Annotated in this window: 144 protein-coding genes and 6 pseudogenes (1 of these 150 only partly in view); 83 read left to right on the forward strand and 67 right to left on the reverse strand. The window is 43.9% G+C overall.

Annotated features, from left to right (window positions below):
- The 4 genes from ACED59_RS03905 to ACED59_RS03920 all read left to right on the forward strand — a co-directional run.
- Nucleotides 1–828, forward strand: the 3' portion of a protein-coding gene (locus tag ACED59_RS03905; RefSeq protein ID WP_032499540.1) for an ABC transporter six-transmembrane domain-containing protein. The gene continues 60 nt to the left of window position 1, outside the view; the window shows 828 of its 888 coding nt (coding positions 61–888); the start codon falls outside the window, past its left edge; the stop codon is at nucleotides 826–828.
- Nucleotides 818–1,996, forward strand: a complete 1,179-nt coding sequence (locus ACED59_RS03910; RefSeq protein WP_017096328.1) for an efflux RND transporter periplasmic adaptor subunit — start codon at nucleotides 818–820, stop codon at nucleotides 1,994–1,996. Before ACED59_RS03905 ends, ACED59_RS03910 begins: the two co-directional genes overlap by 11 nt.
- Nucleotides 1,993–5,160 (forward strand): efflux RND transporter permease subunit, encoded by a 3,168-nt coding sequence (locus ACED59_RS03915; RefSeq protein ID WP_017096327.1) that lies wholly within the window; start codon nucleotides 1,993–1,995, stop codon nucleotides 5,158–5,160. The genes ACED59_RS03910 and ACED59_RS03915 overlap by 4 nt, the downstream gene beginning before the upstream one ends.
- A gap of 104 nt (nucleotides 5,161–5,264) precedes the next feature.
- On the forward strand, nucleotides 5,265–6,197 hold the full coding sequence (locus tag ACED59_RS03920; protein WP_017096326.1) for a helix-turn-helix transcriptional regulator: 933 nt from the start codon (nucleotides 5,265–5,267) through the stop codon (nucleotides 6,195–6,197).
- Nucleotides 6,198–6,313: 116 nt separating this feature from the next.
- On the opposite strand, the gene fruA is transcribed toward ACED59_RS03920, so the two are convergent.
- Genes fruA through fruB form a run of 3 tightly spaced genes read right to left on the reverse strand, consistent with a single transcriptional unit; the run spans nucleotide 6,314 to nucleotide 10,210 of the window.
- Complete coding sequence (gene fruA / locus ACED59_RS03925) at nucleotides 6,314–8,074, reverse strand: PTS fructose transporter subunit IIBC (RefSeq protein ID WP_017096325.1); 1,761 nt, start codon at nucleotides 8,072–8,074, stop codon at nucleotides 6,314–6,316.
- Nucleotides 8,075–8,089: 15 nt separating this feature from the next.
- Nucleotides 8,090–9,067, reverse strand: a complete 978-nt coding sequence (gene pfkB, locus ACED59_RS03930) for a 1-phosphofructokinase (protein WP_017096324.1) — start codon at nucleotides 9,065–9,067, stop codon at nucleotides 8,090–8,092.
- 9 nt (nucleotides 9,068–9,076) lie between these two features.
- Nucleotides 9,077–10,210 carry a fused PTS fructose transporter subunit IIA/HPr protein gene (fruB, locus tag ACED59_RS03935; protein WP_017096323.1) on the reverse strand — a complete coding sequence of 378 codons (1,134 nt, stop codon included), beginning with the start codon at nucleotides 10,208–10,210 and terminating at the stop codon, nucleotides 9,077–9,079.
- 403 nt (nucleotides 10,211–10,613) lie between these two features.
- Between fruB and cra the strand changes: the two genes are divergently transcribed.
- Nucleotides 10,614–11,618, forward strand: coding sequence for a catabolite repressor/activator (gene cra, locus ACED59_RS03940; RefSeq protein WP_009844886.1), 1,005 nt, complete (start codon nucleotides 10,614–10,616; stop codon nucleotides 11,616–11,618).
- Nucleotides 11,619–11,693: 75 nt separating this feature from the next.
- On the opposite strand, the gene ACED59_RS03945 is transcribed toward cra, so the two are convergent.
- The 4 genes from ACED59_RS03945 to nirB form a co-directional block, all read right to left on the reverse strand.
- Nucleotides 11,694–13,484, reverse strand: coding sequence for a bifunctional protein-serine/threonine kinase/phosphatase (locus ACED59_RS03945; protein ID WP_029223721.1), 1,791 nt, complete (start codon nucleotides 13,482–13,484; stop codon nucleotides 11,694–11,696).
- Between the two features lie 146 nt (nucleotides 13,485–13,630).
- Entirely contained in the window at nucleotides 13,631–15,100 is a 1,470-nt protein-coding gene (locus tag ACED59_RS03950) for a NarK family nitrate/nitrite MFS transporter (protein ID WP_017096321.1), read from the reverse strand.
- 142 nt (nucleotides 15,101–15,242) lie between these two features.
- Nucleotides 15,243–15,587: a nitrite reductase small subunit NirD gene (gene nirD / locus ACED59_RS03955; RefSeq protein WP_017096320.1), complete on the reverse strand. Its 345-nt coding sequence runs from the start codon at nucleotides 15,585–15,587 to the stop codon at nucleotides 15,243–15,245.
- Nucleotides 15,588–15,726: 139 nt separating this feature from the next.
- Complete coding sequence (nirB, locus tag ACED59_RS03960) at nucleotides 15,727–18,309, reverse strand: nitrite reductase large subunit NirB (RefSeq protein WP_017096319.1); 2,583 nt, start codon at nucleotides 18,307–18,309, stop codon at nucleotides 15,727–15,729.
- Nucleotides 18,310–18,781: 472 nt separating this feature from the next.
- On the opposite strand from nirB, the gene ACED59_RS03965 reads away from it, so the two are divergent.
- Together ACED59_RS03965 and ACED59_RS03970 are read left to right on the forward strand one after the other, a co-directional pair.
- Nucleotides 18,782–21,379 carry a molybdopterin oxidoreductase family protein gene (locus ACED59_RS03965; protein ID WP_371704913.1) on the forward strand — a complete coding sequence of 866 codons (2,598 nt, stop codon included), beginning with the start codon at nucleotides 18,782–18,784 and terminating at the stop codon, nucleotides 21,377–21,379.
- Nucleotides 21,380–21,495: 116 nt separating this feature from the next.
- Nucleotides 21,496–21,624: pseudogene (locus ACED59_RS03970) on the forward strand (IS3 family transposase); the annotation flags it as partial.
- Nucleotides 21,625–21,800: 176 nt separating this feature from the next.
- Here ACED59_RS03970 and ACED59_RS03975 read toward each other — a convergent pair.
- A complete protein-coding gene (locus ACED59_RS03975) occupies nucleotides 21,801–22,760 on the reverse strand; it encodes a peptidoglycan DD-metalloendopeptidase family protein (protein WP_017098433.1) in 960 nt (319 codons plus the stop codon).
- Between the two features lie 258 nt (nucleotides 22,761–23,018).
- On the opposite strand from ACED59_RS03975, the gene ACED59_RS03980 reads away from it, so the two are divergent.
- The 4 genes from ACED59_RS03980 (at nucleotide 23,019) to ACED59_RS03995 (ending at nucleotide 40,454) form a co-directional block, all read left to right on the forward strand.
- Nucleotides 23,019–31,895: a tandem large repeat gene (locus ACED59_RS03980; RefSeq protein ID WP_371704914.1), complete on the forward strand. Its 8,877-nt coding sequence runs from the start codon at nucleotides 23,019–23,021 to the stop codon at nucleotides 31,893–31,895.
- Between the two features lie 835 nt (nucleotides 31,896–32,730).
- Nucleotides 32,731–34,470 carry a hypothetical protein gene (locus ACED59_RS03985; protein WP_029223830.1) on the forward strand — a complete coding sequence of 580 codons (1,740 nt, stop codon included), beginning with the start codon at nucleotides 32,731–32,733 and terminating at the stop codon, nucleotides 34,468–34,470.
- Between the two features lie 81 nt (nucleotides 34,471–34,551).
- The gene (locus ACED59_RS03990; protein WP_017097120.1) at nucleotides 34,552–35,688 is read left to right on the forward strand and encodes a hypothetical protein; all 1,137 of its coding nucleotides are present in this window, start codon (nucleotides 34,552–34,554) and stop codon (nucleotides 35,686–35,688) included.
- The gene (locus ACED59_RS03995) at nucleotides 35,685–40,454 is read left to right on the forward strand and encodes an OmpA family protein (RefSeq protein ID WP_017097121.1); all 4,770 of its coding nucleotides are present in this window, start codon (nucleotides 35,685–35,687) and stop codon (nucleotides 40,452–40,454) included. Before ACED59_RS03990 ends, ACED59_RS03995 begins: the two co-directional genes overlap by 4 nt.
- Before the next feature lie 84 nt (nucleotides 40,455–40,538).
- On the opposite strand, the pseudogene ACED59_RS04000 reads toward ACED59_RS03995, so the two are convergent.
- The 3 genes and pseudogenes from ACED59_RS04000 to tssH form a co-directional block, all read right to left on the reverse strand.
- Nucleotides 40,539–40,703 (reverse strand): annotated as a pseudogene (locus ACED59_RS04000) (helix-turn-helix domain-containing protein); the annotation flags it as partial.
- A gap of 83 nt (nucleotides 40,704–40,786) precedes the next feature.
- A pseudogene (locus tag ACED59_RS04005) lies at nucleotides 40,787–42,167 on the reverse strand (sigma 54-interacting transcriptional regulator); the annotation flags it as partial.
- Nucleotides 42,154–44,847 (reverse strand): type VI secretion system ATPase TssH, encoded by a 2,694-nt coding sequence (tssH, locus tag ACED59_RS04010; RefSeq protein WP_371704915.1) that lies wholly within the window; start codon nucleotides 44,845–44,847, stop codon nucleotides 42,154–42,156. The pseudogene ACED59_RS04005 and the gene tssH, both read right to left, overlap by 14 nt.
- A 454-nt stretch (nucleotides 44,848–45,301) precedes the next feature.
- Here tssH and ACED59_RS04015 point away from each other — a divergent pair, with 454 nt between their 5' ends.
- The 13 genes from ACED59_RS04015 to tssG all read left to right on the forward strand — a co-directional run bounded on the left by ACED59_RS04015 (nucleotide 45,302) and on the right by tssG (nucleotide 61,022).
- Nucleotides 45,302–45,820 carry an Hcp family type VI secretion system effector gene (locus ACED59_RS04015; protein ID WP_012600867.1) on the forward strand — a complete coding sequence of 173 codons (519 nt, stop codon included), beginning with the start codon at nucleotides 45,302–45,304 and terminating at the stop codon, nucleotides 45,818–45,820.
- A 74-nt stretch (nucleotides 45,821–45,894) separates the two neighbouring features.
- A complete protein-coding gene (tssI, locus tag ACED59_RS04020) occupies nucleotides 45,895–47,973 on the forward strand; it encodes a type VI secretion system tip protein VgrG (RefSeq protein ID WP_017097124.1) in 2,079 nt (692 codons plus the stop codon).
- Complete coding sequence (locus ACED59_RS04025; RefSeq protein WP_012600865.1) at nucleotides 47,973–48,458, forward strand: hypothetical protein; 486 nt, start codon at nucleotides 47,973–47,975, stop codon at nucleotides 48,456–48,458. The genes tssI and ACED59_RS04025 overlap by 1 nt, the downstream gene beginning before the upstream one ends.
- A gap of 25 nt (nucleotides 48,459–48,483) precedes the next feature.
- The gene (locus tag ACED59_RS04030; protein WP_041473126.1) at nucleotides 48,484–49,803 is read left to right on the forward strand and encodes a hypothetical protein; all 1,320 of its coding nucleotides are present in this window, start codon (nucleotides 48,484–48,486) and stop codon (nucleotides 49,801–49,803) included.
- Complete coding sequence (locus ACED59_RS04035) at nucleotides 49,784–50,776, forward strand: DUF2169 domain-containing protein (RefSeq protein WP_017097126.1); 993 nt, start codon at nucleotides 49,784–49,786, stop codon at nucleotides 50,774–50,776. Before ACED59_RS04030 ends, ACED59_RS04035 begins: the two co-directional genes overlap by 20 nt.
- Nucleotides 50,769–51,722, forward strand: coding sequence for a hypothetical protein (locus ACED59_RS04040; RefSeq protein WP_017097127.1), 954 nt, complete (start codon nucleotides 50,769–50,771; stop codon nucleotides 51,720–51,722). Before ACED59_RS04035 ends, ACED59_RS04040 begins: the two co-directional genes overlap by 8 nt.
- A gap of 501 nt (nucleotides 51,723–52,223) precedes the next feature.
- On the forward strand, nucleotides 52,224–54,215 hold the full coding sequence (locus tag ACED59_RS04045; protein WP_017097128.1) for a protein kinase: 1,992 nt from the start codon (nucleotides 52,224–52,226) through the stop codon (nucleotides 54,213–54,215).
- Nucleotide 54,216: 1 nt separating this feature from the next.
- Nucleotides 54,217–55,794, forward strand: coding sequence for a type VI secretion system protein TssA (tssA, locus tag ACED59_RS04050; protein ID WP_017097129.1), 1,578 nt, complete (start codon nucleotides 54,217–54,219; stop codon nucleotides 55,792–55,794).
- A gap of 18 nt (nucleotides 55,795–55,812) precedes the next feature.
- Nucleotides 55,813–56,319 carry a type VI secretion system contractile sheath small subunit gene (tssB, locus tag ACED59_RS04055; protein WP_012600859.1) on the forward strand — a complete coding sequence of 169 codons (507 nt, stop codon included), beginning with the start codon at nucleotides 55,813–55,815 and terminating at the stop codon, nucleotides 56,317–56,319.
- Nucleotides 56,320–56,327: 8 nt separating this feature from the next.
- Nucleotides 56,328–57,803: a type VI secretion system contractile sheath large subunit gene (tssC, locus tag ACED59_RS04060; protein ID WP_017097130.1), complete on the forward strand. Its 1,476-nt coding sequence runs from the start codon at nucleotides 56,328–56,330 to the stop codon at nucleotides 57,801–57,803.
- Between the two features lie 60 nt (nucleotides 57,804–57,863).
- The gene (gene tssE, locus ACED59_RS04065) at nucleotides 57,864–58,274 is read left to right on the forward strand and encodes a type VI secretion system baseplate subunit TssE (RefSeq protein WP_029223832.1); all 411 of its coding nucleotides are present in this window, start codon (nucleotides 57,864–57,866) and stop codon (nucleotides 58,272–58,274) included.
- Nucleotides 58,275–58,284: 10 nt separating this feature from the next.
- Nucleotides 58,285–60,033, forward strand: a complete 1,749-nt coding sequence (tssF, locus tag ACED59_RS04070) for a type VI secretion system baseplate subunit TssF (RefSeq protein WP_029223833.1) — start codon at nucleotides 58,285–58,287, stop codon at nucleotides 60,031–60,033.
- Complete coding sequence (gene tssG, locus ACED59_RS04075; protein WP_029223834.1) at nucleotides 60,030–61,022, forward strand: type VI secretion system baseplate subunit TssG; 993 nt, start codon at nucleotides 60,030–60,032, stop codon at nucleotides 61,020–61,022. Before tssF ends, tssG begins: the two co-directional genes overlap by 4 nt.
- A 28-nt stretch (nucleotides 61,023–61,050) precedes the next feature.
- Here tssG and ACED59_RS04080 read toward each other — a convergent pair whose 3' ends face one another.
- The 3 genes from ACED59_RS04080 to ACED59_RS04090 form a co-directional block, all read right to left on the reverse strand.
- On the reverse strand, nucleotides 61,051–61,503 hold the full coding sequence (locus tag ACED59_RS04080) for an Lrp/AsnC family transcriptional regulator (protein ID WP_017097132.1): 453 nt from the start codon (nucleotides 61,501–61,503) through the stop codon (nucleotides 61,051–61,053).
- Between the two features lie 48 nt (nucleotides 61,504–61,551).
- On the reverse strand, nucleotides 61,552–64,944 hold the full coding sequence (gene tssM / locus ACED59_RS04085) for a type VI secretion system membrane subunit TssM (protein ID WP_017097133.1): 3,393 nt from the start codon (nucleotides 64,942–64,944) through the stop codon (nucleotides 61,552–61,554).
- 66 nt (nucleotides 64,945–65,010) lie between these two features.
- Nucleotides 65,011–66,324 (reverse strand): type VI secretion system ImpA family N-terminal domain-containing protein, encoded by a 1,314-nt coding sequence (locus ACED59_RS04090; protein WP_017097134.1) that lies wholly within the window; start codon nucleotides 66,322–66,324, stop codon nucleotides 65,011–65,013.
- 703 nt (nucleotides 66,325–67,027) lie between these two features.
- Here ACED59_RS04090 and ACED59_RS04095 point away from each other — a divergent pair.
- The 8 genes and pseudogenes from ACED59_RS04095 to ACED59_RS04130 all read left to right on the forward strand — a co-directional run bounded on the left by ACED59_RS04095 (nucleotide 67,028) and on the right by ACED59_RS04130 (nucleotide 74,430).
- Nucleotides 67,028–67,630, forward strand: coding sequence for a hypothetical protein (locus ACED59_RS04095; RefSeq protein WP_017097135.1), 603 nt, complete (start codon nucleotides 67,028–67,030; stop codon nucleotides 67,628–67,630).
- A 9-nt stretch (nucleotides 67,631–67,639) separates the two neighbouring features.
- The gene (locus ACED59_RS04100) at nucleotides 67,640–69,127 is read left to right on the forward strand and encodes an FHA domain-containing protein (protein WP_012600850.1); all 1,488 of its coding nucleotides are present in this window, start codon (nucleotides 67,640–67,642) and stop codon (nucleotides 69,125–69,127) included.
- The gene (gene tssJ, locus ACED59_RS04105; RefSeq protein WP_029223835.1) at nucleotides 69,120–69,620 is read left to right on the forward strand and encodes a type VI secretion system lipoprotein TssJ; all 501 of its coding nucleotides are present in this window, start codon (nucleotides 69,120–69,122) and stop codon (nucleotides 69,618–69,620) included. The genes ACED59_RS04100 and tssJ overlap by 8 nt, the downstream gene beginning before the upstream one ends.
- Nucleotides 69,621–69,631: 11 nt before the next feature.
- Entirely contained in the window at nucleotides 69,632–70,957 is a 1,326-nt protein-coding gene (gene tssK / locus ACED59_RS04110; RefSeq protein ID WP_012600848.1) for a type VI secretion system baseplate subunit TssK, read from the forward strand.
- Nucleotides 70,954–71,745 carry a type IVB secretion system protein IcmH/DotU gene (gene icmH / locus ACED59_RS04115; RefSeq protein ID WP_029223836.1) on the forward strand — a complete coding sequence of 264 codons (792 nt, stop codon included), beginning with the start codon at nucleotides 70,954–70,956 and terminating at the stop codon, nucleotides 71,743–71,745. Before tssK ends, icmH begins: the two co-directional genes overlap by 4 nt.
- Nucleotides 71,746–71,893: 148 nt before the next feature.
- A pseudogene (locus tag ACED59_RS04120) lies at nucleotides 71,894–72,352 on the forward strand (DUF4150 domain-containing protein); the annotation flags it as partial.
- A pseudogene (locus ACED59_RS04125) lies at nucleotides 72,342–73,688 on the forward strand (molybdopterin oxidoreductase family protein); the annotation flags it as partial. The pseudogenes ACED59_RS04120 and ACED59_RS04125, both read left to right, overlap by 11 nt.
- A 316-nt stretch (nucleotides 73,689–74,004) precedes the next feature.
- Nucleotides 74,005–74,430: a hypothetical protein gene (locus ACED59_RS04130; RefSeq protein WP_017097093.1), complete on the forward strand. Its 426-nt coding sequence runs from the start codon at nucleotides 74,005–74,007 to the stop codon at nucleotides 74,428–74,430.
- A 167-nt stretch (nucleotides 74,431–74,597) separates the two neighbouring features.
- On the opposite strand, the pseudogene ACED59_RS04135 reads toward ACED59_RS04130, so the two are convergent.
- Nucleotides 74,598–74,747: pseudogene (locus ACED59_RS04135) on the reverse strand (IS110 family transposase); the annotation flags it as partial.
- Nucleotides 74,748–74,840: 93 nt separating this feature from the next.
- Between ACED59_RS04135 and ACED59_RS04140 the strand changes: the two are divergent.
- From ACED59_RS04140 to ACED59_RS04150, 3 genes are all read left to right on the forward strand, one after another.
- The gene (locus tag ACED59_RS04140; RefSeq protein ID WP_102248955.1) at nucleotides 74,841–75,278 is read left to right on the forward strand and encodes a hypothetical protein; all 438 of its coding nucleotides are present in this window, start codon (nucleotides 74,841–74,843) and stop codon (nucleotides 75,276–75,278) included.
- Nucleotides 75,279–75,705: 427 nt separating this feature from the next.
- Nucleotides 75,706–76,083 (forward strand): hypothetical protein, encoded by a 378-nt coding sequence (locus ACED59_RS04145; RefSeq protein ID WP_017098992.1) that lies wholly within the window; start codon nucleotides 75,706–75,708, stop codon nucleotides 76,081–76,083.
- Between the two features lie 148 nt (nucleotides 76,084–76,231).
- Nucleotides 76,232–77,107 (forward strand): prohibitin family protein, encoded by an 876-nt coding sequence (locus tag ACED59_RS04150; protein WP_049779392.1) that lies wholly within the window; start codon nucleotides 76,232–76,234, stop codon nucleotides 77,105–77,107.
- An 80-nt stretch (nucleotides 77,108–77,187) separates the two neighbouring features.
- Here the strand turns inward: ACED59_RS04150 and ACED59_RS04155 are convergent, their stop codons facing one another.
- Complete coding sequence (locus tag ACED59_RS04155) at nucleotides 77,188–78,753, reverse strand: cyclic diguanylate phosphodiesterase (protein ID WP_029224055.1); 1,566 nt, start codon at nucleotides 78,751–78,753, stop codon at nucleotides 77,188–77,190.
- A gap of 297 nt (nucleotides 78,754–79,050) precedes the next feature.
- On the opposite strand from ACED59_RS04155, the gene ACED59_RS04160 reads away from it, so the two are divergent.
- Nucleotides 79,051–79,701 carry a hypothetical protein gene (locus ACED59_RS04160; protein ID WP_241820718.1) on the forward strand — a complete coding sequence of 217 codons (651 nt, stop codon included), beginning with the start codon at nucleotides 79,051–79,053 and terminating at the stop codon, nucleotides 79,699–79,701.
- A gap of 125 nt (nucleotides 79,702–79,826) precedes the next feature.
- Here ACED59_RS04160 and ACED59_RS04165 read toward each other — a convergent pair whose 3' ends face one another.
- From ACED59_RS04165 to ACED59_RS04195, 7 genes are all read right to left on the reverse strand, one after another.
- Nucleotides 79,827–80,828, reverse strand: a complete 1,002-nt coding sequence (locus tag ACED59_RS04165) for a substrate-binding domain-containing protein (RefSeq protein ID WP_017098988.1) — start codon at nucleotides 80,826–80,828, stop codon at nucleotides 79,827–79,829.
- A gap of 152 nt (nucleotides 80,829–80,980) precedes the next feature.
- Nucleotides 80,981–81,907: a ribokinase gene (rbsK, locus tag ACED59_RS04170; protein WP_122047090.1), complete on the reverse strand. Its 927-nt coding sequence runs from the start codon at nucleotides 81,905–81,907 to the stop codon at nucleotides 80,981–80,983.
- A gap of 222 nt (nucleotides 81,908–82,129) precedes the next feature.
- Nucleotides 82,130–83,008, reverse strand: coding sequence for a ribose ABC transporter substrate-binding protein RbsB (gene rbsB, locus ACED59_RS04175; RefSeq protein ID WP_012600805.1), 879 nt, complete (start codon nucleotides 83,006–83,008; stop codon nucleotides 82,130–82,132).
- A 174-nt stretch (nucleotides 83,009–83,182) separates the two neighbouring features.
- A complete protein-coding gene (rbsC, locus tag ACED59_RS04180; protein WP_009844905.1) occupies nucleotides 83,183–84,175 on the reverse strand; it encodes a ribose ABC transporter permease in 993 nt (330 codons plus the stop codon).
- Nucleotides 84,172–85,677 carry a ribose ABC transporter ATP-binding protein RbsA gene (rbsA, locus tag ACED59_RS04185; protein ID WP_009844906.1) on the reverse strand — a complete coding sequence of 502 codons (1,506 nt, stop codon included), beginning with the start codon at nucleotides 85,675–85,677 and terminating at the stop codon, nucleotides 84,172–84,174. Before rbsA ends, rbsC begins: the two co-directional genes overlap by 4 nt.
- Before the next feature lie 97 nt (nucleotides 85,678–85,774).
- Nucleotides 85,775–86,194, reverse strand: coding sequence for a D-ribose pyranase (gene rbsD, locus ACED59_RS04190; protein ID WP_009844907.1), 420 nt, complete (start codon nucleotides 86,192–86,194; stop codon nucleotides 85,775–85,777).
- Nucleotides 86,195–86,473: 279 nt separating this feature from the next.
- Nucleotides 86,474–86,788 (reverse strand): winged helix-turn-helix domain-containing protein, encoded by a 315-nt coding sequence (locus tag ACED59_RS04195; RefSeq protein WP_009844908.1) that lies wholly within the window; start codon nucleotides 86,786–86,788, stop codon nucleotides 86,474–86,476.
- A 392-nt stretch (nucleotides 86,789–87,180) separates the two neighbouring features.
- Here ACED59_RS04195 and ACED59_RS04200 point away from each other — a divergent pair, with 392 nt between their 5' ends.
- Nucleotides 87,181–87,816, forward strand: coding sequence for a porin family protein (locus ACED59_RS04200; RefSeq protein ID WP_009844909.1), 636 nt, complete (start codon nucleotides 87,181–87,183; stop codon nucleotides 87,814–87,816).
- Nucleotides 87,817–87,966: 150 nt separating this feature from the next.
- Here the strand turns inward: ACED59_RS04200 and ACED59_RS04205 are convergent, their stop codons facing one another.
- Nucleotides 87,967–89,010: an endonuclease/exonuclease/phosphatase family protein gene (locus ACED59_RS04205; protein WP_017098984.1), complete on the reverse strand. Its 1,044-nt coding sequence runs from the start codon at nucleotides 89,008–89,010 to the stop codon at nucleotides 87,967–87,969.
- A gap of 392 nt (nucleotides 89,011–89,402) precedes the next feature.
- On the opposite strand from ACED59_RS04205, the gene ACED59_RS04210 reads away from it, so the two are divergent.
- From ACED59_RS04210 to ACED59_RS04230, 5 genes are all read left to right on the forward strand, one after another.
- On the forward strand, nucleotides 89,403–91,298 hold the full coding sequence (locus tag ACED59_RS04210; protein ID WP_017098983.1) for an extracellular solute-binding protein: 1,896 nt from the start codon (nucleotides 89,403–89,405) through the stop codon (nucleotides 91,296–91,298).
- A 12-nt stretch (nucleotides 91,299–91,310) separates the two neighbouring features.
- The gene (locus ACED59_RS04215; protein ID WP_017098982.1) at nucleotides 91,311–92,399 is read left to right on the forward strand and encodes a microcin C ABC transporter permease YejB; all 1,089 of its coding nucleotides are present in this window, start codon (nucleotides 91,311–91,313) and stop codon (nucleotides 92,397–92,399) included.
- 31 nt (nucleotides 92,400–92,430) lie between these two features.
- On the forward strand, nucleotides 92,431–93,453 hold the full coding sequence (locus ACED59_RS04220; RefSeq protein WP_004730360.1) for an ABC transporter permease: 1,023 nt from the start codon (nucleotides 92,431–92,433) through the stop codon (nucleotides 93,451–93,453).
- 9 nt (nucleotides 93,454–93,462) lie between these two features.
- Nucleotides 93,463–95,115 (forward strand): microcin C ABC transporter ATP-binding protein YejF, encoded by a 1,653-nt coding sequence (gene yejF / locus ACED59_RS04225; protein WP_017098981.1) that lies wholly within the window; start codon nucleotides 93,463–93,465, stop codon nucleotides 95,113–95,115.
- 116 nt (nucleotides 95,116–95,231) lie between these two features.
- Nucleotides 95,232–95,777, forward strand: a complete 546-nt coding sequence (locus tag ACED59_RS04230) for an RNA-binding S4 domain-containing protein (RefSeq protein ID WP_017098980.1) — start codon at nucleotides 95,232–95,234, stop codon at nucleotides 95,775–95,777.
- Nucleotides 95,778–95,961: 184 nt separating this feature from the next.
- Here ACED59_RS04230 and ACED59_RS04235 read toward each other — a convergent pair whose 3' ends face one another.
- From ACED59_RS04235 to ACED59_RS04280, 10 genes are all read right to left on the reverse strand, one after another.
- A complete protein-coding gene (locus tag ACED59_RS04235) occupies nucleotides 95,962–96,405 on the reverse strand; it encodes a F0F1 ATP synthase subunit epsilon (RefSeq protein WP_004730391.1) in 444 nt (147 codons plus the stop codon).
- A 14-nt stretch (nucleotides 96,406–96,419) separates the two neighbouring features.
- Nucleotides 96,420–97,805 carry a F0F1 ATP synthase subunit beta gene (atpD, locus tag ACED59_RS04240; RefSeq protein ID WP_004730394.1) on the reverse strand — a complete coding sequence of 462 codons (1,386 nt, stop codon included), beginning with the start codon at nucleotides 97,803–97,805 and terminating at the stop codon, nucleotides 96,420–96,422.
- A gap of 44 nt (nucleotides 97,806–97,849) precedes the next feature.
- A complete protein-coding gene (gene atpG / locus ACED59_RS04245) occupies nucleotides 97,850–98,719 on the reverse strand; it encodes a F0F1 ATP synthase subunit gamma (RefSeq protein ID WP_017098979.1) in 870 nt (289 codons plus the stop codon).
- 47 nt (nucleotides 98,720–98,766) lie between these two features.
- Nucleotides 98,767–100,308: a F0F1 ATP synthase subunit alpha gene (atpA, locus tag ACED59_RS04250; RefSeq protein ID WP_016794807.1), complete on the reverse strand. Its 1,542-nt coding sequence runs from the start codon at nucleotides 100,306–100,308 to the stop codon at nucleotides 98,767–98,769.
- Between the two features lie 9 nt (nucleotides 100,309–100,317).
- Nucleotides 100,318–100,869: a F0F1 ATP synthase subunit delta gene (locus ACED59_RS04255; protein ID WP_004730398.1), complete on the reverse strand. Its 552-nt coding sequence runs from the start codon at nucleotides 100,867–100,869 to the stop codon at nucleotides 100,318–100,320.
- 11 nt (nucleotides 100,870–100,880) lie between these two features.
- Nucleotides 100,881–101,351 (reverse strand): F0F1 ATP synthase subunit B, encoded by a 471-nt coding sequence (locus ACED59_RS04260; RefSeq protein ID WP_004730401.1) that lies wholly within the window; start codon nucleotides 101,349–101,351, stop codon nucleotides 100,881–100,883.
- Between the two features lie 54 nt (nucleotides 101,352–101,405).
- The gene (gene atpE / locus ACED59_RS04265) at nucleotides 101,406–101,642 is read right to left on the reverse strand and encodes a F0F1 ATP synthase subunit C (protein ID WP_004730405.1); all 237 of its coding nucleotides are present in this window, start codon (nucleotides 101,640–101,642) and stop codon (nucleotides 101,406–101,408) included.
- Nucleotides 101,643–101,687: 45 nt separating this feature from the next.
- On the reverse strand, nucleotides 101,688–102,458 hold the full coding sequence (atpB, locus tag ACED59_RS04270) for a F0F1 ATP synthase subunit A (protein WP_009844934.1): 771 nt from the start codon (nucleotides 102,456–102,458) through the stop codon (nucleotides 101,688–101,690).
- 1 nt (nucleotide 102,459) lies between these two features.
- Complete coding sequence (locus tag ACED59_RS04275; RefSeq protein ID WP_017098977.1) at nucleotides 102,460–102,861, reverse strand: hypothetical protein; 402 nt, start codon at nucleotides 102,859–102,861, stop codon at nucleotides 102,460–102,462.
- 808 nt (nucleotides 102,862–103,669) lie between these two features.
- The gene (locus ACED59_RS04280) at nucleotides 103,670–104,554 is read right to left on the reverse strand and encodes a LysR family transcriptional regulator (protein ID WP_017098976.1); all 885 of its coding nucleotides are present in this window, start codon (nucleotides 104,552–104,554) and stop codon (nucleotides 103,670–103,672) included.
- Between the two features lie 157 nt (nucleotides 104,555–104,711).
- On the opposite strand from ACED59_RS04280, the gene ACED59_RS04285 reads away from it, so the two are divergent.
- From ACED59_RS04285 to ACED59_RS04315, 7 genes are all read left to right on the forward strand, one after another.
- Nucleotides 104,712–105,110 (forward strand): RidA family protein, encoded by a 399-nt coding sequence (locus tag ACED59_RS04285; RefSeq protein WP_029224053.1) that lies wholly within the window; start codon nucleotides 104,712–104,714, stop codon nucleotides 105,108–105,110.
- A gap of 199 nt (nucleotides 105,111–105,309) precedes the next feature.
- Nucleotides 105,310–106,770 carry an aldehyde dehydrogenase family protein gene (locus ACED59_RS04290; protein WP_004730413.1) on the forward strand — a complete coding sequence of 487 codons (1,461 nt, stop codon included), beginning with the start codon at nucleotides 105,310–105,312 and terminating at the stop codon, nucleotides 106,768–106,770.
- 210 nt (nucleotides 106,771–106,980) lie between these two features.
- On the forward strand, nucleotides 106,981–107,976 hold the full coding sequence (locus tag ACED59_RS04295) for a membrane dipeptidase (protein ID WP_029224052.1): 996 nt from the start codon (nucleotides 106,981–106,983) through the stop codon (nucleotides 107,974–107,976).
- Nucleotides 107,977–108,207: 231 nt separating this feature from the next.
- Nucleotides 108,208–109,815 carry a BCCT family transporter gene (locus ACED59_RS04300; protein ID WP_017098973.1) on the forward strand — a complete coding sequence of 536 codons (1,608 nt, stop codon included), beginning with the start codon at nucleotides 108,208–108,210 and terminating at the stop codon, nucleotides 109,813–109,815.
- Nucleotides 109,816–110,087: 272 nt separating this feature from the next.
- Nucleotides 110,088–111,890 carry a hypothetical protein gene (locus tag ACED59_RS04305; RefSeq protein ID WP_032499978.1) on the forward strand — a complete coding sequence of 601 codons (1,803 nt, stop codon included), beginning with the start codon at nucleotides 110,088–110,090 and terminating at the stop codon, nucleotides 111,888–111,890.
- Nucleotides 111,887–112,624: a DUF3726 domain-containing protein gene (locus ACED59_RS04310; protein ID WP_017098971.1), complete on the forward strand. Its 738-nt coding sequence runs from the start codon at nucleotides 111,887–111,889 to the stop codon at nucleotides 112,622–112,624. Before ACED59_RS04305 ends, ACED59_RS04310 begins: the two co-directional genes overlap by 4 nt.
- A gap of 363 nt (nucleotides 112,625–112,987) precedes the next feature.
- A complete protein-coding gene (locus ACED59_RS04315; RefSeq protein ID WP_017098970.1) occupies nucleotides 112,988–114,280 on the forward strand; it encodes an alpha/beta fold hydrolase in 1,293 nt (430 codons plus the stop codon).
- A gap of 210 nt (nucleotides 114,281–114,490) precedes the next feature.
- On the opposite strand, the gene ACED59_RS04320 is transcribed toward ACED59_RS04315, so the two are convergent.
- From ACED59_RS04320 to ACED59_RS04345, 6 genes are all read right to left on the reverse strand, one after another.
- Nucleotides 114,491–114,673, reverse strand: a complete 183-nt coding sequence (locus ACED59_RS04320; RefSeq protein ID WP_004730424.1) for a hypothetical protein — start codon at nucleotides 114,671–114,673, stop codon at nucleotides 114,491–114,493.
- 244 nt (nucleotides 114,674–114,917) lie between these two features.
- Nucleotides 114,918–115,145 carry a PAS factor family protein gene (locus tag ACED59_RS04325; RefSeq protein ID WP_004730426.1) on the reverse strand — a complete coding sequence of 76 codons (228 nt, stop codon included), beginning with the start codon at nucleotides 115,143–115,145 and terminating at the stop codon, nucleotides 114,918–114,920.
- A gap of 262 nt (nucleotides 115,146–115,407) precedes the next feature.
- The gene (locus ACED59_RS04330; protein ID WP_017098969.1) at nucleotides 115,408–117,564 is read right to left on the reverse strand and encodes a c-type cytochrome; all 2,157 of its coding nucleotides are present in this window, start codon (nucleotides 117,562–117,564) and stop codon (nucleotides 115,408–115,410) included.
- On the reverse strand, nucleotides 117,561–118,175 hold the full coding sequence (locus ACED59_RS04335; protein ID WP_017098968.1) for a cbb3-type cytochrome c oxidase subunit II: 615 nt from the start codon (nucleotides 118,173–118,175) through the stop codon (nucleotides 117,561–117,563). Before ACED59_RS04335 ends, ACED59_RS04330 begins: the two co-directional genes overlap by 4 nt.
- Nucleotides 118,176–119,600 (reverse strand): cytochrome-c oxidase, cbb3-type subunit I, encoded by a 1,425-nt coding sequence (ccoN, locus tag ACED59_RS04340; RefSeq protein WP_017098967.1) that lies wholly within the window; start codon nucleotides 119,598–119,600, stop codon nucleotides 118,176–118,178.
- A gap of 15 nt (nucleotides 119,601–119,615) precedes the next feature.
- Nucleotides 119,616–120,011 carry a cytochrome c gene (locus ACED59_RS04345; RefSeq protein ID WP_017098966.1) on the reverse strand — a complete coding sequence of 132 codons (396 nt, stop codon included), beginning with the start codon at nucleotides 120,009–120,011 and terminating at the stop codon, nucleotides 119,616–119,618.
- A gap of 367 nt (nucleotides 120,012–120,378) precedes the next feature.
- On the opposite strand from ACED59_RS04345, the gene ACED59_RS04350 reads away from it, so the two are divergent.
- Together ACED59_RS04350 and ACED59_RS04355 are read left to right on the forward strand one after the other, a co-directional pair.
- Nucleotides 120,379–120,846 (forward strand): hypothetical protein, encoded by a 468-nt coding sequence (locus ACED59_RS04350; RefSeq protein ID WP_017098965.1) that lies wholly within the window; start codon nucleotides 120,379–120,381, stop codon nucleotides 120,844–120,846.
- Nucleotides 120,847–120,855: 9 nt separating this feature from the next.
- Complete coding sequence (locus ACED59_RS04355) at nucleotides 120,856–121,881, forward strand: diguanylate cyclase domain-containing protein (protein ID WP_004730440.1); 1,026 nt, start codon at nucleotides 120,856–120,858, stop codon at nucleotides 121,879–121,881.
- Nucleotides 121,882–121,934: 53 nt separating this feature from the next.
- On the opposite strand, the gene ACED59_RS04360 is transcribed toward ACED59_RS04355, so the two are convergent.
- Both ACED59_RS04360 and ACED59_RS04365 read right to left on the reverse strand, forming a co-directional pair.
- The gene (locus ACED59_RS04360) at nucleotides 121,935–124,367 is read right to left on the reverse strand and encodes a bifunctional diguanylate cyclase/phosphodiesterase (protein WP_017098964.1); all 2,433 of its coding nucleotides are present in this window, start codon (nucleotides 124,365–124,367) and stop codon (nucleotides 121,935–121,937) included.
- Between the two features lie 3 nt (nucleotides 124,368–124,370).
- Nucleotides 124,371–125,402, reverse strand: coding sequence for a PotD/PotF family extracellular solute-binding protein (locus tag ACED59_RS04365; protein WP_017098963.1), 1,032 nt, complete (start codon nucleotides 125,400–125,402; stop codon nucleotides 124,371–124,373).
- A gap of 370 nt (nucleotides 125,403–125,772) precedes the next feature.
- Here ACED59_RS04365 and ACED59_RS04370 point away from each other — a divergent pair, with 370 nt between their 5' ends.
- The 5 genes from ACED59_RS04370 to ACED59_RS04390 all read left to right on the forward strand — a co-directional run bounded on the left by ACED59_RS04370 (nucleotide 125,773) and on the right by ACED59_RS04390 (nucleotide 129,018).
- The gene (locus ACED59_RS04370; protein WP_017098962.1) at nucleotides 125,773–126,423 is read left to right on the forward strand and encodes a LysE family translocator; all 651 of its coding nucleotides are present in this window, start codon (nucleotides 125,773–125,775) and stop codon (nucleotides 126,421–126,423) included.
- A 285-nt stretch (nucleotides 126,424–126,708) separates the two neighbouring features.
- Nucleotides 126,709–127,509 (forward strand): PhzF family phenazine biosynthesis protein, encoded by an 801-nt coding sequence (locus ACED59_RS04375; protein WP_029224051.1) that lies wholly within the window; start codon nucleotides 126,709–126,711, stop codon nucleotides 127,507–127,509.
- 70 nt (nucleotides 127,510–127,579) lie between these two features.
- The gene (locus ACED59_RS04380; protein WP_009844950.1) at nucleotides 127,580–128,083 is read left to right on the forward strand and encodes a YgjV family protein; all 504 of its coding nucleotides are present in this window, start codon (nucleotides 127,580–127,582) and stop codon (nucleotides 128,081–128,083) included.
- Nucleotides 128,084–128,182: 99 nt separating this feature from the next.
- Nucleotides 128,183–128,497 carry a cupin domain-containing protein gene (locus ACED59_RS04385; RefSeq protein ID WP_017098960.1) on the forward strand — a complete coding sequence of 105 codons (315 nt, stop codon included), beginning with the start codon at nucleotides 128,183–128,185 and terminating at the stop codon, nucleotides 128,495–128,497.
- Nucleotides 128,498–128,550: 53 nt separating this feature from the next.
- Nucleotides 128,551–129,018: a GNAT family N-acetyltransferase gene (locus tag ACED59_RS04390; RefSeq protein WP_017098959.1), complete on the forward strand. Its 468-nt coding sequence runs from the start codon at nucleotides 128,551–128,553 to the stop codon at nucleotides 129,016–129,018.
- A 127-nt stretch (nucleotides 129,019–129,145) separates the two neighbouring features.
- Here the strand turns inward: ACED59_RS04390 and ACED59_RS04395 are convergent, their stop codons facing one another.
- A complete protein-coding gene (locus ACED59_RS04395; RefSeq protein ID WP_017098958.1) occupies nucleotides 129,146–129,643 on the reverse strand; it encodes a fasciclin domain-containing protein in 498 nt (165 codons plus the stop codon).
- Nucleotides 129,644–130,124: 481 nt separating this feature from the next.
- On the opposite strand from ACED59_RS04395, the gene ACED59_RS04400 reads away from it, so the two are divergent.
- Nucleotides 130,125–130,619: a GNAT family N-acetyltransferase gene (locus ACED59_RS04400; RefSeq protein ID WP_009844954.1), complete on the forward strand. Its 495-nt coding sequence runs from the start codon at nucleotides 130,125–130,127 to the stop codon at nucleotides 130,617–130,619.
- 105 nt (nucleotides 130,620–130,724) lie between these two features.
- On the opposite strand, the gene ACED59_RS04405 is transcribed toward ACED59_RS04400, so the two are convergent.
- Both ACED59_RS04405 and ACED59_RS04410 read right to left on the reverse strand, forming a co-directional pair.
- Nucleotides 130,725–131,378 carry a DUF2057 family protein gene (locus ACED59_RS04405; RefSeq protein ID WP_012600757.1) on the reverse strand — a complete coding sequence of 218 codons (654 nt, stop codon included), beginning with the start codon at nucleotides 131,376–131,378 and terminating at the stop codon, nucleotides 130,725–130,727.
- A gap of 289 nt (nucleotides 131,379–131,667) precedes the next feature.
- Nucleotides 131,668–133,230, reverse strand: a complete 1,563-nt coding sequence (locus ACED59_RS04410; protein WP_017098956.1) for an arylsulfatase — start codon at nucleotides 133,228–133,230, stop codon at nucleotides 131,668–131,670.
- Between the two features lie 346 nt (nucleotides 133,231–133,576).
- Between ACED59_RS04410 and ACED59_RS04415 the strand changes: the two genes are divergently transcribed.
- From ACED59_RS04415 to ACED59_RS04455, 9 genes are all read left to right on the forward strand, one after another.
- Nucleotides 133,577–135,124, forward strand: coding sequence for an arylsulfatase (locus ACED59_RS04415; protein WP_029222847.1), 1,548 nt, complete (start codon nucleotides 133,577–133,579; stop codon nucleotides 135,122–135,124).
- Nucleotides 135,125–135,331: 207 nt separating this feature from the next.
- The gene (locus ACED59_RS04420) at nucleotides 135,332–137,719 is read left to right on the forward strand and encodes a tetratricopeptide repeat protein (protein ID WP_371704926.1); all 2,388 of its coding nucleotides are present in this window, start codon (nucleotides 135,332–135,334) and stop codon (nucleotides 137,717–137,719) included.
- Nucleotides 137,720–137,903: 184 nt separating this feature from the next.
- Nucleotides 137,904–138,887 carry a MoxR family ATPase gene (locus tag ACED59_RS04425; RefSeq protein ID WP_012600753.1) on the forward strand — a complete coding sequence of 328 codons (984 nt, stop codon included), beginning with the start codon at nucleotides 137,904–137,906 and terminating at the stop codon, nucleotides 138,885–138,887.
- Between the two features lie 12 nt (nucleotides 138,888–138,899).
- A complete protein-coding gene (locus ACED59_RS04430) occupies nucleotides 138,900–139,862 on the forward strand; it encodes a DUF58 domain-containing protein (protein ID WP_017098953.1) in 963 nt (320 codons plus the stop codon).
- A complete protein-coding gene (locus tag ACED59_RS04435) occupies nucleotides 139,863–140,423 on the forward strand; it encodes a DUF4381 domain-containing protein (protein WP_017098952.1) in 561 nt (186 codons plus the stop codon). It begins immediately after the preceding gene.
- The gene (locus tag ACED59_RS04440; RefSeq protein ID WP_017098951.1) at nucleotides 140,416–141,495 is read left to right on the forward strand and encodes a VWA domain-containing protein; all 1,080 of its coding nucleotides are present in this window, start codon (nucleotides 140,416–140,418) and stop codon (nucleotides 141,493–141,495) included. Before ACED59_RS04435 ends, ACED59_RS04440 begins: the two co-directional genes overlap by 8 nt.
- Nucleotides 141,488–143,194: a VWA domain-containing protein gene (locus ACED59_RS04445; RefSeq protein ID WP_017098950.1), complete on the forward strand. Its 1,707-nt coding sequence runs from the start codon at nucleotides 141,488–141,490 to the stop codon at nucleotides 143,192–143,194. Before ACED59_RS04440 ends, ACED59_RS04445 begins: the two co-directional genes overlap by 8 nt.
- The gene (locus tag ACED59_RS04450; protein ID WP_017098949.1) at nucleotides 143,191–144,558 is read left to right on the forward strand and encodes a BatD family protein; all 1,368 of its coding nucleotides are present in this window, start codon (nucleotides 143,191–143,193) and stop codon (nucleotides 144,556–144,558) included. Before ACED59_RS04445 ends, ACED59_RS04450 begins: the two co-directional genes overlap by 4 nt.
- A 78-nt stretch (nucleotides 144,559–144,636) precedes the next feature.
- Entirely contained in the window at nucleotides 144,637–145,542 is a 906-nt protein-coding gene (locus ACED59_RS04455) for a LysR family transcriptional regulator (RefSeq protein WP_012600747.1), read from the forward strand.
- 204 nt (nucleotides 145,543–145,746) lie between these two features.
- Here ACED59_RS04455 and ACED59_RS04460 read toward each other — a convergent pair whose 3' ends face one another.
- Nucleotides 145,747–147,429, reverse strand: coding sequence for an alkaline phosphatase family protein (locus ACED59_RS04460; protein ID WP_017098948.1), 1,683 nt, complete (start codon nucleotides 147,427–147,429; stop codon nucleotides 145,747–145,749).
- A 180-nt stretch (nucleotides 147,430–147,609) separates the two neighbouring features.
- A complete protein-coding gene (locus ACED59_RS04465; RefSeq protein WP_017098947.1) occupies nucleotides 147,610–148,398 on the reverse strand; it encodes an SUMF1/EgtB/PvdO family nonheme iron enzyme in 789 nt (262 codons plus the stop codon).
- Nucleotides 148,399–148,534: 136 nt separating this feature from the next.
- On the opposite strand from ACED59_RS04465, the gene ACED59_RS04470 reads away from it, so the two are divergent.
- Nucleotides 148,535–149,866 carry an anaerobic sulfatase maturase gene (locus ACED59_RS04470; RefSeq protein WP_017098946.1) on the forward strand — a complete coding sequence of 444 codons (1,332 nt, stop codon included), beginning with the start codon at nucleotides 148,535–148,537 and terminating at the stop codon, nucleotides 149,864–149,866.
- An 87-nt stretch (nucleotides 149,867–149,953) separates the two neighbouring features.
- A complete protein-coding gene (locus ACED59_RS04475) occupies nucleotides 149,954–151,030 on the forward strand; it encodes a HEAT repeat domain-containing protein (RefSeq protein ID WP_017098945.1) in 1,077 nt (358 codons plus the stop codon).
- 107 nt (nucleotides 151,031–151,137) lie between these two features.
- On the opposite strand, the gene ACED59_RS04480 is transcribed toward ACED59_RS04475, so the two are convergent.
- The 10 genes from ACED59_RS04480 to ACED59_RS04525 form a co-directional block, all read right to left on the reverse strand.
- Complete coding sequence (locus ACED59_RS04480) at nucleotides 151,138–152,190, reverse strand: ABC sulfate transporter permease (RefSeq protein WP_017098944.1); 1,053 nt, start codon at nucleotides 152,188–152,190, stop codon at nucleotides 151,138–151,140.
- Nucleotide 152,191: 1 nt separating this feature from the next.
- Nucleotides 152,192–152,668, reverse strand: a complete 477-nt coding sequence (locus ACED59_RS04485; RefSeq protein WP_017098943.1) for a hypothetical protein — start codon at nucleotides 152,666–152,668, stop codon at nucleotides 152,192–152,194.
- A gap of 9 nt (nucleotides 152,669–152,677) precedes the next feature.
- Nucleotides 152,678–155,878, reverse strand: coding sequence for a response regulator (locus ACED59_RS04490; protein WP_017098942.1), 3,201 nt, complete (start codon nucleotides 155,876–155,878; stop codon nucleotides 152,678–152,680).
- 214 nt (nucleotides 155,879–156,092) lie between these two features.
- Nucleotides 156,093–156,467, reverse strand: a complete 375-nt coding sequence (locus tag ACED59_RS04495; RefSeq protein WP_017098941.1) for a hypothetical protein — start codon at nucleotides 156,465–156,467, stop codon at nucleotides 156,093–156,095.
- 107 nt (nucleotides 156,468–156,574) lie between these two features.
- Nucleotides 156,575–158,713: an ATP-binding cassette domain-containing protein gene (locus tag ACED59_RS04500; protein ID WP_017098940.1), complete on the reverse strand. Its 2,139-nt coding sequence runs from the start codon at nucleotides 158,711–158,713 to the stop codon at nucleotides 156,575–156,577.
- The gene (locus ACED59_RS04505) at nucleotides 158,710–160,296 is read right to left on the reverse strand and encodes an ABC transporter transmembrane domain-containing protein (protein WP_017098939.1); all 1,587 of its coding nucleotides are present in this window, start codon (nucleotides 160,294–160,296) and stop codon (nucleotides 158,710–158,712) included. The genes ACED59_RS04500 and ACED59_RS04505 overlap by 4 nt, the downstream gene beginning before the upstream one ends.
- Nucleotides 160,286–161,710 (reverse strand): TolC family protein, encoded by a 1,425-nt coding sequence (locus tag ACED59_RS04510; RefSeq protein WP_017098938.1) that lies wholly within the window; start codon nucleotides 161,708–161,710, stop codon nucleotides 160,286–160,288. Before ACED59_RS04510 ends, ACED59_RS04505 begins: the two co-directional genes overlap by 11 nt.
- A complete protein-coding gene (locus ACED59_RS04515) occupies nucleotides 161,685–163,916 on the reverse strand; it encodes a response regulator (RefSeq protein WP_017098937.1) in 2,232 nt (743 codons plus the stop codon). Before ACED59_RS04515 ends, ACED59_RS04510 begins: the two co-directional genes overlap by 26 nt.
- 3 nt (nucleotides 163,917–163,919) lie before the next feature.
- Nucleotides 163,920–165,269, reverse strand: a complete 1,350-nt coding sequence (locus tag ACED59_RS04520; RefSeq protein ID WP_017092939.1) for an HlyD family type I secretion periplasmic adaptor subunit — start codon at nucleotides 165,267–165,269, stop codon at nucleotides 163,920–163,922.
- A gap of 2 nt (nucleotides 165,270–165,271) precedes the next feature.
- Nucleotides 165,272–165,634, reverse strand: a complete 363-nt coding sequence (locus ACED59_RS04525) for a hypothetical protein (RefSeq protein ID WP_004730527.1) — start codon at nucleotides 165,632–165,634, stop codon at nucleotides 165,272–165,274.
- A gap of 186 nt (nucleotides 165,635–165,820) precedes the next feature.
- Between ACED59_RS04525 and ACED59_RS04530 the strand changes: the two genes are divergently transcribed.
- Together ACED59_RS04530 and ACED59_RS04535 are read left to right on the forward strand one after the other, a co-directional pair.
- Nucleotides 165,821–187,912, forward strand: a complete 22,092-nt coding sequence (locus ACED59_RS04530) for a tandem-95 repeat protein (RefSeq protein ID WP_371731355.1) — start codon at nucleotides 165,821–165,823, stop codon at nucleotides 187,910–187,912.
- Between the two features lie 201 nt (nucleotides 187,913–188,113).
- Nucleotides 188,114–188,467 (forward strand): hypothetical protein, encoded by a 354-nt coding sequence (locus tag ACED59_RS04535; protein WP_017097894.1) that lies wholly within the window; start codon nucleotides 188,114–188,116, stop codon nucleotides 188,465–188,467.
- Between the two features lie 220 nt (nucleotides 188,468–188,687).
- Here the strand turns inward: ACED59_RS04535 and ACED59_RS04540 are convergent, their stop codons facing one another.
- The 5 genes from ACED59_RS04540 to ACED59_RS04560 form a co-directional block, all read right to left on the reverse strand.
- Nucleotides 188,688–189,584, reverse strand: a complete 897-nt coding sequence (locus ACED59_RS04540) for an RNA polymerase sigma factor RpoD/SigA (protein ID WP_017087197.1) — start codon at nucleotides 189,582–189,584, stop codon at nucleotides 188,688–188,690.
- A gap of 461 nt (nucleotides 189,585–190,045) precedes the next feature.
- On the reverse strand, nucleotides 190,046–190,378 hold the full coding sequence (locus ACED59_RS04545) for an Hpt domain-containing protein (protein WP_017079133.1): 333 nt from the start codon (nucleotides 190,376–190,378) through the stop codon (nucleotides 190,046–190,048).
- Nucleotides 190,372–191,961, reverse strand: a complete 1,590-nt coding sequence (locus tag ACED59_RS04550) for a response regulator (protein ID WP_017097895.1) — start codon at nucleotides 191,959–191,961, stop codon at nucleotides 190,372–190,374. The genes ACED59_RS04545 and ACED59_RS04550 overlap by 7 nt, the downstream gene beginning before the upstream one ends.
- Nucleotides 191,962–192,247: 286 nt before the next feature.
- Nucleotides 192,248–193,798, reverse strand: a complete 1,551-nt coding sequence (locus tag ACED59_RS04555; protein ID WP_371704925.1) for a DHA2 family efflux MFS transporter permease subunit — start codon at nucleotides 193,796–193,798, stop codon at nucleotides 192,248–192,250.
- A 3-nt stretch (nucleotides 193,799–193,801) separates the two neighbouring features.
- Nucleotides 193,802–194,866, reverse strand: coding sequence for an HlyD family secretion protein (locus ACED59_RS04560; protein ID WP_009844998.1), 1,065 nt, complete (start codon nucleotides 194,864–194,866; stop codon nucleotides 193,802–193,804).
- A gap of 128 nt (nucleotides 194,867–194,994) precedes the next feature.
- Between ACED59_RS04560 and ACED59_RS04565 the strand changes: the two genes are divergently transcribed.
- Nucleotides 194,995–195,897: a LysR family transcriptional regulator gene (locus tag ACED59_RS04565; RefSeq protein ID WP_017097897.1), complete on the forward strand. Its 903-nt coding sequence runs from the start codon at nucleotides 194,995–194,997 to the stop codon at nucleotides 195,895–195,897.
- A 72-nt stretch (nucleotides 195,898–195,969) separates the two neighbouring features.
- Here the strand turns inward: ACED59_RS04565 and ACED59_RS04570 are convergent, their stop codons facing one another.
- The 4 genes from ACED59_RS04570 to ACED59_RS04585 form a co-directional block, all read right to left on the reverse strand.
- On the reverse strand, nucleotides 195,970–198,324 hold the full coding sequence (locus ACED59_RS04570) for a glycoside hydrolase (protein ID WP_017097898.1): 2,355 nt from the start codon (nucleotides 198,322–198,324) through the stop codon (nucleotides 195,970–195,972).
- Between the two features lie 120 nt (nucleotides 198,325–198,444).
- Nucleotides 198,445–199,263: a DUF2861 family protein gene (locus ACED59_RS04575; protein WP_017097899.1), complete on the reverse strand. Its 819-nt coding sequence runs from the start codon at nucleotides 199,261–199,263 to the stop codon at nucleotides 198,445–198,447.
- A complete protein-coding gene (locus tag ACED59_RS04580; protein ID WP_017097900.1) occupies nucleotides 199,263–199,910 on the reverse strand; it encodes a response regulator transcription factor in 648 nt (215 codons plus the stop codon). The genes ACED59_RS04575 and ACED59_RS04580 overlap by 1 nt, the downstream gene beginning before the upstream one ends.
- Nucleotides 199,888–201,297 (reverse strand): DUF3404 domain-containing protein, encoded by a 1,410-nt coding sequence (locus tag ACED59_RS04585; RefSeq protein WP_017097901.1) that lies wholly within the window; start codon nucleotides 201,295–201,297, stop codon nucleotides 199,888–199,890. Before ACED59_RS04585 ends, ACED59_RS04580 begins: the two co-directional genes overlap by 23 nt.
- A 243-nt stretch (nucleotides 201,298–201,540) precedes the next feature.
- On the opposite strand from ACED59_RS04585, the gene ACED59_RS04590 reads away from it, so the two are divergent.
- The 9 genes from ACED59_RS04590 to ACED59_RS04630 all read left to right on the forward strand — a co-directional run bounded on the left by ACED59_RS04590 (nucleotide 201,541) and on the right by ACED59_RS04630 (nucleotide 210,073).
- The gene (locus ACED59_RS04590; RefSeq protein ID WP_029223939.1) at nucleotides 201,541–202,074 is read left to right on the forward strand and encodes a YbhB/YbcL family Raf kinase inhibitor-like protein; all 534 of its coding nucleotides are present in this window, start codon (nucleotides 201,541–201,543) and stop codon (nucleotides 202,072–202,074) included.
- Nucleotides 202,075–202,147: 73 nt separating this feature from the next.
- Nucleotides 202,148–202,930 carry a helix-turn-helix transcriptional regulator gene (locus ACED59_RS04595; RefSeq protein WP_017097902.1) on the forward strand — a complete coding sequence of 261 codons (783 nt, stop codon included), beginning with the start codon at nucleotides 202,148–202,150 and terminating at the stop codon, nucleotides 202,928–202,930.
- Nucleotides 202,931–203,084: 154 nt separating this feature from the next.
- Nucleotides 203,085–204,434, forward strand: a complete 1,350-nt coding sequence (locus ACED59_RS04600) for a D-serine ammonia-lyase (RefSeq protein ID WP_029223940.1) — start codon at nucleotides 203,085–203,087, stop codon at nucleotides 204,432–204,434.
- A gap of 253 nt (nucleotides 204,435–204,687) precedes the next feature.
- Nucleotides 204,688–205,488, forward strand: coding sequence for a hypothetical protein (locus tag ACED59_RS04605; protein WP_017097904.1), 801 nt, complete (start codon nucleotides 204,688–204,690; stop codon nucleotides 205,486–205,488).
- Nucleotides 205,489–205,739: 251 nt separating this feature from the next.
- Entirely contained in the window at nucleotides 205,740–206,801 is a 1,062-nt protein-coding gene (trpS, locus tag ACED59_RS04610; protein ID WP_017097905.1) for a tryptophan--tRNA ligase, read from the forward strand.
- Nucleotides 206,802–206,967: 166 nt separating this feature from the next.
- Complete coding sequence (locus ACED59_RS04615; protein ID WP_017097906.1) at nucleotides 206,968–207,354, forward strand: VOC family protein; 387 nt, start codon at nucleotides 206,968–206,970, stop codon at nucleotides 207,352–207,354.
- Between the two features lie 119 nt (nucleotides 207,355–207,473).
- Nucleotides 207,474–207,953, forward strand: coding sequence for a hypothetical protein (locus ACED59_RS04620; RefSeq protein ID WP_017097907.1), 480 nt, complete (start codon nucleotides 207,474–207,476; stop codon nucleotides 207,951–207,953).
- Nucleotides 207,954–208,312: 359 nt separating this feature from the next.
- On the forward strand, nucleotides 208,313–209,173 hold the full coding sequence (locus ACED59_RS04625; protein WP_017097908.1) for a delta-class carbonic anhydrase: 861 nt from the start codon (nucleotides 208,313–208,315) through the stop codon (nucleotides 209,171–209,173).
- Nucleotides 209,174–209,446: 273 nt separating this feature from the next.
- Nucleotides 209,447–210,073 carry a LysE family translocator gene (locus ACED59_RS04630; RefSeq protein WP_017097909.1) on the forward strand — a complete coding sequence of 209 codons (627 nt, stop codon included), beginning with the start codon at nucleotides 209,447–209,449 and terminating at the stop codon, nucleotides 210,071–210,073.
- Nucleotides 210,074–210,175: 102 nt separating this feature from the next.
- On the opposite strand, the gene ACED59_RS04635 is transcribed toward ACED59_RS04630, so the two are convergent.
- Nucleotides 210,176–211,558, reverse strand: coding sequence for an MATE family efflux transporter (locus ACED59_RS04635; RefSeq protein ID WP_017097910.1), 1,383 nt, complete (start codon nucleotides 211,556–211,558; stop codon nucleotides 210,176–210,178).
- 418 nt (nucleotides 211,559–211,976) lie between these two features.
- On the opposite strand from ACED59_RS04635, the gene ACED59_RS04640 reads away from it, so the two are divergent.
- The 3 genes from ACED59_RS04640 to ACED59_RS04650 all read left to right on the forward strand — a co-directional run bounded on the left by ACED59_RS04640 (nucleotide 211,977) and on the right by ACED59_RS04650 (nucleotide 214,471).
- Nucleotides 211,977–212,759, forward strand: a complete 783-nt coding sequence (locus tag ACED59_RS04640) for a hypothetical protein (protein WP_017097911.1) — start codon at nucleotides 211,977–211,979, stop codon at nucleotides 212,757–212,759.
- A 143-nt stretch (nucleotides 212,760–212,902) separates the two neighbouring features.
- Complete coding sequence (locus ACED59_RS04645) at nucleotides 212,903–213,676, forward strand: HNH endonuclease (protein WP_017097912.1); 774 nt, start codon at nucleotides 212,903–212,905, stop codon at nucleotides 213,674–213,676.
- 141 nt (nucleotides 213,677–213,817) lie between these two features.
- Complete coding sequence (locus tag ACED59_RS04650) at nucleotides 213,818–214,471, forward strand: hypothetical protein (protein WP_017097913.1); 654 nt, start codon at nucleotides 213,818–213,820, stop codon at nucleotides 214,469–214,471.
- Nucleotides 214,472–214,522: the final 51 nt, after the last annotated feature.

Consider the following 214,522-nt stretch of genomic DNA (forward strand, 5'->3'; position numbering starts at 1 on the left):
GCCGCGACTTGGTTAATGGTACTGGCTGAAAACGTGATGCTTATTCTGCTGCCACTGTTTATTGGTTACGCCATAGACGGAGTGCTAAACCAAAGCTTTCAGCCTTTGATGATGTTGGCACTGATTCTTTTTGTACTGGTGATCATCAGTGTCGTTCGCCGTTTTTACGATACCCGTGTGTATGGTGCTATTCGCGTAAAACTGGCAAACCTTGTTGAGCGTAACCTGCGCGGTTTGTCTATTTCGACCAAAGACGCCCGGCTAACCATGTCTCGTGAGCTGGTTGATTTCCTAGAAGATGATTTGCCTACTTTGATGACCGCGATAGTTCAGCTGGTCGCGACGGTGGTTATCCTCTCAACGTTTCACTTCTCATTGGCGCTTTGCATGTTGTTTGCAGGGTTGTCGATGCTGGTTATCTACGGCGTATTTCACCGAACCTTTACACGACTCAATGGCCAATTTAACGACCAAGTTGAACAGCAAGTGAAGTTGCTGAGTGGTGTTCGCTTATCTGCACTTCGTTGGCACTTTGAGCGCCTAAAACAGTGTGAAATCAAACTGTCTGATACCGAAGCTGTTGTCTATGGGCTGATTTTTATCGTGTTGTTTGGCGCGGTCATCGGCAATTTATGGATGGTGAGTCAGCTTATCGAGCCGACGGCTGGTCAAGTGTTCTCCATCGTCACTTATTCACTGGAGTTTGTTGAAACCGCAGTGATGCTACCAATCACGCTACAAACCCTTTCTCGTCTCACTGAAATCAGTCAGCGCCTTAATCACACCTCCACTCAACAGGTTACCAAGGGGATACCTCATGAAATTTAAAAAGCCACTTTCTGTATTAGTCGGTTGCGCAGCCATCTTTATCGCGTTGGTTGTCGTTGATGAATTGGAACCTGAAGCTACCCAGCCAGTGAAGAAAGAAGCCGTCCTTGCCCCAGTTTCAGTGTTAGAGGTAACACCATCACAGCATCAATCGACGTTAACGGTATTAGGTGTAACTGCTGCGCGTTGGCCTGTGCAGTTGAAAGCATCCAGTAGCGCACAGTTGAAATGGCTAGATGAAAGCGTTGAACCGGGGAATTTGGTTAACAAAGGCGATGTGTTAGCAAGGTTAGATACTAGCGCGGTTGATGCGAACTTGGCTCAGGCGTTGAGCTCATTGAAACAAGCAGGATTAGAATTGAAGCAAGCTAAGCATGAGCAAACGGTCGCGTTAAAAATGCTGAACCCGAAAACGAGTTCGTCTTTTGCGCGCAGAGAGCCCCAGGTGCTTGCAGCGAAGGCTAACCTGAAACAAGCCAAACAGGCGTATATGAGTGCGCAGAAGCTAGTGGAAGAGTCGGTAATCACCGCGCCTTTTGATGCGGTCGTCATGAAACGCCACATTAGCCCAAGAGAGTGGATAGAGGCTGGGCAAGTGACCTTTGAGTTGGCCGCTAGTGATTCGATTGATATCGAGTTGCCGATTTCTGAAATGCATTGGCAACAAGTCCAAGCCGCTCTGACTGAGCCGAGTATCACTGTGGTGAACCGTTCTGGAAATCAGTGGCCTGCCAAAGTGCGCTATGTGTCGCCGCAAGTTGATTCGGTCACTCGCCAAAGACAAGTCGTACTTTCGGTTGAGGCGCCTTATCAAAGCAAGCCAAGGTTGTTTCCAAATCAGCAGGTTCAGGCTGTGGTTAATCTAGGGCTGAAGGATAACGTAGTCAGTGTACCTTTAAGTGCGATGACACGAGACGGATATGTGTGGACGTTAGACAGCAATGATCGTCTACGTAAAGAGTCGGTATCCCTGATTGGGCAAGGTAATCAGGTGCTCGATATTCGGTTTAATCAGCAAAGTGAACAGGTTCGCAGAGTGGTGCAATATCCGCTTTCTTCAATGTTAATTGGTAAGCAAGTCGAGCCTAACTTTTATCAAGATGATCGTTCAGAATCCATGATCGCGAGCCAATCTGACGATGAACAGATTGAGGGGGTAAACCAATGAGTTGGATGACCAAATGGTTTATCAATAACCCTGTTGCTGCCAATTTATTGATGATGGCGATTGTTATCAGTGGTGTGTTTGCGTTTGGACAATTGCGTGTCGAGTCGTTCCCACAAATAGCACCGTCTTCCATCAGTATCAGCGTTACTTACCCTGGCGGTACGGCGCAACAGATCGATAAGAGTGTTACGCAGCGAATCGAAGAGTCAATCAGTGGTATTGCAGGCATCAAACAGATCACCAGTCAGTCGAGTGCTGGGATTTCTCAGGTCATGGTTCGTAAAACCAGCAGCACAGATTTAGACAAGCTTCTGGACGACATTCGTAATCAAGTCAACGCGATCAATGGTTTTCCCGTGCAAGTGGACAGACCACAAGTTGTGCGAAACGAATTTACCAATTTGGCGGCGTTTGTGGTGGTGTCTGGGCCAAGAACCGATGACGAACTGCAACCCATCGCCAAGCAACTTGAACAAGCACTGAAGAAGAATCCGCGTATCTCGAAGGTATCAAATTGGGGAACTCGCACATCTCAACTGGTTATCGAACCCGATCCTGACCAACTGAAAGCGCTAGGATTGAGCTTAGAAGACCTCGCAGAGCTCGTTGAGCAGCGTTCGCTTGAGACTCGTAGCGGTGAACTAATCAGTGACAAAGGTCGAATGGTGATTCGTGGTGACGGTTACGCCGATGATTTACAGAAGTTGAACCAACTTGTTGTGATTTCAGGAAGCAACGGAAAAATACTGTTGGGTGATATCGCCAAGTTAAGTCGTGGCTACCAATACAGTGGTTCTATCGTGCGTAACAACGGCTCTAACGCCATCGCATTATTGGTCAGTACGAGCCAAACCGACAACCTGCTTAAAGTCAGTGAAGCGATCAGTGAAACGCTTGATGCCCAACGCGCGATTTTGCCGTCGGATATTGAGTTGAATACCATGGCCGACATGGCACCTTACATTGAAGAGCAGTTATTTCGTTTGAGTGAGAACGCATGGCAAGGCTTATTGATCGTCGTAGTTCTACTTGGGATCTTTCTTGAAATCAGGCTCGCCTTTTGGGTCGCGATGGGCATCCCAATTGCGCTGACTGGAACGTTGGCAGCAATGCAGTTGTTCAACTACAGCATCAACGACATCACCTTGTTTGGTTTTATCTTGGTACTCGGTGTGCTGGTGGACGATGCGGTTGTTGTAGGTGAAGCGATACATGAAAAACGGACGGGTAACGTCAGTAGCTCAGGGAATTTAAATATAAACGGCTCCTCAAATCTAAACGGAAAGACAGCCGCTTGGCAGGGCGTTGATTCAGTATCAGTGGCTACCGTGTTTGGTGTGCTCACAACCATCGCTGCGTTTTCTCCAATGCTATGGATTAATAACGAGTTAGCCAAAGTATTGGCTGGGTTTTCAGCAGTGGTGATCTTTGCGCTGATATTCTCGCTTATCGAAAGTAAATTTATCTTGCCGTCACACTTGGCTCAGCTCTCTGTGAAAAAGCCATCAAAGGGTTTGTTCGCTAAGGTTCAGAATGCCGCTCAAGGCGGGTTACAGTGGTTTAATCTCAACATCTACAAGCCAGTATTGGAGTTTGCACTTGGCTACAAAGTCGCGTCCTTGCTTGGGTTTGTGGCGGTTATCTCACTGGCTTATGGCATGTGGTCTAACGGTGCGATTCGCAGTGCATTGTTCCCTGAAATTCCGGGGCGTTACATCACCGCGGTTATTGAACTGGAAGATGGCGCTCCGTTGCCTTTACAGCGCCAAGCCTTGTTGCAAGTTGAGCAAGCGATGACACAGGTCGAAAAGGGTTTAATGGACGATTACCCATTACAGGAAAAGCCTGTTGTGAACCTGCTTGCTTGGTCTGATGGCTATGGCGAAATCGAAGTCACAGCTGAGCTCACCAACGAATCCTTAAGCTCACTGCCGGGTAATTTATTATTGAAGCGATGGAGAGAAAATACAGGTCAAATCGAAGGCGCTTACTCGGTTAAGTTCAGCGCGGCAGAGGAGCCTGCTGGTGGAACATTCTTAACGATCTCTTCCAATGATCGTGAGCTTGCTTCTCTCGTTAGCGAGGAGCTAGCGGACACTTTGGCTTCGTTGAAAGGCGTATCGGATGTTTACGACGACGGTCAGGATGGTTTACCGCAAGTTCGCTTGGTATTGAATCAATATGGTCAGCAGCTTGGGTTAACTCAAGCGAAACTGGCTCAGTTAGCAGGCGAAGCGTTTGGCGAAAGAGAAGTGCATCGCCTGTTAGAAAATGGGCAAGAGACCAAGGTGCTTCTGCAATATCCGAGAAAGGAGCGCAGAACCTTAGCTCAGCTACAACAGGCACTTATCATGTTACCTAATGGCGGAAGTGTGATGATGGGGGATATTGCTGAGTTTCGTCATGAGCAAGAACCGCAAGTGGTTTACCGCCGCGACCGAGAGCAAGTGATCAACCTGTATTGGAAGCAGAACCGCGACCTACAATCACCAGAGAAAACACGTGAGCAACTCGAAGAGTCGATTGAATCTCTGCACCTACAATATCCAAGCGTAATCATCAAAGCGGGCGGTGAGTTTGAAGAGATAGGGGAAGTGTCGGATGGCTTTAAATCAGCGATGATTCTGACGTTGTTGATGATCTACACCTTGTTGGCTGTGCCTTTGAAATCTTACTGGCAGCCGCTGATCATCATGGCGGTAATCCCGTTTGGTTTTGCAGGCGCGATCTTCGGTCATTACATTATGGGTTTGCCGATAAGCTTACTTTCTATGTTCGGTATGATGGCCATGACAGGAATCGTGATTAACGATTCGTTAGTTCTGATTACGCGTTTTAATAGTGAATATCGCCAAGGCGTACCGTTACAGCAAGCGTTAGTCATTGCGGGTACCAGCCGTTTGAGAGCGATTTTCTTAACCACGATAACCACTGTGTGTGGGTTGTTACCATTGCTAAGTGAAACCGCAGAACAGGCGCAATACTTAAAGCCAGCGGCAGTATCTTTGGTGTTTGGTGAGTTGTTTGCCACTGCGGTGACTCTGATTTTGATTCCCGTGTTGCTTGGTTTGTTTTGTCGCAAGCCGCCGCTAGTTGAAAATCTCATCGAACAAGAAGCACATAAACAAGATTCATTAGAAGAACTCACTTTGGATCGCTCGTGATTGATTTTATAAAAGACAAAGACGATAGTGAAGCCAAGCTGTCCAATTCAGCGAAGCTAACCGACAGTAAGACTAAAGCCAATGTACCAGAGACCTAAGACTGTATGACGCAAGAGAACAAACCTGCTTTGCATTCAGAGCCTGCTTTTAAACTGGTGCCAGAGCTTACATTGATCGAATCTTTACCAGAGCATCTTCAAAAACGCTTTACGCATGCACTGACCTTGATGCATGAAGAGTGGGGTGAGCGTCGTACGTGGGAAGAAATCGCAACCGAGAGCGCGATTTCGCCCTACCATTTTCATCGTCAGTTTACCGAGTTGTTTAATGAAACTCCTGGCCAGTATCTGAGCCGTGTTCGGTTACAAATCGCGGTCGGTTTGTTGATCAACGATGAACCGTGGAGCGTGATTGAAATTGCTCAGTATTGTGGCTACTCATCGTCACAGTCATTAGGCAAGGCGCTCAAGCGTGAGCTTGGTGTTACAGCAAAACATATTCGAGAAATGGGTTACAACGCGACACCTAAGGAAACGGCAGACTTCATCCAGAAATTAGCACATCCAGGTGTGCAGTCTTCTATGGAGAAAGAGCTAGTTAAGTCTATGCCGATAGAGCTAGTTTGGTATCCAGAACGCGGAATGCAAAAGCTTAAGTTGGAAGATCCTGATTGGGACACGGTATTTGAAATCTATGGTCAGAAGTCGACTCACTTGATGGGCACTACGCCGATCAAGCAAATGAATAATAAATGGGACGACATCGACGCTGAAATTGGAAATTGGCAAGTCGCGAAAGATCGTTACGATATGACCATTCCTGAAGGCTACTACTTATGCAGCGATGTTTATCTGGTTTCAGATGTGGCGTACAGCACGGCCTTAGAAGCTTTGTTTAAGGCGGTTGAGCAACAAGGTTTGAAGTTAGATGTGCAAGGTTATTTGGTAGAGATGATTCGTCAGATTGATGATGACGATGTGGAAGGGGTGACCTTCTCTTTCCAGTTGCCTGTGTTAGCGACCCAAGACAACGAATAATAAAAAGGCTCCTCAATTGAGGAGCCTTTTGCTTTACCAAGGAACAGTTTTACCAAGGGACTGTTTTATCAAGAGCCTCTGTTAGTCAGCTTTACCCGCTAAACAGAGTAGGGGGATTAAGCCTCTGCAGTCACTTTAGAATCGCTCATCTTTTTAAGAGCTGCGTAACCAAAACCTGTTACCGCTGTACCTGCTGCAATCGCCACTAGATACATAAGAACTGGAGAGATAGCGCCAGGAATTAGCAGTACGAACAAGCCGCCGTGTGGAGCCATTAGTTGTGCACCAAACATCATTGATAGAGCGCCCGTTAGTGCGCCACCTGCCATACATGCTGGGATAACACGCATTGGGTCTTTCGCTGCGAATGGGATTGCACCTTCAGAGATGAAACATAGTCCAAGAACGAATGATGCTTTACCTGCTTCGCGCTCGCCTGCTTCAAACTTGTCTTTCACTAGGAAAGTTGCAAGGCCCATACCTAGAGCCGGAACCATACCTGCAGCCATGATTGCTGCCATTGGTGCGTAAGTTTGTGAAGCCAATAGACCAACACCGAACGTGTAAGCCGCTTTGTTTACTGGACCACCAAGGTCGAAACACATCATTGCGCCTAGAATCACACCCAGAAGAATCGCATTAGACGTTCCCATGTTGTTTAGGAAGTCTGTCATTGCGCTCATCACGCCTGAAACTGGACCACCAACGATGTAAATCATGACCAAACCAGTGAACAAACTCGCGATAAACGGAATGATCAGAATTGGTTTGAGGGCTTCCATGGACTGTGGAAGTTGAACCTTGTCGGCAATGAATTTTGCTGCGTAACCCGCAATGAAACCCGCTGCGATACCACCTAGGAAACCTGCACCTGTTGAGCTAGCCAACATACCGCCAATTAGACCTGGAGCCAGACCCGGACGGTCTGCAATAGAGAATGCAATGAAACCAGCAAGAACAGGAATCATCAGTGCGAATGCAGAACCACCACCGATAGTCATCAATGCTGCTGCTAATGTACCTTCTTCTTTGAACGCTTCGATACCGAATACGAAAGACAGTGCGATGATCAAACCACCCGCAACAACCACAGGAAGCATGTGAGATACACCTGTCATTAGGTGCTTGTACACACCTTTCTTCTCATCAGCAGGCACTGAATTTGAAGACGCTGTGTGCTGGTATGGCTTAGCTTCAGCGAATGCTTTTTCCATCTCTTGCTTTGTTTTCTTCAAAGCAGGACCTGTTGTGGTTTTGTATAGCGCTTTGCCGTTAAAACGATCAAGAGGAACGTCGATGTCGGCAGCGATGATAACAAGATCAGCGTCTGCGATTTCTTGGTCTGTCAGTTGGTTTTTCGCACCTACTGAGCCGCGAGTTTCCACTTTGATCTGGTGACCTAAGCGTTTGCCTTCTGCTTCAAGTGCTTCTGCTGCCATAAAGGTGTGTGCAACGCCAGTCGGGCAAGCGGTAATCGCTACGATCTTCTTGCTGCCTGTGCTTACTGTTGTAGAAGAGTTTGTTGAAGTACTAGTAACGGTAACTGCTTTTTCAACTTGAGCAGCGTCTAATACCGTTGCTTCTGCTACCGCTTTCTCTAGAAATGCTTTTGCATCTGCTGTGCATTCAGAGATAGCTGCTTGGTACACTTTTTTGCCAACAAAGCGCGCTTTATCAACGTTTGTGTTGGCAGCAATAACGACAACGTCGCTGCTGTCGATCGTGTCTTGTGATACTGGAGAGTTAGGTAATACGCTAGATTGACATTCAATAGCGGCGTTCCAACCCAGTGTTTTTGAAGCTTGCTCTAACAAGCCTGCTGCGATGATGCTGTTTGCTACGCCACTTGGGCAAGCTGTGATGATGGTAATATTCATAATAATCCCTTTGTCCTATTTACTTGTGTCTAACTGACTAGTTGGAGCACTAAGCGCCTGTAATTGGATATTTTGTCGTACTGAATCCAGCTCTTGTTGGCTGGTTACACCCACGCCTACCTGTGAAACTGCTAGAGCAGATAGGGCGGTTGCGAATTGAATAAGTTCTGGTTTTGGCATCTGTTGCATGTGACCCCAACATAGGCCTGCAACTAAGGTGTCACCTGCACCTACCGTGCTTACTACTTGCATGCGCGGTGGTTGAGCGTGTAACCACTCACCTTGGTTAAGCCACATCACACCTTCAGCACCAAGTGACACAACGATGTTATCGATGCCTTTTTCACTTAGGGCTTGGCCTGCGTGTTGGCATTGGTCGCGTGTAGTTAGTTCGGCGTTGAATAACTGAGATAGCTCTTCATCGTTTGGCTTGATCAGCCATGGTTGTGCATCGAGTCCCGCTTTAAGTGCATCACGGCTGCTGTCGAACAACACTTTCTTGCCCATATCGTGAAGTTTCTGAATCCACGATGCGCATAACATAGGTGAAATACCCTGAGGTAAGCTGCCTGCAATCACGAAATATTCGTGGTCTTCAGCTAACCCGAATAGAGTGCGCTCAAACTGCTCGATGGCAATCGGTGTTACCGCTACGCCAGGGAAGTTGATGTCGCTAACTTGACCACTTTCTTCTACTAACTTCACGTTGATGCGAGTTGCGCCGTCGACACGAATAAAGCGGTCAGTTGCGCCCATCTGTTCGAACAGTTGGCAGAACGGTTCTTCGTTATTGCGACCAAGGAAACCTGTTACGGTGACTTTAGCGCCAAGCTCTGAAAGTACTTTTGCTACGTTTACGCCTTTACCCGCTGCATGCAGTGAGCTTTTGTTCACCAAGCTAACTGAACCTACGTTTAGCACATCGATGCTACCTGTCAGATCCAGAGCAGGGTTTAGGGTTACGGTAACGGCTTTGATTTGTTTATCAGACATATCGATTTCCTAACCTTCGCCAAGGCCAGAAGCGATAGCTTTGCCAATAGACTCAAGTGCTTGAGCTGCATCTTCACCTTCAGCAACAAACTGAAGCTGATGGCCGTGTTTAACGCCAAGCGCGATTACTTTCATCAAGCTCTTCGCGTTCACTTCTTTTCCATCGCCATCTAGGTTTGATACGCGGATAGTTGATTCGAACTTCTTCGCTTCAGCGACTAGCATTGCGCCCGGACGAGCGTGTAGGCCGTGTGCATTTTTGATTTTGAATACCGCGCAGTTGTCGTCGTCTTGAGAAGCTGTAGAAACCGCTTCACCTTTTAGAAGGCCAATCACTTGTGCTGCGTCAGCGGTTAACAGTTGTTGCTGTTTACCTTCGAAAACCATCTTGCTTAGGTTTGCCAGAATAGATTGGTGAGCGCTGTTACAAGCAGCAAATGCCACCAATGCTTTAACTGGTGTGCCTTCGTATTCGCAATCGTTCGCTGTTGAAACGAAAGATACGCCAGTGCGAGTTACGCCTTTATCGCTGCCCAACAACCACAAGCCTTGGCCTAGGTGAGTCGGTGTTTTTGTTACTAAGTCAGCAACGAATGCATTGTCTGTGCAACCTGTGTTCTTAAGTAGGCCGCCCGCAACTGCCGACATTTGAATCATGTCGCTTGCAGGGAACAGCAGCTGAACTAAATAAGCGTCTAGGTCTGCTTCTAGCTGAACTTCGCCATTAAGTAGGGCGATGATTTCGTCTTCTGATTTTGCTTGCTTTAATTTCTCTTCAACACCGTCTGCCGCTAGCACTTTGGTCAGTTGCTTAAGAATGCCTAAGTGCTCATCAGATTTAGCTGCAATACCAATCGCAACGTAAACACGGTTTCCGTCTGCCCAATCAATACCTTCAGGGAAGTGGTGTACCGCAACGCCTGTCTCTTTCACTAGGCCACGAGTGTCAGTCGTTCCATGAGGAATCGCGATACCGTTGCCAAGGAACGTAGAGTTCTGGTTTTCACGGTTCAGCATTCCTTCAACGTAGCCAGAGTCAACTAAGCCTTTGGCTGTTAGGTCGCCTGCAATATTTTGGATTGCTTGGAACTTATCATTGGCCGTTTGGCCTAGAGTGATGTCAGATTTTGATAATTTAAGCATGGTGCCTCTTTAGCGTATCGCTTGAGAATTTGTGTGTCGTTACGATTCCAACTAGAGCAAGAATTAGTGAACTTTACTCTTTGCTTTGCTCTTTGTTTTATCTGAGCTGAATCGGTTCAGCATTCAGTGTAAAAAAATTCAGCAAAGCCAATTTCGATTTTCAAAATAGTTTTGCTGCGTGTCGTTAATTCGGTTTGATTCGTGGATAGCGAAAAGCTAAATAACGAAAGCTTATTAACAACAAATGACGCTCAATTCATTCAAAAGGATGATTGAAGTCACTTTTCAGATTTTGCTGAATCCTTTCAGCTTTTATACTGAATCGATTCAGCATATAATTCAACTAATCCAGGGATCAGATCATTCGTTATATGATCCTACGCACAAAATACAGGTCACTCATATGACACTTGATGAAATCGCTAAGTTGGCTGGAGTATCGAAAACCACAGCCAGTTATGTCATCAACGGCAAGGCGCAGAAATACAGAATCAGTGAAAAGACTCAACAGAAAGTCATGGCGGTTGTAGAAGAATATAATTACCGTCCAGACCACGCCGCTTCGTCGTTGCGCGCTGGTAATAGCCGTTCATTTGGTTTGATTATTCCGGATCTGGAAAACAGCAGTTACGCGCGTTTGGCAAAATTGATAGAGCAGAATTCACGCAAAGTGGGCTACCAGATATTGATTGGTTGTTCTGATGATGATGCTGAAACAGAACGAAAAGTGGCTGAAGCTTTGGTAAGTCGTCGTATTGATGCCTTGCTGGTTGCGAGCTCAATGCCAGACGCCAACGAGTTCTACTTAAAGTTGCAAAACTCAGGAACGCCTGTGATCGCAATTGACCGTCCGTTAGATGATGAGCACTTTGCTTGCGTACTCAGTGAAGATTTCGAAGCCGCATTTGAACTGACGCATTCGATTCTCGATGACAATATTCATAGTGTTGGTTTGATAGGCGCACTTCCTGATCTAAATATCTCACGCGAACGTCACCTAGGTTTTGAAGCTGCGAATAAAGCACATACTCAACAAACAGGGCTCGCAGAAAACAAGCCGATGGTTGTGGGTTATGGTGAGCACTTTGATAGGGAATCTGGGCGAGAGGTTTTTGAGGGTTGGATTGCAAAAGGCACGGTTCCTGATGCGATTGTGACTATGTCTTACACCTTGTTAGAGGGTGTGTTGGATGTAATGGTTGAAAAACCAGAGCTGATTAATCAAGTAAAACTGGCAACCTTTGGTGATAACCGACTGCTCGACTTCTTGCCTTTTAAAGTCCATTCACTGCCGCAGCAGTTTGAAGTAATTGCCGACAGCGCTTTTGCTTTGGCGTTAAATGCATCCGCTAAGCGTTACCAAGCGGGTATTGAACTCGTGCCGAGAAGTTTAGTGAGACGAGGCTAATTCCAGTTAGTTTAAACAAGCTAGGTTAGACTTGGACACTTAGCTCGAACTTGGAGTTAACTCGAACTTGGACACTTAACTTGAATTAAGTAATAAGCCCAACTCTACAATGGCAACAATGCCGAGCAACAAAGCCAACACCTTCCAAAACTGGATTGGATTTCGGTTTATCAAAGGTTGCTTGGCTTTGCTTTTCACCAAACTTTGGTTTGGCGTGTAAAGGTCTGCCACAAAATCCCCCAACACTTGATGACGCTCGCTCGGCGATTCGGCGCAGGCTTTTTGTAACACCAAATCCACCCAGCTTGGTAAGTCAGTTCGTTTTTGAGTGATGGGTTGGTATTCCCACTGATGATGACGAGATTGCTTAAGTGATTGTGCGGTCATTTCAGAGTAGGGCAATTCACCGGTTAGCATCTCATAGCCGATCACAGCGATAGAGAACAAATCTGAGCTGGTGGTCGCGGTGTTATGTTTGATGGTCTCGGGTGCAATGTAATTGACCGCACCTAATGGAGTGTCGTCTTTGTCTGCGAGCTCTCCCTCTTCAAGTCCTCTGACTAATACAGCGCCAAGGTCGATGATTTTTATCTCACCATCATGTTGAAGCATAATGTTCTCGGGCTTTAAATCTCGGTGCACCATGTCTGCGCGTTGTAATACTCGAATACCTTGCGTGATTTTTTCTAGTATGTCGCGTACTTCATTGAGTGACGGTTTTGGATTGTCGTACATCCATTGTCTTAGCGTGATGCCTTCAACCCATTCGCAGATTTGATATAAGAATTGCGAGTTCTCTGGCGTTGGGTAGACCTTCATTACTTTCTTATTGTTCAGTAAGATCCCCGCCCATTGTTCATTAAAGAAGGCTCTCAGTTGCGACGGGCTATCGTGGTATTGAACGGAAGGGACTTTTAGCACGAACTCGGTTTGTGTCTCTTTCTGCATCACACGATACACATGGCTTCTAGAGCCTGCATACAACACCTCAAGTACCATAAAGTTGTCGATACTTTGCCCGAGCTTTAAAGCGGGTGGGATAGCACGTTTAGCCAGTTTTTCATGGAACTCGATGAGCGAAGGTGTAGGTAGGTGACTGACCTGCACAATCAAGCAGCTCACGTTGTCTGAACTGTTGTGGCTTAAAGCGGTGTTACAGATCGTTTGTGCGGCGTATTCGAAATCCGCTCCAGGTCTATTGATGTGTTCTTTGAAAGTATTGGGAGCAACAAATTCATGCACGCCGTCAGAAGTCAGGATAAAGCAGTCGTCTTTCTTGATAGGCAGGGTTTGGTAGTCAACGTTGAGTTGATTATCCATCCCCAAAGCTCGCGTTAGGTAATGCTTCTGCCCCATAGTTTTACGTGTATGGTCACGGGTTAGTTGGCGTAATTCTCCATCTCTTAGTAAGTAAATACGACTGTCACCGACATGGAATATATGTGCGGTGTTCGATTTCAATATCACGCTGCTAAAGGTGGAAACGAGCGCATTGTGGTTAACTTGTTGTGCGGGATGAATATTAGAAACAGACGTGTTGAACAGCCAAGAGTTGAGGGACGTTAAGACCTTTTGAGCCGAGCGCTGAATGCTCCAGCTATTTGGCGTGGCGTAGTAGTCATCAATAAACTGCATCACGCTGGTGTGACTGGCTTTCTGGCCGTGTTCACTGCAACTTGCGCCATCGGCTATACAAGCAACACTGCCTTTTAGCTCTTGCTCTGCACGAGTCTTCGGGTGTTTTACAATGATGGCGTCTTGGTTTTCGTCACGTACGCCTTTATTCGAATAACCACCAAACTTGAGTGTGAGCCGATTGCTTGATTCCGGTGTGACGACTTGCCCTTGGCTGAATGAAATTGTCATAACTGGTCTTCTTTTAACTGTTCTTCTTCCCGCTTCCTTGACAGAACATCCTAGGAAGAACAAAAGCTCTAGTGAACGTAGAGCCTCTGAACGAAGCACCAAAGCGGTAATACCAACCTTGGTGCTTCTCCCTATTCAATGAGTGGTTAGCTCGAGACGTTGATCAAGGTCACGCTACCATCGTCGTTTACTTCAGCAATTTGGCCATTAGGCTCTTCCATGAACATCAGAGTAACGAAGCCTAATACCGCTGTTCCTGCAATCACTAAGAAGAACGTTTGGTAGCTCACGAATGACAACACAGTTAGGTAAACTACCGCACCCACGTTGCCGTAAGCACCCGTCATACCTGCAATTTGACCTGTCATACGGCGCTTGATTAGAGGAACCGTTGCGAATACCGCACCTTCACCCGCTTGCACGAAGAAAGAACACGCCATCGCCGCGACAACTGCTAACCATACAGGCCATGTGCTGTCTACTTGACCCATTGCAAAGTAACCCACAGCAAGACCAATCGTTAGAATAAGCAGTGTTGGTTTACGACCGAATTTATCTGAAATCCAACCACCACCTGGGCGAGACATTAGGTTCATAAAGGCATAAGCCGATGCAACCATACCCGCAAGAACCGGCGTTAATTCAAAGGTTTCAGAGAAGAACAGTGGCAGCATAGAAACAACAGCCAGTTCAGAACCAAATGTCGCGAAATACAACACGTTCAACACAGCAACTTGCTTGAATTTGTATCTGTGAATTTCTGGTACTTCTTCTTTGAATACGTTCTTATTTACCTTCCAAACTTGCGACACTTCGTACACGTAAAGTGCGGCTAAACCTGCGTAAACCGAGTTAACCGCCATGTCAGACAACATGTTGATGTTGTTTGGTGATAGCTTCCATGTCAGTAGCGCTAAAGCGGCGTACATCGGGACCTTCATAATGAGTAGGAAGAAAAAGTCACCCTTGGATGTCACTTCCATTGCCGTTACTTGAGCAGGCTTGAAGTAAGTCGATCCTTTTGGTGTATCCGTTACATTTTTGTAGAAGATAAACGAGAACGCTAAGCTCATAAGGCCAGTAATACCGACCGCATAACGCCAACCATCGTCACTACCAAATGCTAAAGCCAGAGTTGGAAGCGTGAATGCTGCCGCTGCTGAACCGAAGTTACCCCAGCCGCCGTAAATACCTTCAGCTGTACCCAGTTCATTATGTGGGAACCACTCAGACACAAGGCGAATACCGACAACGAAGCCTGCACCGATGAAGCCTAATAGGAAACGAGCAATCGCCGCTTGAATGAAAGAGTCTGCCATAGCAAACATAAAACAAGGGATTGAGCAGATCGCGAGTAGCGAAGAGTAGACCAACCTAGGGCCGTATCGGTCGGTTAACATACCAATCGCGACACGCGCAGGAATGGTCAATGCAACGTTGAGAATAAGGAGTGTTTTGATCTCTTCAGTAGAAAGGCCAAGCGAGGTTTTCACCATTTGCAGTAGTGGGGCAAAGTTGAACCACACGACAAAGGTGATAAAAAAGGCCATCCAACTTAGGTGTAAGGTTTTCATCTTACCCGTAAATGAAAGCAGCGAAAATTTTGTGTTATCCATGGTTTAAATCCTTTAAATCTGGAAGATTACCCGGCTTTAGCTTGTGCGTTACTTCCGAGATTCGAACGCATTAATGTGGCTAAACCCTGTGCCGAAATTGCTCACGCTGATAAAGCGTTTACATGATGATGTCGGCGTTTAGTTAACTGGCAATAGCAAGCGGTGCGAGAACCTGAACCTGCTCTCCTTGCTTGCGAACTTCAAATTTCACGAGCTTGAGTTCAGGTTGTTCAAGGCACGTGCCAGTTTCTAAGTGGTAATGCTGCTTGTATAAGGGTGAGGCGACGTAAGGCTCACCGCTTAATGAACCAATGATACCACGTGACATCACATTCGCCTTGCCAACAGGATCGTAATTAGAGAGCCCATAAAGCGTGTCACTGCGCTTGCAGTAAAAAATAGCCACTTGGTTATCGTCTACTTTGGCACAAATACCCCCGTTTGGGGTTAGGTCGCGGGTGCTGCATACGGTTGTCCAATTTTCCATGACTTTCTCCTAGTCAAAACATAAAACTAATAATCAATTCAATTAGGGTGATAGCCGACAGCAGTTTTCTTGGGCTGCGCCACTGTCGACTATCGATATTGGGTTTAGTTGTTAGTGATTCACTCACCAGCAATTCGGCTTACGAAACTTCCGTTACTTCGATTTGGTCAGCCTTGGTGAGCATTTCATCGCGTTGTGAATCTGAAGAAGAGCTCAAGCTCGGCTTAGGAAAACGCTGCTCTCGTTCTTTGATGAATGACAGGCTAGTGTCCATTTCTTCGCTGTTGATGTAGTGCTGGAAACGCTTCATTTTTTCAGGGTTTTCGATGGTGGTTTTCCATTCACACTGGTATTTTTCGATGTTGAGGGCGATGTCAGCTTCAAGTTCTTCAGCAACGTTGAGCTTGTCTTCAATCACGACTTGCTTGAGGTATTCAATGCCGCCTTCAAGGTTCTCCATCCATACTGATGTGCGTTGTAGGCGATCTGCGGTTCGTGTGTAGAACATCAGAATGCGGTCGATGTATTGCAGCAGGGTGGTTTCATCAAGGTCGGTAGCGAAAAGGTCACCATGGCGAGGGCGCATACCGCCGTTACCACAGATGTAGAGGTTCCAACCTTTGTCGGTGGCGATAATGCCAAAGTCTTTTGATTGGGCTTCTGCACATTCACGAGTACAGCCAGAAACCGCAAACTTGATCTTGTGTGGTGAGCGTAAGCCTTTGTAGCGGTTCTCTAGTCGAATCGCTAAGCCAACACTGTCGTCGACACCGTATCGACACCAAGTGCTACCGACACACGATTTCACGGTACGAACCGATTTACCGTAGGCATGGCCAGTTTCAAAACCAGCATCGATTAGTTTTTTCCAGATGATTGGCAGTTCGTTAAGTTGCGCGCCAAACAAGTCGACACGTTGACCACCGGTGATCTTGGTATAAAGGTCGAACTCTTTAGCGACTTCACCAAGCACGATCAGTCTATCGGGTGTGATTTCACCGCCAGCAATACGCGGAACCACAGAGTAGGTGCCGTCTTTCTGCATGTTGCCGAGGTAAATGTCGTTGGTGTCTTGCAGTTCGATGTGTTGATCTTCGAGGATGTAATCGTTCCAGTACGAAGCCAAAATTGAACCGACTGCTGGCTTACACACGGTACAGCCCAATCCGTTTCCGTGAGAATCTAACAATTCATCAAATGTCTTAATTTTGTTGACGCGAATGATGTCAGTGAGCTCTTGGCGAGAATAAGTAAAGTGCTCACAGATATCATTAGATACCTCGACACCCAAGTTACTCAGCTCACTATCGAGAACCTGTTTCGCAAGGGCAGAACAACCGCCACAACCTGTCGAAGCGTTGGTGGTCTCTTTTAATGCAGCCATAGTGGTGCAGCCAGCAGAAACTGCATCTTTGATATCGCCTTTGGTCACATCAAAACATGAGCAGATCACAGCGCTATCGGGCAGAGCTTCAACACCCATTGCCGAACCTGAATCATCTGCCACATTAGGTAGAATCAGTACTGATGGGTTTTCAGGAAGAGGCATGTCATTTTGCTTGATTTGCAGTAGCGAACCGTAAGCTTCGGCGTCACCGACTAAAACAGCACCGACAATCTTCTTGCCATCAGCCGATATGATCAGGCGTTTGTAAACCTGTTCGATTTCATCGTTATAGGTATACGATTGAGCGCCTTCCGTCTTGCCGTGTACTTCGCCAATACTGGCTACATCAACACCAAGCAGTTTGAGCTTGGTACTCATGTCGGCACCAGTAAACGAAGTATCGCTCGTTCCACCGGAGACGATATGCGAAGCCGCGACTTTCGCCATTGAATAACCGGGTGCCACTAAGCCGAAGATCTTGTTGTCCCAAAGCGCACATTCACCAATCGCATACACGTTGTCGATGTTGGTTTGGCAGTGATCATTAATCACGATGCCACCACGTTCACCAATGGCAATGCCAGAGCTGCGAGCTAGGGCATCTTGAGGGCGAATACCCGCAGAGAACACGATCATATCGGTTTCAAGATGGGTGCCGTCTGCAAAGTTCATTCTGTAGCGAGCGTTCTCACCCGCGACTATCTCAGAGGTTGCTTTCTCGGTATGAACTTGCACACCAAGGTCTTCAATTTTTCTGCGCAGTAGGGCACCGCCACCGTCATCTAATTGAACGGCCATCAGGCGAGGTGCAAATTCAACGACATGTGTTTCCAAACCAAGGTTTTTGACTGCGTTTGCCGCTTCTAAGCCAAGCAGACCACCACCAATAACCACGCCAGATTTACTGCCTTTGCTAGATAGTTCAATGGCGTCTAGATCTTCGATAGTGCGATAAACGTGGCAGTGTTCTTGGTCGTTACCGGGAATAGGAGGAACAAAAGGGAATGAACCGGTCGCCAGAATCAAGGTGTCATAACTCTCGGTATGTCCCGACTCAGTCACAACGCACTTATTTTCAGTGTCCAGTTGAGCGACTCTCGCGTTGAGAAGGTAATTGACGCCATTGCTTTGGTAATACTCTTCGCTGGTTAATGCCAAATCATCAGCATTTCCGCGCTTGAAGTAAGCCGTCAACTGAACTCGGTCGTATGCCAGCCTTGGCTCTTCACTAAAAGTAATTACATCAAACTCATCACTGTCTGATTGCAGGATGTTGTCGATAAATTTGTGTCCAACCATGCCGTTACCAACAACGACGATTTTCTTCTTGCTCATAATCCATTCCTTATTCTCGGCGTCACCATCACTAGCATCTAATTTCTAGTCGTTAGCAGATGAATACCGGGTTGAGATTCCACTCAATTCATAATCATCAAGAAAAACAAAAATGTTTTTTCTAAGTCTTGGTTTTTAGTGGAGCAAGGAGGGTGCCAGATTGCGAGTTGTTCATTCAAATAAAATTTAATCTATATATTTCAGTAATTTAAAAATTACAGGTGGCACGTAATTACCCCTAAAGTAGTATGTAAGATTTTTGTTAGATTTATATAAATGAGCATTTGTGGTGCAACTTTATGCAAGATGGTGCAAAAATTAAGTTTCTATCTTGGCTAAGTTCGATTTTGTTCAGCGTTGATATTTTAAATTTCATTAAGTTGTTGTTTTTAAATAGTAATATTTCAATTTGGTCGGCTGGTGTTAAGTGGCGTGCTATTTGCTTGGTTTCAGTTATTACAATTATGGATAATTGAGCGAGAAACGGATGACCGATTCAAACAGCGGCTGGATAAAATCAACCTGTGCTTATTGTGGTGTAGGGTGTGGAATAGAAGCGAGACCGACATCGTTAGGAAAACTAGAAGTGCGTGGTGATAAAGATCATCCATCAAACTATGGAAAGCTATGCACTAAAGGGATTGCGCTCGGCGACACCGTCACGCCTTTAGGACGCCTAACACAGCCTGCTCATATTCAGAATGAGCAAAAACAAGAGCTGGACTGGAACAGTGCCACTCAGTTGGTCGCAGACAAATTCAATCAAACCATCGAAGAATTTGGGGCCGATTCGGTTGCGTTCTATGTGTCTGGTCAGCTGCTTACCGAAGACTATTACGTTGCCAATAAACTGATGAAAGGCTTCATCGGTAGCGGCAACATCGACAGTAATTCTAGGCTGTGTATGGCTTCAACCGTGGTCGGGCATAAGCGAGCATTTGGCGCAGACACAGTACCGGTTTGTTATGAAGATCTTGAGCAAGCCGAGCTGGTTGTGATTACAGGCTCCAACCTAGCATGGTGTCACCCGGTACTTTTCCAAAGGTTAAGAGCCGCGAAACAAGCCAACCCTGCATTGAAAGTCATTGTCATCGACCCGCGTTATACCGACACCTGTGAAATCGCAGACATTCACTTGGCATTGGAATCCGGCTCAGACGTGGCGTTGTTCAATGGTTTATTGGGCTATCTCGACGATAACGACAAGCTAGATTCAGACTACATAGAAAATCACACCCAAGGCTTTACTGAAGCCATTCGAGCTGCGACTCGTTATCGTTATACCGAATCAAGTAAGTGCGACAAAAGCGTTCCTGAGCTAACAGGGCTTACTGAACAGCAACTCGAACAGTTCTACAAGTTATTTGCTTCGAACGAGAAAGTGCTCACCATCTATTCCCAAGGCGTAAACCAATCGACACAAGGGTGTGACAAGGTGAATGCCATTATTAACTGTCATTTAGCGACCGGGAAAATCGGCAAGCCGGGCATGGGGCCATTCTCTGTAACGGGCCAGCCAAACGCGATGGGCGGGCGTGAAGTAGGCGGCTTAGCCAATACCTTAGCCGCGCACTTTGAATTTGGTGACCCGCAATCACACCAAACCGTCAGCGAATTCTGGCAAACCGACAGCTTAGCCACACATGCGGGTTTAAAAGCAATTGACCTGTTTGATGCCATGAATGAAGGAAAAATCAAAGCCGTGTGGATCATGGCGACCAACCCAGTCGTGAGTTTGCCTGACAGTGAGAAAATCAAAGCGGCATTAGAGAAGTGCCCATTTGTGGTGGTATCTGACTGTATTGCCGATACTGAAACCACTCGCTTGGCCGATGTGGTGCTGCCAGCACAAGGGTGGAGCGAGAAGTCGGGCACCGTGACCAACTCTGAACGCCGAATCTCACGCCAACGCCGCGTGTTACCAAGCCCAGGGGAAGCCAAACCCGATTGGTGGATTCTAAAAGAAGTCGCACAAAAAATGGGATTCAAAGAGCAATTCGAGTTCCGCCACGAAGGTGAGATCTTCAAAGAGTATTGCGAGATGACAGCGCTCGGCAATGAAACAGGTAAAGCGCGTGACTTATGTTTAATTGGACTCACGCAACTGGATGAGAAGGGTTATGGCGCACTCACACCACAACAATGGCCAGTGCTAGAGTATCAACCAGAGATCATAGAGCAGCGTATGTTCACCACTGGCGAGTTCTTTACTGAATCAGGCAAAGCGCAGTTTATTGCAGTTGAACACGACAAACCGATTGCCGACACCAGCCTTGAATTTCCCCTTATCATGAACACAGGTCGAATCCGAGACCAATGGCACACCATGAGCCGAACGGGCTTGGCTGCAGGTTTAGGTGAACACACACCAGAACCCTTTGTCGCCATGCATCCAGATACGGTTGCAGCACTTGGTTTAGAAGAGTTCGGCTTAGATGAATTTGGGCTAGATGCCTTCAACCACGCCACTATTAACCCAGTGGTGAAAGTGCGCAGCGCACAAGGGGAGTGCCAAGCCCGCTTAGTGGTGACCAAAGAGATGCGCCGTGAACAAGTTTTCATGCCTATCCACTGGAACGCACCGACCGCCAAAGACAGCAAGCCGTGTGACTTGATCTTGCCGCATACCGATGCAGCCTCTGGTCAGCCAGAATTCAAACACACACCTGTTGTGGTAGAGCCATGTGGTTATCGCAGTGAAGCGGCACTGGTCAGCGACAAGGTGATGGATTGCAGTGGCTTTGATTATTGGGTACGCCAAAGAGTGGAGGGCGGTTTTCTGTATCGCATCTCATCATCTAAGAACCCAATGGAGTTGGTGATTCAACTTGCCAACACACTCGATGCCTTACCAGAACCGAATGCAGAGGCGATTAAATCACTCCATTACCACGGCAATAAATCATTCAAGAACTATGGTTCTGCCAAGCTGGGTCAATCTGGCGTAAAGCAAGCCTTTGTGGTGAACAGTAAGCTCGACCATCAAAGCATCGACTGGCTGGTGGAGTGCCTAACCCGAAAAGCCGATGAAGAGTTTGAAGCCGAGTTTTTGAGTACCATGGCGAGGTAGCTGACTACCTCTAACCTATTAATACCTTAAGCTAAGCGCCGACAATTACGTCGGCGTTTTTGTTTGAGAAGACAATGTCCGCACCAGCAGTTTGGGGCACTAGTTAAGTGAGCACAATGACTAACGAGGTCAGCAATTACGACAAGAAAAGACGAATCAAACATGCTCCTGAATTCAAAGACGAAGCGCTTAAGTTAGCAGATAAAGTCGGTGTCGCTGCTACACGACAGTTATCGTTATATGAACCATAAAACCTATGGATGACGTAATGCCGTCAAAAAGATGCGAAAATCAGCGACAGAGAAAAAAATTCGCAATTGAAAATGCCAAACTTAAACAATCGGTTGTCTTTTTAGAATGTTAAATCGTATCAGGTCGATTCGACTAAACAAGGAAACCAAGTGCTATAACAGGATGAAACCTATGTTGAGGGTTGATTTGATTGGATAAATTGAACAAGTTTTCTTTTTAGTTGTTGATGTTCTGTTTGAGCCATGTATATGAATTGGTTGCTATGGCCTTTCTCTGATTTTATATATTGTTCAAAGTTTACTGGGACTCCTGCAACCGACAGCTCTAAGTGTAAGTGAGGTCCAGTTGTTCTACCTGAATTACCAGTCAAACCGATTATCTGACCTTTTGTTATAAAATCTCCAGTCAAAACATGTCTTTCTGAGAGGTGCAGGTAGCGTGCGTAGTTTCCATCAGTATGCTTTATGGTTAGGTAATTTCCGGCAAAACGGTTATAGCGAGACTTCAAAACAACGCCATCTGACAGTGAACGAATTTTTGTACCAATAGGGGTCGCGTAATCTGTTCCGAAATGTGGTGAAATACGGTTGGTTATTGGGTGTTTTCTGTTTAAATCGAACGGTGAACTCACTCGAAAATGCAGAGGAAGAGGAAATACATAGTCATTGTTTAATTTATAGCCATTTTCATTGTAGATATTATCATCAGCCCCTCTCATTGCGAAAAATTCTATATCACTACCTGAATAGTAAAAAGCACTGACATATTCGTGGTTGGTTCCGTTGTTTCGGGTTTTTATTGAGAATTTATCACCGTTATTAACTGATTTGATAATGTCAAAATTGTCTCCTAATAAACTCAATAGTGATTTTAATTCGTTATTCGTCAAACCAGAAGACAGTACAGAACTGATAAAAGTATATTTAACTACACCTGAAACCATTTCAGATGTAGGAGCAGGTGTTATGGTCGGACGGTTTTCGGAACTAGTTACGTTAGGAATTTGTTTTTTATTAATATTTGAATGGCTTACAACTATAAATATCGCGAGAGGGATGATGATAAAAATCATCAGATAGCCGGATTTTAAGGCATTTAGACTTAAATGGTGCTCTCTTTTAAAGTACATAATCTATCAATCAAATTCAGTTAATGGGTCAAAGTTGGGATTAGATCATAATATTTATTCATTTTTTTATCATGTTGTTTTAGTTAATTCCTTCGTAACGACTGGTTAAAGGTGTAGGGTGTTTTTTTCAACGATAGAAAAACAAACCTTTCACCTTTTTATTTAGCCAAATTGTACTTTATAAGTAGTTATTCTGTCATGTTGAGAAAATTACAGACGATAATATAATCGCGACAAAATATACTCTGCCAGAATACTATGTTCACTAAATATACGCACAAATCAACATTAGGTCTTATTGTTACATCGCTTTTCTTAAGCGCATGTGGTGGTGGGGAAGGTGGTGGTGATAATATCCCGCCAGCAAGGAATACAGGAAGCATCTCGGGTAACGTTTATGATGCCCCTGTAAGTGGTGCAAAGATAGAGGTGTTCGAATACAAGGATGGAAACTTGGGTAGGAAGCTGGCAAGTACAACTTCCGATGCCTTTGGTGACTATAAGGTTGAATTTGAATCTTCATCGATGCCACTTTTCATCGTAGCGAAAGAAGGCAGTTATACTGACCCTCTAACAAAAAATACGGTGTCTTCTAGTAACGGAAAAACACTCCGTTTAGAGGCCATGGTTAACTACAAGGAAGGTGGTGACCAGAGCTTAATGATAACCCCTTTGACGAACATCGTATCGGGCTTAACTAAATATAAGATTGGCAAGGGCTCATCTGATTCTGATGCTATATCTGAATCAATTAATAGCATAAATGATATGTATGGTTTCAATGTTAACGAAACCAAACCAATTGACATAACTAAAGGCGGTCAAAGTAGCTTTGCTACATCAGGACATAAATATGGCGCCTTGTTAACAGCTTATTCTTCATTTGCGAACGACCTAATCCAAAAATACGGTGAAACTCAAAGTGATATTTACACTTCGATTCATTTAGCGGATATTCAGTATCGAGATGTGATTGCTGATGGTCTTCTAGATGGGCAGGAAATAAGTGCAGTGTCAGGAGGCGTAACCCCTTTAACCTTTGGTCAGCAAAAAGTTTCTAGTGATATTTACACTAACGATTTAGCTCAGCATGTTCTGATTGTCGTCAATGATCTCAACTTAAATGTTTCAGGCACGGATGCAGGCGAGTATGTTGAGTTTAGTAATAAAGTTAACGAGCTTGGTACTAGCACAGGAACCGAGGGTGTTTTACCTCCTCGTGATGAAACTGCAATTGATACCCAAGCTCCTACAGTGTCACGAACAGACAGCGGTGTGTTGGCTGGGGTTGATAGACTGGATATAAAGATAAACGATGAAATTGGCGTTCAAGGTGTCTCCGCGTATCTAGAATACCAATTAAATGGAGAGTGGTCTTATGGAAATAAATGTGATGATAAGACAACTTCGGGTAGTGACTTTTGTTTTATAGAGTTCAACGATTTTCAAGGGGGTCTTCGTGAAACAAGCGTAAAAGTAAGGGTAGATACCAAAGCCATCGACAATGTGGAAATCGATCCTAAAACTGATATTTCAAATGTCACCGCCGCACGTTTGGTTTTTTATACCACTGATGTATTGGGTAATGAGCTAGTTAAAACGCGTAATTCTGGTCATTACGTCGACTTCAAATGGGACAATTATGCGCCGGTAATAGAAGTCACTTCAAGCAGTTCAATAAATAATAATACCAAAGAATATGTACTTAAAGGCATTGTAAAGGAAGGCTCGCAACAGGTTGAATCGGTTACTGTTTCATTTAAAGGTGGCTTGGATGAAGTCGTTGCTTGTGGAGGATATACCTGTGAATTTAGTAAAGAATATTCAACAAGTGAATTCGTAACACGAACAACATTTGAAATTAAAGCGAGTGATAGCAAAGGTAATATTGGTAAGAAACTTCACGAAGTTGCTCGTGATGACCAAGTACCGGCACAAGTGATTAGTTATCCTGAGAATGCCCCAATGAATTACGTGAATGTTGGTGTCGATGGTGAGCGAATAACAAAAGAAGATATCTATACGCAAGATACTTATACGTCCGAGTCGGTTAACTCGAGTCGTGATTATCTGAAGATCGATTACCTTTACGCTAGTAAAGGGATTCTAAATTCAATTCCCAGTGTTGATTTTAGCAACTTCAATGTAAATATTTTAAAAGAAAATAAAATTCCATATATTCGCGTAAGGGTATCTGACGGTAATGGAGATATAGGGTTAGGTGCTAGTGCCGAAAAACTTAAGTTAGTTGTAAAATATTACGTTAGCCAAAATAATGACAATAATTACGTGCTTCAAAAGGTGACAGATACCGTAGCTTCTAGCGCTAACATTCCACATGAGAGTATTTCGGATGAAGACGGTCATGTAAATGAAGTGGTCTACTATGTTCCCTTCGTCAAAGAAATATTGGGCGATAATTTTGATTCAACGTCGGAAAATGCCAGCCAAAAGTTAGTTATTCAAACTATTGATGAATCTGAAAATGAAAGTGCCGAACAAGATGTGTATTTTCGAAGCAGTTTTGATTTACCAACGATGACGATCGTTACTCCTTTTATTGGCGCTAATGTTTTGTTAGAGGGATTAAATCCCAAGGGTGAATTTACCTCGTTAGGTAGATGCACCACGATTCAACACATAGAAAGCAATGGAGTAACCAAAGCTCTTGATGTTGCAGGATGTGATACAACAACTGATGTCGTGAACTACGATTTTATGCGGGTTCGTTTAATCGGTGTTGATGGTAATACACAGCCCTATTACTATAAATGGCAGAAAAATCCAGACTCACAGTCAGAGAAAGTTGACTTAAATAGCACAAACTTAGGTGCTTACTTTAAACTTAATGGCTCCAAGACACTTTATATTACTGAACTATCGGCATACCAAACCGGGTTGTTTGACTCTCAATGGAATCAAGTTGAGGCTGGAAATAAAACGCCTGAGGTTGCTTCTCAAATTTTAGGCGATGTCCAAAACGCTCTAGCTAATGGTAGTAACTCTTTTTTTGGGTTTGATCCGACTCTCGTATCATATGCAACGAATGAGATGCTGAAAAGCTCAATTCCAGAAAAACTGTCCAATAATTATATTCACAGATTTTTAGTGGAAGCTATTTACGATCTGACTCAAAAGCATAATATGCTCTTGAGTAGCTCTGTTGATTTTGCTTCCGCCATTTACGATGATTTGCAATATGATGGTCTAGCAAATGGTATTGGTAGTGGTGGCAAAAAACTAGTTCTAGACTCTTATGAATTTAGTTCAGATTCTTATCGGCATGATTTGGCACAGTCATATTATGACATTATGACTGTTAAATATGGTGTTGAAGCTAACTTCGCTCAAAGGTACGCCGATCATATATCAATGGCTAACCCTGATTTAAATAACAAATCAGTTATTGAGGGCGAGGGTGAAAGTATTGATAAATCACCGCCTAAGCCATCCCTGAATATCGAAAATGGTCGAGAAACATGGATCGGAAACAAGCACTACGTGGCCGGTGTCGTTGATTCTCGAGTTGTCTTGGAAGATCCGTCTGGCATTGTTGTAAAAGCGGGGAGCCAGCCCTCTTTTTCTACTATGTGGTATGAAAAAAACAAGCCCAATGCGGGAATCCCAATTGATGTGAATATTCAAGAGTCAGGTAGTGGTGATAACTATAAAAAAGAGTATTTATTTACCCTTAATACGGAGTCTTCAGATCTTAAAGGTATGGTTGAATTTGCACTTATAACGAGTGCTATGGATGAACATCAAAATAGCTATGGCTACAATGGGCACGCTCCTCACACAGTAAGATTGTACATTGATAACGAGTTTCCCTTTGCAACGTATATTTCTCCTAGCGATGGGAACGGCCAACCAATCGACGAGAGTGTTTATTTAAACACCAATTATGTCCAAGAACTAACTTTCAAAATTGACGATATTGTTGGTGATAAGCTGAATATGCGTGGCCTTACGTTCTATAACTCGGTAACGGGTGTGACGCATGATTATGAGGCTAATTCACACTTTTCAAGTAATACAGAGAATGATTTTAAGGTAAAGCTGTGCTCTGGGAATAAGTGTAGTACTGAAGGCAAAATTATTAGTCCCGAAGATGGAAACTGGGCGGTATATGTTAACGCTGAAGACAATTTGTCGAATAAAGTTAATCGGCAGACACCCAATGCACCTAAATTTAACGTTTTGCTAGATTCAAAAGGTCCGGTTGTTAATGGGGCTAAAATTACTAATTATTTAGGCGGAAATTCAAGTTGGGTTCCAGATATAACATGGAGCTTAAGCCCTGGTAGTTTGGTTGAAGTGGACATGAAGCGAGAGTCTGGAAGACGCTTCACTTTAAAACACTACGAAACAGAACCAGCGGCAAGTGCAGAACCATATTTACTAGGTATACAACCTAACGTAGAAGTTAGAATGGTGGCAGATGCATTCAAATATAATGAGAAAAACGTATTCTACGTAACCGCAACAGACAGCTCTTATCCATCGGGCACAAATAGCGGTGAATTCGAGTTTCAAGTTGACAACAAGGGGCCTGTAATCGAATTAGCTGAACCATGGGTGGCAGATAACAACTCTGGTGAAAGTTATGTTGTTGGTTCCCACTTTACTGTGAAGCTCAACTCTATATCTGATGATTCCGACGTATCTAAGGTTGAGCTCTGGCAGCAAGGTCAAGGTGCCGCTATACGTTCAATTGTCCCTAAAAATCCAACGCAACCGTTTGACATTGAAATTGCAGAAAATCTAAGTAGGAACATTGTTATTGGCGACGATAACAAGGCGAATTTGTATCTTAAAGCTGTAGACGAATATGGGTTCGAATCTGAAACGGAAATGAAAGCTATTTTGTTGGATCGTGAAGGGCCATCGCTAAAACTTAATGCATTTGATCCTGACAGCTATTATGTGGGGGGCTATATATTCAATCTATCTGCACAAGATTTAAATGGTAGAGGAACAGCTTCAACTGACGGTGTTAATCAAGCAACATTAGAGTATTGGACCTTTAAAGAGAACGCCTCTGATGCAAGTACCTCGGTCGGTGAAGATATGAAGGTTCCTTTAGGTGGCCAAAATGATGGCGATAGCGCCGTTCGCACAATGAGATTAGCTGGCTCGGATGTTAGGGGGAATACGACAAGCGTCGATTATGCGGTTAAAGTTCAAAATTCTGAACCAACGATTCATTCGGTAACCTTTAAATATGAAGATGGGACACCAATTTCCTCTAGTGGAGGAAACCAAATTACTCGTAATGATCCAGTCATTATCACTATTGATGCTGAAGATCAAAGCGGGATACCGTTGGTGGAGGGTACTTACCAATATGGTGAGCAATCCAACAAAATTTCATTTTCTCAGAAAGGCGGACTCTGGCAAGCTAGATTAACATCCGCTGAGTTATCAAATGACGGGAGTTATGAGCTGAGATTCAAAGTTTATAACAACGTTCGTTATAATTCAGGCCAAGAAAGGCCCGTCACTGAAAGGTCAGAAAGTATCAATGTGCAACGTCAGGGTGTAGTGCTTTCAATCGCCAAGCCAAATGATTTTCAAAGTCATATTGCGGGGGATACCTTAAATGTTGAATTTGGCCCTGTAGGGGATGTGAAAGCAAAAAAACTAGAATGTTGGGTTAGAGAAAATTACACCTCTGACGGGGTGCCTAATGATGGCTCAAACAATGCTTATTCAGGAGTTATTACTAACCCACAAGAGAGCTATAAATGTGGTGTCAAAACGAATGTGAATATGTCGGTTTCTCCTGTTGTTTTGATAGCAAAAACAGTCGGAACAAATGGCACTGAAACCGTAAGTAAATTCAGCTTTAATATGATGGATATCGAAGCGCCTTTGGTTGAACAAAACACATATCAATTTACAGGTAATGATGTTGGCCTAAACGCTAAAGGTCAGAAAATGCTGAGTTTGACTTTGAGCTTTAAAGACAACCTTTCAGGTGTAAATATCAGTGATGGTAAAAAGCCTATATTGGTGAGAAATCGTTTAAATATACCTTTTGAACCAAAGAGCTGTAGTACAGTGTCAGACGTAACGACGTGCACGTATACAGAGCTGTATGCTGACATTCTTCCTCCGGGGGCGTTACGACATTTATACACTATTAAGAATTTATCTGACTCTGCTGGAAATTTAGGTTCGGACCATGCTTTAGAATTATTGCTTCCAGCTCAAGGTGATTTGGATATCATAATTAGCAGTCCTACTGCAGATTCTATTATTCGAGGTGAGACGCTTGAAATGAACTTTAAGGTCAAGGTTAGGAAAAATTCTGATCTTGAAAATGTCGTAGCTAACCTGGATGGTGCGGCGTACAATTTAAATGATCACCCGGAAAAATTTTATCCTTTTACAACGTGTGCCAATGGTTATTTTTGCTCCACATTTATCGCTCCATTAGATGATAAGCTTGATGGGCAGAGCATCAAGCCACGAATTCAAGTCATTGATGTATGGGGTGAGTCAAAAAGTGATGAAGTCAGGGTAATGGTAGATAATAGTAAGCCAAATATTGACGGCTCTGTAACTCTTAGCCAATCTCAGGATAATGCGAACCTGATTAGATTTCAATTTTCTGCTTGGGATGATGGCAGTGGTTTGGCAAGCGTTAAGTATACAGTGATTAATCCTAAGCATGTTTTCGATAAAGATGACGTTGGCGACAGCTCACACCTCTATTTTGAGCTTCCAAAAACTGACTTACAAGGAGTAAGCTCAATTCGAGTCAATGTCGAAGCAACGGATAATGTTGGTTGGGCTCAAAACAAGACAATCGATATAGATATAAGTACCCCAACCATTGGAGTGGCTTTTGATGGAATATCAAGCTTGCAAGGAGGCAAGCTTGTTTTTACCAACAACAGCCAGGTATTCAACATTACGTCTAATGAGGGGGCGAACGTAAAGGCTTCGCACTATTCTATCGATTTGATTCCTAATTCAGGTAGCACGATTAGCTTTACTGGAAAAATCGTGTCTGCTAAAGGCTCAGACACTATGACTTTTGGCGTTGATGACCAATTACCGTATAAGTACAAAGTAACGGTGACTGACTTTATAGGGCGGACCATCACTGATTTTGACATGTTCAATCGAAGTTACAATGCTCAAGGGGTTGAATCGATTGTTGATTACCAAGCGCCAGTTATCACAAGTATAACTGGTAGTCAGGATTCGATGACTCCTGTGAACGGTCAATATTATGTGAATGTTAGAGCATACCTTTCAGATAAGAACATAAGTAGTGTGGCTTCGACTGCAGATAATGGGACGGGTATCCTTGTTAATCCTCAGTCGATAGTAAAACCCGCCAATGACGGTGACCCATACTTGATACGTTACCTGTTATCACCGGGCAACTACTCGCTAAAAGTAACAGCAGTAGATTTAGTTGGTCATAAAGTTGATAAATTAATAGCTCAGAAAGTAGAAGCCGCAAGCATTCCAGCACTCGCGATATCGACAACCGCGTCAATGCCATTAGCTGGTGGCGTTGAAATTCCGCTATTGTTTACCTTTACCGAGGAGGTCAACAACTTTGAATTTTTGGATTTGAAAGTGAACGCCAGTGATGGCAACGATACCGGGATTTTGAAGCAGGCTTCTTGGAGAACGACAGACAATATAACTTGGACTGTTGACTACATAACTCCAATAAAACAGAACAAAACCATCACGATACGGGTAGATGATGATAGCTATCAAAGCGTAAATACTATCCCCGGCACAGGGGATAGTTTGGTTTTGGGGGTTGAGGGTGTGTTACCAACCCTGTCTAGCGTGAAATTTGCGCCAATGCACCAGGAAACAGGCAAAGATGTAAAAGTAACCCTTGAGTTTGATAAAAAATTACAAGAAGTAACGGCCATGCTTGGTGGTAATCAAATCAACTCACTAACTGCCACGGCTGATAATAAAGTTTGGCAGGGTAACGTTCAGGTGCCTGATACCAATGAATTAACTGTGGCTCTGATTGTAGACCAGTACAAAGATCTCGTGGGTAATGTGGGCACGCAAGACCGTACACATTCACTGCCTATCACGCCCACGTTGGTTATCACGCCAGTGAGCAACGTGGACGGCAGTAACGCCACGAACTTGGTGTTTTCAGGTACATCGACGCGTTTTGATGGCCAAGGGCTTAGCCTGGAAGTGAAAGCGCAGGGCAATGATGTGGTGTTGAAAAGTGGCTCTGCGACAGTCGCCAACGGTGGGGCTTGGAGTAGCAGTACCGTTGACATCAGCGATCAACCGAACGGCACTTACACCGTCATTGTGACGGGCACCAACGCTTCAGGCGTGCAAGTCACCGAAAGCGCAAGCTTTACGCTGGCGCAAGCCATGCCGACGTTAATGAGCGCGACGTTTAACCCAACGCATCAAGCGATAGGTCAAAGCGTATCGGTCAGCCTTAAGTTCGATAAAGCGTTGCAAGCGGCCAGTGCAGAATTAGGAGGCACGCTCATCTCGCTGACGAAGAGTGCGGATGCTAGCGTGTGGACAGGGAGCGTGTCGGTCCCTGCGTCGTCTGATTTGAATGTTGATTTGGTGGTGAAAGATTACCAAGACTTATCGGGTAATGTGGGGGCGCAAGACAGCACACATTCTCTACCTATTACGCCAACCTTGGACATCACCCCTGTGGGCAGCGTGGACGGCAGTAACGCCACTAGCTTGGTATTTTCAGGCACATCGACGCGTTTTGATGGCCAAGGACTTAGCCTAGAAGTGAAAGCGCAGGGCAATGATGCGGTGTTGAAAAGTGGCTCTGCGACAGTCGCCAACGGTGGGGCTTGGAGCAGCAGTCCCGTTGACATCAGCGATCAACCGAACGGCAGCTACACCGTCATTGTGACGGGCACTAATGCTTCAGGCGTGCAAGTCACCGAAAGCGCAAGCTTTACGCTCGCGCAAGCCATGCCGACGTTAACGAGCGCGACGTTTAACCCAACGGTTCAAGCAATAAGAGCTGAAGAGGCTGTGATTGAATCGGTTTTTACTCTGAATAGTGACGTGAGATCCACGGCGGTTATTAAACCAAACCTATTTCATCAAACTTTTGAGTTAGATAGTAATAAAAAATTCGCAGCATAGCGCCAATCGTTATGCAAGAAATAAGAAAAAGGTCTGCCCGTTGAGCAGACCTTTTTTATACACATATCTCAGGCTATAGATATTTAAGCGTACTGTATCCCTATTGCCTCTAATTTCTCCACAAATATCGATATAATGTTCAGTGTGAATGTTATTTTCAATTAATGTCCATTTTTATTGAAATATTTTCTTTCAAATTAATTCATTATTTAGGTGAAATTTAACTAAGATAATTATTATAACTAGTGATGTGATCAAAATACTGATTTTATCGATATTTTGCATAGTGTTTTTTGATGTGAGCCCCATAAAAGTACCATCTTGATAATAGATGGGGACTCTATATAGTAGCCACATCACACTTTGTAATTAGTGTGGTGTTCTGCTTTGGGTAATTATTTTAACCCCTATTTTTAGCTAGTTTGTTTATTTAAACATGTTGTCTATTAGCTGTGTTTGTGTGGGAATTTATTCCCACTTTTTTTTACTCTTTTACTATCGATACATAATGCTTATACAAGCTTGCTAACTCGAAGGTATGTCGCCACTAGATACGTATTTCCGGTTTTGTTGGCATTGACTTTAACGTGTTACAACGAATGTTACATGATGTTGATGCGTAATTATCTGCTCCGTTAGCTTGCTAGTCAAATTGACTATTTATCCTGTTTAATTGACTGTTTTGCTAGCGTTTTAGCAGGTGGTGTTACCATTTCTAATTTGTTGAAATTTATAATTATTCCGCGTAGAATTTCTTCAACCAAATCGTTTTTTAAGCCTTATCAGCTTAGCTATCACCGCAACTATTGATACCTGTAGGTTGTGGAGAATCCAAATGCACTTAGTTTGCAAATTTATATCTAGTTCGTCCCTCAGTACGAACGACCTTCAATATGTCTTAACACCAGATGAGTGTGTAGGGCTATTTTCGCGTGTGCGCACCCCTAAAGACATCTTGACTCAGTTACCAAGCACTCTGGTTCAGCAGATTACTGCGTCGGCTAAAAAAAATGTCCACAGCCTGCTCAACGCGATTCGAGTTGAACTCGTAAAAGCGAACTGGGTTTGCCTTTCTTTCAATGTGCGACGTAGTCCATTAACCAGTAAACAGCTGGCAAGCTTTCCTAAACTGAAGATACATGTTGATAGGGTGAGTAATTGCAGTTCAGAGCGCGCTCACAAAGCCAACTACCAGCAAGTTGTCGATGATGTACCTTTGGCACGTCACTATAGCTTCTCGCCAGTTGAACCCTCCCCAGAACACAAAATTGTGGTCGAGTTTGCGGGCCAGTGGTCTAGCAATGCGGCATGTTTAGCGCTAAGTAAAACCGATGAACAGCAAGGAAAGGTTACGGTAGCAAAACCCGATCTCGCCAACAAACACCGCAGCCTAGCGACGTTTAAAGATCTCGAGGCTGAGGGCAAAACGCTTTATATTAAAATCCCTTGTAAAGACCGACCACAACCGATTTTATTGAAATTGGCTGAAGATCTACAACCCGTAGATAAAGAAAGTCAGATGGACGAATGGGATAATATATTAGTGCCTATTGTTCCACTTCATTTCCCTACTGGTGATCATTCTGATGAGGCGTCCGAAATTTTCGGCTCTGGATTTGTATATGTTATTTGGAACAATGAAATATGGCGTGAATTAGTCATTGAAAGAAATGGTTATTTTTCAGATATCGATATTAATGTTACTTCCACCGACTCTAGGCCAAGAAGGCATGCCGATATACATATAGAGGACTCTGAGACAGGCGCTATACATACTTATGAACCCTTTAAGGTGTTGCAAAACGGTGAGGTCGTAAGTGAAGGTATGTTGAACGGTTCAGGTGAGGCGCGCATATTCAATCTAGTTGAGGAAGAAATTGAAATAGTTTTGACTGAGTATGATCCTCCAATATCAATGAAAGTTGAAACTTTTGTTAGTCCAGTCGACGGTACCACTGGAGGAAGGGAAGCAAAAGGTTACTCATTGCCTCATATCTGGGTGCCGTACAAAGTTCAAGGTGAACCTCAAGATGTGTATATGTTTTACAGTTCGAATCAGTTAAGTCACAGTCAGTTATCTGAGCTAGCGTCGGCTCCGGAAGTTCAAGCGACAAAATTGGTCGATCTTGAGACATACAGTAGTGAACAGAGCTTTAAAACTGGTGATGGGATCACTCGATTGCTGTCTGTTTTGCCAAACGCTGCAAGTGATAAGCAGAGTGAATACGCGGTCCTTCAAAGTCAACTAAACCAAAATGTGGCTGCTGTTTATTTGAACAAGCCTGTAGAGCTTGTTTTTGAATATCCCGGTTATGCAACTTTGGATGAGTCAGACGATTATTTTGAGCTCAAGCAGTGTGATGGTGATTGGTCACAACGTGTATCGCTTCGTCAGTGTGCAAAAACAGACAAAGGGGCTAGGTTAATTAGCTTCTCTGGCTGGCCAGTTGAAGTTGAAAAGGTCGATCTAGTGCGTGGCTATTTGGGTAACAGCAGGCAAAATCGTGATAACCAAACCGTTATAATTCACCAGACACCCATTGCCGACTTATTGGCTTATAAGTCGAGCGAATAGCGGCCAATGCCATTACATCAAGAATGTTATCTATTTGCTTAACCTAAATGCAAATACTCCTAATTATAAAGAGAATAACGAATGAAACTACGTCATAGCTTAAGCCTTATTGCGTTGTTGGTATTGTCAGGATGCAACAACGAATCAGTAGAACCAACAGTACCTGAGCAGCAACAAGCGGTGAAGCCTCAGACCGTTGAAAATGATCCTGTTGCGTTAAAAAATGCACAGCAGTGGGATGATGGTCGTGTTTACATTACCGAAAATAATTACGTTATTTATGATAAAGAAACGGGTAAACCTAAATATACCATTCGAAAAGCTAAAGAGTGGCCACGAGAGGACATTAGCAACCAAGATTCCTATGATTTACCTAGAGTGGTGTTCCGTTGGGATAATGGACGAGGTGACTCGAAAGATCTCTATGAGATAGGAGACAAAGTATGGAGTGTCAAAACGGATGGTACTGACTTACGTTTAGTCGCAGATGAATTTGGCGGTATGGTTCGGTTAATGCGGATGTCTCCAAACAATCGCTACTTAGCTCTGGCGTATTCCGCCGAAGAAGGGATGTTTAAGGTCATTAAAGATCTCAAGACGGGCGAGTATATCGAGCTAGGTCGCTCTCGCGGTTATCCAGAATTCCTTTGGGCGGAAGACAGCAGTTACCTCTACTACGTTGATAAATTTAGAGACTGGAAGTACACCTTAGCGACTGGTGTTAAGCGACAAGTAGAAACAGAGTTTAACGAGTATTCTGTGATTTATCAGGGGAAGCGGGTAATTGCTTCGGATTTAGGGGTTGGAGTATATGATGAATCGCAAGATGAATGGCTATATAGCGTAGTTCCTGATGAAACGAGTGAGGTGGCAGTTGCACGTTTTAGGAATAAATCTATAAGCCCGACAGGTCGGTATGTCTGGGCTGAGACGCGAACACACCGCTACCTAATAGATGTAAAAAACAAGTCCTTCCAATCGGAAGAAATAATTCCACGAGCAATGGGCAAGTTTCGCTATTTTGAAGTTTTGGGCAAAGATGCGAATTATATTCATGAAGGAGCAGCTCGAGTTGTTGTTAGTAAACTAACAGAAGAAAAACACTTTGGTCCTTATTTAAAATGGAAACAGACCAATAGCGGTCACAGTGCAGACCTATCTTCTCTTTATAATGCTTTTGCCAACAATGGTGATTTTGTAACAGGAGATGAACTATGAACCCTGTTGAATCATGTAGTGTCATTCCATTACATGCTAATTATTATTTGTTTGGCACTTATTTTCCCGCATCTAGAGTAGAAGGGGAAAAACAGAAAGACAAAGTAACTTATCCAGCCTGGCATAAAGAAACTAGCCTAGTTGGCAATCAGGAAATAACTAATGTTCGCCCGTTAGCAAAAGTGCCAATGCTAAACCTAACAAATAGCGATAACCCAGCACTTTGGGCGACCAACCAAGAGTTTAAATTATGCTCACTGGGTAATGGGAAGCCGGATAAAAATGGGGTGTTTGAAGTACTTTCTCCAGAATGTCCTATTCATTCCTTAGGCAAAGATTTACCAAAAGGGGGTGAACAAACTTTCAATTTTCGTTTCCCATCATTGCCACTTATTGCCTCACTTGCAGAGCTATCACCTAAAGAGTTGGCTGTAGAAATTGCAAAGCTTAGTGGTCAATTGGATAACAGCGAAGTTCAACTTACACTAACTGAGATCAGCACAGATCAATTGGCAGATCCTTATCAAGAAGATACAAACGGTCAGCTGAGCGAAGAGAACGCAGCATACAACAAGTGGTACGAAGAAGTTCGTGCTCTCAAGCAACCACTTAAGGGCTTTGTTCTACCTGTTGTTTCTAGCTGTGCAATCGTTTTTTCGGATGAAGGGTATTTAAACGCTTCAGTTAGTTTGTATAAGTTTAAAGTTGGGAATGGCAAAGGAACCGACGAAGGCAAGTATGAGAAAGTTGGGGATACAGTTCAAGCTGTGCTGCCCAAAAAGACAGAGAATATTGATCAAAACCAATACCCTTGCGCATTGTTTTATATAGATTCGGCGGCGTTTGATGAAGGGCTTTACAGTATTCGGGTAGAATTTATACCAAGTCAAATGGATAAACCGATTCCTGATTTTGTTAAGAACGCCAATATTGAGCAGTATGACGATGGTTTAGATACTGCTTACACATACGAATTACGTGAACATATCTCTTTTTCTTCTAGCACGCCATTAGGTAAATTCGCCATTGTCAGTGGCGATATGATTTCCTTAGAAGAATCTTTGATTTATCAATACCCGCAGTATTTCAGCAACATGAAGCACTACCTTCATGGTAATGCACAAGGAGCAGCAGCCAATACACCAGCATCTCGAAGTCTCACACTACTTAAGAATATCCGAGATGTGTCTGCACAATTAGGTGCAGGGCTGATGAGTGGTAGCCTGCAAGAAACCCTCGATAGTGATGGCAGGCAAGCGGTGTTTAATAATGTCTCGAAACTCTATTGGGATACCGTGAAAACAGATATGCCACCGGCGATGAAAGCCGCTGGAGAACTTTACTATGGTATTTATAGCACTAAAGCTGCCCTGGATACCCTGCGTGAATTACATTCTCCTCAAACGGTAAGTGTTGGGTGGAAACCATGGCTCCATGCAAAAGTGCTTAATACTCCGGAGCTACGAGCGAATACATTTTCCACGGCAATGGAAGCCGCCATGGGTAATCGAAAAGTGGTGGCAGGGCGAGTTGCTGAAGCCTGGCTTACTGGGGGAACATCGATTGGGGTTAACGCGTTTGGTACAGTGACCAGTGGCATCGACCTGGTTAACAAAGCCAAGGCGGTATTAAAGCAGGGCAAAAAAGTAGAAACGGCAGACAAGGCGACAGGTGAGGTCGCTGATGATTACCTAAAACATATCCCTGTTTGGAAAACCAGAAACACAGCTCAAGAGGATAAGATTGATCAGGCTCTAGAAAAGGCGCGCGAGAAGTCTAAAGAACAAATCACAGCCTACATGGTGAATGACTCTCGCGGTGCAGGGATTGGAATCAAGTTCGAATTTAATTCTAAAGAAACTGAACTAAAAGAAAACGAAGCTGTGTTCATGGAGCTAGGTTCCGCACTTGCGGAGGTGTTAGAAGCGGAATCAAATTTAAGGGTTGAGGTCGAAGGGCATGCATGCCAAGTCGATACCGCTGAAAAAAACATGCAGGTGGCGGCAGATAGAGCGGAAAATGCGAAAGCTCTGCTGTTAAAGGTATCTTCTGTTTTTAAAGACCGAATTTCAATTGAGGCGTTTGGGGAAAGCCGACCTATCTATCTTCCAGTTGAAGGCGAAAAAATTGACCGTAATAATCCAAACTTAAAACAGAACCGACGAGTCGTCATACGCATATATATGCAATCTTTCGATGTGTATTTCCATCCTAGCCGTTATGGCTCACAAGCGATGGAACGTTCACGTTTAGCTCTTGAAATCGCAATGAGTACAGAAGACAAACTTGAAGCCGAATTACGGATGGCGGTATTCGATAGTTTGGTTGATGTCGCTTCTTATGTGCCGGTTGTTGCTCCGGTTGCTCGCGGGGTAATTGTAGCTAAAGAAGGAACAAAAGCTGCCATTTCAGCTGTCAAAATGATCGACCATGCGCTACTGGACTCCTTGTTGAATGAGCTGAATGAAAAGCATAATGTGAAGCGTGAATTGGAACGATTATCCAATATTCATATTGAGTTACTTAAAGAACTACGTAAAAGTAATATTGCTTTAGAAAGGAAGGAAATCAATTCCTACAAAGAGCTTGTCGCTCACTTCGAGAGTGAAGAATCTAGAAAGGAGTTGCTAAAGCGCTACCAGCTTAGAGCTTTGGCAATCAATGGTTTGGTTTTACTACTCGCCGATCTTGGTGTTAAAGCGCATGCCGATTCATTGGTGTCATTTGAATCTTTGGTGAAGCGTTATAAAGTAAAAGACTATATTGAGCGTTACATTCTAGGAGATGATTGGTCAGTTCATACGATTAAAGGAAATACTATGGCTGCCAATTGGAAGAACCAGTGTGAAAATCAATTTTATGACGCGTTGGCTGAAAAAATGCCTGCGGCTTCACAATATTGGCCGGCACCAATCTCTGAGAACAGCAGGATGAATGCTTACTCTTGGTATCAAGTTGGGGATAACAATAAAGCTTCAGGGGCTTTTAATCGAGTTTTCCCTGTTCAAACGATGCTATTTGAACACCCAGAAGAAAGCATGTTTGAAAACTTTACTCAGGCATTTAACCCACAAGATAGTGAACTAAAAAAAGAAGCGATAGGGTTCTGTCGAATCTTAATTAAATCGGCGCGCTTTCAAGAATCGGATAAGCCCGATTGGCTACCTTATGATAGTTGGATCAAACAATCAGATAATGGTCATATAGGGCCGTACGATAAAGTTAAAGTTCAGATAGTGCTCACCAAGGCGCACAAATACGCTCAGGAATTGACCGTAGGCTATAACCGAGTAGACGGTCTTGAAAACATAAATGGTCCCGCTTTCAGAGATTGGATGTTACCTAAAAAGGTCGCTGATTTTGAAACTGACCCAAATGGTGAAATTGCTAAGTTTTATAAACAACAAGGTGTCAATGAAGAGTCAACATTGATTGCAATCGACCATTGTCCATCCTATCGTTTCGGTAGTGTGATGATTGATGGAATGAAGCCGATGACATCCAAGTCTAAGCTACTGTTTGCCGACGCGATATTTAGTCTTGCTGCTTCTGGAAGTGCAAAAGCTGGGAACCCAAGTGATTATTTTTCTGAAACCGATTCATTTAAGCGCTATGTAAAAGGCGGCGGCTTTCAAAACATGCGTTACAGCCTATCGATTAGGAAAAAGAAAGGGGATGTCAATTTCTACCTGCCTGCGGATTACATACAAGGTAAAGACTTTGACGACTTGCCAGATGAGTTAAAAGTTGGAGTGTTGAGTACCGAAACGAAGTTAGTGTTGCTTGATACTTATCTCGGTGAGAAGGCGCTACTTTTGCGTGAGAAAGATCTTATGGTCGAGAGCTTTACCTTAATGAATGCTAAGAGTAAGAAGAACTCTATTCCAGTCATCAAAGGGATAAAGCAACAAGTCGTCGCTATCGAAACTCAATCTTCAGGACTTAACTTCTTCCAAAGTAAGGAATGGATTAACTCAGCTCACAATATTCGACGCGATGGGTTTTCATGGGGAAACAAAGGACAAGAAGACCCCGCGAGTATGTACGTTTTGTTATTGGGTGATACTCATAATAAAGACGCGTACGAATCGACACGAATGGACTGGCGCTCAGTGAATATGTCTATTCAACTGGGACTAGAAGGTAATAAAGGTAAGTTGGTCAAGGGTCCTAGGTACTTTTCAGACATGCACCATGTTGGTGAGTTTTCTTGTGATAATGGTTCTTGGGAATTGACGAAATCATCGTCAGAAAAGAATCGCAGTGAGATCAATGCGATGAAAATCTTTATTGATCAAGCTGTGGCTAGCGTAGAGAAAGAGAATGATTTACAAAAAGGCACAAGCTATACAGTCTATTGTATGAAGTTTGATTTGGGTTATGTTGCGCCAACGGGCGCGCAGCTAAAAGGTCTAAGGCCATTTGGAGGAGTCATCGGAGGCAAAGCGAACCTTGAACTGTCTGTTACTCACTTGAACCAAGTTGATGTAGATGGCACACATGATTACGACAAAGGAAGAGATGTCGTTGTGTCATTACCGTCTTTAAGCTCAGATAAAGCTCTTGCTGGTAATTTCTTTAGTGATATGCCATGGCTTATTTTTAAAGAACCAACAAAAAATGGTGTGGATAAGTCAGCGTCAGAAACGTGGAAACAGTACGAAGACTCGGAACGGAAAAAATGGCTGAAACACTGGATAGAGAAACAACCAGCAGTCACTCAAGCTCCTAAGCCTTTAGAAAAGTCATTAGATAATCCAATATAAAAATAAAAAAAACCGCCTTCGGGCGGTTTTTTTATTTTTATCGGAATGACTGAAATACTCTGCTGTAATTGGTATCTCTTTAACTCAACCCGCCGCAGAAATATCGTATTTCTTCATCTTGTGATTGAGTGTACTTAACGGCAGCGACAGTTGCTCTGCCGCTCGCTTCGTGTGCCAATTACAAGAGTTTAAGCAGTCGATAATCACGGTGCGTTCGTACTGGCTGACGACCTCTTTTAGGCCAACGGCGACATCGTCATCTCCTAGAGGTTCAGGTTCAAACGTGGGCTGAACTGCCGATGTAACTGGAGTAATAACTTGATGGTGTTCTATCTCTTCAGGGATCTGTTCACCAAACTCAATCTGAGTAATGGTTTCGAAATCGGAAAGCAGAACCGAGCGCTCGATGATGTTCTTAAGCTCGCGCACGTTACCGGGGTAGGTGTAAGTAAGTAGTTGGTTTCTCACATTAGCACTCAATCCTGGTGATTGAGGCAACCCTAACATCGTCGTGGTTTGCTGCACAAAGTGCTCGGCGAGTGGGATAATGTCCGCTTGTCTGGATCTCAGAGGTGGTAAGGTGATGGGAAATACGTTCAAGCGGTAGAATAAATCGGCCCTAAAGCCTCCGTCTTTAATCTGCTGCATTAAGTTACAGTGCGTCGCGGCAATGACTCTAACATCCACTTCAATCTCTCTGCTAGCGCCTACAGGGCGAACTTTACGTTCTTGCAGCACACGTAACAGTTTAGCTTGAAGTAGCATTGGCATATCGCCAATTTCATCTAGGAACAGGGTGCCACCGTTTGCTGCTTCAAATAAGCCAACTTTGTCCTTGTCTGCACCGGTAAATGAGCCCTTTCTGTGCCCGAAAAGTTCGGATTCCAGAAGTTGTTCAGGAATTGCGGCACAGTTCTGAACGATTAATGCTTGGTCAGAACGATTCGAGTTTTCGTGAATGTATTTTGCAATGACTTCTTTACCCGCACCCGTCTCGCCTCTAAGTAAGACGTCGACAGGCAAAGAGAGCACCTTATCAAGTCGGCTCAATACATTGACCATCTCTTCACTTTCAGCGATCGGACCTTGATAGGTTTTCTTTGTCCGTTTCTTTAGTTGAGTATTTTCACGAACCAACGCTTGGTTATCGGCGCTTAAACTCTTAATCACTTGACCATATTGCTCTAACCAAATGGCATGGCGAATATTACTTGCCGCCATTCGGCAAAACTCGGTAAGTGCGGTTTCGTTATCGATAACGCTTAAATCAAGCAAAACCAACAATCCAATAGTTTTGCTTTCATCATCAATCAATGGCCAAGCAAGTAAGTTATTGCTTTTTAGACCTAACGTTTGCTCGGTTTGATAGATGCCTTCGCAGTCATAACCATTGTAAGTGTATAGCTCATTGATCAAGACAACTTCGCCGTTACGTACGGCGAAGTTGAATGGGTCGGCTTCACTTACTGTGTCTAACTGCAGTGGCTCCCAAGGATGTGAGGCGATGACTTTTTCATGGTGATGCGCGGTACTTGGAATCAAGGCTTGACCGGTTTGGTCAAGCACGTAAATGATGCCATGTTTCGCGAAAGTCATTTGCCTTGCTGCTGTGAGAACGGCATCCAAAGTTTGAGCTAACTGGCTGCGATCAGCCAGAGATTGGCTGATCGCAAGTAGGGCGTTACTAAGCTCACTATGGTTAGCTGAACGCATAGGTTAGAGTTCCTTGCTCGTCCACAGAAACGTCAATTTGAGTATGTGAATCATCTTTGTCATTCACCAGTAGTTGAGTCGAAAGCTGCCGCAATAGTTGACGGTTAATAACGGCATCAATATTTCGAGCTCCCGTCTCTGCAAGGCGGCAGTTGCCTAATACGAATTCCACTAAGTTATCACCATAGCAAAGTGCCAGTTTGTGGTGGCTTTGCAGGCGCTCAGACACTTTCTTTAGTTTATGATGAATAATGTCAGTCATTGCTGCGTCTGAAAGAGGAAGGAATGGCAACACGGACATACGTGCCAGTAAGGCAGGCTTGAAGTGTTGATTCAATGTTGGGCGAATAGCTTCAGCGACGATATTGGCATCAATGTCTTTCGCTTGGTGAACTAAAGACTCAATCTCATGAGTCGCAAGGTTACTTGTCATGATGATGAGTGTATTTTTGAAGTCGATGGTACGACCTTCGCCATCATTTAGCGTGCCTTTGTCGAAGACTTGGTAGAACAGGTTGAGTACTTCAGGGTCTGCTTTTTCAACTTCATCTAGAAGAACAACAGAGTAAGGGCGCTGACGTACCGCTTCGGTTAGCATGCCGCCTTCACCAAAACCAACATAGCCAGGAGGAGAACCAATAAGACGAGACACCGTGTGTTTCTCTTGGAACTCAGACATATTGATGGTTGTCATGAAGCGTTCGCCACCAAACATTTGATCAGCGATAGCGCGAGCGGTTTCTGTTTTACCGACACCACTAGGGCCAACCAATAAGAAAACGCCTGTTGGTGCATCTGGGTTGCCTAGTCCCGCCTTTGCGGTTTGAATACCTTCAGCAAGCGCATCAATGGCAAACTCTTGACCTTTAATGTTTTGAATTAGGTTTTGCTTCAAGTTTAAGGTAGTTTGCGACTCATCTTGAAGCATCTTACCCATAGGAATCCCTGTCCAATCAGAAATTACATGACTAATTTCGTCGGGACCCACTTCGTAGTGAACTAGCGGATTGGTACCGCGCACGTTATCTAAACGTTCATTACAAGATTGAATAGCTTCGCGAGTCTTCTCTTCAGAATATTCATGAAAATTTGGTTTATCACTTGTTGGTGCGTCATCATCTTGAACCGTATTGTCAGCTTTAGGAGCGCTGTCTTCTTCAGTCGAAGGAGTCGTAAGGCTATAAAGATGGCTACGCAGTTCTATGATCTCTTGAATAAGAGATTGTTCTTTTTTCCATTGAACCTGAAGGGTAGCTTGTTCTTCGGTGGCCTTTTTAATCTTCTCTTTTAGCTCAGGAATTAAAGCAGCACTGTGTTTGTCACCAGTTTGCTGCAGTTGGTCACGTTCTAGAGCTTCGAGCTCGCGATTCGCAGCCGCAATTTCTTGATGCAATGTTTCAACAGGTGCCGGTGTTGCATTAAGGCTAATATTGACGCGAGCACAAGCCGTATCTAACACGTCGATTGCTTTATCTGGCAGTTGACGTCCAGTGATGTAACGATCGGCTAAGTTTGCTGCGGCAGTGATTGCGTCGTCACGTACGTATACGTTATGTGACTTTTCATAGGCTGGTCTTAAGCCTCGGATGATCAATGCGGCTTGAGTTGCCGATGGCTCATCAAGTTTCACTAGTTGGAAACGGCGTGCCAGAGCTGGATCTTTTTCGAAATATTTCTTGTACTCAGACCATGTGGTGGCAGCAATTGTTTTTACTTCACCACGTGCTAGAGCGGGTTTAAGTAGGTTGGCAGCATCGCTGCCTCCAGCTTGATTGCCTCCCCCAACTAGCGTGTGAGCTTCATCTATAAATAAAATGATTGGAGTCGGTGAATTCTTCACTTCGTCTAGTACTGCGTTAAGGCGTTTTTCAAACTCACCTTTTACACTCGCCCCAGCTTGAAGTAAGCCCATGTCTAGGCCGTATAGTTCAACACCTTTGAGGCAGTCTGGCACATCTCCTTCGGTAATCTTTAATGCAAGACCCTCCACTACTGCGGTTTTACCAACTCCCGGCTCACCTACAGCGATTGGGTTGTTTTTTCTGCGTCGCGCCAAGATGTCGATTATTTGTCTGATTTCTTGATCACGGCAAAATACTGGGTCAATCTCGCCTTTTCTTGCTTTGCCGGTAAAGTCGGTAGTGAATTTACTTAATGCCGAACCATCTTCGCGTGCATCTGATTTTTCTGATGTCGCTGCTAAAGATTCTAGAGAGTTTGTTGTGAGTTCAGAAAAGTTACGCTTTAAGGTATCAGGGTTTACACCTTCTAAGATAGAAGCGTAGCCATGTTGACCATAGCGTAATGGGTTACTCACTAGCGTAAGAAGTAGGGCACCAGAGCGAATCTGAGTTTCGGATAGGTCTAAAGATGAGACTAACCAACTTTCTTGAAGCCATTCGATTAAAAGTGAAGAGAAAACGGGCTTGCTGCCATTTCCTGTGGTGTTGGTATTTAGCGTAGAACGAATAGATTGTCTTAATATGGTCTCTGAGCAATCGAAATGACTTAATAAGATGTCAAAATCACTATTTGGCCTTTCTAATAAGCTTAATAGATAGTGTTCAATTTGCACTTCATTGGCTTTTTCCGATACCGCTAATGCAGCAGCATCTTCTAAAGCGACTTTTACAATCGGGTGCAGACGCTGTATCAAAGAGGAAAGGTTTATATTTATCATTTTAATTCTGTTAGTTATTTATATGGGATGTGCTAATTATACTAAAATTGGTAACTGGTTTTTTATTCGGAGATGAATTCACTATTGTTTATTGGTTGTTTTTATTATCAGCTTTGTTTTTTTGTCTGATTGAAGTATTTATTTTCATTTAAAATAAAATATAACCTAGGTATTTCGACTTAATTGATAGTTTTTTTAACTTTATTTCAATTGTTCAAGCTAGTTGTTTTGTCTTTGTTTTTTAAATTCAATTTATTAAACTAAATGTTCGAAAACTTGTTTTTTTATACAATAAATTGTTATTACATATAAATTGTAAATGACCAAGCTTTCTTTAAGTCGCTGTATTTGTTGCCTTTATAGGGTTGGCATGATGTTTGTATTAGTTGAATCAGTCGCGGTGATAAGCGATTTGGTGAATTAATGACTTATAAAATTTAAAAAGGAAATATCGATGCCAACTCCAGCATATATGTCTATCAATGGTGAAACACAAGGTCACATTACTAAAGATACTTACTCTGCAGATTCTGTAGGTAATACTTGGCAAGAAGCTCACGTTGATGAGTTCCTAGTTCAAGAACTTGATCACGTACTAACAGTTCCACGTGACCCACAAAGTGGCCAACCAACAGGTCAACGTGTTCACCGCCCTGTAGTAGTAACTAAAGTACAAGACCGTTGTTCACCTCTGTTATTCAACGCATTAGTGTCTGGCGAAAAGCTTCCAGAGTGTGTAATCCGTTTCTACCGTACTTCAGTACAAGGTAAGCAAGAGCACTACTACTCAATCAAGTTAATTGATGCACTACTTGTAGATATCCAAACTCGTATGAATCACTGTCAAGACGCTGCAACTTCAGATCGTGTAACTGAAGAAGTACTTAAGCTGACTTACCGTGCAATCGAAGTCACTCACGAAAACTGTGGTACTGCTGGTAACGATGACTGGCGTGCTCCACGCGAAGCTTAATCGCTTTTCGTGAACAACAAAGGGTCAACAATTGCTGTTGGCCCTATTTCTATTATTAGTATCAGGTAAAAGATATGGTGAATGACGTAGAATTTAAGTTTGAACTGCAAGGCTCTGAGCATGATTTCCGTGTTGAAAGCTTTCAGGTAATCGAAGAGCTTTCCAAGCCTTTTCAAATCAGCCTATCATTACTTTCACTTGATCCTGATATCTCATTTGACGCACTCATCCGTAAACCAGGTAGTTTGACTCTATACGGTCAAGGCGTCAGTTCTGCGAGATGTTTTCACGGCGTGGTAAATGAGGTGCGTTACCTTGGATCGGGCAGGAGATTCTCTCGTTACCAATTGACTCTAGTTCCACAAGCTTGGTTTTTGAGCCAAAGACAAGACTGCCGTATTTTTCAACAGAAATCAGCGTCGGCAATCATTTCTGAAGTTTTAGATGATGCGTCAGTAACTGATTATCGATTAGAGCTGTCAGGCGTATATCCTTCAAAAGAATACGTGCTCCAATATCGAGAGACAGACCTTGAGTTTGTTCAACGAATTCTGGCAGAACACGGAATGTGGTACTACTTCGAGCATACAGAAGCTAACCACACGATGGTGATTGTCGATAGCAATGACGCAATAGCTGAGTTATTGAACACGCCACTGAACGGGTCTTATTTGGGGCCAATTGTTTACCATGCTGATGGTGGTGGTGTTGCAGACCGCGAGCATATCTCAGACCTTGAACTCGTGAATAGAGTGAAAACCGGCCACGTTACTTACACTGATTATAACTACGAGTTTCCGAAAATTCCTCAGGAAATGAGCAGCTCTGGTGAACTTGATTTAGACCTGAAATTGTTCGATTTCCCAGGGCGTTACGTGGACCCAGCAATGGGGCAAGTAAGATCAAATGAATGGATGTCGGAGCATGTTGTTGACAATCAACAAGTAGAAGCAAGCAGTAATGTCATGAGATTGGCTTCTGGATACAGTTTTAGTGTCAGCGAACATCCACGCTCAGCAATCAATCGTGATTACCTCATGTTATCGGTAATGCATAGTGGCCACGATCCTCAGGTTCATGAAGACGAAACTAATGGCTTGCCGACCACATATCACAACCAGTTTGCGTGCATTCCTAGACATGTTGAATTTAAGGCTCCAAAACTTGAAGCTCCTTTAGTTGAAGGTACACAAACAGCGGTTGTTGTTGGCCCTGCAGGCGAAGAGATCTATACAGATAAGCTTGGGCGAATCAAAGTCCAGTTCCATTGGGACCGTTATGGAGAGAGCGATGAGCATTCAAGTTGCTGGATTCGTGTTAGCCAATCAATGGCAGCACCAACTTGGGGAGCAGTATACTTACCTCGTATCGGCCATGAGGTGGTGGTTACTTTCCTAGAAGGCGATCCAGACAGGCCTTTAGTGACAGGTGCTGTTTATAACGGGCTTCATTATCCTCCTTATTCGTTACCAGAGAATAAAACACGTACGACATTCCGAACTCAAACGCATAAAGGGACTGGCTATAACGAGTTGAGCTTTGAAGATGAAGCCAATCAAGAAGAAGTCTACATTCATGCGCAAAAGGACATGTCGACCAAGGTTTTAAATAACCGCTATCGCGATATAGGCCAAGATGAATTCTTGAAAGTGGCGCGCCATCAGACGAACGATGTTCATGGTGATCATAAAGAGACAATCGATGGCCATAAGACTACCCAAATTAACAGTACGTTTACTGAAACTGTCGAGCAAGACGTATCGGTTACTTACAACGCTAATGAAACTCAATATGTAAAGAACAACTCTGATCTAGAAATTGGAGATAATCAAATTACCAAGATTGGTAAGAATGATGACTTGGATGTGGGTGAAAACAGCAATTTAACGGTAGGCGCATCAAAAAGCTCTGATATTGGTGCCGATGATAACCAAACGGTTGGTGGCAACTTGACTGTGTCTGTGAAAGGGAACACGTCATATAAAGCCGATGGTGCGACCCAGATCATAAGCGGTGACAAGATTGTACTGAAAACGGGTGGTTCGTCATTAGTGATGAATAGCGACGGTTCTATTAAGCTGTCAGGTTCTTCAATAACCATTGAAGGAAGTGACAAAGTTGTAGTCAAAGGTGGCAACGTAGCGGTCAATTAATGATGGAAAAACAAATCCCAATAATACAAACCATCACCGAACAGCAAGCCGAATTATCGGCTTGCTTTTCACGTTTTGGAAGAATCTTATCGATCAATGAGTCTATGAATGGAGTACGAGTCGACTTTGAAGGCAACTCGTTACAGCAGCCAATTAATGCAAGGTTGGGGCGAGGCTTTAAATTAGTTGAGTTACAATTTGCTATAGATAACAAACTTTCATGTCGCATTGAGTTCCTAAATAACGACGTTAACCTTCCTTTAGTCACAGATATCTTTTTCTCCATTCTTGAGGAGTCGGATGAGTTTGTGCTGAGAGCAAAGAAAATGGTTATTGAAACGGAACAAGAGTTAATTGTGAGAAGTGGCGAAACCGAAACTCGCTACAGCGGCCGTGATGGTCGAATTACCACCAAAGCCAAATATGTGACTTCTCAAGCTGAGAAGGCACAAAAAATTCAAGGCGGCACCATCGCGATCAATTGATCGTGTTACTAGATTGGATTCACGGATGCGTCAAAAAATAGGTATAGATCAGCTAAACCAGCCGATTACTAATGAAGATGTGGAGCTGGCGATTGCCAATGCGGAAAGTACGCTCGCTTTATTGGACGAGCTTCCTATCAAGTGGCTGGAAATTTGTAATGAAAAGTTGTCACTGGCTTCGGAGACACTCAATTTCTTATTAAAGCAACGATTACAAGTCCATAAGAGGGGATACCCAAGCATCGAGCTGGAGTATTTAGCGTTGGCTGATCGTCAGGTTAAAGACCTAAAAAATGTTTATTTGTCTTTCTATCGTTTGGCTCCGGGACTCATCCATCAATTAAAGCAAAGTGAACCGACAGTTTATGCTTGGCTTATGTTGAATTCCGATATTGGACAGGATCATGAAAATCTACTTTGTGGCTTATCTACACTAGATGAGTTAGATGACCAAACCGCAAAATTCTTGGTTGTTCAGTCGTCATTACCAAGTATCGACTCTGTAGTCATCGAAATGGTTGAAGGTGGTTCTAAACTGCCTCTGCTTTATTTAGAGTGCTTACAGTTACGCCAAACTATCACAGTTGGCCTGTTAAAGCGCTGGCTTAAAGATGAGCGCTTTTCTAAACATAAAGCACATTTGTTTTTATCGTTACAAAACGACGCAGAAAGCGTTGTCTGGTTAGCTGAAAATTCAAATGGAAGTCAGAACCTGTTTGAACGCTTGCTTACGAAAGAGGATAGAGGAACTTGGTTTCGTCAGGAGTTCGGTACCTCAATCGATAGCATGTCTGATCCTGAAGTTATCACTTATGCCAAACTTTTAGACCTCAAAGAGTTTGAACACTTTGATCCGAGTAGTGCACAGGCTCCATTTGATTTTGTATTACATGGCCTCAATGAACACGTTCCTATAATAATTGAATTGATATCGAGCCTTGAAGAGTTCGAAGGTGAGGATTGGATCCAAGCGCTTTATATTGTTTATGGAAAACGCTTACCTGTGACACCAAAAAACTTGGGCATTGATTTTGAATGGCATGAAATACTCGAAAGGTTACAAGAGTGGGCCAAGACTGATGCCTACAAACAAGTATCTCCAGGTCGAATGGGACAAGCTTTGACTCTAGAAACTAGTATACAAGCCATGTTCGATACTCAAGTTAATGCAGCTTTTAGGATTTGGATTTGGCGTCAGGTTTGCCTCCATACTCGTTCATACATTCCTTGGGATATGGCTATGCCTGCTCATCAACAAAAGTGGAATATCACGCGACTAACTCAGAATTCAACAGCCTCAGAAAGGTTTAACTTAAGGAATAATAATGCAGTTGTGGGATATTGAGAACCATCCAGAACTTTCAATAAAAGGCCGTTTTCAACGAGATCAGAACGGTAAAGAGGTTTGGGTTGTTGTTGGAAAGCGCTCGTGGCAATTCGTAGATTCTGTTTGGAAGGAGCTGGAAGAGTCAGAGATCTATGACGATCCTATTTATTTGGGTGAAGCGGGACTTTCTGCGATGAAAGTTGATCATGAGTTCTCTGTAGTGAAGGCCAATACAGATGTACTGGTTTTCGGCAAGGCGCGAAGTTACGCAAAAAAGGCCGTTACATACCACGAGTGTCGGCTTTTGATTGATGGCCATATTGATAAAACTCTATCGGTACTTGGAGATAGGCAATGGATAGAGCATGGTGGTAGCGTAACCTTGAGTAAATCACTCCCGTTTGTCGAAAAAGAGATAGATTTCTCCTGTGCTATTGGAGGCGATTTAAGAAACCGGCTTGGCGGAGGTATTGCTGATAGTAAAGCGGAACTATTAAATCAGAAAGTACCTTCTGTTTTTTATCCAACTGAAGATTGGAGTGCGACGTCAAAGAATACACGGGTAGCAGGATTTGGCCCGCTAGCGCCATTTTTTGGAGGTAGGCAGCGGTATGCTGGGACTTTTGATGCCGATTGGCTAGAGAATCGGAAACCCCTTTATCCGTTAGATTTCGACCAACGTTTTTATCAGAGCGCACCACAAGATCAACAGTGTAGAGGGTTCATATCGGGCGGTGAACGATTGATGATGAGTGGATTTTGTCATAATGATGCGCTTTCTTTTCGCTTTCCTAAAGATATGTATATTGCAGAAGCTCAGTTTAAAAATACTACTTACCAAGTCGATATGACTATTACGACGGTTTTTATTGACACAGAGGCTCGTACACTTTCAATTAGCTATAGCGCCGCGTTCCCATGCCAAGGAGAGGAGCATATGTTAGTGTCAACTAGGATTCATAAAAAGCAGGAGCTGTCCGACAATGAATAACAATTCAGCTCGTTTTATTATTGGAATGGAAGCCATGACACCAACGGGCATGAACCTTGAAATTGCCACAGCAGTCGCTAAGGCGGATTTGGGAAGGTTTGATCAGAAAGTAGCTGAGGATGGGATTGAAAGATTTACCTACGGTAATATTGAATACACTTCCAACACATCGTTGTTTGACAAATGCTCAGAGCTTATTGAGAGCTTAGTCGGGGCTCTTTTAAAGCAGCTACCTAAGGCCCTAAAGCCGATTCCATTACTCATCAACATTCCGGAAGCTCTTTCCATAGTAGAGGTTAGTGAATGGTTAAGTGAATGTAAGCACAGTGACTCAATCTCTCACTATGAAGTGGTTCAGCAAGGTGGGACGTTACACTTAAGCACCTCGTTGGCCAAATTGAATCAATATGATGCTTTAATGAGTATATCGGTTGATTCGCCTGTGGCAAATATAGACGCATTGATTGAAACCGGGCACGTTATGAGTTCGTCTAACCCCTGGGGGATAATACCTAGCGAAGGAGGGGCGGGCGTAATTTTGTGCCGGAATAATTTGGTTAAAACGTTAAAGCTTACCCCTCTGGGACAATTAGGTTATTTCGGCTTAGAACCTGCAAATACAACCCGCCGGTCAATGATGAAGCTTGTAAGAAGTGCGAGCCGTAGTATCAAGAGTTTTGGGGTTGTGTTCTCCGATATGACCAATTTGAGATCTCATACTGAAGATTATGGTTTTGCGTTAGGTGCCCGTGCAGAATATTTTGATAACCCTCAACAGCCATTTTTAATCAATGATTTATGGGGCACACTCGGCAGTTGCTCATCATTGGCTCTAATGGCCAGTGCTATTCAAGAAGGGCCTCATAATAGACCTATTACCTTGTTAATGTTTGATTTGCAGGGCGAAAGGGCGTTACTTCAACTGACCCGTATGAAAAATAATTAGCAGAGCTAACATAACCGGAGGGCTGAGAGCCCTTCGGTAATTAACGTCTCATGAAGTCAATTTGAATGTTCATCACCTCTTAAGTGCTTATCCGGTCGATAATCTCATCAATCTACATTTCTATTATTAAATTCGGTTAAATATTAAGGCAAGTAATCCTTGAGTTTAAATGCTTTGCCACAGCTGCTCATATCTTCACGGTAATGATTGAACTGTTCGTCTGAAATTTATTACTTACAATAACCTCTTATTTGTAATTATAAAGTGTGATTTATGTGGCAATGTTTGTTCCAAGCCTAACTACGATAGAAGAGTTTTTATTTTTTAATCGGAAAACAATGAACAATTGGTAGTCAATGAGTTTGTTATTATGCGTGGTTGTTTAGTAATAATAACTAAAGTAATAGTCTTACCGAGGTTTTTTAATACTGCTATTGAAAAGGGTATTAGACAGTAATTATTATCCTACATTAATTTATTTCGTTTGATAAAGAGTTTAGCGTGCCAGAAAAGCAAGGGACAGCCAAAGGTTATCTAGATAAGTTGGTTGTGAAAGCGATCGAAAAGAAAAATCAGCAAGCTCAGGACTTGGCTAATAAAAATAAGCCTAAGTTAGAGTATGTGATTTTTTCTCAATTTGACGTTTTAGATACATTACCTTCAAAAAATGGCAAAACGACTGTCTATCATTTAGCGAAAAAAGGAAGTCCTGAAAAACAGGTCTGTTGCAAAGTTCTAAACGAGAATTCATCTGACGTAGCACATGAATTACTCATAGGTGAGGCCAGTCGACTTGAAATGTCTCAACACCCAAGTGTCGCTGATTTCATCAAAATAGGGAAAGAGTTCGAACGACCATACTTTATGTATCATTGGATTCAGGGAGAATCATTAGCCGAGAAAATGGCACGCCATTCTCCCAAAGGGTTTCGGCATGATCATATTGCATGGTTGATCTACCAATTGTCTGGTGCGCTAGAGTTTATGCACACCAGAGGTGTTTGCCACTTAGATATTAAGCCGTCAAATATCATCGTTACAGAGTCGGATTACGTTAAATTGATTGACTTTGGTGCGGCTCGGTATGTTGGAGAGTCAAACACTTATGCAGAAGCAAGCATGAGCTACGCATCTCCCGCGTTTCTAAAATCTGGAATGGCTCAACCACAAGATGACGTTTATTCTCTAGCGTTATTGACCGGCCATTTATTTCTTGGTGCAGTATTTGGCGATGCTTGGGCTACGCAACTTAAAGCAAAGAAACGACCAACTCAAATTCCTAATCATGTATGGAAGTTAATTAAAGAAGTTATTGGCAACCCAAGACAGCATAGATACACGGCTACTTCGTTCGCACAACAATTAGCTAAGATAGATACTCAAAAGTTTGAGACTGAAGTTAGTGCCCCCTTGTTTAGTAGCTTACGTAACGCCGATCTCGTTTTAACAAAACATAGTGCTATCGATAGAATTCACACTGGGCGACTTCGCTATTTAGAAGCGAGTTTGGTTTTGTGTGTTGCAATTATTACAGGGACTTATTTGTATAACCAGACCCAACCTGAATGGAAATCGATAGTTAAATCGAGCAACGGTACAAGTAATCTAGTAAGTACGATTAAACCTGCCCAGACTGCGTCTTTCCTGGCTCAGTCACCGTGGGATATTGAATTTGCGTTAGAAGACATGGAAAAAGATGTCGTCTCGACAGCTCCTTACAGAGAAGCTTATGAAGTACAGCAGAGTAAATTAGCTCAATTGTACAAAAACTATGAATCGGATTTAAGTCAATATGCAGGAACAGTTGACCAACTTCCTAAAACTTTGAAGTCTATCCGGAAAAAGCTTGTTTCGTTACGAGAGAAACTAAACAGCGACGGGGCGCTATTTCCTTATGCAGACAAAGCGCTGACGGACGCGATGGCAAGTATTAATAAGGCGACCATCGACTCACAAAATATCGCAAGTTTTGATGAAAATAACGAACAGCGTTTGGTCGATTTGATACTAGATGGTAAGTCAGAAGTTGCTGATAGCGATATTGAAACCGCTTGGAAAATAAATCAATCAAAAGCTTATTTTTATAGCCATGTTTTACCCCAGAAAGTGCTGAACGGAATAGATCTCTCAATAGAGAATAATGCGGAGCAACATTATTACTCTAAAGCTATTGATGAGGCAGAAGCCGCGCAATCATTTTTTGGCAATACGCCTAAATTAAAGGCAAAAGTAAGAGCACTGAAAGTGGCTCGAAGTGAATTCATCTTGTTCAGTACGGTGACTGAGCAATCTGTTTTTGGCACACAAAAACTCCATGATTCATTAGTCGATCTAGAGATAAATGCTCCTAAGAAGTTTGAAGAGATAACCGAAATTTTAAATAGTATGGCAAGTGACTCAATTGACAAGAGCCATCAGTTATCTAAACCCGCAAGAGGTGCAATAGCCATCGAGCGAGCAATTAGAAGTTACAACTCTGAAAGCCGAGGTTAACTTGAGTTTGATCGATACAGAAACGTTATTAGCACCAATACCAGGAGCCTCTCCAACGGGTGAGGACGCTAGGTATGAGTTTTGCTACGAAATGATGGAAACTGAAGTTAAAAAATTTGGTTCATTGTTTGGTGAGACTGTTGACTGGCATATAGTAAAGGTCCATTCAATTGAGGTACTAAGTCAACATAGTAAGGATCTTAAAGCGCTTTGCTATTTGATTCGAGCTTTGGTTGAAGAGAACGGAGTCGCTGGGCTAGACGAAGGTTTATCTTTGCTTAACGAATCAATAAGCCATTTTGGGGGCGAGTTATATCCAAAACGTAAGCGAGGTAGAGATGGTGCCGTTGAATGGTTGAACCATCAAATTAAACTTGTTTCGACTAAATTGTCTACCCAATCTTTGAGTTGGGAAGCACTTTCACGTTGTGTGACATTAGTCGAAAGTATTCAGCGCCAATTTGACCAAATATTTCAAGATTCTGATGCGGACTTTTTTGAAATAAAAACTCAGCTAAATCAGTTGATGCAGAACGCAGCTTCAAGCGAAGAGGTATTAGGACAAGACAGGGCGGTCGTTACAGGTCTGTTGACCGAAGCGAGTGAAAAGTCCGAGAAAGTGAAAGATGTCGACGTTCAACCACCTTTAGATTCTTCTTTGACTCAAGCTTTGTCAAATAAAGCACGGATCTCGCCCAGTGAACTTAACTTCGTTGACGTTGAAACGGATTTTTCGTCTCCGACAGCATCAAAGCGTACGTTAAAAAAAGTTGCAGAAATGATGATGCATTCTAATCCGACAGAACCATTAGGATATCGGATTTATCGTCATCTCACGTGGTTCGACGTTGACGGTCTACCAGACCACCAAGAAAACGTTACTCAGCTGAGTTTAGCGGTTTCATTAGATCAGCAAGTTGAGTATCGAGACAAAGCACATCAAGAAAGTGATATTGACACAATTAAGCGTCTCGAACGAACTCTGACCGATGCGCCCTTTTGGCTGACTGGACATTATTTTGTTTATTCAATGTTGAGTAATCTTGGGTATGACGAAGCTGCAACGGCCGTTAAACAAGAAACAAGGAGGTTTATCGATTCTTTTAATGGAATTGAAAGCCTATCTTTTAAAAATTCTATTCCATTTGCAGATGAAGCAACCATTGCTTGGTTATCTACAGGTAATGGTTCGTCTTCGGATAACTCTTCAATTGTTCAAAGTATTGTTGTTTCTGAAGATGATTTATCAGAGATGGAGGATATTGCCCTAGAAGATTTGGGTATGTATGTCGCTGAACTGTCTGAAAAACTCGAGTTGGATAACTCCGGTCGTGGGCAGTTTATGTTGCATTTGAAGTTAGTAAAAGCCTACCAAAATGTTGGTTTGTATCCGTTGTGCTTGCCTTACTTGGAAAAAAGTTGGGAAGTCAGCAAAGAATTAAATCTATCAATTTGGGAACCTCATTTGTTTTTCACCTTAGAGCATTTAATTCAAAAAACTCTTAGGGAACTGTATCGAAATAAAGATTTTCTACCAAAGATATATAGCGAATGGGGAACAATTTATGACCAGCAATAAATTAGAAAAGGACTAATTATGTCACGTGATGGCTCGGTGGCTCCGAAAGAGCGAATTAATATACGTTATGTTCCAGCGACAGGCGATGCGTCTGAAGATGTTGAACTGCCTCTAAGTATGATGGTCGTCGGTGATTTTACTGCCCGTGCAGATGAAACACCGATCGAAGAGCGTAATCCTATTAATATCGATAAAGACAACTTTAACGAAGTATTAGAAGGCTATGCGCCGAATATCAAAGCAAACGTTGACAATCGACTTTCTGACGAAGAAGGCGCGCAAATTGGCGTTGATATTACATTTAAAAATATGAAGGACTTTACTCCTGAGTCTATTGCGAAGAAAGTTCCAGAATTAAATGGCTTATTAGAGCTTCGTGAAGCCTTGGTTGCATTAAAAGGCCCTCTAGGAAATGTACCTGCTTTCCGTAAGAAGATAGCAGCTGTTCTTCAAGATGAAGAAGCAAGAAAGAAACTTTTGGATGAACTTAGCATTGGTGCAGACCAAGGCGAAAAAGCAGAGTAGGGAATACCATGTCGGCAGAAGTACAAGCACCAGAACAAGAAGCAGCTCTAGTTGAATCAGGCTCACTTCTGGATAGCATTCTAAATGAGACTCGCCTCAAGCCTAGCGACGAAGGTTTTGACGTTGCAAAGCGTGGCGTTGAAGCATTTATTGGTGAGTTGTTAAGCAGCTCAACAGTAGAAAAAGTAGACCAATCGCTGGTTGATTTGATGATCTCTGAGATTGACCAGAAATTATCTAAGCAGGTTGATGCAATTCTACACAATGAAGAAATTCAAGCTATTGAATCAACATGGCGCGGGCTCAAATATCTTGTTGATCACACGGACTTCCGTGAGAACATTCAAATCGAACTTATTTCGGCTAAGAAAGACGAAGTTCTGGACGATTTTGAAGATGCCCCTGAAGTAGTTAAATCCGGTTTATACAAGCAGATCTATACTCGTGAGTATGGTCAATTTGGCGGTAAGCCTGTAGGCGCTGTTATTTGTGACTACCAATTGTCTGCTTCTTCACCTGATATTAAGTTGATGGAATATATGGGTAATGTAGGAGCTATGTCTCATGCACCATTTATTACTTCGGCTTCTTCTCAATTCTTTGGTTTGGATTCTTATGAAGAATTACCAAATTTAAAAGATTTGAAATCGGTATTTGAAGGTCCTCAATATACTAAGTGGCGTGGATTCCGCGAACACGAAGACGCACGTTATGTAGGCCTGTGTACATCACGCTTTATGCTTCGTACTCCATATTCAGTTGAAGATAACCCAATTAAGGCGTTTGATTACGATGAAATGGTTACGGATAGCCACGATAACTACCTTTGGGGTAACTCAGCTTACGCGATGGCTTCAAAGATCAGTGAGTCGTTTGCAAAATACCGTTGGTGTCCAAATATTATTGGACCTCAAAGCGGCGGTGCGGTTAACGATCTTCCGGTATACAACTTTGAAGCGATGGGCCAGATCGAAACTAAGATCCCAACTGAAATATTGGTTTCTGACCGTCGTGAGTACGAACTTGCAGAAGAAGGCTTTATGGCGTTAACAATGCGCAAAGGTTCTGACAATGCAGCGTTTTTCTCGGCAAACTCAGTACAGAAGCCAAAAGTGTTTGCGAATACGCCTGAAGGTAAGCAAGCTGAGATGAATTACAAGTTGGGTACTCAGTTACCTTACATGTTCATTATCAACCGCTTAGCCCATTACATCAAGGTACTTCAGCGTGAGCAAATAGGGTCTTGGAAAGAGCGTACAGACCTTGAAGTCGAGCTAAATAAATGGATCCGTCAATACGTATCTGATCAAGAAAACCCGCCAGCAGAAGTTCGTGGTCGTCGACCATTGCGAGCGGCTAAAGTTGAAGTGTCTGATGTTGAGGGTGACCCAGGTTGGTACAAAGTATCAATGTCTGTTCGCCCGCATTTCAAGTACATGGGTGCAAGCTTTGACTTATCTTTGGTTGGTAAACTAGACCAATAATAGGTTTTAGAAATTAATAAGCGGCCAGATTTCTTGGCTGCTTTTTTATTAGAGTTATATATGGAAAAAGGTTACCGATTACTAGAACGAATTGAACTAGGTGAACCTAAAAACTGTTATGAGAAAGTAGTCTCACATAAACATTTGATTGAATCCATTCATCTACACCTTGCCGATCTACTTAATACTCATTCGGGAAATGCAATGATCGATGGGGAATATGGCTTACCTGATTTCAACGATGTTCTTTCGAGCAATACTAACTTAGTTCGCCATATTCAAAAGAACATCACTTCCACTATTGAAAGCTTCGAACCTCGGCTACGAAATGTAGAAGTTCATTATAGAGAAAATCACGATAACCCTCTTCAATTAGGCTTTGGCATTTGCGGAGAAGTCTTACATAACGGTGGGAAAGTTCCGATGTCCATTGACGTCTATATGGGAACTGACGGCCAATTTAACGTTTAGTAGGTGTCCCTTGAGTAACAGTAAATACTTTCAAGATGAACTCACATATCTACGAGAATCCGGCAGTGAGTTTGCCAAATACAATCCCAAACTGACCAACTTTCTGTCCGAAGGGACATTCGATCCTGATGTCGAGCGTCTTCTTGAAGGTTTTGCGTTCCTTACTGGCCGCATCAGAGAAAAAATCGACGACGAACTTCCAGAGTTGACCCAATCATTGATGACGCTATTGTGGCCACATTATATGCGTTCTATTCCGTCGTTGTGCATTAGTGAGTTAACGCCACATTTAGGAAGTGTTACGGAAAAAACGGTAGTGAGGCGCGGGGCTGAGATGGCTAGCGAACAAGTTGAAGGAACGCAGTGCTTATTTAGAACCTGTTATGACGTAGAGCTCTTCCCGCTTCAAATAACAAGTATCGAACAAAGTAACAGCAGAACAAGCTCTTCGGTTGATGTAACACTGGCTACTGAACATGGCTTAGAACTATCACGTATTGGATTAGATAAACTGAGGTTTCATTTACATGGTGAGATTCATATAACTAGAATTCTATTTTTGTGGATATTTAGATACTTAGATTATGTTGAGCTGGATGTTGGCGGTGCCTATAAACGTAAACTAGGACCTGAGTTTGTCAAGCCGGTTGGTTACCAAGACGATGAGGCAATATTGCCTTATAGCGAAAACTCATTTGCCGGTTATCGATTGTTACAAGAATACTTTTCGTTACCTGAGAAATTTATGTTCTTTGATGTCACCGGCCTTGAGTGGTTAAAAGGGGTCCCACAAAAGAGTACTGTAAATCTGAAGTTTCATTTTAAGAGAGCATTACCAGCTGAAGTCGTCCTGAAAGATAAGCACTTAAGGCTACATTGCACTCCAGCCGTCAACCTGTTCGAAAAAGATGGGGACCCGATCAGGCTCGAGCACCGTCGCAATGAATACAAAGTAAGGCCACAAAGTAGTAATCAAGATCATTACGAAGTTTACTCAATAGACCAAGTAGAAAGTTGGAGTAAAAATGAAAGGCGCCGAAAACCTCTTATCGAATTTGAGTCTTTTGAGCATCAAATCAACCAGAGAGATAAGCGTGATTTTTACAAGTCTAAAGTATCTGAGCGAGTGAGTGGGAGAGGGCTTGAACGTTTTATCTCTTTCCATACCCACAATGGTGATATCGCAGATCTAGGTTCTGAAACAGTGCTGATGAAGTTACAGTGTAGCAATTCGGATCTTTCTGAAAGATTGTCTGTTGGTGATGTCATATATACAACACATAAATCACCAACTTACGCTACTTTTAGCAACATTACTAAACCTACACAATCTGTTAGCCCTCAAGTCAACGGAGAGCTCCAATGGCAACTAATTGCAAATATGTCTCTCAATTATTTATCGCTCTCTAATATCGATGTACTTAAAGTTTTACTCTCGACATACGACTTTCACTCTAGAGTAGATAGGCAGGCACACAGAGCTTCATTACATAGGCTTGATGGTATTATCTCATCAGAAATGAAACCTATCGATAGAGTGTTTAGAGGGGTATCAGTACGAGGTAATCAACTAAAGTTAATGATGAACTCTAGCTTTTTTGTAAATGAAGGCGACATGTTTTTGATGGCGAATGTACTGAACGAGTTCATACGATTATATTCAAGCGTTAACTCATTTACAGAGTTAGAAGTTTACGATGAACAACGTGGAGAAAGCTATCATTGGGCGAGCTTAACTGGGCAACAAACGATCTTATGATTGATGTATTAGCAGAGAAGACCAATGAATTTAGCTTCTTTCAAGCTGTTCTGTTATTGGAGAAGCATTATCAACTTTTGCCGGACGGTGAATTTGTAGCTGTTGGTGAAAATAAGTACTTTCGTCAAGAGAGGGTTGCGTTCAGCGTTTCACCAAATCTATGTTTCCCTAAAAGTGACATGGAATTTATCTGTCACATGGAAAGATCGGGTAAGCAATATTCTAGAATCGAAACTAATTTTTTGGGCTTGCACGGCTCTAGTTCTCCTTTACCAGCTAATTACACCGAAAAGTTAGTTGGTAGAGATATTGATGATAATCCGGTCAAAGATTTTTTTGATTTCTTCCATAATCGATATACCAGCTTAATTTATCGTGTTTGGAAAAAGTATCGTTATCATGTTCAGTATCAAAGTGGTGCAGCGGACAAGTTCTCTGGACGAATGTTACACCTAGCTGGCTTGTCTAATGTTATTCAAGAGTCAGAAGCGATAGGACTCGATCGTGCAAAGATTTTGTCTTACGTTAATCAACTGTCTACTAGAACACGATCGCCTAAACTAATTTCCGGTATTGTGGCGCATTACTTTTCATTACCAAGTGTACGAATTGAAGAGTGGGTATTCCGGAGAGTGAATATTGCAGAATGTCAAAGAAATCAATTGAATAGAACTAATTGTACTTTGGGTTCAAACCTACATTTAGGTAAGAGTATCCCAGACCTAAACGGGAAATTTAACCTCTGTATCGACAATGTTGACTTTGATACGTACCGTAAGTTTTCCTATGGTGGAGAGCTTCATACCACCCTAGTTGGTTTGATGCGCTTCATTCTTCGCGACCCAATGTCTTGGGATCTAAGGCTTACTGTTGATATATGTTCGATCCCCAAGAATCAGCTTGGCCAAGGAGCTAGCCTTGGCCAGACGTTATGGTTAGGTCAAGCGAGTGAAAAAGATGCCAAAATTAGGGTTATTGGAGGCGTATGAAAAAGCCGCTCATAAGAGCGGCTTTGTTTTAACGACTAATTGGTTGGTGTAAGACAACGGTGGTATTAAGAGAGCGGATACCATGAAAAGACTCTATCTCGTTGCATAAATGGTGTATTGATTGTAAGTCGGGGGCTTCAATCAAAGATATAATGTCATATGTACCGCCAACGATACTGGTCAGCCTAACTTCAGGTAATTCTTTTAGTGCATCACTGACATCATTTTTTTTACCTTTCTCGCAAGAAATTAGGAGGTAACTCGCTGCCTTTCTTCCGTCGTTTTCTACTCTGACTTGCGCCGTATATCCCTTGATAATACCTGTTTTTTCAAGTCTGTTGATACGCTCAGCGACAGCTGTGCGTGATAAGCCTATATTTCGAGATAAATTAGCAATCGATTCGCGTCCATTTGAGAGTAGATTCGAAAGAATTTTGCGATCTAGTTTGTCTAAGCCTTGTAAACTAATGTTTGACATCATGTGTTCTGCCTTTGCCGAATAATTATTGTATTTGTATTTGTATTTGTATTATATAGCTTCAGGTAGAGTGAAGTTATATAGCTCCGCCAACGTAAACGGATTTCTCTGAGTTAAAGGGGTAATTCGTAAGCTTAGGTCTCTGCCTGATACTTTTATATCACTCACGAAGCTGCCGTTGTGGGTATTTGTCAACGTAGAATCTCCAAATAGTCTATAGATAGCCCATTGACCATTTTTACTCAGTACGTGTTGTTTCCCCTCGTCTGTTACGTCTTGTATTGTGATGCTTATATTGAAGTCTCCATTTTGAGGAGGCCATTCGAGTTCTCGAATTCTGCTAGGGCCATGGTAATAATTGATATTTGAGTCTGCTATCTTCAAGCTTGCTCTGATTGCACTAGAGTCCAGGTCAAGTACTTTTGCGCTAAAAGGAAGATACAGTCGGTTTGTGCTTTTATTGATTAGCGTATCTCTAATTACATTATAATTTCTAAGCTGAACGAGTAACTCAGGTGAGAGCGGCATCGTTTCACCTTCTACTTGTTTTGGTGTCCATAGGTTTGTGTCGTAAAAAGGTGCGAAGTTTTTGACGATGAATGCATCTAGTAACCCTCCTGGTGCAAATAAAAGTTCAAAGTCATCGATTGAAATTTCTTCAGTTGCACTTAAATCGAAAGGATATTTCCCTAATCCTAACTCTTTGAACTTGCTATATATTTCACTATACCAAAGAGTTTGTATTCCTTTTGATGATTCAGAAATCATCACGGACCAGCTCTGGTTAACTACGTCTAAAAGCCAACTTCTTACTGGCTCAGGAGATTTTTGAGCGATCTGTTTTAAACGAATAATAGGATCTGCCTCAGTACTCCCCATTCTATGTTGCGCTGCTGACAGCGCGGCCATTTGAGGATCTGGTGCGTCAGCAATATCCTTCATATAAGTTCGAACTCGACTCAGCGCGGTTATCGTCTCATCCCATGGAGTGGGAGAGTTTGGAGTTTCATTGATCTGCAGCTGATTCAGGATATGAAATGCCTGTTCAACCCTTTTCATTAATAAGTAATCGGGTTGTACCATTTCTTCAACGAGATCCGGAGCCGCTTTTACCGCTCCGGCAAGTTTTGGGTTAACCTTGGCCATCAAAATGCTTTGTTGGCCTATAGGTGAAAATTGTGTGTTTGTATAAACTTGTTTTAAAATGGTTGTCATTGGGGAAGATGGCCCGGAAATTAGATCAATAGCGTTAGTCAATTCCCCTACATTGTTGTAACGTTTTACTTTTAACTCGCTCAAAGCATTTCGCCAATAACTAATGTAATCATCGGTATATTTCTTCCTTACTAGTCTCTTGAAGCTTTCTTGCTCTTTGTCAGTAGGAATCATGTGGTTTGATAGGCCAAGAACCCAATTATCAGTGATAACCTGTTGAGACATTAAATCGACGCGAGGGCGATAAAAAGTACTGAAACCTGTTGACGTATAAACTTTATCGATCTCTAACCGTGCAGGATCTAAGTTATCGTTGAAAACATTGTTGAAGTCAAAACCAACCGCTCGTTGTAGGTTCAAAGTGCCTAAATCGATATCACCAGCTTGTTGTAATAAGCTAGCATAAACCAAATCTACGTTTGAATGAGAAAGCAACGATCGTCTTGTCGCGCGAACAATATTCATGTTTATTGATACCGGCTCAAAATTCGTGCGGAGATAGGCGTCTAAATACTTCATTACGCTAGCAATCGTTTCAGGTTGAGTGCTTAGCTTTTCTAGTGTTGACATTGTTTGTTGACGTAGAAATTTTGTCTCTCGCTTGCTTGGGTCATTTAACATTAAGTAGCCTTTGAGCAAAGGCAGCGCATTGTTAACATTGTCTTGGTTATGTGTTAGCTGTAAACGATATCCCTGTTCAATTGCTGGCATTAGGTGCGTTCTAATTTGCGTGATCAGGGCGTTGTAAGCGATTTTTGTGCTTTCATCGAGACGGCTAACGTTTAGGTTTAAAAGTTCACTATCTAATGCATGAGATCCACTAAGCCATGCTTGATAAGATGGTTGTATGATTTGGATTGCATTTTCAAGTGAGTTATCAAAAGATTTATCTCTTTGAATTAGAGATTGTGAGTCGTCAATCCCAATGAGTTGGCTAATCACTCTTAAATTGCTATTCAAAGTCGTTGAAAAGAGGTAAGCGCCACTCGCAAGCAAAATGATAGAAACAGCAACAGCAAAGCGACTTTGTCGCTGGATCATTCTAAGATAAGTTTTGTTTTCGCCTGCAAAGTCCGATTCTGGGAGGATTTGAGAGTCCATCAAGAAGCGAGTGAAATAGGGCGTTTCAGTCAACTGTGTATGTTCTGAAGCAATGATCGGCAAATTGAAGTAGTTACTACAGCTCTTTGCCAATAGGTTGTATTTTCTACCACCTTGGATATTCGATATAAAAAACACTTCGCGGATATCAAGTGAATAGGACCCAGTATTCAGTTCTGAAAGTCGCTCTATTACTGATGCGATCTCAGTTTGACATAACTCAAACTGTTTAGGGAAAGCTAATATAGCTTGCTTTTCATTTACGTCGTGAGAGTGGGAAGATGAATCCAGTGCATTACTCTCCATCACTTTGACTAAATTTCGAAAACTGTCGTGATAGTATTCAACGAATACTCCTTTAGCTTCCTTCAATGGGATTGATAGAAACTCGACCGATGTTTTTAGGGAGCTAAAGTGAATGTACTCCTTAAAACCTTCTAGTTTATCGAGCTTAGACATCATTAGATAAAGAGGGATTGCTGATGATGTTTTGTCACTTACTGATTCTAATCGATGGTTAAGAGCTGTTAATGTGTAATCTATTTGTTCCGATTCAGAGATAATTAGAAATTCAAAATCAATAAAGAATAGACAACCAGAAAATGGCTTTCTTGGTTTATGTGTAATGACTTCATCTACAAACGCATTCCATAAAGCGCTGTCATTACTTGATACTTCTTGAAATAACAGTCGTTGAGCCGGTTTGATATATACAGCCGAGTCAGACTCATACCATTCGAAAAAATCATTCTTTGCGGTACGAGTTTGATCCATCGGTTTGATCGCACTAGAGTTAAGTAGGAACTGAGTTCGACCCGCATGTTTATTGCCAATCATCAAATATATTGGCTTTTTGTTTGAACGACAAAGAAGAGGGCGCATTACCATAGCTAGAGCTTCTTCCTCTGTTTCAAGTTTTAAGGCTTTAGTGTTGTTTTTTTTCTTAAGCCACAGTGTCACCTGAAACAACGAATAGATAAGTGTGACAGCGCCTAAAGCAACCCAAAGATAAAACTTGTCTGTTATATCTAGCCAAAGGATATAAGTAGCAGCGATTGTAGCTACAAGAAAGAGAAAAACCACCGTTGATATAACAACAGGGTTTCTCATTAGTTTGTGTTTTAACATAAGCCTATTTCTATTTCGTTGTTTTAAGTTTGTTGTATGATCTGGCCGTAAGACGTTTTCTTAATGTTACGGTTTAATAGCTTTAAGCTCAGACTCCAAGTTTTTAATTTTGTGTAAATAGACGTTGAGTATTTGAAGAGATTTCTGCAGCTCTTTTTGTTGTTTTTCTTTTTCTGCATATTCAATACGGCCAATCAACGGGAAAAGGGAGTTGCTGTATTCGTAAGCTTGTGCTGTTTTCTGACTTTCACTTCCTCTAATTGCATTTGCAAACACAGTTCTCGCGTTTGAGAAGCGTCGATGAAGTTTTATGTAATCTGCGTTTAACTTTTGTTGCTCATTAGTGAATTCGTTACGTAAACGTAAGACGGATGATGAGTCTGGGTAAACCTTAGTTAAATCAATAGTCAATTGATTTAGAGTATCGATCTCGTACACTTTAATTGGATCGGTACCCCAATCTTTCATTAATTCATCTAATTGATTGACGACACTAGGTCTTACATCATCAGAAATCGAAGCATATTCATACTTTAGTGAATGTACTATTTCATTCAGTTGTGGGATATCAGACGTAACGATTTGTCTAGCCAACTCTTTTCGTTGATATTGTTTATAAATGAAATGAGAGGATAAAGCCAAAATTAGAAACCCAACGAGAAGATAGATGACTAAATAACTCGAGGTCGATTTTCCATCGACTTCAGCTGCATTCTTAGGTTTGTTGTTAGACACATCGATTTTAATGGTTGATGGCTGAACTACTGGTATTGCCTTTTTATGTTCTTCCGAAACGCGGAGTTTTTTTGTGTTTTCTGCTTCAAAGAGTTTTGCTTCGTTCTCTTTATGCTCATCAACCCAGTGCTTTAAGGTTCGACGAATTCCCCCTAGTGAAGGTGCTTTTATACCGTAATGTAGTCTGAGCTCTTCTTCTATTCTCAGACATAGGCGGTGGCATGTTTCGATCAATAGAATGTCATCGGAACTTGTTTTTATGGACTTAATTCGTTTATCTGTGTGTTCGACCATCCAATCAATCGCTCCGATCCTTGCATTTGATTTTGTCACCTCTGGATATGCGGTGAACCAATAAATGACACACAAATCTAAGATAGAGTTAAGCCCTTCAACTAAACCTTTTAAGCCTTCGTTGTGCGTAGCTGCAACAGTAAAATAACAGCTACAACGGAAATCTTTACTGTTTTTGGACAGTATTTCTTTCGACAAAGTCTGAACTTTTTTCCAAGAAACTCTGCCTGTGACCTTGTTTATGTTATTAATTTGGCGCTTTATCTCTGTGAATTCATCTAACCCGTTAGGATTGGTTCCGTAGGGTTTTTTTTCATCAATGGGGCGTCTTGTAAAATCTGACGAGAGCATGATCTTAATATCCAACTGTATATACAATGAAATCTAAAAACAGCGAAACCAATAAAACTAGCCCGCATGATTGATAATGTGATTATAATTTTTAATGATTCTATAGTTAAAATTAATAATTTGAATGTGAAAAGGTTTGAAATCTTATGAATATAACCTTGATGTGACGTGTGTCACATAATTAAAGTAGTGTTACACCTTCAAAATTGCTCATGTTTTGTCATTTCAATGATCCAGGTTGTCTTTTTGTGGTTATTTTTGTGATGTCGTACGCGTATTGTTAATTATGTTTATGGTTGCTAATTGAGCAGGGTTGATGCGTTTAATCATTATCTTGATTGTTAGCGGATGCCTAACTCGAAATCGAAGTGCCGACTCTACGCTATTTAGATAAATTTATGTATGTTTGCTTCTAAATTTGCGATCGAAAATTACCCAATTACCCAATTACCCAATTACCCAATTACCCAATTACCCATAAAGTTACTTTTTCTTAACGCTTAACTTTTCTATTATTGACAGTTCTAATTTTAAAGTGCCATTTTATTGGTTGATTTCTTAATGCATTTTCTAATAGATATATCGTTTCTTTTACTAGTTATAATGTCGAAATTAGCTTGCAACGTGTTCTCTGTCTTGTAAAAGAAATAATACTTGCTATCTTGCGCATCTAATTAATATATGGACGAAATCAGAGGGAAGCATGCGAAAGCTAAGTCAAATCGGTCTAATATCCACAATGTGCCTTTTTTCATCTATCGTGATCGCAAAGGGCGAAAGATATGGTGCTTCAGTTAATATGCTGAGCATTGATAGTATCGAATACAAAGAAGGAACGACTGGACAAGTCGATACATTGCGATATGGCTTAGTCCATACTCGTCCCATTGATGAAAGTAACAACAGGTGGCGCTGGTGGTTAGGGTTAAATTATTTATCCGAAGACATCGAAGCCCCAAGTAATGGTGTTTACAACGAGGTGACTAACTACGAATTTCGCATTGTCCCCCAATTCGCATTAGGAAGTTGGTCAATATTTACGCCTTATATTGGCGCTGGTTTATCTTTGGGTTATTCACAATACTCTAACCGCTGGAAAGTCGATGACCAAGGCTTTAGATATGGAGCACAACTTGAGGACATCGACCAATTTGAAGCCGGAGCCGTTGTCACTCTAGGTAGCGTAATTAAATTGGGTAGTAACCCTGACGCGCACTTGCAAATAGTTCCTCAAGCTTCATACATCTTACCTTTTTATAACGAGGGTTTGGGTGGCGTTGAGTTTAGTGTTTCTCTTCTGTTTTAAAGGTAATTCATGAGAATAAATCAACTGATTTTGGTGATCTCGAAGTGCCCAGAAGAGTACGTTGGTGCTAAGAATATAGAGGTGCCTGAAGAAGGAGGCTCTTTAGGACGAGAAGCAGGCTGTACCGTAACATTAACGGATCACAACCGATTTATATCTGGTACGCATTGTTTATTGAGTATATATGGAGATACCTATTACATTAGTGATGTCAGTACAAATGGCACGTTGGTGAATGGTAATAAGATCCTAAAGAATCAACCAGTCTCATTGTGTGATGGTGATAAGATATCCCTTGGCCAGTATGAAGTTAGTATATCGTTAGAATTGGTTACAACATCATACGATATTGCCTCTGAAATCGCCCCAGAAAGAGATTCAACCGATCCACTAATGAATTTGGAAAAGTCAGTTGTTGAAGAGGACGTTGAACCTGGCGCACTTGAAGACCTTTTTATGGAAACAAAACCTGACGACGTAGACAGTCATGACCCCGTTGAGCACTTAAAGTTTTCGATGCAAAGAGACGACGATTATCTTGTTAGGGATGAAAGTAATGATAAAAACCTTGCGAGCACGTCGATCGAACCTCAAAGGCAAGTTGTTGATGACAGTTTGAGTATTCACTCGGAGTTTGACCTACCTAATTTGATTCCTGAAGATTGGATGGGATTAGAAGAAGAGGCCCCGACGACTCTTCATGCACATAATCTTGATAACGAGGAAGAAATACCGGGTTACGTACAACCTATTCATGATAAAGATTTAAACGGCAAACCTGAAGACGTTATTGAACGTTCTTCTGTTTCTAAGCATACGTCAATTCCGGTGCAATCTGTTGTTAGTGCCCGAAGTTCTGCGAATATACAAAGCCACAAATGGGAAGAGGTGACACAAGAGTTTGTCCCACATGTTGAGACTCAAGAACTGTGTGCGGAAAGCGAAAGTAGATCTCAGAATAATGTCGCCCTGAGTGAATCATCATCTGAGAACGTAACACATGCATTCTTCGAAGGCCTCGGTGCAGATATAGAAACTGATTCAAATCATGACGCTCTATTTTTTAAGCAAATGGGCGCGTGTTTACGATTGTGTATCGATAATCTGTACAAAAACTTACAGGGTGTTGAAGAACTTACAGACGAAAACTCGTTTACTAAGAATGAGCTTAGCCTAACCACGTTAATGTTAACGCTAAACAATCAAAATCTGTTAGCTCCAAATGAGCTCATTGAACAGATTTTGGATGAGCTTGATGAACATGACGCTTTGTATTTAAAAACACTCAACGACCTTGTGTTCGATCAGTTAAAAGCGAACGACCCCAAAAAATTCGAAGATGTATTAAGCCAAGAAACCCGTTTTCTAAGTAAATCGAAGTTATGGCAAAAGTACGGGGAACATTATGACCAGAATACTCGTCAACTCCATGAATCGACATTCAAAGCGTTGATTAAAGAACGATACAATAAGGTTGCAAAAACGAATCATGCATAAACTAATAGCTCCTATTATCTTGTTCCTTTTATCAGGTTGTTCAATGTGGGAACAGTTCAAAGAATCTTCTGGAATAACGCCGGAAACCTCTTCGATTGAACTAGTTATTGAAGCGTCAGAACACCTCAATATACGCGAACAAGGACAATCATCGCCAGTCATCTTGAGAATTCACGAATTAACGTCTCCCGTTATGTTCCGTAGTTTGGACTTCTTTGCTCTATTTGAAAATGATAAGGCCTCCTTGGGGGACGAGTACATCAAACGGTACGAATATCAGCTTCAGCCCGGTGATAAGCTGCATGAGCTGTTGGAGCTAGACCCAAAAACTAGAGCACTAGGTTTTTCTGTCGCATTTAGAAATATTAATGGTTCATCTTGGCGTAAGGTCGAAGTGATCGAAGAGAAAAGTGAGTACTTCTTAAGGTTAAAAGTAGAGGGTAGCGAATTATCTTCGAACAATACCCGCGGTATTGAACAGACGTATTTTTAAGGAATTGACGAATGTCTTTATATAACCCAGTGGTTTGGCAAGATGGTATGTTCATGAAGCCTCAGCACTTCCAACAGCTAGATAGGTCTCAAAGCAAATTATCTAACATGCTTAGCTCTAACAGCTCTCCTTTACATTGGGGAGTGAAAAAAATCGAGATAAACACCGAACTATTGGCGTTAGGCAAAATCGGGATCACGCGAGCAGAAGGCATATTACAAGATCGCACACCATTTGATTTGCCGCTTCTTGCCGAACTTCCCGAAGTAAGAGATGTTGACCCATCTATAGCTGATAAAGTGGTGTACCTGTGCTGCCCATTGCCATCCGAGCGCTCTGAACTTTTTGGTGAAAGTAGTGATGGTGCCCGCTATAAAATGGAAAGCCAAGAGGCCGTGGATGCCTGTTATGAATCAGAAGACATGGCAAGTATTGTCGTGGGTAAGCTTAACTTCTTCTTGATGTACGATCACGAGGATAAGAGTGCATATACATCCATTCCTATTTTAAAAATTTCGGAAGTCAAGCCAGATGGAAGCATTATTCTGGATGAGAACTATATCCCGACATGCATCGATATACACGCTTCTACAGTTTTGAGTAAGTTCGCGACAGAATTCGCTTCAATGCTAAAACACAGAGCAGAATCGATTGTTCAGCGTTTAGGTGTGGTTGACCAACAGGGGGTATCATCTGTTGCTGATTTTATGTTGTTACAAGCCTTAAATCGTTATGAGCCGTTATTCTGGCATTTTGCTAGTGTAGAGGGTGTTCATCCAGAGTCGTTTTATCGAACCCTGTTACAAGCTGAAGGTGAACTCTCTACGTTGTGCTCAGCCTCTCGTAGACCGCAAGAGTTTACAAAATACAACCACCGCCAATTGACTGATTGTTTATCTCGCACGCTTGATAGCGCAAAAATGACGCTAAGCGTGATGTCAGAGCAACGGGCAATACCTTTAACACTAAGAGAGCAAAGCTACGGAATTCGAACGGCAGCAATCCCAGACAGTAAGATTGTCGAATCTACAACGTTTATTCTTGCGGTTAAAGCAGACGTACCACTCGATATTTTACATACACAGTTTGTAAGTCAAACTAAGATTGGTTCGATTGACAACATTCGTGATTTGATCAACTTACAACTACCTGGCATAGAAATGAAACCAATGCCAGTTGTGCCTCGAGCGTTACCTTACCATGCAGGTTATACCTATTTTGAATTGGATAAAACGAGCGATGAATGGAGTACCTTGAATAACGCAGCGGCCATCGCTGTCCATATTGCTGGTGACTTCGCGAACTTATCATTACAACTTTGGGCTGTACGTTTATGAGTTACGTCGAAAACGATATCACCGTAGTACTATTCCAACCAGAACCAGGCAAACCAATGGAGGTGATGCCTGCACCTGATTTATCTAGGAATATTGCGGTAAGAGACCTAAATGTAGAAAGCATGGGGGTTAACCCATTGGTTGATCAGTTTACCTGGTTGATCGCCAGTCTTTCATGTATGTCTTCAATTCCTTGGCTGGACGACCCTGGCCCTTTCAGAGAACAAGTTGCTCGAGAGATTCGCAAAGGTGAGCGAAAGCTTAACGAAATGGAATTGGATAGGGCATCTATTCTGGTTATACGCTATTGCTTATGTGCTGCAATCGATGAATCTGTATGTCGCCAAGAGTGGGGGGCGAACAGCCATTGGAGTACCAATAGCTTATTGTCAGAGTTCCATAACGAAACATCTGGTGGCGACAAATTCTTCACTATTTTAGAGCGTTTGAAAGCTGACCCACGAAAATATAGACACGTCATCGAATTCCTTTATCTATTACTTCAACTTGGGTTCAAAGGAAAATATGGTCGAGAAGACCGTGGTAACGAAAAGCTTTCAGAGATAGGAAATACGATTTATCGTTTAGTTAGAGACGAGCGTTTAGCTGAACAAGAAAAAGTAACGTTAGTTAATTTAAAGGCGAAGTACTTAAAAAAGCCGCTAAAACGTGTTGTTTCACCGAAGTTAATTCTTGGGGTTAGTACTGCCATTTTTGGCGTTATGTATGTCGCGACCTACTTGGTTATTGACCTGAAATTTCAGCAACTTCTAGATGTATATCAGTAGCATTAGAATTAATTATGAGATCTGCTGTCCATTTTTAAAATTAGGCTCGAATTAACAGGCTCTACTTTCATTTTCACTACGTACTTAGAGAGATTGCACCCTGCGATCTCTTTTATCATGCATTCATTGGAATTTAATTGGACTTACTATGGGCGTAACAGTTTGTGCGAATGGACTCAGCGTAGTTCATCAAGGCTCGGGAGGAGAAGCGAACGCAACGCTTCCTGATGTTTGTTTAACAACAGTTGGCAACTCTGTTGTACCTATTCCCTATGGCAATAATGCAAAGTCCGCTGATTTAGCCGGCGGCACCATTACCGTTTCTATGGATGGTGGTAACAGCATTGCTATTAAAGGCAGTAAATTCAGTGCCAGTACTGGCGATGCCGGTGGTGATAAAAAGGGTGTCTCATCTGGCACCATTGAAGCTGAGGCGGAATTCATATCGGCTTCTCCTACCGTTAAATTTGAAGGCGTCGGCGTATGTCGCCTGTCCGATCAAACCGGTGCGGTCTTTGAAGGCACATTAGATAATGCAGGCAAAGCTTCGGTGGGTGGTGTCGCACCCGGAGAGTTTAACATTGATTATGGTGAAGACAGTCGTAAGCCTGCCTGACAGTGAAAAGATCAAAGCCGCATTAGAGAAGTGCCCATTTGTGGTGGTGTCGGACTGCATTGCCGATACTGAAACTACTCGCTTGGCCGATGTGGTGCTGCCCGCGCAAGGGTGGAGCGAGAAGTCGGGTACCGTGACTAACTCTGAGCGTCGAATCTCACGCCAACGCCGTATATTACCAAGCCCAGGGGAAGCCAAACCCGATTGGTGGATACTAAAAGAAGTCGCGCAAAAAATGGGATTCAAAGAGCAGTTTGATTACCGCCACGAAGGTGAGATCTTTAAAGAGTATTGCGAGATGACTGCGCTTGGTAATGAAACAGGTAAAGCGCGTGACTTGTGCTTAATCGGTCTGACTCAGTTAGATGAGAAAGGCTATGGCGAACTCACTCCACAGCAATGGCCAGTGCTAAAATATCAACCAGAGATCATTGAGCTGCGTATGTTCACCACTGGCGAGTTCTTTACCGAATCTGGTAAAGCGCAGTTTATTGCAGTTGAGCACGACAAACCGATTGCCGACACCAGCCTTGAATTCCCGCTTATCATGAACACAGGTCGGATCCGAGACCAATGGCACACTATGAGCCGCACAGGCTTGGCCGCAGGTTTAGGCGAACACACACCAGAACCCTTTGTCGCCATGCATCCAGATACGGTTGCAGAGCTTGGCTTAGAAGAGTTCGGCTTAGATGAATTTGGGCTAGATGCCTTCAACCACGCGACTATTAACCCTGTGGTGAAAGTGCGCAGCGCACAAGGGGAGTGCCAAGCCCGCTTAGTAGTGACCAAAGAGATGCGCCGTGAACAAGTCTTCATGCCTATCCACTGGAACGCACCGACCGCCAAAGACAGCAAGCCATGCGACCTGATCCTACCTCATACCGATGCGGTTTCAGGTCAGCCAGAATTCAAACATACCCCAGTAGTGGTTGAACCCTGTGGTTATCGCAGTGAAGCCGCCTTGGTTAGCGACAAAGTGATGGACTGCAGTGGCTTTGATTACTGGGTACGCCAAAGAGTGGAGGGCGGTTTTCTGTATCGCATCTCATCATCCAAGAACCCAATGGAGCTGGTGATTCAACTTGCTAACACCCTCGATGCCTTGCCAGAACCGAATGCAGAGGCGATTAAATCACTCCATTACCACGGCAATAAATCATTCAAGAACTATGGTTCTGCCAAGCTGGGTCAATCTGGCGTAAAGCAAGCCTTTGTGGTGAACAGTAAGCTCGACCATCAAAGCATCGATTGGCTGGTGGAGTGCCTAACCCGAGAAGCCGATGAAGAGTTCGAAGCCGAGTTTTTGAGTGCTATGGCGAAGTAGGGGGATACATAGTGACCTAGTTGCTTGATTATAATGCATAAAACTATCGCTGTGTTATGGCGAGAGAGGGGCATTGTTCGCTTTTAAAAAAATTATGCAACGGGTATAGTCTCTGTAGACAAATTGGTAGCTAGAAGTGGAAGGTGAACGGCTTGCAGTTTTCCTCTGCTAGCTATAAAAATCGAACGTAGGTACGCTTTAAAGCAAATTTCATAGATAGAAGCGGCCAAGTCCAACAGGTATTTATCTATTGTGCTACGACAGCGGATAAATACTTAAGCGTTATGCGTTACTCCAACTTGAGAAGGCGGTACAAGTGGAAATAAGAGTTAAAAAATCAGCTCGGTATCTTGCCTTGGGTATTCTTATATATCCGTTTCTTTACATGCTACTCAATTTTATTATTCCGATTCTAATGACGGTTTTGGGCGAAGGTGGTAGCTCGTTGATTGAAATTCTTGAGTATTTCACCTGGTTTATAATGCCTTTATTTTCGGTGCTCTATTTGTTAGCTTTCCACCATTTTTCTCCAGTGTTAGGTAAATGGCATCAACGCATTGGGTATACTTTGGTTTTAGCCGCTGTGCTAATCGAAATAGTGATGCCTTGGATGGAATCTGGTCTGGTGTTTAAGACAGCATCTTTTCTATGTCGGCTTTTCGAGAACGGTATTTTAGTTAGTTGTATGTTCGTTTTTAGCAGTAAGTTGGGTCAAAATTCTGAACTTGGAAGAAAGGCATAACAAATAAGGATTAAGGTGTTGCGCAGCCAAAACTAAATTCCGAGTGTTGAACAAGCCCGAAGCCTCTTTATTAAGTAAATTGTACAATTACATTTGAAGGGCACATCGCTTTGGGGTTTTATTAAGGCGAACGAGGCCAAGATAAGATTGTGTCATCATGTGGATCTACGCATCAGTGGCATATTTTCTATTTTAGTCAGTAGTTTAGAGCGAGTTGCCGACTTATGAAGTATGACCTTACCATTTTGGTCTACGGCATGAGGACTAAAGTGGTTTTTAGCTAGGTCGATTCCGCAGAAATAAGAATAATCAGACATGGTGCCTCCGGTGCAATTAAGTACCACATAAGTGTGGCAGCTCCTAGGAAGGGGGGATCCATGTCATTCGTTAGGGAACTTTAGGGGTACCTTGTGAGTAATATAGTAATTAGACTATTGAAAGAGATAGATAAAAACGGTGAAGTATCACTGTTTGAATTATCGAAATTGATTACTAAAAAACATAATGATCATCGAGATTTTTATCCTATTGCATTTCTGGTAGCTAATGATTTATTAGATGATGAGTATTTTGAAAAAAGAGAGCAAGTTCAACTGAAAGAACAATTACTTGCTCGAGAATTTTATGCTTGCCATAGCGCCGAGAAGAAAGCCTCTGATGGCGACAGGGAGTTTACCGCAATGGGCAGTGGACAAAAGTTAAGCGAACAGAAGTTTGCTTTATCAGCAAAAGGTTGTATGTATTTAGCTAACTATCGAACTCGTAGAAATGACAGGTTGACTGCATTAGCTACTGGTATTGTTGTAGGTGTTGTTACCGCCATAATAACAACGTATTTAGCTGCGTAGACATGAAGTCAGTTCCCTAACAAATAAGGATTAAGGTGTTGCTTAGACAACACTAAATCCCGAGTATTGAACAAGCCCGAAGCCACTTTATTAAATAAATTGTACGATTGCATTTGAAAGGCACACCGCTTTGAGGTTCTCTCAGGCGAGTGAGGCCAAATAGGTAGCTATAACAATCTTATTAATCATTTAGCCAATTTCCTGTTTCTTTCGTCGTCACATATCCTCTGATTCCTAAAATGCCATTCTCTTTATTTGCGATGCCTTTCGGCTAGGTTAAAGTCACCATCAAATTATTAATCGACACCGGATGTGATAATGGGAATTAATCGCATTAATTATTTACCTTGCAAGTATTGATTGGTAAAGTGTTGTTAAAGATAGGTTTATCGTATTTTAAGTTGGTTGGCTTTATGGAGGAGGAACAATGGGAAGTGGCAAAAAGAATATTTGGCTTGAGTCTGATTCGATTGTAACAAGGAAGAGCCCAAAGCCTCTTAAGCTTAATACGTTAGAAAATATCTACGTTAAAGAGCATGACATCAAAAGTAAAATCACTAGGTCGTTCTTTATTGCGGTTGTGTTTAGTTTACCTATTTTCCTTTTTCGTCCACTTGCTGGGATTGGTGTGTTTTCAATAATTGGCATCGTTGGATACCTTTTAACCAAAAAGTATGAGTTACGTGTCGGTGTTTTCAATAACGATGACGTTGGTGTTGTAGAGTCTGGGTTATATTCGTCAAACAAACGCGAGGAACTCGATGAAATAGTAAGGCTCGTGATGGAATATAAAACAGGCAAGTAATAAAAAATAAGGATTAATATGATGCGTTACGCTCGGTGGTTACAGTAAGAGTACCGTGTACTTGGTTAGTTCTGTGGGGCTCACTTTCTTACGGGCGTTAGGATTGATATTGATTATTTACACATATAATAAGTTGGTTGGTAAAAACATGAAACAAGCTGTAGAAATGAAGAAATTTAACTTACCTATTAAAAAGCTAGGTGCCGGAATTACCGTTGCTTTTGTTCTCTTTAGTTCAGTTTATACTGTTAATGAGGGGCACATTGGTATTGTTAAGCGCTTTAGTGAAGCTAAAACACAGGTAAGCCCAGGCTTACACTTCAAAGTCCCGTTTATCGACAGCGTTGAAGAAATTGAAGTTCGAACACGCAAGAATGAAGAGAAAATGGCCTCTAGTACAAAGGAGCAGATGCCAGTTACTGTCGTCGTATCCGTTAACTGGACGGTAGATAAATCTGCAGCGTTAGATCTTTTTAGACAGTATGGTGGTCTTCCGCAGTTTGAAGCTCGTATTCTTGACCCTAGATTTAGGTCGGCAACTAAGGATGTTATTCCCAAGTATGATGCAGAGCAGTTAATTCAAGATAGAGCGAGTGCTATTCAGGCGATTGAATCCAATTTAATTGAAGAAATGGCCGCGTTTCCAGTAAGCGTAGATAATATACAGATTGAAAATATAGCCCTACCAAAAAAATACCTTACTTCAATCGAAACGAAGCAGACTGAGAAAAACTTAGCAGCTGCCGAGAAACATAAACTGGCTAGACAAAACTTAGAAGCTCAAAGAGCCGTAAATACGGCAAAAGCCGAAGCTGATGGTATTGAGCTTATCGCTATAGCTGAAGCGAAGGCGATTAAGTTAAAAGGTTTTGCTGAAGCAGAAGCGATTAATGCAAAGGCCAAAGCTCTTGGGGATAACCCATTAATCATTAAACTGACCGAAGCTCAAAATTGGGACGGAAAGCTGCCAGCAACAATGTTGGGTGGTGAAAATATGCCTATTTTAGACATGAGAGCTAAGTAGGATTAAGGAAACTAAAAGTTGTTCCCAACACAGACTTCATGTCGGTGTTGGGTTTGTGCTTTATACCAATCTAAACCAAATCACACTTCAGCGTTGAGGTACAGTTCCTCAACGTTATCTGATTCAAAATCTTGCTGTTTGATCAAGCTAATGGCGAGACTTATTGGCATAGGTTTATAGAAGTAGAAGCCTTGGATGTAGTCGACGCCTAGTTTCGACAAGATCTTCAGTTGTGACTCGTACTCAACGCCTTCAACTATGACTTGCATGCCTAAGGTGCGTGATAGCTGAAGCATGGATTCTAATAGTGGGATACCAAAACTGGATTCGTCGGATATGTTTTTCACGAACACGCGATCAATCTTGAGAATACTGAACGGAAATTGCCTTACAAAGTCTAATCCTGCGTAGCCAGTACCAAAGTCATCTATGGCAATTCTTACACCAAGATCAGATAGCTTTTGCAAGTTGTCCTTAATTTTGACCATATCGGCATCAGAACACTCACCATCCTCTGTCACCTCGAAAACCACTTGCTTGAGAATCTCAGGGTGTCTTTTAAAGATGCTAATCACTTTATTCGTGAAGTTACTGTTGGATACAACGTTTCGGCTGATGTTGACGCTGATGTACTTTGATGCAAACACCTCTTGATTACTTTTTAATGTCGTTAACACTTCATGCAGCACGAAATAGGTCAGCTTCTCAATCAAGCCTAAACTTTCAGCCAATGGAATGAAAATAGCAGGGGAGACGTTACCTTCAATTGGATCGTTCCATCTCAATAGTGACTCACAGCCTACGATCTTATTGGTGCTTTGGTTAACGATAGGTTGCATGTGAACATGTAGGTGTTTGTTTTTCAGAGCACTGGATAGCGAATATTCTAAGCTACGTTGGCTCTGTTTTTTATGCTTGAGGGAAAGGCGAATAATGGTCGTAATTCCGGCCATGAGAAAGCCAAACCATAAGTGACTCAGCATGAAGTTAATATAATACTGATAACCAATGTATGAAGTGACGGTGAATGGGTAGATGTCTGACCGTATCCGTACTGTCGCGTTGTATGAGCCGAGGTCGGTAGGGTGAATGTCTCTTTTGATCACCTCAACTTTAGAGTTAATGCCCTGGCTATTCAAATTAGCTTCTACAAGCTCAAAGATGAAGTGCGGAGGAATCATCAGGCTCACTCCTGAGCCTTCCTTAGTCGAGAATATCAGCATGATCGATCGAACTTGAGTGATGGCCGAGTTTGAGTACGATAAGGTCGTTAAATTCGGGGCGTCATTGAGTCGCTGCCTGATGGTGTTGTATAAGCGAAATGAAACCTCACCATCGGTAGTTGAACAGTAAAATCGGTTCTCTTTGTCGAACACCGCGGCTTCTTTCACCCAATCAGCTTCAAAAACGTTTTGTCGAAGTTGTCTAACAATCGTGTCGCAAGGCTGATCTGGGGTAATTTCAGATAAAAAACGGTCGAACCTTGATTGAATCCCTTCTAACCTCGTTTCTACTAACCTTGATGTGTCTTCGGTTAACGTTTGGTAATGAGACGGTGTTAAAGGAATGAGCAATGCCATGAAAAAAAAGAAAGAAATGGCAAAGAAGAACGAAGTTTTGGCAAAATGGTGGTACTTGATATCCATATTAAGAGAAGCGTGACCGATTGGTGTGTGCATGCAACTTAATTTATAAATTTAGCGATAATAACGCAAGCTTATGCATAAATAGTGTGAACAAAAGTCTGAGTTATTGATATAAATAGCGTAACGCATGGTCGCACTATAGAAATCAGGATGTTAGATATGCTTCCAAGGTTGAGAGTGTCGTTTTTTTGTTCAGTACTTTTGCGTTTTTTGATGAAGCGGATTGTTGCCGGTTTTTTATCATCAAATGGAAAACTGTAATTTTTGAAATAATGCGAGTGAGTGGATTTGAGCGTAATGATTAAAAATATGATTTGGATGTTGGTGCGTGTGTTTATCGCGTTTCTGATGATTGCTCCTACCTACGCGATCTTTATCTTGTCTAATTCCGCAACACCTCGTCTTTTTGAGACCAAACCAGAAGTGTTAGCTTGGCTTTCGTGCTTTCTTCTTGTGATTGGTTATGTATTGATTAGGTTTTCTAGAACGAGGTATGTGGGAAAATTATTATCGCTTGGTGTATTGGGGGCGGTAGTGTTAATCATGTATGTCGATGAGCGTTATCGGATTTTTGAAGTCAGTGTTCACGCATGGAGCTTATTTTTAGCCGCTCTGTATTTGATTATGCTTTTGTATTTCATTTTCCCGGTTAAGCAACTTAAGCCGCTACTGAGTTTAGTGCCTGTCGCAGGCGTGTCATGGTTTTTAGTTTGGGCCATAGTCAGCCCAATAAATGTAACGTATGAATTGATTAGCAGTAAAACAACAATTTCAATTGCGAACTATCAAAAGGTAATCGACTTGCTACCTGAGTTGTACCTCGATGGTTTCCAGTCAGGTTTGTTTTCAATGCTTCTTGTTATTTGGTTGTATGCTTTTGTGGTTTTTGGACATAATCCTAAACGCAGTTATCAGAAACTGGCCACCTATTTAGCAAAGAGCCGCTAAGAAGATGGGTGAAACGCAATAGAATCGAAAAGGGCAAGGTTAGTTAACCTTGCCCTTTGTTGTTTGGGTGTCCCGTCCTGAAATGTGTTGTTTAGAACAGTTGCTTAGATTTGTAGAAAGGCGCTTTAAATGGCTTTAACGCTGCTTCGCTCAACTAACGTTGGCTCTAACTCAACAACCTGCGGATACGCATCAGGGGTTTTGAGTCGGTTCAATAGAGTATCTACGGCTGCTTTACCTAAACGGTGTTTTGGCTGGTGGATAGTGCTCAAAGCTGGGGTCATGTATTTAGACAAGTGGATGTCATCGTAGCCAATAATCGAAAGATCATTTGGAATCGATGTGCCATCTTGAGCCGCAGCGTGAATCACACCCATTGCCATCATGTCATTGCTAACAAACAGTGCCGATGGCATTTCGCCACGCGCTTTTAAGGTTTGGTATGAGTCAAAACCGCCATCGCATTCGAAGTTTGATTCAACAATCCATTTAGGGTTGATCTCGAGCTTCGCTTCTTCCATCGCTTGCTTGAAGCCTTGATAACGAGAAGATGCTTGATTGCGGTGCAGTGGGCCAGTGATACAACCAATTTGAGCGTGACCGTTATCGATCAAGTGCTTGGTTGCCATGTAGCCGCCTTGATGCGAGTTATCTTGGATCTTATCACTCGCGAACAACATTGGGCCCCAATCCATTACAACAATAGGTAATTCTGGGTAGCGTTCAAATACATCAATGTGCTCGCCTTCAAGGGTTGAGCACATCAGCATTAGGCCATCGACACGCTTCTGCAGCAAGGTATCGATAGATGATTTCATGCGCTCGCTGTCGCCTTCGGTGTTACACAAGATAAGGTTGTAACCTTTCTCGTAGCAACGACGCTCAACACCTTTTACTACTTCACCAAAGAATGGGTTAGTAGAGGTAGTTACTAGCATACCTAAGGTTTTGGTCTGCTTCATTTTCAAGCTACGAGCCAATGCAGAGGGTGCGTAGTTGAGTTCTTTAGCCGCACTGTTAACACGCTCAGCTATCTCTTCACTGACAAAACGTGACTTGTTGATCACATGGCTGACGGTTGAAGTTGAAACCTTTGCTAGCCGAGCGACGTCTTTCATTGTTGCCATAAAAAATCCTTGTGGGAGTAACTTGCCACGTTGCGCGATATTCTGCCTGAATACAGGGGCTTATGCTTGTTATTTGTTGTTACCGAATTTGAAGGCTAACATCCGTTAACTACGGTTTAGCTCAGGAGTTAAGCCTTCAAATGGGTCTAAAGTTAGGCAGATAATTGCTCTGATAAAAACGCATCGGTTTCAGAACGGTTCGGAATCGACGTTTGAGCACCAAAACGAGTTACGGAAATAGCAGCAGCGGCATGAGCAAACTTAATCGCACGCTCAAGTGGCATGTCTTCAAGTAAGCCTGTCACCAATGCGCCGTTGAAGGTATCGCCAGCAGCAGTTGTGTCTGTTGCTTCAACGCGGAACCCAGCAATAAGCTCGCCCTTGTCGTTTTTACTTACCCAAACGCCTTTCGCGCCAAGTGTGATCATCACAGTCTCGATGCCTTTCGCGTGCAAAGCCAAAGCTGCCTGATGAGCGGATGCGCTGTCAGTCACGGTAATGCCTGTTAGTACTTCAGCTTCAGTTTCGTTGGGTGTGATCACATCAACACAAGCAAGTAATGAATCCGATAATGGACGAGCAGGAGCCGGGTTTAGAATAACTTGAGTGCCATTCTCTTTTGCTACTTTTGCTGCGTATTCAATGCCTTTAATTGGCGTTTCAAGTTGAGTTAGAAGGTATTTAGCGCCACGAATCTTCTCTAGATGCGGTTCAATTTGGTCGCAAGTCAGCTTGTTGTTGGCTTCAGCAGAAAGACAAATGCTGTTTTCACCTGTTGCTGATACTTGGATCATCGCGATGCCTGTCGGCGTGTTGTCTGCAACGATAACACCATCGATGTTGATGCCATCTTTAGCAAAATCTTGACGAATATTGATGCCGAATGGGTCGTCACCGACACAGGCGATAAAGCCGATATCTGCGTTTAATCGCGCTGCAGCTACCGCTTGGTTTGCGCCTTTGCCGCCAGGGATGACCTGATAGTTACCGCCAATCAAGGTTTCACCCGGACGAGGGAAAGAAGGAACTTGCAGTACGTGGTCAGCGTTAACGCTACCTAAAACAATCAGTTGAGTCATGATACGAGCCTTATGATATATCGTATTTGAAAATGCATGGGTCTTTCTCATTACGTAAATTGCTCGCCTTGTTAGACGGCTTATGAGAAACAGCGATGCACTGTCGGTTTTTTTTGTTTTTTCTTAAGTCAGCAAGTTAGTGAGCTAATGAGCAGGGAGATAGGGGACTCCCTGCTTAATTAGATCTCAGCGTTAAACTGAATTACTTAGTAACAAACAAGCTTACTTAGCGATGATTTTTAGAGCTACTGGTACGTACTCGTCTACTGTCTCGCCTTTCAGTACTTTGTCTGCTATTTCAATACCTAAAGAACCGATTAGGTCAGGCTGTTGTGCAACCGTTGCGCCTAGTAGGCCGCGGTTAACAGCAGCGATACCGTCTTCAGTGCCATCAAAGCCAACGATCATCACTTCTTTACCTGAAGCTTGAACGGCGCGAAGAGCACCTAGTGCCATTTCATCGTTTTGAGCGAATACCGCTTGTACATCTGGGTTAGCAGCAAGCAAGTTTTCCATTACGTTCAGACCTTTAGTACGGTCGAAATCAGCAGGTTGGCTTGCAAGAAGCTCAAGGTCGCTGCCGTTTACTGCGTTCATGAAGCCTTCGCCACGTTCACGAGCAGCCGATGTACCCGCGATACCTTCAAGTTGAATTACTTTCGCTTTCTCGCCCACTTTTTCCATGATGTAGTGACCCGCCATTTCACCGCCAATTACGTTATCAGAAGCAATGTGGCTCACTACGTCACCACGGCTTGCACCACGGTCTAGTGTCAGTACAGGGATGTTTGAACGGTTAGCAATACGAATCGCGTTAGACACTGCATCTGAATCCGTTGGGTTAATCAGGATTGCCTTAACACCACGAATGGTTAGATCTTCAATGTTCGATAGCTCTTTGCTTGGATCGTTTTGAGAATCAAGAACGATAAGCTTGTAGCCTAGCTCTTCTGCTTTCGCTTCTGCGCCATCTTTCATGGTTACAAAGAATGGGTTATTCAGTGTAGACAGAACGATTGCCATTGTATCTTGCGCCTGTGCAGACACAGATACTGTTGTAGAAAGAAGGGCAGCAGAAATAAGAGTCGCTAATTTTTTCATGGTGTAAGTCCTTTATGTAGGGTGAGCTAGGTTGGATAACCCTAGCTCGTTGTTACATTATTTATAGATTTAATGTTTATAGGTTTGTTACTGATAGATCTTTTCATTAAAGGTGCTTTTTCTATGGGTTTTCTATAGATAAAGCAGGGTGTTGCATTGACTCAAACTAGAGTCTTATTTGTTTTTGTTGTCGACCAATACTGCCAGAAGAATAACCACTGCTTTTGCAATCATCTGGTAGTAAGAAGATACGTCTAATAGGTTTAGGGCGTTGTTTAGGAAGCCGATTATCAGTGCACCTATCAATGTACCCATGATACGACCACGACCACCCGCTAAGCTTGTGCCGCCAAGAACCACGGCTGCGATGGCGTCTAGCTCATAACCCATACCTGCGGTAGGTTGAGCAGATGACAAACGCGATGCCACGATGATGCCAGCCACTGCAGCTAGCAGGCCACAGATTGCGTAAACGCCGATTTTCACTTTGTCTACGTCGATGCCTGATAGGCGAGTTGCTGATTCGTTGCCACCCAGTGCGTAAACGTAGCGACCAAAGCGTGTGTGGTTTAATAGGTACCATACTGCTGCGAACACCACGACCATGATCCATACTGGAACTGGGATGCCCATTGCGTAGCCTGTACCGAACCAAGCGAATGCGTCTGCTGTGTCTGTGAAGCCTGTTGAGATAGGGCGACCGTCGGTGTAAACCATGGTTACGCCGCGAAGTAGTGTCATGGTTACAAGCGTTGCGATGAAGGCTTGGACTTTACCCTTAGCGATAATCACACCACTAATAGCACCTAATGCTGCACCAGCTACTAGAGCGGTTGGCACTGCGATCATCACAGGGATTTCCATGCCAATCATGCTGGCTGCGAATGCACCACAAAGCGCAAGTACAGAGCCGACACTCAAGTCGATACCCGCGGTTAAAATAACCAGTGTCATACCGACTGCGATAATCGCGTTAACTGAGGTTTGACGCAGGATATTCAGAATGTTGTCGACAGTAAAAAAGTTTGGGTTTAGGAAAGAAACGACAACAATCAGGAAGATCAAAGCAATCAATGACTTTTGATCAATCAGCCACTCTTTGCTGATTAATGGTTTTTTCTTTGGCGCTTCAGTTTCAGTTGTTTTGCTCATGGTTTTAGTACTCATGCTGCGTCCTCGTTGATCTTTTTACCGACCGCACACGCCAGTAATAATTCTTGGTTTGCTTCTTTAGCATCAAATTCACCGCTTACACGGCCTTCATGCATCACCATGATGCGGTCACTCATTCCTAACACTTCTGGCATTTCAGATGAGACCAAAATAATGCTCATGCCGTCGGCTTTAAATTTATTAATGAGTTGGTAAATCTCTTTCTTAGCACCGACATCGACACCACGCGTTGGCTCATCGAGAATCAATACTTTTGGTTTTGTCATCAAGCCTTTAGCGATAGCCACTTTCTGTTGGTTACCACCAGAAAGGTTGCCAATGATTTGCTCGCGAGTCGGGGTTTTGATGTTGAAGAGCTTGATGAAGTCATCCACGGCGATCACTTCGTCTTTATGTTGGATTTGACCGCTCTTTGTCAGTAGGTCAAGTGAACATAAAGACATATTCTCTTTCACTGAAAGCCCTAGAACTAAGCCATCGCCTTTACGGTCTTCAGAGATGTAAGCAATGCCATTCGCCAAGCCATCTTTCGGGCTTACCGGGTTGATGGTTTTGTTTTCTAGGTTGATGACGCCGCGTTCACTTGGAAGGGCACCGTAAATCACTTTCATCAGTTCGGTACGACCTGCACCCATTAGGCCAGATACACCAAGAATCTCGCCGCGCTTTAGAGTAAAGCTCACGTCATGAACACCAGAACCAGTCAGGCCAATCACTTCAAGGCAGGTTTCACCGTGGCTCTGTCCGATACGTGGATATTGCTCGTCCAGTTTACGGCCAACCATCATCTCGATTAGGCCATCTTCGTCGGTGTCTTTTACTTCACATTGTCCAATGAACTTACCGTCACGAAGCACGGTGATGTCATCACAAATCTCAAAGATCTCTTTCAAACGGTGAGAGATGTAAACAATGCCACAGCCTTCATCACGTAGTTCGTTAATTACTTTAAATAGAGACTCAGTTTCGGTATCGGTTAGTGCATCCGTTGGCTCATCCATGATGATGACCTTAGATTCAAACGATAGGGCTTTCGCTATCTCTACCATTTGCTGCTCACCAAGGCTTAGCTGACCTAAAGGAGTTTTTGAACTGTGTTTTACGTTAAGGCGTTTAAGTAGCTTGTCCGCTTCTTGGTACATTTCGTTCCACAAGATACGTCCCATGGTGCCTGTGATTTCACGACCTAAGAAGATGTTCTCGGCGATGGTTAGCTCAGGAATTAGGTTCAACTCTTGGTGAATGATGCTAATGCCGGCTTGTTGTGAATCACGTGGTCCTTTAAATGCTGCGGGTTTACCTTGGTATGCGATAGTGCCGCCGTCCAAGTGGTAAATGCCGGTAAGCACTTTCATCAACGTTGATTTACCTGCACCGTTTTCCCCCATTAACGCCATTACGCGCCCTGGGTAAACGTTGAGGCTCGCCTTATCTAGTGCTTTAACACCTGGGAAGGCTTTCTCAATTGAGCTAAGTTCTAAAATGGCTTGAGTCATGTCGGTTCCTTTACTCGGGGCCAGTTGTATTTGATTGTTTTGGTTCAGTGATGACACTGAGCTGTCGTTGCGCTTAGGTTCAAATGCTGAGCTTGAGTTAAAAGGTTACGCCAGCTTGGAAAATAACATTTGCGTATGGCGTGCATTCGCCAGTGCGAATAACCGCGCGGCTGTCATGCGTTCGCTCTTTGAATTCTTCATGAGTGATGTAAGTAATCGAAAGCGATTTGCCGCAACGCGCTTCTTCTGTCTTAACTAAATCAATCAGTGCAGCGTGATGGTCTGGGCTTACTTTCGCAAACTCTTCTGCAATCACAACGCCTTCAATCTGAGATTCATCCAGCATGGTTTTTACTGTTTGCTGAAAGCTCGGAACACCATGAGTTAAGGCAAGATCAATACGAGTTACGTGATCTGGAATCGGCAAGCCCGCGTCACAAATCGTGATTTCATCTGTGTGGCCAAGAGTCGCCACTAAGTAAGAGAGTTCAGAATTAATTAGAGTACTTTTTTTCATATCACGACCTATCGAAAAATAACGTTTAATGGGTTGAGAACAACTCAAGAAAAACCATCGAAACGTTTCGATACTGATAATAGTGTCTGATTTGTCATTTGCACTCTTCACTTTGCTAGAGTGTGATAACGATCATCGAAACGTTTCGATGGGGCGTTTTTTAGTGATCTTAATCAACGCCATTGATTGCATAAATACGTTCACAATGGAGATATAAAGAGTGCGCTACGGCTTGTTGCTCATACAGTTTTGACACAATGTAGTGTCGCTTAAATTTAATTAAGTGGGGTCAACCGACAAAATGTAGCCAAACTTGGTGATTGTGGTTATCTGAATGTCTGGTGTTCTTAAGCGCGTAAAAACATTACGCAGATTATAGATGACGTTAGCAAGTATGTGAGGAGAGGTGAGTTCCCCTTCCCAGCACATATCAATAATATCTTCCCTAGAAACGGGATCTCCTAGATTTTCTGTTAGTAAACAGAGCACCGAAAGTAGGTGAGGGCGTAAAGTGATTTTATTCCCCTGTTCATTAGTAATCGTTCGAGAGTCAGTATCAATGATTAAGCCGTTGAGCTCTATTGTGTGGTTCATCGTGTTTCTATTCGTCTTATTCTGAATGGTTGAGATTGAGTTAAGTCGCAAGCTACTAAAGCGTGTGGATTATGCAAAATCACGCCACTCTTGAAAGTAAGCTTGCGTAAGTGCGAGGTGGAAAAACCTAAAAACCGGATGATTTGGAAGGGAATAGATTGTTCAAACAAACGTTAGGTGTTTTTTTATTTCTTTTTTATTCAGGCTCTTATGGTGTTTTAACTAATTCTGTTGTCTGGGGTTATAAAGTGATTACATTTTTATTTATTTTTTTTTTTTCTGTGAGCCTATCATGTTCGCGAATTCGACGGGGTGTCGGGTAACTCTAACAAGATTGTGCAGCACAGGAAGGCGTAACAATCTTGATTTGCATTAAGTAAGGTCAAGTAGTAATGGGCAATAAATTAATTCTAAGCATCGCAATGATGTCAGCATTTGCAGCAAACAATGTAATGGCAGCGGACAGTGGTTTGTATCTAGGTGGTGCCATTGGTACTTCTGGCGTCGATGATGGTGGACTATTTTCATCAATTAAAGAGCCAGTGACGTTTGAAGCAGAAGACAATGCTTACCGTATCATTGCTGGCTATAAGTTTAACCGTATTGTATCACTTGAGCTTCAGTACACGGATTATGGTGATGTGGTTGCTAAATATCCTTTAAGAAGCAACGCTGGCTTTACATGGACTCCTCAAGTCTTTTCGATTGCTGCAAACCTTGGTTATACGTTTGATAATGGCGTTCGCCCATTTGGTACAATTGGCTTATCTTCAATCGATCTCGATATGAAGTATGCAGACGGTTCACGTCCTTCAAGTTCTGATTTCGATGATTCAGGTGCAGGTGTACGAGTTGGTTTTGGCGTTGAGTACACCCCAGAAAAGCTTTCTGAGTTAAGCCTGAGACTTGGTTATGAAGCCGATGCATTTACAGTAGAAGTTGACGAGGGCAACTCTTGGAACCGAAAAAAGGTAGAGAAAGATATCGTATTGGCTTCATTCTATCTTGGCGCAATGTACACATTCTAAGTTTCACACTTTGCTAAACGGTAAATCGGTTTCTAAATGGGGCGTCGGTTGGCTCAACCCGTTTGGCTAAAGTGGAAGGCCGCAGTTTTTGACTGCGGTTTTTTTCATGTTCAACTCAGGTAACTCTCGATTGAAGATGTAATCGAATAGCTAGGCTTCACGGATATGAGCGGTGACAGCAACGATGGCATGGTCAGTACTGAATTGGTCGTGTTCAAAGCTGGGATTGATGAGGTGATGGTCGAGCACTGTGTAGCGAGAGATCTCCATCAAGCTCGATGAGTTCTGACAATCGAACTCATTGGACATCAAAATGTAGTCCAGTACAGATCCAGACGCACCGTAGTAGTGCGTTGGTTTGCGTTGTTCGAGCAAATCTTGTTCATGCAATTGATGATAAATATCCCAGCTGTCTTTTAACCGGAAGTGGGAAAGCCAATGCTTGCTGTTTTCGTCTCTGTTTATTGAATAACTTAATAGCCCTTTAAACTCGTCGTTGAATAGAGGCTTATTAAAGTCACCCATTAACACAACAGGCTGATCGGTTTGGTAACGATGATTGGTGATGTATTGATGCAGCATCTGAGCTTCAAGGCCGCGCTGAACGCTAGATAACCAAGAGCCAAGTTGTTCTTGGTGGAAGCGAGTGAGCGTGTCACTTTGTGGTTTTTCACCTTGCTGAGCGTTATCCACATCGATAGATTCAATTCTTGGTTCCGTCGGACGTTGCGATTTGAAATGCACAACATAACAGTCGGTTGAACCTAAATGGGGTAACGTAATGGTGGCGTGAACAGGTGTTCGGTTGAATGAGAATTTGTCGCCAAGGTTGAAGGCTGAAAGTAGCTCTGAATCAGGCGTAACAGGCTGCACGTTTTCAATCGGGTAGCGGGATGCGATACCAACGACAGGTGAGGTGTATAGGTAATCATCTTCAACGTCTGCGCTATCGACTACAGCAAAGTATGGATAACCTAGCTTGTTCATCAATTGCTCTAAAGACTTCGGGCTAAATATCTCTTGAAAGCCAATCACATCACAATCTAATGAACGAATCGCTTCAGCCATCCAATGTTGCTTCTTCTGCCATTCTTCGAAGCTGTAGATGTTCTCAAAATCATAATACGCATTCGGCGGTTCGAGATAGTTCAGCAGGTTGAACGTTGCAAATGTTATGTGGTTTGGTTTGTTCAAAGTGTCATTCCATTTAGACCTAAGCAGCAAGGATACTCCAGTAAAGTATAGTTTGTTGATTATTTAGAACCTAAATTTCACTTTCAAAGCGAATCAAAGGGAATCTAAACCGTGGAGGCTTATGTCATTCTCGCTAGAGCAATCTCCTTCCCCCGTTCTTTCCAGCGCCACCAAGCTAATTAAAGGAATCAAAGCAATCAGCGCCAACTGCATCCAATAACTTCGAGCGGTGACGAGTTAATTGTAAATAAACCGTCAGAGATGAAGTGCTGATGGTTTTATTAGTTATTACATGATGTTAGATTTGAACCTATACTTGTTTTAACGGCATGCATTCAAAGCCGATTAATCAACTTGAATATAGAATTCATAACATTTGAAGGGAGAGTCAAATGGGAACAGATTTCCGAAGCAAAGCCTTGCAGCGCACTCAGTTTTTCAGGTCTAATTTGAAGTCATGTGCAGTCATGCTGCCGCTTATTGCTCTATATCCCTCCGTCACACACGCTTCTGATACCGAATCAACTCCTACTGTCACCGTTATTGAAACCACACAATTGGTTGGTTTTGGTGAAGCAAAATATCCAGCCGATTTCACTCACTTCGATTACGTTAACCCTGATGCGCCAAAAGTAGGCAAAGTGACTTATGGCAGCATAGGTACCTACGATAGCTTTAATCGATTCGGTTCCCGCGGCGTTGCTGCCAGCTATACGGGGGAGATTTACGATACCTTGATGTTTTCTCCGAGCGACGAGATTGATGCGTATTATCCATTGATCGCCTCAAAGGTTCGCTACGCCAGTGATTTCACTTGGATGGAAATCAACATCAACCCAAATGCTAAATTCCAAGATGGTAAACCAATCACGGCTCACGATGTTGCCTTCACCTTTGACAAGTTTTCGAAAGAAGGTGTGCCTCAGTATCGCGTGTATTACAAAGAGATTGAATCAGTAACGGCTGTCTCTGATTTGGTTGTTCGAATTGAGATGAACAAGCCAAACCGCGAGAAGCTGTTTAGCTTTGCGCAAAGCACTCGTGTGTTGCCGAAGCATTTCTGGAAAGACAGAAAGCTGTCTGAACCTCTAAGTGAGCCACCAGTAGGCAGTGGTCCCTATAAGATCATTAGATATAAATCTGGGCAAAGTGTGACCTACGGCCTAGATGAAAACTACTGGGCAGCAGACCTACCAGTCAACGTTGGCCGTAATAACTTCAAGCAAGTGCAATACGATTACTACCGTGACGACACGGTAATGTTGGAAGCTTTTAAAGCAGGGGAGTTCGATCTTCGAACCGAGAACTCGGCTAAGTTCTGGGCCAACTCTTACACAGGCGTGAACTTCGATAAAGGCTACATCATTAAAGAAGAGATCAACCACGAGAAGCCTGAAACGGCTCAAGGTTTTGTCTTCAACATTCAATCTCCGGTGTTCTCTGACCCTAAGGTGCGTGAAGCGTTAACCTATGCGATGGACTTTGAGTGGATGAACAAGAATATGTTCTACGGCCAGTACAAACGTACTCGTAGTTACTTCCAGAATACCGACTATGAAGCGAAGGGGTTACCAAGCGAGGCTGAAGTCGAGTTGTTGTCTCAGTACAAAGATCAGATCCCTCCGCGAGTATTTACCGAAGAATTCCAGCCTCCAGTCACCGATGGCAGCGGGCGTATTCGTAGCCAGATGCGTACTGCTTTCAAATTGCTGAAAGAGGCGGGTTGGGTACTGAAAGACAAAGTGATGACCAACGAAATGACCGGCAAGCCGCTGTCATTTGAGTTGTTGATTTACAGCCCAACCACGGAGCGTATTGCAACGCCGGTTCAGAAGAACTTGAAGCGCATGGGTATCGAGATGAAGATCCGTACCATAGATACCACGCAATACATCAAGCGTTGGCGTGATCGCGATTTTGATATGATCTCTTCGTCATTTTCCGCAAACCCTTTTCCTAGCCCGAACTTAATGATCGTTTGGAATTCTAACTATATTGATTCTACTTACAATACTGCAGGTGTGATGGATCCGGTGGTTGACGCGTTAACAGAAGAAATTGCGCGTAACCAACAGCACCCTGAAAAACTTCTTACGTTAGGTCGTTCACTCGACCGTGTATTGCAGTGGAATTTCTATAACATCCCTCAATGGCACGTTGGTGAATATCGCGTAGCAATGTGGGACAAGTTTGAGCGTCCAGATGTATTGCCTAAATACGATTTAGGTATCGATACATGGTGGATTTCAGAAGAGAAGGCGGCATTGCTTCCTGAAAAACGTCGCTAGGAGTTAGTTAGCATGGCCGCGTATATATTTCGACGTTTATTGTTGGTGATCCCCACGTTGTGGGCGATCATCACCATCAACTTTTTCATCATTCAGATCGCCCCTGGTGGCCCGGTGGAGCAAGCTGTTGCCCAATTAGAAGGGCATAACTCTGGAATTATGGAGCGCTTTTCTGGTGGTGGAAAAGAAGTTGATTTAAGCGAAAGTGACCAAGCGTCTGCCAGTGGCTATAAAGGCTCACGCGGGCTTGATCCTGAAGTGGTTGAAGAGATCAAAAAGCAGTTTGGTTTTGATAAGCCAATTCATGTTCGTTACTTCGATATGTTGAAAAATTACGCAACCTTTAACTTTGGTGAAAGCCTATTTAAGGGCGGTAACGTTATTGATTTAATCATCGAGCGGCTGCCCGTCTCCATTTCTTTAGGGTTGTGGAGTACGTTAATCATCTACGTGATCTCGATACCCTTGGGCATCATGAAGGCGATACATCACGGTTCTCGGGTTGATATTTGGTCGAGTGCGGTGGTGATTGTCGGTTATGCCGTTCCGGGCTTTTTGTTTGCGATTATCCTGATTATTTTGTTTGCGAGTGGTAACTACTTCAGTTGGTTCCCGTTACGTGGACTCGTGTCGAGTAATTTCGACCAACTGAATTGGTATCAACAAATTGGCGATTACTTCTGGCATTTGGCTTTGCCTATTTTCGCTATGGTCATCGGCGGTTTCGCCACACTCAGTATGTTGACCAAAAACTCCTTCCTTGATGAAATCAATAAGCAATATGTGGTCACCGCGAGAGCGAAAGGCTTGGACGAGAGCAGTATTCTCTACAAGCACGTTTTCCGTAACGCCATGCTGATCATTATTGCCGGTTTCCCGAGTGCATTTATTAGTATTTTCTTCACGGGTTCTATGTTGATTGAAGTGATGTTTTCACTCGAAGGCATCGGCCTGCTTGGCTTTGAGTCGACTATTCAGCGAGATTACCCAGTGGTGTTTAGTTCTCTCTATATCATGACCTTGCTTGGCTTGGTGCTGAGCATTATCTCCGACCTGACGTATACCTGGGTTGATCCTCGAATTGATTTTGAAGCGCGTTAATGGCGAACGAATAACAAGGTATTGATAATAAATGTTTAACAACCCTTTAGCTGAAGCTCGTTGGTTACGTTTTAAAGCAAACAAGCGTGGTTTTATCTCCCTTTGGATATTTACCATTTTGTTTGGATTGAGCCTGTTCGCTGAGATCATCGCCAACGACAAGCCACTCTTGGTTTCTTATGATAATCAGTGGTTTGTACCTGTCATTAATGAGTATGCCGAGACAGAGTTTGGTGGTGAGTTTGAAACCGAAGCCGACTACAAAGATCCTTATGTTATCGAACTCATTGAAGACAGCGGTTACATCGTGTGGCCCATCATTCCGTTTAGCTACGATACGATAAACTTCGATATTTCGGGCGCGGTGCCATCGGAGCCAGATTCAGTGAACTGGCTTGGAACCGATGATAAAGGGCGAGATGTATTGGCCCGCATCATTTATGGGTTCCGTATCTCTGTTCTGTTTGGTTTTATTCTGACGATTGTATCGAGCGTAGTCGGCGTAGTTGTCGGGGCAACGCAAGGTTACTACGGTGGTTGGGTCGACTTGTTTGGGCAGCGCTTCATTGAAGTCTGGTCTGGAATGCCGACCTTATTCTTGCTGATCATTCTGTCGAGCTTCATTGAACCGAATTTCTGGTGGTTGCTAGGGATTATGGTGCTGTTCAGTTGGATGAGTTTGGTTGGGATTGTGCGAGCTGAATTCCTACGTTGTCGAAACTTTGATTATGTAAGAGCCGCGCAAGCCATGGGCGTTGACGACAAACGCATTATGCTTCGCCACATGCTACCCAACGCGATGGTGGCTTCGTTAACCATGATGCCGTTTATCCTTTCAGGCTCGGTCACCACATTAACGTCGTTAGATTTCTTAGGCTTTGGTTTGCCTGCGGGTTCGCCTTCATTAGGTGAGCTATTGGCGCAAGGTAAAGCTAACTTGCAAGCGCCTTGGCTTGGCATTTCTGCTTTCGTCGTACTTTCATTGATGTTGACGTTACTTGTCTTCGTTGGTGAAGCGGTGCGTGATGCTTTCGACCCACATCAACAGAAGTAAGGATAGGTTATGACTTCAAATACAGTTCCTGCTTCAGGGTCAACAGCAGAGGCTTCGAATGCATCTCCAGTTCTGACCATAGATAAATTGTCTGTCGGGTTTGGGCGTAAAGACTCGATAGAACAAGTGACGCAAGACGTCTCGTTGGAGATATACAAAGGTGAGACACTCGCGCTGGTGGGCGAGAGTGGCTCCGGTAAATCGGTCACGGCTAACTCGATTTTAAAGCTGTTACCTAAAGGTTCATCGCACTACTTAAACGGTAAGATTAACTTCTCTGGCACCGATATTCTGAGTTGTTCTGAAAGGCAATTGCGAGGGATTCGTGGTGGCCGCATTGGCATGATCTTTCAAGAGCCTATGGTTTCGCTTAATCCACTTCATCGAGTCGGTAAGCAGCTGGTTGAAACCCTCGCGATTCACCGAGGTATGCGAACCAATAAAGCTCAAGCCTTGGCGATAGAGTGGCTTTCAAAGGTGGGTATTCGTTACCCAGAGCAGAAGATATCAGCGTACCCACACGAGCTATCAGGTGGAGAGCGTCAGCGTGTAATGATCGCAATGGCTCTGATTAACGAACCTGAGCTACTTATCGCTGATGAGCCGACAACCGCATTGGATGTATCGGTACAAGCGCAGATTTTGGATTTGTTGAAAGACCTGCAACAAGAATTGGGTATGGCGATGCTTTTCATTACTCATGACTTAAGTATCGTTCGTAAGATTGCCGACAGAGTAGCGGTAATGAAAGATGGTCGCTTGGTTGAAAGTAACGACTGTCATACCCTGTTTAATGCGCCTGCTCACCCTTATACGCAAAAGCTTATCAACTCTGACCCGAAAGGCTTGCCCGTTCCTGTGTCACCCGAAAGCAAACCGCTACTCGATGTAAATCAACTTCGTGTTTGGTTCCCGATCACGGGCGGTTTATTCAAGCGAACCATTTCTCATGTCAAAGCCGTAACCGACATGGAGTTCACTTTGAAGAAAGGGCACTCAATCGGTTTAGTTGGCGAAAGTGGTTCTGGTAAATCGACGACTGGTATGGCGATACTTAAGCTGGTGGATAGTGAAGGGTCAATTACCTACTCGAGTGAACAGCTTCAAGGTTTAGATCGAAAACAGATGCTTCCGTTTAGAAGCCGTATGCAAGTGGTCTTCCAAGACCCGTTTTCTGCGCTAAACCCGAGAATGTCGGTCGCTCAGGTGATTGGCGAAGGTTTGTTAGTGCATCAACAATTCGATGAGCACGAACTCGACCAACGCATCTGTGACGTAATGAAAGAGGTTGACCTCGATCCTGAAACTCGTCACCGTTACCCAAATGAGTTTTCTGGCGGTCAAAGGCAGCGAATTGCGATTGCTCGTGCTTTGATCCTTAAGCCAGAGTTTATCTTGCTCGATGAACCAACATCGTCACTCGACAGAACCGTTCAAGCTCAAGTACTGGATTTGCTGAAGTCACTTCAAGAAAAGTATGGCCTGACCTATTTGTTTATCAGTCATGATCTGAATGTCGTGAAATCCTTATGTCATTACACCATTGTGATGAAAGCTGGCGAGGTGATAGAGAAGGGCGACACTGAGACTTTGTTTGGTAATCCGCAACATGAATACACCAAGCAACTTGTCAGCCTTTCGAATGTTGGTGGTGCGCTATAAAGTGGGTGCGTAACGAGAACAAAAGAGTGCTCGGTGAATTCAACATGGTCATTTTGTTGTTTTAAGATTACACTGCGCCCAATATTTCAGAAGTACATATTTAGGTAGAGGTCACCATGGACCAAGAACATTACGAAGACGCTGACTACGAAGGTCAAGAGCTGGGCGAAGAAGGCGAAGAGATTGAGATTGAAGCAATTGGTATTGATGTATCGTCTCAGCCCATCGAACTCTACAAAGTGTTTAAAATTGCTAACTTAGTGAGTGGTGGCGGTGAAGCTAAACACATCATTTCTGAAGGTTATGTAGCGGTTAATGGTGAATTAGAAACTCGTAAACGTCGTAAAATGTACGATGGCGACTTCTTTGAATTCAACCAAGAGTACTATGTAGTGGTGTGTGATCAGCCAGTACAAGAAGAATCAGAACAGCCGAAAAAGAAAGAAGCGCCTAAAAAAGAGAACAAGGCGAAGAAAGGTCAGTCTAAAAAGGATTCTAAGAAGAAAGAATCTAAGAAAAGCAAAGCAGAAATGCTAAGCGCAACGGCTGAACCAAAGAAAGAGAAAAAAGAGAAGAAAGAAAAAAAGCCGAAAAAGAAAGCGGATACGCCAAAGCCAACACGTGACGACAAAAGCGGCCGTAACTCGATTGAATTCTTTTAAACTACAGTTCTAAACGACTGCTCTAAACTGCTTTTCTAAAACGAATCTTTTAAAACTATTCGTTTGAACATCAAGCAACGTTAGACCTAGGTTTTACGTTACGCAGATATCAAAAGGCTCACTAGTTAGTGAGCCTTTTTTGTATTTGTTTGCTAGCACAGCTAACGGCCAATAACGCTTATTCTCAGTGTCGAGTGCGAGAAGACGTCAGTTCTGATGCGCGAAGCTGAGCAACGGCTTTTGCGAGTTCAAGCTGAGCTTGTGCAAAGTTGATGTCTACATTGCCCTTATTGATATTCTCTAGGGCTGCATATTTCGCTTCTTCTGCGCGAGCGCGGTCAATATCTTGGCCGTGCAAGGCAGTATCGGCTAACACCGTTACCACATCCGGCTGAACTTCTAGCATCCCGCCAGAAACATAAAGCACTTGTCCCTCTGACTTAGGGTCTGTGACAAACACTGTCACGCCAGGCTTTATTTTACTGAGAAGCGGGGAGTGACCCGGGCGGATCCCCAGCTCACCATCAGCGCCAGAAACGGCTAGGGCATACGCTGGACCTGAAAACAGCGTACCTTCCGCACTTACAATATTAAGTTGAAATGTATTATCTGTAATTCCGATAGCCATGGTGCACCTGCCTCTTAGAGTGATTTTGCTTTGTTAAGCACTTCGTCGATAGAACCACAGTACAAGAATGCTTGCTCTGGGATATCGTCATATTCGCCGCCTAACAGGCCTTTAAAGCCTCTTAGTGTTTCGCTTAGCGGTACAAATACGCCTTTCTGACCGGTAAACACTTCTGCCACGTGGTAAGGCTGAGTTAAGAAACGTTCAATCTTACGAGCGCGAGATACCGTTTGTTTGTCTTCAGTAGACAGCTCATCCATACCAAGAATCGCGATGATGTCTTTTAGCTCTTTGTAGCGTTGCAGCGTTGTTTGGACTTTTTGTGCAATGTCGTAGTGTTCTTGACCAACCACAAGCGGGTCCAATTGGCGAGATGTTGAATCCAATGGGTCGATTGCAGGGTAGAGGCCCAATGCCGCGATGTTACGAGACAGTACAACGGTCGCATCTAAGTGAGCAAAGGTTGTTGCTGGCGATGGGTCAGTCAAGTCATCGGCAGGTACGTATACCGCTTGGATAGACGTGATAGAGCCTTGTCTAGTCGAAGTGATACGCTCTTGCAGTACACCCATCTCTTCAGCGAGTGTTGGTTGGTAACCTACTGCTGAAGGCATACGACCTAACAGTGCTGACACCTCAGTCCCCGCAAGCGTGTAACGGTAAATGTTATCAATGAACAACAGTACGTCACGACCTTCATCACGGAAGCGCTCAGCCATAGTCAGGCCAGTCAATGCTACACGTAGACGGTTTCCCGGTGGCTCGTTCATTTGGCCGTAAACCATGGCTACTTTGTCTAGAACACCCGCTTCTTTCATCTCGTAGTAGAAGTCGTTACCTTCACGAGTGCGCTCACCAACACCGGTAAATACAGAGAGACCTGAGTGTGCTTTGGCGATGTTGTTGATAAGCTCCATCATGTTGACGGTTTTACCTACGCCAGCACCACCGAACAGACCGATTTTACCGCCCTTTGCGAACGGACAAATAAGGTCGATAACCTTAACGCCGGTCTCAAGAAGTTCAGTGCTGTTTGCTTGTTCTTCATAAGAGGGTGCTTCTCGGTGAATTTCGTAGCTTTCTTTTTGACCGATTTCACCGCATTCATCGATAGGCTGACCAAGAACGTTCATGATACGGCCTAAGGTTTCTTCGCCCACAGGAACGGTGATTGGAGAACCGGTGTTTTCAACAGTTAGGCCGCGGCGCAAGCCATCTGACGTACCCATTGCAATACAACGAACGATACTGCCACCCAGTTGTTGCTGAACTTCCAATACGAGAGAGCTTGCTTCCTCGCTCGTCACTTTCAATGCATCATAAACGCGTGGGCTGTTGCCGCCGCTGAACTCGACGTCTACCACCGCGCCGATAACTTTAACTATTTTTCCAACACTCATCTCTAAATCCTCAAATTCTATTCTTAACCCACTCTTGTCTGCACTTAGACAGCTTGAGCACCTGAGACTATTTCACTCAGTTCTTGGGTAATGGCAGCCTGTCGTGCTTTGTTGTATACCAACTGCAAATCATCGATGAGTTGGCCTGCGTTATCGGTCGCCGCTTTCATGGCCACCATTCGGGCTGCTTGCTCACAGGCAATGCTCTCTACGATGCCTTGATACACTTGTGATTCAATGTATCGATGTAACAGCTCAGAGAGGATGTCTCTTGGTGCTTGTTCGTAGATGTAGTCCCAACGACGTGCTTTTTTCACGCCTCCATCGGCCTCAGAATCTGAAGGGTGGGGCAGCAACTGCAAGGTCGTTGGTTCTTGAACCATGGTGTTGATGAACTGGTTATACACGAGATACAAGCTGTCGATTTTTTCGTCGTCGTAATGCCCTAGCATCGCGTTAACCGTACCTAAAATGTCTTCTAATTTAGGCGCGTCACCAAGGCCTGACGTTTGCGCGATAACATTGCCGCTGCGTTGGAAAAATGAGATAGCTTTTGAACCAATTAGGGTCGTTTCTACCTCAACGCCTTTGGTACGCCACATCTCCATTTCTTCTAACACTTTCTTGAACAAATTCGAGTTCAAGCCACCACATAAGCCTCGATCGGACGAAATAATGATGTAAGCAACGCGTTTTGGTTCACGCTGTTGAAGGTAGGGGTGCTGGTATTCCAGCGACCCTGATGCGACATGAGAGATAACTTTGCGCATGTTCTCGGCATATGGACGTGTTAGCGTCATATTGTCTTGAACCTTACGCATCTTACTTGCCGCAACCATCTCCATTGCACTGGTGATTTTCTGAGTGTTACTAACACTGCCTATCTTGGTGCGAATTTCTTTAGTATTTGCCATCATCTGCTCCTAATTTGTTTTGATTTCCAGCCAACAAACCGGAGCGTTTACCAAGCTTTCAACGCTACAAAGTCACCGAGAAGCTTTGCAAGTGCACTGTCGATCTCGTCGTTGTAGTCACCGTTAGCGTTAATGGTGTCGAACAACTCTGGGTTTTGGCCCTTTGCGTAAGCAATTAATTCTTCTTCAAAACGCGCAACTTTGTGCAACTCTACGTCAGCCAAATAGCCTTTTTCTGCTGCGTAGATAACCGTTGCTTGCTCTGCGACAGACATCGGCGAGTATTGCTTTTGTTTCATCAGTTCGGTTACACGCTCACCATGATCAAGCTGCTTGCGCGTCATGTCGTCTAGGTCAGAAGAGAACTGAGCAAATGCGGCTAACTCACGGTATTGAGCTAATGATGTACGAATACCACCAGACAGTTTCTTGATGATCTTGCACTGTGCTGCACCACCCACACGAGATACCGAGATACCTGGGTCAACAGCAGGACGGAGACCTGAGTTGAATAGTTGGGTTTGTAGAAAAACCTGACCATCAGTAATTGAGATTACGTTGGTTGGTACAAACGCCGATACGTCACCCGCTTGAGTTTCAATGATCGGAAGCGCGGTTAATGAACCTGTTTGGCCTTTCACTTCACCATTTGTGAACTTCTCAACGTATTCTGCATTTACTCGTGCCGCACGTTCTAGTAGGCGTGAGTGAAGGTAGAATACGTCGCCAGGGAAGGCTTCACGACCCGGTGGGCGTTTAAGTAGCAATGAGATTTGACGGTAAGCGACGGCTTGTTTTGATAGGTCATCATAGATGATCAGTGCATCTTCACCGCGGTCACGGAAGTATTCGCCCATGGTACAACCCGCATAAGGTGCTAGGTATTGAAGCGCGGCTGATTCTGATGCTGAGGCTACAACTACGATGGTGTTTTTAAGCGCATCGTGATCTTCGAGTTTACGAACAACGTTTGCGATAGTAGATGCTTTCTGGCCAATAGCCACGTACACACATTTGATGCCAGAATCTTTCTGATTGATGATCGCATCGATAGCTAGCGCGGTTTTACCCGTCTGACGGTCACCGATGATAAGTTCACGTTGACCACGACCGATAGGCACCATGGTATCAACGGCTTTATAACCAGTTTGAATTGGTTGATCGACGGACTTACGCTCGATTACGCCGGGTGCAATTACTTCTACAGGGTCGAGTCGGTCGCAACTCACTGGGCCTTTGCCATCGATTGGCTCACCTAGTGTGTTCACTACACGGCCAAGAAGTCCATTACCTACGGGTACTTCCAAGATACGACCTGTCCCTTTCACTTTCATACCTTCAGATAGGTCAGTGTAGGGACCCATAACCACGGCACCGACTGAGTGCGTGTCAAGGTTAAGAGCAAGAGCGTATTTGCCACCAGGAAGTTCGATCATCTCACCCTGCATGACATCCGCAAGGCCGTTAATGGTAATGATGCCGTCACGAACCGAGACTATGGTGCCTTCGTTGCGAGCTTCGGTGCTCACATTAAACTTCGAGATGCGATCTTTGATTAGATCACTGATTTCATTTGAATTTAATTGCATAATTGTTACCTATCTCGCGTGAAGTTGATGGGCTAATCGGCTAATTGATGTGTTCAAAGAACCATCGATGACGGTTTCACCCGCCTTGATGACGATCCCGCCAACCAGCGAGTCATCAATAACCTGTTCCATTTCAACCTGACGTTCTAATTTCTTCTCAAGTGCAGCAGTGAGTGATGTAACTTGATCTTGTGTAAGCAATTCTGAACTGGTGACAGTGACAGGGATTACACGTTCATGTTCGTCCTTTAGGTCGCTGAACAAGTTAAACAAGTCTCTGATCACTGCAAGACGGCCATTTTCAGCCAAGACTTTAATGAGATTAATGACGTGGTCATCAACGAGTCCTTGGCAAACGTGAATGATGAGATTGACCAGTTCTTCAGATTGCTGTGTATGAACACCTTCTGCTGATGAAATCTGCTTAGCGATCGTTTCTTCTTCCGCTACCGTCACAAGAATGGACAGCATTGAGTGCCACTCTTGTAACTTGTTTTCACCTAAAGCAAAGTCGAATGATGCTTTAGCGTAGGGATGAGCAATATTGGTGTAATCTGACATATTGCCTCCGTTTAGAGTTCGCTTATCATTTGATCAACTAACGCTCGGTTCGTTTCAGAATCTAGGTTTTTGCTAATCAATTTCTGTGCACTTTGAATAACAGCATCTGCCATATCCGCCTGAAGTTCACGGCGTAACTTTTGACGTTCGCCTTCTAGCTCAGCTCTACCTTGTTCTAAGATGCGTGCCTTTTCTTGCTCACCTTCTTGGTGAGCTAAGGTGATGATTTCGTTGCGGCGTTTTTTGCCTTGCTCAATCAGTTCGGTCACATTTTTTTTCGCATCTGCGACGAGTTGTGCGCCATTTGATTTTGCTAGTTCTAGCTCTTTTGCTGCATTCTCTGAGTGGCGTAAACCATCAGCGATTTCTTTTTGGCGCTCGTCTAACATCGCGGTGAGAGGGGGCCATACATATTTCATGCATAGCCAAACAAAAATCACGAATGAGATTGCTTGACCAAACATGCTGGCATTTAAATTCATACCTTCCTCACTAAATCTTGATTATTTACAAATCGATCTTTTCAAAGCTTTTAATTAAGCAACGGCAAAGATGATGTATAGACCGATACCAACACCGATCATCGGTACAGCATCCACAAGGCCCATCATGATGAAGAATTGAGTACGAAGCATTGGAGTAAGGTCTGGTTGACGAGCAACACCTTCAAGGTATTTACCTGCTAAGTTACCAATACCAGATGCTGCACCCGCTGCACCTAAACCGATCAGTAATGCACCTGCTACATATAAAACTGCGCTTACGATATCCATTTGTATCTCCGATAAATAATTTGTTAGTTAATTTTCAGTTATTAATTAATGGTGTTCTTCTGTTGCCATTGCTAAATAAACAACGGTCAGTACCATAAATATAAATGCTTGCAAGAATACGATTAATATGTGGAATAAGGCCCATGGAACACTGAGTGCCCATTGCATCCACCAAGGCATTAGTGCGATAAGGATGAATATCATCTCGCCTGCATACATATTTCCGAATAATCGTAAGCCTAGTGATATTGGCTTTGAAATTAATGTTATTAATTCAAGAACGAAGTTAACAGGATATAAAAGAGGGTTATCAAATGGCTGAGTAGTGAGCTCTTTGATAAAGCCTTTCAAACCTTTATTTTTTAACGTATAAGTTAACAGTAGAATAAACACACCGAGTGCCATCGATATTGGGATATTTACATCCGCTGTCGGTAGATCTCTAAAGTGTTCTAAACCCATTACACGAGTTAACCCTGGTATTAAATCAATTGGTAATAGGTCGACTGCATTCATTAACAACACCCAAACAAAAGTGGTTAATGCCAGTGGCCCTATTAATTTATCCTCCGCTTGAAAAATCTCTTTGACTAGGTTGTTAACGAAATCAAAGATAAGCTCGATAAAACATTGAAAACGACCTGGAACACCGCTAGTGCCCTTGGTCACTACATATCGAAAAGCTCCAATAAACAATAAACCCGTAATCCAAGATACCAACATTGAGTCAATGTTGAACGCCCAGAAACCATCACCTGTAGTTAAGAAGGTTAAGTGATGCTCTATGTATTCGTGAGCGGTAGTGACTTGATCCATACTACACGTACTCCGATCTTGTAGAGGCAGTAATAAATGGTGTTAAGAAGTACCCAATCATTGTAAAAATGTATGCGTATAATATTACTGGGTTATCCAATTTAAAAAACTGGAATGCCAAGATAAACATTAAGAACGTATAGGTTATTTTCACGACACGACTCATTTGCATTAAGTCACGTAAACTATAATTGGGATTCTTGTGCACCTTTAGGCTTGCATATATAAAACCAAACAGCGGTGGTAACATCGCGATTACGACACCCAAAGCTGAAGACTCCATATCTACTTTATTACCAAAAAACACTTCATATAAAACTACACCGACGGCTAATACTATTTGGCAGAGAATAACTCTTTTAGCAGCAACAAGGATGTCACTACTTATCCCATTAAGCCTCATAATAAAACCCTATATTTAACAGTGTAAGTCAATATAAAACACAGTTTGAATATGTTTTGTTACTAGCACTTACTTGTTAATAGCAATTTGACTTGTTAATAAACCTTTACTTGTTAACAAAGAAATAATCTTTCTGGCTTTATATCTCCTGACGAAATTAAACGATAAAAACTAATTCGCTATCGTTTCGACAAAATATAAACTACGCCTAAAATTATGTGATCAAAACGACAAAAAGCGACATCAATAATTCCATTTTTGAAATGAATGTTTTTCATTTATGAAAGTAATAGTTGAATAACTTTATTCATGAGAATTTTTAATGCTTTATTTTTAGCGAAAATGGGCGTTTTTGTGAAAGAGTTTTAGCTACCAATTGGGCAAGTTACGATCTTATCAATTACGTATATTCAAACACTTAGCGTCATTTATAAGTTGATTGTTGAGTGTGATTCTACAAGTGGATAAAGCAAGTTTAGTTAGCGATGAAAGCCGTCGTGCATTGAGTTATTTATTTGTACGGCGTTCTCTATCTAGAAGTGATTATTTTTCAAAATAGTTTGTCGTGACTTCATTCTTAACGCCTTTCAGGCGATCCGAAACGGATAAGTCGGCGTTTAAGATGAATATGATGGAAGAAATTCAGCTCCTCACATGGATGTAAGGAGCTGAAGATAGGGTAAAAATCTGAAGGTTAGGGCACTAAGCCCAAGATAGAAAGGTCAAAACTCTGGATATTAGAGCTGGAATTTCTTGATGTGTTGCTCTATCAACCGCTTTTTAAGAAAACAAACTCAATCATGTCCCTCTATTCGTCTTCATAACTTAGATATTGAATACATAAGTCATGAAAAGCCTGCGCTTGTGGCGAGATCGTACGATCAGACAATCTGAAAATACCGATCTGACGCTGTAAGGGCGGGTCAATCAATGGGATCCACACCAAACGGGTTTCATTGGTCGGGAAAGCCAACTTAGGTAGCGTGGTCACGCCTATCCCGAGTTCTAACACCGAAAACAACGAAGTGATGTTCTCTACTGAATACAGAGCCTGTTCGCTGAGCATTCGTGCAGGTGTTGGGTCAAGTAGGGTACAAGTCCCGTTGCGAATGAAGGGTTGTTTTAACAAAGTTTGCCATTCTATTCCCTCTCGTTGAGAGGCGATAGGGTTGTCTTTGAGGCAGACCACACCAATAGGATCGGAAAGTAAAGGCGTGAAGTCGATGCTCTCTTCTTCTAAATGGGAGCTATTTCCGAGGGCAACGTCTACCTCTCCAGACAGTAATCTTGCTTCTACACCCGCCGCATTATCATCAATTAAGCTTACCTCAACATTCGGGTACTGTTCACAAAAAGCCCCTAAAACACTAGGGATTAATTTTGCCGCTACTGATGGGACACTTGCTATTCGAACTCTTCCTTGTTGTCCTGCCGCGGCTGCGCGTAGGTCATTGTCTAATGCTTTGTAAACATTCAGGAATTGAATGATTTTTGGCAGGCATATTTCCCCGAAAGGTGTCAGGGTTGATTTGTTGCCTGTTTCAAACAGTGGCTGACCAAGTATTTTTTCTAGCTCTTTTATCGACGTAGAAAGTGCCGCTTGTGAGCGATTTGCGCGGTGAGATGCTGCTCGAAATCCGCCTTCTTCGACCACTAAAACAAAATGTTTTAACTGTTGTAGCTTAATACTCATGGCACTGATCCTTCTCTAGCCCTTGCTATACCTTACTTTCCGTAAGGTGATAGATTTTATTTATCAAATGCACAAAATTTACCGTTAGATTTATCAGCCGTCAAGGTGCAGTATTTAACCATCTTGAAACATAGTTGTTACAAAGTTGGATGAAATCGTGAACGCACAAACTAAAAAATACCCAGTAAAAACCGAGCTTTTCGCTTCAAAAGCACCACTAGAGTGGGCAATCGTTAATAACGGCACTCTATACACAGCGCAGATTCCAATTGATGAAACTGGCGCAGTAGTAGAAGGCGGTATCGAAGCGCAAACGCGTCAGACTTTTAACAACCTTGTTCATACGTTGGAGTGTGCAGGCGAATCTATGGATTCAGTGCTGCAAGTTCTGATTTACGTGACAGACCGTGAATATCTAAAAACGGTCAACAGCGTATACGGAGAATACTTCAATGCACCTTATCCAAACCGTGCTGCGGTCGTCGTTGCAGGGTTAGCAAGAGAAGAAATGTTGGTTGAGTTCGTGGTTTACGCATCGGCGTCTCAACCTGAATAATTCGACTGTGAACTAAGGCTATTTGCGGATCAAAACTCTTTTAAATTGAAGTGGTTTATTGATACAAGCGACTTGGTTCACTTTAGAAACAAAATATACATCTTATTTTAGCAATTAATTGCCTGAATATTAACAGTTTATTAATTAACCAGATGGTTGCCAGACTCAACCGCAACCTAACCGTTACAAGGACAGAATGATGACTCAATTACAGAATGTTCAAGCAGAAAACGCACTTTACATTGGCGGCGAATGGCAAGCGGGTGTAAGCACCGTTGCGAACATTAACCCATCAGATATTTCTGAAAACATCGGTAACTTCGCACAAGCAAGTGCTGACCAAGTTCAACAAGCGATTTCAGCGGCGAAGCACGCTCAACCAGAGTGGGAAAAAACGCCGATTGAACGTAAGCAAGCAGTACTTCAAGCAATCGGTGATGAGCTGATTGCACGTTGTGATGAGCTAGGTACGTTACTTTCTCGTGAAGAAGGTAAGCCTTTTGCTGAAGGTCGTGGCGAAATTTACCGTGCAGGTCAGTTCTTCCAGTACTTTGCGGCTGAAGTGCTTCGTCAAATTGGCGACAACGCAGAATCAGTACGCCCAGGCGTTTCTGTAGAAGTGACTCGTGAAGCGGTGGGTGTTATCGGCATCATCTCTCCTTGGAACTTCCCGACCGCGACTGCTGCTTGGAAAATCGCTCCAGCGCTTGCTTTCGGTAACAGCGTTATCTGGAAACCAGCAAACCTAACACCAGCAAGTGCGGTTGCGCTAACTGAGATTATCCACCGTCAAGGCATGCCAGCAGGCACGTTTAACCTTGTTCTAGGTAGTGGTTCAAAAGTAGGTGATGCACTGATCAACTCTAAAGAAGTGAATGGTGTGAGCTTTACCGGTTCTGTTGATACAGGTCGTAAGGTTGCGGCGGCTACAGCGCCAAACTTCGTTCGTTGCCAACTAGAAATGGGCAGTAAGAACGCACTTGTGGTTGCTGATGATGCGGATATCCAAACAGCTGTTGATGCGACTATCGCAGGTTCGTTCTCTGGCGCGGGTCAAAAATGTACAGCATCTTCTCGTCTAGTGGTTATGGATGGCATTCACGACCAATACGTTGAAGCACTGATCAAACGTATGAGCGAGCTTAAAGTGGGTCACGCACTAGAAGACGGCGTATTCATGGGCCCTGTTGTCGATGGTAACCAACTTGAAGCAAACCTTGGTTGGGTTGAGAAAGCACGTCAAAGCGGCGGTGAGCTAGCATTTGGTGGCGAACGCCTAAGCATGAAACACGAAGGTTTCTACATGTCTCCAACGCTGTTCTTGAATACTAAGAACGATTGGGAAGTGAACCAAGAAGAAGTGTTTGCACCAATGGCAAGCGTGATTCGTGTAGCCGACTTAGAAGAAGCTATCGCGACAACAAACGATACTCGCTTTGGTCTAACGGGCGGCATCATTACTCAAAGCCTACGTACTAGCGCAATGTTCAAGCAACAAGCGCAAACAGGTTGTGTGATGGTGAACCTACCAACAGCAGGCACCGACTACCACGTACCGTTTGGTGGTCGTAAAGAGTCTAGCTTCGGTCCTCGTGAGCAAGGTCAGTACGCGAAAGAGTTCTACACAGTAGTGAAGACAGCTTACCAGCGTCCTTACTAATCAACTTTCTATATAAGAATTGGATAGCTGAAGATATTAAGTCCCTAGCTATCCAGCTATCGAATTGGCCTGATTCACAGAGTCAGGCCAACATCCCAACCAAAGCAGCAAACGAAATTAGACAAGTGATTTAACCCACTTTTGAAAACATGTTATTTGAGCGTGTTTTCAAAACCGAGCTAGAACACTGAGCTTTCAATAGGAGTGGTTATGTACCAGCAACGGATTGTTATAGATGGATTGCAATACTGCAATTGGAACAGAGAATATTTCCAAACACTAAAGGCGAGCGGCATTACAGCAGTTCACGCTACCGCGGTTTACCACGAGACAGCTCGTGAAACCTTATCTCGCTTTGCAGAATGGAACTTAAGATTCGAGCAGAATGCAGACATTATCATGCCGATTCATTCAATGGCTGATGTTGAAACTGCAAAAGCGACCGGCAAAGTCGGCATTTTCCTTGGTGCTCAAAACTGTTCTCCAATCGACGATGAGATTGGTCTTATCGAAGTGATGCGCAAGCAAGGTCTTTTGATCATGCAGCTTACTTACAACAACCAGAGCTTATTGGCGACGGGTTGTTACGAGAAGAACGACACTGGTATCACGCGCTTTGGTAAGCAAGCTATCGAAGAGATGAACCGAGTGGGCATGATCATCGATATGTCTCACAGTGCGGAGCGTTCAACGCTTGAAGCGATTGACCTGTCTTCTCGTCCTATTTGTATCAGCCACGCGAACCCAACGTTTGCTCATGATGCACTACGAAACAAATCAAACGATGTGATTAAAGCCCTAACCGAACGCGGTGGCTTAATTGGATTCAGCTTGTACCCATTCCACCTACCAAATGGCAGCCAATGTACGTTGGAAGATTTCTGCCAAATGGTTGCGACGACCTCTGACATGGTTGGCGTAGAACACCTAGGTATTGGTAGTGACCTATGCTTAAACCAACCTCAAGCCGTTCTTGAATGGATGAGAAATGGTCGTTGGTCTAAAGCAATGGACTACGGTGAAGGCTCTGCGAACAACTCAGGTTGGCCAGATGCGTTGCCTTGGTTCTGTGGTAGTGCGGGTATGGAAAATATTTATAACGGATTGATGCGTCATGGTTTCAGCGAGTCTGAAGCTGGGCAAGTCTTGGGAGAAAACTGGTTTAACTTCTTGAAAGATGGCCTAGAGCCTCAAAGTAAGGGTTAAGTGCTTTCTCACTAGTAATCATCGAATTAGCAGCCTTCTAATTAACCTTCATTTAGAAGTGCTGTTGTTACCAATTTAACTATTCAAAAGGAACAACGGTCTATTTCGCAACGCGGTAACCCAAACATGGATTAGCCTGCCCAACACAAAAAACAATAGGGCAGGTGTTAAATACACCTCTTGTAGTCATCATTAAAATGACAGCTGCAAAGAAACCTCTGGAGTCAGAGTATGTCTGATTTAACCAATAGCGTGAAATCTTCAAACGTAAATGCGGGTCAAGCACACACAGCAAGCAACAAAACGAGTAACACAAACCAGTCTGAATCGACTTCAGACAAATTAGGACTTACCAACCCAGCATTATGGTACAGCGGCGGTTTTATCGCTCTGTTCGTGGCGCTTGCTTTATTTGATGGCGAGCTGCTATCAAGCTTAGTAAATACAGGCTTTGCTTGGTCGGTAAAAGTGTTCGGCCCTTATTGGCAAATGCTTCTTCTTCTGACTTTTCTTATTGGTCTTGGCCTGGCGGCAGGGCGAACAGGCAAGGTTATCCTAGGCGGCATCGCGAAACCTGAAATGGATGGCTTCCGTTGGATGGCAATCATCTTCTGTACGCTACTTGCGGGCGGTGGTGTATTTTGGGCGGCAGCAGAGCCTATCGCACACTACGTTAACCCACCACCGTTGTATGGTGCACAAGAAAACGCACAGCAAGGCGCAGTGAATGCTTTATCACAATCATTCATGCACTGGGGTTTCCTAGCATGGGCTATTGTGGGCAGCTTAACGTCTATCGTGGTTATGCACCTTCACTACGACAAAGGCTTGCCTCTTAAACCTCGTATTTTGCTTTACCCAGTTTTGGGCGAAAGAGCACTGAAAGGCCATACCGGCGCACTGATTGATGCATGTTGTATTGTCGCTGTAGCGGCGGGTACTATCGGTCCGATTGGCTTCTTGGGCTTGCAAGTCAGCTACGCTCTGAATGAACTGTTTGGTATTCCAGATGGCTTCACAACTCAGCTAATCATTATCTTGTTCGCTATCGTGCTTTACACATTGTCGGCATTAAGTGGTCTCAACCGCGGAATGCAAATGCTAAGTCGTTACAACGTAATTTTAGCAATGGCATTGATGATTTACATCCTTATCTTCGGTCCAACGAACTTCATCTTCAATGGCTACATTCAAGGTGTAGGCAGCATGATAGATAACTTCATCCCAATGGCAACATACCGTGGTGATGAAGGTTGGTTAAGCTGGTGGACAGTGTTTTTCTGGGGTTGGTTCTTAGGTTACGGCCCAATGATGGCAATCTTCATCGCTCGTATTTCACGCGGTCGTAGTATTCGCCAATTGGTATCAACCATTAGCCTTATCGCACCGTTTGTAACTTGCTTCTGGTTCACGATTGTTGGTGGCTCTGGTCTTGCGTTCGAAATTGCAGATCCAGGCAGCGTAAGTAAAGCGTTCGAAGGCTTCAACTTACCAGGCGCGCTACTGGCGGTAACTCAGCAGCTACCTATGCCAATGCTTATCTCTATTCTGTTCTTGATCTTAACCACGATCTTCATCGTAACGACCGGTGATTCGATGACTTACACCATCAGTGTGGTAGTCAGTGGTGAGACTGAGCCTAACGCAATTATTCGTACTTTCTGGGGTGTGATGATGGGGGTAACGGCATTGATTCTGATTTCCCTAGGTTCAGGCGGAATCTCTGCGCTGCAATCGTTCATTGTAATCACAGCGGTACCGGTGTCCATAATCTTACTGCCATCGCTTTGGAATGCGCCTCAAATCGCAATCAAGATGGCAAAAGAACAGGGTTTGTAGAAGAGCCGAGTTTATAAAAGAGCAGGGTCTGTAAAGAAAACAGCCTGTAGAGAAAACGCTCTCTAAAAATGAAAGAGAAAAAAAGGTGTCAGCCTTTGAAAGAAGGCTGACACAAGATTCCGAAAGGAAGAGGAAACCCGTACTGGTGAAGATACACCGGGCGGCACGTATTTAGGTCAATCGATCTAGTCAGGACAAATAATAAGGGGTGAGTTCACTTACCCCAAATAACGTGAAAGCTAACCAACACACTGTAAAAACGAATGCTTCAAATGATGGCAACGATCGGTTCTGAATGGCTAGCAAAATCCTATAACTATAAGGTGGTGAGCAAAATGGATGCACATCGTTCTACCTACACTGAATCAGCACTACGTGACGCGACTGTCGTCATGGCACCGGAAAGGCTAGGTGCAATGCACCAAACACGTATCAGCTTCGTTAGAACTCTGATTCGTAAAATGGCGCAGCAAGAATGGAAAGTGACGAAACATGAGTGGCAATTAGACGCTCAGGGTTTTGGTCATGTTATCTATAAGCTAGCGACGCCAAACCATGTTTATCATTTGGTTGTTTTCTGCGATGAAATTGCAGATGACGAACGAAATGACCGTGTAATTGCTGAAAAGTGGGACGTAACGTTTGCGCTTGTTCTTGGTGATGTTGATGTCACCCTACTTGAAAGACTTCGTGCGAATGTACCGCTTCAAGAAGCCGGCCGTAATCCTAACAATGTGCTTGTTTTAGCGCGTGCAAACAAAAGTGTACGTGTGTTTGAACATATCGTGAGTCACCTGGCTAAAGGTGTTCAACCAACGCCCAAAGAACTGGCTGAAGTAGGCTACATCCTGCGAACCACTGCCGTTTATGGTAATGGCAAATTTGGCATCGCTGATTTTAAAATCTTAGAGAAAAATGAAGATTTTAATCAGTCGTTTAGCGCGCAAATGTGTGCGGTGTATATGCTGCGTGAGTTCAGCTTAGACTGGGTTCATTACCTAGCCGAACAACAGGGCGGTGAACAAGCGATTACCTTGCATCGAGGATTACAACGTTACCTTGGTGTTGGTAATGCAACTGGTTTAGGCATGGCGCCATACCTTATTAACCACCCTAGTATTGTCGATCAGTGGATGACGACCCGTGAACATGCATTGGCGGACGTGTTGTCCAGTGAGACTGATACGGCGTTGATCGAGCCACTACGTACCTTAGTTAAAAAAGCGATTTGTCATTTAGAACAAGTCGTTACCATCAATGAAACACAGCAAGAGCTGAACAAAGCTGCTGTTGATGATTTGAAGCACACAGAACAATCATTAGAAGCTTCTGTCAGCCTGTGCGATACATGGTCGCAGTTAGTCGAGCAATCTAAGCAAATGAGTATGGAAGCCCAAGAAATCCTTATCTCATGTTTGATGGAATTGTACCCAGAATTAGTGGACGCCCATCAAGAGCAAATGAATTGCAGCGAAACACTGTCGCTTCCTAGCGGCAAAAAGATTCAAGACCTTCTGGTTGTACTAGAAGAAAAGTACCGTTGGGCGATCACGACCGACTTTACTAAAGCAGAAAACAACTACTGGTTCTGGTATCGCTCTCAAGACAAAGAAGAGCCAAGGCTCGGAGTTCGAGGCGAAGAGTTGGGTGAAGAGCGTGAACTGCCGTTGGATATTGGCCGTCAAGCTTATCGTTTGTACCATGCTTTATTGCAATTTGCGCCTGAGCTTTCATTGGCCGAATTCCTTGTTAAACAGCCGCAACACCGTGCAATTGCGCGCCGTGTGTGGACGCTAGGTAACAAAGCGATGGGTGACATTCAAATGAATGTGCTGCATCAAGATTCGCCACCAATGCACTTACTGCGTTGTAAGCTAGCAATGTTTGGTGCGACTAAATTTGATCCTCGCTCAGATCGTTGGGTACGAGTGACGTTTTTCCAAGGTGCGCCACTGCTTGATGAAATTCATCAGGACGAATGGGTGTTCCCACTGTTACCGAGTGAAGCGGAGATGGCTGACTCAAATCAAGTTCCTACACATATCAACGCTCAACATGGAGGTAAATCGTTATGATCGTTTCTCACAATGAACTGGTAGCGGCCGTTAATAAAGCCTTTTTGGGTATGCGTCGTACATGTGGTGAAGCCGATGTGATAGCGAACATGGTGGCAGATTTACAAATGGTGGGTTTGGATGGTGTTCGTCATTTTAACAATGCGAGCAACTTTATGGGGTTAGAAGACGATTGCCCTGTAGACATTCAAGTGCGCAGCGATAACACTGTTGAAGTCGACCTGCACAAGGCGAGCTTAGCGTGTCATCTTCCTGTGGTTATCGATTACGCCATTGAAAAAATGGTCGGCAAAAAGACGCTGAAAATTGAGTTAAATAACTGCCACAACCGTTGGTTGGCGTACAGCGAGCTTGTAAAGTTAGCTGCGAAAGGTATTGCGTGCATGGCACGTTGGGATAACGGCTCTAACCCTAAGAGCACTTTGTATGTGCTTAATCGTGGTTGCGTTGCTCCAGAACTGTTTTTATCAGATTTGCCACTGGTATCGTACGAACATATCCACAATATGACCATCGAACTTTCCGTCCAGGATTTCGATATCGAACGTTTGTCAGATGGCTACCAAACACACATTGAATCAGAAGCGCTTTTTAAAACTCAAGAGAAAGCGTGGAACGATGGCATTGAAGTTGATGATGGGGAGTGGGCGGCACTGAAAGAGACCGCTACCGCAATTTTAGTTCAGAGCAGCGAACGCTCGACTCAAGGTGCAGGTGAACTGACAGCTTCGTAGCCGCTAGATTTAATAGGTTCATTAGAACTAACAGGTTCGATAGATTAACAGCGAGTAAGCCAGTTAGTTTATCAACACAGATAAAACCAAAGAGCTTAACGTATCCTCACCTCGTTAAGCTCTTTTTATTTGTCTCCCGTTTTCATCATTTCTCTCAATAGACCGCCCCTTAAGCCTCCTGTTTTGAAACAAGTTGTTACGCGTATAAAGCTAATTGGGCGATTTAATGAAGTACCTTCACATTCAGGTTCAACAAACGGTTTCATTTACAAGCTAGTATGCGTATCTTGCTAAGGAAGGTGCCAACGGGCGCCGTTTTTATTCGTACCGATGACTTTAGAATCAGATAAAAAGGAATGAAGCGTGCAAGCTAACTTTATTGATGGAACCACCCTGTATCGTCAGCACTCTTTTGAGTTGCCACTCGACTATCAAGCCAAAGATGGTCAACAGATCCAAGTTTTCGCACGTGAACTGGTTGATCTCGCTAAAGATGCGCAAGAACTGCCGTGGCTGATCTACTTTCAGGGCGGCCCAGGCTTTCCATCTCCACGAGTGAGCGGTCAATCAGGTTGGCTAAAGCGTGCATTACAAAACTATCGTGTTCTGCTTCTTGACCAACGTGGTACTGGCAACAGCACCGTGATCAGCCATGAAACCTTGGTCCATCTGTCTCCAGAGCAACAAGTCGAGTACTTAACGCATTTCAGAGCCGACAATATCGTTCGTGACGCTGAAGCGATTCGTGAACAATTCGCTGTTAAGCAATGGTCTACAATTGGTCAAAGCTTTGGTGGTTTCTGCACCTTGAGCTATTTGTCACTGTTCCCACAGAGCTTGCAACGTTGCTACGTGACGGGCGGCATTCCTTCTATTGAACGAGAAGCTGACGATGTTTATCGTGCGACTTACAAGCGTGTAGAAGACAAAAACAGAGCCTTCTTTGCTCAGTTCCCACAAGCACAAGCTATGTGTCGCGAGATCTCTGATTACCTGCTTAACAATGATGTGAGACTGCCAAACGGTCAGGTGTTTACAGTTGAACAGTTCCAGCTAATAGGTATTAATCTTGGTGGCGGCGAAGCAAACCTTCCAATGTATTTCACACTGGAGAGTGCGTTTGTTGAAGTGAACGGAAGCAAGCAGTTGAGCTACAGCTTCTTAAATCAAATGCAGCAAGAGCAGGGCTACCTAACGAACCCAATCTACGCTATTTTGCATGAATCGATTTACTGCCAAGGTGCAGCGTCTAACTGGTCTGCACACCGAGTACGCGAGCAGTACCCACACTTTAACTATCAATCGGGTAGCGAGTTCTGGTTTACCGGAGAAATGGTGTACCCATGGATGTTCGACCAACTAGAAACGCTTAAGCCATTACGTGAAGCGGCAAATATGTTGGCCGAGAAGTCGGACTGGGGCTCTTTGTACAACGCAGAGCAGCTGAGTAAGAATACGGTTCCAATGGCATGCGCAGTTTACGCGGATGACATGTATGTAGAGCTGGATTACAGCCGTGAAACGCTAGCGAACATTCCAAACTCAAAAGCGTGGATCACTAACGAGTATGAACACAATGGCTTGAGAGTCGATGGTGAACGAATTGTAGATAAATTAATGACGATGGTCGAAGCGTTAGAGAACCTGCCAAAATAGTCAAACTCTCTGCGTAGGTTATCTACGTTAGAAGCTATCGATGTTAGAAGCTCTCTACGTTAGAGACAAGATACGCTAGAAACAAGAAAACGCTGCATCCGTGCAGCGTTTTTTTATGTCATCAAACTCTGTTTTACTCAGTATCGTATTGATTACTAAAGCGAGTAAAACAGAGAGTTTAAGAACCGGGAGGGATAGTTCCTAAACTCATTATGGTTGGATGACGATATCTTGATTTTCAGTAGTCGATAAGCTGGCGCGGTTCTGTTCGATAAGTTGAGCCGCATAAGAGGGAGTCACAGCTTGAATTTCGCCTTTTGAACGAATAGTTAGTGCTTCCCACGCATGATCACGATATTTGCCTGTTTGTGTATATTCAATAAGTACTCTCATGATTCTTCAATCCGATGTGTGGTTAACGTGCTACTAACATTAGCGCCATTGTTGAGGTTGCACACCTGTTAAAAATGGAACATAAGATTAACCAAATGAGAATGCGTGTAACTTGAAAAACAGACCTAATTGAACTTATCTTAACTAACTGTATTTATCGTAACCAACGGTACTTATCGTAAATGGCATCCATAAAAAACGCTGCACAGTGGCAGCGTTAAAGTTGAGAGCGGTTGAAGATTACTTAGCTGTTTTCTAAGCCAACAATCTTGCGTGCAGACATCACTGCGCTATCCAAATCGGTCAATCTACCAGCACTTGCTGGACCAAGAACTGATGAATACAAAGCCAACTGCTTCTCAAATGATAAATCTAATTGGTTATATAGATTTTGGCGGATTTGAGCGTGTTGCTGTGGCTTTGCGCTCGACAGACCTTCCAATGTATCGTAGATGAGTGTAGTTGTATCCATATCTGTCCTCTGCTGCACCTTTATAAAATTTTGCGTATTATGCACCTGGTACTGTATTTGTTCTGCGAGATTGATCGCATTGTGTGCAGCTCTGCTTAATTGTGTAATCAGTTAGTTATAATTGTGTTGTGGTCTCAATCGTTGAGAGTGTCAGTTTGATAACAATTAAAAGGAGACACGCTGGTCTCCTTTTAATTGATTAAGCTGTGATAGAAGTAACGTATTGTGGCTGCTTACCGAGTAAATTGAATACGTACAGAACCTAGCGAATGTTAATGTTCTTATCTCGACTTTCGTACATTTCAGGTGTGGTGTGTAACCCTCCAGCGTAACCTGCAGCTTCAAGAGTTTCTCTTACCTCTCGAACGTGCTCTGCCGTTACTGGTTCCTCTCTATCTCCAAGGTGCAATCGCACGAAGGTGATCAACTCAGCCAACCTTTGATCCGACAGCACATCTTCAAAGCTTGCCATTGGCATGAAGTTTCTGTCTTTGTCGAGATAGGTGGGTTGTAGGCCACGGACGGTTACCGCGATGGTGTTGAATGGATCGCTGTGCATGATGATGCCGTTATTCAACAGAGTAGGGGCGATAGGGTCACGTCCCTTACCATCGTCACCATGACAGGCTCCACATGTCTGGCGATACGTGGTGTAAATGTCAGTCGCGTAAGAGTCTTCATCAAACCCTTTGGGCTGCAACGGAACGGCGTCACTGCTGATGGTGTTGTTGATGTCACCACTGAGTAGGTAATAGGACATCGACTCGATATCTTCACGCGTCATAAGGCTTAGACTGTTTTTCACTACGTCAGCCATGCCAGCAAAGGCAGTCCCTTTGTCTGAGTGACCTGTGTGTAAGAAATCAGTCAGTGTCGCTTCATCCCAACCATCGACATAAAGTTCGTTGGCCGTGATATCGGGCGCATTCCAACCGTCAATCAGGTTACCTTGGAAAATACGTTCAGGTATCAGAGCTTGAGCAATGTTTCGCGGGGTGTGGCACTCAGAGCAGTGTCCAAGACCAGCAACCCAATATTTCCCTTGTTGCCATTTCTCAACGTTTTCGACTTCCGTTTTAAGCTCTTCGGGCACTTGATAGTCAATCGGGTCGGTATCCATGAACACAATGTTCCACCCGAGCAGACCTAGACGTATATTCGATGGGAACATCATGCTGTTGTCGTCATTGCGGCGAGGCACCGCGGTGATTGACTGCATGTATTCCCACAAATCGAGCATGTCTTGGTCGGTGAGGTATTGATAAGAGGTGTAAGGCATTGCAGGGTACAGGTAACCATTCTTACCTTTACCTGCAACTAACGCGGCTCGGAAATCATCAAAATCGTAAGTACCAATACCTTCCGTTGTGTGGGGGGTAATATTGGTTGAATATACGGTGCCGAAAGGGGTCACAAACGGCAGGCCGCCAGCAAAAGGTTCGCCACCTTCGGCACTATGACACGCGACACAGTCACCGGCATAAGCGAGGTATTCACCACGCTCAACAGACTGAGCTTCTAGGTTCGCGAGTCTTTGCTGCTGCTCTGAGCCCGCATGTCGAATGTAAGCACCCAGTGCGAGTATCTCGTTTTCCGTAAGCTGTATATCAAACGCAGGCATCAGGTTGTTCAAGCCTTTGTTGATAGTGTGCTGAATCTCTTCAATACTGCCGCCATGCAGCCAAATATCGTCGGAAAGATCAGGGACGCCGATCGCCGGATTCGCGACAGAACCATCGGCGTGACAAGACGAACAGTATTTTGCAAACAGCTCTTTGCCGACTTTGACTTTCACCTCTGGAACATCGGTATGGCGTTGATTGAGCGAAGCTAAGTAGTAAGAAACCTTAGCCACTTCATCGGGGCGCATTATCTCGCTCCAACCCGGCATCGCGCCATTTCGCCCTTTGGCGATCGAATGAATGATCGCTTCATCACTACCACCATATAGCCATTCTTGGTCAATAAGGTTAGGGAAGTGTTTCTGACCTTGAGCGTTATCGCGGTGACAAGCCGCGCAGTGAGTTTGGAACAAGATTTGTCCGCTGTTTACTATTTCGGGTATGCCAGACAATCCTTCGAGGGAGGTTTCCGTTGTTTGAGAGAATTGCTCGTTTAACGTTGTGCTGGGTGAGCTGAGTTTGTCGTCACTTTGCTTCCAATCGACTAACCCTTCCCATTCACCAAGCCCGGGGTAGAGCACCAAATAACCAGCAGCCAATAGAAAGGCAATAGCATAGCTAACAAAGAGTAGTTTTGGCGGTGGTGCATCTTTTTCTTCAATCCCATCAAAAGTGCCCAAGGTGTGGTCTTGATCGGCTTGGTGATTGCTACGCCAATATTCAACGACAACAGACACCATCAGAATAAAGAAGATTAAGGTTAAAATTACCGCCCATAGATTCCAAAATGCACTCATTGTGATACCTCCTGTGACGTATCTTTACCAAGGCTTTGTAGATAGCGGATCAGAGCTTCACCTTTGGTTTTCCCTCTTACTTGTAATCGGGCGTCACCTATTTCTTGGTCAGTATAAGGAACGCCAAGTATGCGGAGGGTTTCCATTTTGTCGCTTATGTCGTCGCCAGACAGAGTCTGTTCAAATAACCAAGGGTAGGCGGGCATGATCGATGTCGGTACGACTTTTCGAGGGTCAATTAAGTGAATAGCATGCCACTGGTCAGAATACTTTCTCCCTAAATTAGTGAGGTCCGGACCCGTGCGCTTAGAACCCCACAAGTTAGGAAATTCATAGATGTCGTCTGCTTCTTTGTTTGGGCGACCATTACGTTTCACTTCTGGTTCTAGAGGGCGAACCATTTGTGTGTGACACACATGACAGCCTTCACTGATGTAAATGTCTCGTCCTGCCAACTCAAGAGGTGTGAGTGGCATCGCTAAGCTGCCTTTGGCAATATCGTCTCCACGGACAATGCTAGGCACTACCCAAACCAACAGAGAGAAGGAAGCGACGACAACGGTGGTCAAAATTAAAATGACGATTGAATGTGTAAAGTCTTTACTCATCATTTAAGCTCCCTCATTAACGGCGTGTTTAGCGTTATGTACTACTGGCATACGAACGGTTTTAAATAAGTTAAATGCCATTAGGAATAAACCGAGAACAAACAGCGCACCACCAAAGAATCGTAAGAACAACCAAGGTGCTTTAAAGTCCATAGCCTCTACAAAGCTGTATATCAGTTCGCCATTTTCATTTTGAGCGAGCCACATATAACCTTCACCGATACCCGCGACCCAAAGCGCAATCGCATAAATGGCGACGCCAGCATGAGCAAGCCAGAAGTGCCACTTAATCAGTCGTCGTGACCAAAGATCGGTTTGGCCCCATAGGCGCGGAATGAAGTAGTAAAAAACCGCTATTCCTGACATTCCCACCCATCCGAGTGCTGCGGAATGTACGTGGCCGATTATCCATTCGGTGTTGTGTGCCACCATGTTGAACCAGCGAATAGCAAGTAACGGGCCTTCGAATGTTGCCAAGCAGTAGTAAAGAATTGCTGAGAAAAAGAATAAAAGAATGTAGTCGGACTTCAGCTTTTCTTTGTTTTGTAGAAGGGTCATTGCGCTATTGAAAGCACCCGCCCAGGAAGGGAGCCACAGGATCAATGACATCACGATTCCGATGTTCTGAATCCAGATGGGAACGGAAGAGTAGACTAAGTGGTGCGTTCCGGCCCAGGTGTAAAAGCCGACCAACCCCCAGAAATGGATCACAGACAAGCGGTACGAGTAGATAGGTCGGTCCGCTGCTTTGGGTATGAAATAGTAATTCATACCAATCACACCAGCGGTCAGTAAGAAACCAACGGCATTATGTCCCCACCACCATTGAACAATCGCATCTTGAGCGCCTGCAAACACAGAGTAGGACTTCATCGCCGATACTGGCATCGCGAGGTTATTCACAATGAAAATCATGGCAACAACGATAATGAATGCTGCGAAGAACCAGTTAGCGACGAAGATATGGCTGACTTTACGCTTAGCAAGGGTGCCAAAGAACAACACTGCATAGAGCACCCACACCAGTACAATCATTAAGTCGATTGGCCATTCAAGTTCCGCATACTCTTTTGAGCTGGTGTGGCCCCCAGGCAAGGAGATGACCGCGAGTAGTAGAATAAATTGCCATCCCCAAAAGACCATCCACGACAGGCTTTTATTGAACAGTTCGCAATGGCCAGTTCGTTGGGCAATATAGAGTGAAGTCCCCATTAGAATATTCACCACAAACCCATAAATAACGCCTGAGGTATGCAGAGGGCGAAGACGACCAAATTGGAAATATTGAGAATCGAAATTGAGCACAGGCCAATATAATTGAGCGGCGAGGATCACGCCGATGATCATCCCCACAATCGCCCAAATTAAAGAGGCGATGATAAAGTACTTCACAACCTTAATGCTGTACTGCGTTGTCACTTGTTCCATAACAAGGCTCCTTGCCTACAGTTTTGATTTGCTGTCTGTTTTTGAGTCGCTAACTGAACTTGATTCCTTGCCGAGCATTGAATAGAAGTAGGAGATATCTCGGATGTCTTGATCTGAAAGTGTGTCGGCTTGTTGCTGCATGAGAATCGCCAAACCACTGGTTCTTTCCCTTGTCTGATAATCTTTCAGTGAAGATATGAGGTATCCCACTTTTTGACCGCGAAGGTTCGGGTAAGGGTCTTGTGTTGAGATACCATCAACGCCATGACAGGTCATACACACCTTGGCTTTTTGTTTTCCTAACTCGAACTGCTCGTCGTTGGATTCTGCGTAAACTGGATTCATGACAGCCGTCATTAGCAGAATGGAAAGTGCGGTTATGGGGTTAAACCTTAGCTTATTTAATCTCATTACGTATTCCCTTATCGAAGAAAAGAGCGAGTGCTTGATGACCCTCAGAAAACACTCAGCTTGGTGTAAAGGTTATGCATGCATAAGCGTTCTCGCTACTTACTGACTCATATTTATTGTCAATTTTGTTAGTCAGTACGTATTCAGTGGCAAGATTGGATTACTCATTGCCTTTAAAAAGCAGGGATTACTGGTATGAACGCTAATTAAAGTCTTATTTAGATAAGGGGAAGGTATTGTTCGCACCTGGTTACAGGAATGAAACATTATTTGAGAAAGATTCGAACTGCATCATTGAGAAAATAGGCAATGTCTAAGCAAGTCAAATGACCAATATGAACTAGACTCAAATTAGTGACCTTTTAAAATGGAGTTTAAAATGAGAGCTGCACTTCTGTTTATACTTTCACTGTGTTCATTTTCTATTTTTGCAGCATCGGAACTGACAATATTCGATCACTTAGGGCAAAAACATCAATTCAGTCGAGAACAGCTGTTATTGCTTCCTCAAAAAGAAATCACCACGTCATTACCTTGGCTGGATGGAGAATTGGTTTATAGTGGTGTGGCCTTACAAACGGTGCTTGAAACTATGGATTTACCCATGGCCTCGCAGGTAACTTTTGTTGCACTAAACGACTATAAAATAGCGGTGCCCAAAGAAGACTTTTACGACTACCAGCCGATCATTGCGATTAAACAAAACGGCCAATTTATGTCAGTCAGAGAAAAAGGCCCGTACTGGTTGATATATCCACTTTCTTCGACTCCAGACATTGATAACACTGACTTCCATGCCAAGATGATCTGGCAGATACGCGATATTCATTTGTAAGGATTTAGTATGAAAAAGCTGTTGTCATTGACTGCAATTAAAGTCGTCGTGTTATCTTTAGCGGCAGTGGTACTCACCATTAATATCTACAGTGTGACCCGCATTAACGATATCAATAAGAGTTTTTCCACCCGACAAAATGAGGCAACGTGGTTCGTTTTTCAATTGGTGAAAGAATACGCCAATTTCTTGATGGTAAGCCGTTCTGAAACTATTGATTATGATGAGTTATGGTTAGCGTACGATATTACGTGGAGCCGGTTTGACATATTAATTAACAGTACTGAGTCCTCCAATTTCATCAAGTCAGCAAACTTTAAACCTTATTTTAGTGCGGAATTTGACAAATTTAAGAGCTTGGAATCCTCAATTAAACTGGTCAGTCAAGGGTTGTTGCCCAAGGAATCTCTGCAGAAAAAAGTCGATATTTGCTACCACACACTCGTCGATTTTATTAATGACAAGTTTCGATTACAAAGCCCTGTGATTGAAGAAAACACCTCAATGGTTGATAACTTGGTTACTGTTCATCGGATCAGTAGCGTTTTTCTTGTTGGCATCTTGTTATTGACTGGGATTATTTTTTATATGGATTTTTCTATTAAAAGAAAGCTCTACTCTACGGATTTTATTACAGGATTTCGCAATCGAATTTCGTTGATGAAATTTGTTAAGAATAGCTACTCGAAGGACAAAAACTTTGATCTCTATTTTGTCCGAATCAGAAATCTTACCGAGATTAATCAAAAATATGGCCTTGAATATGGGGACCTTGTGGTGAGCTCGGCTGCTAAGTCTTTGACCACCAAGATCCCTGAAAGCACCATTTCGTTCCGTAGCAGTGGAAGCCAGTTCTTATTCTTCATTCCTGATCATTTGTACGCGAGTGATGAAATTCAGGACAAGTTTAACGACGTCCTTAGTGATTACATCTCTGCAGGTAACTTAGAATTGATGATTGACGCCGTAGTGAGGCACAAGAAGAACATAAGCTCTAAAGACATGATGGAGCTGTTGACCTCGATGCAAGGCTAAGCATCTAAAAGGTTTGGTCGTGGTTATTAACTAGTCATGCTTTCAAGATACGACTACTGTTTCTGATTAAGTGCCAGAATCCTTTCGTTAGAGCTTGGTTCTAAAAGGGCTTGCTGATCCAGAATAGTTTGCGGATTGTGGTCACGAACAAATTCAATGAACTCAATGTAAGTGAGTGGTTGGCTGAAAAAATAACCCTGTATTAAGTCGCAGTTGGCTTTTTTAAGGTGATGATATTGTTCGAGAGACTCGACACCTTCGCCAACAACGAAGGTGTCACAAGAGTGTCCTAAGTTAACCATGGATTCGACCATCTTTCGGTCAGCTTTGTCGTCGACGATATTATCGATAAAGCTTTTATCAATTTTAAGCTCATCGACAGGGTAGTGAAGAAGTTGGTTAAAAGCTGTATAGCCAGTACCGAAATCGTCAAGAGACACTTTTAAACCTAAGCTCCTGATACTTTCGATAGTCTGCACTGTAAGTTTACTGCTTTTAACGTAACTGGTTTCGGTAATTTCTATAATGATGTTGGCTGGTGGTACTTGATAACGCTCGATTACCTTTCGAATATTGTCTGCAAAGTTACGATTGTAAAGTTCCATCGCTGATATATTTATTGATAAGCTACCTGTGTACTTGTGAATTTCAGAGAGCTCTTTATAGCTTTTTATTGCGGTACTAATGACCCACATGTCGAGTTTGGATATCAAGTTACTTCTTTCGGCGACCGGAATAAACTCATCCGGGCCAGCCTTTATATCAAATAGAGCAGGGCAGCGAATCAGACATTCTGCTCCGTCAATCTGAAGTGTCTTAGCATTGAAAATAGGCATAAAGCGAAGTTCAAAGTTGTCGCTTTCACAACACTCCAATAGCCTTTTTTCGATAACGTCATGTCTTTCTAGTGAATGAAGTAGTTCTTCGCCGTAAACGATTCGGCTTTCTCCATCACTGTGTGCTTTGGCATTAATCAGCATCTCATCGATGCATCGGTGCCATATCTCCTCGAACTTAGGGGTATCGACGGGTAGTACACCTGTTGCAATTGAAAGCCTGAAACCATAGTAATCGAGGAAAGTCGTGCCTGTTAGGGTGTTGTTAATGTTCTCAATTTCTTCGTTTATTGATTGGTGCTCACCCATTTCCAATATGGCAATGAATTGGTTTCCTCCTAGCCTTGCAACTGAATAGTCGCTGCAACTGAAACCGAAAGAGGATTGTTGATTCTGCAGGGTTTCTCTTAGTGTTTTGGCCAGACTAACGAGTACATTGTCACCTACTTTTGCACCATATAAGTCATTGATTTTACGGAAGTCGATAATGTCCCAGCAAACCAGATAGCAATGAGGACTTATCGAGCTTTTTAGACGCACATCGAGGTGTCGGATGAACGAGCGTCGGTTGGCTAATTTGGTTAATTGATCAAATTCAGCTTCGAATTTCAATTCTGTTAATGAATCAATGTAGGCGTTTTTTAGACCATCAATTTCACTGTGCCCGGATGAACGTTTGAAATACCTCAGTTTAAGTCCGCCAATGGATATCTCGTGTAGTAGATCTTTGAGTGGACGTACTAATTGGTAGCGCACCACCATGTGTACGATGAGCATAATAATGAATAGTGTCGTCAAACCGCCAAGTAAGGTCTGCTGAGCTATGATAGATTTTTCCTGATTGAATTTTTTTTCGCGAATATTAACCTGAGCGAGGAAGTGACGGCTGTTCATCTCAACTTTGATTCTGTCTTTGGTTTGTTCAAACGATTTGATAACAAACTGCGTATTCTCTATGTGTGCAGTATTCGATGATGGCTCAATCAGAAGCTGCATATTGTCATCATCGTTGTATTTTATTAGTAAGTTGGATAGTTGTTTTAATGGACCATCTGCAATTAGTATGTATCGATTTAAGCTGTCGTTTGCACGTTTGTCTTGTGGGAGCAAGTAAGGGTCGATTGCAATAACGTAAGCGTATCTAAGTTCACCACTCACAGAGATATATGAGAAGCCTTTATGAGACAGCTCGTTTTTATTGATTAACGAGGTATAGATATCGAAGATTTTTTCATAGATGTTATCGGGGATCTTTAACCCTTCGAAAGGGTCTGCTCGTAACGTAGATAGCGTTAACTGAAACTTAGGATCAACGATATAGATGTTACGTTGACCAAATTGATTAACGTGACTTTGGTTTAAGACACGAAGCACTCTTTTTTCCAGCAGGGACAAGGTTGTGTAGTCACTAGGGTTTTGAATATATCGCAAGAACTGTAGCGATGAACCTATATCTTTTACAAGCAAAGATAGACCAAGTTGCTCGTATTCAGCCGCCACGAGCGCGGTGTTCACATCAGATTGTACTTCGTCTAAGTACATGTGTTTCGCGTGGTTAGAGGCTAAGTGGTAAGTAACCATTCCGCCTATTGCAAATACGAACAATAAAGTAGGAATGAGCACAAAGTAGAGCTTCTTTAATACTGGCATTAATTATCTCAAACTGTCGACAATGCGGTTACGAATTTGAATGCTATTGGGTTCGAGTTGCTGATACAGATAGCTGCGTTCTAAAACCTCTTTGCTAGGGAAAAGCTCCGGATCATTTTGGTACTCTTGCGTTGTTAAGGCTTTTGCTTTTGAGCTTGGAGTTGCAAACCATGAATCCATTGCGTTTTGAGCGGCGATCTCGGGTTGCGACAAGAATGATAGAATCGTTGTTGCTTGTGCAGACAACTCTCCGTTATTAATCGCAGCAATGCACTCTAACCATAACGTTGTGCCTTCTTGAGGTACGATGTAAACCCAAGAGGCATCAGGCTCCAAATCATTGAGTACATAACTGTCACCAGAATAACCGTAGGCAAGGTCGATGTTAGCAAGACGTTCGGGTTGGCGAATATAGTCGATGACGTATTCGTTGCTTTCTAGGTGTGGCTTTTGAGCTTGCAGGGTTTTATAGGCAACGCGAAGTTCCTGCTCATTATTGGTGAATGGATCAAATTGATTTGCTAACAGTGCAGTACTCACCAAATCCGTAGGTTCGTAATACATACTTATGCGGCCACTGCTGTTCGTGTCTGGTTCGAGAATAGCGTTCCAAGAGGTGGGAGCGTTTAGTTTGTCACTGCGATATAAGATTCCCGCAGTCCCCCAAGCGTAGGGAATGCCATACTCGCCACATCCTTCAACCCACCGTGAATCTATGTTACCAGCAATGGATTGTTGTAACTTACTGAGATTATGAAACAGGTTCTGCTTGGCTAACGCATTGAGCTTTACACTTTCTATAATGACTAGCTCAAATGCGCCACGACGTTCGCTTAATAGCACTTCATCTCTGATCGACTCATCAGAAAAAAACTGCTGTTTCAAAGAAATGCCGTACGTGTCACTTAGTTGGGTCACGACACTATTGGATAGAAATTCATCCCAATTGTAGAGATAAATATCATTTTGTTGGCTAAACGCTGTGCCAGTTAAAAAGGATGATGACGCAAGAACTGAAACATAAAATGCTTTCACTGACGGATTCCTTTCCTACTTTGCTTAACTAAATCGTAGCCCAAATTTTGCGACATAGCTCAAATTTAGGTCTCTAATTTCAGTTCAACCTAACGCAATGCATCTAGGTGTGAAAATCCTATGACCTAATTGGAACTAAAAGTAAGCTTTGAGCACAAAATCACTATGTTAAATCAAGGGGATATCAACCTTTGACCGACGAACGCCTGAATAAGTGCACGAATGACTCATCTACTTCTGATTTGGCACGACGAAAACACGGGATTTGTTTGATTATTAGGTTGCTAGTAAATATATATTCATCTACTTGAGCATTTTTTCGTTAGTTATGCAATAGTAGGGCATTAATTGAACGATAGGAGGTTGGTTTATGGATGCAGGTTTAGTTGGGATTTTTGTTACCGTGGCGATTGCTCACTTTTTGGCGCTATTGAGCCCCGGACCAGATTTTGTGATTGTGGTAAAGAGCGCTGTTAAAAATAAGGGAAGAAAAGCACTCGGCGTTGCATTCGGTATTGCCAGCGCCAATGCGGTTTATATTGCTTTATGTTTGGTTGGTGTCGGCTCGATCCTAGCGGCATCTGTTTCCGTTATGATTGCACTTAAGATAATTGGTGGTGTATTTCTTGTTTATCTTGCCGTTCAAGCGATAAGAGCGAAGAAATGTAACTACAGTAATATGGATGTTTCCGAAGGAGATAGCTTCAACCAAACGACTTTTCTTAAAGAATTCGTCACGGGTTTTCTATCTGGAATCCTTAATCCCAAAAACCTATTGTTCTATTTGAGCTTATTTACGGTTGTGTTGAACAATGACATTGGCTTCATGTTTAAGTTAGGCCTAGGTATTTGGATGACGGTGGTTGTCTTTATTTGGGATGCGGCGATCATCTTCCTGTTATCGACGCCTAAAGTGCGTCAAGAGTTTACGCGCGCTGCTTACTATATTGATAAAGTGACAGGAGTTATGTTGGGTCTGCTTGGCTTGACCATTGTGAAATCTGCTCTGGTACGTCAGTAGATTCAATAAAGTTACCATTGCTGAGTAACCCGTTTGTGGCACGATACAATGCCTATGTGCCGCGAATGTGTGCTTGTTTCCTACCAGGGCTGATACGTTTTATCTCTTATCTGCCCGATATTAAACCCTCAGCTTAATCCACCAACTCTTTTCATAACTGTTTGTTTATCATTCCTTAGTTCTTAAATAAGTATTAATAATGTTGCTGTTGAACACTTGTAGCTCGGGGTGTTTGTGCTTATTGTAGGCTGCAATGTCAATTCAATATCAGAGCTAGGAGCCATTGTGAATTTAGAGATATATCAAGTGGATTCGTTCACAACTAAAGCTTTTAAAGGAAACCCTGCAGGGGTTTGTATTTCACAAGAACCTTTAGAAGAGTCGTTGATGTATTCGATTGCTGAAGAGATGGCAGTATCAGAAACGGCATTCTTAGCCCTCAATACGATGACGTTGAAATGGTTCACACCAGAAGTTGAAGTCAAATTATGCGGCCACGGTACGTTGGCAACAGCGCATGTGATGAAGGAAAGAGGGTTAGTCAATGCGGGTGAGGTTGTGACGTTTGATACGCTTTCAGGGAAGCTATCTGCCACAGTTTGTGACTCCACAATCGAGCTTGACTTCCCAAGTACTGTGCTTGATCTTGGATTGGATGCTAATAAAGATTTGCTGGAATATTTAGGGCTGTGTGAAGACCAAGTCGTGTCATACAGTGAGTTCGATACCAAACAGTTTATTGAGGTTGTCAGCGAACAAGTTTTATTAGATTTAGCACCAAACTTTGATGCTCTAAAGCGTATTAAAGGTCGAGGCGTTGTTGTGACGGCATTGTCGTCGAACTCTGAGCTTGATTTTGTTTCGCGCTATTTTGCGCCGTGGGTGGGTGTTAACGAAGATCCCGTTACGGGTTCAGCACATTGCGCTCTCACACAGTACTGGTCCGAGAAACTAAACAAAGCGCGTTTCAATGCTTACCAAGCGTCGCGCCGCGGTGGGTATGTATCGACAGAGCTATTACCGAACGGTCGTATAAAACTGATAGGGTCTGCAACCACCGTAATCAGTGGTACTTTAAAAGTCTAAACTTCAATATCATTCATAAAACAGCAACGTCATAATTTAAATCTGCTAGGTCACTACTTAAGGAATAATCGTGTCAGCTTTTTATCTTTCTCAGGTATTAGTCGCAATTGCTATTTGTTTCGATCTTCTGTCTTTTCAATTTAAAGAGAGGAAGAAAATCGTCACATGCTTGTTTTTTGCAGGCGTTCTTATTTCTAGTCATTTCATTTTGCTCGAACAATGGACAGCGGCAAGTTTGATGATCATCGCGACCATTCGATATTTGACGAGCGTGTTTTCTACGTCACCAAAATTTAAATATTTGTTCAGTTCCATGTCAGTAGTCGCAACGGTTGTGACTTACTCGGGGCTCACTAGCATATTGAGTTGCTTTGCTTCCGTATTTCAAACCTTTGCAGCCTTCAATAAAGATGACCGTCGATTAAGAGAGTTGATGATTATCGGAACTAGCTTTTGGTTGGTTCACAATTACTTAGTTGGTTCTCCAACTGCTGTACTGATGGAAGCGCTATTTATCTGCAGTAACTTGGTTGGCTATTATCGTTTCTATTTCAGAAAAAGTGCTGTGGCTTAGGGCTTATAGCTTAGGAGCTCAGGAAGCTAGGCTTTAGATAAAACGATAAAACGATAAAGCAATGCACCATATTCATCTAATAAGGATTAGGAGAGAGCGATGTCAAATATCTACTCGGATGTGCCTTCGTCAATACCCGACGAAATCTTCAACGACATCATTACTACTGAGAATGTGCGGATTGAAAGAATAATATCTCATGGGCACAGTTCTCCAGAACAAGGTTGGTATGACCAAGATGAAAACGAATGGGTTATGGTGCTAGAGGGGCAAGGTGTTATTGAGTTTGAAGACGGACGTGTCGTTACCTTGTCTAAAGGGGATTACATCAATATTGCCGCGAGAGAGAAGCACAAGGTTGTTGGTACGGATAGAGACGTTGTGACTATTTGGCTAGCTGTGTTTTATCGTTAGTATTGCTATCAAGTAGTGAATAGGCAATCAGCAATACATGAAAGGACTGTGTCGTGGTTAGAATTCGAAATTACCAAGTTAGTGATGCCAAAGCATTATGGGAGATCTATTTCCATACTGTTCGAAATATTAATGTTCGTGACTATTCTCAAGAACAAGTTGAGGCTTGGGCACCAAGTGACTTTGACTCCGAGGTGTGGGAAAAGTGTCTGCATCGTATCCAACCTTTTGTAGCGGAGTTGGATGGCCACATTGTTGGCTATACTGACTTGCAACCGAATGGGTTGATAGATCACTTCTTTTGTCATCATGAATATCAAGGTAAAGGTGTAGGGCGAGCTTTGATGGCGCATGTATTCGAGATTGGTCGATTTCGTGGTGTATCGAGATACTTCTCTGAGGTGAGTATTACCGCTAGGCCTTTCTATGAGCACCTTGGCTTTAAGTTAGTGAATGAACAGGAAGTCGAAATACGTGGCGTTAAGCTGACTAATTACGTGATGGAGAAAACCACTAAGTAGCCATTAACGTTATGTCTAGTGTAGGTAAAATTGGATATGCTCAACGCTTAGCCCAGTAGGTTAAAAAGGGTGTGAACTGTCACACCCTCAAAGAGTTTGGTTTGCCTGAGACTTTCTTTCTATTTGATTATTTCGGGAGCAAGACCGTATCAATTACGTGGATTACACCATTGCTTGCTTCCACATCAGCCGCAATCACTTTCGCATTGTTAATCATAACCGTGCCATCGCTTACGCTTATCATCACGTTTTGACCTTGAATTGTTGTCGCTTTGTCTATTTTCATAACGTCTGCCGCCACCACTTTCCCTGCGACTACATGATAAGTTAGCACGGCGACTAATTTGTCTTTGTTTTCCGGTTTCAAAAGCATATCGACAGTACCATCTGGCAACTTGGCAAATGCTTCATCGGTTGGAGCGAAAACGGTAAAAGGTCCTTCTCCTTTCAAAGTATCTACAAGTCCACCCGCTTTAACAGCAGCAACAAGTGTATTGAAAGAGCCATTTCCTACTGCGACATCGACGATATCTTTTTTCATCTCATGATGATTGGCGTTAGCGAATGCACTAAAAAAAAGTGCAGCGACAAGAAGAGATAGAGACTTGCTAATTTTATTAATCATGTTGGAATCCTTTGAGTTTGTCAGTTATTTTCGTCAGGTATTACGAAAGGCTCAAAGCGATGGATCAATTTATACCAATCACAGTAAGTAAGTGATCAAAAATAGCGCAGGAAAAAAGCTTGAGAACAAGGCTGCTCTTTTCAATAAATAGTTTCGATAAGTAGTTATTCTACAATCAAAAAACCTAACGACGTTATCGAGATTTTTAACAAGCTAGGGTGAACAGTTATTTACTACGATTGGTATTATTATACCTTTGAGCTATTTGCTTCGAGAGCGAACTTTACTCTATGAACAGGCGAGTGAGGGCCTTCAATGGTGCATTTTTAGTATTTGAGTTTGTTATTTATGGGCTGTGGCGACTGTTTTATGGGCTATGACGATTATTCAATTATTTCTGTCACTTACGGTTGTAGCTACTCGTTGCTATCCGTAATATGAAAATTAGCTTAAGGATAGAAATAGACAGTAAGGAATCACTTTGGAAATACAAATTAGACATCTTGAAACCACAGACAACCAAGACATTTTTGATATTTATCGTCATTCATCAGTATCAGAAAATACCTCACAAAAACCTTTTCTTAGCTCTGATCAAGTGGAGCGATTGTTTGGTCATTCAGACCATTTCACTTTAGTCGCAGAAGTGTCAGGTAAAGTCGTTGGGCACATTACCTTATTCATGACGACTAAGGTGAGAGACCGACATAGTGCTGGCTTAGGGATTGCGATTCACCCTGATGCACACGGCAAAGGGGTTGGGAAGGCATTAATGAAAGAAGCGATTAATCAGGCTGATAATTGGCTTAATCTGGTCCGTCTGGAGCTAGAGGTTCATGCCGATAACAACGCTGCCATTGCTTTGTATGAACGAGTAGGTTTTCAGTTAGAAGGCACTAAAAGGCTGAGTACATTCAAAGGCGGGAAATACATTGATATGTTGTTGATGTCGAGGATTAGACCTGATTATCGTTGATTGTTACACCTATAACGTCCTATTTAGATGAAATCAAAGAAGCTGGCAGTGTGCCAGCTTCTTTGGTTTGAACGAGATATTTTATAGACTTGTTCGTAATCGAATCTACTTGTTCACGTAATCTTTGAATTTCTGCTTCGTTTCAGCATCGGCTTTTTCGTACCAAAAATACAACATTTCTTCAGCTGTGTTAGCCGCATTTCCATCAATTTTTGCTGGAAGTGTTACAGGTTGAACAACCGCCGCTGTTGCGCCTGCTGTTGTACCTATAGCTAGTGCAGCAATGCCGCCTTGCTGGTTGTATTCTTTTGCTTCTTGAGGGTATTTACGTCCAATTTGCATACCGTCTTTAACTAGCTTGTCTTGCTTAACGCTGATTTCATTCTGGTTCTCGTCAACAAGGCTCCACTCTAAGTTTTTAAACCCAGATTTTGCTTCTGCTGTGTTGCGGTATTTTGGCAGGTCGAAAGTCAGTGTGGTATCAGTCGCATCGAATGTTGCGATAACAGCGTCGCTGTCTACGAATTCACGATCGTTACCTTTATCAAATGCAAGTTGATATTGGAATACGATTTGGTTTTGGCCATCTGGTAACGTCAGTGTTTTATGAGAAGAGAATAAGCCGCCGTCTAAGTCAGGCTTAGCTTCGTTAACCGCTAGAATATCAACACTGGATGGAACTTGGATTTCAACGTCAGCTAATACTGAAGGTGCAGCAACGATAGCTGAGAGTAGGGCAATGCTTTGGATTGTCTTCATAATCATACAGTTGTTAGGGTGAGTTAAAATACAATCGCACGCATATCTCTGTATTTCAAGTGATGTCCGTGGGATTTGAAAAAATTTGCGTAATCTTAACGTAACGGTCATAAACGAGGCGAGCTACAAGGCTATGCGAGTAAATGTATGCGGATAACCTTGTTCGTCACTCGTTTGTTAAAGGCTTATGTGGGACAGTTTTCATTGTTGATATACTGAAAAGCCGTGATAGCGCTTGAGCTATCACGGCTTGGTTTCACTTTCCTAGGGTTGGTTAAGCTTTAGCTAATTATTTAGCTTGCGCTGCTGCCGCTTCTAGTTGCTTAAGTTTACCTTGAAGCATGTAAGCATTCTGGTTGAAGTTACCAGGGTTCAACACTTGGCTTTGCTGCATAGGGTAGTCAGGTAGCGTGTTCATGAACTCTTGTACTTTGCCGCCTACAGGTACGAATAGCCACATGTTGTCTGCCATCCAACGTAGGTACATGCCCGATTCGTGTGGTGCTTTTTCGAATGGATCAGCACGTAGGTGAACGACTTGAGGCCAGTTTGGTTGGAAACGCACGGCATCAACAATGTTACCGTCCATAACAGCGAATGAAATCTTGAAGTCATTCCAACGTACCGCATTTAGTTCAGCGTTAGCAGAGAAGTAAAGCATGCTGTCACGAGGGCCTTTCTCTTCTTTACCTTGGAAGTAAGGTAGGAAGTTGTAACCATCTAGGTGTACACGCCAGTTTTTACCGTTGTAAGTCGCACCTTTGTCAGAAGCCAGTTTATCAACCACTTTATCATCACCAGCGGCTGCTAGTAGAGTCGGGATCCAGTCTTGGTGACCCATGATGTCGTTGATCTTAGTTCCCGGCTTGATAGTACCAGGCCAGCGAACTAACTGAGGAACACGCATACCGCCTTCGTAAGTTGTACCTTTCTCCCCGTGGAAGTAAGTAGCACCGCCATCAGGCCAAGAAACTGTCTCTGCACCGTTATCGGTAGAGTAGATGACGATAGTGTTGTCTGCGATCTTAAGCTCATCAAGTTTGTCTAGGAGGATACCCACTTGGTCATCGTGCTCTAACATGCCATCTGCGTAGATGCTGATACCCGACGCGCCTTGGTATTTCTCTTGTAGACGAGTCCAAACGTGCATGCGAGTCGTGTTGTGCCAGATGAAGAATGGTTTGTCAGCTTTCACCGCTTTTTCCATGAATGCTAAAGATTCTTCTAGGAACTCTTCATCCGCATGCTCCATACGCTTACGCGTCATAGGGCCTGTATCTTCAATCTTACCGTCAGAAGTCGACTTGATTACACCACGAGGGCCAAAGTTCTTACGGAACTCAGGATCTTTAGGGTAGTAGTATGTCTCTGGCTCTTCTTCCGCATTTAGGTGATAAAGGTTACCAAAGAACTGGTCGAAACCGTGGTTCGTTGGAAGATGCTTATCTTGGTCACCCATGTGGTTTTTACCGAACTGAGCTGTCATGTAGCCCTGTTCTTTAAGAAGGTCTGCGATAGTTGGAGCCCAATCAGGGATACCATGGTCAGAGCCCGGCATACCGATAGTCAGTAGACCTGTACGGAAAGGTTCTTGGCCGGTTAGGAATGCAGCACGGCCAGCAGTACACGATTGTTGACCGTAGTGGTCAGTAAATAGTGCGCCTTCGTTAGCAATACGGTCGATGTTAGGTGTTTCGTAACCCATCATACCGTTGTTGTATGCACTGATGTTGAATACACCAATGTCATCACCCCAGATAGCAAGAATGTTTGGTTTTTCTGCTGCTATTGCCGCTGAAGAAGCTGCTAATAAGCCAACACCTAATGCTAGTTTATTAATTTTAGTACCCATAAGGACTCCGATTCACTTTTAAGATTAATGCGTTAGAACAACACATCGATGAGCAAATGTTATTCTCAAAATTCCGTTCCGTCCTTTTATAGTGCTTATAACCAATCGTTATGATGTCTAGTTAACTTATTGATTCATATCAGTTCCAGTGTGTTGCCAGAACAGCCCCTTAGTTTGTATGTGTGATCCTTATCATGTTTGTTGCCGTAAACCATATCGATGACTTCTGTATCCATATCTCGATAAAAATGACAAAAATATTAATAGCTTAGGTAATCTCGCGTATGCGCAAAAAATGAACTATACGTTGTAGGGCAGGATGCAAATAACTTACGAAGAGGTTTCTATGACAGCGAAGTATGGCGCTAAACGTCGATTAGCGATTTTGGGTACAGCAATGATGGCCGCGTCTAGCGCCACTTTTGCAGCAGAAAAGCCAAATATATTGGTCATTTGGGGGGACGACATTGGTCAATCCAATGTGAGTGCGTACACATTTGGCTTAATGGGTTACCGCACTCCAAATATTGATAGCATCGCCAAAGAAGGCATGATGTTTACCGATTATTATGCGGAGCAGTCTTGTACCGCAGGTCGCTCAACGTTCATCACGGGTCAAAGTGTTCTTAGAACGGGTTTAAGTAAAGTTGGCCTTCCAGGAGCAGACATTGGTTTGCAAGCGGAGGATGCAACGATTGCAGAAATGCTTAAACCTATGGGGTACATGACAGGTCAATTTGGTAAAAACCACCTTGGCGATAAAGATGAATTCCTTCCAACAGCACACGGGTTTGACGAATTTTTTGGCAACCTTTACCACCTGAATGCTGAAGAAGAACCGGAGAATGAAGATTACCCAACTGACCCAGAGTTCCGTAAGAAATTTGGCCCTCGTGGTGTGATCAAATCATTCGCAGATGGCAAGATTGAAGATACAGGCCCACTAACGCGTAAGCGTATGGAAACGGTCGATGAAGAAACACTAGACGCGGCACTTGATTTCATGGATCGCGCAGTGAAAGCGGACAAACCATTCTTCGTTTGGTGGAACGCAACAAGAATGCACTTTAGAACGCACGTGCAGCCAGATAGCAAAGGTGTAACCGGCATCAGTAATTACGCTGATGGTATGGTTGAGCACGATCGACACGTTGGACAACTATTGAAGCAAGTGGATGAGTTGGGCATCAAAGACAACACCATCGTTTTCTACTCAACGGATAACGGTCCACACATGAACTCTTGGCCTGATGCCGGTACAACGCCGTTCCGTGGTGAGAAAAACACCAACTGGGAAGGCGCATACCGTGTACCAGCAATGGTTCGTTGGCCAGGAAAGATTGAACCGGGCAGTGTTTCAAATGAAATCATGCACCACATGGACTGGATGCCAACCTTCGTTGCAGCTGCTGGTGATGATCAGATCAAAGAGAAACTACTGAAAGGTCATACTGCGGGTGATAAAACGTTTAAAGTTCATCTAGATGGCTACAACTTCCTTCCTTACCTAACCGGTGAAGAAGAGAAAGGTCGTCGTTCGGAGATCTTCTACTTTACCGATGACGGTGACCTTGCGGCACTTCGTTACAACCAATGGAAAGCGGTGTTCATGGAGCAGCGTGCGACGGGTACCATGCAAATTTGGGCAGAACCGTTTGTAACGTTACGTCTTCCTAAGCTGTTTAACCTCCGAATGGACCCATACGAAAACGCAGATATCACATCGAATACGTACTATGACTGGTTGTTAGACCATGCCTATATGTTCGTTCCTGCGCAAGCGTATGTTGGCAAGTTCTTAGAAACCTTTGCTGAATATCCACCACGTCAAAAAGCAGCAAGCTTTAGCTTGGATCAGGTTATGGAAAAACTTCAAGAGAACCATAATAAGTAAGCTTTGGTTTATTGAAACTGATGTTTGATGAAACTGGTAACACGAAAGAGCTCTTCGGAGCTCTTTTTTTATGAGCATATCGATGAGTAGATATCAGTCGTGAATATGAATCACAACTATCGAGCCCACTGCCACTAAATAATTGTAATTTCGTTGTTTTTACGTCTACCTTATTAAGCATAAGGATGTATAAAAACAAGGAATGTTATGTCTGCATGGTTGTGCTCACTAGTGAACGGATTGAAACACCAGCGAGTTGCAGTATTATCCGCAATGTTGTCTTTACCTATGTTGTCGACACTCAGTGTCAATGTGTATGCGAATGAACAAGCTCCGACGACGACTGAAGCTTCGCTTATTGATTCAGAAACCTTAGATGCCAGCTCTACCAAGGCTACGTATGTTGGTTCTGAAGCATGCGTTGACTGTCACAGCGAAGAAGTGGAAGCGTGGCAAGGCTCTCATCATGATATGGCGATGAAACACGCGACTGATGAGTCCGTTTTGGGCGATTTCAACGATCAAACCGTGACTCATAAAGGAAAGCCCAACCGTTTTTTTCGCAAGGGAGAAGAGTTTTGGGTCAACATCGAAGGGCCGGATGGCCAATTCAAAGATTACAAAATCAGCTATACCTTCGCCTTTGAACCTCTACAACAGTACATGGTTGAGTTTGAAGACGGACGCGTACAGTTGATTCCTTTCGCTTGGGACTCTCGCACTGAGGGCGAAGGCGGTCAACGCTGGTTTAACCTCTACCCGGATACCACCAACACTGATGAATTCTACTGGACCAATAGCGGTCAAAACTGGAACTTCATGTGTGCCGATTGCCACTCAACGAACCTAGAGAAAAACTACGACAGCGCGAGTAATACCTATAACACTACTTGGTCTGAGATTAATGTCGGTTGTGAAGCCTGTCATGGCCCTGCAAGCGAGCACGTTGAGCAGGCCCAGTTAGCCAAAGCGAATGGCGAAAAGGATGTTCAAGCCTCCGCGCATTATGGCTTTGATCGCGACTTGTCGAAGTCGGTTAAAGAATGGGTCTACCAAGAGGGCAACTCAACCCTGCAACCAAAAGACATCATCCATACCAACCAAGTTCAAACCTGTGCTCAATGCCACAGCCGACGTACTCAGTTAAATGAAACGGGTGACCACGTGAACGGGTCTTTCTTCGATAAGTATCGCTTGAGCTTGATTACCCCTGAGCTTTACCACAACGACGGTCAAATCTACGATGAAGATTACGTTTACGGATCTTTCTTGCAATCAGTGATGGCTGAAAAAGGCGTCACATGTACTAACTGTCACGATCCACATACTGCAGAACTGAAAATTGCCGAAGAAGCGGTGTGTAGCCAATGTCACATTGCATCAGAGTACACGCCTGAAAAACACACCTTCCACGAGGCGAATACCGAAGCTTCACAATGTACGACTTGTCACATGCCAGAGACGACTTACATGGAGGTCGACCCAAGACGCGACCACAGTTGGCATATCCCGTGTCCTGATATTAGCCAACACATTAAAACGCCGAACGTGTGTACTAGCTGTCATGAAGATCAAACCGACCAGTGGGCAGATAAGCAAATTGGCGAATGGTTCCCAGATTCTAAGTATCGTAACCAACAACATTTTGCTGTTGCCTTTTATGCCGACTCAATAGGGCACAGAGGTGCAGAGGATGCGTTGGCATACTCGGCTCAGGACTCCAGCTTAAGCAATATCATTCGTGCATCGAGCTTAGAACGTTTGGGCGGCAATACGGGTAAGAATACGCTTATCTCGCTAGCAAGAGCGGTGAAACATGATGATGAAATGATCCGTTTGGGCGTTGTGCAAGGCTCGTCTGGTTTCCCATTCACTGACCGTTGGCAGATTCTAGAGCCGCTACTGAAAGACCCTGTATTATCGATTCGTTCAGAAACCGCAGGTGCATTGGTACGTTATTGGGGAGAAATGAATCCTCTGCAGAAAGACCAAATCAAGCCTGCATTGGAAGAGTACATTGAAATACAGCAATTTAATGCCGATAGAGGATTTGGACGTACTAACCTAGGCAACGTTTACCGAGATTTAGGTCAGCACGATAAAGCGATTGAGTTCTATCAAGGCGCTATCGAGATTGAGCCTTACTTCGAAAACAGCTACGCCAACTTGGCGGATTTGTATCGAGCGCAAGGTAACGAAGCAAAAGCGTTGTCGACCTTGAAGCAAGGTATTGAAGCTCAGCCTAAATCTAGTGTTTTGCCATACAGCACAGGGTTATCTCTGCTTCGTGTAAAAGATTACGAACAAGCAACGGAGTACCTTAAACAAGCTGCTGAAACTGCACAAACCGACCCACAATATTGGTATGTGTATGGATTGGCTTTGGAGAAATCGGATGTGCTTGCGGCAAGTCAATCACTGCACAAGGCTTACCAATTTAGCCGTAACCCACAGCCCCTGTATGCCCAGTGTGAAGTGTTGGCGCGAAACAGCCTTATACCGGGCGTACCAAAGGCGTTTGAGCAATGTATTTCATCACTGAGCAAGGTGGCACCGCCAGAGGCCATTAACCAATTGAAAGCTAAGTTTAAATAAAGCGATGAGGTGAGCTTGGCTACCGTGCTTGCTGCTTATTCCGCTTGTAACTAATTGTCGCGCTTATGAGCAATTATCACGTTTATAACTTATCGCGCTGATGAACAATTATCACGTGTATAACTAATAGTTATGGGGCTTGTGAGTAGGATGTACGCAGCCAGATTGAATTAAGGGAAGACCTATGAACCATGCGCAACAAGCAATTAACCAACTGATTGAACAAACAGAGAAAAGTGTTATCGGTCAGAGCCACGTCGTTCGGGCTCTGGTGATAGGGTTATTGACTAATGGGCATGTGCTTTTAGAGGGACTTCCCGGTACAGCGAAAACTCGTTCAGTGAAATCGCTGGCGAACCTACTGAACACCAGTTTTGGTCGAATTCAGTTTACGCCTGACCTGCTGCCATCAGATGTAACCGGTACAGAAGTGTATCAAGAGCTTGATGGAAAGCCTCAGTTGCACTTTCAACCGGGTCCTATTTTCAACAGTATTGTTTTAGCCGATGAAGTGAACCGTGCTCCTGCAAAGGTACAAGCGGCTCTGCTTGAAGCCATGGCGGAAGGAACGATTACGGTGGGTGGTCAAACTCATATCCTACCTGATCTATTCATGGTGCTCGCTACGCAAAACCCAGTTGAGCAAGAAGGTACGTATCCACTGCCTGAAGCACAGATGGACCGTTTCATTATGAAAGTCACGGTCGACTATCCAGAAGATGAAGCTGAACGCGACATCATTCGACTTGTGCGCAGTGAGGAACTCGGTAGCGAGACGAGTTCGGAATTAGTCACTCCAGAGCATATTGAACCTGAGTTGGTACTTGAAGCTCGCCGCCAACTTCCAGATATTGCCGTTTCCGACTTAGTTGAGAACTACATTGTGGCTTTGGTGATGGCGACTCGTAAGCCAGAGCGTTACCCAGAATCAAACCTATCAAAGTGGATTGAGATTGGCTCAAGCCCGCGTGCTTCTATTTCATTGGATAAATGCGCTCGCGCTTATGCGTGGTTGCAAGGGCGTGACCACGTCACGTTGGACGATGTGCGTGCCATGTTGCCGACCGTATTAGGCCACCGATTCTCGTTGTCTTACGATGCATTGGCCGATGGTATTGACCATCAAAGAGTGGTTGAAGAGCTGCTTGATAATGTTGAGATCGGATAACAAGGGGGCGTCATGGCGAAGCCAACACAAGCTCCCAAACCGCAAGGCCTTGATCCACGTTTGTACTGTGATTATTCAAGGTTAGTGCGAATACAGGCTCAAGCTGAGTCGTTTTCTCTGTTGCCTCATCTAAAGGCGGGCAGTGTATTGTCGGGCCGACATAATTCCCTGTTTCGTGGTCGTGGTTTGAATTTTGAGGAGTTACGACACTACCAACTGGGTGATGATATTCGTAACCTCGATTGGAAAGTTACGATGCGAACGGGTAAGCCTCATGTTCGTAGCTATACCAAAGAGAAAGACCGAAATGTAATGATCTGTGTCGATCAGCGCAGTTCGATGTTCTTTGCTTCTCAAAACACCATGAAATCGGTTGTTGCGGCCGAAGTCGCGGCACTGTGTGGATGGCGAGTCCTGAAAGATGGTGACCGTGTTGGCTTTGTTTTAGCTTCTCATCAAAAACTCTTCCACACCAAAGCACAGCGTTCACAGTCTGATTTACTGGCTCAGTTAAAGCACCTTACTAAAGCAAATCAAAGCTTAGGCGTAAGTGTAAGTGACAGCGAAGGAGTCGGGTTCAGCCAATGGATTGAACTGATAAAACGAATGAGATTAAAGCAGTCGACCTTAATTTTTATTAGCGATTGGCGCGACTGCCAAGAGCAACATCTAGACCGACTAAAGCAGTTACAGCAACACAACGACATCTTGGCCATAATGGTCACCGATCCATTGGAACAATCATTACCTCAAGATTTAGCAAGCGCAAATTGGGTGGTGGGTGATGGTCGCTTTCAACTTAATCTCGATAGCCAATCTAAGGTTAACCTCGCAAGTGAAAGCCTTGCTCAAAAGGCTGCACTTCAGAAACAGTCCCTTGCTAAATTGATGGCGATGAAAAACCTCCCTTATATCGAATTAGATACGTCTGGAACTCATATTTCTCAGCTTCAAAAGCTGGTGGGAGGGCGTTAGATGGCCGTTGAACATACGCCTCCAAGTACTTATATCCTTCGCGATCTGCACGACGTCGCCATTCCCGAGAGCGTGAGCTGGATGCCGCAAACTATTGGCTGGAAGATCCTTGGCGTCATTCTGTTATTGGTCGCTGTCTATCTGGCTTATCGTTTAGCGCTAAGGTGGTGGAATAACCGTTATCGCAAAGAAGCGCTTCAAGAACTCATGGTACTGGATGCAAGAGACAAGAACTCAACTGAACGAACCTTTAAAGTCCTCAAAGTGGTACTTCGTTACCTAGACAGCAGCAATGCAAAGCTGTTTGGAAAAGCCTATGTAAACCGTCTGAACGCTTATCTGCCTGTTAGCGCTAACACAAGTGAAAACAGCAATGCGTTCTTTGCCGATGAAGTTTCGGAATTATGGATGCAAAGCCTAATTGACCCTAATGTGCGTCTGAGCTTTGAACAGCGTTTAGAGGTGATTCAAACTGCGATGATGTGGCTAAAGCTTCATAAACCCGATGTACAAACAAAACCGAATGTACAGGTAATGGCTGAGGGGCAAGACAATGTTTGATGTTTTATCTGCCAGCTTTGAATTTGCGCACCCGCTATGGTTTATCGCGCTGCCTTTGCCGTTGTTAGTCTACTTTGCCGTGCCAGCTTACCGAACTAAGCAAATGGCTATTAAGGTGCCATTTTTTCGAGAATTGGTTGAAGCGATTGGCGAAGCACCGTCACAAGGTGCCAGCCAGTTAACACCAAGCTGGTGGCAACGGACCACGCTCATTATTACTTGGGTATTGGTCGTGTGTGCGTTAGCGAAACCAACCATTCTTGGTGAGCCACAAATTCGTGAACAATTGGGTCGTGATGTGATGGTGGTGGTCGATTTATCCGGCTCAATGGCGGAGCAAGATTTTACCTCTCAGCAAGGCGATAAAATCTCTCGCTTAGATGCGACCAAAGAGGTGTTAGCCGATTTCGCGAAAACCAGAAAAGGGGACCGACTCGGTTTGATCTTGTTTGGTGATGCAGCGTTTGTACAAACGCCATTTACCGCCGACCAAGATGTATGGTTTGAACTGCTTAATCAAACCGATGTCGCGATGGCAGGGCAAAGCACGCACTTAGGTGATGCGATTGGTCTTGCGATTAAGGTGTTTGAGCAAAGTGAGAAGCAAAGTGCTGCCGTTCAAGATTCAAGTGTTGATGCCAACGTGAAAGAGAAAGTCGTGATCGTATTAACCGACGGTAATGACACCGGAAGCTTTGTTGAACCTATCGATGCCGCCAAAGTCGCCAAGGCGAAAGGCGTTCGTATTCACGTTATCGCCATGGGTGATCCTCAAACCGTGGGAGAAGTGGCGTTGGATATGGAAACCATCAAACGAGTAGCGCAAGAATCCGGTGGTGAAGCCTTTGAGGCACTTAACCGCGACGAACTTACCAAAGCCTACGCTCAGATTGGTGAGCTAGAACCACAATTATATGAAAGTATCACTTATCGCCCTAAACAGGGGCTGCACCATTACTTAATGGCGATTGTTGTTGTGATGTATCTGACTGCCTTTAGTCTGGCGACTTTACGTAGAAGGTCGCTTTTGGCTTCTAAAACTAAAAAATTGAAAGGAGAGGATGATGCCTGATTCTCTCACTCTGCAACAGTTCTTTACCCAGTTTCATTTTATCCGACCTTTGTGGTTGTTGGCCTTTATTCCGATGTTCTTCCTGTTATGGGTTCGTTGGAGAGAAGAGACCAAACCAACGTGGAAAGACATTCTACCTGCACACTTACGTGATGCATTGACCATTGGTGAAACAGGCTGGCGTAGGCAGCTGCCATTGAAGCTATTGGTGGTGATTGTAACTATCGCCATCATTATCTGTTCTGGCCCAACATGGCAACGTGAAGCTTCACCTTTTGGGGAAGACAAAGCTTCGATGTTGGTTGTACTCGATAATAGTGAATCTATGCTCGCTAAAGATTTGCCTCCAAGTCGCTTGGAACGATCTAAGCAGAAAATTAGAGACTTATTGGCAGCTCGCAAGGGCGGTAACACAGGTTTGGTTGTGTATGCGGGCAGTGCCCACGTTGCGATGCCTGTGACTCAAGACAGCAAGGTATTCGAACCGTTTCTTGCGGCTATCACACCTGACATCATGCCGGTATCAGGTAAGTCAGCAGAAGAAGCGCTGCCACTCATAAATCAACAATTGTCTGGCGAGTTAGGTTCGTCAGTGTTGTTGGTATCGGATGGTGTAAATCCAAGTACCATCAGAGCGTTCGAGAGCTTCTTTAACGACAATCCGTATCAGTTGCTCATTCTAGCCGCAGGAAACAGTAATGTGGTGAGCGATAACCCTGTCGACCTAGATTCACTGCGTAACTTAGCGAGTAAGACAGGTGGACGACTGATCGAAGTGACCGTGGATGATTCGGATATCCAACAGCTCAACAACGCGGTTGAAAGAAACATGCAGCTCAACGGCGAATCTTCAATGCCTTGGAAAGACATGGGCTATGGACTGCTCATTCCAATGGCGATCATTATGTTGTTGTGGTTCAGAAAAGGGTGGTTGGTTCAGTGGTGTGTTGTTGGTTTGATGATCACAAGCAGCATCTATTCACCAGACACTTTGGCGAAAACAGTCAATTTAACCGCTGAGAAACCCGTTGTGGTGGAGTCGGTTACGGTTTGGGATAAAACAGTCCAATGGTGGTGGGATTTATGGTTAACGCCCGACCAGCAAGGTCAACGCCTGTTGAACCAGAAGGAATACCTTGAAGCGGCAAAACATTTTACTGACCCAATGAGAAAAGGCGCGGCTTACTACTATGCTCGCGATTTTAAGTTAGCTCACAGTGCCTTTTTACAAACCAAAACAGATCTTGGTTTGTATAACGCCGCGAGTGCTTTAGCTCGACAACGTGAATACCTTGCTGCGCGAGACCTTTTGAAGTCATTAAGCGAGAAAGAGGGTCTGTCACCAGAACTAAGAACGGATGTGGAGAACAATCTTGCTGTGCTTAGTGGGATTGTCGAAGAGGTTAACCGAACCAGTGAAAGTCAGTCCGGGACCACAGATGGCCCTGAAGAGTCTTTAGAACTCGAAGACGATCAGCCGCGAACGGGTGATGGCGCTGAAGAAGAAACGGTAGCGGAATTGATGCTCAAGGAAACGCTTAATGCCAATGAAATTTTGGGTAGCCAAGAGCTTGCCGATAAGTGGTTAAAACGAGTCGAAGCGGACCCTAAGTTCTTCTTAAAGTCCAAGTTCCAAATTCAATTAAGAGACCCTGCACCTTCCATCGAACAAGCGTCAAAACAGGAGCAAACCCAATGAGTCGATATCATTTAGCTCTTGAAGCCATTCAATCAAAGAGAGTGCGATTCAGAACCCATAAGTGGTTACTGTCGATGACTCTTATATTGAGTTGGTTTTCTCCTTTTGTTGCTTCTGCTGCCGATATCTTCGATCTCCAAAAAAGTGGTGACGTTGAGCTTATCGCTTGGGTAGGGGAAAAGCCAAAGTCAGGCGATAAGATAACGCCGACTAAAGTGAGCGTTAATGAGCAGGTAATTCTGAATATTGAGGTGGCGACGCCGCGTTGGTTAACGGGAGGGACTCGAATCGGCAGTATCGAAATCCCTAACGTGATCGCTAAGCAACGTAACCAACTCGCGACTAATTACACGGAACGGGTCAATGGCACTACATGGTCGCGTCAACGTTGGGAAGTGACGCTTTATCCGATGACTTCTGGCAAGTTTGTGATTCCAACCGTACCGGTTCGTATTCAAGTGTCAGCTCCTGATGGGTCAAACGTTGGTGGCACGCTTTATACGCAGCCGATTAAGTTTGAAGCCTCATTACCGTCTGGTTTGTTAAGCGATGAATCGCCTTGGTTTTCAGCGACAGACGTGGATGTTGAGCAGCAATGGCAACGTTCGAGCGAAGACTTAAAAGTGGGTGATGCGGTTACTCGAACCGTGACGATCAAAGCGAAAGACAGTTTGTCGGTGTTACTTCCCAATGTGTTGACCAATGAATCGACACAGCAATATCAAGCTTACCCGCAACCTAATCGTTTAGATGACACACAAGAACGTGGTGACTACCGTTCCAGTAGAATTGAAGAGACGGTTTATGTGATTCAGCAAGGTGGTGAATTTACCTTACCGGAGTTCACATTCCAGTGGTGGGACAGCAAAAATCAGCGTCTTGAGAGCGTGGTAATAAAAGGCGAAGTGTTTGAAGCAAAACACACATTCCAATTCTTCATCAAAGCTTACATGTCGGTCTTTATAAGCGTTGGTTTGGCAGTGGTCTTATGTGGCATGTTATTCGTTGCGGCGAAGCGCTATTACAAAAATCGACCAACACCAAGTTGGTTGGTATTGCGTCGTTTGCTTAAGCAAAATAATTGGCCCGCATTGAGAACCTTTATCTATCGTCAATTACGAAACGAAACCTCTCAGCTAGAACTGAATAAAGCGCAACTTGGTAAATTGAATGGACAGGAACGTTGGATAGAAGACAGTGAATCCCTCCAACAAGGGCGAGAAGACAAAAACGTATTTACTCGTTTGTGGAGAGGGTTACGTAACTTACCCAATGACACATCAAACTCAAGCAATTCTCGTTCAATTTTCGACCGCTTGAAAATCCCTAAAGCCTTGCCAGACTTAAAAGATAGAACTAAGTAGCAAACTTTAGTCATTCGCATCGAACAAAATCGGCAGGCTCTCTACTATAGGGAACCTGCTTCTTTAATATGGAACTGTATGAAAAGCACCGAACTCAATTTAATTCCTATATTTGTTGCTATCTATGAAGAGCAGAACTTATCTAGGGCTGCTAATCGCATGGATATAAGCCAACCTGCTGTGAGCAAAGCGCTTGCACGGTTGCGAGATATCTATGACGAGCCACTGTTTCACCGCACCACATCAGGCGTAGAGCCAACCACATTCGCTATTGATATCTATCCGGCAATGGCCGCTGCGCTTAAAAATTTTACGTCTACCTTATCTGCATCAAGAGATTTCGACCCCAAAACTTCAGGGCGCGTGTATTCAATTGCCTGCGTCTCGGCGGCAAGCTACGAAATGATGCCAAGAGTGATGCAGTTAATCAGTCAAGTTGCACCTGGTATCGCATTAGAAGTTCACCCTCTATTTACGGAAGATTACGAGTCTGATTTAAGGCTTCAAAGACACGATGTTATTATCGATATGACACCTAAAGGAAGAACCATGCTCAAGCATGAGGTGATTTCTAAAGAGGAACTGGTGGTGGTGTGCCGTAAGGACCATCCTACAATTGGTGATACGATCGATATGGAGCAGTTCCTATCAGTTGAGCATGTGGTTGTATCTCGTTGGCATGCACGTAAAAGCTTATTGAGTTCTGAACACTACAGTGACCTTGAAAAGCGCAGAATAGTCTATCGTGCTGCGGGTGTTGTTGAGATGCTGCCAGTTATTGAGGGCTCTGATTACATCGGAGTGTTACCTATGTCATCGGTGCGTTGTTTTTCTGAAAAGTACGCGGTTAAAACACTACCACTGCCATTCGAATTGGAAGACCTAGATATGTGTATGATTTGGCACCCGAGTCGCACTAATGAACCTAGCCACAAGTGGTTACGAGCTAAGATCAAAGCGGCAGCAAAAGACATATCAAGTTAGCCTCTAAAGGGGAATTAATGGAAAATGTTTGTGCTAATAGCCGTTATTCCCAGCACTAACATACGTTGATTGGATTTCGACCTAACTACAGGCAATCAAAAAGAGCCGCTTATCTGTTTTGACTAAATCAGTCTGAATTGATAAGTGGCTCTTTTACTTGGTGTGGGTTTCGACATTAAAACTAAGAAACCTTAATGACGTCTATTATTCGGTAATTTCTTGCAGAACTTTTCCAATTGAACCACTTGGTTGAGTGATACCCAGTTTATTCGAAAGCGTTGGTGCAATGTCGTATGGCGTGATTGCACGCGAGATTTTCTGAGCTTCAACGTCGTAGCCTGCGAAGATGACAGGGACATGTGTATCGTACTTCCATGGCGAGCCATGAGTCGAGGCGATTTGAAGGCCTTCCATGTCGTTAATGTAGCTACGTGGAGCAAATACCACATACACATCGCCAGAACGAGCAGGGTGGTAGTTGTTTTTAATTAGCTGCATCACATGCGTATCCGGTACTCGGTTAGCCGCAATGTCACTACTTGATACAGCAAACGCAACACCTTTCACTTTTGCAATCTCATCAGCAATGGCTTCTTGTACCTTAGCTAGATCAAGCTTCTTCTCAGCGATCAGATCATGATTCAGATAGATATAAGGTTGTGCGTACAAGCGAATCGCGTCTTTGGTTAAACCAAATTCATCCTTCAACCGTTTCTCAACACCACTCGAGAGTAGTGTGTCTTTATTGAAGTATTGAGCTTGATTGAAGCCAAGCGCATTTGCCGCAGGTGAAGATTCAGGTACACCGTGGTCGGCAGACAGCACAATCAATGTGTTTTCTAGCCCGACTTGGTTATCCACGGTTTTGAAAAGCTTAGCGAGAGTTTTATCAAGTCGGATAAGGTTGTCTTCTGTTTCTAGGCTTTCAGGGCCGTAAAGGTGCACCACGTAGTCGTTTGAAGAGAAACTCACTGACAGATAATCAGTCACGTCGCCTTGACCAAGCTTCTCTTGCATCAACAAGGTGCTAGCGAAGTTTTCCGTGATCTCGTCACCAGCAGGGCTCACGGTTAGGGTGGTGCTGTAGTACTTGTAACTTGCCGGGCCGTATGGGTGAGGGAAGGTGCGTTGGAAATCACCGAGTTTCACTTTGTGTTCGGTATCGTGCTCTTGCAGCGTGTAGTTTTCACGTGGTAATGAGAGCTCCCATTTCTGTTTCGAGTACTCTGCAGCAATCGCTTTCTCGTTCCAACGTGATACCCAATCTGGATACTCGTCGTAGTAATAGTTGCTGGTGACAAACTCAGATTGCGCTTTGGAGAACCAGAAGGCTTTACCACTGTGTCCCGCCAATGAGATTGCGCCGCGGTCTTTCACGGATACACCGAACACTTTTGATTTGCCACTATTGGAAATTGTCAGCTCGTCACCAAACGTGGTGGCAAGTATAGGCTCTGGAGATCGCCCATCACCTTGTGCTGTCTTCTGAGTTGGGTCGATCTCAGTTGCTTTATCGACACCCGCACCAGAGGTCAACATTTTGTAGTTACCGTCTTCTACGTTATACACCAAACGTTCTTCGCTACGGTCATACCAAACGTTACCTACCATGCCGTGTACGCTCGGTGAAGCGCCGGTTGCAAGCGACACATGGCCCACGATCGTTTCCGTGTTGCCATGTTGATAGTTCGCGTTGGTGTAGTAAGTACCGTCATCCATTAAGTACCGGAAACCACCTTCACCGAAGTTGTGCTTATATCGTTCGATAAGATCTGCGCGCAGGCCATCTACCGTGATTTGAAGGACTAGATTTGGCTTCTCTGCTGCTGAGACAGGGAAGGCACAGAGTAACGCGAGTGTAAGTCCTGAAAGCTTGGTGTATTGCATAGAAGTTCCTTATTCAGCGTTGCCGCAGAGTTCTAACGTTTTGGTCAGATTTCTAACGTGTGTCAAATTTCTAATGTGTGTATAGTGCAAGTCGTATTTTAGTATCGCTTGTGAAGGTTGTTGATTCATAACCGTTGGCACCTTTAGTTAGTTCATTCTTTAACTAGCTCACAGCTTTAGCTAGTTCGTATCCTTAACTAAACGCAGGCCCATATCTGACATAGTGATCGATTGGCTTGCGAAGTCGCGACGATAACTTTCAGATTCGTTTTCGTCATAAGCAAAGCTGCCACCGCGAACCGATTTATGTGATAAACCAACGTCGCTGTGTTTTGCGTTGTTAGGATTGTCTGTTGGACCGAATCGGTAGAAGGTGTCATCGAAGGCATCAATCACAAACTCACCCACGTTTCCGGTCATGTCATATAAGCCTAGTTCATTTGGCTTCTTTAGCCCGACTGGATGTGCGCTATTTTTAGAATTTGCTGAGTACCACGCAACATCATCTAAGTTATTGGAACCACTGTAAGTATAGCCTTTGCTCTTGTTGCCACCTTTCGCTGCAAATTCCCATTCAGCTTCAGTCGGCAGACGGTATTCTTCACCTGTAAGTTCGTTCAATTGTTCAACGAAGTAGTTCGCCTGTTGCCAACTTAAGTTATTGACCGGAACTTGTGGGTTTTGGAAATAACTGAGAGATGAACCCATCACCGATTCGAACAATTCTTGAGTCACCTCAAACTTCGCAATATAGAAACTATCTACAGTTACATTACGTGCAGGACGCTCTGCTTTGGTCGCTTCTGGATCGTTCGACCCCATGGTGAATGTGCCGCCTTCAACCAACACCATCTCTTGGTCAATTTGTTGGGCGATGGGGTGTGTAGGCACGCTCGCACAGCCGCTTAGGAAAATAGTCATGGTGACGCTGCTGATCGCCGCTATTTGTTTGTAATTAAAAAATTTCATCACGTGCCTCGAATGTTCGAAATAGAGGGCAATTTTAACGTTTAAGGTCATTCCTATTGGTTATAAAGGGTATAACATGCCACTGATTGAGATAGGTATTATGATGGCTACAGACACTAAGATAGGTAGATAAATCATGCACATTACTCAAGGTCCACAATACAATGGTAAAGCGTCTAAACGCTTGCATGTTATGGCTAAGCCAATTGGCGCAGCGTGCAACATCGACTGTAAATATTGTTATTACCTAAGTAAGCAAGATTTGTTGGAGTACAAGAAAGGCAGTTCTCCGAGAATGGATGATGAGACGTTAGAAACCTATATCCGACAATATATCGAAGGTCAAAACACGCCTGAAATTATCTTCTCATGGCAGGGCGGCGAGCCAACTATGCTGGGTTTAGCGTACTTTGAAAGAGTGGTTGAGCTACAAAAAAAGTACCAGCCTGAAGGTGTGTTGATTTCAAATGATCTACAAACCAATGGCACGCTGCTGAATGACGATTGGGGCCGATTCTTAGCAAAGAATAACTTCCTGATTGGCTTGAGTATTGATGGCCCTGAAATGCTGCACAATGCGTATCGTGTTAATAGAGCAGGCCGTGGCACATTCAAACAAGTGATGGCGGCGGTTGAGTTGCTGCACAAACATCAAGTTAAATTTGCAACGTTGACTTGTGTGAATAACCTCACCAGTCAAAATGCACTTGAGGTGTATCGCTTCCTACGTGATGTGGTGAAGTCTCCACAAATGCAGTTTATTCCTATCGTTGAACAGAAAACCTTTAGAACGGTTGCGCCACAAACATCCCAAGTGAGTGAGCAGCTAAAACAAGGCGACAAACGCCTGATCCCCGGCCATAAAGATTCGATCATGGAATCGTGGTGTGTGTCGGACTTGGCTTGGGGTAACTTCCTGATCTCTGTGTTTGATGAGTGGGCGAAGAACGACATCGGTAAAGTGTTCGTTCAGTATTTTGAAGCGAGCTTAGAAACGTGGATTGGTCGTCCGAATCCGCTTTGCACTCTGAATGAGATCTGCGGTAAAGGCCTAGCGATGGAGCCAAACGGTGATGTGTTCTCTTGTGACCACTACGTTTACCCTGAATACAAAATTGGCAATATCCACCACGAGAAGCTTGATGATTTAGCGTACAGCGCACCACAGCAAAAGTTTGGTTTTGCTAAATCACGCACAATGACCAGTCAATGTCAGCAGTGTGAGTACAAGTTTGCGTGTCATGGTGAATGTCCGAAAAACCGCTTTATCAAAACTCGTGCAGGCGAACCGGGCTTGAACTACTTATGTGCAGGCTGGCACAAGTTCTTTTCTCATGTCGACAAGTCGATGGCTTATATCGCTCGTGCGATGGGGCATCCGGTTGCTCATGGCAAATTCAGTGATTCAGTATTGATGGCACATCGTGCAAAACAGGCGCAACAAACTACGTTCGAGACCAAGTTTTAACTCGTTTTTTGGGTCAACAGGTCCAAGACAAATTTAATCAGATACGAGTCTAAGGACAGGCTAAGTTCTCCAGTTTAAGGTAATACTATGATGAAGAAGAGTTTAGCGACGGCTGTTGCTCTATTAGTTTCAACGTCCGCATTAGTTTCAACGTCCGCATTGATTTCAACGTCTGCGATGGCAGCGAATAGCGTTCAGCAAACTGTTGACGCACCGGCACAAAATATCAATCAAGTGCTCGAAATGACGGACACTCAAACCCGTATTCAACAGTTGTCTTACATGGCTCAAGATCAGAATCAATCCGTTGAAAATCGTACTGGTGCACTGCAAGAACTTGCTTCATACCCAAGCCAAAATGCGCTGGTGGCGGTGGCAAGAGGCTTAAAAGATCAAAACCCTGAAGTTCGTGAGGCTTCGATTATCGGTTCTTCGCCATATCAACTTGAGCATCGTTGGGCGTTAGTTTCGCCTTTGCTGAGCGATACAGACTCTATGGTTCGTCATTCAGCAACATCGAACTTAGTTCGTGATTACAATACGTTAGATAAAGAACAGAAAGCACAAATCGAACAACCTGTCGCTGAGTTAATAACATTCTTGGAATCACAAGAATCTGAAAAGTTTCAATTGTTGTTCGCTGACGTGCTCCGTTGGCACAATGAATGGGATAAAGCGGAAACGATTTATCTTGAGTTGATTAATACTCACCAGAAAGACCCTCAAGTTTGGCTGAGCTACGCGGATAACTTCCGAGCTCAGAATAAAGATCAACAAGCGGTCGAGGTGTTGGATCGTGGTTTGAAGAACGTGCCGGACAATGCAGCGATGCACTATTCTAAATCATTAACTTTGGTTCGCCTTGAAGACAAGGCAGCAGCAGCCAAAGAGATTGAAGTAGCAGCAGAACTTGCAAAAGATAACAGCTACTACTGGTACTTGAATGGGGTACTACAAGAAGAGCTGGATATCGACAAATCGACTAAATCGTTCGAGAAGGCGTATTTGATCTCTGGTTCTCCGGAGCAGTTATACGCGGTATGTGATATCTACGTGCGATACGGCAACGACAAGACCGATGATTGCTTAAGTGAGCTAGGTAAAGTGGCTCCTGACTATGTTATTGAGCAGCTGAAAGAGAAGCGAGTAGCGCCAAGCTCATAATATTTGAATGAGTAAATAGATAAGCCGCTTATGAAAAGCCAGTCGAAATATTCGACTGGCTTTTTTGGATCTTAATTGCTGCAAGTGACCATCGATTTGAATTCGAGCTAAAAAACAAAACTCAACATGATGGTGTAGAGCAATGCATCTTTATCGGTTTTAGGGGCGTCAATAAAGGCACCGTTTGACCTACGAGCTTCGAAGAATTGCATTTCACCATTGATAGATATATTTGACATCAAGTCGTAATCTACACCGACTAAGTAGCTATTCCCTTCTAAGTGCTCATTGGCGTTAAATTGCGCGCCGTATACTACGTAAGGTGTGAATACTCCTAAATGGTAACCTAGGCTGGCGTACATGGATGAAGAAACGTCACTGATTTGACCTTCGCTCGCCAATACCGCTTGGCCAAATTCATATTCAGCGCCTAGCGACCAAAGTTGGATGTGTTGGTTGTCTGCTGTTGGAAGCGTGCCAACGTTTTTAATTTTTGTCGTTTGATCGAAATTTGAATCAAGGAAAGATAAGTTCCAACGATAGTTATCACCACTTAATTGAAGGTTTGCACCAAACATTCGATTTGTTTCGAATTCCAGCTCGGTTGTCGAATTGAACTCTACTTCATTCTTATCTTTGATTCCGACAAATGGAGAGAGTTGTAGGGTAGCTTCATCGGTTACATCATGAGTCCAACTCACTTTGACACCGTTGAAAGCGGTAATACCAAGAACGCTGTTATACACCTCTGTCGGTGGTCTTGCCGTCATATAGGCTTGGCCAACATAATAGTATTCAGAGGCAAGGAATAGTGGCAGTCGTAATCGACCAATACTCACATCGAAGTCGTTAAATTCATAGCCCAAGTAAGCCCACTCGAGTTGAGGATCACTCCAATCATATTGGGGTGGTTTGACAACTTGTACGGAAGCTTTAAATGAGTTGTAAAAGTAATCGAGTTGAACTCCAAGTGTGGTATCACAGTCATAACAATTTTCATCGGTAAAACCATTGTTGATGATTAAAGGGGAGTCGTTATCTGATGTTGCCCAAGAAGTAGAACCAAATCCGCTTAACGAAAAATTATCGGTAAGTTCAATAATAGCTAAAGCCGGAGAGGCAATTGAAGCACATAGCACTGACGTAATTATTTTTTTCATATTATTTCTCCGAGCTTATAACGTATAGAATATTGGCATTTTCAGGGAGCGTCGAGAGCGGGGCGTACCCAATTCGATTGGGCTTGTCATCAAGCCAGTCAACCAAGGTTTCGGTGGACGCCGATTTAATCTCTCTTGGATAACGAGCTTTACCTGAGAAGGATAAGCTCGCCCAATGGGCATTCATTTGAGCTGCGTTTTTTCCAAGCAGTTGTTGGTAAAAAACTTCACGTTCGCTGCTGTTTTCAGGCCAATCAGAAAGTTCTACACGTTTACCATCGAGTCGTTTTGTTTTTCCTCTATACAGCTTCCTTGCTTTGTTTATCGATATTTCTTCAAATCCTGAATCTAAAGAGAATATGGCGTAATCTTCTGCGGCATGAGCTGGGCTGAGAAGAAGCAAGTTTCCTAATAGCCCTACCGCGACTGGCAATATGACTCTGCGTGGAAGTGTTTTTATTGTTTTAATCCAATCCATGGGTTTCTCCTAACAAGTCGCACTTTCTATTTGATGGAATAGCTTTTCTTTTCTTACGGGCTTCGCTACGTATCCATCCATGCCTGAATCAAAGCACTTTTGAATATCATCATCGATAACACTGGCGGTTAACGCGATGATAGGAGTTTTGCTTAAGCCTAGATTTTTCTCATGCTCCCGAATCTCCTTAGTTGCTGTGAAGCCGTCCATAACGGGCATCATGCAATCCATTAATATAATGTCGAAACTACTGTCGTTTTGGTACATATCAACGGCAATTTGACCATTCTCTGCAATTTCAAAAGCGTAACCAGCCCTTGTTAGCATGACCGAAGCGACTTTTTGGTTAACTCGATTGTCTTCGACGAGCAGTATTCTTTCAGATTTGCTCGGAACCGGGTTTTGTTCTATTTCCTCTGGTACTGTCCGTTTAGCTGCAGCATTAAGAATCGGCGTTACGGTCGCGGGTTTTTTCGTAGGTTTAGTTTTGTAGGCAACAGGAAGTGGCATTGCTTCAACGGCGGCAAGTACTTTTTCTTTTAACATTTCAAATTTGAATGGCTTTGGCACATAGTCATCCATGCCCACGTCGAAACACCTTTGAATATCGTCATCAATCACACTGGCGGTCAGGGCAATGATAGGGATACGACGCGTGGCATTGGTCTCTTTTTCAACGCGGCGAATATTACTTGTCGCTTCAAAGCCATCCATAACCGGCATCATGCAGTCCATGAGTATTGCTGCGTAGTGAGGGTTCGAGCTGAACATGTCCACGGCTTCCTGGCCATTATTCGCAAACTCGAATTCAAAACCACTTTTACCAACATGAAGTCCGGCAATTTTTTGGTTGACCTTGTTGTCTTCGACGATCAGAATTTTGTGTTGTATCTCTAGAGAAGGTTGGTTCGCTTCTGAAAGCTCAACCCGACCTTGTGTATCACAGAGCTCAACCGCTTTAATCAAACGTAAACCGAGTAGGGGCTGTGATACTTGAGCCGTAACACAATTGCCGATGTCAGCCGGCTCGCTCAAAAATGATCGAATCAAGCAGATAGTGATGCCGTTTTGGTGGAGCTTATCTAAGTCACTGGTATAGTCATTGGCTTGGAATGTGTTATCTTCAGCAAAGACAACTGTGATTGGGTTAGCGTGCTTTTGAATCGTGAGTTGTTGTGTAAGCTCAACTGTATCTCTCGTTCGTTGGGTTATTTCTAAACCATAGAGGTTAAGGTCCCATTCTATTCGTTTAGAGAGCATGTTCGCGTTACCTAGAACATAAATGTCGGCGGTTGCTGTGCTTGGTTTTGGCAACATTAAATCAATGGGTAATTCTAGATCGAAGTAGAAACAACTGCCTTCACCTTTGACGGAGTCGAGTTGGATCTGACCACCCATAAGTTCAACAAGCTGAGTACTGATCGCAAGGCCAAGACCAGTACCACCGAATTGTCTGGTCGTTGAATCATCTTCTTGAGCGAACGGTTCGAATATCTGTTTCTGTTGCTGTTTATCGATACCAATCCCCGTGTCTCGCACAGAAAACCTTAGGGTGACATTGTTTTCTGCTTTGTTTAGCGTTTGGATTGACAGGGTAACGCCACCTTTTGCTGTGAACTTCACCGCGTTCGACATAAAGTTCATCAAGATCTGTCTTAATCGGTGATCATCGATCATCACGCGTGCAGGTGTGTCTGGGCTGATATCAACGTTCACTGATATTTTTTGCTCTTTAGCTTTTGGCGCGACAATAGATGCGATGTCGTAAATGGATTCTCTAATCGATGCCGAATGCGGGCTGATTAATAGCATGCCAGATTCAATCTTAGAGAAGTCTAAGATGTCGTTGATCAGGCTTAGCAGTAGTTGGGATGAGGTCTCGATCGTATCTACATAATCACGTTGTGTTGGTGTAAGTGGTGTGTCTGACAGGATCTCCGAAATTCCGATAACGCCATTCAGTGGGGTTCGAATTTCATGAGACATATTGGCCAAGAAGCTACTTTTCGCTTTGCTAGCTTGTATTGCGTGGTCTTTGGCTTCTTCGGCGTCTTCTTTCGCTCGCTCTGCGTCTTCTTTCGCTATCGTTAACTTCTCTTTTGCATGTTCTCGTTCGATGGTCAGTCGCTCTACTTGCTGAGCAAATAGGCTGAGTTCGTCTTTGCCTTGAATCAGTTTGTCCAAAGAAGGGCGGGTATCATCATTTTCACTTTTTAAGAACCTAAGAACGAGCCCAAGATTGTTGGTGACTTGTTTCGCTAAACTCAAGGTCAACCCCATCACGATGGTAGCGAGTAAAGCGACGATAGAAATAAATAGTGTTCGCTCCATCTGAGCATCGGAGATAGCTTGACCTACTTCTGTTTGGAATTCTTGTTTGATGACATCTCCTAAATTCTGCAATAGGTTTAGTCGAGCACTCATCGCATTGAGTCCAATAGTGATTTCTTGTGGGGTAAGGGCGACTATTGTGGATGCGCTATGAAGCCCATGACGTATCTCTTGGCTTTTCATAAAAGCCTCATCTTTAAATACCTCAATCATGAGTGAAACTTGATGTGCATTGGCATTTAAGGATACAAATCTTTCTAAGAACAAAACTTGCCTAGCACTGAGGCTTTCAATCAACTCAGCAAGTTCAGAATCATATTCTTGATGGTCTTGGTAAATATCGAAGAGTGAAGCGCTGAGCTTAAACTCCTCATTAGACCAGAACATTAACCACTCTAATTGTTGAAGTGCGGATAAGTGCTGTTGAATTCCCCGTTTGGTATTTTCAAATGGGACTTTTTCTATTTCGAGGAGTAACTGTCTGTACAAATCGCTCTGCCACTCAAGGGCATCTAATTTGTCGTAGCTACCAGTGGCTTTCATCGTCGATAAGGTCGCTTCGCTGAAGTCGGCAACCAGTTGATTCATTTCATCAGAAGTATCTAAAAAAATGATTGGAGACAGGTTTTCTAATTCAGCCCTCACTTGACCGCTCTGTATCGCGAACTCTTCCGGGCTAGAGGCCAGAGTACTTCTATACAGAACCGAGATTTCTTGAAGATACACAGATAAATGATTGGTTCGTTCAAAATCGGTCAACTGAGTCGTTAAAATATAAGCTTGTCTACCTGCGAGGAAGAGTAGTAATGAAATGGGAAGTAGAACTAAGCCAAAGAGTTTATGTTTGACTGAAAGGTTATTCCAGACCGTAATCGCCATATAAGGATCCATCCAACTGTTTTTATATAAAAACAGTAGAATAAAAATGCCGATATGGAAACTTTGAAACTGTAAATTTAATGGAAGTGTGGGAGGGGTATAAGTTCTTGTGATTCCACAGCTTATTTTGAAATTGCTTCTCTTGCTAGCAACTTATAGCGTTTGGCGGTCGGTTTGATTTTGATGCTTATTGATGAGTATCTTAAAAAGCGAGTTAATTAAGGTGATTTTTATCGAGACTTAGTTCAAATAGAAGTTGCTCTAATACCGTTTTTGCAGAAGGTTCTAGTGCCCAAACACCGAGCATTCTGTTCAGTGCAGCGCGGTACACTCTGTTTTTGAGTAGGAAAGCGAGCGTACGCGTATCGTTGCTCAGAACATTTGATTGTACGACGGTTAACTCAGCTTTGTTCTCGATATCGATTTTCTGAAGATTGAAAGCGGGTAGAAAGGCACACTCATACCAAACTTCTATGATCTCTCGAAGTTCGATTTCTTCTTCAGGCACGTCACAGCCCTGAAATATATGATTCTCAGGAATTGCGGATAAGTAAGCAACATCAAGCTTGTCTGCAACGAATGTGTACATTTGTTTCCTTGTTACCTGTGGTATTGAGTCGAATCATCTCTCTCACTTATGATTTTGTCAATTACATCCATGTCGCGAAATGACGAATTGTGAGTAAGCGTTATGATTTAGCTCAAACTGTTTAAGTATTTGTCTGTTAAGCCAAAATATTTCAAGTTTCCATCTGGCTCTAGAACCAAACTCATGTTGGATGTGGCGATTAAGCCGGGATCATTGGTCGAAAAAATGACTGTCTTATTCAGCAACTTATCGCTGAACAAACGGTTAAAGTATTGCGCGTTTTCTTGCTCAGCACCGTTGAAGGGCTCATCAATAATTATCAGAGATTGCTCGCAGTTACCTAAACCAAGTGCCAAACGCAGCTTTTGTTGAATGCCATTGGGAAGACCTTTGCACTTATCGACACTCAATTGAGTCGCCAAGCCTTCTGGCAGCCATTCGTCTAGCTCGAAGAAGCTCACCATCTCCTGCATTTTCTCTGTCGGAATCAATCCATTGTGTAAAATGAAATTGGTCTCCAAAGAACCTTCGAAAATGTGCAAATTGAAAGGGATGTAGTTAATCGACGTGCGATAGCGATAACTGTTGAATTGCTTAATGTTATAGCCATCGACAGACACCGCGCCCTGATAACGATCTTCTAAACCAGCCATGATTGAAATGAGCGTGGTTTTTCCACAACCAGTCGGGCCACATATGACGACTTTTGCACTGGGAGGTATCTTGAAACCAAGGTTGGTTAACCCTGTTGCTGCCCCTGTGTAACGGTGGCTGACACCACTGCCCACAATATTTCCTTGGAACAGCCGAATAGGCGGGCTTTTTTCTAGCGTTAGCTTGTCGTCATTCATCGACATTAAATTGTTTATCTGTGCCGATGACGCCTTGATGGATTGAAACTTAGAAATTGAGTTATAGATACCCATGATCGGGCCTAGTGCTTTCCAAACGAGAATAACGGTCGCAAGCATCGCACCCGCATCAGAAGTGCCTTCCATGACTCCGATTACTGCGGTCACGATACTTGCAGTACCAATCACCTGAATCAAACTACCGCCTGCAGCCTGAATTTTACTGTTGGTTACAGCAACATTCTCCGCATCACTGGTGCTTTGCATATGGGAGGCACTAAAACGAGATTGAACCACGCGCAACAAAGGCAAGCCTTGAATGGTCTTGATACCACGAAGGATTTCATTCCATTGGTAAGAGACCATGGCGTTGGCGCGAGAGCTTTTAGATGTAGCTTGTGAGTAGATGTAACGAGAGTAAACACAGAACACCAACATTAATATTAAGCCACCCATCACCACAAGCGCTGCCGTGCCAGACATCAGAGCAATCGCAATGATGAATACAATCACAAACGGCATATCAAAGTAACTAAGGGTCGATTCTGCGGTCACTAAGCGGCGGAAGGTATCGATATCTTTCAAACGAGCCAACTGAGACGAAACCCCTGCGGTTGAAGTCATTGCGTAGGGCAGCCAAAGCAGTTTCGATGTTACGGCTTGGGATATGTGAACCGCGAGATCTTTACCTGAGGTGGCAATGATGTTGACCCGCATCTTTTTGAAGAAGTATTCCGAGAAGCCGACGATCACGGCAAATAGGGTCAACCAATAGAGCGTGGCTTGAGAGCTCGAAGTCAGTGCGAAGTTATAGACACTCATGATGAAGAATGGCTGCAATGCACCGAGAATACTAATGACGAAGCTCAGAATGATCAGGCTTTTAAGTTCATTGTTGTAACGATAGAAAGCGTATTTTATCCAATTGCTTCTGTCTTGCGATTCCGGAGGTGGTTCGCGGAACAGACGAGAATATTCGCTAATAGAAATCAGCAAGCAGGGCTTTTTACACATTGGGTATTCAATGGTGTTGTTGTTCGTGTAATCAAACAGCAGCAACTTCCCATCTTTTGTCCCTAAGAAGATGGCACTGAGGTTTTCTATCTCAATAAAGCACGGGTGAGGATATTTATCGATATTCTCGAGTGTCTTTAGTTTTGTCACATCACAGCGGTATCCAAGGCGCTCTATGGTTGCTGTAAAGCTATCACCGTCTTTGGGTTTTGGAATAAAAGCATCGCTGAGTATAGCGGGCGTGCCTTCCCATTCGAGTGCTATCAAGGTGTAGGCCAAACCACGAATAAGTGGCGATTGACTGTAACGTTCGTCGTATCCACTAGATTCAAAATCCAAGACACGTTGCGGCACATTATTGAAGTCTACTAGGATACTCATTGGTCACCTCCGGTAAGTTTTACGCGTTTGAGGCGGTGGTTGAGTTTGTCCATTTTATTGCTGGCGATGATTAAGATTTTGTCATTGGCACGATAGGCGGTACTGGTCAGCACGACGCGCGCAAATTCCTCATCAAAGACACAATCTATATCGTCGAATATTAATACACGTTTACTGGCGAGCAGGGCTCTGACTAATAACAGAGCATATCCCACTTGGCGAGAGAATGGATTGCGCATATGCCCTTTGAGTTCCGTATAAAAACCAGCAGGAAGTCCGTCAATTTGCGCCTTGATGTTCATGGTTTCACATAAGGCGAAAGCAGTGTTATTCAAGCTTGGACGGAAACAGGTGAGGTTATCAATAATGGTCCCTTCCACGAATGAACTTGTTTTATCAACCATCAGCACGCTGTTACGCCAAACGTTGTAGTTTACGTCACTCAGAGGCGTGCTATTAATCATGATGTCCAGTTTGTTATCATTGTTCTGACGTGTAATACAGTTAGCAAGGTGGGTCTTACCGGAGCCACTTTTCCCGGTAAGCAAATAGGTTTGTCCGAGTTCAAATTCGATACGCTGTTTTTCAGAATATTTAACAGAAATACGTTCTACTTCGGTCGTCTCATGTTGATGTTCAACCGATGCGGCCAGTTCAAGAAGCTCGGCGATGCGCTGTATATGGAGTTTGTTTAGTTCCCAACGGCTCGCGGTACGCATCACTTGTTGGTAGGGCGCAAAGTAACGGTTGGTCAGCATGATTATCGCGGCCATGATGCCTTGGCTTGACTCCATATTGATCACGGCTGTTGCCAATACCACCACAACACAAGCAATTGAGAGTTGTTGGATGAGCGCTAAGATCAAGCCAAAATTCGATTCAATCTGTTCGTATTTGATGTTTTCAACTTCACGTTCCTCGACCATTTGTGTCATCAGGCTTTCAACGCGGTATTCCATGTTTCGTGCTTTGATATCCAGCGGGCTAGAAATGATTTCAATGATCTTGGACGTCGTTAATCCCTCTATATCGGACTTGTTTTGTAAGCTTCCAATCTTTTGCTTAGAAAGGCTCCAAGCGAAAATAGCTAAAATGAGCGAGGCAATCAGAAGCGTCACGCCAGCCCATATGTTGATAAGGCCGATGATGAGGATGGTTATGACGCTGACGGCAAGGTTGATCAGCGCTCGAACCGATTCCCCACCAAAGAAGGTTTTCAGCTCAGGAATGGTTGAGATTCGTTCGAGGTATTCGCCCGGTTCTAAGCGGCGAAATTTAGAGATTTCAGCCAAACAGATTGATTGGAACACCTTGTTGGTTAAGTTGGTCTCAAACTGCCTCATGATGACAGAGGAAATCTTTTCTTCCTGATTTTTCAGGTGGTAGTCGAGGAAGATAGAAATCAAGATAATCGCGAATAATAAGAACAACGTATCTTGTGCTTGGTTGGGTAATACTCGGTCGAAAATGATGAGTATAGAGAAGGGCAGTACCAAGCCAAATAGAGTGGAAATTATCGTAGAGAAAGTCAGATAACACTTATCTGCCATATTGATCTTTTGAGAAAACTGCTCAGTTTGCATTACGACCTCCTGTTTTCAACGACTCAGTTGAGAGAAGGTGTTTCGGCACTAATTCTTGATTGTTTCGTCCTTCGATATCACTCATCAATTGCATGATGCTTTCTATCGATTGAATCGAGAGCACGCCCTTAACTTGCTCAAGCTTGATGGTTTCGATGATGTAGTCGTATCGTGCGCTTTCATAATCTCTTAAGGCGCTGAAGAGCTTACTTTCTGCGGCAAGCAAATCGGTGATCGTACGGGTGCCTAACTGGTATGCCCTTTGAATGCCTTTGTAAGAGGCATAGTTGGCGCGAATGATGTTCTCGTAACTGCTTATAGATTGCGAAAAATCGTTGATGTTGAGCACAGAGGTGTTCACGCTGTTGCGCGTGGTGTAAAGCGAGTCTTGATAAAGCAGCTCGGTACGTTCAATCGCCGTCGAGGATTTTTGATATCCGTAGTAATCAGAGCCACCCGACAAGATAGGCAAGGCTAGGTTCAAGCCAACGCTAGTTGAGTTGCTTTCGCCTGTCGCTGTGATGTCGGTTTTATCGTAGTTATTGGCGTCATCGTGACGATAGCTGGCTGAAAGCGACACGGTAGGCAAGAAGTTCGTACCGCTCTCTTTTAAGCTTCTACGGCTTCTCTCGACGTTTTTCTTTGCCACCAACAAGTCGTTATTCAGCTTTAACGCCTGATCCATGATCGTGCGTTGCTCGGTTTCGTTGATCTCTTTTAACGGCACGCTTTCGTATATATCTTGCGACGGAGTGATAGGGTATTGAATTTGAATAGAGAGCCCGTTGAGAATGACACGGCGATCTTTCTGCAAGGTTCTTAATCGATTCGACACGCCTTCTTTTTGAGCGATAACTTCGTACAGCTCGCTGGCGGCTGTGTTTCCCAATTCTACGTTGCGTCGCATCTGATGTTCACGAGTCTCAGACGACTTAAGTTCGACCTTGGTCGCTTTTATTTGCGCATTGTTTTTCAAATACTCGAAGTATTGAGAGCCGATTTCAGAAATGGTGCTCTGGATTTTGTTCTCGTGTTTAATCTCTTCGATATTAAAGTCGAGTTTTGCCGTGCCATATTTAAAAATATCACCCAGATTGAATATCGATTGGGAAAGGGAAAGGCTGTAGCTGTTTGAGTTATAGCTAGAGGTTTCGTCGGGCACGCTCGATAACAAGGTTTCATTCTCATTCCATGTAGTATCAGCTGCACCATTGAGTGAAGGAAGAAACTTAGAGCGGCTGATCCCAATGTTGTATTCGTTCTCTTCCACACCTTTATCACTGGCGCGAAGAGACAGGCTGTTTTGCAGGCCGAGTTCTACCGCCTCAAGCAGGGTCGTCGCCGATGCTGAAGGTGTTGTGCTAAATGCAAGCGCAGCCATAATGCTGCTAGTTAAGTTTCTGTACCGCCACATACTTGTTGATCACCTTGATGATTTGGTCGCTTTTGTAAGGTTTGCTGATCACGTAATCCATTCCGGCTTCAATACAAGCCTGGTGTTCGTTACTGCTGGTCAATGCGGTTGCCCCTATGATGGTACAAGGGTTTTTCTCGTTCTCTTGTTCAAACTGGCGAATGCGTTTGGTCGCTTCAATGCCGCCCATACCCGGCATGATGCAGTCCATGAAGATGATGTCAGAACGTTTATTCATGAAGTGCTCAACTGCGTCAGCGCCATCGCCAACCGTGTCTGGTTCATACTCTTGTTTGGTGAGGATTCGTTTAAGTAAGATTTGCTGAACTCGGTCATCCTCTACGATAAGGAATGAACTGTTTTCCATCTGCTCTTCTGATGCTTCTGCTTCCATAATGGTGAGCAAGTTGGGAATAAACTCATAAGGAATCGCAGGGGAGTTGATGATCTTATCGACGAAGCTGTGACACTCTTGCGCATGCTGAGTATTGGTTACTGACAGCAACAACTTGGTATTTGGGTGATTCTTAAGTTGAGATTTCACCGTTTTACTCAGTGACGGTAACTTGTTGGGTTCAAAGGTATCGGTGAGCATAATCGCATCGTAATCACCAAAGGTCTTCGCCGCTGAAAATAACTCATTGGCGGTACGAATCTCGGTGATGTCCAGCCCCAAATTACTGAGCATTTTCTTCATCACATCGATGCGAACTTGAGTATTGGCGCACAGCAGTAAACGCTTACCGTCGAAGCGAGTCTTTTCTGTGTGGAAATTCTTCGCCTTGAGATCAAGCTCAATCTGAAAACGTTCCTGCGTACCCGATTGGAACCAGTGACTTTCGTAATACCCGTAATCTTTTAATACGCTTTTTGCTAAGTCGTCTGTGCTTGCGGTGTGGTCCTTGTGACTGCTCCAATGGAGTTTATTGAGCTTGGCTACAGAGACATCTAACGTTGAAAGGAAGTTTAGATTGATGGTAACTCGGGTATTTTCCATGTCTGAAGCCGCCCCAGATTCAATCGTCACAAATAGTTTCTTATTTGATTTGAGTTGAATGGCATTGGAAAGCTGCAGGAACAATATCCAGAACAAGCTGGTGGATTGGCCTTCTACGCGATTGGGTAAGTTGTCGGAAATAAAGCAGTCCAGTTGGCTTTCATTACGTTGTACTTTGGCACTGATATGAATCATTAATTCAGATAACACGCTCAATAACGAGAACTCTTTCGACTTGCTTTCCGTACCCTGTGAAATCAATCGATTATAGTTTTCTGCTAGCTCAGATAGGGTGCTACATGCAGACGTAATATCCTTCGCCATCAACACGCCGTTTTCATCGGTTTCTTGAACGAGGTACTGGACACCACCGTTAATGGTGTTGGTGATCCCACGAATCTCATAGCCGATGAGTGCATACAACTGTTTGTAGAGATCGTTATTGCGCTTTTGGTCTTCCAATTTACTGAAGATCAGTTTGAGATGAGAGTAGATCTGACGCTGTTTGGGATTGATGCTCACTTCATTAAGAAGCTCTTCAAGCCTTTGTAAATCTAACTGTTTTAGTTCTTGATACAGTGCATCGAACTCATAGTCGATTTCGCGTTCGTTAGAGCTGGATTTCTTCAGTTTCAACATGGCGACAGCGTTAGATAGAACCGTTATCACGGCCAGTATTACGACCACCATAAACAACCAAACGAAGAACTCGTTTTTCTCAGACATCAAATCGCTCGCATGGTTGTTAAACATGGTGCGATAGTTGTCATCCATCTGCAGATAGTTGTTGGTCAGTGAGAGATATAAATCGAGTACATCGGCACGTGCTTTAGCGCTATCGGTGAAACGGTTAATCGCTAATTCAAGTTGAGTGTATTCAATAGCGCCAACCAAGCTGAACTCAGTTTTGTTCAAAGAGGCTAAAGATCGAAATTCATCTATTTCACGCTTCAAGTTAACTAGATTGAATTCGTTAGTACCACAAGTGTCGTTACTTAAGCACTGCTGCAGAGTTTGAATATCTTGTTCGATGGTCTGATTAAGCCTCTGAGCTTGTATGAGCAGTGGGGCACTTTGCACTTGCGCGACTGAATCTACTTTCGACCAAGAAAAGTATAAATAGAAAGCGAGCGCAGCCAGTACAATGCTAAACAATATGCTCAGTCGTAGGGCGGGTACAGAAATATTGTATGAAGGTTTTCCGCTCATTGATTACCTCTCATCGAAAGCATCTTCGATGGCTGACATCACCGGCTTCGCTGCGTATTCGATCACGCGACGCGAGCCTGTTTTTACATCGGCGGTAAATTCCATATAAGGTGATAATTTGTATTGAGTGCCTCCTCGTTCAAGAAAGTTTCGGTCAATTTCAATCTCTGCTAAATAGAATTCGGCGTCTTCTTCTTCATAAGACGAGCGGCTGATTGAGGCGATGGTTCCCTCAACAAACCCGTATTTTGCAAAGTTATAGGTATCCATTTTTACTTTCACTGCCTGACCAATTTCGACAAATCCCATGTCTTTACGTGGGATCTTCGCTTCACCGTGTAACGAATTATTTATTGGGGCAATATCGGCGATACTCTCGCCTGGCGGAATCACAGCTGAACGGAAATTGAAGTGCAGTTTGTCGACCACGCCATCGACTGGTGAGTAGACAACCAGTCGATCAACCTTGTCGGAATGTTGTGGTTGTAAGATACGTTTTAGCTTGAGATCTTTATTCGCTTGAATGATTTGCGCTTGATACTCAGAGTTTCGGTTCTCAACCAAGTCACGGTGTTGTTTTTCCAGTTTGTCGAGCTGAAAACGTTCGTTCATGACCGACTCATCGAGATTTTCAATCTCACGTACCATATTGGATTCTTGTACTTTCATGTTGAGAACGTCGACATAAGACGCCATCTCTTCTTTATAAAGCGTATTTTTGATGTTGAGTTGTTTGCGAATGAGCGATAGTTGGTTCTCTGAACTTTTACGACGCTTAAGCATTGACCTAATCAGGGAGTTTTTGTGTTTAATATCGTGGGTAATGAGCTCTTCATTTGAACGGTTTTTAGAGAACTCTTGTCGCCATGTATTCATGTTGACCTGAACTTGTTCTGGAAATTTTTCGATATAAGAAGCGAAGTTGGGTTCTACCATGTCGCGTAAGCTTTCATAACGAATCTTATCGAGCTCTATCTGAATAATCTCAGTATTCACGGTATCGAGTTGTGTGTTGCGGTCTAGTGAGCGAATTCGTGCGATCGGCTGACCTTCATAAACGACTTCTCCTTTTCGGACTAACATCTCTTCCAATATGCCGCCTTCTAGGTGTTGAACCTTCTCAACGTCAGATTCCAACAACAGTTCACCACGTACAGAAACGACGATGTCGATACGCGCTTGTGATGCCACGGCAATAGCGACTAAAGCGAGTAGGAATATGATGAGCAACGTTTTGTGAACACTGGTCATGGCACTTGCAAGCACAATGGTGTCATCAGCTGTGACCTTAGAAGCCTCATTATTAGAAACGAGCGCTTTTCTTAAGTGATGTTCTATTTGGTTATTGCTCATGACTACCTCGATGACTTGTCATCTATTACTTCCTTAATGTCCAACAAGTGATTGATTTGTCGATTGACGTTGTGCAATTCAGTTTTTACATCCTCTAAAAGATCTTCTGGTGCAGGGAATTCGTGCTTACTCAAATGTTCCAATTTGGCCATTTTGGGTGGCAAGTCTTGATCGCACAGTAAAGTTAAGATGGTCTTTAATCTCTTTGAGTAGTTGTTGAGCTCATCAAAACGGTCACTTTTATGGAGCGTCTCTATGTTGTTCGCTGCGTCTGAAAAGTCCTTATAAAAATCGCCTAATAGCAATTGAAGCCCTTTGTGGTTGTTGTCGATTGAACGCAGCAAACTCGTCATGTCTATCATCATTCCACCGCCGTAATTGCTTTAATCACAATAACTAAGGATGTTTAAAGGTAGTTTTCAAATTTTTTTTGATTCTTTATGCATAAAAAGAAAAATATGAAAAATGTTGTATAAAAACTTGGTTTTTCAAAATGGTGTCCTTTAATGCCTCTAAATACGATCAGTTAGCTAGTAGCAACGGAGGCTGTAATGGCAGGCGAAAATAACCAAAACAACCAAAATGAAGATCTCAATGACGCGGTAGAACAAACGGACACGAACGACGCGGGTACGCCCTCCCAACAGCAGAATCAACAAAATCAACAAAATACGATTGCGTCGACAATAGCGACGGGTGCTGAAAACACGGATGCGGCTGACGAGGTTAACCAGGCTTTAGAAGACAATCCGAGTGGCGCAGGTAATGCTGAAGATGCGTCGGCTTCTGGTGCGGCTGTTCAAGACGAGACGCCAGAAAGCGATGGAGATTCAGACGCAGCACAATCCAATGTAGTCGGTGGTGCGGCTTCGGAAGCTGGCTCGGACAATGCTGCTGGCAGTGGTGGCGGAGCAGGTGCTGGCGCTCAAGCAGTAGGTGGCGATAACGCAGAGTCTGCGACAGGTGGAGCAGACGCTGAAGGTAATGAAGAACAAGGCCAAGCTGCACGTACCTCTGCAGCGTCGAGTTCTACATCTTCTGAATCGGGTGAGCAACAAGTCGGTGACGACCTCGATTCACAGACAGTCGAAGAGACATTTGCCGTTGATGTTCAAGCTTCAGATGAAGAGACCATCAGTGAAGTAGAGGATGACTTTGATTCTGAAACAGTAAGCGAAACGTTCAAAATCCAAGTAGAAAGTGAAAATGATGCGCCAGAAGCTGAACAAGATCTGGCTTACATCATGGATGAAGATGGCTCCATAACATTCACTCAAGAACAATTACTCGAATACGCAAGTGATGTAGATGGGGACGAGCTTGTTGCTTCCAACGTTCAAGTTGGTGCAGATGCAACCGTTCAAGATAATGGTGATGGTACTTTCACCGTTGTTCCTTCAGCTGACTTTAATGGTGAACTTGGCCTTACTTTCGACATCAGTGATGGCCAAGAAACGATTAGTAGCGCAATTGATTTAACGGTACGTCCTATTAATGACGCGCCGGTTCCTGAAGATAAAACGTTTGAAATTGAGGAAGACGGAACTCTTGTCTTCACCGACGCTGATCTTCTTTCTGGTGCGACGGACATTGAAGGTGACAACCTTACTGTTGAAGGTGTGACTTACGATGGCGGCGACGGCATTCTTACCGACAACGGTAATGGTACTTACACCTTTGCGCCGAATGAAAACTTCAATGGCGATGTAAACTTCGGTTTTGATGTGTCAGATGGCACTGATACGGTAGCTGCAAACATCGACGTAAGCGTAACAGCAGTCGATGATGCACCAGTATCTGGCGACCTTGCTTACTCAGTCGATGAAGACGGTTCGATTCGTTTAAGCCAAGAGCAATTACTATCACAAGCATCTGACGTAGAAGGCGATGATCTAACTGCTAGTGGCCTAACGGTTGGTGGTGATGCGACAGTTACTCAAAACGACGATGGCAGCTTTACCATCACGCCAGATGCGAACTTCAATGGTGACATCGATATCAGCTTTGATATCTCAGATGGCACTAACACGGTTCAAGCTTCTGCCGATTTAACCGTTAACCCAATCAATGACTTGCCAGTCCCTCAAAATCAACAATTCAGCGTTGAAGAAGATGGCACGTTAATCTTCACCGATGCAGACTTGTTAACAGGTGCAACGGACATTGAAGGCGATAACCTTACGGTTGAAGGTGTGACCTACGATGGCGGCGACGGTATCCTTACTGACAACGGCAATGGTACGTACACCTTCGCACCGAACGAGAACTTCAATGGTGATGTAAGCTTCGGTTTCGATGTATCTGACGGTACCGATACAGTGTCAGCGAACATCGACGTAAGCGTAACAGCGGTTGATGATGCGCCTGTATCGGGTGACCTAGCGTACTCAATCGACGAAGACGGTTCGATTCGCCTAAGCCAAGAGCAGTTGCTTTCTCAAGCATCTGACGTAGAAGGCGATGACCTGACGGCCAGCGGCCTAACGGTTGGTGGTGATGCAACGGTTGTTGCTAACGACGATGGCAGCTTTACCATCACGCCAGATGAGAACTTCAATGGCGACATCGATATCAGCTTTGATATCTCAGATGGCACTAATACGGTTCAAGCATCGGCTGACCTAACGGTTAACCCAGTAAATGATTTACCAGTTCCTCAAGATCAGCAGTTCAGCGTTGAAGAAGACGGTACACTTATCTTCACCGATGCAGACCTGTTAACAGGCGCTACCGACATCGAAGGTGACAACCTTACTGTTGAAGGTGTGACCTACGATGGTGGCGACGGTATCCTTACCGACAACGGTAATGGTACATACACCTTTGCGCCGAACGAGAACTTCAATGGCGATGTAAACTTCGGTTTCGATGTATCTGACGGTACCGATACAGTGTCAGCGAACATCGACGTAAGCGTAACAGCGGTTGATGATGCACCAGTGTCTGGCGACCTAGCGTACTCAATCGACGAAGACGGTTCGATTCGTCTAAGCCAAGAGCAACTTTTATCACAAGCATCAGATGTTGAAGGCGATGACCTTACGGCTAGCGGCCTAACGGTTGGTGGTGATGCAACGGTTGTAGCTAACGATGACGGCAGCTTCACCATCACGCCAGATGAGAACTTCAACGGTGACATCGATATCAGCTTCGATATCTCTGATGGTACCAATACGGTTCAAGCATCGGCTGACCTAACCGTTAACCCAGTAAATGATTTACCAGCACCTCAAGATCAACAGTTCAGCGTTGAAGAAGACGGTACACTTATCTTCACCGATGCAGACCTGTTAACAGGCGCGACTGACATCGAAGGTGACAACCTTACTGTTGAAGGTGTGACCTACGACGGTGGCGACGGTATTCTTACCGACAACGGCAATGGCACGTATACCTTTGCTCCGAATGAAAACTTCAATGGCGATGTAAACTTCGGCTTCGATGTGTATGACGGTACCGATACGGTATCTGCCAATATCGATGTGAGTGTTACAGCGGTTGATGATGCACCTGTATCGGGTGACCTAGCGTACTCTGTGGACGAAGACGGTTCTATCCGCCTAAGCCAAGAGCAGCTGCTTTCTCAAGCGTCAGATGTTGAGGGCGATGACCTGACAGCCAGCGACCTGACGGTTGACGGCGATGCAACAGTCGTTGCTAACGATGACGGCAGTTTTACCATCACGCCAGATGAGAACTTCAATGGTGACATCGATATCAGCTTCGATATTTCTGATGGTACCAATACCGTTCAAGCTTCAGCAGATTTAACCGTTAACCCAATCAATGACCTGCCAGTACCTCAAGATCAACAGTTCAGTATTGCAGAAGACGGTACTTTACTGTTCACAGACGCGGATCTGCTTACAGGCGCGACAGACATTGAAGGTGATAACCTGACGGTTGAAGGTATCACTTATGAAGGCACTGATGGCGTACTGACTGACTTGGGTGAGGGCTCATATAGCTTTGCGCCAAACGAAAACTTCAATGGTGATGTGAGCTTTAGCTTCGATGTGTCAGACGGTACAGATACGGTGTCTGCAAACATTGATGTTAGCGTGACTCCTGAGAACGATCCGCCAGTTGCGGGCTCAACGTCTTACACGGTGAATGAAGACAATTCGATTACCATTTCTGATGCACAACTATTGGCAACATCTTCAGATATTGAAGGTGATGTATCCATAGACAGCGTGACTTACTCTGGTAGTGACGGTGTCCTCGAAATTAATGGTAACGGCACTTACACCTTCTCGCCAAATGAGAACTTCAGCGGTGAAATTGCACTGGATGTGGTTGTTGCTGATGAAAGTGGTGCGACTGACGCGACGACAGCGGGTATCAATGTTCTTGAAGTGAACGATCCGCCGGTTGCAGGACCAACGTCTTACACCATTGATGAAGATTCAGTACTGACCTTCAGCGAGTCTCAAGTGTTGCTTAATGCCTCAGATGTAGAAGGGGATGTTGAGCTTGTTGGTATTAGCTACGATGGCCCTGAGGGCATCTTCTCAGTAAATGGTGATGGCACTTGTAGCTTCGCTCCGAATGAGAACTTTAATGGCCAAGTTCAGCTTGATGTCACCATTCGTGATGAAGATGGTGCAGAGGTTGAAACCGTCATCAATGTTGACGTACTGCCAATCAATGATGCGCCAGTATCGGGTGATTTGGCTTACAACGTTAACGAAGATGGTTCAATCACATTGAGCCAAGAACAGCTGTTGTCTCAAGCGTCCGATGTTGAAGGCGAAGACCTAACCGCGAGCGACTTAACGGTTGGTCGTGATGCGACGGTTGTAGCTAACGATGACGGCAGCTTCACGATTACGCCAGATGAGAACTTCAATGGTGACATTGATATTCAATTCAACATCACTGATGGTACTGACACAGTTCAAGCAACCGCCGATCTTACTGTTAACCCAGTTAATGACTTGCCGGTTCCTCAAGATCAACAATTCAGTATTGCAGAAGACGGTACGCTGCAATTTACAGATGCCGACTTACTTACCGGTGCCACCGATATTGATGGCGACGACTTAACCGTTGAAGGTATTAGCTATACAGGTGGTGATGGCGTACTGACCGACCACGGTGATGGTACTTATACCTTTGCGCCAAATGAAAACTTCAATGGCGATGTGAACTTTAGTTTCGATGTGTCTGATGGCACAGAAACGGTCAGCGCTAACATTGATGTCAGTGTGACGCCTGAGAACGATCCGCCAGTTGCGGGTTCAACCTCATACATGGTCAACGAAGACAATGCCATCACAATCTCTGATGAGCAGTTGCTAGCAAACTCTTCTGACGTTGAAGGTGCCGTGTCGGTTGACAGCGTCACTTACAGCGGCACAGATGGTGTGTTCCAAGATAATGGTGACGGCAGTTACACCTTCCTTCCTAATGAAAACTTCAATGGTGATATCAGCCTTGATGTTATTGTTGCCGATGAAGACGGTTCGATTGATGAAACCACTGCGGGCATCACCGTTCTAGAAGTGAATGATCCACCGGTTGCGGGTCCAACGTCATACACCATTGACGAAGATTCGGTTCTGACGTTCAGTGAATCTCAGATTCTTGTGAATGCTTCGGATATCGAAGGCGATGTAGAACTCGTTGGCATTAACTACGATGGCTCTGACGGTATCTTCACTGTAAATGGTGATGGTACATGCAGCTTTGCACCCAACGAAAACTTCAATGGTCAGGTTCAACTGGGTGTGACCATTCAAGATGAAGATGGCGCAACGGTTGAAACACACATTAACGTTGATGTATTGCCAATCAATGATGCGCCAGTATCGGGCGATTTGGCTTACACCATCAATGAAGATAGCTCTATCACGCTAAGCCAAGAGCAATTGCTAGCACGAGCAGGTGATATCGATAGCGACAACTTAGAAGCTATCAATCTATCTACTGATGAAAATGCGACCATCCAACACAATGGTGATGGCAGCTACACCATTACACCTAACGCCGACTACAACGGTGACCTAGACCTGAACTTCGATATCATCGATAACGATGGTGGTTCAGTTCAAGTTGGCCTAGACATTACCGTGAATCCGGTTAATGACTTGCCACAAGTGCAAGATCAACAGTTCACGATTGAAGAAGACGGTACCTTACTCTTCACCGATGCTGACCTGCTTGCCGGCGCGTCAGATATTGATGGTGACGAGCTGTCGATTGAAAACGTGCTCTACACAGGTGCAGATGGTGTTCTTAGCGATAATGGCGACGGCACATACAGCTTTGCACCAAACGAGAACTTCAATGGTGATGTTCAATTCTCATTCGATGTCTCTGACGGTACTGATTCAACATCAGCTGTTATTGATGTCAGCGTAACGCCTGAGAATGATCCACCGGTAGCTGGCTCGACATCTTACACCGTTCAAGAAGATGGCCAAATCACGATCAGTGATGAGCAACTATTGGCAAACTCTTCCGATGTAGAAGGCGATGTATCACTGTCAGGAGTATCGTACTCCGGTGATGACGGCTCTTTTGTTGATAATGGCAATGGTACTTACACCTTTACGCCAAATGAAAACTTCGATGGTGATATTTCACTAGACGTTGTTGTCGTTGACGAAGACGGCGCAACCGCAACCACAAACGCTGGCATTGATGTTATTGCTGTGAATGACGGTCCTGAAACGTCTGGCATTCAGGCAGAGGTAGACGAAGATAATTCCATCACTATTACTCAAGAGCAGTTGCTTGCAAACGCAACCGACATTGAAGGTGATGAGTTAACGGCATCTAACCTACAAACCAACGATCCTGACGCGACAATTGTTACTAATGACGATGGTTCATTCACCATAACGCACACAGAAAACTTCAATGGCGAGTTGGACTTCACATACAACATCAGTGATGGTGAGAATGAAGTTCTGACGACACTCGACTTGACGGTTAATCCTGTCAACGATGCGCCGGAAGCGGGCGATGAAATATTCATCCAAGCGCAAGAAGACCAAACGGTTGGTGTGACGCTTCGTGAAGAACCTGCACTACGTTTAGATCAAGCGCCAGAAAACGGCATCATTGAAGCGAATGTCAATGACGAATGGGTGGTGCTGGAGGTAGGACAAGAAGTTCCTGCAGATACCGAAGTACGCTTTGTTCCTAGTGAAGATGCTCTTGCTGAAGGTACGCACACCACACAAATCGGTACATTTGACGATAACGCGAGTGTGGATGATTGGGGTACAGAAGTTGACCCTTATACGCGTGAGTTCTCGGATGGCGACTTAACGGTAACTGTTCAAAGTAACGATGACCCTCTTGGTGCCTGGAATGGTAACACCCACATAGGTCATGGTATCGGTGATACAGACCGCCAAGGCCTAAGTGGTGATGAGAAACTGACAGTTTCGGTTGAAGGTCAAGACATCAATGAAATCAGCTTCCACCTTGATGGTTTGGGTGGCTGGTTCATGGAAGAGTCTCGTCACTTTACAGAAGTAGAAATCAAAGCGTTCAATGAGGATGGCGACCTAATTGACTCGATGACTTACCACAAAGAAGACCGTGGTACTTTCGAGACAGATTACACGCTAACGGTTGATCAACCGGTGTCTTACTTTGAGCTTGGTACCGTGCAAGGTAATGGTACTTACGTCGTTCAAAACATGACAGTGTCACAAACTTTTCATGATGAAGCTGTGTTTACATCGATTGGTGTAGACGGTTCAGAAATCACCGAAACGGTTGAGTTGAACATCCATGCGGGTGACAACGAAATCGAACTAACGGCTGATCTTCCGAATATTACTGTCGATACCGATGGTTCTGCCCAGTTTGCTTCGGTTGTGATTACCGAAGAGCAACTACTGGCGCAAGCATCTGATATTGATGGCGACGACCTTGATATTGAAAATCTAGAACTAGTGGGTGAAAACTCAGAGCATGCAACACTCACCGATAATGGTGATGGCACTTGGACGGTAACACCGGATGAAAACTTCCATGGTGAAATCGAACTTGGTTACCAAGTTACCGATGGTGAGCTGACAGACAGCAATATCATCAACATCAACTTCGAATCAGTAAATGATGCGCCAATCGTTTCTGGCCCGATTGTTTTATCGACAGATGAAGATCAAGGTATCACGTTCAGTGCAGATGACTTGCTAGCGAACACCACAGATGTGGAAGGCGATACGCTGTCTATTTCTGACATCACTTACGGTGGTGATAACGGTGACTTGGTCGACAACGGCGATGGTACGTTTACCTTCATGCCGAATGAAAACTTCAATGGTGAAATCGACATCGACTACAAGGTATTTGATGGTACTGATGAAGTTGCAACGCATCTAGACCTAACGGTTGTACCGGTCAATGATGTGCCAGTTCCGGGCGAACCATTGCACACCCAAATGCTTGAAAACGGCTCCATGATCATCGAAGCGAAAGACCTATTGTCTGGTGCTACCGATGTTGATGGCGACATTCTTCACGTCGAAAACCTATTACTCGCAGACCAAACGCAAGGTACGTTAACGGATAATGGCGATAACACGTTCACCTTCGAGCCTGCAGAGAACTTCTCTGGTGAAGTGAATCTGACCTTCGATATCAGTGATGGTCAAGCAAGCGCGCCAAGCACTGCAAGAGTTGACGTTGAAATTGTCAACGATGGCCCAGAGGTTAGTGGCCCAATTGAAGCCGCTGTTGATGAAGATGGGTCAATCACTATCACTCAAGAGGATCTGTTAGCGAATGCAACCGATGTGGATGGCGATAACCTTGAAGCGGTTAACTTTGCGACCAACGATCCAAATGCGGTTGTTGTAGAAAATCCAGACGGTAGCTTCACGATTACACCAAGTGCAGATTTCTTTGGTGAGATTGAATTTACTTACGATGTCACTGACGCGATTGAGACCGTGGCTGCCGACCTCAACCTAACCGTAAACCCAATCAATGATGCACCAGACGTGCCTGACATGTCTTTCGCTACGGAAGATGGTCAAGCGATTACTATTACCGAAGCTGAGTTACTAGCACAAGCGACAGACGTTGAAGGTGATGAACTGTCTGTGGTGAATGTGACGAGCGCAAGCGACACGGTAGAAGTCACAGACAATGGCGATGGAACATACACATTAACACCAGAGCAGGGCTTCTTCGGTAATGTCGACTTAGCGTTTGATGTGAGCGATGGCACTGATGTAGTTGCCGCAAACATCGACCTAAAAGTTGAGTTCGTCAACGATGCGCCAGAAGCGACGCCAATGGTGGCAGATGTCGACGAAGATGGTTCAATCCTCGTTACACAAGAAATGCTGTTGGAGAATGCGAGCGACCAAGATGGCGATCAGCTATTTGCTTCTTTGCTTGAAACCAACGATCCGAACGCCAGCATTGTAGACAATGGTGATGGCACGTACACAGTGACACCTTCTGAAAACTTCAATGGTGATATTGCATTCACTTATGAGGTGAGCGACGGTGAGCTGAGCACGTCTAATGATATGACATTGACCGTGAATCCGGTGAATGACATTCCAATTGTTGCTCCAGGCATGTACCACATTGAAGAAGATGGCAGCATCCTGTTTACTCAAGAGGATCTGTTGAGTGGTGCGATTGATATTGATGGCGATGACCTCAGTGTTACTAGCATCAATTACTCTGGCGATGAAGGTACAGTCACCGATAACGGCGATGGCACGTTCAGCTTCGTTCCTGAAGAGCATTTCAGTGGTGATCTGCAGTTCAGCTTTACTGTGACGGACGGTACGGATGAGGTTGAACAAGACCTTAACGTTCATATTGAAGCAGTTGCGGATGCGCCTGACCTAGTGATAACCGATGGCGACGGCGTTAACGTTGATGACCAAGCTATTTTGGTTGAGCCCGGCGGCATTGTTGAGCTTAATATTGCGGCTGCGCTAGTAGACCAAGATCTATCAGAAACACTGACGGTAACAGTAGATGGTGTACCAGAAGGGTCGGTTATCCAATACGATAACGAAGGCGTTCTGAATGACCAAGAAAACGGTATCACCAGTTACAACGATACTGAAATCACAGTAACGTTTGAAGGCGAAACCGCGGGATACCAAAACGCAGCGGGTTACTACAAAGTCGATGAAGACGGCAACATCACAGGTGTTGAAGTTGTCTACGAGAATGCATCACAAGTGGGTGGCGGCGGTGACCTTGTCCCTGGACAAGATCAGTTCAGCTTCCAAGTCGAGGAAGGTGAGAGCTTTAACCTGTTCTTAATTCCAAACGGACATCAGCACAATGACTTTGATGCGATGCAAGACGGTCAGTACGAGTTCCGTGCTGAGGATGGTTCGCCTGCGAACATGGATACGGTTGATCCTCAACTTGTCTTTGTTGCGGTAGATGGCACTGAGACCGTGGTTCAAGGCCAGAATGGTGACGCGATCTTCCATGGTGGTTCAAGCTCTCAGCTAAACCAAGATGGTATCGAACATACTCGCACTACGGTTAATGAAGACGGCGAGCTGGTTTACGGCTTTGAAGATTTGTATGGCGGCGGTGATGCTGACTACACAGATTTCAACTTCACAATCGATGTGGGTGAAGTGAACAGCCAAATCTACAGCGGTGAAGTGACCGTTGGCCCTGATGGTACGGTGAACTTACCGACAACGGCTATCGAAAATTCACTACAAATCCAGTTACCAGAAGACTTCAACGAACAGCTTGAAGTTCATGTAACTGCAACCGCAACAGAGCTATCGAATGATGATTCTGAAACGGTCTCTCAAACCATCTACATTAACGCGACAGGCGCGCACATTGAGCACGCACCTGAAGCGCTGCCTGTTGCAGCAACAGTAGAAGAAGATGGTTCTATCACCATTACGCAAGAAGACTTGTTAGCTAATGCTCGTGATCTCGATGGCGATCAGCTGACGGCTCTGAATTTAGCAACCGATGATGAGAGCGTTACGATTACCGATAACGGTGATGGAACGTACACATTAACGCCAGAAGCTGATTTCAATGGCGATGTTAACTTTACGTTTGATGTGTCTGATGGTGATGATGTTGTCTCTACCAACCTAGAGCTAACAGTTTCACCAGTGAACGATGGTCCAGAAGCACAAGACCAGGCATTCACAGTTGGTGAAGATGGCGTGTTAACTTTCAATGACCAAGACCTATTAACGGGCGCGACGGACATTGAAGGGGACGACCTAAGTGTTGAAGGTGTAACTTACACTGGCGCAGATGGTGTCCTAACCGACAATGGCGATGGCACATACAGCTTCGCGCCAAACGAAAACTTCAATGGCGATGTGAACTTCTCGTTCAATGTATCAGATGGTACCGATACGGTAACCGCTAACATTGATGTGAACGTTACGCCAGAGAATGACCCTCCGGTTGCGGGTAGTACGTCTTACACGGTTCATGAAGACAACTCTATTACAATCAGTAACGAACAACTGCTAGCGAACTCTTCGGATATTGAAGGCGAAGTCGCAATTGATAACGTTACTTACAGTGGTAGCGACGGTGTTCTGGAAATCAACGGTGACGGTACATACACCTTCTCGCCAAACGAGAACTTTAATGGCGAAGTTAGCCTAGATGTTGTCGTGACGGATGAAGATGGAGCGACCGAAGCAACAACGGCGGGCATTACTGTCCTTGAGGTGAACGATCCGCCAGTTGCTGGCCCAACGTCATACACCATCGATGAAGATTCAGTACTGACTTTCAATGAGTCTCAAGTTCTGCTGAACGCTTCTGATATTGAAGGTGATGTTGAGCTTGTTGAGATCAACTACGATGGCCCAGACGGTATCTTCTCAATCAATGGTGACGGTACATGTAGCTTCGCTCCGAATGAAAACTTCAACGGCCAAGTTCAATTGGATGTAACCATTCAAGATGAAGACGGCGCTCAAGTTGATACTCATATTACGGTTGATGTCCTACCAATCAATGATGTTCCAGTATCAGGAGACTTGGCATACAGCGTAGAGGAAGACGGTTCGATTACCTTGAGCCAAGAGCAGCTTCTTTCTCAAGCAAGCGATGTAGATGGCGACGACCTGACTGCTTCTAACTTGATTGTTGATGGAGACGCGACGGTTGTTGCTAACGATGACGGCAGCTTTACCATTACGCCAGATGCGAACTTCAATGGTGACATTGACCTAACGTTCGACATTAGCGACGGTACAGACACGCTGGTTGCGACGGCTGACCTCACCGTTAATCCAGTTAATGACCTTCCACAACCACAAGACCAAACGTTCAGCATCGGTGAAGACGGCATCTTGAACTTCACTGATGAAGACTTGCTAACAGGGGCGACCGATATCGATGGGGATGACCTATCGGTTGAAGGTGTGACTTACACAGGTGCCGACGGTGTTCTTACTGACAATGGCGACGGAAGCTACAGCTTTGCGCCAAACGAGAACTTCAATGGTGATGTGAACTTCAGTTTTGATGTGTCAGATGGCACGGATACCGTTCAGGCCAACATTGATGTCAGCGTGACACCAGAGAACGATCCGCCTGTTGCGGGTAGCACGTCTTACACAGTTCATGAAGACAACTCAATTACCATCAGCGATGAGCAGCTTCTAGCTAACTCTTCGGATATTGAAGGTGATGTGGCAGTCGATAGCGTTACTTACACTGGCGCTGATGGTGTCTTTGAAGACAACGGTGACGGCACTTATACTTTCTCGCCAAACGAGAACTTCAATGGTGATGTGAGCTTAGCGGTTATTGTTACCGATGAAGAAGGGGCAACAGAAGCGACCACAGCGGGAATCACTGTACTTGAGGTGAACGATCCGCCAATCGCAGGCTCAACCAGTTACTCAGTAAATGAAGATGAAGTTATCACCATCAGTGCAGAGCAACTGTTGACGAACTCTTCGGATATTGAAGGCGAAGTGGCGATTGATAGCGTTACTTACACAGGCGCTGACGGTATATTTACCGACAATGGTGACGGAACATTCAGCTTCGCACCAAACGCTAACTTCGATGGCGATGTAAGCCTTGATGTTGTCGTTACTGATGAAGAAGGCGCAACCGTAGCAACCAACGCAAGCATTGATGTTCTGCCTGTTAACGATGCTCCGGTATCGGGCGACTTGGCGTACAGCGTGGACGAAGATGGTTCAATTACCTTGAGCCAAGAGCAATTACTTGCTCAAGCGAACGATGTTGACGGCGATGACTTAACAGCGGCTAATCTAACTGTTGGTGGTGATGCGATAGTCACTGCAAACGATGATGGTAGTTTCACTATCACGCCAGATGCGAACTTCAATGGCGACATTGATTTGAACTTCGACATTACCGATGGTGATGCGACGCTTCAAGCAACGGCTGATCTAACGGTTAACCCAGTTAATGACTTGCCAACAGTCGGTGAGCCACAATTTGTGACTCAAGAAGACACCAGCTTTACCTTCACTGAAGAACAACTGCTGCAAAATGCGGGCGACATTGATGGCGATAACCTATCGGTTGAAAATGTTGCTTCAAATAGCGGTACTTTGGTTGATAACGGCGACGGCACTTACACATTCGCACCGAATGAAAACTTCGACGGTAATGTGAATGTGACGTTCGATGTGAATGACGGTACCGCGACAGTACCAGCAGAAGCGACAATTGATGTTCAATCTGCGGTTGATATGCCAGAGCTGTCGATTGCGTCTGACTTGGTCATTGCTTCAGACAACTTCGAGTCTGGCTCAAACGGTTGGAATACCGGTACTGAAAGCTCACAAGGCTTCGAATCAGGTGACATGCTAGGTCGTATTGGTGGAACTGGTGGCGATGAAGCTGTCAGCAAAACTTACGACATTCCAAGTGATGTGAGCGAAGTTAATATCTCGTTCAGTTTCTACGAAATTGATTCTTGGGATGGTGAGTCATTCCAAATCTTTGTCGGCGGCGAAGAGCTTACTTCGTTAGATAACTCGGCGTTCCAAACTCAAGATGGCACTACAACGTTGTACGATTCAGCGGGCAATGAAGTCGGTGAAGTTGTTCACGGCGTGTCGCAAGGTGAAGGCTTCAGTGGTTGGAACGACCAAGCACACCAAATCAACCTAACGGTACCCGTTGAAGACGGCCAACTTGAGTTAGGCTTCGGTTCAACCTTGAATCAAGGTGTAAGTGATGAGTCGTTTGGCATCGATAACATTGAAATCACAGTGTCTGACGCGGATTACCAAATCATTGGTACCGAAGATACACCTGTACCACTTGATATTGATGCGGCGCTTACTGATACCGATGGTTCAGAAAACCTTGCTATTTTGATTGAAGATGTGCCGGAAGGCAGCTCGCTTTCTGCAGGTACCGATAACGGTGATGGCACATGGTCATTGCAACCAGGCGAGCTAGAAGGGCTAGAGTTTATCCCTTCAGGTGACTTCAATGGTGATGTGGTTCTAACTGTAAATGCGACATCGACTGATGTTGATACGGGCACCACCGCGACGGCAACCCAAGATGTGACGATTCATATCTCGCCAGCGAATGATGCTCCAGAAGTTGATGGTGACATCAGTGCTGTGACAGCCGAAGACAACAGCATCACGCTAACTCAAGAGCAGTTGCTAGAGCACGCTGTTGACATTGATGGTGATGATTTATCAGCAATCAACCTAACTACCAATGATGAAAATGCGACCGTTCAAATGAACGACGATGGCAGCTTCACCATTACACCGAGTGAAAACTTCAACGGTAATATCGAATTTAGTTACGATGTAACCGATGGAGAAGACATGGTCGCGGCTGGCCTAGACTTGACGGTAACACCTGTCAATGATGCGCCAGAGCCACAAGACCAAGCATTCACTATTGGTGAAGATGGGGTTCTTAACTTCACTGACGCTGACCTGTTAACGGGTGCGACGGATGTTGAAGGTGATGACCTAACAGTCGAAGGTGTGACATACACTGGTGCTGATGGTGTGCTTACCGACAATGGTGACGGAAGCTACAGCTTTGCGCCAAACGAGAACTTCAATGGTGATGTGAACTTCAGCTTTGATGTGTCAGATGGCACGGATACGGTTCAAGCCAACATTGATGTGAGCGTGACGCCTGAGAACGATCCACCAGTGGCGGGTAGCACGTCTTACACTGTGCATGAAGACAACTCAATCACGATCAGTAACGAACAGCTATTAGCCAACTCTTCAGATATTGAAGGTGAGGTTGCGATTAATAGCGTGACTTACACTGGCAGTGACGGTGTGTTCGAAGACAACGGTGACGGCACTTACACCTTCTCGCCAAACGAGAACTTCAATGGTGATGTGAGCTTAGCGGTTGTTGTTACCGATGAAGAAGGGGCAACAGAAGCGACCACCGCGGGAATCACCGTACTTGAGGTGAACGATCCGCCAATCGCAGGCTCAACCAGCTACTCAGTCAACGAAGATGAAGTTATCACCATCAGTGCAGAGCAACTGTTGGCGAACTCTTCTGATATTGAAGGTGAAGTGGCGATTGATAGTGTTACTTACACAGGCGCTGACGGTATCTTTACTGACAACGGCAACGGCACATTCAGCTTTGCACCGAACGCAAACTTCGATGGCGATGTTAGCCTAGATGTAGTGGTGACAGATGAAGACGGTGCGACAGTAGCCACCAGCGCAAGTATTGATGTTCTTCCAATTAATGATCCACCAGTATCGGGTGACTTGGCATACAGCATTGATGAAGATGGTTCGATTACTCTGACTCAAGAGCAGTTGCTGTCTCAAGCATCTGATGTGGATGGCGATGATCTGACCGCAAGCAACTTAAGCGCAGGCGATAATGCAACCGTTGTTGATAATGGCGATGGCACCTTTACGGTAACGCCAGATGCGAACTTCAATGGCGATATCGACCTAAGCTTTGATATTTCGGACGGCACCGAGTCGATTGTGGCGAACGCCGATCTGACGGTAAACCCAGTCAACGACTTGCCAACGACATCTGATGTTTATGCGAACGTTGATGAAGATAATGTCATCACTATCACACAGGAGCAGTTACTTGCGAATGCCGCTGATATTGAGGGCGATGACCTTGTCGCTTCCGACTTAACCCTAGTGGGCGACGATGCAACGATTGTCGACAATGGCGATGGCACGTTCTCAATCACTCCAAGCGAAAACTTCAATGGCTACATCGATGTTGCCTACAGCATCAGCGATGGCGACACACCAATTGCCGCTAACTTAGGCTTAACCGTTGACCCAGTTAACGACGCGCCCATTGTTTCTGCTGATGTGGCGATAACCATTGAAGAAGACGGTTCATACACCATTACTCAAGAAGAGCTCCTGCAATTCGCGACTGACATCGAAGACGATGACATGACCGCAATTATTGGAGAGCAAGGCGATGAAACGACCGTTACCGGTACTGTGTTGGATGCTGAAACTGGTAATCCAATCGCAGGTGCGGATGTTACGCTAACCGACAACGCAGGTCATTCTTACACGGCGGAGACGGATCAATCCGGCAACTACTCTGTGAGCGGTCCTGTTGTTGACCAAGGTACCGTCACTATTGAACAAGAAGGCTCTATTACTAGCAGCTTCCTAGTTCCAGCAGGCGAAGATACCAACGGTGGCGTAACCGCTATATCCGAAGTACTTGAAGAAACAGATATGCGTATCGTGGTCACATGGGGTGACAGCCCACGTGATATGGACAACCACCTATGGCTCTACGATACAGAGAATGGCAGTGAGCTAGACCATATTTACTATCGCGACATGAGCCATGATTTGGGTGAAGGTAATGTCGTTCAGCAAGATGTAGATGACACGAATGGCGGTGGTCCTGAAACCATCACTATTCCAAATTATCAAGATGCTGACATGCACTATTCAGTACACAACTACACCAGCAGAAGTTGGGATGTAGATGGTGTTGAAGATGTACAGGTTCAGGTATTTGTTGGCGATACATTGGTTGAAACCTTTAGCCCTGATTTATCTGAAAGCCCATCGGGTGACCACTGGCATGTATTCGATATCGTGAACGGCGTTATTGTTCCAAGCCAAGATGTAGGCACTCAAAATGCATTCGACTTGCCAACGGCAGAAGAAGCGCTCGCGAATGAAAACGGCATTGATATCTCTGAATTGCTAACGGGCGATGAAGGTGATGACTCTGGTGATACGGGTGGAAACGAACCAAGTGTTGGAGATGTTTCCATTGAGAACGCTCTTATCACTGACAATGGTGATGGTACTTACACCATTACACCGGAAGAGAACTTCAATGGTGAATTCTCGATTAGCTACAACGTAGACGATGGCAACGGTGGGGTTACGCCTGCGGAACTAGACGTGACCGTAACAGCAGTTAACGACCTTTCTGTAATTTACGACCACGACTACACCATTAATGAAGATGGCTCGCTGACTTTTACCGATGAACAGCTACTGACTGGTGCAACGGATATTGACGGCGATGATCTTTCTGTCGAGTCGGTTAACTACGAAGGCGCAGACGGTGTGTTCACGGATAACGGTGACGGTACTTATACCTTTGCTCCAAACGAGAACTTCAATGGTAATGTCGACCTAACTTACGATGTGAGCGATGGTACAGATGTTGTATCGGCGAATATTGATGTTCAAGTGGTTCCAATCAACGACGTACCGGTAGCAGGTTCTACAACTTACAGCGTTGAAGAAGACGGCAGTATTACCCTAAGCGATGCACAACTTCTGGCGAACAGCTCGGACGTTGAAGGGGAAGTGTTTGTCAGCGATGTAAGCTACAGCGGCACTGATGGTGTATTCACTGATAATGGTGATGGTACTTACACCTTTGCTCCAAACGAAAACTTTAACGGTGACATCAGTCTTGATGTATCTGTTATGGATGAAGATGGCGCAACCGCTGAAACAACCGCAGGTATCGACGTCATTGCTGTTAATGACTTGCCGGTTGCAGGTTCAACGACCTACAGCGTTGACGAAGATAACGTGATTACCATCTCTGAAGCACAGCTTCTTGCGAACAGCTCAGACATTGAAGGTGATGTATCCGTTAGCGACGTTTCCTACTCAGGCGCAGACGGTATATTTACTGACAATGGTGATGGTACATACAGCTTTGCTCCAAATGAAAACTTCAACGGCAATGTCAGCCTAGATGTCACCGTTGCTGATGAAGAGGGTGCAACGGCTGAAACCACTGCGGGTATTGAAGTTATCGCGGTTAACGACGCGCCAGTGTCAAGTGACTTGGCTTACTCTGTGGATGAAGACGGTTCAATCACACTAAGCCAAGAGCAGCTGCTTGCTCAAGCATTGGATGTGGACGGCGATGATCTTACCGCTGCCAACCTAACTGCGGGTGATAACGCTACCGTTACGGCAAACGATGATGGTTCATTTACCATTACTCCGGATGCCGACTTCAATGGCGACATTGACCTTAGCTTCGACCTTTCTGATGGTACTGAAACGGTTGTTGCAACGGCCGACCTTACTGTGAATCCAGTGAATGATATTGCGGTTGTAGAAGATGTCGCTTACACCGTTGAAGAAGACGGTTCACTTACCTTTACAGACGAGCAACTGCTAGCGGGTGCCTCTGATATTGATGGTGACGAGCTTTCAGTTGCCGATGTGTCTTACACTGGCTCAGAGGGTGTGTTCACCGACAATGGCGATGGCACTTACACCTTTGCTCCAAACGAAAACTTCAATGGTGAAGTAAGTCTGGACTTCTCAGTATCTGACGGTACAGAGACGGTTGATGCAAACATCGACGTAACGGTAACAGACGTTAACGATGCACCAGTGGCAGGCGCAACGTCTTACCAAATGAACGAAGATGGCACTATTACATTGAGCCCTGAGCAGTTGATTGCTAATAGCTCCGATGTGGACGGTGAAGTGTCGCTTGATAGCGTGAGCTACTCAGGTGCAGACGGTATCTTGGTTCAAAATGAAGATGGTTCGGTAACGTTCGCACCAAACGAAAACTTTAACGGCGACATCAACCTTGATGTGACGGTTATTGATGACGACGGTGCGACGGCTCAGACTACCGCTGGTATTGAAGTTATTGCAGTTAACGACGCACCAGTGGCCGGAAACGTGGCTTACTCGGTTGATGAAGATGGTTCAATTACGCTATCTCAAGAGCAGTTGCTGGCTAACGCATCCGATGTTGATGGTGATGCACTAACCGCAAGCAACCTATCTGCGGGTGATAATGCGACTGTAACAGCGAACGAAGATGGTTCATTTACTATCACTCCGGAAGCTGACTTCAACGGCGACATAGACCTAAGCTTCGATGTTTCAGACGGTATCGAGACAGTCCAAGCTGGCGTCGACCTAACGGTTAACCCAGTCAATGACCTACCAACAGCAGAAGACCAAAACTTTACTGTTGAGGAAGATGGAACGCTAATCTTCACGGATGCAGACCTACTAGCAGGTGCTGCAGACATTGACGGCGATGACCTATCTATCGCTGATGTGTCTTACACGGGCGCAGAGGGTGTGTTCACTGACAACGGTGATGGCACTTACAGCTTTGCTCCAAACGAGAACTTCAATGGCGATGTAAACCTTGGCTTCACAGTGTCTGATGGCACTGAGACCGTCGATGCCAATATTGATGTAACGGTAACGGATGTTAATGATGCGCCGGTAGCGGGTTCTACGTCTTACCAAATGAACGAAGATGGCACGATTACTATTAGTCCTGAGCAGTTGATTGCTAATAGCTCTGACGTTGATGGTGAAGTGTCGCTTGAAAGCGTGACTTACTCAGGCTCTGACGGCACCTTGGTTCAAAACGATAACGGGTCTGTGACCTTCACGCCAAACGAGAACTTTAACGGTGATATCAGCCTAGATGTGGTCGTGACCGATGATGACGGTGCAACTGCAACAACAACGGCAGGTATCGAAGTTCTGGCTGTGAACGATGGACCAGAGTCTGAGGAAGTGGAACTAACCACAGCCGAAGACAGCACCATTCTTATCACACAAGACATGTTGTTAGCTCAAGCTACCGACATCGATAACACCGCAGACGAGCTGTCAGCTTCTGGTCTACAAATCGATCCTAGCTTAGGTGAGTTGCTAGATAACGAAGATGGCACTTGGTCATTTACGCCAAACGAAAACTTCAATGGCGATGTGCCAATGACGTTTAACGTTAGCGATGGCCAAGAGACAATTTCAGTCGACGGCAACATCGATGTCACGCCAGTGAATGATGCACCTGAAGCACCAATGATTGAGATGCAAGGCGAAGAAGATGTGGTCATGGTGATTGACCCAGCTTACATCGCGGATCAAGTTACAGACCTTGATGGCGATGAGATCAGCATTGAAAGCATCACAGTTCGAGCTCCAGCGAATGCGGCCTTAACTCAGCAACCAGACGGCATGTATCACTTAGTGACTACTCAAGACTTTAATGGCTTAGTAGAACTGGGTTATCAAGCGACTGACGGTGAAGAAGTGGTTGATGGCTCGCTGAATGTGGATGTCATTCCGGTTAACGACGCACCATTCAATGTCGGCAACGCAATGATGACCACAGACGAAGATGGCGCGTTCACTTTCGATGCTGGCGATTTGATGAACTTGTTCGGTGACATTGATACCGCTGACCTTGTTGTTTCTCGCATTATCACCGCAGACGGTGAAGATGGCGGAGAAGTAACAGACAACGGAGATGGTACTTGGACATTCACACCAACAGGCGACTTTGCGGGTGTTTCTGACCTACAAGTTGTCGTGAGTGACGGTGAGTTTGAAACCGTTCTCGATGTTCCTGTGTTCGTACGTCCTGTCGCAGATGGCGCGGTTATTTCAACTGACCATGACGGTCCATTGGTGTTCGGTGAGGATGAAACCGGTCACTTAGGACTGAATGTTGGCCTAGTCGATGATTCAGAAACACTAAGTAATCTAGTGATGACAGGTTTCCCTGTTGGATTCGAGGTAACAGATGGTGTGAATACCGTGATGATCACCGAGCCGGGTCAATACATCGACCTGTTCGATTGGGATATCTCAAACATTCAAATGACGCCTCCTGAAGATTTCCATGGTGAGTTCTTCGTAACCGTAAGTGCAACAACGGTTGATTACGGAGATGAGCCGGAAGCGTTTGATGATGGTATCGATTCAGGTGATTTCGAAACTGTAGCGGGTGATTCCATCATCCTAACGGCGGACGACCTAATCGGTTTGGCTGAGAATGTGGATGCTGACAGCGATGATGAAGTGAAACTGGTTCATCTTGCCGACCGCAGCCAAGGTGAGATTGTCGATAATGGCGATGGCACTTGGACGTTCACACCAGCACCAGGCTTCACCGGCGAAGCAGATATAGCTTACGTGGTTGATAAAGATGGCGTGCTTCATGACGAGCAAACTGGCGTAGTCGTGAAAGAAGGCGACTCGCAAGAGAATACAGCACCAGAAGTTAACAGTATCATGACGACGGAAATCGCAGCGGATGCAACCTTGTCGTTCACTGATGAAGACATGTTAGCGAACCTGAGCGATGCAGAAAGCGATAGCTTGAGCATTGAGTCAGTAAGCTTGATGGAAGGTCAGGGTGTAATTGAGAGCGATAACCAAGGTAACTATCAATTCACACCTGCTGAAGACTATACCGGCGATGTTCAAGTTGGGTTTATCGCGACCGATGGCGAAAATCGCATCGAAAGCTTCTTCAATGTGGATATCCAAGGTGGCGATGAAGCAGCGGCGAGTGAAGGTTATGCCTTAGCTGATGATGGTTCACTAACTATCACCGAGTCACAGCTGGTGGATGAGTTAGGCGTGAGTGATTCTGCACAAGTTGTTGATGTTGCAGACGCGAACGATGCAGGCTTCTTTGCGGAATCTGGTGAAGGTGAGTGGACTTATTGGCCGAACGAGGACTTCGATGGCAATTTAGCGATGAATGTTGACGTTAACGATGGTGGTGAGGTGTCGAGCCATAGCTTAAGTATCCAAGTAGCCGATGATTCAGTACAAAGTGATGAACCACAAGTTCAAGCTGCTCAAGTAACAGAAGACCAGCAAGTGGAAGTGGCTCAACAAGCTGATGACCAAGCTCAAGATGCTGAAACTGAAGACAGTACAGCAGATGTAACCGCGGCACCGGGCGATACCATCTCTATCTCGATTCCAGATGAGGTGAGTGGTAACGAATCGGTTGATTACGCTGATATGTCGGGCTTACCTGAGGGTTCCACTGTGAGCAACGCACTGGATAACGGTGATGGTAGCTTCACAATCAGTGGCAACTTAGAGCAACCGGTATCCGTTGAACTTCCAGAAGGTTACGAAGGGACTAGCGAAATCCAATTCCAAGGTTACGACGAGTTGGGTAGCTCAATAGACGGAGCAAGCGGTTCTGTTGAAGTTGAGGTCGATGATCAATACACCATGCAAGGTTCTACTCAAGAGCAGCAACCGGACATGGCAGGTATGGAATCTGGAGGCAGCGACTGGACAAGTTCAGGTGGTCAAGATCAAGGTGTTGACTTCACGGATGACTCTGGAAGCTTCGATTCAGATTCTCAAACTGGAACCGATCAAGGCAATGACTTCGACCAAAGCTCGATTTAATCGAGAGGGCTTAGTTTTAGTCTGAACCGACATTTAGTCTAAACCAACAAGTAGATAGGGCGGCGTAAAGTTGCCCTCATTAAAGCCATGTAGAGTTATTGATGCATGGCTTTTTTATTTGTTTTGTTTCGCTAAATAAACTTGAGAACAGATAAAAATGTCCTTAATTATTAGAAGAGTTAGTTAGAAAGGAGGGACGACATGTATCGTTATGTCAGTTCACCGCAAGCGTCGAAGTACATCGTACCACCACCTCAACATCGTGAGTTGTCGAGTGTGGATGTGCCTGAGTCCGAATTAGAGATGCGAGAAATATTGAATAATTGGTTTACTGATGGTTTAGCACCCATTATTGAAAGTGAAGATGACTACATCTCTGCGATCGATCACGTTCGATTTGAAAAGCTCAGCGGCACTGTTGGGATGCTGTTGAGAAACAAAGATTATTATTTTGCGGCTAAGCGGATTTTATCTGTGTGGGAACAAGATTGCCTTGAAACCACTTACATCAATTATCTCATTTTACGCAGTGAGCGAGTCACTTCTTTAAGGTAAGTGAATGCTGTGGCATTTGCCAATAGCGATTAGCCATTTAGGGTTCGTGTGCTTACGATCTTTTTGTTTTTCTACCGAATTAGGCAAACAAAAAGGGCAAGCTTTGAGGCTCACCCTTAAGGTTCTTTCTTTAATTAACGTTGTTGCTCTCAATTAACGATGCTTTTGTCTAACGTTATTGTTCTTTCCTGTCGTTATAACTTATCAGTAGGGTTGAGACTTACACCCAACCATCAAATTTGAGTCGTTTTTGAATTCTCTCGACTGCTTCTTTCTGCATTTGTCTAACACGCTCATTAGAAACATTCACATCTTGCATTTGTCCCACCTCAGACAGTGTTTTCACCTTGTTATCAAAGAAACCAAAACGGTGAATGAGAACCTTCTGTAATTTGGGTGGCAGTGTGTTTATTATTTGCTCTAGAGCTTGGGTAAAAGACTGATCTTCACAATCTTTTTGCGGGTCAGGGATATACTCACTTTCACACTGTTCAAGTACTATTGGTGCGTGGCTGATACCAACCGTTGTTGTCACGTCAATAAACCCGCTAAGCGCCACGAGTTGGTCGACACGTTTTGCCTTAACGCCAGAGCTGTCTGACAACTCTGAAATAGAAATCTCTTTACTCATTTTTTTACTTACATCGAGCTTCTTGGACGCGAGGCTATTTATTTCTTTGCATACGTGGGCGGGCAATCGGACAGTACGACCTTTATTCATCAATGCCGCTTCAATATTCTCTCGAATCCACCATACGGCGTAAGTCGAAAAGCGATAACCGGGTTCGGGGTCGTATTTATCGATTGCTTTGATTAAGCCGATGTTACCTTCCTCGATCAGGTCGAGCAGCGTGAAGTTGTTGCCTTTACGTTTTAGGTAACTCTTTGCGATTTTTACAACAAGTCGCAGGTTTGATTCGATCATGATGTCACGTGCTTGCTTGTCACCAGCGCGATTCAATTTTGCGTAATACACCTCATCTTCACGCGACAGCAGATCAATCCCCACGATATCCTTTAGATAGTGAGCATAAGGTTCTGCAGTGGTAGAAAATGATTCTTTAATGGGTGTGTCATCCGTGAGCCCCTGAAACGCAGCAAAACTGTCATTGTTCATTTCCTTGTCCTTTTTTAGCCGACTGAACGTTTTATTTATTTTATTATTATGCCACCAAGTGATTAACGCTTGGTTTCATTAGAGTGTAGATAACAGTTTCTTCTTTACCAATAAATAAAATGCAATTTCGTATACTTACGTCACAAAAAGATCTACAAGTATTTAACCATTTTACATCTCATCGAACGTGTCGGTTTTTCATAGGAAACATGAACATGCATAGCTTATAAAGTATGTGTTATGCATTGGCGTATGTAGATAAACCGAGTGAATTTATAGGAGCGGGCGGCTATATAATTGATAGGGAAAATGAGGAGAACGTGGCAAGAGTCGAGGTTCCATGTTGCCAAAGTACCTCAGCTCTTTAACCTGTTCAGCTGACATTGTTTGCTGCGTAAAACTATAAAACTATTAGTGGAGACTAAAAGCTGTTACGGAATACTAAAAGCTCAGTGAGTTGACTAATAAGTGCTGAGCACCTCATCGATTTGTTTGTTGATGATCTTCATTTCGCTGTAGATAACAGAAAGATCATCATCTTGAGGTGCAAGCTTATTAAGTGTGTTTTGCTCGACTCTTTCTAAGGCCACGGTGGCGGTTTCTTCGCCGAAGCTGGCTAATATGCCTTTTAATGTGTGCACGGTAAAATGAAGCTTGCCCCAATCCTGTTGCTGTACCAGTTCTTGTATCTCTTCTAATGAATTGCCATGGTCTTCTTGATACACAGACAACACAGCGAAAATCACTTCTTTGTCATTATCTAAGTAGGCATTTAAGGCATCAAAATCTAGCATATAGACTCCTGTCGGCTGTATGTTGAAAATGGGCTGGGCGGCTTAGTAGAAAAACCAGATCTTAATGAATCACTGAGCCATTGGCTCCATCTTGGTGGAAGCTCTAGCTGTGCGAGCTGTTTCAAGTATTCGTGTCTAAGGTTTTCTTCTATATGAGCTTTATGGACGGCATATATATAGTCAAGTTTCGCCGCAATTGAATATGGGTAATTGTGAATGTAGTCCTTTAGTTCTTGGATGGAATCGGAATTTTCGATATTTACACAAGTAGAAGGGTCTACATCTTGTGATTCGAGTTGATGGTTTATTGTCTCCCCTCGAGCTTTTAAGCACTCAGCAACTAAGTGGTACAGGGAGTACTCGCCAAAGTGAGTTAAAAGATGCAGCAATTGAAGCAATAAGTGAGTGGGTTGGTTGTAAAAGTTATTTGCTAACAGTGTCGAGGCTCGAATCACTTTCTTGTGAGCAACTTGAGGGCTGTTCTCAATGAGTAAAATATTACTTTGAAATAGGGCAAGGCTGGCCAGAACTTGTTGCTGTTGTTTTACCGGAAGTTTGAGGTTTACCAACTCTGTGAATTGATTAGCATGTTCCAACAGAATACGTTTGTACTTTAATTGTGTCTCACGTTGGTAGGTCGCCTTTAATGAACTGAAGTGAGCGCTAATGGAATGAATAATATCAATGTCGGCAGACGATATATGCGTCGCGTACATCTCACCAAGCTTGATAAGCATCAGGGTGTTGTCGACGTTTTCTGCCAAGTCGATTGCTCTTATCGCACGGTGACTGATGCTAGGCGTCATTTCAAACGCTCTTATGGCCAGTTTAAGTGCGGGCAGTAACATATTATGTTTTTCATAAATGCAGCTTAAACAATCAATAACGTTTAATGACAACGGCTGAGCAATCAGGTAATTGTGGAGCTTTTCTATGGCTAGGTTCGGTTTACCCAAGCTGTCTAGAATTAATGCCTCTGCGACTAATTTAGTCGGGTGCATTTTCGTGTTCGAGTTGTTGATTGTGCTTGAAAGCAAATCCCATTCTTTGCCTCCAATTAAGTGTTCAATCAACGTCGCTTCAAACTGAACGCTATTGCCATTAGGGGAGATCGCCAACGCTTGTGTCAATCGTTCCAGATTAGTGACCGGATATAAGTCATTCAGTTGAGTGAGTTTCTTCGAAACGGACACAGCACTTTGAATCTTCTTGCCTAAAGATTGAGTATTGATCGGTTTAGAAACAAAGTGATGTGCTTCGCCAGAAAGGGCGGTCAATACGGTTTCCTGACGCATATCCCCAGAAACAAGAATCGTGGCGACTGTATGATCGATGAGCCTGTTTCGATACAGAATCCCCAACAGCTCAAAGCCAGTAAAAGACTGTTCTAAGTGGTAATCGATGAGGAGTACATGAAAAGAGTGCGTCTCAACCGCCTTGATGGCTTGTCGATAATCGGTCGCAATAAAGATGCAATCATGTGAAATGCCCAAGCTCGAGAGTTGCTGCTTAATAAGTATTGTTGCGCTCTTAGAGTCGTCGACAATCAAAACCCGCAGGTCTGTTGGTAAGGTCAAATCCATTTTCCTCAATACCAAATGTTATGTTTAATTTAGGTGTCAGGTTGCACATTGTCAAGGTGCCTATATCACATACAAACACTCAATAAACTATTGGTAATTAAAGAGTATTCGATAACATTTATGAAAGCCTTCAAACGCAGTCTACGTTTACCTTGTTTTTGTGGGGTTATCCGTGTTTTAGAAATAAAAAAGAGGTAAGCCGATAAGCTTACCTCTCTGTTTTCTTACTCGATTTTTTATCCGAAATGTAGCCTTTTTTGAAGCTTTACTAACTAAAAAACTAGCGCTAATCACGCATGCTCAAAATCAATACTGCAGCTAGAGCTAAGAACGCCGTCATCATTAAGAACACATCGTTGTAAGCCATGATGGCAGCGTCACGTTGCATTGTACCAAGTAAGCTTGCTTGCGCTTGTTGCATCGCCGTTGCGGCATCACTTCCTGACTGAATGAAAAATGCTTGTTGTTGCTGAAGCGTCTGCCAACCAAGTTGACTCACGGAAGGTAACGACTCCTTGATGTGAGCCAGATGCTCACGGGTTTTGTTGTCGAGTAGCGTAGCGATAATCGCGATGCTGAAAGCACCCCCTAGGTTGCGCATTACGTTGGTTAACGTTGATGCGTCTGGCGTGTCCATTTTACTGATGTTTTTCATGGCAACCAAAGACAGCGGAACCATAATAAATGGGCTACCGATAGCACGCAGAACCATAGACAAAATCAGCTGTTGGCCACCAAAATCGATTGTCATGTGCGTATTCACGTAACAACTGAAACCGAACATTGCGAAGCCAAAGGTCACCAAGTACTTAGGCTTAATGATCTGTGTTAGCTTGGGCACAATTGGGAATATCAGAAGTTGTGGGAAACCCATCCACATTAGCACTTCACCAATTTCCATCGCGTTATATTGCTGAATTTGAGTGAGATACATCGGCAGCACATAGATAGAGCCAAGCAACGCCATCCCCAAAATCAAATAGGCGATACAAGACATAGCAAACTGCCCATCCCGCAATAGCCGCAGGTTAACCAATGGCTTTTTGTGTTGGAGTTCGTTTATCACGAAGTAAACCAAACTCACCGCCGACACGATACTCAAGCCAATAATAAAGCTCGAACTGAACCACTCTTCCCGGTTACCTTCTTCTAGTACCACTTCTAAACAACCTAGCCCTAACGCCATGGTGGCGATACCAAACCAATCGGCTTTTTTCAACGTGCCAAGGTCGAGCTTTTCATCATCCAAGCCATATCGGATCATGGTGATCACAAGCAAAGCAGGCGGAATATTAATGTAGAAAATATAGTGCCACGAGAAGTTCTCCGTCAACCAACCACCAAATGTTGGGCCGATCGATGGAGCAAAGGTCGCGGTTACGCCAAACAGTGCCATACCCACAGCACGTTTGTTAACAGGTAATAACTGAATCACTAACGAGAAAGCAAGCGGGATTAAAGCGCCACCACTGAAGCCTTGCATCGCTCGGAATACGATCATCGAGGTCATATTCCAAGAGAACGAACATAACAAAGATGAAATGGTGAAAATGGCCGTCGTCCACGTGATATAACGGCGTTTACCGAGCGCTTTAGAAAGCCAACCACTGAGTGGGATAGCGATCATCTCTGCGACTAGGTAAGACGTAGAAATCCACGAGCTTTCATCCAAGGTGGCAGATAGCGCACCTTGAATGTCTTTGAGAGACGAGTTGGTGATCTGAATATCCAAGATCGCCATAAACGCGCCGATTAAGCCGCCAAATAGGGCGATCCAATGGCGTCTCGAAACCTCGTCATCATCATTAGTTTGGGTGACTACCCCAGCGTTACTCATGGTCTAGCCTCGTTTATCGATGGTCGCTACCACAGACAAACCAGGAAGCAGTCGACCTTTCAACTCTTGCTGATCTGGAATCGTAATTTTCACCGGCACACGTTGAACGATTTTAGTGAAGTTACCGGTCGCGTTTTCTGGCGGCAGTAGCGCAAACTTTGCACCAGTTGCAGGGGAGAAGCTGTCGACAACGCCTTCGAGTGGTTGTCCCGGAAAGGCATCCAGTTCGACTTCTACCGTTTGGCCTTTGTGAATGCCGCTTAGCTGTGTTTCTTTGAAGTTAGCTTCAATCCACACTTGGTTGTTTGGTACCAAACTCATAAGTGGCGCGCCTGCTTGAATCAGCAAGCCTTCACGGACGCTACGTTTACCAATCACGCCATCCGCTGGCGCGTAAACCTTGGTGTAATCAAGGTTAAGTTGTGCTTGATCTCTTTGTGCTTGAGCTTCAGTCACGGATGCGTTTGCTTGTTCGATTTCACTCGCAATCACGATTAGTTGATCATTACTTGCGACAAGGTTTGCTTTCGCTTCTTCAAGTTCTGCTTGGGTGACTTTTTGTTGTGCGACCATGCTGTCGACTTCATCTTGCGAAGCATAGTTACGCTTTAATAAGCTACGAGAACGCACTACTTGTTGGATTGCACGCTCGTATTCAGCTTGTGCGGAATCAACACGGCTCTCGGCTTGATTTATTTGGCTACGTTGTAACGTTTGTTGAGCGATAAGGTTGTGTACGCTTGATTGAACGACGCTTAAATGCGCATTCGCCTGAGCAAGTGCCGATTGGTAATCACGATCATCAATTTGAACCAACAAGTCACCTTGTTTAACCGATTGGTTATCACTCACGTAAGACTTAACAATATAACCCGACACCTTCGGACTTATATTCGTGATGTCGCCTTGTAGGTAGGCATTGTCGGTAGATTCAAAGTATTGGCCATAGCCGTACCAATATCCGGCGCCAGCTAGGCCTAATGACAGCATGATCGCAGTAGCAATAAGCGGAGCTTTTTTACGTTTTTTTGTGCTTACTGATTGCGAAGCGTTGTTGTTCTCTGTCATTTTTTATTTCTCATTTTGTTTTTATTTAGATGTAACGAATTGTAAATGAATTCGATTGATTGATAAGATAGGAAAAAAGGGAAACACTGTTGCGTGAATCTTACTAATAGGGCTTTGGGAGAAGTACGATGGACTTAAATGCTGTGACTGTTTTTACACAAGTTGTTGATTGTGGGAGTTTCACGCACGCAGCTGAAGCATTGAACATGACCAAGTCGACCGTCAGCCGAAAGCTAGACGAGCTGGAACAGCACCTAGGTGTGAGGTTGATCACTCGTTCGACACGAAGTTTAGTTTTAACGCCAGAGGGTGAGCGCTTTTATCAGTCGAGCATGCAGATGCAAGAGATCATGAACCAAGCTGAGTTAGAGGTTTCTGCCAATCAGGATTTGATCCGAGGGCAGTTGAATGTTGTGTTGCCTGTCGAATTGGGGCATCAAGTATTAGCCACATACATCCACAGTTTCCTAAAAGAGCACCCAAACGTGACTTTGAACTTAGAACTATCGAATCGAGAAGTCGACATCATTGCGGAGGGGATCGATCTTTACGCACAAATTGGTGAGCTAGTGGACTCGAGCTTGGTTTCTCGTTACCTCACAACATCGAAGCGTGTATTGGTAGCCAGCCCTGAGTATTTAGAACAGTTCGGTGAAATCTCTTCACCCGATGACCTTAAGCCTCCATTTAGGATGATTGAGGTCGTGAACAAGGCGGCACGTCTACCTAAGTGGCATTTGCAATTAGAAGGCGGTGAGTCGATTTTGATCGATCTACCGTGTCAGTTGCGGGTGAATACCATCACGGCATGCCTAACAGCGTGTGTGGATGGGCTCGGCTTGGCGGTGCTTCCTGAATTCATTTGTCGGGAACACTTCAAGACAGGTAAGCTGATTCGCTTGTTACCTGAATATGAGATGCCAGAAGTTTCAGTAAGCCTAGTGTATGCAGACAGACAGTTGATGCCGAAACGTAAGAAGGTCTTTATCGACTATCTACTGACTGCTTTTCAAAATAGGAAGCACAAGTAACGGGCTGAACATTAGCGGTTAAATAAGTGCTTAAGCTTCCTATTATTCGTTTTTGTCTAAACCGTATCGAAGCTAACTATGATTGGGCTGCCAGTCGACGACTTGCCCATTCGCCAATATAGCTTTGACCGATAGGGCAGCAATATCGATACCGTTGTAACGAAATGCCTTGTTAGAGAAGTTGGCAATGATCTTACTCCCGTCACTGAACTCGGTTTGTTGAACTTCGCCGCTTTTGTCTAACCATATGAAATCGACTAATTGTTTATCCCATAGCTGCTCATGTATTGGCTCAAATCCATCTTGATAGTGCTTCAAAGCCTTAAGCCTTGGACTTGAGCTCGATAACGCTTCATCTCGTGTTAAGTGAACCATGGCTGGCGTGTTGTAAAGCATGGCAGTCAAATCACGATGGGCTTTCACATTGGTGAATTTCAAGCTGTCTGAATGCCAGTGGTGTGTGTTAATCACTTCGTCGTGAAATACGGTTTGGTATAGTGGAATTCGGTATTGAGGCGAAAACAGCAATGACTTGTAGGGTTCTTTGACCTTAGCTGACTTGAAGAAAAAGTCAGGTTTATGGTCTGGATACCAACGACCCAAGTAATAAGGTGATTGTAGGTCTTCTTTCATCTCTTTGTCTGACCAACCAAAGCCGACCGTTTCTAAGCCGTGTGCAAAAGCGATGCCTTTTGTCGTCAGGCTATTACCATCTTCAGAACCAAGCACCAAATCGGGTTGATCGCTTAACCACTGCATTCGGTTATTGAAGGCAGAAAGCATATCCGTCTCACTGCTATTATCGCTGTAGTCCTCACGCGCCATCGCAGTCGCATCAACATCTAGGAACAGGCTATTGAAGTGACCAAAACGCATGATGTCTACGGCGCGCTGTTTTACATAATCCAAATGGCAATTCGGGTTCAAGTAAAAACCGTTTCCTCGAAACCCTTTTTTTAGGCTGCCATCCGCCATTTCAATCGCACAACTTTCACGCATCGGTTTTGGTAATTGGGCGGTTAGCCAGTTGTCATTGAGCTTCGCAGGGATGGCTGTGTTGTAGGAGTCATAGGTTCCAACCAGATAACCAGATTGCTTAGCCAGTTCTACTGCATTCGGTTGATAGAATGCTGGCATCCAGTTATCAAAACCTAACCAAAGCTTATTCAAGCCCGCTTTGTTTAGATTGTTGACCATGCCTGATGACAAGGCTTGTCCCCAAGTATCCGGTGCATTGAGATAAGAAGAGGCATGCTTAATCAACCAGCTTTTCTTGCTCTGAGCAGCGGTGTGTTGAGCTTTTATGGTGTTATCAGACAGTGTTGGCGTTGCAACAGGATACAAGCTTTGTAATGACTGGTTAATAGAGTCCAACAACAGTTGTTTGTGATACTGGCTAAACCAATCTTTGCCTTTAGACAGAGGGGATAACTCACGCTTCGCTTCACTTGAAATGTTTAATTGTGAGTCCTCTAGATACCAAGCGTTTAATCCCCACCAGTCGCTCACATCTTGGATACTCAAAGGGTCTTTACCAAACAAGTAGACGTGGCTTGCGCCGATTAGCTTATTCACATCTGGGTTACGCTTTTGCTTTTCGACAAGCGATTCAGAGAGACCATTCTCAATACGCCAATCACGGTATAGTTTAGCGCCATCTAACCAAGAACCTCCAAGTGTTATCCGAACCGTAAAAGGCTGTGATTGATTCAGCGTTGTAAATTGGTGTGAAGCGCTCATATCAATCTTGGTTTTCTCATCAGAGGACGTATCCGACGATACATCAGAAAAGAACAATTGGTTGTTTGTCGGGTTAATCAACTGATAACTGATGAATTGATCATTCTGTTGTACCGTCCAAAATGGCATTTTTAAGTCTTGAGTGGTGTTACTTCCTGAATGGTTGTCGACTAGATAACTACCCCAAAGCTTGTTATTTGTAGGTACACGCATGCCTTCGCTAAAAGGAAGAAATAGGGTCTGAGTTTGTTGTTCTGCAAGATCAAACCACGCCAACTCTACGGGCTGGTTACGTTTCACCTGTATATTTGAAGGGAAGCTGAACTGAAAAGTGAGTTGATCTTGATTTAGTTCTGCCTCAATGTTTATCCCACTAGGTACTAAGGTCCAAGTTGCGGTCTTTGCTGAGTTAGTTTTATCGGAAAGACCAATGACTAGATTCGTCACTTTCTGTGGTTGGTTATCAACGGTGAGAGCGCCGCTGTTAACGCTTAAGCCGTTCCAATCTATCTCTAAAGTATTCGATGAAATAGAGACTGTATTGCTGGTAGTGGTGTTAGCGCTAACGCTGCTATTACTGGTGAGCGTTATTTGGCTCGCTTGTGCATTGGATGAAAACAGACAAGCTGTTGTTAAAGCTACAATGGCACAAGTAGAAAGATTGAGTGGGTGACGTACGCTGAGCATATCTAGATTCCGTAAAGGGTAAGTACGGTTATTACACCCAAGTAGCGCTAGTGCTTTGTCACCTATATGTCTCTATTTTCTGCATTACCTAGTTTCTAATCTTCTTCTGAAAGCATTCCATTAGAAAGGCACCGTGACACGCTGCACATATTGGACTTCAATCGTACCTTGGTATTCAAACATTTCAACCGAAGCACTCAAGTGTTTAGCATTAGTCCCTAGTGGGCTTTCTGTGGGAACGGGTGCTTGCGCTGTCTTGATTGGCACTTTGTAGCCTAACAGGTTGTAGTTCTCATCGAACCATTGCCAACTCACATTGGCGTTAGGGCAGTTGTCGATCACCTTCGGTGGCGTGATCACGATATGTGGTTCGCTGAGTTTACTTTCGAGTGTTAACCATCGCTTGCTGTTGTCTAAAGCGACAACAATAGGATAGTGGTTCGAACCTATCCTTAGTTGATAAACACCAGATTCGGGTTTGATAAACATTTCACCGGTCTCAATCTCTTGATACTCATTGTTAGAAGCGAGTTGTCCATCGAGAAGGACTTTACCTTTAGGGGAGACCAGAGAGATAGGTTGTGTTTGGGTTTTCATGTCTTCACTGAGTTGTTCTGCAGCGACTTTGATTTGATAACCTTGCGATGAAAGGCCGTAGCGTCGAATGAAGCTAACTTGAATGTGATGTTTCGTCTCAGTGTCTTGTCTTAGTGAAGTTCCGCATTGAGTTTGGCTCAGTATCTCTTGTTTAACTGGCAACCAAAGCTCACTATCGAGTGTTTGTTGATCGAGTGCGATTTGTAGCTCTTGCCACGCAACTTGAGGTTGACCATCAAGCAACGATTGATAGGTGTGCTGCAATAGCGTGTCAGTAAACCAAGCCGCATGACTTGCGAGCGGCAATGTGCAGATCAGTGCGGCTAACGAAGTAACTTTCATTATGATTCCCCGGCCAAGCGGTAACCAACGCCGCGATGTGTTTCGATATTCAATGTTGGCAGCTTCTGGCGTAAGCGCAGTATGTGATTATCAATAGTTCGGGTACTAGGAAAGGCCTGATACCCCCAAATTTTATTGAGTAATTCATCTCGGTGAAACACACGACTTTGGTTCTGAACAAACAGTACCAATAGCTGAAACTCCTTAGGTTTCAACGTGATTGGGCTTTCATCCAGATAAGCGATCCGTTCCGACAAGTTGATCTGGATATTTGCGTAATTTAAGAGGCTCACACCTAGCGGACGAAGCTGGGTAATGACTCGAGCGAGCAATTCGTCGTTCGAAAATGGCTTAGTCACGTAATCTTTCGCACCCGCCATTAAGCCTTCTACGCGTTGCTGGACTTCCACTTTAGCGGTTAACACAATCACAGGAAGCGCTTTGAGGAGTAGCCAGTTCGGCAGGTGTCGCAAGCTGTCACCGTCTTCGAGTTGTCGATCCAGTATCACTAGATCGGCGCGGAACCATTGCTGACTGGCACTCTCTGAATCCTTCTCCCAAAGGCATTGGTAACCATTGGATTCAAAGAAGCTGACGAGGCCTTGTCCAAGCAGTTGGTCGTCTTCAATCAGCAGTAGGGTGTTCATAAGCAATTTCCAGAATACATCGGGTTGGGTTACGAAGAATAATGAGACGGCCATTCGCTTGTTTCATCAAGTGTTCGACAATAGTCAGGCCAATGCCCATGTTGTCTTGTCTGTGATTGATATTCGGTGTTGCTCGAGATACAAACCGTTGCAGAAAAGAAGGGAAGTGACCTTCGTCTTGCACCTCAATCCTGAGCTTATCAGCGAGTTCTACCTTGACCAAAACCTCACCTATACCGTGCTGTTTAGCGTTCTTAATCAAGTTATCTAAGCAGATGGTTAGCCAGTAATACGGTAGGTTAAGTTCAGCATCACTTGAATCACATTGATACTCGATATTGTGCTTTTCACATACATGATCGAGCCACTCTTCTAATGATGCATTTTGCTTCAACAAAGGCTCTGACTGATCCGAACTTAGATACACTTTGCTGTTTTCGGTGAGTTGAGAGAGCCTTTGATAGTCAGAGATTAAACGCCAAACCGCACTTTGAGTTTCATCAGAAAACTCATCGTAGCGATTTCTAAACATTTCGACGGTTAGACCTAGGCTAGTAATGGGCGTGCGCAGTTCATGAGTAAGAAGCTGTAAAACGAACTGCCTCTCTTTTCGTTGTTTTGTTCTTAGGTATAAGACTCTACCGAGTCCGGAAAGCAACGTTAACAGCAATGTAAAGATCAAGGTTTTCATGATCAGATTGTCATTGCTAGGCTCGCTTAAGCACACGTTGCTGTAACGAAAAGTACAGGTTTCACCCGTCAAAGATACCTCTTGCCGCTCTGCAATAGGTTGCCAAACATCTAAGGGAATGGCTTTCCAGCCTTGCTCGCCACTTAACCAAAGCACATCGTCCTGTTGCCAAGCTCGGTATCCACTGAGCAGTGCTTCTCTGCCTTGTGCACTTAGGTTTTCTAGCTTGCTATATAAAGGATGCTGAGGGTTGGTAAGACTCAAAAATGGGCGTATCTGCTCGGTCACATCTGGGTAAGCGGCTAAATAACGATCAGCAAAACTGCCACCTGCAGGGTGTCGTTTGGAGTGTGCTGCAAACCAAATGGAATCCAATGCTTGTTGCTGACACAAAGCGAGCTCAAACTCGATGGCGTCATCTAATGAAGGGTTATTGCTTTCAATCGCTCGGCAGTGATCTTGTATTGACGCTAACGCTGCGATGTCGTCCCAACTGAATTGGTTGAAATCAGGATAGCGGCTACGTTCATGAAGCAGAACTTTCGGATACTGAGCCAACTCTTGTTGAGATACTAGGATTGGGGATGATTGCCAGCTCAGTTGATACAGGGTTTGCCACTTATCTTGCAAACTTTGGGCATTGGCTAGAGTTGGGAGCCAAAAGATCAAGCCAAGGGCTAAGGTAAACCTGCGCATCCAATCATTCTCGTTAAAAGTCGTGGGGCGAGTCTAAAGAGTTTTGGACGTGATTTGTAACCTGAATGTCAACAAGTGTTCCTTTAACAACAAATTGTCGAGTGGGTCATGTTTTAAAATAATAAATTAAAAATACAGTAAGTATCATTTGAATGGATTAAACTAGATAATTGTGTACTTATTGTCATTTTTGGGCGGATGGAGGGGACTATACTGGGCTCATACCTAATCAGAGGAACCACCATGAAAACACTCATTAAATCAGTATTGGCACTTAGTATCTTAACAGCTGGCTCGGCTCAGGCATTCGAACTAACGAGTAATGATATTCAAGAAGGTCACCCAATGGCGAAGACGTTTGAATATTCAAGTTGGGGCTGTGATGGCGAGAACTTGTCACCGCAGTTGATGTGGAAAGATGCTCCAGCAGGAACCAAAAGCTTTGCAATCACGGCTTATGATCCAGATGCACCAACTGAAAGTGGTTTCTGGCACTGGGTGGCGTTTGATATTCCAGCAACAGTGAGCGAGCTACCTCGCGGTGTCGATATCTCTAAAGTGGGTGGCAAAGAAGGCCGCATCGATTATGGAACGGTAGGTTTCGGTGGCGCTTGTCCTCCAGAAAAAGATGGTATGCACCGTTATCAATTCACGGTTTGGGCATTGCCAACGGATAAGCTCAACCTAGACGAAAACACGCCATCGGCTGTGGTTGGATTCACGTTGAACAGCATGGCTTTAGACAAAGCGAAACTGACGGCAACTTATACACGCTAATAGCTTATGTACGTTAAAAGCTTATACACCTACATAATAAGCAAATAAGCAAATAAGCAAATAAGGGGATGAGATGAATCATCAATATCAAGTGACGATCTTTCGTGCAGAGCAGTTACAAAAACTGCGTAATGTGAGGATACTATCCCCTAGTATTATTCAGATCATTACAGGCAGTAAGCGCCTGTTTTGGAAAGACTCAGCGGCAGAACTCTCACATTCTGAGCTGCTGTTGTGTGAGGCATCAGCGTCATTGAGTTTTGAGAACATGCCCCACAAAGGACGTTTCCTTTCGCGTGTATTCAGTTTTCATTTCCAACCGACGCAAGCAATGCTCGATCTCAGTGAGGATCGAGCAAATGAACTGGATTTACCCACCGTGGAAGCAGAGCGAGGTTTGCAAGATTCTCTCAATGCGTTGTTTTCGTTTGATCGTCAGAGCATGAGTGAACAAACCCAACAATTTTGGTTGCAGGGTTTGTATCAGCAATTAGCCGAGAAGGGCGTGTTGCATCGATTGTTTATTAGCTCAAACGTTTCGTTTAGCCAGAAACTTAGCCACTACCTTTCGCATTCACCGGACGAGAAACATCCGTTAGAGTCGGTAGCAGAGCGCTTTGCGATGAGTCGCGCCACGCTTATCCGAAAGCTCAAACTGGAAGGTATGCAATATCGTGAGGTGTTGGCTGAAGTTCGGTTGAGTCACGCACTTTATCTGATGCAAAACGGACAGCAGAATGTGGCGATGTTGGCTCAGTCTTGCGGTTACCAATCGGAAGGACGTTTTAGTCAGCGCTTTAAAGGAAAATTTGGTTTATCGCCTAGTGAATACATCAAGACAGTGGTGAGCAATTAAGTCGCAAGGCGTATCGAGCAAAGCAAGCCTAGTTAATTACAGGTCATTGAATAATGGTATAAATACCGTTTTAATAGGTTCAAAACCAAATGTTTGTACGAGCGCAGATTGCTGAGTACCAGAGATGATGGCGCTATACCAGAGAAGGTCACCCATGACTGATTTGAACCCAAAAAGTGAATTAAATATAGAGAAGATCACCAACGATTTCCCGTTGTTAAGACAACTTATAGCGCTAGAAGAAGTGAGTTGGTTTAACCCAAACATCACGACGTTAGAGCAAGGTTTGCCCTATGTGGGATTAAGTGAAGAGGACATTCAAGATGCAAGCGTCCGATTACAAAGGTTTGCCCCTTATCTGGCGAAGGCATTCCCTGAAACACAAGCGACCAATGGCATCATCGAGTCTGAGCTTGTTGACATTCCATCTATGAAATCAGTATTGCAAGCGCATTATCAGCAGCCTATCAAAGGGCGTTTGATGATGAAAAAAGACAGTCACTTGCCGATTTCAGGTTCAATCAAAGCCCGTGGTGGCATTTATGAAGTACTAACGCATGCCGAGAAGCTTTCCATTAAAGCTGGGTTACTGTGTGAGAGCGATGACTACAGTAAGTTGCTCGAACCTGAATTTCGTAACTTCTTCCAACAATACAGCATTGCGGTAGGATCTACGGGTAACTTAGGCATGTCGATTGGCATCATGAGTGCCAAGTTAGGCTTTACAGTGTCGGTTCACATGCCTGCTGATGCGAGAGCGTGGAAGAAAAACAAACTGCGTGAGCATGGTGTCAACGTCGTTGAGTATGAACAAGATTATGGTGTTGCGGTAGAGCAAGGGCGCAAAGAAGCAGAACAAGATTCACGATGCTTTTTCATTGATGATGAAAACTCTCAAACTCTATTTCTTGGTTACTCGGTGGCAGGACAAAGGCTCAAACAGCAATTTGATCAGCAACAGATTGTCGTCGACAAAGAACACCCACTGTTCGTTTACTTGCCATGTGGAGTCGGTGGCGGCACCGGTGGTGTGGCATTTGGCTTGAAGATGGCTTTTGGTGACCATGTACACTGTATTTTTGCTGAGCCGACCCATTCGCCTTGTATGTTGTTGGGTGTCCATACCGGCTTGCATGACGAAATCGCAGTCCAAGATCTCGGTATTGATAATCTAACCGCAGCAGACGGCTTGGCGGTGGGTCGGGCTTCAGGTTTTGTGGGGCGCGCGATGGAGCGTTTACTTGATGGTTATTACACATTAACCGATGAACGCATGTACCAATTGTTAGGCGAACTGAACCAAGCAGAGAGCATTCAACTTGAGCCTTCTGCACTAGCAGGTATGCCGGGTGCGATTCATGTTGAACAAAATAGTGAATACCTTACTCGTCTAGAAATTGATGAGTCGACGCTAGCGAATGCAACACACCTTGTGTGGGCGACAGGCGGAGGCATGGTGCCACCACAAGAAATGGCAGCCTACTTAGCGAAGTCATCGGCTTAACCCTGAATCTTTTATCGTTTAATTGTTTGTAAATATCAGTTGTTGCAAATATAAGCTGCTAAAAAGATAAGTCATGATAGAAGAGTGTTGTTTATAGCTTGAACACACTCTTTCTCACCTCTAAATCCCACCGTAATTCAAACAATAATTTGCGCAGATCGTTATCCAAAACACACATTTTATAAATTAAGCTTCTTAGATGTTCTAACTATCAGTTAGGTTGAGTGGCATTCAACTTGATAGGGATTGAGCAATGCAGACGGACAAAGTGATACAGACAAGACATATAAACACACCAGAAAAATTACTACAGCGTTTAGATGCGATTGGGGAGTCTTTGGAAGCATCGGGTAAGGCTCATGCTTTACTGGGATTGGGCTCGGTAGGTATTGAAACAGAACGACTTGATCAGTATTCAGATGTCGATTTTTTCGCGATAGTACAAACGGGGCATAAGCAGTATTTCTTAGACAGCTTGCATTGGCTCTCAGACATTCACCCAATCGACTACGCGGTGAGAAATACCGTCGATGGCTATAAAGTCCTGTACGCTGACGGAATCTTTTGCGAATTTGCGGTGTTTGAATCCCACGAGTTAGCGCATATTCCATTTGCTGAAGGGCGCATTGTTTGGCAGCAACCTGAATTTGATACTCAGTGCTGTATCCCACCAGTAAAAGGGGAGGCAGATACTAACTCCGAAGAGTGGATCATTGGTGAGGCTCTAACCAATCTTTATGTCGGCATGTCTCGTTATAATCGAGGCGAAAAGCTGTCGGGCAGTCGGTTCGTTCAATCTTACGCACTTGATCGTTTGATCGATCTTGTGGATCAAACTGAGCATTCTGAGCCTGAATTCGTTGATGAATTTATGTCGGATAGAAGGCTAGAAGCACGCTTTCCTAAGTTTGCTCAATTGCTACCAACCTTTACCCAAGGTTACGAGCGCACGGCTGAATCGGCACTTGCCCAACTAGCGTTCCTCAACACCCACTTCACAGTTAACCAAGCCATGTGTGACCGAATCACTGAACTGTGTTCCAGTAAAGATTAAGCCTATAACCTGTTAATCTTAAGACCTATTTTCTTGGTGCGCGTAAATAACAGTTGTCGCTCGTCTGTATTGTTGATAGGTTTTAACCATGAAATTTAATTCTGCTTCAACTTCAATTTTCTTTTGGTGGTGCTCTCAATAGAGCAGCACGGAATACTTACATTCTTTAGCTGCTGGACGGTAGCTAAGAATGTCATCAAAAATGTCGCCTCTTTTTATCTCCAGTAGCCTTTTTAACTTGGAGATACACCATGAATACCAACTCAAACAGCCATACCGACAACAATAATATTGGCAGTAAGAACAATACCAACAAGCCTGAAATCACTCTGACTGGCGATAGAGCTACTGGGCCTTTGCATTTGGGTCATTACGTCGGTTCACTTAAACAAAGAGTCTCTTTGCAGCATATTCACGACCAAACGATATTGGTCGCTGACATGCAAGGGCTTACCGACAACGCCCATAATCCTTCGAAGGTTTCTTCCAACATTCTTAATGTGGTCGCTGATTATCTTGCGGTGGGTATTGACCCGACCAAGACCACGATTTGCCTACAATCACAGTTACCTGTGTTGGCTGAGCTCACCATGTTCTATAGCAACCTTGTGTCTATCGCTCGTTTGGAACGTAACCCAACCGTTAAAAGTGAGATTCAGAACAAAGAGTTTGGCCGTTCAATTCCAGCAGGCTTTCTCACTTATCCAATCTCACAAGCGGCTGATATCACCGCTTTCAACGCAACGTTGATTCCTGTCGGTGACGACCAACTGCCGATGTTAGAACAAACCAATGAGATAGTGAGAAAAATAAACTCTCTAGCTGGCAAATCAATTCTGAATGAGTGCAAACCACTGCTTAGCAATGCCTCTCGTCTCCCAAGCACGGATGGCAAAAACAAAATGTCAAAGTCGATGGGAAATGCGATTAATTTAGGTGCGACAGAGAAAGAGATCAGAGCCGCAGTCAAATCTATGTATACCGACCCAAACCATCTAAGAATTGAAGATCCTGGCAAAGTAGAAGGGAACATCGTTTTCACCTATCTCGATGCATTCCACACTGACGCTCACTACGTCAATGAACTAAAAGATCACTACCGCAGAGGCGGGTTAGGGGACGGGCAGACTAAGAAAGTGTTGGAAGAGTGCTTACAAGAGATGATCCGACCGATTAGATCGCGCAGAGCTGAATTGTTAGATGATAAAGCACAGCTCATTGATATTTTGCGCAAAGGAACTCAGGTATCGAGAGAAAGAACAGAGACCGTATTGTTTGATGTTAAAGAGCTATTTGGTCTGAACATCTTGTAAGCCTTCTGATTAATCTAAAAAGGGAGCGCAATCGGTGCTCTCTTTAATCACTAAAGTGAGAAGTAGGGCTGCTTGCTTATCTTGTGTTGGCACGTCCAACATTAGAGTATGTGGCTTAGCGTTAATTAGCACTTAGTATGCAATATTCAGTAACGACGAAACAAGGATGATTAAATTGGAAATCAGTCATTTAGATCACTTGGTGTTAACCGTTAAAGACTTAACCGTGACGGTGGATTTTTATCAGCGCGTGTTAGGCATGAAACCCATCCAATTCGGTGAAGGCCGCTTGGCGTTGTCGTTCGGCAATCAAAAGATAAACCTTCACCAATTCGGTAATGAGTTCGAACCAAAGGCTAGATGTGTGCAAGTCGGCGGTGCGGATCTATGTTTTATATCTAACACGCCTCTCGTTGAAGTTATTGAGCTCGTTGAGAGCCAAGGCGTTGTAATAGAGGAAGGCCCAATAGCTAGAACAGGTGCGATGGGAAAGATTCAATCTATTTATATTCGAGACCCTGACGGTAACTTGATTGAGATTTCAAATTACTAGATTTGAGTCTTAAATTGCTTCCGCTTACGATCGCCTTAATCCTTAATCTCTGGCACTGGATATGGGAATTCAAATAAACTACAATCGAACAATGTTTTATTGAAGTCATATTTATCATTATGGTGAGACACTTACTCACATTCATCGTTAGCCTGTTTTTTTTAACCGCTTGCTCTTCAACGAGTAATAATCAGCTAGACGACAATACATTGAGCAACGAAGACGCAATGTCGAAAAGCTTGGAAGAAGAGAGTAATATCGATGTCGCAATTGATACAAGTGCTGAGACCAACGTTGAACCTTCCCATGAATCGTTCGTTAATCATCAACCAATAACTGATCATGAATCAAACTCAAACCTTGATTCAAATAAAGACACGATAACTCGCGCCAATGCAGAGCCAGAATCTGTGGAACCCTCTCAAATAGCAGCGACGGAAACAACTGAAAGCGATGCTAACAGTAGCGGTGAAAAAGGCATCGGAAGCTATTTTATTCGTCATAACCAACCGACTAAGACCGTGATTAAATCACTAGAGGGCGTGACAGATGCATTAAACGTCATGACGTTTGGGATATTTGCCACCGGTAATGGTTAAACCGTTAACCAAGAACACCAATCTAATAGATAGAATGAGACGTGAAGGCGAGCCAAGTGGTTCGCCTTTTTGATCTTACAAACCTTGTCGTTGTTGCATTTTATATGCATTGATCGCTTATCAAGCCGCTGAGTCAGGGGACAGTTAACAAAGTAGGAAATTACTCGTTCTGGAAGGGAGTAGCCGTATTTACTGTGTTTGACTTGTTCTATACATCGAGGGTTCTAATACTCATCCCAAAGTAAGCAATGAAATCTAATCTTACAAAGACAACTCTTATACTCACTTGTGAGCATAGTAATATATTTGCCGCTACATCCGGTGTTTAGGTTTTATTATCAATATTCTAGGGAAGAAATATGAACAACAAGAGTGTGTTTTTAAGCGTCGCGATGGTGATGTTATCTGCTCAAGCAAATGCATCTGACGTAATCCATGAAGCTGTCTCAGATGGTGTTATCGCAAAACAAAGAGCGAAGCTTTCTGAAAATACCCAAGGGCAAGGTTTTGGCCCGCAAGCCCCACGAGATTTGGGTTCATTGAAAGGAACAAATACCAGACTGTTTTCGGATGCACCAGATTCAACAGCCATGAATTTATGTAATATTCACTTCCATAAAAACGCTGAGCACAAAGGTGGTGAGTTTACCCAATACGCTGGTAATGGTGATGGAAAGGGCTTCCAAAGTGGCTTTAAGTACACTGGTAAGTTGAGTTCAGCTGAGCTGAAACCATTTGAGGGCAAGGTTTGTCCGAGCGATCATGGCTCTTTGCATTCCGGCGACACCATTGAAGTTCACTATGTTTATTCAACGGCGCAAGTTGAACCGGGTGAAACACTGGGCGCTTGTTTTAACGATGCAATTACCAACCCGCAACTGCGTGTAGAAACCCAAGTTTATGTATTAGTAAATGATGACAAAGCACTCGATTTCGAAGCATTGACTAAGCACTCTAAAGTGGATGGTTTGCACCAAGCAACCAACATTCCACAAAATACGGGTTCAGCGATTCAATATGCAGGTTCTACAACGGGTCCTGGTTACAATGAGAAAGGTTCACCTTTCCAAGTAACATGGAGCGTTAGACCACAAGTCGCGAAAGTAAATATCGCGACAGTGGGTAGCTGGTGTGAAGGTAATGACTTTAACGAAGACCACGCCCACGGTGTAAGAAATATAGTCGTAAACCCAGAGTTACTGTCTCCAATCGCTAACTAATCTTGTCACGTTGATTTTCTATCATTGTTTTCGAAGGCGAGCCTCTAGGTTCGCCTTTTTTGTGTCTTAACGAAAAACACTTTGGTGACTGGTTCAAGTTCAAGTTTAAGTTTATGTTTGGGGCTGGTGGGGCTGGTGGGGAAATTACGTGTCACACTTATTCAAAACATGAGTTGTGTTAAACGCGCTTAGTCAAAAATGTTCTTTACCCGAATCGAAACTCCATGATACGTTCATGATCAATTATGTTCGGTTATAGATAAGGACAGTCTAATGTCACTAGAAGGTGCGATTACATTCTTTATTGCCATGTTTATATTTGGTATTACTCCGGGGCCTGGCGTATTTGCCATTTTAGCTCGAGGCATGGTTAATGGTTGGCGAAAGTGCATCACGCTATCGTTAGGTATGATTTGCAGTGACCTTATTTATCTTGCGCTTGCCTGTTTTGGCCTAGCGACGATTGCTGAGAACTGGTCGTTTGCTTTTGAGGTGATTCGTTACCTTGGTGCTGCTTATCTGATTTACTTGGGCTACAAGATGTTTAAGAGCCTACCTGAAGTGCAAGGTTCAGCGGAGCTCGCTGCCAAACAAAGTCAGAAATCAGAACTCGCTAGTTTCGCGCAAGGCTTTTTGATTTCAGCCTCAAACCCGAAAGTGATTCTGTTCTATATTTCATTCTTGCCGACGTTCATTGACCTGACGGTTTTACGTTCACAAGATATCGTCTTGGTTTCTGTTTTAGCGGCGGTTGCTCTGATGTCCGGTTTAATGCTGATTGCGATGGGGGCTGGCAGAATGGCGAGTTTACTTAAAACGCCACGCGCACATAAACGACTAAATCAAAGTGCTGGTGGAATAATGATTGTGGCTGGTTCATATTTGGCGATAAACAGATAAATACAGTCCAATTTAAAAAGAAAAAGCGCGTTATTGCCTAGTGGCAGTAACGCGCTTTTTTGTATTTACTTTCCGGTGTGGTATTGGCTTACAAGTCCAGTATTATCGAATTACTGCGTTAATTGAAGGCAGTAAATCGCGCTTCTTAATCACGTATCGTAAGCGAATTAACATCAGCGTCGCTGAAACGCTCAAGCCCGTTAGAATACCAATACAAAAGCCTTCTTCACCCATTGCTGGAACAATGTGGTCTGTTAGCCCGAGCACCATGCCCAGTGGTAATGCTAAGCCCCAGTATGAAGCGATGGCTAACATTATCGGGATCTGAGTATCTTTATAGCCACGTAATGCGCCGTTAGCAGAGGTTTGCAGAGCATCACTGAATTGATACATAGCAGTAAAGGTCAACAATACCGCTGCCGTTGCGCTTATCGCAGGATCGGTAGTGTAAAGCCTGATGATCCACTCAGGGAACAAAAGGAACATCGCAACTGAAAGCAATGAAATTAACGCTGCAACTAAGATACCGACTTTACTGCGTTCAATTGCACCTAGTTCGTCTTTCTCACCCAAAGCATGTCCAACACGAATCGTAATGCCAAACGAAATACTCATTGGAATCACGTAAGTTAGGCTCGAGATGTTAAGTGCAATTTGTGCGGCTGCTACGTTCTCTGCACCAATACGACCAATCATCAGTGCGATTACCGCAAAGATACTGCCACATACAGCGATGTTCATCCCGATAGGTAAACCTAATCTTAGAAGGTGAAGCATCTCTTTTGCTTTTGGTTTAGCGTCTGCAAAACTAATAATGGTTTTGTAGTGGTGATGACCTTTAATGTAGGAATACAGCATTCCTGACATTAACCAATAAACCAAGCTTGTCGCCCAGCCACAACCCACAGCACCCATTTCAGGGAAGCCGAACTTACCGTAGATAAGCACGTAGTTGACCGGAATGTTCACCAACAAACCAACTACCGAAATGATCATTGGTACTTTGGTGTTGTTCATACCCTCACAGAAACCATTCAAGGTGTAGAACAGAGCAATACCTGGAACACCGAAGGCGAGGGCAAACGCATAGTCACTACCGATTGGAATGATCTCAGCGGCTACACCAATCCATTCTAAGATCGGTTTCGCACTCACTAAATAAGCGATAAGTAATACGCTAGCAATTAATGCCAACCAAACCATCTGGAAGAATTCAACAGAGATACTTTGAAAGTCGCGTGCACCGCGGTGGTAAGCAACAACGGGTGTTAAGGCCATAATCACACCACGTAGTAGCAGCAATACAGGAATCCAAAGGCTTGTGCCGAGTGCAATAGCGGCGAGGTCGGCAGGGCTTACTTGGCCAGCCATTGTCGTATCGACAAATCCCATCGCTTGGGTCGCTATTTGAGTCAAAATGATTGGAACCGAAAGATGCATAAGTGCACCCGATTCAAGAGTAAAAGGACGAAGTTTCGTTAGCATGGAAGTTCACAACACCAATATAAATACACGAATGATGGCAGGATGGCCGGTGTGCATTTTAGGATGTGCCCCGTTGGGCGGGCGACAATATATACACCTTACCGTATAGGGTCAAGCATTGGATTTACAGGGGCTAATTTGCTCTGGAAGAACGCCAGATTTACATGGTGTTAGATACTGTTTCTATGTACATAACCTGATGATTTTAATGTGAATCATACTAGATAGAAAGTTTCTATATTTGCTTGTTGAATTTCAATGCGCACATCATAAGTCACTGTTATAGATGAACGAAATTTAGTACAATTGATGGCATAAGAAACTAGATAGAAATATTCTATATTTAAATGCAGAATTTTTCTGTCTAAGAACTGTTAGGCATTTAAGCGCTTAATCAATAACAAATGAGGAAATTAAGTTGTCAGAAAATAACAAAATAGAAGCGGCATCCAATTCTGTTAGAAGGCTATGGGAAAAGCATGGTATCCAAGAACCAATGAGATTTCTTGGCTTTTGTATGAGCTTATTGCCAATACCTGTAATTCAACAAACTGGTATGGCACTAGACAGGCATATGAGTGACAAAGCGTTTCAAGCTGAGCTTGAAAATATATGGGATGCCGTCAAACAAGAAAATGGTATGGTTTCTCGTGTTGAAAGCTTAGAAGAGTCAATTCAAGAAATCGCTAAAACGATTGAATCGAAGCCAGAGTTAAAACAATTGAGTGAGCAATTTATAAATCGACTGGGCAGTTCACAAGAAGAGTTTTCTGTGTTGACAGAAAACGAAAGCTATCAAGAGTTGGTAAATTCGATTGTACATGCTGATATTTCACAGTTTGTAGCTCGCACTGGGAGTACAAATCGATTACAAGGTACAACCGTAAACTCTGAACGTACGCTGTTACATGCTACCGGAAATAGTCGGAATATCGTAAATGACACAACTTTCCAAGGTGCGCAAGGTGCTGTGTCAATGCAAGGTATTAGCACGCAGGGTTCGGTTTCAGTTGAAGGCAGCGGTATCGGCTTTGCTCCTGGCGGCAGCATTATTTTTGGTGGAAATCCAAACGAAGTTTCTGGGCAATGCCCTTTTTGCACTAAGACAATCTATGCTGACAAACTCGAATTAAGAAAGTTTAGTCAAATAAAGTGCAGTCATTGCAATAATGTAATGTCATTCAATTTACCAAATGCCTAACAAGGCGCTAAAGACGGACTAACAAACGTTTGGCGGTTTTGTTTCGGTTGAGTCCTGTGTCTATGGTGGTCAAATTGAGTTAGGTGGTCGGTTTGTTAGCCACTTAGCTTGGCGTTAGCCGTAGTCAAAAGTATGGAGATTTAATGAAGTATTATTATGCTTATCACGGACCGAAGAATGATAAAGATTTTGAATGGGAGTTTGGCTACGGGCTGACGAGTAAAAGTAAGAGAGATAAGGTTGCTATTGGTTCAAAAGTTATTGTTATTCAAAAGCCAGCTAAAGCTTCAAAGTTCCGTTTGTGTGGTGTGTTCGAGATCACTAAACACTATGATGATATTACAAATGTCTTTCCATACCGTTTTGAGTTAGAAAACAAGTCCAAACTATCCGAGTATATAATTTTAAATGATACCAAGTTAAGTGATGAACTTCCTGTAATTACCGGAGGAAATAAAGGTTGGAGTAATTTTCAGAAACACTTTTGTGCTCAAGGAATTACTTTTCAAAAACACATTGAACCTGAGGTTTCTGAGATATTGATGTCTTTTTTAGACTTTCAAGACGAGACTTTTGACAGTGTCCTTGATAGTTTCCGAGAAAAAGTCATTCGCTCTTCAAAGTCGTCGCAACATGAACGTCAAAAACGTCTAAAGTCTGCTAGTGCGAAGCCAACTCAGAAAACTGTATCGACTATTGTTTATAATCGAAACCCTGACGTTGTTGCAGAGGTTCTTTATCGAGCAAAGGACAATTGTGAAAAATGCCACCAAACAGCTCCATTTAAGCGTAAATCAGATGGTAGCCCATATTTAGAGGTTCATCATAAAATTCCTTTAGCGAAAGGTGGTGATGATACTGTTGAAAATGCTATTGCTATTTGTCCAAATTGTCATAGAGAAGCACACTACGGCTAACAAGAATTTAAAGCGGGACTGCTAACAGTTTGCTCGGTTTCGCTTCGCTACACAATTTTAGCAAACTATTATCAGCCCCTTAAATGGGCGTTAGCCGTAAAAAATATCAGCTACATACTCTCTAAGGGTAATAAATAAATTATGTCAAAGAAAAGTAGAGTTTCTCGTTCTAAGGAAGACTTAAAGATCGAGTTAAAAGAACAGCTTCAAATACTCCAACATGCTTGCAAAAGCTACGATGATGGTCTTGAAGCTATAGGGAAGCATATAGCTTTGAGTTTACGAGTACTCTTGCATCATCATGGGCAATCCCGATCATTGCTTGAACAACTCGGGTTGCGAAATAAACGATTTTTTGATTCTGCCGGACCTTTGAGCCCAACAAATCTTCTTACAGAATGCAATCTGGTTGGTGGTACGGTTAACAGTAGTGGTGGGTCTTATACACCTTTAGTTCAAATGGGCGGGGGTCCTATTCCACCAAGAAAGGTGGAGTTTTCTAAGTGGTGGAATGAACCTGTACTAAAAGATAATCGAGGAAGAACATTCTCACGTAGAGAACTAGTCAATAATGTAGCTAATACAGATGGAGGCGCTCACGTAGATCCATCCCTCGAAGAGTCTTATATGGACTTATCTAGGCGTAACTCTCTTGGTTGGAACTTTAGTGATGGTAACGTTGAAGAAGCATTCAAAGGGCGTGCGGAACTAGCTTGCATGAGACAAATAGCACACGAGCTAATGATTAGCATTGAAAACAATGCTCCTGCATATTTCCCTAACAATTACGGCTAACTAATAAGGATTAAGGTGTTGCGTAGCCAACACTAAATCCCAAGTGTTGAA

This window comes from Vibrio sp. FF266, from assembly GCF_041439695.1.
Classification (GTDB): domain Bacteria; phylum Pseudomonadota; class Gammaproteobacteria; order Enterobacterales; family Vibrionaceae; genus Vibrio; species Vibrio tasmaniensis_A.

What these genes read in the sequence shown, in the direction of transcription:
- ACED59_RS04325 (WP_004730426.1), bottom strand. Translation starts at nt 115,145, where the DNA reads ATGGATACAACTACACTCATCTACGATACATTGGAAGGTCTGTCGAGC.
- ACED59_RS03910 (WP_017096328.1), top strand. Translation starts at nt 818, where the DNA reads ATGAAATTTAAAAAGCCACTTTCTGTATTAGTCGGTTGCGCAGCCATC.
- ACED59_RS04555 (WP_371704925.1), bottom strand. Translation starts at nt 193,798, where the DNA reads ATGAGTAACGCTGGGGTAGTCACCCAAACTAATGATGATGACGAGGTT.
- ACED59_RS04415 (WP_029222847.1), top strand. Translation starts at nt 133,577, where the DNA reads ATGACAGCGAAGTATGGCGCTAAACGTCGATTAGCGATTTTGGGTACA.
- ACED59_RS03980 (WP_371704914.1), top strand. Translation starts at nt 23,019, where the DNA reads ATGTTCACTAAATATACGCACAAATCAACATTAGGTCTTATTGTTACA.
- ACED59_RS03915 (WP_017096327.1), top strand. Translation starts at nt 1,993, where the DNA reads ATGAGTTGGATGACCAAATGGTTTATCAATAACCCTGTTGCTGCCAAT.
- rbsB (WP_012600805.1), bottom strand. Translation starts at nt 83,008, where the DNA reads ATGAAAAAATTAGCGACTCTTATTTCTGCTGCCCTTCTTTCTACAACA.
- tssB (WP_012600859.1), top strand. Translation starts at nt 55,813, where the DNA reads ATGTCACGTGATGGCTCGGTGGCTCCGAAAGAGCGAATTAATATACGT.
- ACED59_RS04255 (WP_004730398.1), bottom strand. Translation starts at nt 100,869, where the DNA reads ATGTCAGATTACACCAATATTGCTCATCCCTACGCTAAAGCATCATTC.
- ACED59_RS03950 (WP_017096321.1), bottom strand. Translation starts at nt 15,100, where the DNA reads ATGGATAACACAAAATTTTCGCTGCTTTCATTTACGGGTAAGATGAAA.
- tssI (WP_017097124.1), top strand. Translation starts at nt 45,895, where the DNA reads ATGGTGAATGACGTAGAATTTAAGTTTGAACTGCAAGGCTCTGAGCAT.
- ACED59_RS04220 (WP_004730360.1), top strand. Translation starts at nt 92,431, where the DNA reads ATGTTTAACAACCCTTTAGCTGAAGCTCGTTGGTTACGTTTTAAAGCA.
- ACED59_RS04620 (WP_017097907.1), top strand. Translation starts at nt 207,474, where the DNA reads ATGGTGAGACACTTACTCACATTCATCGTTAGCCTGTTTTTTTTAACC.
- tssK (WP_012600848.1), top strand. Translation starts at nt 69,632, where the DNA reads ATGTCTTTATATAACCCAGTGGTTTGGCAAGATGGTATGTTCATGAAG.
- ACED59_RS04300 (WP_017098973.1), top strand. Translation starts at nt 108,208, where the DNA reads ATGTCTGATTTAACCAATAGCGTGAAATCTTCAAACGTAAATGCGGGT.
- ACED59_RS04505 (WP_017098939.1), bottom strand. Translation starts at nt 160,296, where the DNA reads ATGCAAACTGAGCAGTTTTCTCAAAAGATCAATATGGCAGATAAGTGT.
- ACED59_RS04200 (WP_009844909.1), top strand. Translation starts at nt 87,181, where the DNA reads ATGGGCAATAAATTAATTCTAAGCATCGCAATGATGTCAGCATTTGCA.
- ACED59_RS04305 (WP_032499978.1), top strand. Translation starts at nt 110,088, where the DNA reads ATGATGGCAACGATCGGTTCTGAATGGCTAGCAAAATCCTATAACTAT.
- ACED59_RS04295 (WP_029224052.1), top strand. Translation starts at nt 106,981, where the DNA reads ATGTACCAGCAACGGATTGTTATAGATGGATTGCAATACTGCAATTGG.
- nirB (WP_017096319.1), bottom strand. Translation starts at nt 18,309, where the DNA reads ATGAGCAAGAAGAAAATCGTCGTTGTTGGTAACGGCATGGTTGGACAC.
- ACED59_RS04580 (WP_017097900.1), bottom strand. Translation starts at nt 199,910, where the DNA reads ATGAACACCCTACTGCTGATTGAAGACGACCAACTGCTTGGACAAGGC.
- ACED59_RS04435 (WP_017098952.1), top strand. Translation starts at nt 139,863, where the DNA reads ATGGCCGTTGAACATACGCCTCCAAGTACTTATATCCTTCGCGATCTG.
- ACED59_RS04465 (WP_017098947.1), bottom strand. Translation starts at nt 148,398, where the DNA reads ATGAAATTTTTTAATTACAAACAAATAGCGGCGATCAGCAGCGTCACC.
- ACED59_RS04370 (WP_017098962.1), top strand. Translation starts at nt 125,773, where the DNA reads ATGGATGCAGGTTTAGTTGGGATTTTTGTTACCGTGGCGATTGCTCAC.
- ACED59_RS04495 (WP_017098941.1), bottom strand. Translation starts at nt 156,467, where the DNA reads ATGTACACATTCGTTGCAGACAAGCTTGATGTTGCTTACTTATCCGCA.
- ACED59_RS04280 (WP_017098976.1), bottom strand. Translation starts at nt 104,554, where the DNA reads ATGAGTATTAAGCTACAACAGTTAAAACATTTTGTTTTAGTGGTCGAA.
- ACED59_RS04430 (WP_017098953.1), top strand. Translation starts at nt 138,900, where the DNA reads ATGGCGAAGCCAACACAAGCTCCCAAACCGCAAGGCCTTGATCCACGT.
- ACED59_RS04565 (WP_017097897.1), top strand. Translation starts at nt 194,995, where the DNA reads ATGGACTTAAATGCTGTGACTGTTTTTACACAAGTTGTTGATTGTGGG.
- ACED59_RS04410 (WP_017098956.1), bottom strand. Translation starts at nt 133,230, where the DNA reads ATGGGTACTAAAATTAATAAACTAGCATTAGGTGTTGGCTTATTAGCA.
- pfkB (WP_017096324.1), bottom strand. Translation starts at nt 9,067, where the DNA reads ATGTCTGATAAACAAATCAAAGCCGTTACCGTAACCCTAAACCCTGCT.
- ACED59_RS04515 (WP_017098937.1), bottom strand. Translation starts at nt 163,916, where the DNA reads ATGAGCGGAAAACCTTCATACAATATTTCTGTACCCGCCCTACGACTG.
- ACED59_RS04600 (WP_029223940.1), top strand. Translation starts at nt 203,085, where the DNA reads ATGACTGATTTGAACCCAAAAAGTGAATTAAATATAGAGAAGATCACC.
- ACED59_RS04585 (WP_017097901.1), bottom strand. Translation starts at nt 201,297, where the DNA reads ATGCGCAGGTTTACCTTAGCCCTTGGCTTGATCTTTTGGCTCCCAACT.
- atpE (WP_004730405.1), bottom strand. Translation starts at nt 101,642, where the DNA reads ATGGATATCGTAAGCGCAGTTTTATATGTAGCAGGTGCATTACTGATC.
- ACED59_RS04450 (WP_017098949.1), top strand. Translation starts at nt 143,191, where the DNA reads ATGAGTCGATATCATTTAGCTCTTGAAGCCATTCAATCAAAGAGAGTG.
- ACED59_RS04080 (WP_017097132.1), bottom strand. Translation starts at nt 61,503, where the DNA reads ATGATGTCAAACATTAGTTTACAAGGCTTAGACAAACTAGATCGCAAA.
- ACED59_RS04470 (WP_017098946.1), top strand. Translation starts at nt 148,535, where the DNA reads ATGCACATTACTCAAGGTCCACAATACAATGGTAAAGCGTCTAAACGC.
- ACED59_RS04615 (WP_017097906.1), top strand. Translation starts at nt 206,968, where the DNA reads ATGATTAAATTGGAAATCAGTCATTTAGATCACTTGGTGTTAACCGTT.
- ACED59_RS04605 (WP_017097904.1), top strand. Translation starts at nt 204,688, where the DNA reads ATGCAGACGGACAAAGTGATACAGACAAGACATATAAACACACCAGAA.
- rbsA (WP_009844906.1), bottom strand. Translation starts at nt 85,677, where the DNA reads ATGACTCAAGCCATTTTAGAACTTAGCTCAATTGAGAAAGCCTTCCCA.
- ACED59_RS04545 (WP_017079133.1), bottom strand. Translation starts at nt 190,378, where the DNA reads ATGCTAGATTTTGATGCCTTAAATGCCTACTTAGATAATGACAAAGAA.
- ACED59_RS04310 (WP_017098971.1), top strand. Translation starts at nt 111,887, where the DNA reads ATGATCGTTTCTCACAATGAACTGGTAGCGGCCGTTAATAAAGCCTTT.
- ACED59_RS04015 (WP_012600867.1), top strand. Translation starts at nt 45,302, where the DNA reads ATGCCAACTCCAGCATATATGTCTATCAATGGTGAAACACAAGGTCAC.
- atpB (WP_009844934.1), bottom strand. Translation starts at nt 102,458, where the DNA reads ATGGATCAAGTCACTACCGCTCACGAATACATAGAGCATCACTTAACC.
- ACED59_RS04635 (WP_017097910.1), bottom strand. Translation starts at nt 211,558, where the DNA reads ATGCTAACGAAACTTCGTCCTTTTACTCTTGAATCGGGTGCACTTATG.
- rbsK (WP_122047090.1), bottom strand. Translation starts at nt 81,907, where the DNA reads ATGACTCAACTGATTGTTTTAGGTAGCGTTAACGCTGACCACGTACTG.
- ACED59_RS04035 (WP_017097126.1), top strand. Translation starts at nt 49,784, where the DNA reads ATGCAGTTGTGGGATATTGAGAACCATCCAGAACTTTCAATAAAAGGC.
- ACED59_RS04355 (WP_004730440.1), top strand. Translation starts at nt 120,856, where the DNA reads ATGAAAAAGCTGTTGTCATTGACTGCAATTAAAGTCGTCGTGTTATCT.
- ACED59_RS04530 (WP_371731355.1), top strand. Translation starts at nt 165,821, where the DNA reads ATGGCAGGCGAAAATAACCAAAACAACCAAAATGAAGATCTCAATGAC.
- icmH (WP_029223836.1), top strand. Translation starts at nt 70,954, where the DNA reads ATGAGTTACGTCGAAAACGATATCACCGTAGTACTATTCCAACCAGAA.
- ACED59_RS04150 (WP_049779392.1), top strand. Translation starts at nt 76,232, where the DNA reads ATGAAACAAGCTGTAGAAATGAAGAAATTTAACTTACCTATTAAAAAG.
- nirD (WP_017096320.1), bottom strand. Translation starts at nt 15,587, where the DNA reads ATGGAAAATTGGACAACCGTATGCAGCACCCGCGACCTAACCCCAAAC.
- ACED59_RS04525 (WP_004730527.1), bottom strand. Translation starts at nt 165,634, where the DNA reads ATGATGATAGACATGACGAGTTTGCTGCGTTCAATCGACAACAACCAC.
- fruA (WP_017096325.1), bottom strand. Translation starts at nt 8,074, where the DNA reads ATGAATATTACCATCATCACAGCTTGCCCAAGTGGCGTAGCAAACAGC.
- ACED59_RS04440 (WP_017098951.1), top strand. Translation starts at nt 140,416, where the DNA reads ATGTTTGATGTTTTATCTGCCAGCTTTGAATTTGCGCACCCGCTATGG.
- fruB (WP_017096323.1), bottom strand. Translation starts at nt 10,210, where the DNA reads ATGCTTAAATTATCAAAATCTGACATCACTCTAGGCCAAACGGCCAAT.
- ACED59_RS04420 (WP_371704926.1), top strand. Translation starts at nt 135,332, where the DNA reads ATGTCTGCATGGTTGTGCTCACTAGTGAACGGATTGAAACACCAGCGA.
- ACED59_RS04650 (WP_017097913.1), top strand. Translation starts at nt 213,818, where the DNA reads ATGTCAAAGAAAAGTAGAGTTTCTCGTTCTAAGGAAGACTTAAAGATC.
- trpS (WP_017097905.1), top strand. Translation starts at nt 205,740, where the DNA reads ATGAATACCAACTCAAACAGCCATACCGACAACAATAATATTGGCAGT.
- tssJ (WP_029223835.1), top strand. Translation starts at nt 69,120, where the DNA reads ATGCATAAACTAATAGCTCCTATTATCTTGTTCCTTTTATCAGGTTGT.
- ACED59_RS04350 (WP_017098965.1), top strand. Translation starts at nt 120,379, where the DNA reads ATGGAGTTTAAAATGAGAGCTGCACTTCTGTTTATACTTTCACTGTGT.
- ACED59_RS04480 (WP_017098944.1), bottom strand. Translation starts at nt 152,190, where the DNA reads ATGAAAAAAATAATTACGTCAGTGCTATGTGCTTCAATTGCCTCTCCG.
- ACED59_RS04330 (WP_017098969.1), bottom strand. Translation starts at nt 117,564, where the DNA reads ATGAGTGCATTTTGGAATCTATGGGCGGTAATTTTAACCTTAATCTTC.
- ACED59_RS04335 (WP_017098968.1), bottom strand. Translation starts at nt 118,175, where the DNA reads ATGATGAGTAAAGACTTTACACATTCAATCGTCATTTTAATTTTGACC.
- ACED59_RS04460 (WP_017098948.1), bottom strand. Translation starts at nt 147,429, where the DNA reads ATGCAATACACCAAGCTTTCAGGACTTACACTCGCGTTACTCTGTGCC.
- ACED59_RS03990 (WP_017097120.1), top strand. Translation starts at nt 34,552, where the DNA reads ATGAAACTACGTCATAGCTTAAGCCTTATTGCGTTGTTGGTATTGTCA.
- ACED59_RS04030 (WP_041473126.1), top strand. Translation starts at nt 48,484, where the DNA reads ATGCGTCAAAAAATAGGTATAGATCAGCTAAACCAGCCGATTACTAAT.
- ACED59_RS04145 (WP_017098992.1), top strand. Translation starts at nt 75,706, where the DNA reads ATGGGAAGTGGCAAAAAGAATATTTGGCTTGAGTCTGATTCGATTGTA.
- ACED59_RS04095 (WP_017097135.1), top strand. Translation starts at nt 67,028, where the DNA reads ATGCGAAAGCTAAGTCAAATCGGTCTAATATCCACAATGTGCCTTTTT.
- rbsD (WP_009844907.1), bottom strand. Translation starts at nt 86,194, where the DNA reads ATGAAAAAAAGTACTCTAATTAATTCTGAACTCTCTTACTTAGTGGCG.
- ACED59_RS04385 (WP_017098960.1), top strand. Translation starts at nt 128,183, where the DNA reads ATGTCAAATATCTACTCGGATGTGCCTTCGTCAATACCCGACGAAATC.
- ACED59_RS04260 (WP_004730401.1), bottom strand. Translation starts at nt 101,351, where the DNA reads ATGAATTTAAATGCCAGCATGTTTGGTCAAGCAATCTCATTCGTGATT.
- ACED59_RS04215 (WP_017098982.1), top strand. Translation starts at nt 91,311, where the DNA reads ATGGCCGCGTATATATTTCGACGTTTATTGTTGGTGATCCCCACGTTG.
- tssC (WP_017097130.1), top strand. Translation starts at nt 56,328, where the DNA reads ATGTCGGCAGAAGTACAAGCACCAGAACAAGAAGCAGCTCTAGTTGAA.
- ACED59_RS04100 (WP_012600850.1), top strand. Translation starts at nt 67,640, where the DNA reads ATGAGAATAAATCAACTGATTTTGGTGATCTCGAAGTGCCCAGAAGAG.
- ACED59_RS04405 (WP_012600757.1), bottom strand. Translation starts at nt 131,378, where the DNA reads ATGAAGACAATCCAAAGCATTGCCCTACTCTCAGCTATCGTTGCTGCA.
- atpG (WP_017098979.1), bottom strand. Translation starts at nt 98,719, where the DNA reads ATGGCAAATACTAAAGAAATTCGCACCAAGATAGGCAGTGTTAGTAAC.
- ACED59_RS04645 (WP_017097912.1), top strand. Translation starts at nt 212,903, where the DNA reads ATGAAGTATTATTATGCTTATCACGGACCGAAGAATGATAAAGATTTT.
- ACED59_RS04290 (WP_004730413.1), top strand. Translation starts at nt 105,310, where the DNA reads ATGACTCAATTACAGAATGTTCAAGCAGAAAACGCACTTTACATTGGC.
- atpD (WP_004730394.1), bottom strand. Translation starts at nt 97,805, where the DNA reads ATGAGTGTTGGAAAAATAGTTAAAGTTATCGGCGCGGTGGTAGACGTC.
- ACED59_RS04570 (WP_017097898.1), bottom strand. Translation starts at nt 198,324, where the DNA reads ATGCTCAGCGTACGTCACCCACTCAATCTTTCTACTTGTGCCATTGTA.
- ACED59_RS04230 (WP_017098980.1), top strand. Translation starts at nt 95,232, where the DNA reads ATGGACCAAGAACATTACGAAGACGCTGACTACGAAGGTCAAGAGCTG.
- tssM (WP_017097133.1), bottom strand. Translation starts at nt 64,944, where the DNA reads ATGTTAAAACACAAACTAATGAGAAACCCTGTTGTTATATCAACGGTG.
- ACED59_RS04345 (WP_017098966.1), bottom strand. Translation starts at nt 120,011, where the DNA reads ATGAGATTAAATAAGCTAAGGTTTAACCCCATAACCGCACTTTCCATT.
- ACED59_RS04475 (WP_017098945.1), top strand. Translation starts at nt 149,954, where the DNA reads ATGATGAAGAAGAGTTTAGCGACGGCTGTTGCTCTATTAGTTTCAACG.
- ACED59_RS04445 (WP_017098950.1), top strand. Translation starts at nt 141,488, where the DNA reads ATGCCTGATTCTCTCACTCTGCAACAGTTCTTTACCCAGTTTCATTTT.
- ACED59_RS04550 (WP_017097895.1), bottom strand. Translation starts at nt 191,961, where the DNA reads ATGGATTTGACCTTACCAACAGACCTGCGGGTTTTGATTGTCGACGAC.
- ACED59_RS04520 (WP_017092939.1), bottom strand. Translation starts at nt 165,269, where the DNA reads ATGAGCAATAACCAAATAGAACATCACTTAAGAAAAGCGCTCGTTTCT.
- ACED59_RS04575 (WP_017097899.1), bottom strand. Translation starts at nt 199,263, where the DNA reads ATGAAAGTTACTTCGTTAGCCGCACTGATCTGCACATTGCCGCTCGCA.
- ACED59_RS04560 (WP_009844998.1), bottom strand. Translation starts at nt 194,866, where the DNA reads ATGACAGAGAACAACAACGCTTCGCAATCAGTAAGCACAAAAAAACGT.
- ACED59_RS04485 (WP_017098943.1), bottom strand. Translation starts at nt 152,668, where the DNA reads ATGGATTGGATTAAAACAATAAAAACACTTCCACGCAGAGTCATATTG.
- ACED59_RS04165 (WP_017098988.1), bottom strand. Translation starts at nt 80,828, where the DNA reads ATGGCAACAATGAAAGACGTCGCTCGGCTAGCAAAGGTTTCAACTTCA.
- ACED59_RS04590 (WP_029223939.1), top strand. Translation starts at nt 201,541, where the DNA reads ATGAAAACACTCATTAAATCAGTATTGGCACTTAGTATCTTAACAGCT.
- rbsC (WP_009844905.1), bottom strand. Translation starts at nt 84,175, where the DNA reads ATGAGTACTAAAACCATGAGCAAAACAACTGAAACTGAAGCGCCAAAG.
- tssH (WP_371704915.1), bottom strand. Translation starts at nt 44,847, where the DNA reads ATGATAAATATAAACCTTTCCTCTTTGATACAGCGTCTGCACCCGATT.
- atpA (WP_016794807.1), bottom strand. Translation starts at nt 100,308, where the DNA reads ATGCAATTAAATTCAAATGAAATCAGTGATCTAATCAAAGATCGCATC.
- ACED59_RS04535 (WP_017097894.1), top strand. Translation starts at nt 188,114, where the DNA reads ATGTATCGTTATGTCAGTTCACCGCAAGCGTCGAAGTACATCGTACCA.
- ACED59_RS04595 (WP_017097902.1), top strand. Translation starts at nt 202,148, where the DNA reads ATGAATCATCAATATCAAGTGACGATCTTTCGTGCAGAGCAGTTACAA.
- ACED59_RS04040 (WP_017097127.1), top strand. Translation starts at nt 50,769, where the DNA reads ATGAATAACAATTCAGCTCGTTTTATTATTGGAATGGAAGCCATGACA.
- ACED59_RS04360 (WP_017098964.1), bottom strand. Translation starts at nt 124,367, where the DNA reads ATGCCAGTATTAAAGAAGCTCTACTTTGTGCTCATTCCTACTTTATTG.
- ACED59_RS04320 (WP_004730424.1), bottom strand. Translation starts at nt 114,673, where the DNA reads ATGAGAGTACTTATTGAATATACACAAACAGGCAAATATCGTGATCAT.
- ACED59_RS04500 (WP_017098940.1), bottom strand. Translation starts at nt 158,713, where the DNA reads ATGAGTATCCTAGTAGACTTCAATAATGTGCCGCAACGTGTCTTGGAT.
- ACED59_RS04275 (WP_017098977.1), bottom strand. Translation starts at nt 102,861, where the DNA reads ATGAGGCTTAATGGGATAAGTAGTGACATCCTTGTTGCTGCTAAAAGA.
- ACED59_RS03975 (WP_017098433.1), bottom strand. Translation starts at nt 22,760, where the DNA reads ATGTACTTTAAAAGAGAGCACCATTTAAGTCTAAATGCCTTAAAATCC.
- ACED59_RS03985 (WP_029223830.1), top strand. Translation starts at nt 32,731, where the DNA reads ATGCACTTAGTTTGCAAATTTATATCTAGTTCGTCCCTCAGTACGAAC.
- ACED59_RS04195 (WP_009844908.1), bottom strand. Translation starts at nt 86,788, where the DNA reads ATGAACCACACAATAGAGCTCAACGGCTTAATCATTGATACTGACTCT.
- ACED59_RS04210 (WP_017098983.1), top strand. Translation starts at nt 89,403, where the DNA reads ATGGGAACAGATTTCCGAAGCAAAGCCTTGCAGCGCACTCAGTTTTTC.
- ACED59_RS04395 (WP_017098958.1), bottom strand. Translation starts at nt 129,643, where the DNA reads ATGATTAATAAAATTAGCAAGTCTCTATCTCTTCTTGTCGCTGCACTT.
- ACED59_RS04090 (WP_017097134.1), bottom strand. Translation starts at nt 66,324, where the DNA reads ATGCTCTCGTCAGATTTTACAAGACGCCCCATTGATGAAAAAAAACCC.
- ACED59_RS04490 (WP_017098942.1), bottom strand. Translation starts at nt 155,878, where the DNA reads ATGGCGATTACGGTCTGGAATAACCTTTCAGTCAAACATAAACTCTTT.
- ccoN (WP_017098967.1), bottom strand. Translation starts at nt 119,600, where the DNA reads ATGGAACAAGTGACAACGCAGTACAGCATTAAGGTTGTGAAGTACTTT.
- tssE (WP_029223832.1), top strand. Translation starts at nt 57,864, where the DNA reads ATGGAAAAAGGTTACCGATTACTAGAACGAATTGAACTAGGTGAACCT.
- tssG (WP_029223834.1), top strand. Translation starts at nt 60,030, where the DNA reads ATGATTGATGTATTAGCAGAGAAGACCAATGAATTTAGCTTCTTTCAA.
- ACED59_RS04160 (WP_241820718.1), top strand. Translation starts at nt 79,051, where the DNA reads ATGATTAAAAATATGATTTGGATGTTGGTGCGTGTGTTTATCGCGTTT.
- ACED59_RS04630 (WP_017097909.1), top strand. Translation starts at nt 209,447, where the DNA reads ATGTCACTAGAAGGTGCGATTACATTCTTTATTGCCATGTTTATATTT.
- ACED59_RS03945 (WP_029223721.1), bottom strand. Translation starts at nt 13,484, where the DNA reads ATGACAATTTCATTCAGCCAAGGGCAAGTCGTCACACCGGAATCAAGC.
- ACED59_RS04455 (WP_012600747.1), top strand. Translation starts at nt 144,637, where the DNA reads ATGAAAAGCACCGAACTCAATTTAATTCCTATATTTGTTGCTATCTAT.
- ACED59_RS03995 (WP_017097121.1), top strand. Translation starts at nt 35,685, where the DNA reads ATGAACCCTGTTGAATCATGTAGTGTCATTCCATTACATGCTAATTAT.
- ACED59_RS04025 (WP_012600865.1), top strand. Translation starts at nt 47,973, where the DNA reads ATGATGGAAAAACAAATCCCAATAATACAAACCATCACCGAACAGCAA.
- ACED59_RS03920 (WP_017096326.1), top strand. Translation starts at nt 5,265, where the DNA reads ATGACGCAAGAGAACAAACCTGCTTTGCATTCAGAGCCTGCTTTTAAA.
- cra (WP_009844886.1), top strand. Translation starts at nt 10,614, where the DNA reads ATGACACTTGATGAAATCGCTAAGTTGGCTGGAGTATCGAAAACCACA.
- ACED59_RS04510 (WP_017098938.1), bottom strand. Translation starts at nt 161,710, where the DNA reads ATGTGGCGGTACAGAAACTTAACTAGCAGCATTATGGCTGCGCTTGCA.
- ACED59_RS04625 (WP_017097908.1), top strand. Translation starts at nt 208,313, where the DNA reads ATGAACAACAAGAGTGTGTTTTTAAGCGTCGCGATGGTGATGTTATCT.
- ACED59_RS04155 (WP_029224055.1), bottom strand. Translation starts at nt 78,753, where the DNA reads ATGGATATCAAGTACCACCATTTTGCCAAAACTTCGTTCTTCTTTGCC.
- ACED59_RS04235 (WP_004730391.1), bottom strand. Translation starts at nt 96,405, where the DNA reads ATGGCTATCGGAATTACAGATAATACATTTCAACTTAATATTGTAAGT.
- ACED59_RS04540 (WP_017087197.1), bottom strand. Translation starts at nt 189,584, where the DNA reads ATGAACAATGACAGTTTTGCTGCGTTTCAGGGGCTCACGGATGACACA.
- yejF (WP_017098981.1), top strand. Translation starts at nt 93,463, where the DNA reads ATGACTTCAAATACAGTTCCTGCTTCAGGGTCAACAGCAGAGGCTTCG.
- ACED59_RS04425 (WP_012600753.1), top strand. Translation starts at nt 137,904, where the DNA reads ATGAACCATGCGCAACAAGCAATTAACCAACTGATTGAACAAACAGAG.